The 230,686-nt window shown below is 58.6% G+C and carries 189 protein-coding genes, 1 tRNA gene and 7 pseudogenes (2 of these 197 only partly in view); 113 read left to right on the top strand and 84 right to left on the bottom strand.

From position 1 onward, the window contains the following. The 5 genes from speB to ACZ9BB_RS10905 all read left to right on the top strand — a co-directional run. Nucleotides 1–227: the 3' end of an agmatinase gene (gene speB, locus ACZ9BB_RS10925; RefSeq protein ID WP_476213785.1), read on the top strand. 733 nt of this gene lie to the left of the window's left edge; the window shows 227 of its 960 coding nt (coding positions 734–960); its start codon lies beyond the left edge, outside the window; it ends in the stop codon at nt 225–227. Nucleotides 228–514: 287 nt separating this feature from the next. Next, nucleotides 515–1,231 carry a helix-turn-helix transcriptional regulator gene (locus tag ACZ9BB_RS10920; RefSeq protein WP_476213784.1) on the top strand — a complete coding sequence of 239 codons (717 nt, stop codon included), beginning with the start codon at nt 515–517 and terminating at the stop codon, nt 1,229–1,231. Between the two features lie 53 nt (nt 1,232–1,284). Further along, nucleotides 1,285–1,626: a nuclear transport factor 2 family protein gene (locus tag ACZ9BB_RS10915; RefSeq protein ID WP_476213783.1), complete on the top strand. Its 342-nt coding sequence runs from the start codon at nt 1,285–1,287 to the stop codon at nt 1,624–1,626. 214 nt (nt 1,627–1,840) lie between these two features. Then, entirely contained in the window at nt 1,841–2,959 is a 1,119-nt protein-coding gene (gene zapE, locus ACZ9BB_RS10910) for a cell division protein ZapE (protein ID WP_476213782.1), read from the top strand. A gap of 114 nt (nt 2,960–3,073) precedes the next feature. Continuing rightward, the gene (locus ACZ9BB_RS10905) at nt 3,074–3,565 is read left to right on the top strand and encodes a GNAT family N-acetyltransferase (protein WP_476213781.1); all 492 of its coding nucleotides are present in this window, start codon (nt 3,074–3,076) and stop codon (nt 3,563–3,565) included. 211 nt (nt 3,566–3,776) lie between these two features. Here the strand turns inward: ACZ9BB_RS10905 and ACZ9BB_RS10900 are convergent, their stop codons facing one another. Together ACZ9BB_RS10900 and ACZ9BB_RS10895 are read right to left on the bottom strand one after the other, a co-directional pair. After that, nucleotides 3,777–5,522, bottom strand: a complete 1,746-nt coding sequence (locus ACZ9BB_RS10900; RefSeq protein WP_476213780.1) for a phosphoethanolamine transferase CptA — start codon at nt 5,520–5,522, stop codon at nt 3,777–3,779. Between the two features lie 193 nt (nt 5,523–5,715). Further along, entirely contained in the window at nt 5,716–5,898 is a 183-nt protein-coding gene (locus tag ACZ9BB_RS10895; RefSeq protein ID WP_476213779.1) for a DUF6026 family protein, read from the bottom strand. Between the two features lie 249 nt (nt 5,899–6,147). Between ACZ9BB_RS10895 and gnd the strand changes: the two genes are divergently transcribed. The 3 genes from gnd to ACZ9BB_RS10880 are packed head-to-tail and all read left to right on the top strand — an operon-like array spanning nt 6,148 to nt 9,490. After that, nucleotides 6,148–7,152 carry a phosphogluconate dehydrogenase (NAD(+)-dependent, decarboxylating) gene (gnd, locus tag ACZ9BB_RS10890; RefSeq protein ID WP_476218270.1) on the top strand — a complete coding sequence of 335 codons (1,005 nt, stop codon included), beginning with the start codon at nt 6,148–6,150 and terminating at the stop codon, nt 7,150–7,152. Further along, entirely contained in the window at nt 7,149–8,672 is a 1,524-nt protein-coding gene (zwf, locus tag ACZ9BB_RS10885) for a glucose-6-phosphate dehydrogenase (RefSeq protein ID WP_476213778.1), read from the top strand. The genes gnd and zwf overlap by 4 nt, the downstream gene beginning before the upstream one ends. Further along, nucleotides 8,669–9,490 carry an HAD family hydrolase gene (locus ACZ9BB_RS10880; protein WP_476213777.1) on the top strand — a complete coding sequence of 274 codons (822 nt, stop codon included), beginning with the start codon at nt 8,669–8,671 and terminating at the stop codon, nt 9,488–9,490. The genes zwf and ACZ9BB_RS10880 overlap by 4 nt, the downstream gene beginning before the upstream one ends. 23 nt (nt 9,491–9,513) lie before the next feature. Here ACZ9BB_RS10880 and nhaB read toward each other — a convergent pair whose 3' ends face one another. Together nhaB and ACZ9BB_RS10870 are read right to left on the bottom strand one after the other, a co-directional pair. After that, the gene (gene nhaB / locus ACZ9BB_RS10875; protein ID WP_476213776.1) at nt 9,514–11,016 is read right to left on the bottom strand and encodes a sodium/proton antiporter NhaB; all 1,503 of its coding nucleotides are present in this window, start codon (nt 11,014–11,016) and stop codon (nt 9,514–9,516) included. A gap of 218 nt (nt 11,017–11,234) precedes the next feature. Further along, complete coding sequence (locus ACZ9BB_RS10870; protein WP_476213775.1) at nt 11,235–11,498, bottom strand: hypothetical protein; 264 nt, start codon at nt 11,496–11,498, stop codon at nt 11,235–11,237. Nucleotides 11,499–11,841: 343 nt separating this feature from the next. Between ACZ9BB_RS10870 and ACZ9BB_RS10865 the strand changes: the two genes are divergently transcribed. Beyond that, a complete protein-coding gene (locus ACZ9BB_RS10865) occupies nt 11,842–13,167 on the top strand; it encodes a sigma-54 dependent transcriptional regulator (RefSeq protein WP_476213774.1) in 1,326 nt (441 codons plus the stop codon). Nucleotides 13,168–13,233: 66 nt separating this feature from the next. Here the strand turns inward: ACZ9BB_RS10865 and ACZ9BB_RS10860 are convergent, their stop codons facing one another. The 9 genes from ACZ9BB_RS10860 to ACZ9BB_RS10820 all read right to left on the bottom strand — a co-directional run bounded on the left by ACZ9BB_RS10860 (nt 13,234) and on the right by ACZ9BB_RS10820 (nt 21,798). Next, on the bottom strand, nt 13,234–14,514 hold the full coding sequence (locus tag ACZ9BB_RS10860; protein WP_476213773.1) for a coiled-coil domain-containing protein: 1,281 nt from the start codon (nt 14,512–14,514) through the stop codon (nt 13,234–13,236). 46 nt (nt 14,515–14,560) lie between these two features. Beyond that, a complete protein-coding gene (locus tag ACZ9BB_RS10855; RefSeq protein ID WP_476213772.1) occupies nt 14,561–15,298 on the bottom strand; it encodes a hypothetical protein in 738 nt (245 codons plus the stop codon). 32 nt (nt 15,299–15,330) lie between these two features. Next, nucleotides 15,331–16,011 (bottom strand): C39 family peptidase, encoded by a 681-nt coding sequence (locus tag ACZ9BB_RS10850; protein WP_476213771.1) that lies wholly within the window; start codon nt 16,009–16,011, stop codon nt 15,331–15,333. 62 nt (nt 16,012–16,073) lie between these two features. Next, the gene (locus ACZ9BB_RS10845) at nt 16,074–17,366 is read right to left on the bottom strand and encodes a heme utilization protein (RefSeq protein WP_476213770.1); all 1,293 of its coding nucleotides are present in this window, start codon (nt 17,364–17,366) and stop codon (nt 16,074–16,076) included. 52 nt (nt 17,367–17,418) lie between these two features. Continuing rightward, nucleotides 17,419–17,991, bottom strand: coding sequence for an adhesin (locus ACZ9BB_RS10840; RefSeq protein WP_476213769.1), 573 nt, complete (start codon nt 17,989–17,991; stop codon nt 17,419–17,421). Between the two features lies 1 nt (nt 17,992). Next, on the bottom strand, nt 17,993–18,430 hold the full coding sequence (locus tag ACZ9BB_RS10835; protein WP_476213768.1) for a hypothetical protein: 438 nt from the start codon (nt 18,428–18,430) through the stop codon (nt 17,993–17,995). A gap of 419 nt (nt 18,431–18,849) precedes the next feature. Further along, a complete protein-coding gene (locus ACZ9BB_RS10830) occupies nt 18,850–19,374 on the bottom strand; it encodes an AAA family ATPase (protein WP_476218269.1) in 525 nt (174 codons plus the stop codon). Next, on the bottom strand, nt 19,371–19,934 hold the full coding sequence (gene pnuC, locus ACZ9BB_RS10825) for a nicotinamide riboside transporter PnuC (protein WP_476213767.1): 564 nt from the start codon (nt 19,932–19,934) through the stop codon (nt 19,371–19,373). The genes ACZ9BB_RS10830 and pnuC overlap by 4 nt, the downstream gene beginning before the upstream one ends. 229 nt (nt 19,935–20,163) lie before the next feature. Beyond that, complete coding sequence (locus ACZ9BB_RS10820; RefSeq protein WP_476213766.1) at nt 20,164–21,798, bottom strand: methyl-accepting chemotaxis protein; 1,635 nt, start codon at nt 21,796–21,798, stop codon at nt 20,164–20,166. 293 nt (nt 21,799–22,091) lie between these two features. On the opposite strand from ACZ9BB_RS10820, the gene ACZ9BB_RS10815 reads away from it, so the two are divergent. Together ACZ9BB_RS10815 and ACZ9BB_RS10810 are read left to right on the top strand one after the other, a co-directional pair. Continuing rightward, nucleotides 22,092–22,922 carry an undecaprenyl-diphosphate phosphatase gene (locus ACZ9BB_RS10815; RefSeq protein ID WP_476213765.1) on the top strand — a complete coding sequence of 277 codons (831 nt, stop codon included), beginning with the start codon at nt 22,092–22,094 and terminating at the stop codon, nt 22,920–22,922. Beyond that, nucleotides 22,919–23,350, top strand: coding sequence for a DUF1294 domain-containing protein (locus ACZ9BB_RS10810; RefSeq protein ID WP_476213764.1), 432 nt, complete (start codon nt 22,919–22,921; stop codon nt 23,348–23,350). Before ACZ9BB_RS10815 ends, ACZ9BB_RS10810 begins: the two co-directional genes overlap by 4 nt. A gap of 6 nt (nt 23,351–23,356) precedes the next feature. Here ACZ9BB_RS10810 and ACZ9BB_RS10805 read toward each other — a convergent pair whose 3' ends face one another. Together ACZ9BB_RS10805 and ACZ9BB_RS10800 are read right to left on the bottom strand one after the other, a co-directional pair. Next, the gene (locus ACZ9BB_RS10805) at nt 23,357–23,716 is read right to left on the bottom strand and encodes an MmcQ/YjbR family DNA-binding protein (protein ID WP_476213763.1); all 360 of its coding nucleotides are present in this window, start codon (nt 23,714–23,716) and stop codon (nt 23,357–23,359) included. Further along, nucleotides 23,713–24,621, bottom strand: coding sequence for a LysR substrate-binding domain-containing protein (locus ACZ9BB_RS10800; RefSeq protein ID WP_476213762.1), 909 nt, complete (start codon nt 24,619–24,621; stop codon nt 23,713–23,715). Before ACZ9BB_RS10800 ends, ACZ9BB_RS10805 begins: the two co-directional genes overlap by 4 nt. A 130-nt stretch (nt 24,622–24,751) precedes the next feature. Between ACZ9BB_RS10800 and ACZ9BB_RS10795 the strand changes: the two genes are divergently transcribed. Together ACZ9BB_RS10795 and ACZ9BB_RS10790 are read left to right on the top strand one after the other, a co-directional pair. After that, nucleotides 24,752–25,363: an FMN-dependent NADH-azoreductase gene (locus ACZ9BB_RS10795; RefSeq protein ID WP_476213761.1), complete on the top strand. Its 612-nt coding sequence runs from the start codon at nt 24,752–24,754 to the stop codon at nt 25,361–25,363. Nucleotides 25,364–25,533: 170 nt separating this feature from the next. After that, on the top strand, nt 25,534–26,571 hold the full coding sequence (locus ACZ9BB_RS10790) for an alpha/beta hydrolase family protein (RefSeq protein WP_476213760.1): 1,038 nt from the start codon (nt 25,534–25,536) through the stop codon (nt 26,569–26,571). A 27-nt stretch (nt 26,572–26,598) separates the two neighbouring features. Here the strand turns inward: ACZ9BB_RS10790 and ACZ9BB_RS10785 are convergent, their stop codons facing one another. Beyond that, the gene (locus ACZ9BB_RS10785) at nt 26,599–27,786 is read right to left on the bottom strand and encodes an MFS transporter (protein ID WP_476213759.1); all 1,188 of its coding nucleotides are present in this window, start codon (nt 27,784–27,786) and stop codon (nt 26,599–26,601) included. Between the two features lie 243 nt (nt 27,787–28,029). Continuing rightward, entirely contained in the window at nt 28,030–29,619 is a 1,590-nt protein-coding gene (locus tag ACZ9BB_RS10780) for an ABC-F family ATPase (protein WP_476213758.1), read from the bottom strand. Nucleotides 29,620–30,053: 434 nt separating this feature from the next. Here ACZ9BB_RS10780 and lpxO point away from each other — a divergent pair, with 434 nt between their 5' ends. Beyond that, nucleotides 30,054–30,953: a lipid A hydroxylase LpxO gene (gene lpxO, locus ACZ9BB_RS10775; protein WP_476213757.1), complete on the top strand. Its 900-nt coding sequence runs from the start codon at nt 30,054–30,056 to the stop codon at nt 30,951–30,953. A 92-nt stretch (nt 30,954–31,045) separates the two neighbouring features. Here the strand turns inward: lpxO and ku are convergent, their stop codons facing one another. Then, nucleotides 31,046–31,906, bottom strand: a complete 861-nt coding sequence (ku, locus tag ACZ9BB_RS10770) for a non-homologous end joining protein Ku (RefSeq protein WP_476213756.1) — start codon at nt 31,904–31,906, stop codon at nt 31,046–31,048. 221 nt (nt 31,907–32,127) lie between these two features. On the opposite strand from ku, the gene ACZ9BB_RS10765 reads away from it, so the two are divergent. Further along, nucleotides 32,128–32,460, top strand: coding sequence for a hypothetical protein (locus tag ACZ9BB_RS10765; protein ID WP_476213755.1), 333 nt, complete (start codon nt 32,128–32,130; stop codon nt 32,458–32,460). A gap of 69 nt (nt 32,461–32,529) precedes the next feature. Continuing rightward, a complete protein-coding gene (locus ACZ9BB_RS10760) occupies nt 32,530–33,681 on the top strand; it encodes a PQQ-dependent sugar dehydrogenase (protein WP_476213754.1) in 1,152 nt (383 codons plus the stop codon). 106 nt (nt 33,682–33,787) lie between these two features. Here ACZ9BB_RS10760 and rimI read toward each other — a convergent pair whose 3' ends face one another. Continuing rightward, entirely contained in the window at nt 33,788–34,885 is a 1,098-nt protein-coding gene (gene rimI / locus ACZ9BB_RS10755; RefSeq protein ID WP_476213753.1) for a ribosomal protein S18-alanine N-acetyltransferase, read from the bottom strand. Nucleotides 34,886–35,085: 200 nt separating this feature from the next. Between rimI and ACZ9BB_RS10750 the strand changes: the two genes are divergently transcribed. Then, a complete protein-coding gene (locus ACZ9BB_RS10750) occupies nt 35,086–36,564 on the top strand; it encodes a RimK family protein (RefSeq protein ID WP_476218267.1) in 1,479 nt (492 codons plus the stop codon). A gap of 7 nt (nt 36,565–36,571) precedes the next feature. After that, nucleotides 36,572–36,751, top strand: a pseudogene (locus ACZ9BB_RS10745) (magnesium transporter CorA family protein); the annotation flags it as partial. 117 nt (nt 36,752–36,868) lie between these two features. Here ACZ9BB_RS10745 and ACZ9BB_RS10740 read toward each other — a convergent pair. Then, nucleotides 36,869–37,204 (bottom strand): DUF2834 domain-containing protein, encoded by a 336-nt coding sequence (locus ACZ9BB_RS10740; RefSeq protein WP_476213752.1) that lies wholly within the window; start codon nt 37,202–37,204, stop codon nt 36,869–36,871. A gap of 248 nt (nt 37,205–37,452) precedes the next feature. Here ACZ9BB_RS10740 and ilvA point away from each other — a divergent pair. Then, a pseudogene (gene ilvA, locus ACZ9BB_RS10735) lies at nt 37,453–38,448 on the top strand (threonine ammonia-lyase, biosynthetic); the annotation flags it as partial. A gap of 443 nt (nt 38,449–38,891) precedes the next feature. Next, complete coding sequence (locus ACZ9BB_RS10730; protein WP_476213751.1) at nt 38,892–39,161, top strand: DUF1652 domain-containing protein; 270 nt, start codon at nt 38,892–38,894, stop codon at nt 39,159–39,161. Here the strand turns inward: ACZ9BB_RS10730 and ACZ9BB_RS10725 are convergent. After that, nucleotides 39,158–39,556 carry a hypothetical protein gene (locus ACZ9BB_RS10725; protein WP_476213750.1) on the bottom strand — a complete coding sequence of 133 codons (399 nt, stop codon included), beginning with the start codon at nt 39,554–39,556 and terminating at the stop codon, nt 39,158–39,160. The genes ACZ9BB_RS10730 and ACZ9BB_RS10725 overlap by 4 nt on opposite strands. A gap of 65 nt (nt 39,557–39,621) precedes the next feature. Then, nucleotides 39,622–39,891, bottom strand: coding sequence for a DUF2790 domain-containing protein (locus tag ACZ9BB_RS10720; RefSeq protein ID WP_476213749.1), 270 nt, complete (start codon nt 39,889–39,891; stop codon nt 39,622–39,624). 507 nt (nt 39,892–40,398) lie between these two features. On the opposite strand from ACZ9BB_RS10720, the gene ACZ9BB_RS10715 reads away from it, so the two are divergent. Continuing rightward, a complete protein-coding gene (locus ACZ9BB_RS10715; RefSeq protein ID WP_476213748.1) occupies nt 40,399–40,695 on the top strand; it encodes a hypothetical protein in 297 nt (98 codons plus the stop codon). Between the two features lie 93 nt (nt 40,696–40,788). Here the strand turns inward: ACZ9BB_RS10715 and ACZ9BB_RS10710 are convergent, their stop codons facing one another. From ACZ9BB_RS10710 to ACZ9BB_RS10650, 13 genes are all read right to left on the bottom strand, one after another. Then, a complete protein-coding gene (locus ACZ9BB_RS10710) occupies nt 40,789–41,346 on the bottom strand; it encodes a hypothetical protein (RefSeq protein ID WP_476213747.1) in 558 nt (185 codons plus the stop codon). Between the two features lie 9 nt (nt 41,347–41,355). After that, the gene (locus ACZ9BB_RS10705) at nt 41,356–43,341 is read right to left on the bottom strand and encodes a type VI secretion system Vgr family protein (RefSeq protein ID WP_476213746.1); all 1,986 of its coding nucleotides are present in this window, start codon (nt 43,339–43,341) and stop codon (nt 41,356–41,358) included. Nucleotides 43,342–43,567: 226 nt separating this feature from the next. Continuing rightward, on the bottom strand, nt 43,568–44,299 hold the full coding sequence (locus ACZ9BB_RS10700) for a hypothetical protein (RefSeq protein ID WP_476213745.1): 732 nt from the start codon (nt 44,297–44,299) through the stop codon (nt 43,568–43,570). 490 nt (nt 44,300–44,789) lie between these two features. Then, a complete protein-coding gene (locus ACZ9BB_RS10695; RefSeq protein ID WP_476213744.1) occupies nt 44,790–45,728 on the bottom strand; it encodes a carbohydrate kinase family protein in 939 nt (312 codons plus the stop codon). 13 nt (nt 45,729–45,741) lie between these two features. After that, nucleotides 45,742–47,238 (bottom strand): xylulokinase, encoded by a 1,497-nt coding sequence (xylB, locus tag ACZ9BB_RS10690; RefSeq protein WP_476213743.1) that lies wholly within the window; start codon nt 47,236–47,238, stop codon nt 45,742–45,744. Nucleotides 47,239–47,352: 114 nt separating this feature from the next. Further along, nucleotides 47,353–48,825, bottom strand: a complete 1,473-nt coding sequence (locus ACZ9BB_RS10685) for a mannitol dehydrogenase family protein (RefSeq protein ID WP_476213742.1) — start codon at nt 48,823–48,825, stop codon at nt 47,353–47,355. Nucleotides 48,826–48,841: 16 nt separating this feature from the next. Then, a complete protein-coding gene (locus ACZ9BB_RS10680) occupies nt 48,842–49,945 on the bottom strand; it encodes an ABC transporter ATP-binding protein (RefSeq protein ID WP_476213741.1) in 1,104 nt (367 codons plus the stop codon). A gap of 32 nt (nt 49,946–49,977) precedes the next feature. Then, on the bottom strand, nt 49,978–50,808 hold the full coding sequence (locus ACZ9BB_RS10675) for a carbohydrate ABC transporter permease (RefSeq protein WP_476213740.1): 831 nt from the start codon (nt 50,806–50,808) through the stop codon (nt 49,978–49,980). A 10-nt stretch (nt 50,809–50,818) separates the two neighbouring features. Then, a complete protein-coding gene (locus ACZ9BB_RS10670) occupies nt 50,819–51,718 on the bottom strand; it encodes a carbohydrate ABC transporter permease (protein WP_476218266.1) in 900 nt (299 codons plus the stop codon). A gap of 196 nt (nt 51,719–51,914) precedes the next feature. Continuing rightward, entirely contained in the window at nt 51,915–53,237 is a 1,323-nt protein-coding gene (locus tag ACZ9BB_RS10665; protein WP_476213739.1) for an ABC transporter substrate-binding protein, read from the bottom strand. Between the two features lie 343 nt (nt 53,238–53,580). Beyond that, on the bottom strand, nt 53,581–54,486 hold the full coding sequence (locus ACZ9BB_RS10660) for a helix-turn-helix domain-containing protein (protein ID WP_476213738.1): 906 nt from the start codon (nt 54,484–54,486) through the stop codon (nt 53,581–53,583). Nucleotides 54,487–54,689: 203 nt separating this feature from the next. Beyond that, nucleotides 54,690–55,565 (bottom strand): phosphatidylinositol-specific phospholipase C domain-containing protein, encoded by an 876-nt coding sequence (locus ACZ9BB_RS10655; protein ID WP_476213737.1) that lies wholly within the window; start codon nt 55,563–55,565, stop codon nt 54,690–54,692. Between the two features lie 168 nt (nt 55,566–55,733). Continuing rightward, a complete protein-coding gene (locus tag ACZ9BB_RS10650) occupies nt 55,734–57,026 on the bottom strand; it encodes a glycosyltransferase (RefSeq protein ID WP_476213736.1) in 1,293 nt (430 codons plus the stop codon). A 385-nt stretch (nt 57,027–57,411) separates the two neighbouring features. Here ACZ9BB_RS10650 and ACZ9BB_RS10645 point away from each other — a divergent pair, with 385 nt between their 5' ends. Further along, nucleotides 57,412–59,754, top strand: a complete 2,343-nt coding sequence (locus tag ACZ9BB_RS10645; RefSeq protein WP_476213735.1) for a hypothetical protein — start codon at nt 57,412–57,414, stop codon at nt 59,752–59,754. Between the two features lie 6 nt (nt 59,755–59,760). Here ACZ9BB_RS10645 and ACZ9BB_RS10640 read toward each other — a convergent pair whose 3' ends face one another. Further along, nucleotides 59,761–60,129, bottom strand: a complete 369-nt coding sequence (locus ACZ9BB_RS10640) for a response regulator (protein WP_476213734.1) — start codon at nt 60,127–60,129, stop codon at nt 59,761–59,763. A gap of 257 nt (nt 60,130–60,386) precedes the next feature. Between ACZ9BB_RS10640 and ACZ9BB_RS10635 the strand changes: the two genes are divergently transcribed. The 4 genes from ACZ9BB_RS10635 to ACZ9BB_RS10620 all read left to right on the top strand — a co-directional run bounded on the left by ACZ9BB_RS10635 (nt 60,387) and on the right by ACZ9BB_RS10620 (nt 66,406). Then, the gene (locus tag ACZ9BB_RS10635; RefSeq protein WP_476213733.1) at nt 60,387–63,878 is read left to right on the top strand and encodes a response regulator; all 3,492 of its coding nucleotides are present in this window, start codon (nt 60,387–60,389) and stop codon (nt 63,876–63,878) included. Next, complete coding sequence (locus ACZ9BB_RS10630; RefSeq protein ID WP_476213732.1) at nt 63,879–64,691, top strand: CheR family methyltransferase; 813 nt, start codon at nt 63,879–63,881, stop codon at nt 64,689–64,691. Between the two features lie 78 nt (nt 64,692–64,769). Beyond that, complete coding sequence (locus ACZ9BB_RS10625) at nt 64,770–65,984, top strand: hybrid sensor histidine kinase/response regulator (protein WP_476213731.1); 1,215 nt, start codon at nt 64,770–64,772, stop codon at nt 65,982–65,984. A 44-nt stretch (nt 65,985–66,028) separates the two neighbouring features. After that, on the top strand, nt 66,029–66,406 hold the full coding sequence (locus tag ACZ9BB_RS10620) for a response regulator (RefSeq protein ID WP_476213730.1): 378 nt from the start codon (nt 66,029–66,031) through the stop codon (nt 66,404–66,406). Nucleotides 66,407–66,489: 83 nt separating this feature from the next. Here the strand turns inward: ACZ9BB_RS10620 and ACZ9BB_RS10615 are convergent, their stop codons facing one another. Further along, on the bottom strand, nt 66,490–67,545 hold the full coding sequence (locus ACZ9BB_RS10615; RefSeq protein WP_476213729.1) for a tetratricopeptide repeat protein: 1,056 nt from the start codon (nt 67,543–67,545) through the stop codon (nt 66,490–66,492). 76 nt (nt 67,546–67,621) lie between these two features. Further along, nucleotides 67,622–68,521: a bestrophin family protein gene (locus ACZ9BB_RS10610; protein WP_476213728.1), complete on the bottom strand. Its 900-nt coding sequence runs from the start codon at nt 68,519–68,521 to the stop codon at nt 67,622–67,624. Nucleotides 68,522–68,731: 210 nt separating this feature from the next. Between ACZ9BB_RS10610 and ACZ9BB_RS10605 the strand changes: the two genes are divergently transcribed. The 6 genes from ACZ9BB_RS10605 (at nt 68,732) to ACZ9BB_RS10580 (ending at nt 82,868) form a co-directional block, all read left to right on the top strand. Further along, a complete protein-coding gene (locus ACZ9BB_RS10605) occupies nt 68,732–70,879 on the top strand; it encodes an FUSC family protein (protein ID WP_476213727.1) in 2,148 nt (715 codons plus the stop codon). Further along, nucleotides 70,869–71,069: a DUF1656 domain-containing protein gene (locus ACZ9BB_RS10600; RefSeq protein WP_008026537.1), complete on the top strand. Its 201-nt coding sequence runs from the start codon at nt 70,869–70,871 to the stop codon at nt 71,067–71,069. The genes ACZ9BB_RS10605 and ACZ9BB_RS10600 overlap by 11 nt, the downstream gene beginning before the upstream one ends. Before the next feature lie 163 nt (nt 71,070–71,232). Then, nucleotides 71,233–79,749, top strand: coding sequence for a glycoside hydrolase family 94 protein (locus ACZ9BB_RS10595; protein ID WP_476213726.1), 8,517 nt, complete (start codon nt 71,233–71,235; stop codon nt 79,747–79,749). An 87-nt stretch (nt 79,750–79,836) separates the two neighbouring features. After that, complete coding sequence (locus ACZ9BB_RS10590; RefSeq protein WP_105341819.1) at nt 79,837–79,983, top strand: lmo0937 family membrane protein; 147 nt, start codon at nt 79,837–79,839, stop codon at nt 79,981–79,983. Between the two features lie 18 nt (nt 79,984–80,001). Further along, a complete protein-coding gene (locus tag ACZ9BB_RS10585) occupies nt 80,002–81,345 on the top strand; it encodes a glucoamylase family protein (protein ID WP_476213725.1) in 1,344 nt (447 codons plus the stop codon). Further along, nucleotides 81,345–82,868, top strand: coding sequence for a mercuric reductase (locus ACZ9BB_RS10580; protein WP_476213724.1), 1,524 nt, complete (start codon nt 81,345–81,347; stop codon nt 82,866–82,868). The genes ACZ9BB_RS10585 and ACZ9BB_RS10580 overlap by 1 nt, the downstream gene beginning before the upstream one ends. Here the strand turns inward: ACZ9BB_RS10580 and ACZ9BB_RS10575 are convergent. From ACZ9BB_RS10575 to ACZ9BB_RS10565, 3 genes are all read right to left on the bottom strand, one after another. Beyond that, complete coding sequence (locus ACZ9BB_RS10575; RefSeq protein WP_476213723.1) at nt 82,805–83,113, bottom strand: transketolase-like TK C-terminal-containing protein; 309 nt, start codon at nt 83,111–83,113, stop codon at nt 82,805–82,807. The genes ACZ9BB_RS10580 and ACZ9BB_RS10575 overlap by 64 nt on opposite strands. A gap of 41 nt (nt 83,114–83,154) precedes the next feature. Next, nucleotides 83,155–83,409: a DUF1652 domain-containing protein gene (locus ACZ9BB_RS10570; protein WP_476213722.1), complete on the bottom strand. Its 255-nt coding sequence runs from the start codon at nt 83,407–83,409 to the stop codon at nt 83,155–83,157. A gap of 114 nt (nt 83,410–83,523) precedes the next feature. Next, nucleotides 83,524–84,252: a Crp/Fnr family transcriptional regulator gene (locus ACZ9BB_RS10565; protein WP_476213721.1), complete on the bottom strand. Its 729-nt coding sequence runs from the start codon at nt 84,250–84,252 to the stop codon at nt 83,524–83,526. Nucleotides 84,253–84,300: 48 nt separating this feature from the next. Here ACZ9BB_RS10565 and ACZ9BB_RS10560 point away from each other — a divergent pair, with 48 nt between their 5' ends. Both ACZ9BB_RS10560 and ACZ9BB_RS10555 read left to right on the top strand, forming a co-directional pair. Next, nucleotides 84,301–84,582, top strand: a complete 282-nt coding sequence (locus tag ACZ9BB_RS10560) for a hypothetical protein (protein ID WP_476213720.1) — start codon at nt 84,301–84,303, stop codon at nt 84,580–84,582. Further along, a complete protein-coding gene (locus ACZ9BB_RS10555) occupies nt 84,579–85,550 on the top strand; it encodes an HlyD family secretion protein (RefSeq protein ID WP_476213719.1) in 972 nt (323 codons plus the stop codon). Before ACZ9BB_RS10560 ends, ACZ9BB_RS10555 begins: the two co-directional genes overlap by 4 nt. Nucleotides 85,551–85,652: 102 nt before the next feature. On the opposite strand, the gene ACZ9BB_RS10550 is transcribed toward ACZ9BB_RS10555, so the two are convergent. Genes ACZ9BB_RS10550 through mexE form a run of 3 tightly spaced genes read right to left on the bottom strand, consistent with a single transcriptional unit; the run spans nt 85,653 to nt 91,516 of the window. After that, entirely contained in the window at nt 85,653–87,074 is a 1,422-nt protein-coding gene (locus tag ACZ9BB_RS10550) for an efflux transporter outer membrane subunit (RefSeq protein ID WP_476213718.1), read from the bottom strand. Beyond that, complete coding sequence (locus tag ACZ9BB_RS10545; protein ID WP_253423539.1) at nt 87,071–90,250, bottom strand: efflux RND transporter permease subunit; 3,180 nt, start codon at nt 90,248–90,250, stop codon at nt 87,071–87,073. Before ACZ9BB_RS10545 ends, ACZ9BB_RS10550 begins: the two co-directional genes overlap by 4 nt. Nucleotides 90,251–90,262: 12 nt before the next feature. Continuing rightward, complete coding sequence (gene mexE, locus ACZ9BB_RS10540) at nt 90,263–91,516, bottom strand: multidrug efflux RND transporter periplasmic adaptor subunit MexE (protein WP_476213717.1); 1,254 nt, start codon at nt 91,514–91,516, stop codon at nt 90,263–90,265. Between the two features lie 456 nt (nt 91,517–91,972). On the opposite strand from mexE, the gene ACZ9BB_RS10535 reads away from it, so the two are divergent. After that, entirely contained in the window at nt 91,973–92,203 is a 231-nt protein-coding gene (locus tag ACZ9BB_RS10535) for a hypothetical protein (RefSeq protein WP_476213716.1), read from the top strand. Between the two features lie 69 nt (nt 92,204–92,272). Here the strand turns inward: ACZ9BB_RS10535 and antC are convergent, their stop codons facing one another. From antC to antA, 3 genes are read right to left on the bottom strand one after another with little or no spacing between them, the layout of a single operon-like run. Then, nucleotides 92,273–93,304, bottom strand: a complete 1,032-nt coding sequence (antC, locus tag ACZ9BB_RS10530) for an anthranilate 1,2-dioxygenase electron transfer component AntC (protein WP_476213715.1) — start codon at nt 93,302–93,304, stop codon at nt 92,273–92,275. A gap of 18 nt (nt 93,305–93,322) precedes the next feature. Next, a complete protein-coding gene (gene antB / locus ACZ9BB_RS10525; protein ID WP_095054953.1) occupies nt 93,323–93,811 on the bottom strand; it encodes an anthranilate 1,2-dioxygenase small subunit in 489 nt (162 codons plus the stop codon). A 1-nt stretch (nt 93,812) separates the two neighbouring features. Further along, entirely contained in the window at nt 93,813–95,198 is a 1,386-nt protein-coding gene (antA, locus tag ACZ9BB_RS10520) for an anthranilate 1,2-dioxygenase large subunit (RefSeq protein ID WP_476213714.1), read from the bottom strand. A gap of 202 nt (nt 95,199–95,400) precedes the next feature. Between antA and ACZ9BB_RS10515 the strand changes: the two genes are divergently transcribed. The 3 genes and pseudogenes from ACZ9BB_RS10515 (at nt 95,401) to ACZ9BB_RS10505 (ending at nt 97,887) form a co-directional block, all read left to right on the top strand. Beyond that, entirely contained in the window at nt 95,401–95,700 is a 300-nt protein-coding gene (locus ACZ9BB_RS10515; protein ID WP_476213713.1) for a helix-turn-helix transcriptional regulator, read from the top strand. A gap of 58 nt (nt 95,701–95,758) precedes the next feature. After that, nucleotides 95,759–95,980: pseudogene (locus ACZ9BB_RS10510) on the top strand (CBS domain-containing protein); the annotation flags it as partial. A gap of 587 nt (nt 95,981–96,567) precedes the next feature. Then, nucleotides 96,568–97,887, top strand: a complete 1,320-nt coding sequence (locus tag ACZ9BB_RS10505; protein WP_476213712.1) for an MFS transporter — start codon at nt 96,568–96,570, stop codon at nt 97,885–97,887. A 226-nt stretch (nt 97,888–98,113) separates the two neighbouring features. Here ACZ9BB_RS10505 and ACZ9BB_RS10500 read toward each other — a convergent pair whose 3' ends face one another. The 7 genes from ACZ9BB_RS10500 to ACZ9BB_RS10470 all read right to left on the bottom strand — a co-directional run bounded on the left by ACZ9BB_RS10500 (nt 98,114) and on the right by ACZ9BB_RS10470 (nt 106,183). After that, nucleotides 98,114–98,512 carry a helicase gene (locus tag ACZ9BB_RS10500; protein WP_476213711.1) on the bottom strand — a complete coding sequence of 133 codons (399 nt, stop codon included), beginning with the start codon at nt 98,510–98,512 and terminating at the stop codon, nt 98,114–98,116. Continuing rightward, nucleotides 98,499–99,380 (bottom strand): alpha/beta fold hydrolase, encoded by an 882-nt coding sequence (locus ACZ9BB_RS10495; protein WP_476213710.1) that lies wholly within the window; start codon nt 99,378–99,380, stop codon nt 98,499–98,501. Before ACZ9BB_RS10495 ends, ACZ9BB_RS10500 begins: the two co-directional genes overlap by 14 nt. A 53-nt stretch (nt 99,381–99,433) precedes the next feature. Further along, nucleotides 99,434–100,699, bottom strand: coding sequence for an NADH:flavin oxidoreductase/NADH oxidase family protein (locus tag ACZ9BB_RS10490; protein ID WP_476213709.1), 1,266 nt, complete (start codon nt 100,697–100,699; stop codon nt 99,434–99,436). 24 nt (nt 100,700–100,723) lie between these two features. Next, entirely contained in the window at nt 100,724–102,367 is a 1,644-nt protein-coding gene (locus ACZ9BB_RS10485) for a GMC oxidoreductase (RefSeq protein WP_476213708.1), read from the bottom strand. 329 nt (nt 102,368–102,696) lie between these two features. Further along, the gene (locus ACZ9BB_RS10480; protein ID WP_476213707.1) at nt 102,697–104,067 is read right to left on the bottom strand and encodes an outer membrane protein transport protein; all 1,371 of its coding nucleotides are present in this window, start codon (nt 104,065–104,067) and stop codon (nt 102,697–102,699) included. A gap of 384 nt (nt 104,068–104,451) precedes the next feature. After that, on the bottom strand, nt 104,452–105,111 hold the full coding sequence (locus ACZ9BB_RS10475) for a winged helix-turn-helix transcriptional regulator (protein WP_476213706.1): 660 nt from the start codon (nt 105,109–105,111) through the stop codon (nt 104,452–104,454). A gap of 223 nt (nt 105,112–105,334) precedes the next feature. After that, nucleotides 105,335–106,183 (bottom strand): SDR family oxidoreductase, encoded by an 849-nt coding sequence (locus tag ACZ9BB_RS10470; RefSeq protein WP_476213705.1) that lies wholly within the window; start codon nt 106,181–106,183, stop codon nt 105,335–105,337. Nucleotides 106,184–106,380: 197 nt separating this feature from the next. On the opposite strand from ACZ9BB_RS10470, the gene ACZ9BB_RS10465 reads away from it, so the two are divergent. Genes ACZ9BB_RS10465 through ACZ9BB_RS10450 form a run of 4 tightly spaced genes read left to right on the top strand, consistent with a single transcriptional unit; the run spans nt 106,381 to nt 111,545 of the window. Next, nucleotides 106,381–107,355, top strand: coding sequence for an enoyl-CoA hydratase/isomerase family protein (locus tag ACZ9BB_RS10465; RefSeq protein WP_476213704.1), 975 nt, complete (start codon nt 106,381–106,383; stop codon nt 107,353–107,355). After that, nucleotides 107,352–108,278: an alpha/beta hydrolase gene (locus tag ACZ9BB_RS10460; RefSeq protein ID WP_476213703.1), complete on the top strand. Its 927-nt coding sequence runs from the start codon at nt 107,352–107,354 to the stop codon at nt 108,276–108,278. Before ACZ9BB_RS10465 ends, ACZ9BB_RS10460 begins: the two co-directional genes overlap by 4 nt. Before the next feature lie 39 nt (nt 108,279–108,317). After that, nucleotides 108,318–109,778 carry a class I adenylate-forming enzyme family protein gene (locus tag ACZ9BB_RS10455; RefSeq protein WP_476213702.1) on the top strand — a complete coding sequence of 487 codons (1,461 nt, stop codon included), beginning with the start codon at nt 108,318–108,320 and terminating at the stop codon, nt 109,776–109,778. Nucleotides 109,779–109,838: 60 nt separating this feature from the next. After that, entirely contained in the window at nt 109,839–111,545 is a 1,707-nt protein-coding gene (locus ACZ9BB_RS10450) for a GMC oxidoreductase (protein ID WP_476213701.1), read from the top strand. A gap of 176 nt (nt 111,546–111,721) precedes the next feature. Here the strand turns inward: ACZ9BB_RS10450 and ACZ9BB_RS10445 are convergent, their stop codons facing one another. Continuing rightward, entirely contained in the window at nt 111,722–112,384 is a 663-nt protein-coding gene (locus tag ACZ9BB_RS10445) for a TetR/AcrR family transcriptional regulator (RefSeq protein ID WP_476213700.1), read from the bottom strand. Nucleotides 112,385–112,580: 196 nt separating this feature from the next. On the opposite strand from ACZ9BB_RS10445, the gene ACZ9BB_RS10440 reads away from it, so the two are divergent. The 3 genes from ACZ9BB_RS10440 to ACZ9BB_RS10430 are packed head-to-tail and all read left to right on the top strand — an operon-like array spanning nt 112,581 to nt 114,953. Further along, a complete protein-coding gene (locus tag ACZ9BB_RS10440) occupies nt 112,581–113,036 on the top strand; it encodes a DUF2147 domain-containing protein (protein WP_476213699.1) in 456 nt (151 codons plus the stop codon). A 9-nt stretch (nt 113,037–113,045) separates the two neighbouring features. Next, nucleotides 113,046–114,047, top strand: a complete 1,002-nt coding sequence (locus ACZ9BB_RS10435; protein WP_476213698.1) for an NADP-dependent oxidoreductase — start codon at nt 113,046–113,048, stop codon at nt 114,045–114,047. 12 nt (nt 114,048–114,059) lie between these two features. Beyond that, complete coding sequence (locus ACZ9BB_RS10430; protein WP_476213697.1) at nt 114,060–114,953, top strand: alpha/beta fold hydrolase; 894 nt, start codon at nt 114,060–114,062, stop codon at nt 114,951–114,953. 131 nt (nt 114,954–115,084) lie between these two features. Here the strand turns inward: ACZ9BB_RS10430 and ACZ9BB_RS10425 are convergent, their stop codons facing one another. Beyond that, on the bottom strand, nt 115,085–115,663 hold the full coding sequence (locus ACZ9BB_RS10425; RefSeq protein ID WP_476213696.1) for a TetR/AcrR family transcriptional regulator: 579 nt from the start codon (nt 115,661–115,663) through the stop codon (nt 115,085–115,087). Nucleotides 115,664–115,884: 221 nt separating this feature from the next. Between ACZ9BB_RS10425 and ACZ9BB_RS10420 the strand changes: the two genes are divergently transcribed. The 5 genes from ACZ9BB_RS10420 (at nt 115,885) to ACZ9BB_RS10400 (ending at nt 120,791) form a co-directional block, all read left to right on the top strand. Then, complete coding sequence (locus ACZ9BB_RS10420; protein ID WP_476213695.1) at nt 115,885–116,979, top strand: alkene reductase; 1,095 nt, start codon at nt 115,885–115,887, stop codon at nt 116,977–116,979. Between the two features lie 68 nt (nt 116,980–117,047). Then, complete coding sequence (locus tag ACZ9BB_RS10415) at nt 117,048–117,836, top strand: SDR family NAD(P)-dependent oxidoreductase (protein WP_476213694.1); 789 nt, start codon at nt 117,048–117,050, stop codon at nt 117,834–117,836. A gap of 112 nt (nt 117,837–117,948) precedes the next feature. Next, nucleotides 117,949–118,845, top strand: a complete 897-nt coding sequence (locus ACZ9BB_RS10410; protein WP_476213693.1) for an alpha/beta fold hydrolase — start codon at nt 117,949–117,951, stop codon at nt 118,843–118,845. 69 nt (nt 118,846–118,914) lie between these two features. Beyond that, nucleotides 118,915–119,901, top strand: coding sequence for an acrylyl-CoA reductase (NADPH) (gene acuI, locus ACZ9BB_RS10405; RefSeq protein ID WP_476213692.1), 987 nt, complete (start codon nt 118,915–118,917; stop codon nt 119,899–119,901). A gap of 26 nt (nt 119,902–119,927) precedes the next feature. Further along, a complete protein-coding gene (locus ACZ9BB_RS10400) occupies nt 119,928–120,791 on the top strand; it encodes an enoyl-CoA hydratase/isomerase family protein (protein ID WP_476213691.1) in 864 nt (287 codons plus the stop codon). A 193-nt stretch (nt 120,792–120,984) separates the two neighbouring features. On the opposite strand, the gene ACZ9BB_RS10395 is transcribed toward ACZ9BB_RS10400, so the two are convergent. The 8 genes from ACZ9BB_RS10395 to ACZ9BB_RS10360 all read right to left on the bottom strand — a co-directional run bounded on the left by ACZ9BB_RS10395 (nt 120,985) and on the right by ACZ9BB_RS10360 (nt 130,489). Next, entirely contained in the window at nt 120,985–122,247 is a 1,263-nt protein-coding gene (locus ACZ9BB_RS10395) for an OprD family porin (RefSeq protein ID WP_476213690.1), read from the bottom strand. A 118-nt stretch (nt 122,248–122,365) separates the two neighbouring features. Continuing rightward, nucleotides 122,366–124,018: an AMP-binding protein gene (locus tag ACZ9BB_RS10390; RefSeq protein ID WP_476213689.1), complete on the bottom strand. Its 1,653-nt coding sequence runs from the start codon at nt 124,016–124,018 to the stop codon at nt 122,366–122,368. Then, nucleotides 124,015–124,764, bottom strand: a complete 750-nt coding sequence (locus ACZ9BB_RS10385; RefSeq protein ID WP_476213688.1) for a nitroreductase — start codon at nt 124,762–124,764, stop codon at nt 124,015–124,017. Before ACZ9BB_RS10385 ends, ACZ9BB_RS10390 begins: the two co-directional genes overlap by 4 nt. A 31-nt stretch (nt 124,765–124,795) precedes the next feature. After that, entirely contained in the window at nt 124,796–126,142 is a 1,347-nt protein-coding gene (locus ACZ9BB_RS10380; protein ID WP_476213687.1) for an MFS transporter, read from the bottom strand. Nucleotides 126,143–126,317: 175 nt separating this feature from the next. Continuing rightward, entirely contained in the window at nt 126,318–127,334 is a 1,017-nt protein-coding gene (locus tag ACZ9BB_RS10375) for an AraC family transcriptional regulator (RefSeq protein ID WP_476213686.1), read from the bottom strand. A gap of 489 nt (nt 127,335–127,823) precedes the next feature. Continuing rightward, entirely contained in the window at nt 127,824–128,171 is a 348-nt protein-coding gene (locus tag ACZ9BB_RS10370) for an MFS transporter (protein ID WP_476218264.1), read from the bottom strand. Nucleotides 128,172–128,424: 253 nt separating this feature from the next. Beyond that, nucleotides 128,425–129,852, bottom strand: a complete 1,428-nt coding sequence (locus tag ACZ9BB_RS10365; protein ID WP_476213685.1) for an aldehyde dehydrogenase family protein — start codon at nt 129,850–129,852, stop codon at nt 128,425–128,427. A 253-nt stretch (nt 129,853–130,105) separates the two neighbouring features. Beyond that, complete coding sequence (locus ACZ9BB_RS10360; protein WP_476213684.1) at nt 130,106–130,489, bottom strand: winged helix-turn-helix transcriptional regulator; 384 nt, start codon at nt 130,487–130,489, stop codon at nt 130,106–130,108. Between the two features lie 102 nt (nt 130,490–130,591). Here ACZ9BB_RS10360 and ACZ9BB_RS10355 point away from each other — a divergent pair, with 102 nt between their 5' ends. The 7 genes from ACZ9BB_RS10355 (at nt 130,592) to ACZ9BB_RS10325 (ending at nt 138,240) form a co-directional block, all read left to right on the top strand. Then, nucleotides 130,592–131,710: an NADH:flavin oxidoreductase gene (locus ACZ9BB_RS10355; protein ID WP_476213683.1), complete on the top strand. Its 1,119-nt coding sequence runs from the start codon at nt 130,592–130,594 to the stop codon at nt 131,708–131,710. 894 nt (nt 131,711–132,604) lie between these two features. Beyond that, on the top strand, nt 132,605–133,549 hold the full coding sequence (locus tag ACZ9BB_RS10350; protein ID WP_476213682.1) for a fatty acid desaturase: 945 nt from the start codon (nt 132,605–132,607) through the stop codon (nt 133,547–133,549). Nucleotides 133,550–133,579: 30 nt separating this feature from the next. Next, nucleotides 133,580–134,611 (top strand): ABC transporter ATP-binding protein, encoded by a 1,032-nt coding sequence (locus tag ACZ9BB_RS10345; RefSeq protein ID WP_476213681.1) that lies wholly within the window; start codon nt 133,580–133,582, stop codon nt 134,609–134,611. Beyond that, nucleotides 134,608–135,237: an ABC transporter permease gene (locus tag ACZ9BB_RS10340; RefSeq protein WP_476213680.1), complete on the top strand. Its 630-nt coding sequence runs from the start codon at nt 134,608–134,610 to the stop codon at nt 135,235–135,237. The genes ACZ9BB_RS10345 and ACZ9BB_RS10340 overlap by 4 nt, the downstream gene beginning before the upstream one ends. After that, the gene (locus ACZ9BB_RS10335) at nt 135,237–135,920 is read left to right on the top strand and encodes an ABC transporter permease (protein WP_476213679.1); all 684 of its coding nucleotides are present in this window, start codon (nt 135,237–135,239) and stop codon (nt 135,918–135,920) included. Before ACZ9BB_RS10340 ends, ACZ9BB_RS10335 begins: the two co-directional genes overlap by 1 nt. Before the next feature lie 115 nt (nt 135,921–136,035). Further along, complete coding sequence (locus ACZ9BB_RS10330) at nt 136,036–136,875, top strand: ABC transporter substrate-binding protein (protein ID WP_476213678.1); 840 nt, start codon at nt 136,036–136,038, stop codon at nt 136,873–136,875. Between the two features lie 36 nt (nt 136,876–136,911). Further along, nucleotides 136,912–138,240, top strand: a complete 1,329-nt coding sequence (locus tag ACZ9BB_RS10325) for an LLM class flavin-dependent oxidoreductase (protein WP_476213677.1) — start codon at nt 136,912–136,914, stop codon at nt 138,238–138,240. Between the two features lie 73 nt (nt 138,241–138,313). Here ACZ9BB_RS10325 and ACZ9BB_RS10320 read toward each other — a convergent pair. Both ACZ9BB_RS10320 and ACZ9BB_RS10315 read right to left on the bottom strand, forming a co-directional pair. Continuing rightward, nucleotides 138,314–139,043 (bottom strand): annotated as a pseudogene (locus ACZ9BB_RS10320) (transposase); the annotation flags it as partial. Nucleotides 139,044–139,135: 92 nt separating this feature from the next. Beyond that, the gene (locus ACZ9BB_RS10315) at nt 139,136–140,056 is read right to left on the bottom strand and encodes a LysR family transcriptional regulator (protein WP_476213676.1); all 921 of its coding nucleotides are present in this window, start codon (nt 140,054–140,056) and stop codon (nt 139,136–139,138) included. 234 nt (nt 140,057–140,290) lie between these two features. Between ACZ9BB_RS10315 and ACZ9BB_RS10310 the strand changes: the two genes are divergently transcribed. Continuing rightward, nucleotides 140,291–140,686: a nuclear transport factor 2 family protein gene (locus tag ACZ9BB_RS10310; protein ID WP_218536110.1), complete on the top strand. Its 396-nt coding sequence runs from the start codon at nt 140,291–140,293 to the stop codon at nt 140,684–140,686. A gap of 75 nt (nt 140,687–140,761) precedes the next feature. Continuing rightward, on the top strand, nt 140,762–141,205 hold the full coding sequence (locus tag ACZ9BB_RS10305) for a nuclear transport factor 2 family protein (RefSeq protein WP_476213675.1): 444 nt from the start codon (nt 140,762–140,764) through the stop codon (nt 141,203–141,205). Nucleotides 141,206–141,418: 213 nt separating this feature from the next. Here ACZ9BB_RS10305 and ACZ9BB_RS10300 read toward each other — a convergent pair. Both ACZ9BB_RS10300 and ACZ9BB_RS10295 read right to left on the bottom strand, forming a co-directional pair. Further along, nucleotides 141,419–141,984, bottom strand: a pseudogene (locus ACZ9BB_RS10300) (tyrosine-type recombinase/integrase); the annotation flags it as partial. Between the two features lie 154 nt (nt 141,985–142,138). After that, a complete protein-coding gene (locus ACZ9BB_RS10295; protein ID WP_476213674.1) occupies nt 142,139–143,053 on the bottom strand; it encodes a LysR family transcriptional regulator in 915 nt (304 codons plus the stop codon). Nucleotides 143,054–143,322: 269 nt separating this feature from the next. On the opposite strand from ACZ9BB_RS10295, the gene ACZ9BB_RS10290 reads away from it, so the two are divergent. The 4 genes from ACZ9BB_RS10290 (at nt 143,323) to pgm (ending at nt 149,621) form a co-directional block, all read left to right on the top strand. After that, nucleotides 143,323–144,345: a zinc-dependent alcohol dehydrogenase family protein gene (locus tag ACZ9BB_RS10290; protein ID WP_476213673.1), complete on the top strand. Its 1,023-nt coding sequence runs from the start codon at nt 143,323–143,325 to the stop codon at nt 144,343–144,345. A 560-nt stretch (nt 144,346–144,905) separates the two neighbouring features. After that, nucleotides 144,906–146,396 carry a hypothetical protein gene (locus tag ACZ9BB_RS10285; protein ID WP_476213672.1) on the top strand — a complete coding sequence of 497 codons (1,491 nt, stop codon included), beginning with the start codon at nt 144,906–144,908 and terminating at the stop codon, nt 146,394–146,396. Between the two features lie 67 nt (nt 146,397–146,463). Next, nucleotides 146,464–147,864, top strand: a complete 1,401-nt coding sequence (locus ACZ9BB_RS10280) for an aminotransferase-like domain-containing protein (protein WP_476213671.1) — start codon at nt 146,464–146,466, stop codon at nt 147,862–147,864. A gap of 110 nt (nt 147,865–147,974) precedes the next feature. Further along, nucleotides 147,975–149,621 carry a phosphoglucomutase (alpha-D-glucose-1,6-bisphosphate-dependent) gene (gene pgm, locus ACZ9BB_RS10275; protein ID WP_476213670.1) on the top strand — a complete coding sequence of 549 codons (1,647 nt, stop codon included), beginning with the start codon at nt 147,975–147,977 and terminating at the stop codon, nt 149,619–149,621. A 190-nt stretch (nt 149,622–149,811) separates the two neighbouring features. Here the strand turns inward: pgm and ACZ9BB_RS10270 are convergent, their stop codons facing one another. Continuing rightward, a complete protein-coding gene (locus ACZ9BB_RS10270; RefSeq protein WP_476213669.1) occupies nt 149,812–150,507 on the bottom strand; it encodes a pirin family protein in 696 nt (231 codons plus the stop codon). Nucleotides 150,508–150,786: 279 nt separating this feature from the next. On the opposite strand from ACZ9BB_RS10270, the pseudogene ACZ9BB_RS10265 reads away from it, so the two are divergent. The 3 genes and pseudogenes from ACZ9BB_RS10265 (at nt 150,787) to ACZ9BB_RS10255 (ending at nt 156,119) form a co-directional block, all read left to right on the top strand. Beyond that, a pseudogene (locus tag ACZ9BB_RS10265) lies at nt 150,787–153,262 on the top strand (UvrD-helicase domain-containing protein). 302 nt (nt 153,263–153,564) lie between these two features. After that, nucleotides 153,565–154,941 (top strand): pyridoxal-phosphate dependent enzyme, encoded by a 1,377-nt coding sequence (locus ACZ9BB_RS10260; RefSeq protein ID WP_476213668.1) that lies wholly within the window; start codon nt 153,565–153,567, stop codon nt 154,939–154,941. Continuing rightward, nucleotides 154,938–156,119 carry a cystathionine gamma-synthase gene (locus tag ACZ9BB_RS10255; protein ID WP_476213667.1) on the top strand — a complete coding sequence of 394 codons (1,182 nt, stop codon included), beginning with the start codon at nt 154,938–154,940 and terminating at the stop codon, nt 156,117–156,119. The genes ACZ9BB_RS10260 and ACZ9BB_RS10255 overlap by 4 nt, the downstream gene beginning before the upstream one ends. Before the next feature lie 76 nt (nt 156,120–156,195). On the opposite strand, the gene ACZ9BB_RS10250 is transcribed toward ACZ9BB_RS10255, so the two are convergent. Continuing rightward, the gene (locus ACZ9BB_RS10250) at nt 156,196–156,471 is read right to left on the bottom strand and encodes a DUF1652 domain-containing protein (protein WP_476213666.1); all 276 of its coding nucleotides are present in this window, start codon (nt 156,469–156,471) and stop codon (nt 156,196–156,198) included. A 276-nt stretch (nt 156,472–156,747) separates the two neighbouring features. Between ACZ9BB_RS10250 and ACZ9BB_RS10245 the strand changes: the two genes are divergently transcribed. From ACZ9BB_RS10245 to ACZ9BB_RS10230, 4 genes are read left to right on the top strand one after another with little or no spacing between them, the layout of a single operon-like run. Beyond that, nucleotides 156,748–157,563: an AraC family transcriptional regulator gene (locus ACZ9BB_RS10245; protein ID WP_476213665.1), complete on the top strand. Its 816-nt coding sequence runs from the start codon at nt 156,748–156,750 to the stop codon at nt 157,561–157,563. Nucleotides 157,564–157,614: 51 nt separating this feature from the next. After that, a complete protein-coding gene (locus ACZ9BB_RS10240; protein ID WP_476213664.1) occupies nt 157,615–159,021 on the top strand; it encodes an NAD(P)/FAD-dependent oxidoreductase in 1,407 nt (468 codons plus the stop codon). 30 nt (nt 159,022–159,051) lie between these two features. Continuing rightward, nucleotides 159,052–159,393, top strand: coding sequence for a cupin domain-containing protein (locus ACZ9BB_RS10235; protein WP_476213663.1), 342 nt, complete (start codon nt 159,052–159,054; stop codon nt 159,391–159,393). Between the two features lie 44 nt (nt 159,394–159,437). Further along, nucleotides 159,438–160,523, top strand: a complete 1,086-nt coding sequence (locus ACZ9BB_RS10230; protein ID WP_476213662.1) for a polyamine ABC transporter substrate-binding protein — start codon at nt 159,438–159,440, stop codon at nt 160,521–160,523. 133 nt (nt 160,524–160,656) lie between these two features. Here ACZ9BB_RS10230 and ACZ9BB_RS10225 read toward each other — a convergent pair whose 3' ends face one another. Then, nucleotides 160,657–161,757: an alkene reductase gene (locus ACZ9BB_RS10225; protein ID WP_476213661.1), complete on the bottom strand. Its 1,101-nt coding sequence runs from the start codon at nt 161,755–161,757 to the stop codon at nt 160,657–160,659. 147 nt (nt 161,758–161,904) lie between these two features. Between ACZ9BB_RS10225 and ACZ9BB_RS10220 the strand changes: the two genes are divergently transcribed. Then, a complete protein-coding gene (locus ACZ9BB_RS10220) occupies nt 161,905–162,789 on the top strand; it encodes a LysR family transcriptional regulator (protein WP_476213660.1) in 885 nt (294 codons plus the stop codon). Between the two features lie 99 nt (nt 162,790–162,888). Here ACZ9BB_RS10220 and ahr read toward each other — a convergent pair whose 3' ends face one another. Next, nucleotides 162,889–163,920: an NADPH-dependent aldehyde reductase Ahr gene (ahr, locus tag ACZ9BB_RS10215; RefSeq protein WP_476213659.1), complete on the bottom strand. Its 1,032-nt coding sequence runs from the start codon at nt 163,918–163,920 to the stop codon at nt 162,889–162,891. Nucleotides 163,921–164,481: 561 nt separating this feature from the next. Between ahr and ACZ9BB_RS10210 the strand changes: the two genes are divergently transcribed. The 8 genes from ACZ9BB_RS10210 (at nt 164,482) to ACZ9BB_RS10175 (ending at nt 178,013) form a co-directional block, all read left to right on the top strand. Further along, entirely contained in the window at nt 164,482–165,939 is a 1,458-nt protein-coding gene (locus ACZ9BB_RS10210; protein WP_476213658.1) for a serralysin family metalloprotease, read from the top strand. 68 nt (nt 165,940–166,007) lie between these two features. Then, nucleotides 166,008–166,430, top strand: coding sequence for an AprI/Inh family metalloprotease inhibitor (locus ACZ9BB_RS10205; RefSeq protein ID WP_476213657.1), 423 nt, complete (start codon nt 166,008–166,010; stop codon nt 166,428–166,430). A gap of 212 nt (nt 166,431–166,642) precedes the next feature. Next, entirely contained in the window at nt 166,643–168,418 is a 1,776-nt protein-coding gene (locus ACZ9BB_RS10200) for a type I secretion system permease/ATPase (RefSeq protein ID WP_476213656.1), read from the top strand. Continuing rightward, nucleotides 168,415–169,764, top strand: coding sequence for an HlyD family type I secretion periplasmic adaptor subunit (locus ACZ9BB_RS10195; protein ID WP_476213655.1), 1,350 nt, complete (start codon nt 168,415–168,417; stop codon nt 169,762–169,764). Before ACZ9BB_RS10200 ends, ACZ9BB_RS10195 begins: the two co-directional genes overlap by 4 nt. Before the next feature lie 2 nt (nt 169,765–169,766). Next, nucleotides 169,767–171,131, top strand: coding sequence for a TolC family outer membrane protein (locus tag ACZ9BB_RS10190; RefSeq protein ID WP_476213654.1), 1,365 nt, complete (start codon nt 169,767–169,769; stop codon nt 171,129–171,131). A 228-nt stretch (nt 171,132–171,359) separates the two neighbouring features. Beyond that, entirely contained in the window at nt 171,360–174,341 is a 2,982-nt protein-coding gene (gene eprS, locus ACZ9BB_RS10185; RefSeq protein ID WP_476218262.1) for an autotransporter serine peptidase EprS, read from the top strand. A 23-nt stretch (nt 174,342–174,364) separates the two neighbouring features. Further along, on the top strand, nt 174,365–176,062 hold the full coding sequence (locus ACZ9BB_RS10180) for a polyurethane esterase (RefSeq protein ID WP_476213653.1): 1,698 nt from the start codon (nt 174,365–174,367) through the stop codon (nt 176,060–176,062). A 97-nt stretch (nt 176,063–176,159) separates the two neighbouring features. After that, nucleotides 176,160–178,013, top strand: a complete 1,854-nt coding sequence (locus tag ACZ9BB_RS10175; RefSeq protein WP_476213652.1) for a polyurethane esterase — start codon at nt 176,160–176,162, stop codon at nt 178,011–178,013. A 184-nt stretch (nt 178,014–178,197) separates the two neighbouring features. On the opposite strand, the gene ACZ9BB_RS10170 is transcribed toward ACZ9BB_RS10175, so the two are convergent. Next, nucleotides 178,198–179,124, bottom strand: coding sequence for a 2-hydroxyacid dehydrogenase (locus ACZ9BB_RS10170; protein ID WP_476213651.1), 927 nt, complete (start codon nt 179,122–179,124; stop codon nt 178,198–178,200). 272 nt (nt 179,125–179,396) lie between these two features. On the opposite strand from ACZ9BB_RS10170, the gene gabT reads away from it, so the two are divergent. The 5 genes from gabT (at nt 179,397) to ACZ9BB_RS10145 (ending at nt 184,334) form a co-directional block, all read left to right on the top strand. Then, on the top strand, nt 179,397–180,689 hold the full coding sequence (gene gabT / locus ACZ9BB_RS10165; protein ID WP_476213650.1) for a 4-aminobutyrate--2-oxoglutarate transaminase: 1,293 nt from the start codon (nt 179,397–179,399) through the stop codon (nt 180,687–180,689). Nucleotides 180,690–180,784: 95 nt separating this feature from the next. Further along, a complete protein-coding gene (locus tag ACZ9BB_RS10160) occupies nt 180,785–181,441 on the top strand; it encodes an HAD family hydrolase (protein WP_476213649.1) in 657 nt (218 codons plus the stop codon). Between the two features lie 45 nt (nt 181,442–181,486). Continuing rightward, nucleotides 181,487–181,975, top strand: a complete 489-nt coding sequence (locus tag ACZ9BB_RS10155; protein WP_008055821.1) for an Lrp/AsnC family transcriptional regulator — start codon at nt 181,487–181,489, stop codon at nt 181,973–181,975. A gap of 340 nt (nt 181,976–182,315) precedes the next feature. After that, a complete protein-coding gene (locus tag ACZ9BB_RS10150) occupies nt 182,316–183,089 on the top strand; it encodes a DUF4198 domain-containing protein (protein ID WP_476213648.1) in 774 nt (257 codons plus the stop codon). A gap of 39 nt (nt 183,090–183,128) precedes the next feature. Then, nucleotides 183,129–184,334 (top strand): acetyltransferase domain-containing protein, encoded by a 1,206-nt coding sequence (locus tag ACZ9BB_RS10145; protein ID WP_476213647.1) that lies wholly within the window; start codon nt 183,129–183,131, stop codon nt 184,332–184,334. Between the two features lie 154 nt (nt 184,335–184,488). Here the strand turns inward: ACZ9BB_RS10145 and ACZ9BB_RS10140 are convergent, their stop codons facing one another. Together ACZ9BB_RS10140 and ACZ9BB_RS10135 are read right to left on the bottom strand one after the other, a co-directional pair. After that, complete coding sequence (locus tag ACZ9BB_RS10140) at nt 184,489–185,202, bottom strand: cupin domain-containing protein (protein ID WP_476213646.1); 714 nt, start codon at nt 185,200–185,202, stop codon at nt 184,489–184,491. 69 nt (nt 185,203–185,271) lie between these two features. Further along, the gene (locus ACZ9BB_RS10135; RefSeq protein WP_476213645.1) at nt 185,272–186,129 is read right to left on the bottom strand and encodes a GNAT family N-acetyltransferase; all 858 of its coding nucleotides are present in this window, start codon (nt 186,127–186,129) and stop codon (nt 185,272–185,274) included. Between the two features lie 241 nt (nt 186,130–186,370). Between ACZ9BB_RS10135 and ACZ9BB_RS10130 the strand changes: the two genes are divergently transcribed. The 13 genes and pseudogenes from ACZ9BB_RS10130 (at nt 186,371) to ACZ9BB_RS10070 (ending at nt 202,520) form a co-directional block, all read left to right on the top strand. Beyond that, nucleotides 186,371–187,843 (top strand): aldehyde dehydrogenase family protein, encoded by a 1,473-nt coding sequence (locus ACZ9BB_RS10130; protein WP_476213644.1) that lies wholly within the window; start codon nt 186,371–186,373, stop codon nt 187,841–187,843. Between the two features lie 524 nt (nt 187,844–188,367). Further along, nucleotides 188,368–189,036: a haloacid dehalogenase type II gene (locus ACZ9BB_RS10125; protein ID WP_476213643.1), complete on the top strand. Its 669-nt coding sequence runs from the start codon at nt 188,368–188,370 to the stop codon at nt 189,034–189,036. A gap of 45 nt (nt 189,037–189,081) precedes the next feature. Next, the gene (locus tag ACZ9BB_RS10120; protein ID WP_476213642.1) at nt 189,082–190,356 is read left to right on the top strand and encodes an NAD(P)/FAD-dependent oxidoreductase; all 1,275 of its coding nucleotides are present in this window, start codon (nt 189,082–189,084) and stop codon (nt 190,354–190,356) included. 94 nt (nt 190,357–190,450) lie between these two features. Beyond that, a complete protein-coding gene (locus ACZ9BB_RS10115) occupies nt 190,451–192,088 on the top strand; it encodes an ABC transporter substrate-binding protein (RefSeq protein WP_476213641.1) in 1,638 nt (545 codons plus the stop codon). 48 nt (nt 192,089–192,136) lie between these two features. Beyond that, nucleotides 192,137–193,093 carry an ABC transporter permease gene (locus ACZ9BB_RS10110; protein WP_476213640.1) on the top strand — a complete coding sequence of 319 codons (957 nt, stop codon included), beginning with the start codon at nt 192,137–192,139 and terminating at the stop codon, nt 193,091–193,093. Next, nucleotides 193,090–193,965 (top strand): ABC transporter permease, encoded by an 876-nt coding sequence (locus tag ACZ9BB_RS10105; RefSeq protein WP_476213639.1) that lies wholly within the window; start codon nt 193,090–193,092, stop codon nt 193,963–193,965. Before ACZ9BB_RS10110 ends, ACZ9BB_RS10105 begins: the two co-directional genes overlap by 4 nt. A 1-nt stretch (nt 193,966) precedes the next feature. Next, nucleotides 193,967–195,808, top strand: a complete 1,842-nt coding sequence (locus ACZ9BB_RS10100) for an ABC transporter ATP-binding protein (protein ID WP_476213638.1) — start codon at nt 193,967–193,969, stop codon at nt 195,806–195,808. After that, nucleotides 195,805–196,113 carry a (2Fe-2S)-binding protein gene (locus ACZ9BB_RS10095; RefSeq protein WP_476213637.1) on the top strand — a complete coding sequence of 103 codons (309 nt, stop codon included), beginning with the start codon at nt 195,805–195,807 and terminating at the stop codon, nt 196,111–196,113. Before ACZ9BB_RS10100 ends, ACZ9BB_RS10095 begins: the two co-directional genes overlap by 4 nt. Further along, nucleotides 196,095–197,472, top strand: a pseudogene (locus tag ACZ9BB_RS10090) (FAD/NAD(P)-dependent oxidoreductase). The gene ACZ9BB_RS10095 and the pseudogene ACZ9BB_RS10090 overlap by 19 nt, the downstream one beginning before the upstream one ends. Further along, complete coding sequence (locus ACZ9BB_RS10085; protein WP_476213636.1) at nt 197,469–198,638, top strand: NAD(P)/FAD-dependent oxidoreductase; 1,170 nt, start codon at nt 197,469–197,471, stop codon at nt 198,636–198,638. Before ACZ9BB_RS10090 ends, ACZ9BB_RS10085 begins: the two are co-directional and overlap by 4 nt. Further along, nucleotides 198,635–199,792 (top strand): acetylornithine deacetylase, encoded by a 1,158-nt coding sequence (gene argE, locus ACZ9BB_RS10080; protein WP_476213635.1) that lies wholly within the window; start codon nt 198,635–198,637, stop codon nt 199,790–199,792. Before ACZ9BB_RS10085 ends, argE begins: the two co-directional genes overlap by 4 nt. A gap of 152 nt (nt 199,793–199,944) precedes the next feature. Continuing rightward, nucleotides 199,945–201,402, top strand: a complete 1,458-nt coding sequence (locus ACZ9BB_RS10075) for an NAD-dependent succinate-semialdehyde dehydrogenase (RefSeq protein WP_476213634.1) — start codon at nt 199,945–199,947, stop codon at nt 201,400–201,402. A 38-nt stretch (nt 201,403–201,440) separates the two neighbouring features. Beyond that, entirely contained in the window at nt 201,441–202,520 is a 1,080-nt protein-coding gene (locus ACZ9BB_RS10070) for a tartrate dehydrogenase (RefSeq protein ID WP_476213633.1), read from the top strand. A 189-nt stretch (nt 202,521–202,709) separates the two neighbouring features. Here ACZ9BB_RS10070 and ACZ9BB_RS10065 read toward each other — a convergent pair whose 3' ends face one another. Beyond that, nucleotides 202,710–202,934, bottom strand: a complete 225-nt coding sequence (locus ACZ9BB_RS10065) for a YgdI/YgdR family lipoprotein (protein ID WP_476213632.1) — start codon at nt 202,932–202,934, stop codon at nt 202,710–202,712. Nucleotides 202,935–203,143: 209 nt separating this feature from the next. Between ACZ9BB_RS10065 and ACZ9BB_RS10060 the strand changes: the two genes are divergently transcribed. The 3 genes from ACZ9BB_RS10060 (at nt 203,144) to ACZ9BB_RS10050 (ending at nt 209,142) form a co-directional block, all read left to right on the top strand. Continuing rightward, on the top strand, nt 203,144–204,811 hold the full coding sequence (locus ACZ9BB_RS10060) for a VRR-NUC domain-containing protein (RefSeq protein ID WP_476213631.1): 1,668 nt from the start codon (nt 203,144–203,146) through the stop codon (nt 204,809–204,811). Beyond that, nucleotides 204,808–207,081, top strand: a complete 2,274-nt coding sequence (locus ACZ9BB_RS10055) for an ATP-dependent DNA helicase (RefSeq protein ID WP_476213630.1) — start codon at nt 204,808–204,810, stop codon at nt 207,079–207,081. The genes ACZ9BB_RS10060 and ACZ9BB_RS10055 overlap by 4 nt, the downstream gene beginning before the upstream one ends. Before the next feature lie 138 nt (nt 207,082–207,219). Next, the gene (locus ACZ9BB_RS10050; protein ID WP_476213629.1) at nt 207,220–209,142 is read left to right on the top strand and encodes a hybrid sensor histidine kinase/response regulator; all 1,923 of its coding nucleotides are present in this window, start codon (nt 207,220–207,222) and stop codon (nt 209,140–209,142) included. Between the two features lie 117 nt (nt 209,143–209,259). On the opposite strand, the gene ACZ9BB_RS10045 is transcribed toward ACZ9BB_RS10050, so the two are convergent. The 3 genes from ACZ9BB_RS10045 to ACZ9BB_RS10035 form a co-directional block, all read right to left on the bottom strand. After that, on the bottom strand, nt 209,260–209,736 hold the full coding sequence (locus ACZ9BB_RS10045; protein WP_476213628.1) for a hemerythrin domain-containing protein: 477 nt from the start codon (nt 209,734–209,736) through the stop codon (nt 209,260–209,262). 223 nt (nt 209,737–209,959) lie between these two features. Beyond that, on the bottom strand, nt 209,960–211,306 hold the full coding sequence (locus tag ACZ9BB_RS10040) for a cation:proton antiporter (RefSeq protein WP_476213627.1): 1,347 nt from the start codon (nt 211,304–211,306) through the stop codon (nt 209,960–209,962). 55 nt (nt 211,307–211,361) lie between these two features. Continuing rightward, the gene (locus tag ACZ9BB_RS10035; RefSeq protein WP_476213626.1) at nt 211,362–211,973 is read right to left on the bottom strand and encodes a Yip1 family protein; all 612 of its coding nucleotides are present in this window, start codon (nt 211,971–211,973) and stop codon (nt 211,362–211,364) included. A 292-nt stretch (nt 211,974–212,265) separates the two neighbouring features. On the opposite strand from ACZ9BB_RS10035, the gene trbK reads away from it, so the two are divergent. Then, on the top strand, nt 212,266–212,439 hold the full coding sequence (gene trbK, locus ACZ9BB_RS10030) for an entry exclusion lipoprotein TrbK (RefSeq protein WP_476213625.1): 174 nt from the start codon (nt 212,266–212,268) through the stop codon (nt 212,437–212,439). Between the two features lie 78 nt (nt 212,440–212,517). Here the strand turns inward: trbK and ACZ9BB_RS10025 are convergent, their stop codons facing one another. Continuing rightward, nucleotides 212,518–213,672: a MalY/PatB family protein gene (locus ACZ9BB_RS10025; protein WP_476213624.1), complete on the bottom strand. Its 1,155-nt coding sequence runs from the start codon at nt 213,670–213,672 to the stop codon at nt 212,518–212,520. A 367-nt stretch (nt 213,673–214,039) separates the two neighbouring features. Here ACZ9BB_RS10025 and fdnG point away from each other — a divergent pair, with 367 nt between their 5' ends. From fdnG to fdhE, 4 genes are read left to right on the top strand one after another with little or no spacing between them, the layout of a single operon-like run. After that, the gene (fdnG, locus tag ACZ9BB_RS10020) at nt 214,040–217,105 is read left to right on the top strand and encodes a formate dehydrogenase-N subunit alpha (protein WP_476213623.1); all 3,066 of its coding nucleotides are present in this window, start codon (nt 214,040–214,042) and stop codon (nt 217,103–217,105) included. Then, entirely contained in the window at nt 217,106–218,050 is a 945-nt protein-coding gene (gene fdxH / locus ACZ9BB_RS10015; RefSeq protein WP_476213622.1) for a formate dehydrogenase subunit beta, read from the top strand. It abuts the gene before it with no gap. Continuing rightward, a complete protein-coding gene (locus tag ACZ9BB_RS10010; protein WP_476213621.1) occupies nt 218,047–218,700 on the top strand; it encodes a formate dehydrogenase subunit gamma in 654 nt (217 codons plus the stop codon). The genes fdxH and ACZ9BB_RS10010 overlap by 4 nt, the downstream gene beginning before the upstream one ends. Before the next feature lie 4 nt (nt 218,701–218,704). After that, nucleotides 218,705–219,631: a formate dehydrogenase accessory protein FdhE gene (fdhE, locus tag ACZ9BB_RS10005; RefSeq protein ID WP_476213620.1), complete on the top strand. Its 927-nt coding sequence runs from the start codon at nt 218,705–218,707 to the stop codon at nt 219,629–219,631. Nucleotides 219,632–219,839: 208 nt separating this feature from the next. Here the strand turns inward: fdhE and ACZ9BB_RS10000 are convergent, their stop codons facing one another. Beyond that, a complete protein-coding gene (locus tag ACZ9BB_RS10000) occupies nt 219,840–220,202 on the bottom strand; it encodes a DUF6124 family protein (protein WP_476213619.1) in 363 nt (120 codons plus the stop codon). Nucleotides 220,203–220,763: 561 nt separating this feature from the next. Between ACZ9BB_RS10000 and selA the strand changes: the two genes are divergently transcribed. The 3 genes from selA (at nt 220,764) to ACZ9BB_RS09985 (ending at nt 224,212) form a co-directional block, all read left to right on the top strand. Further along, nucleotides 220,764–222,194 (top strand): L-seryl-tRNA(Sec) selenium transferase, encoded by a 1,431-nt coding sequence (gene selA, locus ACZ9BB_RS09995; protein WP_476213618.1) that lies wholly within the window; start codon nt 220,764–220,766, stop codon nt 222,192–222,194. Then, complete coding sequence (gene selB, locus ACZ9BB_RS09990) at nt 222,191–224,110, top strand: selenocysteine-specific translation elongation factor (protein ID WP_476213617.1); 1,920 nt, start codon at nt 222,191–222,193, stop codon at nt 224,108–224,110. The genes selA and selB overlap by 4 nt, the downstream gene beginning before the upstream one ends. Before the next feature lie 6 nt (nt 224,111–224,116). Then, a tRNA-Sec gene (locus ACZ9BB_RS09985) sits at nt 224,117–224,212 on the top strand. A 113-nt stretch (nt 224,213–224,325) separates the two neighbouring features. Here ACZ9BB_RS09985 and ACZ9BB_RS09980 read toward each other — a convergent pair. From ACZ9BB_RS09980 to ACZ9BB_RS09970, 3 genes are all read right to left on the bottom strand, one after another. Then, nucleotides 224,326–224,904 (bottom strand): DUF4337 domain-containing protein, encoded by a 579-nt coding sequence (locus ACZ9BB_RS09980; RefSeq protein ID WP_476213616.1) that lies wholly within the window; start codon nt 224,902–224,904, stop codon nt 224,326–224,328. A gap of 420 nt (nt 224,905–225,324) precedes the next feature. Further along, entirely contained in the window at nt 225,325–226,011 is a 687-nt protein-coding gene (locus tag ACZ9BB_RS09975; RefSeq protein ID WP_476213615.1) for a glutathione S-transferase family protein, read from the bottom strand. A gap of 69 nt (nt 226,012–226,080) precedes the next feature. Next, a complete protein-coding gene (locus tag ACZ9BB_RS09970) occupies nt 226,081–226,827 on the bottom strand; it encodes an SDR family oxidoreductase (RefSeq protein WP_008072177.1) in 747 nt (248 codons plus the stop codon). Between the two features lie 134 nt (nt 226,828–226,961). On the opposite strand from ACZ9BB_RS09970, the gene ACZ9BB_RS09965 reads away from it, so the two are divergent. The 5 genes from ACZ9BB_RS09965 to hxsB all read left to right on the top strand — a co-directional run. Beyond that, nucleotides 226,962–227,849 carry a LysR family transcriptional regulator gene (locus ACZ9BB_RS09965; RefSeq protein ID WP_476213614.1) on the top strand — a complete coding sequence of 296 codons (888 nt, stop codon included), beginning with the start codon at nt 226,962–226,964 and terminating at the stop codon, nt 227,847–227,849. Nucleotides 227,850–228,393: 544 nt separating this feature from the next. Then, nucleotides 228,394–228,969, top strand: coding sequence for a hypothetical protein (locus ACZ9BB_RS09960; protein ID WP_476213613.1), 576 nt, complete (start codon nt 228,394–228,396; stop codon nt 228,967–228,969). Nucleotides 228,970–229,419: 450 nt separating this feature from the next. Beyond that, a complete protein-coding gene (gene hxsA2, locus ACZ9BB_RS09955; protein ID WP_476213612.1) occupies nt 229,420–229,704 on the top strand; it encodes a His-Xaa-Ser repeat protein HxsA2 in 285 nt (94 codons plus the stop codon). After that, nucleotides 229,704–230,006 (top strand): His-Xaa-Ser system protein HxsD, encoded by a 303-nt coding sequence (gene hxsD, locus ACZ9BB_RS09950; RefSeq protein ID WP_476213611.1) that lies wholly within the window; start codon nt 229,704–229,706, stop codon nt 230,004–230,006. The genes hxsA2 and hxsD overlap by 1 nt, the downstream gene beginning before the upstream one ends. After that, nucleotides 229,999–230,686, top strand: the start of a protein-coding gene (gene hxsB / locus ACZ9BB_RS09945; protein WP_476213610.1) for a His-Xaa-Ser system radical SAM maturase HxsB. Its footprint extends 770 nt past the window's final position; 688 of the gene's 1,458 nt are visible here — the first part of the coding sequence; it begins with the start codon at nt 229,999–230,001; its stop codon lies off the right edge, out of view. The genes hxsD and hxsB overlap by 8 nt, the downstream gene beginning before the upstream one ends.

Raw genomic sequence — 230,686 nt, 5'->3', positions numbered from 1 at the left:
TCGACCCGGCCTTCGCGCCGGGCACCGGGACGCCAGTGTGCGGCGGCTTGAGCACGGTGCAGGCACTGGAGATCCTCGGCGGCTTGCGCGGGATCAACCTGGTGGGCATGGACGTGGTGGAAGTGGCGCCGGCCTACGACAGCGCGGACATTACCTCACTGGCCGCGGCGACATTGGCCATGGAGATGCTGTGTTTGTATGCGGCCAGGCATAAGGTCGATCGATAACACACAAGCCAATGTGGGAGCGGGCTTATGTGGTGAGGTGGTTTGTTGTGGCGAGGGGCTTGCCCCCGTTGGGGGGCGAAGCGCCCCCGGCGTTTCAAAGTTAAACCGCATGTACAGGGTTTACGACTGCTTCGCAGCCGAACGGGGGCAAGCCCCCTCGCCACACAAGCCCGCTCCCACATTTGATCTGTGCCAGGCCATCGAGCGATGGTCTTATCACTACTGCCAGTTTCTGACAGCAGCCTCTGCTAATCTCCGACGACTTTTAAGGAAAGAGCCTGCCGACCGTGTCGCGAACCACACGTTTACTGACTTTGCTACAAGTGCTGCGGGGCAAGAGTCGCCCGGTGACGGCGGCGACCTTGGCCAGCGAACTGGAGATTTCCGAACGCACGCTGTACCGCGACATTGCAGAACTCACCGCGCTCGGCGCGCCGATCTTTGGCGAGGCGGGGATCGGCTACGTCTTGCGCAGCGGCCTGTTTCTGCCGCCCTTGATGCTCAATGCCGATGAGACCGAAGCCATCGTGCTTGGCTTGCGTTACGTGGATCAGCGTGGCGATGAGGTCTTGAGCAAAGCCGCAGCCGATGCTCTGGCGAAAATCGCCGCGGTACTCGACCCCAAGGCCCAGGACGCCTTGCGCAACCCGACAGTGCTGCCGGGGCCTCCGGGTTATGGCTATCCGCAAAATGCCGTGCCCTTGAATGTGTTTCGTCAAGCCATTCGCGACCAGGCCAAGCTGCACATTGATTACGCGGACGCCAATCAGGTGCCCAGTCAGCGGTTGATCTGGCCACTGGCCCTGGGCTTTCTCAACGAGGTGCGGATCATCGTCGCCTGGTGTGAGTTGCGCAGTGCCTATCGCACCTTTCGCACAGACCGGATCTCGGCCGCCAATGAACAGGGCGAACGCTATCCGGGGCGGCGCAGCGACCTGCTGCGCACCTGGCGCAAGCAGATGCAACTGGACGAAGCAGGGCGTTTCACTCCTGACAAGAACTGACACAGGCTTGTTTTAGCATGGCGCCAGAATCAACCCAAAAAGGAGCCGTAAACATGTCCAATCCAGCCTCTTCACTGGCACCCGCCATCGCCGCCTACATTGCTGCCGCCAATGCTCGCGACACTTCGAGGGTTGCCAGTTTTTTCGCTGAGGATGCCAACGTGTTCGATGAAGGGCAGCATCAAGTCGGCACGCAAGCCATCGCCCAATGGATGCAAGATACCGCCCAACGTTATCAGCCACGGGTCGAGGTACTCGGCGTTCAGCAGCGCACCGGCAAAGTGCTGGTGCACAACCTGATCTCCGGCACGTTTCCCGGCAGTCCGCTGGAGCTGCGCTACATGTTCCGCCTCAATGAACAAGGCAAGATTGCCCGGCTGGACATCTCTCTGTAACCCGGAGCGAAACCTGTGGGAGCAGGCTTATGTGGTGAGATGGCTTGTTGTGGCGAGGGGGCTTGCCCCCGTTGGGGTGCGAAGCGCCCCCGGCATTTCAAAGTTAAACCGCATGTAAAGGATTTACGGCTGCTTCGCAGCCGAACGGGGGCAAGCCCCCTCGCCACGAAAAGCCTGCTCCCACATGGATTGCGTTTTACCTATACTGCCGCGCATGAATGTCGACTCTCCCTTAAGCGCCTGGCAACACGCCATCGAACAGAAAGGCTTCGTCCAGGACGAAGCCCAGGAACACGCCGTGTGGGCGCTGCAAAAATGCCACGAAGCCTTGCATGAAGGCCGCGCGCCCGTCATCGGCGTGTACCTTTGGGGGCCGGTGGGGCGGGGCAAGACCTGGTTGATGGATCAGTTCTATCAAAACCTGCGTGTCCCGGCCCGGCGTCAGCACTTTCATCACTTCATGGGCTGGGTCCATCAGCGCTCCTTCCAATTGACCGGCACCGCCGACCCGTTGAAAGCGCTGGCCCGTGAGCTGAGCCAGCAAGTGCGGGTGCTGTGTTTCGATGAGCTGTTCGTCAACGACATCGGTGACGCCATCATTCTCGGGCGCTTGTTTCAGGTGATGTTCGAGCAGGGCGTGGTGGTGGTCTGCACCTCCAATCAACCGCCGGATCAGCTCTATGCCGATGGCTTCAACCGCGACCGCTTCGTCCCGGCCATTGCCGCGATCCAGCAACACATGCAAGTGATTGCGGTGGATGGCGGGGAAGATCATCGTCTGCACCCGGGCGCAGGCTTGCAGCGTTACTGGGTCAGCGCACCGGGTCAGCCCGGAGCCCTTGGCGAAGTGTTCAAGAGCTTGACCGTCGGCCAGTCGCTGTCCAGTGATCCGGTGAAGATCGGCTACCGTTCGGTCAATGCCCTGCAAGCCAGTCAAACCGTGCTCTGGTGCCGTTACGCCGATCTCTGCGAGCAGCCTTTTGCCGCCATGGACTTCATGGCCCTCTGCGATACCTTCAGCGATATCCTGTTGAGCGAGGTGCCCAACCTCAGCGCGCAAAAACGCGAAGGGCGCATCGCCCGAGGGACTGAAGACGGTGTTGAACGGGTGGTGGCAGGTGATCGCGAGTTGCCGCAGTTGTCGGTGCATGACGATGGCGTGCGGCGGTTCATCGCGCTGGTGGACGAATGCTACGACCGCAAGGTGCCACTGTACCTGGAGGCGCAGGTGTCGATGGAGGCGTTGTACACCGAGGGCTATCTGGAGTTTCCGTTTCGCCGAACCCTCAGCCGCTTGCGGGAAATGCAGCTCAAACGTTTCGCCGATGCTTGATGCTCCAAGAGCTGCAAGATCCAGTTGTCGGCACCCCAGCCCTCGCGATAAGGTCACTGGACCTTTCAGTGCGCAAGAGGCGAACTGGGGCAACTTGTGTGATTGAGGGTGGAAATGGAATCCGCAGAAATTCTTGTACTTCAGGCCAGCTACACCAACCCGGTGCATGCCGAGGCGATTGGTCTGGTGTTGAACCACTACGCCGAAGACCCGATGGGCGGCGGTCACCCGCTGCCCGCCGATGTGTTGCGACAATTGCCGGGAGAACTGGCCAAGCGTCCGCATGCTTTCAGCGTACTGGCGTTTGTCGGCGGCGAGCCGGCGGGGCTGGTCAATTGCTTCGAAGGTTTCTCGACCTTCGCCTGTCGGCCGCTGGTCAATGTGCACGATGTGGTGGTGGTGTCGAAATTTCGCGGGTTGGGACTGAGCCAGAAAATGCTGCACAAGGTCGAGGACATCGCACGCCAGCGCGGCTGCTGCAAAATCACCCTGGAAGTGCTGGAAGGCAATGCAGTGGCTCAGGGGGCTTATGGCAAGTTCGGTTTTTCGCCTGGCATGTTCGACCCGGCGCACGGCCGGATGCTGTTCTGGACCAAGGCGCTTTAATTCGCAGTCCATTTTGGGAGCGAGCTTGTTGTGGGGTGGGGCTTTTGTGGCGAGGGGGCTTGTCGGAATGCCGCATCACCCCGTTCGGCTGCGAAGCAGTCGTAAACCCTGTACATGCGGTTTAACTTTGAAATGCCGGGGGCGCTTCGCACCCCAACGGGGGCAAGCCCCCTCGCCACATAAGCCCGCCCCCACAGGATTCGCGCCAGAATTACTGCTGAACGACTGCCGGAGCGGCTGGCGCGTTCTTGGGTTTCATCAGGCTGAAATCGATCAACGGCCGCTGCTGACGTTCATAAGGGTTACCGATCATCAATGGCCGAGGCTTGAAGCTGTCGCTGACCAGGCTTTTGCTGCGGTCCAGTTCATCGAAACTCAGGCCTGCCAGATCCGCCCAGGTATGAATCAGCTGGGAGCTGCTGAACGGCCGTCCGAGATCGCCGGCAAAACTCCAGTCATGGGTTTCGCGCCATTTCGGCGATGCCCAGGCTATGAATGGGATGGTGTACATCGGCGCGGTCGGCTTGTTCTCGTTGCGCCCCAGGGTGTTATGGCCAGCGGAGTCGAAGACGTCTTCGCCGTGGTCGGAGAGGTACAGCAGGAAACCATTCGGATCAGTCTTGGCGTAATCCTTGATCAGGCCCGAAACCACGAAGTCGTTGTACAGCACCGCGTTGTCATAGCTGTTGTACGTCGGCACCTGATCGTCGCGTACGCCGTCAGGCACACCCTGGCGGTCGGTGAACTTGTTGAACGTCGGCGGGTAACGGTACTGGTAGCTCATGTGCGTGCCGAGCAAATGCACGACGATCAACTTGCGTGGCGCTGTATCGGCCAGTGCCTTGTTGAACGGTTCGATCACATCGCCATCGTACTGGGCGGCGTTCTGGTTGCGGTTGTTGTTCAGGTACACCTGCTCGTCGGCCTGCTCGGAGAAGGTCGTGAGCATGGTGTTGCGCTTGGTCATGGTCTGCTGGTTGGTGATCCAGAAGGTCTTGTAGCCCGCCTGTTTCATCATGCTGACCAATGACGGCGTCGTCAGGTACAGGTCCGGGTGTTCTTCATCGGCAAAGGTCAGCACCTGCTGCAGCGCTTCGATGGTGTAGGGGCGTGGGGTAATGACGTTATCGAAAACCGCCAGTTGGTCCTTGAGCTTGTCCAGCTCCGGCGTGGTTTGCCGAGGGTAGCCGTACAGGCTCATGCGCTGGCGGTTGGTGGACTCGCCAATCACCAGCACCAGGGTCGCCGGCTGATTGGCCATCGAATCGGTGAAGTTCTTCAGCGGCGGGATCTTGCTGGCGCTATTGAGCATGTCTTGCATGCCGGCCAGGGTCTCGAGGTAACGGTGATAGGCCACGGCCATCTGCCAAGGCACGGCGGGCTCGATGCGGGTTTCGAATTTATCGAAACCGTCCGCCAGGCTGCCGGTGTGCGCGGTCTGCTTGATCAGCGGGTAACCGACTACGGCCAACAGAATTGCCGTTGCGGCAATCAACGCCTGGGCGCGTGGCAGGTACACCGGGCGCAAGCGGGTCCAGAGGAAATACGCGAACGCGGTGTGGGCGAGGAACGCCAGCACCATCCACCAGGCAAAATACTGGGTCATGTACTCGCCGGCTTCAGACACGTTCGATTCGAACATGATGAAGATGACGCTCTGGGAAAATTCCTGCTGATAGATGAAGAAATAACCCAGGCTGGCCATCGAACAGGCCCACAGCACCACGCCGATCAGCGCGGACATCACACGGGTTTGTTTGGGAAACAACAGCATCGGCGCGAGCCAGATGGCGCTCATCACAAAGGCCTGGCGGAACCCGCTAAAACCGGAGGTGCCCGTCAGTTGGATCAGCAGTTGGGTGATGCCGGAAAAATACCAGAAGAACAGAAATAACCAGAGAAATCCTGCCCAGTCGAAACCATTCGCAGACGTTTTGCTGCGTTTAAGCAAAGCCATTCAACACTCCAGCCTGATGATCGGCCGTCGGCACTCTCCTTGTCACAGACGAACGGATGCCGCTCGCAAAGCAAGCAGCCACAAAGGGCCGGAGTATCGCCAAGCAAGTGTGAAAACTTTGTGAGTTGTCGCATCGGACAGGATTGCAGCGAGTCAGAAACAGCGGTGGGCTGCTTCCGACTCAAGCGAGGGGTCAGGCGTGGGGAGCGCGTTGGGTGACGGGCAAGGGCTGAGCCTGATTGCCTTGGGCCAGCAAGCGTAATTGGGCGACTTCCCGCTTCAACTGGTCGCGCTCGTCTTTGAGCTGGCGCAGTTCATCGCGACGGATCGTTACGTAAAGGGTTTGTGCTGGCAGTGCTGTGTGTACGGTGCCCATTGCTCACCTCGCAAATGGCGTGTCTCAACTGTAAATCCGCCCCGACATCGGGTGCTGACTTACTATCGGCGCCAATTTTGATTTCTTTTACCCCGGAAGGGAACTTTTTTATTTTTCATGGTCGTTGTGTCTTCGGTACGATTCCCGGCGTTATCAGTCTGGATCGGGCACAATGCCCGGAAACTTCATCCCACCGCTCTGGACTAACCCTCATGGTCGCGTTGGGCTATAACCTTTTTGACACACTTTATTTGTAGTAGGGAGCATCAGCACATGCAACTCGGGATTATTGGACTGGGCCGCATGGGCGGCAATATTGCGCGGCGCTTGATGCTCAACGGACATACCACCGTTGTTTACGACCGCAATACCGCCTTCGTCGAAACCCTGGCCGAAGAAGGCGCCACGGGTGTCGCCGACTTACCGGCCCTGGTCGCTGGCCTGGCCAAACCGCGCGCAGTGTGGGTCATGCTGCCCGCCGGTGCACCGACCGAAGACACCATCGACACCCTGAGCACCTTGCTTGAAGCTGGCGATACCATCATTGATGGCGGTAACACTTTCTATAAGGACGACATCCGCCGAGCCAAGACTCTGTCGGAAAAAGGCCTGCACTATATCGACGTCGGCACCTCCGGCGGCGTCTGGGGCCTGGAGCGTGGCTACTGCATGATGATCGGCGGTGACGCCGAGACGGTTAAGCGCCTCGATCCGCTGTTCGAGAGCCTGGCCCCAGGCCTGGGCGACATTCCTCGCACCAAGGACCGCAAATCCGAAGACGATCGCGCCGAGCGCGGTTACATCCACGCAGGCCCCGCCGGCGCCGGCCACTTCGTCAAGATGATCCATAACGGCATTGAGTACGGAATGATGCAGGCCTTCGCCGAAGGCTTCGACATCCTCAAGACCAAGGCCAGCACTAACCTGCCGGAAGATCAGCGCTTCGACCTGAATGTGGCCGACATCGCCGAAGTCTGGCGTCGTGGCAGCGTGGTCTCGTCCTGGCTGCTCGACCTGACGGCCGACGCCCTGGCCAGCGATCCGAAACTGGACGGTTATTCCGGCTCGGTGGCTGACAGCGGTGAAGGTCGCTGGACCATCGAAGCCGCCATGGAGCAATCGGTGCCCGTACCGGTGCTGTCGAACTCGCTGTTCTCCCGCTACCGTTCGCGCGGGCAAGGTACCTTTGGCGACAAGATTCTCTCGGCCCAGCGCTTCGGCTTCGGTGGCCATGTGGAGACTGCGAAAAAATGACCCATGTGATCCGCAGGAAATCCAAGGCAGAACCCGCGCCGCCCACCACTCTGTTTCTGTTTGGCGCCCATGGTGATCTGGTCAAGCGCCTGCTGATGCCGGCGCTGTACAACCTGAGTCGCGACGGTTTGCTGGGGAATGGACTGCGGATCGTCGGCGTTGATCACAACGCCATCAGTGACGAAGCCTTCGCCAAAAAACTCGAAGATTTCATTCGGGCAGAAGTGGCGGCCAAGGTCGGCAAGGGCGATCACGCCCTTGATCCGGCGTTGTGGGCCAAACTGGCCAAACACATCAGCTACGTCCAGGGCGACTTCCTGGACGAACGCACCTATCAAGCGCTGGCGGAGAAAATCACCGCCAGCGGCACCGGCAACGCAGTTTTCTACCTGGCCACCGCACCGCGCTTTTTCAGCGAAGTGGTGCGGCGTCTCGGCGCTGCCGGATTGTTGCAGGAAACCCCCGAAGCGTTCAGAAGGGTGGTGATCGAAAAGCCTTTCGGCTCGGATCTGTACACCGCCGAAGCCTTGAACGCGTGCTTGCTCAAAGTGATGACGGAAAAGCAGATATACCGGATCGATCACTATCTGGGCAAGGAAACCGTGCAGAACATTCTGGTCAGCCGGTTCTCCAACAGCCTGTTCGAAGCCTTCTGGAACAACCATTACATCGACCACGTACAAATCACCGCCGCCGAAACCGTCGGTGTGGAAACCCGTGGCAGTTTTTATGAGGTCACCGGCGCCCTGCGGGACATGGTGCCCAATCACCTGTTCCAATTACTGGCGATGGTGGCCATGGAACCACCGGCGGCGTTTGGCGCCGATGCGGTACGTGGCGAGAAGGCCAAAGTCATCGGTGCGATTCGCCCCTGGTCGACCGAGGAGGCGCGAGCCAACTCAGTGCGCGGCCAATACGCCGCCGGCGAGATCGATGGCAATCCGCTGCCCGGTTATCGCCAGGAAACCAACGTCGCGCCCGACAGCACCACCGAAACCTATGTCGCGCTCAAAGTGATGATCGACAACTGGCGCTGGGTCGGCGTGCCGTTCTACTTGCGTACCGGCAAGCGCATGAGCGTGCGCGACACCGAGATCGTCATTTGCTTCAAACCGGCGCCGTATGCGCAGTTCCGCGATACCGAGGTCGATGAGTTGCAGCCGACTTATCTGCGGATCCAGATCCAGCCCAACGAGGGCATGTGGTTCGACCTGCTGGCCAAACGGCCGGGACCTGCGTTGAACATGGCCAATATCGAGCTGGGCTTTGCCTACAAGGATTTCTTTGAAATGCAGCCGTCCACCGGCTACGAAACCTTGATCTACGATTGCTTGACCGGCGATCAGACGCTGTTCCAGCGTGCCGACAACATCGAGAACGGCTGGCGTGCCGTGCAGCCGTTCCTCGACGCCTGGCAGCAGGACGCAACCATAGAGAGCTATGCGGCCGGCGAAAACGGGCCCAAGACCGCTGACGAGCTGCTGACCCGCGACGCTCGCGTCTGGCACAGCCTCGGATGAGTGACGTCACGCAACAACCCATCCGTTTTCTGCTCAGTGACATGGACGGCACGTTATTGCTGCCCGATCACAGCCTCAGCCAGCGCACCATCGACGCCGTGCGCGCCTTGCGCGAGGCCGGTGTGCTGTTCAGCCTGGCCACCGGGCGTCCGCCCAAAGCCATGTTGCAGCAGATCGAAGCCCTGGGTGTCGATCTGCCGACGGCGGCCTTCAATGGCGGCACCATCGTCAACCCGGACGGCAGTTTGCTGGTTGCCCACTATCTGCCGGCAACGGCGGCGCTGACGGCTTTGGCGTTATTTGCCGATCAGCCGGACATAGAAGTCTGGGTGTTCAGCGGTGGCGACTGGCTGTTGAAGGACTCGGACGGCCCTATGGTCCCGCGAGAGCAGCACGGCCTGGGTTATCCGCCGGTGGTGGTCGAGTGCTTCGAGCCTTACCTTGCGCGTATCGACAAGATCGTCGCCGCCAGCAACAACACCGAACGGTTGATCGAACTGGAGGAGCGGCTGCTGCAAGAGGTTGAAGGGCAAGCGCAGGTTTCGCGTTCACAACCGGTCTATCTGGACGTGACCGCGATGCAGGCCAACAAGGGTGCAGCACTGGCGACACTGGCCGAGTTTCTTGGGGTGTCGCTGGAACAGACCGCCGCCATGGGCGACGGCGGCAATGACCCGGCGATGTTTCATCGTGCCGGGTTGTCGATCGCCATGGGGCAGGCCGAGGAGGCGGTGAAGCGTCAGGCCGACGTGGTGACCGGGGCCAATACCGAAGACGGTGCGGCCCAGGCGATCGAGCGCTACGTCCTCCCTCGATAACGACACAAACCATTGTGGGAGCGTTATAGCCAATAACTCACCGCATACCAGCCCAACACGCCCATCACCACGGTGTAAGGCAGCGCCATCCATACCATTCGCCCGTACGACAGGCGAATCAACGGTGCGATGGCCGAGGTCAGCAGGAACAGGAACGCGGCCTGACCATTGGGTGTCGCCACGCTCGGCAGGTTTGTGCCGGTGTTGATCGCAATCGCCAGGGTTTCAAAGTGTTCGCGGCTCATGTGGCCAGAGATGAATGCCTGCTTCACTTCGGTGATGTAAATCGTCGCCACGAACACGTTGTCGCTGATGGCCGACAGCAAGCCATTGGCAATAAACAGCATGCCCGGCTGTTGATCGGCTGGCAGCGCCAGTACCCATTGGATCAGCGGCGTGAACAATTGTTGATCGTGAATCACCGCCACCACGGCGAAAAACACCACCAGCAGCGCGGTGAACGGCATGGCGTCCTTGAAGGCGGTGCCGAGGCGGTGTTCGTCGGTGATGCCGGTGAACGCAGTGATCAGCACGATCACCATTAAACCGATCAGGCCGACTTCGGCGATGTGAAACGCCAGCCCGGCAATCAGAATCAACGCCGCCGCCCCTTGAACCAGCAACGCTGCGCGCTGGCGCGAAGTACGCTCGGCGTTGTCTTCGGCGGCGTAGTTGGCCAGCACGGCACGCACGTTGTCCGGCAGCAGCGTGCCATAGCCGAACCAGCGCAGCTTCTCCAGCAGCACGCAGGTCACCAGGCCCGCTGCCAGCACCGGCAATGACACCGGGGCGATCTTCAGGAAAAACTCGGCGAAGTGCCAGCCCATCTCATGGCCGATCAGCAGGTTCTGCGGCTCGCCGACCAGCGTGCATACACCGCCTAACGCCGTGCCGACCGCGCCGTGCATCAGCAGGCTGCGCAGAAAGGCGCGGAATTGTTCGAGGTCGGCATGGTGCAGTGTGGGCAAATGCCGGTCATCGCTGAACTCACTGTCCTGACGCGGATCGCTGCCCGAGGCAACGCGGTGATACACCGAATAAAACCCCACGGCCACACTGATGATCACCGCCGTCACGGTCAACGCATCGAGAAACGCCGACAGGAATGCCGACAAAAAACAGAACATCAACGCCAGCAGCGCCTTGGAGCGAACCCCCAGCAGCAGGCGCGAGAACAGAAACAGCAGCAGGTCTTTCATGAAATAGATGCCCGCCACCATGAACATCAGCAGCAGGATCACCGGGAAGTTGTGCACCAGCTCGTCATAGAGTGCCTGGGGGGTGGTCATTTTCAGCAGCAGTGCTTCGACCAACAGCAGCCCGCCGGGCATCAACGGGTAACATTTGAGCGCCATGGCCAGGGTGAAAATGAACTCCAGCACCAATAACCAGCCGGCCGCCACCGGACCGATCGTCCATAACACCAGGGCGTTGAGAATCAGGAAACCGACAATGCTTGCCTTGTACCAGCGGGGGGAGTGCCCGAGAAAGTTGTGTGCGAAGGCCTGGGCCATTGAGCCGGACATCGGCTACTCCTTGTATTAAGAAGCGCGCAACTTGCCGTAAGCGCAAGGGAAGATCAAGTGCAGGACCAGGGCGTTGGCCCGACCGGCTACGGACCCGGCCAGCGCCAGTGGCAAAACCGTAACCCAACCGTCCGTTGCATAAATGCCGGGCGAGCATGAAATCGTTAACTAAGGGGAAGAGGGGACGCGGATTACCGAGCGGTAATCCGCGAAAACAATTAGTGCGGCATGGACCACGATTGCAGCTTGTAACCTTCCTGGCTCAACTCGGCACGGGCTTCTTCCAGCACATGTTCAAGTTGCGCCGGATCGGAATAGGCGCTGCTTGGAATTTGTTTGCGGCTGATGCGGGTGTTGGTGCGATCAACGATGGCCAGGCTCAGTTCGCTACCGTCTTGCAGGGCCCAGGCCACGCACTGGAAAGGCTGGAAGGCGCGGTCGGCAATCAAAAGAGCTTCGTTGATACGGAGCGGGGCGTTCATGGGATCTTCTCTCTGTATGCCCAATCAAGTGATGTGCCGTCGGTTGGGCTTACCGTTCGGCTGGTTACTTGTACTGATGTCCGAAACCGGGGGTTGGGTCACACACAATCAAAAGAAATTTCAACTTTCTTTGTTTGATTCAGTATTCAGGCCGTTTCTGAAAGCTGAATGAAAGGTTTAACTCGTTAGGCAACTAACCAAGTGACTTCTTATAACTAATAGGCCAACAACCCTATAAGCAATCGATACAAGCGCGCGTCAAAATTTTGCTAGTGTTACAGCGAAGCCCGCCAAATGACTGTTTTTAATAATATTTCCTAAAATTTGGCGTCAAGGAACAGTCATGATCGAAGCGCCTGCCTTACGACGTCTGTTAGTAGTAGATCCTTGCGACGATTGCCACCGTCTGCTGCCGGGTTTACGCGAAGTAGGTTGGGATGTTGACAGCTGTACCCTGGAAAACGCCGTTGAGCGAACCTGCGACGTTGGCCTGTTGCGTTTGCTGCCATTGCATCTGGAACGTCCAGACGCGGTCAAGGAACTGATCACCCGCAGCGGTACCGAGTGGATCGCGGTACTCGATCATGAAGTCCTGCGACTGCAAAATGTCGGGGATTTCGTCTGCGAATGGTTTTTTGACTTCCACACCTTGCCATTCGATGTCTCTCGGGTTCAGGTCACGCTGGGCCGGGCGTTCGGCATGGCCCGCCTGCGCGGCCAGGGCACGGTGCATATCGATCAGCCGGAGCACGAGTTGCTCGGCGAAAGCAAACCGATTCGCGAACTGCGCAAATTGCTGAGCAAACTGGCACCCACCGAATCTCCAGTGCTGATCCGCGGCGAAAGCGGGACCGGCAAGGAATTGGTGGCCCGTACCCTGCATCGACAGTCCCAGCGTCACAGTAAACCGTTCGTGGCGATTAACTGTGGCGCGATTCCCGAACACTTGATCCAGTCCGAATTGTTCGGCCATGAGAAGGGCGCTTTTACCGGCGCCCATCAGCGCAAAGTCGGGCGGATCGAAGCGGCCAACGGCGGAACCCTGTTTCTCGATGAAATAGGCGATTTGCCCCTGGAACTGCAAGCCAATTTGCTGCGCTTCCTGCAGGAAAAACACATTGAGCGGGTCGGCGGTCATCAGCCTATTGCGGTGGACGTGCGAGTATTGGCGGCGACCCACGTCGACCTCGAGGCGGCCATCGAGAAGAAACGCTTTCGCGAAGATTTGTACTACCGCCTGAACGTCCTGCAAGTGGTCACCGCGCCACTGCGTGAGCGTCATGGCGATCTATCGATGCTGGCCAACCACTTTTCCCACTTCTACAGCCATGAAACCGGCCGTCGTCCTCGCAGCTTCAGCGAGGACGCGCTGGTCGCCATGGGCAAGCATGACTGGCCGGGCAACGTCCGCGAATTGGCCAACCGGGTACGCCGTGGGCTGGTACTGGCCGAAGGACGGCAGATCGAGGCGCGAGACCTGGGGCTGATCAGTCAACACGCCTATGCCAGTCCAATGGGAACTCTGGAAGACTATAAGACCCGCGCCGAACGCCAGGCGCTGTGCGATGTGTTGAACCGGCACAGCGACAACCTGAGCGTCGCCGCCCGCGTCCTGGGCGTGTCGCGGCCGACTTTTTACCGATTGCTGCACAAGCACCAGATCCGCTAGGGCGGGTGAAACGAAAAGGCCCGCTGCGACTTCCATCGCAGCGGGCCTTTTCCATTGCCGTGAGGCTCAGAAGTAGTACGGGAATTTCAGGCTGAAGGAAAAGTCTGGCGAGTCGTCGGTCAGGCCGATGGCCAGGTTGGGAACGATCGTCAGGTTATCGGTTGCTGCCAGGGTCATGCCGATGTTGAAGTTGGCCGAGTTGTAATCACTGTTGGAAATCGATTGCCAATCGCCACCGTCCGGCTTGATCTTGCTCTTGCGGGCGAACTGATCGGTGAACGAGAACGACATACTCATCTTCTCGTTCAAGGCGAAGGCAATGCCGGCGCCGACCTGCCAGGAGTCGCCCAGTTTCACGTCCCCGGACACCTTGGAGTTGACCTGAGGGCTGATGTCGCTGAAAGAGTCTTCCATGTTGTAGGTGTAGGCCAGGCTGCCGAACAGCACGGCCGGGTCGAAGCTCTTGACCAGCGAAATACCCGGAGTGATCGACCAGACACCATTGCCGGTAGGCAAGTCCTGGGGTACCGACAGGTTGTCGTTGTTCGGGTCATTGACCAGCTTGATGCCGTAAGGGTCCTTACCAGTCGGCGCCTTGACGCGCAGTGTAAAGACCGCGTCGGGCAGATTGGGCGACTCATCCAGAAACTTGTAGGCAACGCCAACGTTCACATCGCCGATGGTCGGGTCGCGGGTAACGGTTGCGTCCGACGTCACCGGGCCTGCGCCACCGGCGCCACCGGAGGAGTACGTTGATTCGCGATACACCACGGGGACGTTAATGTCGAACTGCCAACGTTGTGCCACGTTGTAGCGGGCGGTCAGGTCCAGGGTCCAGTTATCCGCCTTGATACGGTCGAGGTTGATGTTACCGAGGAAAATCGAGTCCAGTGCCAGGAAGCCGTTGAGTACCAATGCACGGGTATCGTAGTGCGTGTAGGTCAGGCCGGTTTCGACGCTGAACTTGCCGCCACCGAAGAAGCCGCTGGCTTCGTCATACAGGTTGGAAACGCTTTGCGCAGGCTCCGAATCATCCTTGAGCGACTGGCCGTATGAACTGCCTGTGGTTCCCGGCGCACCGGCAGCCACCGTTTGGCCACTCCTGGGCGTTTGCGCAGGGGATTTGGTCAGGCGCTTGGGAGCTGGTGTCGCAGGTGATTCTTCGACTTGGCGAACGCGTTGCTCGAGTACCATCAGCGCGTTCTGTTGTGCTTCGTACCGCTGTTTCAACTCCATGAGTTCTTGTTTTAGTGCTTCGACCTGGGGGTCCGTTGCTGCATACAGCAGTGTGGACGGGGCCAGGCTACTCAAACAAACGATAGCCCTGAACATCAACGATCGGTGCATGGGTTAGCCGTCCCTTGTGACTACATCGGGTGACACTGAGCGTAGATCAGAATCCTTGAGTGCGAAGACCTTTGAGTTGATCCAGGTTGCCGTTCAGCGACCCGGCTGTCGCGTTGTCACGCAGCACGACATTGAGGGAGGTGAGGTTGCTGACCTGGTTGCCACCGCCGAGCAACGTCGTGTTCTGCATCAGCCCACCCTGGGCCAGGCGTTGTACGGTATTGCCCTGGTTGTTGTTGGCCACGATGTTGAATTGCACACCGGTACCGGTCGAGGAAACGCTCAGCGAGCCCGCGCCATTGGCGCCGACTATCGTCGAGCCTGCGGCCAATGCCTGGCCCTGCTGGTGCGTTGCTGGCGCTTGGCTAGCTTTTGTGACGTTGATTTCAACGTTGTTGTAGGCAGCATTATTGTCGCCGGCAGCACGCACCACTTGAGTGACGCCTTCGGTGCTGTTGAGGCCGCTTCCACCCGTGACGGTACCGGTGCCTTGCGAATGCGCTGAGCCATTACCTTTTTCGTCGATCATCGACACGTAGAACTGTGGCTTGATAGTCGATTGTTGAATTTGCATCGAGGACGTTGCCCCGATCACTTCACCGTTGGCATTTTGCCAAGTGCTGGTCATGACAATGCCGAAACTGATGATCCGTCCCGGCATGACATAGCGGCCTCGCAGGGTCGCCAATTCCTGATCTTTCAGTTCAATGGGTTTGAACGTCTGTGCCTGGGTCGGCAGGCTGGCGGCCAGGCAAGCCACCATTAGCCAGATTGGAGTCTTCATTGGATGCTCCGGGAGCGTCGTGCTCCTTGTCATTAGAAGAAGTCGCTTTGGATGAATCCGAAATCCATCAACTCTGCGTCTCGCACCGGGGTGAAGGTGTTGATGCGGTTCTTGGCGGTCAGTGGCATGGGTGGGTCGAGCAACGCATTGGTTTTGTCGTAACCCTGACCGATGACGGCAAAGATGATGCCGTTCCAGCCTTTTACAAAGTCGTCGACTTTGTAGCGTTTATGACCGAGTACCGGATCTCCGATATATACCCAGCCCTTATGGACTCTTTGCATGACCACAAAATGTTTGTAGCCACGGATATCCAGGAGCACCACAACCGGAATTCTGATGTCGCTCAACGTTTGCGGGGCTACCCGGTAGCCACGGGCCCGCATGCCGATACTTTCCACGTAACGCTTCATGTCGAGCATGGAGAAGCCCTGGACGCGGACAAGATCCTGGTCGGAGTGTGCCAGCATGCCTTCGATGATCTGTTCTTCATTCACGTCCAGCCAATAGGCTTGGCGCAATATGGTCGCCAGCGCCGCTGCGCCGCAACTGAAGTCGGTTTTCTGTTGCACCAGGTCGGCAAATTTACGCTCGCGCATGCTCTGGATCGGCTTATACACCACCGCACCGCCCGGCAGGACGGAAAGCGGCATTTGTGCCGCCTCGCTGACACTGGCCACGCAAAGCAAAAATGCCAAGGCGATAATGCGCATGGTAGGACGCCCTCTGGTTGTGTTGAAAAAGGCCCCCGTAAGGGGGCCTCCAGAGACAGCCATTAGAACGAGTTGTTGGAAATGGCCAGCGAGTTGCTTTGTTGGTTACCCACACCGGCAGCCACGTTGACGCCCAGGTTGCCACTGCCACCATTAACCGAACCGTTCAGGGTTGCAGTGTTGGTCACAGGGTTTGCCCAGCCAGTTGGAGTCAGCACTTGATAGGAATAGGTGTTGCTCAAATCAAAGGAACTGCTCTCACTGAACGTTTTCGATTTGTCGTATGAAGATTCGGAGTCTTTACTGCCCGATTTTTCGAACGAGGAGTCGGACGAGTTCTCCCACGACTTATCGAACGATCTTTGGAACGAGGAATTGCTCGATCTATTGCGCGATGCGTCGAGGGATGCATCGATCGATGCGGTAAGTGATGCGTCGAAAGTATCGGTGCGGGTGCGTTCGCGACGGCCATCATCCCGAGTAACGGTCCTGGTGGCATTCGCAGCAGCGTCCACGGCAGCGTTCAAAGACGCACTGAGAGTAGAGCTGCTATCCGAGCTTCTGGAGCCGCTCACATCAACGCTCTTGGAACCACTCGCATTAGAACTCCTGGAACCACTCACATCGAAGCTCGAAGAAGCGCTTTTATTTACGCTCAAATCGGAAGACTTATCGCGAGAGAAACTACCGCTGGCCGTTGTGGTAACGGTTATCGTATCCAGGCGGGTCGTCCGATCGGCGTAGTTATTCACGACCAGGCCAGGGCCCTGTTGATCGGCAGAGGCGGTGGCTGTCGCATTACCGAGCGGGGCATTGGTGTTGGCAATTGCCATGGTGTTTTTCTGCTGGTTAAGATCGCCGCCAGCAATGTTGATCCCCATATTACCGCTGCCGCCATTACCCGACCCGCCCATCACGGCCGAGGCTGTGCTGCCGAAGTTGTTGACCTTGTTATTGTTGCTGTATTGCGTGACGTCGGCGGTGGCTGTGGCCGTGCCGAACACGAAGCTGTTATCGAGACTGGAGTTTGAGGCAGCGTTTGCGATGGCGGACGCGTTGTCTTGCTGGTTGCCGTTGCCTGCAGCCACGTTGACGCCGACGTTGCCGCTGGCGCCTGTGGCAGAGCTGTTCATCTCGGCTTCGTTGACAGTCCCTTCATTATGGATGCGGTTACCGGTACTGCTCTGGTTATCCCACGCATTGGCAGTCGCATAGATAGGGATCTTTGTTGGAGGAGGGGTGTGATGGTCATTGTGGTGGCCATCACGCCAATCGTTTTGCCCAGCTTGTACAGCAACAGCCATGACCGCAGCAATTGCGAAAACCAGAGGCTTGAGTGCCATCGAAGGTTTCATGGTGATTCTCCGTACTTATTTTAGGTTAAGTGTTGTTTCCTACCTGTTTGGGTCAGTCCGTGACCCGTACGCTCAGGGTGTTGGCCGTTCGGTTTCCCACCCCGGCGCTCTGATTCAACTGGATCACCCCACGGCTACCGGTGAAGGCCTGATCGCTGGTAGCGACCTGGCGATAGCCTGGTGCAGAGTCAGTTGGATCGGAGTTGGTGATCAGCGTCACGTTCTGCTGCATGAGGACGCTGTCGTCGATACTTTGTGGCTGTGTGCCGATGCTTATCCGCAGGGCATTGGCTTGCTGGTTGCTGGCGCCCGCGCTCTGGTTGACGCCCAGTACGCCGTTGTCGTGGCTGAAGGAGTCGCCTTGAATGCTGGATCGAGCATCGACCCTCGGGTCGACCTGCGTACGCAGCCGCTGGCGAATCTGTGTGGTAGCACTGGCGTTGTTGCCAATGGCGATGGCCCGGGCGTTGGCCTGTTGCTGTTGATCGCCCGCCGCCTGATTGACTGAGAGGTTGCCCTGGTGCTGCATGCCCGAAGCGTCGATTTCGGCGTTATCGATGACGGGAGATTGGGCAAAGGTCGATGCACTGCAAAACATGGTGATCAGCAGCAGCGTACGATTCATCTTAACGGTCTCCCGTTACGACTCTCAGAGCACCCAGGCCTTGCTGGATGTTTGAATTGACCATGTTGGCAATACCGTTTCCCGAATTTCCTGAACGTCCGGCGGGGAGGTTGGAAAGCTGGGTCTGGTTGCTGATATTGCCACCCAGGTTATTGGTGTTTTGATTGACCAGGCGGGAGATGCCTGCGCCACTGGCGACGCTGGCAAAGTCGCCGTCGCTCAGCTCGTTCGTTTGCCTGAGGACTTGTTTGGACGGGTTGGCATTGGCGGTCGTGGGGCTAGGATCGGGAATCACCGGCGCACGCGTTGCCATGCGCGGTTGGACATCACGTTTGATAATGATGATGCCGTTGTCCGCCTGAACCGGCAGGCTGATGCTTGAGCCCAGCGCGCATCCAAGCAGCAGGAGGCGCGTCAAACCTTTATAAAAAGTCCCCACGGCGGCAATTCCTTCTTTGTTGTGGGCTGGCCCTAGTCAGCGTTAAGAAGGAGAGAGCGAAAGCTGTGCCGGTTCTTGATTGTTGTTTTGATTCAGCAGCTTATCGCGCAAGGCTGGAGGGTCGATGATTGAGTTGTTTCAGGCCTGAGACAAACCACCAGGGGGTCAACCTGATAATGGATTGCAAAACCATGGATCCAAGGGGATTGCGCCGTGATGTATCAGCGCTTTAACACAAGCATGACAAGATAATGAACAGTGCTGAAACGGGCTGTTCGAGAGGAGAAACATGTATCAGAAACGGACGTACTTGCAGGGATATTCCTGGGCCAAACCGTTAAGCAATTTCAGCAGCGACGCACTCTTTGTAGCAGCTGCCGAGCCTGCGAGGCTGCTGCTACATGGGAATATCGGCCCGATCAGTGCCCGAGCAGAAGCGTAACGGCTTGCAATGCCTGAGCCCGGCGTTGCGCCCAGTCGCCCTGAAGCACTTGAACAGGCTGTCGATATTGCTCCAGCCACGCCAGGGTCGCGTTGAAAAAAGCCCGACGTTCATCCAGTTCCGGCTGGCAACGCTGGCCATCATCAGTCCAGTCGACTTGTTCGGGAGACAGCAACAAGTGCAAGTCATAACGCCGAGCCAGCAGCGCCTGCTCGAGCCACGCCGGGCAATCGCCGAACAAGGTTTGGCTCCAGAGCATGTTGCTCAGCAAGTGCGTGTCGAGAATCAGCAGCGGCGGCGCAAGGGCGCGGGCCTCATCTTCCCATTGCAGCTGACCGCGGGCGATTTCGGGGATATCGGCCAGGCACGTGTCCCGCGCCTTCTGCTCGATGAACCAGCGCACGTATTCGCCCACCAGCACACCGCCGAACTGCTGTTGCAGTTCGCCAGACAACCAGCTCTTGCCGCTGGATTCGGGGCCTGTGAGTACCAGCACTTTCATGCGCGTAATGCCGGGTCGGCGCGCCATGTCCGCCAGCCTTGCACGGCCAGCAACGCGAATACCCCATAGAGGCCGGCGGTCAGGTACAACTCTTTATAGAGGAACAGGCCGACGAAGATCACGTCCAGCGCGATCCACAGCGGCCAGCATTGCAGACGCTTTTGTGCCATCCACAACTGCGCCACCAGGCTGAAACCGGTCAACGCCGCATCGAGCCAGGGCTGGGCGGCATCGGTCCAGTGAGCCATTGCGCCCCCCAGCAGCAGGCTGCCGACCGCGCCCACGGCCAGGCCGAGCGCGACGGATTTGCCATCGAGCTGGCTGACCTGCCGCCCGTCATGCGTTGCCCCCGCGTGAGTCCACTGCCACCAGCCATAGAGTTGCAACGCGGCATAGATCACTTGCAGCAGCATGTCCGAATACAGCTTCACCTCGAAAAAGATCCAGCTATACAACAGCACCATGACCAGACCGATCGGCCAGCACCAAGGGTTCTGTTTGACCGTCAACCAGACGGCAATCACGCCGAGGGCGGCGGCAAACAGTTCGAGCCCGGACATGGAGGTTCCTTAGGGAAGACGAAGAGGGGGCGGATTGTAGCGGCAGGCGCTGCCAAGTAGAACCGGCTTGCGCGGTCCGGTGTAGCAGCTGCCGAGCATGCGAGGCTGCGTTCGGCGGCGAAGCCGTCGCAAGTTCTGCGCGCGCGGTATACCTGAAACACCGCGCCGCCTGATTTCACGACTGCTGCGCAGCCGAACGCAGGCTGCGCCAGTTGCTACAGGAGTGCTCTCAAACCCGAAACTGCTTCAGCAATCCATTCAACTGTTCGCTCAGTTCCTTGAGGTGAACACTGGCCACGCTCGATTGTTCGGCCGCCAGTGCCGTGCTGTGGGACAAGCCGGCGGCCTGGGTGACGTTCTGATTGATGTCTTCCACCACATGCGCCTGCTGCAAGGTCGCGCTGGCAATCGAGGCGTTCAACCCGTTGAGGTTGCGCAGGGCCTGGCCGATGGCATTCAGGCTGGCGCCGGCCAGGCCGGCCTGCTCGATGGTCAGTTGCGAAGCACGGCTGCTGTCGCCAATCACCTTGACCGCCGCTTCGGAATGGCTTTGCAGGCGCTCGATCATCGACTGGATTTCTGCCGTGGACTTCTGGGTGCGCTGGGCCAGCAGGCGCACTTCGTCGGCAACCACCGCAAACCCCCGACCTTGCTCGCCAGCCCGGGCGGCTTCGATCGCCGCGTTGAGGGCCAGCAGGTTGGTTTGCTCGGCGATGGAGCGGATCACCTCGAGGACACTACCGATTTGCGTGCTTTCGGTGGCGAGCGTGCGAATCACTTCGACCGCTTGATCGATGGTCGAAGACAGCTTGTCGATCTGCTGCAAGCTGCCATCGATATTGACCTGTCCCTGCTGCGCCTCAGACTCGGCATTGCGCATTTCGCTGGCGGCGTGCTCGGCGTTTTTCGCTACGTCCTGCACGCCGTAAGTCACTTCGTTGATCGCGGTCGCCACCAGTTCCATCTGTTGCGACTGCTGCTGGCTGCGTTGCTGGGCCTGCGCGGCATCGTTGCCCAGTTCGCTGGAAGACTGGCCCAATGCGCTGGCGGACACCTGCAACTGACCGATCACCAGGCGCAGTTTGGCGGTAAAGGCATTGAAGTGCCGCGCCAGTTGCGTGACTTCGTCCTGGCCATGGGTATCGAGGCTGCGGGTCAGGTCGCTTTCACCACTGGCGATGTTGGCCATGGCGTTCACGGTTTCCTGCAACGGGCGCACGATGCTGCGGGCAATCATGATCACCAGCAACGCCATGATCAGGGCAATCACCAGACCCACGAGAGAGGCTTTCCAGACCTGAGCATAAAACTCGGCCTGCATGTCATCGATGTACACACCCGAACCAATCACCCAACCCCAGGGCTCGAACAGTTTGACGTACGAGGTTTTTTCCACCGGTGCGCTGGCGCCCGGTTTCGGCCAGCGGTAGTCGACCATGCCGGCGCCCTTTGCCTTGGCGATGGCGACCATCTCGTTGAACAGCGCAAAACCGTCCGGGTCGCGGATGCTCGAGAGATTCTGGCCTTCGAGTTTCGGATTGGTCGGGTGCATGACCATCACGGGCGTCAGATCGTTGATCCAGAAATAGTCATTCTGGTCGTAGCGCAAACCACGCACGGCGGTCAGCGCCTGCTGTTGCGCGGCGGCGCGGGTGAGGGTGCCGGCGGTTTCCAGGCCGTGGTAGTAGGTCAGGATGCCACTGGCGGTCTGTACCACGTGCTGGGTCTTCTGGGCTTTGGCGTGATAGAGGTCGTCGTGGATCTGCTTGAGCATCAACGCGCCCAACGTCAACAGCATCACCACGGCCACGATCAAGATAAGCCACAAGCGTCGGCTGATCGACACACTGCGTAAGCTGTTCATAACGCTGTTACTCCGTTTTCTTGTTCTTGTCATAAACGATCGCCAGCATCCAACCACACTTTGCCGATCGGGCCTATGCGACTCAGGTCCTATTACGTGGCAGCGTAAATGAGGCGTGTCTGATAGGATTTCGGCCCCGCACGGAAAAACCTGAATCCAGGTTGATTTTTCACAGAGTTTTTACGGTTTTTGTGGATATTGTGCGCGCGGGGCTTTAGCCAAGGCTGATGGCGTTTAACGCTTTACAAATTATTAACGGAGCATGCCTGGGGGCATTGTTTCTTGGGGGATTGATGGATCTTTGGACGGCCTTTCAGGCATTGATTTTAGGCGTTGTAGAAGGGCTGACTGAGTTCTTGCCCATTTCCAGCACCGGGCACCAGATCATTGTGGCGGACTTGCTCAATTTTGGGGGCGAGCGGGCCATGGCCTTCAACATTATTATCCAGCTCGGGGCGATCCTGGCGGTGGTCTGGGAGTTTCGCCGCAAGATCTTCGACGTGGTCATTGGTTTGCCGACGCAGCCCAGCGCTCGACGCTTTACCGCGAACCTGTTGATCGCCTTCTTGCCGGCAGTGGTGTTGGGGGTGATTTTTGCCGATCTGATCCACAAGTACCTGTTCAACCCGATTACCGTGGCCACTGCGTTGGTCGTGGGCGGGGTCGTCATGTTGTGGGCCGAACGCCGTCAGCATGAAGTGCATGCCGAGAGCGTCGACGACATCACCTGGAAAGATGCCTTGAAAGTCGGTTTTGCCCAATGCCTGGCGATGATCCCCGGGACCTCGCGTTCCGGCTCGACGATCATCGGCGGTTTGCTGTTCGGGTTGTCGCGCAAGACGGCCACCGAGTTTTCGTTCTTCCTCGCCATGCCGACCATGGTCGGTGCCGCAGTGTATTCGGGCTACAAATACCGCAGTCTGTTTGTACCGGCTGATTTTCCGGTGTTCGCCATTGGCTTCGTGACGGCGTTCATCTTTGCGATGATCGCCGTGCGGGGCTTGCTCAAATTCATCGCCAGCCACAGCTATGCGGCGTTCGCCTGGTATCGCATCGCATTCGGTCTGGTGATCCTGGCCACTTGGCAATTCGGCTGGGTCGACTGGACAGCGGTCAATCCATGAGCGATTCCAGTGCGCGCAACAATAACCCCGGACGCAAGTCCGGGGGCGCCATGCAGAACCTGCGGCTGAAACTGCTGGTATTCGTTGTGTTGTGCGCAGTGCCGTTGTTTGGCTCGGTGTCGCTATGGCTGCACGGGGTGTCGGTGATTCCCCTGGCGGCCTACGGCATCGTCAGCGTGCTGGCGTTTTTCCTGTACTGGAGCGACAAACACAAGGCCCGCGCCGACAGTTGGCGCACGCCGGAGAACGTCTTGCACGCGGTGGAGCTGGCGGGCGGTTGGCCGGGTGCCTTGCTGGCCCAGCAAGTGTTTCGGCACAAGACCCGCAAAGTCTCGTTTCAGTTGGTGTTCTGGCTCATCGTGCTGATGCATCAGGTGTTCTGGATCGACCAGCTGTTTCTGGGCGCTAACCTGTTTGCGCTGCTTTAAAACACTTTAAAGCAGCAAACCGACCTGTGTGCGCTTGGGCAACTTGCTCACCACCAGTTGGTGGGAGCGTTGCAGCAAACCTTGCAGTTCTTCGCTGCCCAGCGGGTAGGGCGTTTCCATGATGATCCATTGCGCCCGGGCCAGATACGGCGCCGGGTGAATGCCCGGCCGGTCGCAATGGCCCAGGAACAGGTCCTTGTCGACCTTGAAGGCCAGGGACTGTCCCCGCAGGTTCTGCAAGGCGAACATCTTGTTCCCGGCAATCGAAAACACCCGCACGCCACCCCACTTGTAGTCCTCCCGCGCACCGGGCAGCGCCAGGCAGAATTGCGCGACATCCTCTTCGCTCATTGGTCTTGCCTTCATAACAATCGGTCCCCACAGGCATTGAATGATTCGATCAAATGGTCGATCCAGGCGCGTACCGCCGGCATCACCCCGCGTCGATGAGGGTAGACCGCTTGCAGCCAGCCGCCCGGCAATGACCAGTCGGGCAGCAATTGTACCAGCGAGCCGTTTTCCAGCTCCTGCTCGCAGTACATCATCGGCAGCACGGTGAAACCCAGCCCGGCCAGCGTACAAGCCTTGCGCACGATAAAGTCATCGATCCCCAATCGGGCTTCGAACGTCATGTCACAGGCCTTGCCATGCTGGTCAAGCATGCGCAGATGCACCAGCCGATCAGCTTCCAGGGCGCCCAGTATCGGTACGTTTTTCAAGTCGTCGGGGGTCTTGATCTGCCGTTCACGAAGAAACTCCGGACTGGCGACCATAACGGTCTGCGCCTGCCGTAAACGGCGGGTGACCAGCAACGGATCTTCATCCCCCAGATCCCGCACTCTCAAGGCAACGTCGACGCCCTCGGTCACCAGATCTACCCGACGGTTGAGCAGCATCATCTCCAGTTGAACCTGCGGGAATTTCTCCAGAAAGTTGCTGATCACCCCCGGCAGCATTTGGTGGGCCAACCCGACGGGGCAGGAAACCCGCAGCCGCCCCCGGGGTTCGCTGGACATGCTGGCCACCGCTTCGTCGGCCATCTCGGCTTCCAGCAGCATCGCCTGACAGTGCCGTAGATAGCGTTCGCCCACGGCGGTCAGGTTGAGTTGGCGGGTAGTGCGTTGCAGCAGGCGCGCGCCCAGGCGCTCTTCCAGTTCGGCGATGCGTCGCGACAACCGGGACTTGGGAATCCCCAGTAAACGCCCAGCCGCCGCGAAACCGCCGGCGTCGACCACCTTGGCGAAGTAATAGAGGTCGTTGAGGTCTTGCATGATTGAAATCCGATTGTTCTATCAGTGAGACGAACTATCGCATTATTGCCGGCTAATCAGCTATTGGTTTCGTCGGTAGGATTGTTTCCATCAGATCGCCGGGTGGCGATCCTCACCTTGGAGATCCCACATGAAATTACTGCATATCGATTCGAGCATTCTGGGTGACAACTCGGCTTCCCGTCAGTTGAGTGGCGAAGTCGTCAAAGCCTGGCAAGCTGCCGAGCCTGGCGTTGCCGTGACTTACCGCGACCTGGCCGCCGATGCCATCAGCCATTTCTCCGCCACCACCCTGGTTGCCGCCGGTACCGCCGCTGAGCTGCGCAACGCCGCGCAACAACACGAAGCAGAGTTGAGCGCGCAGACCCTGGCCGAATTCCTCGCCGCCGATGCCGTCGTGATTGCAGCGCCAATGTACAACTTCACCGTTCCGACCCAACTCAAGGCCTGGATCGACCGCATTGCCGTGGCTGGCCAGACTTTCCGCTACACCGAAGCCGGCCCTGAAGGGCTGTGCGGTGGCAAGAAAGTAGTCATCGTTTCGACGTCTGGCGGTTTGCACGTTGGCCAACCAACCGGCACTGCTCACGAAGACTACTTGAAGGTGCTGTTTGGCTTCCTCGGCATCACCGACATCGAGTTCGTCCGCGCCCATGGCCTGGCCTACGGTGATGAAGTGCGCACTAAAGCCATGAGCGACGCCCAGGCGCACATCAGCGAGCAATTGTTCGCTGCCGCGTAAGGCTTGCGTAAAGTCGTAAACAAGCTCGGGCAATACCCCTGAAACTCTGTATTCTGGTCATCGTGATGGCCAGGTACGGAGTTTTTTGTTTCTGGCGATTATCAGTTTCTGGCCCAGGTTATGCAGTCCAGGGTTAATATCTGCGGTCAGGTAACAAGGTGGGGCATCCCATGGCGCGTCTTTGTGCAACGCTACTGATTTGCCTGCTCGGCAGCCTGAATTCAGTGCACGCCGCGCCTGCGCCGCATCCTCACTGGAGCGTCGGCTTCCATGAAATGACGTTCCTCGATCCGCTGGACTTGCAGCCGATGCGCGCCATCGCCTTTTATCCGTCCAGCGAGAGGGAGCATTCCAGCAAGCTCGAGGGCTACACGGTCGAAGCCGGTGAAGACACCAAAATCGCCATCGGACGCTTCCCGATGCTGATGCTGTCCCACGGCAACACCGGAACCCCGCTGGCCCTGCACGACCTCGCTACTTCCCTGGCGCGCAAAGGCTTCGTGGTGGTGGCGGTGATCCATCCCGGTGACAACTCCAGGGACCACAGCCGCCTCGGCACCTTGAGCAACCTTTACGGCAGGCCGATCCAGATTTCCGAAGCCATCAGCGCGACTTTGGCCGACCGCATGCTCGCGCCCTTCGTCAATGCCGATCAGGTGGGGGTGATTGGCTATTCGGCGGGCGGCGAAACCGCGTTGATCCTGTCCGGTGCCACTCCGGACCTGGATCGTCTGCGCCGGTATTGCCAGGAACGCCCGGATGATCACGATGCCTGCAACACTCAGGGCGAACTGATCGTCGACCGTGATGATTTGCAGCCCGTAGCAGACCCGCGAGTGCATGCCTTGCTGTTGATGGCGCCGTTGAGTCTGAAGTTCGGCCGCCATACCCTGGCTGACGTGCATGTGCCGGTGCTGCTGTACAGCGGCGATGGCGACAAATTGGTGGCGTTCGACAAAAATGCCGCGGCGCTGGCGCGCAAACTGCCGACCGCACCGGATTTCAAATTGCTGGCCGGGGCAGGGCACTTTGTGTTCCTGGCGCCGTGCAACGAAGAACAGATCGCCGCCATGCCGGCGCTGTGCACCGATGCCGACGGCGTCGACCGCAAGGACATACACCGCAACCTGATCTCCGAAGCCGGACGGTTCTTTTCCCATGCCCTGGGCAAACCGAGCCGGGCCGGCATGCAAACTGCCGATCAATAAAACAACACAAACCTACAGTGGAGCGGGTTAATCCATCGCCCGGCGTTTCAGGAACAAGGTCAAACCAAGTCCGGTCACCGACAACAACGCCGCGCTAAAGAAAATCCACGAATACCCCAGGTTCAGCGCCACTGCGCCCATCAGCGGCCCGGCAATCGCCAGCGCCAGATCGAAAAACACTGCATAAGCACTCAATCCCGCCCCGCGACTGGTGTTGGGTACTTGCTTGATCGCTTCCACCCCCAGCGCCGGATACACCAGCGACAGGCCGAACCCGGTCAGGCCTGCGCCGATCAAGGCGTAAACGGTCGAGGGCGCCAGCCACAGCAACGCCAGCCCCACGGTTTCAATGCACATGCAGGCAATGGCCGAGGTGAAGCCGCCGAAACGGCTGATGCTGGAAATGAACAACAGCCGCGCCAGAATGAAACAGACCCCGAATACCGTCAGGCAGTAAGCCGCGCCGGTCCAGCCTCGGTTGACGTAATACAGAGTAATGAAAGTGGTGAGCGTGCCGTAGCCGATGGACGCCAGGCTCAGGCTCGCGCCGAAGGGCGCAATGCGCCCGAACACTGCCCAGAACGGCAGACGCTCGCCGCGAATCACCGGTACCGAGGTTTTTTTGCGGATCAACAGCAGTGTCAACAGGGCCAGTAACGACAGCGAGATCCCGAGGCTGGCGAACCCCAGTTCAGCGACCATCACCACGCCCAGCGGCGCGCCAATAGCAATGGCGCCGTAAGAGGCGATCCCGTTCCAGGAAATCGACTGCGCTGCGTGTTCGGCACCGACCTGGCCCAAGCACCAACTGACGGTGCCGACTGCGATCAAACCTTGGGCAATCCCCAGCAACAACCGACCGGCGATCAGGATGATCAGGCTCAGCAATGGGAGACTCTGCAGCAGGGCCGACAGCAGCGTCAGCACGCCGCTCAACACAATCCCCGACAACCCGTAAACAATCGCCCGCTTGGTGCCGACGCTATCCGACAGGCGCCCGGCCATGGGGCGGCTGAGCAGGGTAGCCAGGTATTGGGAACCAATAGTCAGCCCCGCCACAATGGCACTGAACCCCAATTGTTCATGGACATACCCCGGCAATACGGCAATCGGCAGACCGATGCAGAGGAAGGCAATAAAGGTATAGAAAACGATGGAAACGATCTGCAAGGTGATCGCCATGGAGCTTTGCGGGGGCAGTTGCTGCACAGACATGAGAGCTCGTTCGCGGGCGGCGGTAAGAGAACTGCATCATGGCGCGGGTGGAGCGTAAAAGGAAGCAGGCTAACTATGTTGGCCTTTGAGTTTTGCTGCGTTATCGAGGGCCTCTTCGCGGGCAAGCCTCGCTCCTGCATTAGGTTATGCGCGAGGGTGTCGGCACCAAAGCATCCCTTGGCCCTGAAATGCAAAAAGCCCCGTCACCAGGACGGGGCTTTCCATTTGCAGCCTGAAGCCGCCTTACATCAACACACCCTGACTACGTAGGTAGTCATCATAGGTGCCGCTGAAGTCGATCACGCCATCGGCGCTCAACTCGATGATGCGGGTGGCCAGGGACGATACGAACTCACGGTCGTGGCTGACGAAGATCAGCGTACCCGGGTAGTTCTCCAGCGCCAGGTTCAGCGCCTCGATGGATTCCATGTCCAAGTGGTTGGTCGGTTCATCCATGACCAGCACGTTCGGTTTTTGCAGGATCAGCTTGCCGAACAGCATGCGACCTTGCTCACCACCGGAGATGACCTTGACCGACTTGAGGATCTCGTCGTTGGAGAACAGCATGCGGCCGAGGGTGCCGCGAACCAATTGCTCGCCGCCCTGGGTCCATTGGCCCATCCAGTCGAACAGGTTGCAGTCGTCTTCGAAGTCGTGCGCGTGGTCCTGGGCGTAGTAGCCCAGTTCGGCGGCGTCGGTCCATTTCACGGTGCCGGCGTCCGGGGTCAGTTCGTTGACCAGGGTGCGCAGCAGGGTGGTTTTACCGATACCGTTCGGGCCGATGATCGCCACGCGCTCGCCGGCTTCAACGGTGAAACTGAAGTCCTTGAACAGGGTCTTGCCGTCGAAGCCTTTGGCCATGCGCTCGACGATGACCGCCTGGCGGTGCAGCTTTTTGGTCTGTTCGAAACGAATGAACGGGCTGACACGGCTCGAAGGCTTGACCTCGGCCAGCTGGATCTTGTCGATCTGCTTGGCGCGGGAAGTAGCCTGCTTGGCTTTCGAGGCGTTGGCCGAGAAGCGGCTGACGAACGATTGTAGTTCCGAGATCTGCGCTTTCTTCTTGGCGTTGTCCGACAGCAGTTGCTCGCGGGACTGGGTTGCCACGGTCATGTACTCGTCGTAGTTGCCCGGGAACAGACGCAGCTCACCGTAGTCCAGGTCAGCCATGTGGGTGCACACGCTGTTCAGGAAGTGACGGTCGTGAGAGATGATGATCATCAGGCTGGAACGCTGGGTCAGAATGTTTTCCAGCCAGCGAATGGTGTTGATGTCCAAGTGGTTGGTCGGTTCGTCGAGCAACAGCACTTCAGGGTCGGAGAACAGTGCCTGCGCCAGCAACACGCGCAGTTTCCAGCCCGGCGACACTTCGCTCATCGGGCCGAAGTGCTGCTCGATGCCGATACCCAGGCCCAGCAACAGCTCACCGGCACGGGATTCGGCGGTATAGCCGTCCATTTCGGCGAATTCGGTTTCCAGCTCGGCCACGGCCATGCCGTCTTCTTCGGTCATTTCCGGCAGCGAGTAGATGCGGTCGCGCTCGGCCTTGACCTTCCACAGCTCTTCGTGGCCCATGATCACAGTGTCGATCACGGTGAATTCTTCGTAGGCGAACTGGTCCTGGCGCAATTTACCCAGACGTACGTTCGGCTCGAGCATGACCTGGCCACCGGATGGCTCGAGGTCGCCACCGAGGATTTTCATGAAGGTCGACTTGCCGCAACCGTTGGCGCCGATCAGGCCGTAGCGGTTGCCCGCGCCGAATTTGACCGAAACGTTTTCGAATAGCGGCTTGGCGCCGAACTGCATCGTGATGTTAGCTGTAGAAATCAAAGGTTTATCCTGCGGAGCATTCAGAGTAGCTAGGGTTGCGGCAGTACCAATTAAGTACCCATTTGCGCCAATGCCGACCACGGGAAATACATCCCGGTCAGAAGCGGAAGGTCCATCTGGCAATAAGTGGACAGCAGCATGTGGAGCGCTTGGCCCGAGTCTAAGTGCGCTGAGGCGGGGTTTATCCCGTCATCAACCAAGGGGGCGCGTAATGTTTGGCGGCGATTGTACTGGTCTGGCTCTTTAAACGATAGGGCGTTAAGGCCGCACGGGCATTTTGGCGGTATCAGTGGACACATTTTCACAGTTGAAGGTTAACTATTGGTTACAAACTGTGGCTAAAATGCCATCTTTCGAACCATGCCAAGCATCGGCATGGCTCAAGAACGCGCCATCGGGACGCAGTTTGCTCATTCTGACGTGTGACGATTTCCGTGAAACTCATCATTGCCGCTGTTTACGTTTTATCCATCGCTTATGTCCATTTGCGTGGTCGGGTGCGTCATAAGCTGGGCCGTCAACTGAGTGACCATTCGACGTTTCTGGCACCGATCAATTGCTTCCTTTATCTATTCTCGAAAATCCCCAACAAGCCTTATCTCAACCCGGCGGACTTTCCCGACCTGAGCCCCTTGCAGGCTCATTGGGAAGAGATTCGCGCCGAAGGGCAGAATCTGCTCAAGGCCGGGGAGATCAAGCGCTCGGATCAGTACGACGACGTTGGTTTCAACTCGTTTTTCAAGAGCGGCTGGAAGCGCTTCTACCTCAAGTGGTATGGCGACAGTCATCCTTCGGCCGCAAAACTCTGCCCGCGCACGACTGAGCTGGTGCAAAGCATCGGCTCGATCAAGGCGGCGATGTTCGCCGAACTGCCACCGGGTTCGAAACTGGTCCGTCACCGCGATCCGTATGCCGGTTCGTACCGTTATCACCTGGGGCTGGAAACGCCGAACGATGCCGGTTGCTACATTAACGTCGACGGCGAGAACTACTATTGGCGCGACGGCGAAGCGGTGATGTTCGATGAGACCTTCATTCATTACGCCGAAAACACCACGGCGCAGAACCGCATCATCCTGTTCTGCGACGTCGAGCGGCCGATGAAGTATCGCTGGGCGGCGGCGTTCAACCGCTGGTTCAGCCGTACGGTGATGGCGGCGGCGGGTGCGCCGAACGATGCCGGCGACAAGACCGGCGCTATCAACCGCTTGTTTGCCAGAATCTACAAGGTTCGCCTGCGCGGCAAAGCGCTCAAGAAGCGTAACCGCACTCGCTATTACCTGGAAAAATGGGCTGTGTTCGGTGGGTTGCTGGTGATTTTTGTTTTGATTTGAGTTTTGCGTTGCGGCGAATGACGCCATCGCGGGCTTGCCCGCGAAAAGGTCGGTACTTTCACCAAATAACTGATAACTACTCCCGAGATCAGTCAGCCACGAGAATGCTTCGTGGCTTTTTTGTCTGTGCTCGTTTTGGCTTTTGCCGCGGATTTTACGGCGTTCCTACCACCCAGGCTGCGTTTGAGCAGTTCAGTCAAATCGATAACATCCGCAGTCTTGCGTTCCTCTTCGCCCGTAACGGTTTCGACGGTTTCGATCTTGCCTTCATTCGCCTTCTTCTCGACCAGCGCCATGATCTTTTCTTCAAAACCGTCGCGGTACTCCTCAGGTGTCCAGTCGGCACTCATGTCCTCCACCAGCCGTTTAGCCATTTCCAGCTCTCCTTTGGCCAGGTCCGGCTTGGTCACGTCACTGCCCAGCTCCAGTTGATCGAGGCTACGAACCTCGGCGGGCCAGCGCAGCATCACCAGCACCATGGCTGATTCCAGCGGCATGACGGCCGCCAAGTGCTGGCGGGTATGCAAGACAACGCGGGCCAGGGCGACCTTGTTGGTTTTACTGAGGGTTTCGCGCAGCAGTGCATACACCTTGCCACCGCGTTTATCCGGCGCCAGGTAGTAGGGCGTGTCGATGTTTTGCAGGGGGATCTGCTCGCTGTCGACAAAGGCAAAAATATCGATGGTTTGGGTCGACAGCGGATGGGCCGAGCGAATCTCCTCTTCGCTGAGCACCACGTAACGGCCCTTTTCGTACTCGACCCCTTTGACGATGTGCGCTTGGGTGACTTCCTTGCCGGTGACCTTGTTGACGCGTTTGTAACCCACCGGGTCCATGCTGCGGCTGTCGAGCCAGTTGAAATCGATTCCTTGGGAAGACGTCGCCGAGACCAGCGCCACCGGGATATGCACCAGACCGAAACTGATTGCGCCTTTCCAGATTGCCCGTGCCATCGCCGTGTTCTCGTCAGTTGATTGATGTTCAGGTGACCTGCGGCCAAGGGCAAAAGTTTCAGTCGGCTGCGGCCCCGTTCTGCGGGCGGATCGGCGGTGTAGTCAACTCGTGTTACATCTTCTGAAAGAGGTTTTAGTTAACAAATCCGAACCCCGGGCGTAGCGTGCTATCGAAGGCTCTGTTCACCCACTAAGCGTTGCACCCAACGTAGAGAGGCCCCATGAACCGATTTGTGCTCGGCGTCACCGCACTGGTATTGAGCGGCGTGATCAGCCATTTGCCTCAGGCCGACGCTGCGCCGTTGCTGCTCGCCCAGAACCTGCCGGGCAGCGCCAATAACAATCCTTACAACAGCCCGATCCGCCGGGCCAACCCCAACAGCATGCAAGGCACGCGCCCCGGCATCCCGGTGATCCGTGGGCCGAGCACGGCGCCTGTGCCACGAGCGCCGACCCTGGAAAATGGTGGCATTGGCAACCGCTATCCGCAGGACCGACCGGCCTCGAGCGCCAGCCCACCGAAATTTGTGCCCAACCCTCCGCCCCGCGACTAGGACAGCAGCAACCGTTGAACGGCAGGACAGAGGTCTTGCCAGCCATCTTGACGACAAAAGGAATCGTGCATGTTGCGTAAAACGCTTCTCGCCACACTCTGTGCCAGCGCGCTGATCACCGCAGCCGCGCCCGTTTTCGCGACGCCAGCCCAGGAATTTAAAAGTGAGCAGGGCACCCTGGAGGTCACGCCGATTATCACGGGGCTGGAACATCCCTGGGCCCTGGCATTTCTGCCCGACCGCCAAGGGATGCTGGTGACCGAACGGCCCGGCAACTTGCGGGTGATCAGCGCTGACGGCAAACGCTCGGATCCACTCAGTGGGGTGCCTCAGGTCTGGGCCAAGGGGCAGGGCGGATTGCTCGATGTGGCGTTATCGCCCGATTTCAAGCAAGACCGCATGATCTACCTGTCTTACGCCGAAGGCGGGGGTGAGGGCGGCAAGGCCGGTACGGCGGTCGGTCGCGGACGGTTGTCCGAAGACCTGAAGGCCATCAAGGATTTCAACGTGATCTTCCGTCAGGCGCCCAAACTCTCGGTCGGCAATCACTTCGGCTCGCGGCTGGTGTTCGATCGCGACGGTTATCTGTTTATTACCCTGGGCGAGAATAACGATCGGCCCACGGCGCAAGACCTCGACAAGCTGCAAGGCAAGATCGTGCGGATTTATCCGGACGGCAAGGTGCCGAAGGACAACCCCTTCGTCGGGCAAAAAGACGTTCGCCCGGAAATCTGGTCCTACGGCCATCGCAACCCCCAGGGCGCGGCGCTCAACCCCTGGAGCGGCACGCTGTGGGAAAACGAGCACGGCCCCCAAGGCGGTGACGAGATCAACATCATCGAACGAGGCAAGAACTACGGCTGGCCGCTGGCAACCCACGGCATCAACTATTCCGGCCTGCCGATTCCGGAAGCCAAGGGCAAGACCGCCGAAGGCACCGTGGGCCCGAACCATGTCTGGGAAAAATCCCCCGGTCTCAGCGGCATGGCCTTTTACGACGGCGACCGCTTCAAGGCCTGGCAGCACAACGTGTTTATCGGGGCGCTGGTGGGTCAGGAGCTTATCCGCCTGCAGTTCGATGGCGATAAAGTCGTTCACGAAGAGCGGTTGTTGGGTGAGCTCAACAAACGGATTCGCGATGTGCGGCAGGGGCCGGATGGGTATCTGTATGTACTGACCGATGAAGATGATGGGGTGCTGTACAAAGTTGGCCTGAAGTAACGCACAAGTCCTGTGGCGAGGGAGCTTGCTCCCGTTCGAGTGCGAAGCAGTCGATTGCATGGGGGCGCTTCGCTCCCCAGCGGGAGCAAGCTCCCTCGCCACAGGTTTACTCACGCCGATAGAGAATCACCACAGCCCGCAACTTGTCTCGTCCGAAACTGCACATTTTGTCAAATTCCCCATGGCTGACCGGCAAGTGCTGGCAGTCCATCGGCTGACGATGCTGGCTGTGATCCACATCCGGATCGTGCAGGTAGACGAACTCTTCGTCGCAATCGGTGACGATCACCCAATGCGGCGCCTTGGAACGGGTCAGGCGATAGCTGCTGATCAATACCAGCGGCTGCCCGCCATCGTGCAGTAATCGTGGCAGATCCAATGGTCCGCCGATCATTCGTTCCACGTCAGTGGCTTGCAACTGCGCCATGAACTGATCGTGTACCAGGCGCATTACGTCTTTTTTATGCGCATCGCGCACCCCGTCGAGAAACAGCGGCCCGGCCATGCTCAGTTGCAGCCGCACCCGAAAGCCACGCCGCCACGCTGCCAGCGCCAGACCTTGAGGGCTGCAGCCACCATGGCCGGACGTCATGAACACAGTGGTCGCCTCGCGCCAGATTTGCAGTTCTTCGCCGCGCTCCAGCGCTCGATCGTCTTGCAGCGCGCCCATGGCCATCAGCAGGCAGGCCGGGCCACAGGTGAACTCGGTGGTCTGCGGGTAGTAAGGCACCCTGATGTTGCGTGAATCGCGGTGCTGGAGGATACGTTTTTCCAATCGCAGCGCGTCGGCATGGTCCTGGTAATAGTCGTGAATCAGCGCGAACCGCCGGTAACCGTTGCGTTCATACAGGGCAATCGCCGTCGGATTGTCGATGCGCACTTCCAGCCGCAGGTAGGCGCAGTCATGCTCAATGGCGCAGGCCTCGACACGTTCGAGCAATTGCTTGCCCAGTCCATTGCCGCGAGCATCAAGGGCTATCGCAATCGAGTACAGGCGCGCCAATGAAGTGCCCCGGTGAAACAGCACCACCGCATAGCCCACTAATTGCTCACCACGTTGGGCCACCAGCAGTTGCCCGTGAGCCCGAATGATCATCCATTGAAAACTGCGACTGTTGAGCCGGTCCGTGGTGAAACATTGCTGTTCGAGTGCCAGCAGTGCCGGTATGTCTTCAACTACCGCCAAGCGAAAAACAGGTTTCATATGACCGCCGTAAAAGTTGCGTAACGAAACGGGACTTTCGAAAAAGTTCGTGCTTAATAGGAAGTGTCTTGTTCTTCAACGGATCAATCACTATGTCAGCGGTACAAGGTCATTGGCGCGAAGTATCTGAGCAAAAGTTTATAACGGCAATAACTTCTGAAAACTATTTGAATGGCTCGATCAGAACTTCCAGCCAGTTGATGATCATCGTCGAACGCAAGGAAGACTGGGCCTCTTATTTCCCCAGTGAAGACATCGTCACAGCCCAGGAATACCTCGAACAGACCCGCGACAACGAGCAGGGCAAGCGGGTTCAGGTGATTAACCTGTGCCGCAGCTACAAGTACCTCGGGCACGGTTATTACTGCTCGCTGCTGGCCGAAGCGCGGGGACACAGGGTTATACCGTCGGTGCGGACCATCAGCGAACTGACCCGGAAATCCCTGTATGGGCTGGCCCTGGATGATCTGGATAAAACCCTGGAAAAAGCCCTCAGCAATCATCTTTACAGCGATACCGAAGGATTTACCCTGACACTGTATTTCGGCAAAACCTCTATCGAGCCATTACAGGATCTGGCTCGACAGTTGTTCGAGGCTTTTCCTTGTCCGATATTGCTAGTTGAGTTTCGTCGAACTAACGGCTGGCACGTCGAAGGTGTAAAGTTTGGCGCCTTGCATAAGTTACGTGAAGATCAGGAAGATCAGTTCGCTAATGCGCTCGACAGTTTCAGTCGCAAGATCTGGCGCATGCCGCGTTCCAGGCGATTGGCTCGTTATGACCTGGCCATTCTGCACGATCCGCAAGAAGCATTGCCGCCCTCCAATCCCAAGGCTTTGGACAACTTCGTCAGGGTCGGCAAGACGCTAGGCATTGACGTCGAGCTGATTGAACGCAAGGACTACGCCCGAATTGCCGAATACGACGGGCTCCTGATCCGCGAGACAACGAGCGTCGACAACCACACCTACCGCTTCGCCAAAAAGGCCGAGAGCGAAGGTTTGGTGGTGATGGATGACCCGGCGTCGATCCTGCGCTGCACCAATAAGGTTTACCTGACTGATTTGCTCAAGAGCCATCAACTGGGCATGCCCGCCACTGAAATCCTCTACAAGGAACGACCGGAAGATTTCGAGCGGGTAGGCGAGCGTCTGGGGTTTCCACTGGTGCTGAAGATCCCTGACGGTTGTTTCTCAAAGGGCGTCATCAAGGTCGAAAGCCAGCAAGCCTTGCTTGAAGCCACCGCCGAACTGTTCGAACACTCGGTGTTGCTGCTGGCCCAGGAATTCTTCTACACCGAATACGACTGGCGCATTGGTGTGCTCAACCGCAAACCGATCTTTGCCTGCCAGTACTTCATGTCCAAGGGCCATTGGCAGATTTACAACCACAAAGCCAAAGGCCAGGACATCAACGGCGAATGCCGCACCCTGGCGGTTCACGAAGCGCCGCGAGCGGTGGTTGAACTGGCGGTGAAAACTGCGAATCTCATCGGCGACGGCCTCTACGGCGTTGACCTCAAACAGTCCGGCGACAAAGTGGTGGTGATCGAAGTCAACGACAACCCGAACATGGATGCCGGCATCGAAGACGCCTGGTTGCAGGACGATTTGTATTCCTTGGTGTTGGAAGAGTTTGTCCGTCGGCTGGAGCTCAAACGCCGCGGCCAAGCCTGGTGAGCGGTCGATGATCAAGAGCTTTGAACTGAGCCACGGCACCCTGCAAGCGGTCGAACGGCAAGACGCCGACGTGGTGCTATTCAGTAACCCCGATGCGGCCGAACGGGATTTGTTGCACAGCCATTTCAAGCTCGATGAACACGCTCTGGCCTCGGCCTTGGACCCCGATGAGGTGTCGCGCATCGAGCATGTCCAAGTTCAGCATGATGACCGCTGGCACGCCGTGGTGGATTTCCTATGGTGATCGGCCTCAAGCGCCTGGTGAAGTGACTTCGGCGATCTCAACACCACAACAACTCCTGGATCAGGCCTCTTGTGCTGCCTCGTCGGAGCTTTTCCGCCCCTGAAGCCCTCGCACCACCAGATACAACAATGGCCCGGCAGACACAAAAATCGCCGTAAGCAACAGATAGGGAACCACCGACAACCCCGATTGCCCACGCTGGCGCGCATCCTTGTACATCCAGATACCGGCAAGCGTCGCCAACAGGTACAAATCAATCACCACCTGCGCGGTATCGGGCCGCGACATCAGGCTGATGCCGAAATCGAGCAGCGACTGTTCGGCCTGCAGCATCACCGAAACGGTGTAGCCGGCGAAGGCGATCAGGGCAATGAGGGGCAGGGCGATAGACTTCATGGTTTCCTTCCTTGGGACAATGAGCAGAAGCACCAGCCTACAGAGGTCGTTGAACATTGGCCATTGACTTGCCATCAGCGCCCGGCTAATTTCCAGCCATGACTTCCACCGTATTGCGTTGCCAGCCAAGCATTATTACCGCCATTCCTTATTTGGCGGGCTAGCTCACGACTGCAGCACCCAACCCGCCCTAGAGGCGGGTTTTTACTTTCTGTCTCTGGGGCTCCGATCAAAGTCAGGAGACGATCATGAGCAGCACCCCCGCCCAGCAACGCTTGCTTGAGCACTACGTGAAAAAAATCCTTGCCGCGCCGGTTTACGAACTCGCCGTGCGTACGCCGCTGCAAGCGGCACCGGCCTTGTCCGAGGCGTTGGGCAATCAGATCCTGCTCAAGCGCGAAGATTTGCAACCGACGTTTTCCTTCAAGATCCGCGGTGCCTACAACAAACTGGTGCACCTGAGCGATGAACAGAAGGCTCGTGGCGTGATCACGGCCTCGGCGGGCAATCATGCCCAAGGCGTTGCATTGGCGGCCCGCGAGTTGGGGATTGGCGCAACCATCGTCATGCCCTGCACGACGCCGGAATTGAAAGTACTCGGGGTGCGTAGCCGGGGCGCCGAGGCGCTGCTGCACGGTGAGAGTTTTCCGTTTGCCCTGGAATACGCGCTGAGCCTGGCGCAGCAAACCGGCCGCACCTTTGTCTCGCCCTTCGACGACCCGGACGTGATCGCAGGGCAGGGCACCGTCGCCATGGAAATCCTGCGCCAGCACCAGGGGGCGCTGGACGCAATCTTCGTTCCGGTGGGCGGTGGAGGCTTGATCGCCGGTATCGCCGCGTACATCAAATACCTGCGCCCTGAAGTGCGCATCATCGGCGTCGAGTCGGAGCATTCCGCCTGCCTGCAGGCGGCATTACAGGCCGGTGAACGGGTGGTCCTGCCAAACGTCGGCACCTTCGCCGACGGCGTGGCCGTCGCTCAGATCGGCGCCCATGGTTTCGAGGTCTGCCGGTTTTGCGTCGATGAAGTGCTGACCGTCAGCAACGATGAGCTCTGCGCCGCGATCAAGAATATCTACGACGATACCCGCTCGATCACCGAACCTTCCGGCGCCCTGGCCGTGGCCGGGATCAAGCAGTACGTGGCACAAACCGGCGCCCGGGGTCAGACCCTGGTGGCCATTGATTCGGGCGCGAATATCAATTTCGACAGTTTGCGACATGTGGCCGAGCGCGCCGCGTTGAGTGGCGCGCCTCAACTATCAGCCCGACGGTCGTATTAAATGGCAAAGCACCCTGAAGTCTCCTTGCGTGTGTGTAAGGTCAGCGGATACTGAATGGATGGGCCGCATGCTCACTGCCGTCCTCAGCCAATGCAAACCCGCCACCGGGGTTTTTGCAAAATGCAGGTCTTGAAACCGTCGTTTCTTGCATTTTGCCCGAGTCGTTTTATTGCCACCCCCGCAAATCCCTTGATTTGCCGACGAGGCGCAGAGCGAAATCCTGGGCATGTTTTATGCTGTAGCTGTCTTGAGCTGACCGCGATTGCTGCCGAGTCAGTGCTAAAACAAGAAAACGGTCGGACGTTGGAACGATGAAGCCCGCACGGAAGAACAAGAACGGGCGATTTGAGCTTCTACCGACATTGATTTTCGATTGGCAATCTCACCATAACGAGAGGGTGGCCATGTTTCTTTCTGCCTTGGAACTACGCAATATCATTGAGAGCAGTTTTCTCCCGAAACGCTGTCAATGCACGCTGTCGCCGGACCTGTCGATGACCGTCAAGGTGTATTCGGACGTCGAGACTGACCATCTCGATCTGATCGTTACCGGCATAGACGCCCAGCGTCTCAACGGATGTAGGGAAATCAACGACCTGATAGCCGAGTTGCGCACCGGCCTGGCGCACAGCACGCATGGGCAACTGTTCATCGCGAAGTCAAAACTCCATTAACCGGCCGCTTCACCCATTTCGACCGACACGCGCCGGGTCTGGATAAACCCCAGACCCAGTGCAAATTCAACCACGATCGCCAGCAAAATACCCGGCCCGGCATGACCCTGAAGCCATTCGCCGAAGCCCAGTGCCGCCAAACCGAAACAGCCAACAATAAACCCGCTGCACAAGGCGCTTCTCGCCGCCGAGGGCGGAGCCTGGCGCACGAGATAAAACATCACCCCCAACGCCGCGAACAGCACCGCACTGCGCCGGGCCACAAACCCCGCCGCGGACGAATACTCGATACTCCAGATCGCCAGCAGCCCTTGCGGTATCAAACCCCAGACCAGCGCCAGCAGAAAACAAAGGGCGGCGGTGAACGTCGACAGCGTGCGAAACGAGAACTGCATGGCGGATCCTTTCGGCAGTGAGCTAAGCGCCAGAGCATAGCGTCAGAACCCTCACAGGCCTACTGTCAGTTCTGATCGCTGCACGCGTCAGACATTTTTCGATAGGTAATTTCAGCAGGCTTGCCCGAGGCGCTATCGATGTACTTCATGTCCGCCGTGACCACTTGGCACTCCAGCGTCGACGGCTTGTTCAGGGAAATGACCTTGCCCACATGCAGCGCCATGCCGTAGTGATAGGGCACGGCCTGGGAGGACGACGTATCGTTGGCCTGCGCAATGCCTGCGACCGCGGCGCAGGCGAGGGCGGTGGTGATCATTAGTGTCCGCATGTTCATGGTGAGTCTCCAGTGCAGAGGGGAAGTCAGTTCGACGCAAGAACGTCGAACCTGCCGCACTGGGCGTCAGAGGGGGCTGAGGGCGTGCGGTCCAGTAAAGTTTTGGACCGTGGGGTTAAGCGATGGTTAACCGGCTTGCATGCCGCCTGTCGTCAGGCGTTTCTGACGGAGGTTTCATGTCGGTAAAAAAACTGAGGGCGCTTCGGCCCGTTCCTACAAGCGAGGGCGCCTTGTCTTCTTTCGTCGGCAGGCTACCAACGTTTACTGTTTGGCGTCGCTGCAAAATCAGCGAACAGGTTTGGTCACCTGACTAACACTGCACATATATGTGCCATCATTCGCTCTACGGGCTTCTACGTCTCGTAGTGCGTTGCAATGGTGGCTGTGTGCAGGACGCTTTCGGGCGAGCCGTTTTGAGTGTTATCGGTTGACCAAGCCTGTACACAGCCGCCTCCCATCGTTTGGTCACGGTGCTGGCGATTACTAACTAATACTCGAGTAATTACTATGCCAACGATAAGTCCGTTTCCCGATCGCTACCGTTCAATCAAAAGCAGCGTCACCGACTCAACGCCGCTAGTTATCGACACAGAAGCCAATCCCCAAGACATCCTCGAATCCGCCCTTCAGCGCATCCGAGCCTCCAGCCAGTTACTTGAAACACTCCACTGCCTATGCTTTAAGCATGGTGACGTTCAAGACATCCCGCACATTACCCATGCGCTTTATTTGCTGACTCAGGATGGTTGCGATCTGTTGGCGGTTGCTCAGCAGCGGATGATGGGCTGGAAAGCGCCGGTCTGACGCCGTACCTTCAAAAACAAGCCTGCCTCCTGTGGAGTAGGCTTTGAAGCTAGATGTTCGAGGGTGATGATTAAGCTGAAATAAAATGGTGCCTCATTGTTTGGCATTGTTCAGATCAATCAGCTTTTCACCCGCTTCAGCAGAGGTCGCGGGAAGTTCGGATAGTTCAAGATAGACTCCGTGCTTTCCGTAGCTCAAATATTTGCTTGAGCTTTCATGGCCTGTGTTTTCAAAAATGACTTGAGCGCCCTTTGCAGATATTTTTACCCAGCGAGGACGATTCCTTTCAGCGAAATCGATTCGTTCTATTTTTCCGTCACCTGAGTCGAAATAGAACAAGGCTCCTTGTAGAAAGTTTGAAGTAAACTCGCCAGAAATCACGAGTGCATTTAGATCGTGCCCGCCGGAAGCGCACTGCCACTGCACTTCGCTCCCCCGAGAATCGTTCGAGTCGTCGTACATGAATCTCGTCTTTTTGTCATGACGAATTTTATAGACATAAGAGTCTTCAATGAGTGAGCTGCGCAACAGTGAAATAGTATGCTTTGGTCCTGCCAGTTCGCAGTTGATTGCTGTATTTAACTGCGGTTGAACTGCAAATGCCTGAATGCTGGACGCTGCAAGTCCGATGCTGATCAGAAGGCTTTTCATTTAACGTATTCAGTTGCCGTCGGAATTTTGTTTACGGGTTAGAAGGTTGCCAGATTTATCGTTGTTTGCAGGGATGGGAATAGTCGGGGTGAGAACCTGAATCCCAGTGCCAGCACCAGGCCCACCCCCGGAATTCACCTTCACCTCAGCCCCACTAATCGTCACCCCTCCCGCATCAATCTTCACAAAGCTCCCGCCAGCCTTGGCCGTCAGCTCCATGCCACCCTCAACCACCACCTTCTCCCCAGCGTGGTAATGAATCTCCGTCCCCGCCTCAACAAACTGCGCCGTCCCAACTTTCACGTGCCGGGTCACGCCGACAGTGAGGTGATCGTCCGCCCGCGCTTCGGTCTTGCGGTCGAGGTGGGTGAGGCGATGCTCTTCCACTTTGAACTCACTAAAAACATTCGCTTCAACGGTGTCATGCCGTTCATTACCGACGCGAACTTTCTGGTCGTGCTCGATGTTTTCATCCCAGTCGCGCTGGGCGTGCAGGTAGATCTGTTCCGCGCCTTTTTTGTCTTCAATACGAAATTCGTTGTAGCCCTTGCCGCCCGGTGAGCTGAGGGTCTTGAAGGTGCTGCGGGTTTTGTTCGCCGGCAGGTCGTAGGGGACGACGTTTTCCTTGTGGTACAGGCAGCCGGTGATTAGCGGTTGGTCGGGGTCGCCTTCGAGGAAGGTCACGAGCACTTCCATGCCGACTCGCGGGATGGCGATGCCGCCGTAGGCGTTGCCGGCCCAGCCGGTGGCGACGCGCAGCCAGCAGCTGCTGGCGTCGTTGCCCTGGCCGTCGCGGTCCCAGTGGAATTGCACTTTGACGCGGCCGTATTCGTCGCAGTGGATTTCTTCACCCGCCGGGCCGGTGACGATGGCGGTTTGGCTGCCCAGCACCTTGGGTTTCGGGTGTTCCAGGGCCGGGCGAAAATGTGCGTCCCACGGTGTGGCGAGGAAGCGGTTGCGGTAGCCCTGGTGGAAGTCGTCCTTGTTATGGGTGACGTCGCTGGTGATGTTCTCGCCGAGTACTTGCGGCTGTTTGCCTTCGTGGACGATTTCCAGCAACAGCCAGAGGTCGTTCCATTCGGCGCGCGGGTGTTCGCTCAGGGCCATGAAGTGGCCGCTGACCAGGGTCGGTTCGTCGCCTTTGCCTTCGGCCAGTTGGTAGTCGCTGCGATGGCGTTCGAGGGCACGGGTCGCCAGTTGCTTGCCGCGCGCACGGTCGGTGAAGCGGCCGGGGTAGTCGTAGTCTTCGAGGTCCGGGGCGAACGCGGTCTTGGCCGCACTTTCCGGCAGCAGGCGCGGTTTTTCGAAGTCGTAGTCGCGGCGGCTGACGCGGGTGGTGCGGGTTTCCAGGCGCAGGTTAAAGCGCTTGATCACCGGTTTCTCGGCGGCCATGCCGGAGTCTTGCTGGTAGCTCACCGGCGCGAGTTTGCGGAACACCGTCTGGTCATCGCCGAACACCAGTTTGTGGCCGCTGGCTGAGTGCTGGAAATGGAAGTGAATGCCTTCCTCTTCGCACAGCCGCTGAATGAAGTGCAGGTCGGATTCGTCGTACTGCACGCAGTACACGCGCTCGGGGTAGATCGCGCCGAGCTGGAAGCTGTAGGCGTCGGCCAGAATGCCCCGGGCTTCGAGAACCTGAGCGATGATCTTCGGCACGCTGAGCTGCTGGAAGATCTGCTGGTCATGGTTATGGCGCAGATACGCGAGTTGCGGCACCAGGCTGATGCTGTAGCGGGTCAGGCTCTTGCCGGAATCGCCTTGCTCGATGCGGTACACCAGGCCATGGATTTTGCCCTGGCCAGTGGCGCCGAAAGTCAGGCAACCGGGCTTGTGCAGCAGCTCTTCGAGTTTCAGGTCGGGGCGGGCGCTGACCAGTTCGATGTCGAAACAGAACGGCTGGTTGAGGGCTTCGCGGCCGACGAAGCTGAGCACCTGAAGGTCAACGGAAACACCTTCAAGGGTGAGGGAAATATGGGTTGCGTTCGCGTCCAGCATGCCTTGAATTCCGTCCTTTGAAAAAGCAGGCGCGGATGGTGCAGCATTAAAGTGCCATGTTCAAGGTTGAAATGCCGTAGGCCCGGGGCCTGACGGGTATCGGGCTTTCCCCTATAGCCGAGGTTTTGCGCAATGAATACGGGCATTTTTTGAGGAGATTGGTCGTCACACCAAATTAAAGAAGGCCCCACAGGGTGGGGCCTTGCGTATTACTCAGCCAAGAAACTCAAAGCGATTGCAAGGAAATGGTCGCGCTCTGAGAGTCTTGCGGGCTGTCAGCATCCATCCACACCCATTGTGTACCGTCGCCTTGCAGATTATTGGTAATGCTCTGAATCTGCGAGTAAACGATCCTGACGCTCCCAGCCGCACTGGCAGTAGGGCCAATGTTGGTCACCTGATTGGCAAGGAGACCGTTTGACGTCTCATTGACGACAAACACGGTCGCCTGCGCCTCACGGAACTGGCAAGAGAGGAACTGTGTAATGGTGCTGGTGATCGTCAGGTTCATCCATTTCGATGGGGGGACCGCATAGTAACGAGTGTACTTGTTGAACGGATGCTGCTCACCATCGGCCGGCAGTGGATAGTTGCTGAGCCCCGATGTATTGGTCGGCATGCCGACACTTCCCAACCAGATTTCGACTTTGGAGCTACCGGCGTTGCTGGGCAGTGAAACCGAAACGGTTTGAGTATCGGTGCCCGAGACAAAACCCAATGATGCCAGGCCTGCATTGGCCGTGGTGCCAGGCACCGTGATCGGTACGGGGGGCTGGCTATTGCTCCAGTTCACAGAGACAGTCGAGTTGTTGTCATTTTGAGCGGAGTTGTAGATAAAGATGCCATAAAGCTGGCCGGGGCTAAGTGCGGTACAGGTGGCTGTATCTCCTGCGGTGAGCGTAATGCGTTGTCCGCCGTTCCAGTTAATTTGGGCAGCTGAGATAGCGACACTTTCCATGTTGGAGTTCCTTTTCCTGTTGTGGGGTATAAGGATGGCCGCACAGCAATTTCCTTACCTGCGCTGTGCGTGGAAAGGATATTAGTTGAAGGTATGTAGCGGTCAAGTAGCGGGTTGGTTATTTTTAATTGAATGCACAACACCTCGGTAGCCGCTGGATTGTCTCGGCGGAAATTCGTAGTGTTCATCTATTTTATTAATATAATTCAATAAGATAAGAATCTGTGGTGCGTTCAGTGGCAGTGCTGCTTGAAGAAAGAAGAGTTTAAGGAGTTGGTTTTTTGGAATAGCTGAAATCAGGAAGCGTTATAACAGTGCTCGTAACTTTAAAGGCTATAAAGCTGTCAACATCCGTTGGTCTTTTATTTGGGTTGAAGATTGATTCAATATTTTTAATCGAAATAAAAATATATCGAAAAAGTATTTAATCTTTACCGGCAGGTCCTGAAATCAGCACCTGCGGTAATGGGAAGGCATGAGGTCGCGGATTTCAGCCCAACTGCCGCCGATACGGCAAATCCGGCCCGGTCTTGCTGCACGTCAGCGCCGCAGCGCTCACCGCAAACCTGATCATCGCGTCAATTTGCTCACGGCTCAGCTGTTGCAACCCGTCAACCGAATCCAGCTGCTGCTCGGTCAGCCAGGTAATCAGCGCCGCCTGGAAGGTATCGCCAGCCCCCACGGTGTCGGCAATCTTCACCGAACTGGCCGGTACCGACCACGAGCCGTGGGCACGGCTGAACACCGTTGCGCCTTCGCCGCCACGGGTCAGGAACACCAACTGGCAGCGATGCTCCAGCCAGCCTTCGATCACGTGCTGAGGATCCTGCTCGGGGTACAACAGGCTCAAGTCTTCGTCGCTGACCTTGATCAGGTCGGCCAGCTCCACCAGCGTGGCAATCCGCGAACGCCACAGCTCAATGTTTGGCTCAGGATTGAGGCGCACGTTCGGATCGAGGCTGATCAGGCGTTTGCCGCTTTCCCGTTGCACCAGCGCCAGCAAGGTATCGGCGATCGGTTGTACCACCAGCGAGTACGAGCCGACGTGCAAGCCGCGCACCTCGGGGCCCAGTTGCGGCAGATGCGCCAGGCTCAACTGTCGATCGGCGCAGCCTTCGCCACGGAAGCTGTAATGGGGCGAACCATTGGCACCGACTGCCACCATCGCCAAGGTGGTTGGTGCCGCAAAGTCCACCAGATAGTCCGGGCGCACGCCTTCATCCTGCAGCACTTGCTGCAAGCGTCGGCCGAGGTAATCGGTCGACAGCCCGGCAAACAGCGCGGCATCCACGCCCAGGCGGCGCAAACCCACCGCCACGTTGAACGGCGAGCCGCCGGCAATCGCCTTGAAATTCACTTTGGATGCCAGGCCGCTGGCATCATCTTCGCTGAAGAAATCGAACAGCGCTTCGCCACATACCAAATACATAGTTTCTCGCTCTTTAAAGGGTTGCGACATGCTGTTGATAGCGTTCGTAGGCCAGCTGAAAGGCCAGCACATTTTCTGCAATCGGCAAGGTTTCACTGGCCAGATCGAGCTTCACGCAGCGCTCGCACAAATCCGCGAGGCTGTCTTCGTGGCCGTTTGCCCAGGACTTGCACCACGCTGCCTGAATCGCCGCGCCGAGGGCCGCGGCTTCGCTTTGTTCGGTACAAATCACCGGTGTGTTCATGATGTCGGCGACGATCTGCCGCCATAACGGGCTCTTCGAGCCGCCGCCAATCAGGCAGATGCGCAGGCTTTGTAAGCCATTCTGGCGCAGCAGGTCCAGCCCATAACGCAAACCGAAGGTGGTGCCTTCCACCACGGAGCGGCACAGATTGGCCCGGGTCAGGTTGGTCATCGTCAACCCCAGCAGGCTGCCGCTGGCATGGGGCAGGGCGGGAACGCGCTCGCCATTGAGGAATGGCAGCATGCACACGCCTTCGGCACCGATCGGCGCTTGCGCGACCAAGGCGTTGAACGCTTCGATATCCAATTCGAACAACTCGCGAATCGCGCCGGTCGCGTTGGTCAGGTTCATCGTGCAGATCAACGGCAGCCAACCGCCGCTGGAGGAGCAGAACGTCGCGACAGAGGCGTCGGAGCTGACGTTCGCTTGCTCGGCGTAGGCGCAGACCGTCCCCGAGGAACCGAGGCTCATGGTGATCGCGCCAGGCTTTATATTGCCGGTGCCGATCGCGCCCATCATGTTGTCGCCGCCGCCGCTGGATACCAGCGCCTTGGGGTTGATGCCCAACTGCTCGGCGATGCCCGGCAGGATCGTGCCGACCGCCTGGTGGGCATCGATCAGCTCCGGGAGCGCGGCTTGCAGGCGTCCGGTGGGGTCGATGTCGCGCAGCAGTTGCAAGTCCCACTGGCGGGTACGCACGTTGAAATAACCGGTGCCTGACGCATCGCCGTATTCGCTGCAGCTGCGGCCGGTGAGCCAATGGTTGAGGTAATCATGGGGCAGCAGAATATGAGCGATCCGGGCGAATACTTGCGGATGTTGTTCTTTGGTCCAGAGCAATTTGGACACGGTGTAGCCCGGCGCAATGACCACGCCGAGGCGTTCCAGCGAGCCCTTTTCGCCGCCAAGATGGGCCAATAGGCGGTCGTTCTCCGACGTGGACTCGGTGTCGCACCAGAGCTTGGCCGGGCGCAGTACCTGGCCGCGATCATCAAGCAGCACCAGGCCATGTTGTTGGCCGGAAACGCCAATGCCGAGGATGGCCTGACCGTCCACATTCGCTGCGAGCAGCGCGCGGCGAGTCGCCAGGGCAAAGGCTTCCAGCCATTGGGCGGGGTCTTGTTCACGACGGCCATTGGCACCGCTGATCAGACTGTGGGCGGCGGCGCCCTGGCCGAGTACCTGGCCGCTGTGCGCGTCGAGGATCACGGCCTTGGTGCCTTGGGTGCCGCAGTCGATGCCCAGGAATAATTGTTGGTTTGCCATGGATGATCCTTTGGATCGTCGGGTCGATTTCAGTACGCATTCAACATTTATGGTGTCTGTCAGTCAGCCATCGCGGGCTTGCCCGCGATGGCGACAGCAGTTTCAGCGCAGGGCTTACGCCAGCACCCGCTCCAGGGTCCGCGTCACCCCAACCTCCCGCAAGCTGTTACAGCACCACTCGAACGCAGCGACAAATTCAGGCGAGTTCGGTATCGCCGTGCCGAAAATCTCCTCAACCTCCAGCACTCGCTGAGTGATCAACGCGTCATCGGCCACCAGCGCCTGACAGAATGCCGCCCGTGGATCGGGTATTGAATAGGTGTGGCCATTCTCATCCACGCCTTTGAGGTACAGCGCCCAGGCCGCCACTACCAGCGCCGCACGTTTGGTCTCGCGGCCGTCGGCGATCAAGCGGTTGATGGTCGGCACAGTGAATTTCGGAAACTTCGACGAGCCGTCCGAACACACCCGCTCCAGCTGATCGGCAATCGCCTGATTGGAGAAGCGCGCCACCAGGGTGTTTTTGTACTCGGTCAGGTCAATGCCCGGCACCGCTGCCAGTTGCGGCGTCACGTCCAGGTCCATGTAGGCGCGCATGTAACGCACGAACAGCGGGTCGTTCATGGTTTCGTGAACGAAGCGGTAGCCCTTCAAAAAACCCAGATAAGTCAGGGCCAGATGGCTGCCGTTGAGCAGCTTGATCTTCATTTCTTCGTAAGGCGTGACGTCGTCGGTGAACTGCACGCCAACCTTTTCCCAGGCCGGGCGACCGTTGACGAATTTGTCTTCCAGCACCCATTGCACAAACGGTTCGCAGACCACCGGCCAGGCATCATCGACGGCATGTTGGTCGGCCAGTTGCAGACGATGTTCGGTGCTGGTCATCGGCGTGATGCGGTCGACCATGGCGTTGGGAAAGCTGACATGGCGCTCGACCCAGTCCCGCAGATCGGCATCGCGCAGGGCGGCGAATGCGAGCAATGCTTTACGGGTCACCGCGCCGTTGTGCGGCAGGTTATCGCAAGACATCAACGTGAACGCAGGCGTGCCGGCCGCGCGCCGCTTAGCCAGTGCGGCGCAGAGGAAACCGAACACGGTTTTCGGCGTGTTCGGTTGAGCCAGGTCGTGCTGGATCTGCGGCAGGTGCGCCATGAACTCGCCGTTGCTGTCATCGATGCAATAACCGCCCTCGGTGATGGTCAGCGAGACGATGCGGATGTCTGGATCGGCGAGTTTGTCGATCAGCACCTCGGCACTGTCTTCGGCCAGCAGCATGTCGCGGATGGCACCGATCACCCGGACTTCGGTGTCGTCGGTGTCACCGAGTTCGAACAGGCTGAACAGGTAATCCTGCTCTTGGAGAGCGTCACGGGCGCGGCGGTCCTCGGCGCGCAGGCCGACCCCGCAAATCGCCCAGTCCAGACCAACGCCCAAGTTCATCAAGGCGTCGGTGTAATACGCCTGATGCGCGCGGTGGAAACCGCCGACGCCAATGTGCGCGATGCCTTGGCGCGTGTCGCTCAGCGTGTAGGCGGGCAGGGCCACCTCGGGGGCGAGGCGGTTGAGATTCTGTTTATTCAGTTTCATTGCAGGTTCTCGACAGTCAGGCTGCGGCGCGCAGTGGACGGGTCAGCGCCACGCCGTCGGCATCGAATAAATGGCAGTGTTCGGCGTCCAGGTGCAGGCTCAGGGTTTCGCCATAACGGCTGGCCAGATCGCCGCGAACGCGCATGGTCAGGGCTTCGCCGGAAGACGTCAGGACGTGGCAGAAGGTGTCGCTGCCCAGGCGCTCGCTGACATCGGCGGTCACTTGCAGCGTGCAGTCGCCGGGCTTCGCCAGCTCCAGGTGTTCCGGGCGAATGCCCAGGGTCACCGCGCCGCCGACGCTCAGGTTCACGCCGCTCAGAGGCAAGTTGATGCGGGTGCCGGCGTCCAGCAGCACTTCGCAGCTGCGGCTGTCGATGCGGGTGACTTTGCCTTTGAGGAAGCCCATTTTCGGTGTGCCGAGAAAACCGGCGACAAACAGGTTGGCTGGCTGGTGATACAGCTCCAGCGGCGAGCCGACCTGTTCGACTTTGCCGCCATTGAGCACGACGACCTTGTCGGCGAGGGTCATGGCTTCGACCTGGTCGTGGGTCACGTAAATCATCGTGGCTTGCAGTTCTTTGTGCAGCCGCGCCAGTTCCAGACGCATCTGTACCCGCAGGGCGGCGTCGAGGTTGGACAACGGCTCGTCGAACAGGAAGATTTTCGGGTTACGCACGATGGCGCGGCCGATCGCAACACGCTGACGCTGACCGCCAGACAGTTGTTTTGGCTTGCGCTCAAGCATCGGCCCGAGTTCAAGAATGCGCGCCGCCTCGCTGACTTTCTTCTCGACTTCGGCCTTCGCTACACCGGCCAGGTCCAGGGCAAACGACATGTTTTTGCGCACGCTCATGTGCGGGTAGAGGGCGTAGGTCTGGAACACCATCGCCAGGTCGCGCTTGGCCGGGCTGACTTCGGTGATGTCGCGGCCATCGAGCTCGATGGTGCCGCCACTGACTTCTTCAAGGCCGGCGATTAACCGCAGCAGGGTGGATTTGCCGCAACCCGACGGGCCGACGAATACCACGAATTCCTTGTCATTCACTTCCAGGTCGATGCCTTTGATGATGGAAAAACCTTCGAAGCCTTTTTGCAGATTCTTGATTTTCAGGTTGGCCATGATGGCGCTCCTTTATGCTTATTTTTTGAGGGCTATTTCACGGCGCCGAACGACAGGCCGCGGACCAATTGTTTCTGGCTGATCCAGCCGAAGATCAGGATCGGCGCACAGGCCAGGGTCGATACCGCCGACAACTTGGCCCAGAACAGACCTTCGGGGCTCGAGTACGAGGCGATCAATGCGGTTAGTGGCGCGGCCTGGGACGAGGTCAGGTTCAGCGACCAGAACGCTTCGTTCCAGCACAGGATCAGCGACAGCAAAACCGTGGAAGCCAGGCCGCCCTTGGCGATCGGCAGCAGCACCCGGACCATTTCCTGCCACAGGGTTGCACCGTCTAGGCGTGCGGCTTCGAGGATGTCCTTGGGGATGTCTTTGAAGTAGGTGTAAATCATCCAGACCACGATCGGCAGGTTGATCAGGGTATAAATCACGATCAGCGCGATCCGCGTATCCAGCAGGCCAAAGCTTTTGGCCAGCAGGTAGATGGGCATAAGCACGCCCACTGGCGGCAGCATCTTGGTCGAGAGCATCCACAGCAGCGTGCGTTTGGTGTGCTGGGTTTCATAGAACGCCATCGAATAGGCCGCCGGCACCGCGATCAGCAGGCACAGCGCCGTGGCGCTGAAGGAAATCACCACCGAGTTCCAGGCAAAGCTGAAGTAATCGCTGCGCTCATTAATGTGCAGATAGTTCTCCAGCGTCGGCGTGAAGATGAACTGCGGCGGCGTGGCGAACGCGTCGATTTCGGTTTTGAAACTGGTCAGCACCATCCAGAAAATCGGGAAGAAGATCAGGATTGCAATGGCCCAGGCCAAGGTGCCGAGCAGCAGGCTTTGCAGGCGACGGGATTGTTGAAGAGTCATGGCGCGGGCCTCAGGCTTTGTCTGTCAGGTTTTTGCCGATCATGCGCACCAGCACGATGGCCGCGATGTTGGCAATCACCACCGCGATCAAACCACCGGCAGACGCCATGCCGACGTCGAACTGCACCAGCGCCTGGTTGTAGATCAGGTAGGCGAGGTTGGTCGAGGCATAGCCGGGGCCACCGTTGGTGGTGGTAAAGATTTCGGCGAATACCGAGAGCAGAAAGATGGTTTCGATCATCACCACCACGGCAATCGGCCGGGCCAGGTGCGGCAGGGTCAGGTGCCAGAAAATTGCGACCGGACCGGCACCGTCCAGGCGCGCGGCTTCTTTCTGTTCCTGGTCGAGGGACTGCATGGCGGTCATCAGGATCAGGATCGCGAAGGGCAGCCATTGCCAGGACACAATGATGATGATCGACAGCAGCGGGTAGTGGGCCAGCCAGTCCACCGGTTGCGCGCCGAACAGTTTCCAGATGTAGGCGAGAATCCCCGACACCGGGTGAAAGATCAGGTTTTTCCAGATCAGTGCGCCGACGGTGGGCATGATGAAGAACGGCGAGATCAACATCACCCGCACGATGCCGCGACCGAGAAACTCACTGGCCTCCAGCAATGCACTGATCAACACGCCGAACACCACGCTGATCAGCAACACGCTGCCCACCAGCAACAGGGTGTTGGTGGCGCCGGGCAGGAAACCCGAGTCGCTCAGAAAGTAGCTGAAGTTCTCCAGTCCGACGAACTCGTTTTCACCGGGATAAAGCAGGTTGTAGCGGATCAGCGAGAAATAAACGGTCATGCCCAGCGGCACGATCATCCACAGCAGCAACAACGCTACCGAAGGGCTGACCAGAAACCAGCCGGGGTTGGTCAACCGGCTTTTACGCAGCGGTTGGGGAATGTCCATGTGAGCTTTGACAGTTGAAATATTCATGGCGTTAAAACCGATTAAGAACAGACAAATGAAGATCCAATGCGGGAACAGACTTTGTGGCGAGGGGGCTTGCCCCCGTTGGGTCGCGAAGCGCCCCCAAAGCTTTGCGACTGCTGCGCAGCCGAACGGGGGCAAGCCCCCTCGCCACACCAGCCCGCACCCGCAGTTGTTATTGCGCGGTTATTTTTGGGTAACCGGCGCGCTTCATCTCACGTTCGGTGGTTGACTGGGCGGCGGTAAGGGCTTGGTCGACCGTGGTCTGGCCGATCAGCGCCGCCGAGAACAGTTTGCCGACCTGGGTGCCCACGGCCTGGAACTCAGGAATGGTCACCAACTGGATACCGATGTACGGCACCGGTTTGGCGCTCGGTTTGCTCGGGTCGGCTGCCTTGAGCGATTCAAGCGTCACCTTGGCGAACGGCGCGGCGTTCATATAAGCCTCGGTGTAGGTCGAGGCCCGGGTGCCTGGCGGCACGTTGGCGATGCCATCTTTTTCCGCGACCAGCGCGCCGTATTCCTTGGAGGTGGCCCAGGCGCTGAAGATTTTCGCTGCATCTTTGGCCTTGGAACTGGTCGGAATCGCCAGTGCCCAGGAATACATCCACGCTGAACCTTTGTCGGTGGCTTCATGCGGTGCGTAAGTGAAGCCGACGTGATCGCTGACCTTGCTTTGGGTCTTGTCGGTGACGAACGAGCCGGCGACGCTGGCATCGACCCAGATCGCACATTTGCCGCTGTTAAACAGCGCCAGGTTTTCGTTGAAGCCGTTACTCGAAGCGCCCGGCGGGCCAGACTTCTTCATGGTATCGACGTAGAAATTCAACGCGTTTTTCCACTCGGGGCCGCTGAATTCCGGTTTCCACTGCTCATCGAACCAACGTGCGCCGTAAGCATTGGCGACGGTGGTGATCAGCGCCATGTTCTCGCCCCAGCCGGCCTTGCCGCGCAGGCAGATGCCGTACTGTTCTTTGTCTTTATTGGTGAGTTTGCCGGCAAATTCGCTGATCTGAGTCCAGGTCGGGCGTTCGGGCATGGTCAGCCCGGCGTCCTTGAACAGGTCGGTGCGATAATAGGTAATGGAGCTTTCAGCGTAGAACGGCAGGGCATAGAGCGTACCCTTGACCGAAAGGCCTTCACGCACCGATGGGAACACGTCGTCGAGGGCGTAGCTGGCCGGCAAGTCTTTCATCGGTTCCAGCCAACCCTTGGCGCCCCAGAGTGCAGCTTCGTACATGCCGATGGTCAGCACATCGAACTGTCCGCCCTGGGTGGCGATGTCGGTGGTCAGGCGTTGGCGCAGCACGTTCTCTTCGAGCACCACCCAATTGAGCTTGATGTCTGGATGCTCGGCCTCGAAGGTTTTCGAGAGTTTTTGCATGCGGATCATGTCGCTATTGTTGACGGTGGCGATGGTCAGGGTCTGGGCGCCGAGGCTGACGCTGCTGAGGGTCATGCAGGTGAGGGCAAGCAGAGCTTTTGCAGAAGGTTGCATCGTGCACTCCTTTTCTGCACCCGGTGGGTTACAGAAGGATGGTTATTGTTTTTGTGTCTTCCTGCTCAGGAAGAATGTGCACTGATTACAACGTTCAATTGATGGAGTGACAAATCATCCATCGCACTGTGATCGATACTTTTTTGCACTTGGAAAGTCATGGGTCGGCTTCGCTGCATGGCTGCTCCGTAGCAGCTGCCGAAGGCTGCGTTCGAGGGCGAAGCCCTCGCCGGGCCGGAAACATGCGGTGGTTCAGACGGGTTGGGGTGATCCGGTTTGCGACTGCTACGCAGCCGAACGCAGCCTTCGGCAGCTGCTACAAGGATTCATGGTTCAGGATAAGTTAGTGCTGATTTTGCTCAGTCAAACGCTGCACCGCCAACCGTCGATAATGCGACGGCGTCATGCCCTTTAGCTGCTGAAAACGCCGGTTGAAGTTGGAGATATTATTGAAGCCGGACTCGAAACACACATCGGTCACGGTTTTATCGCCATCGGCCAGCAACTCGCAGGATTTACTGATGCGCAGGCGATTGACGAATTCGATGAAGCAGCGCCCGGTGGCTTGTTTGAATACCCGGCTGAAGTAGGTCGGCGTCAGCCCCAGGTGCTCGGCGACTTCTTCGAGCGGCAGTTCCCGGGCGTAATGGGCAAAGATGTAATCCACCGCCCGGTTGGTACGGTCGATGTTGTGTTCATCGGCCAATTGCGGCGTCGTGGCACCGGACAGCAACTGATAGTCATCGGATGCCGCCAGCAACTCCAGCAGAATGAAAAAATGCCCGAGCCGGGTCATGCCCTTGGTATCAGCGATGCGCTGCATCAAGGTCATGGCCTGGCGGATCGTGCGCTTGCAGCGAAACTCGATGCCGTACTGCGCGCGCTCCAGCAAGGGTGCAAGCGTCTTGAGCTCGGCGAACACCTGATGGCCGCTTTCGAACAGTTCGTCAGTGAAATTGACCAGCATGTCGCGTTTGGGCACCACTTCGTCTTCGGCCACCTGGCTGATCCAGTTGTGGGGCAGGTTGGGGCCGGTCAGGAACAGCGTTTCCGGGTAGAAGTTACCGATGTAGTCACCGATGAACACTTTGCCGGAGCTGGCGACGATCAGGTGCAGTTCGTATTCCTTGTGGAAATGCCAGCGCACCAGAGGGCAGGGGAATCCGTGCTGGCGATAGATGATGGACAACCCGTTATGGTCGTCCATCAATTCGTAGGAAGGATCGGTAACTCTGGCTGGTCGGCTCATGTCAGGGCACTTTTATTGTTATCGACCGTTGATCATGCCTCTTTCCAGGCTCACTGCGCCAGCGAGGCGGCGAAGGGCCGCGTCCGGATTGTCAGGTTGTCATAAAGGCAAGTTCAGAAACCAGCATAGGAGTGCTCGGCAGTATTGCCAGCGATAGAAATATCTTTACAAATATAGCTAACTGATGGCGCGTTGGGGTGGGACTATTTGATTTTATTGTTCGCTTTTATCAAGCTCGCGGCTCGGCAATAAGAAACTATTTTTGACTCTTCAATGAAATCGACATTGATTATGTTGCATTGGGTAGCCCAATCGCGTTTGGCGAGATCGAACCACCAATTGAGATGTCCTTTGATGTCGACAGGACCACCGAGAGCACTGTAACTCGTTGCGGAAAGCGACCATGGCGCCCATGTGCCTGGCGGGTTTTTCAGAACTTCAATGATGTGTTTTTCCAGTTCAGCGACACTCGTTGTATTGATACCAGTCCATTTGTGCTCGATTTTTTTGCAAAACCAGGTTCGATCAAGCGCCCAGTACCCTTCGGCAGCGACCAGGACTCTTTGGACGTTGCTGATTTTCCTGAGTTGACCGAGGCTAAGGTGCAAGTTGTTGGAAGGAATCATTCTTTCGCCGAGAAATCTGAGCATCATCGCGTTGAAAAAATGATAGTCAAAGGGTTGTTGGCTGCTGCCCTTAAGTTCGTGGAAGTCCAGGATAATAAACTCGTCTGGGTTTTCCCGAAGAAAAAGATCCACGTCTGTAACAAGGTTTCCCAAGGTACGGGAAGAGCGGTAACCGTTGTGCTGAACACGAAATTTGCCAAGCCCCGGTTCGCCGAAGATAAAATCCAATCGAATATCCAGAGCCCGTGCGCCGTTGTTCAGTTGGGCATAAAACGAGTCGTGCTGGCACGCCAGCCAGTGGGCACCAGGAATAAGTGCATAAGAGGCTTTCCAGTCGCAGCCCGCGTTGTGGGCGCCTGGAAGAGTCAATTCGCAGAGCGATAATGTATCGAGAGCCTTGGTGGCGGTCATCCAGTTATTGAGTGCGTAACTATCCAGAGTATCGTTGTTCATTAGTGCATCCTTGCATCGATTAATAGAAAAACCACCTCTTGGTTATTGATGTTTTTTAGGGGTGGCTTGCCCGTATTTATATCGATGAAAGTGTCAGTGGCCAATCGTTGGATTGATGCAAGGTATGTGGTTTAGATGTTCGTTAGTTGAAGGCGGTTGAAAGCCTGGTTATTGATTTCGGTTCTTTGCCTCGATCCACTGCGCCATATACTGAGTGCTTTTATGTTGATGATGGCGCAACATGCTGCCGGTGAAGTTATCCCTTCTAAGTTGTGCCAGGTGTTGCTGGCAATACAACAACTTCTCGATCAGCGCCGGGCCATGTACTGCCGGCTGATAGCGATCCGCTAATAACGTCTGCCCATGGGATTGGGCGCTCATCCAGAGGTCTTTGTCTTTATAAAGACGAACCGCACAATCGGCGAGCTCGCGCGCGGTCCGGGTCACGGCGCCCGGCCACGGCTGTTCGCGGTGCATCGCTTCTGCGCCAATCGGGGTGGTGACATTGGGCGTGCCACACAGCATGGCGTCGACAATCTTGCCTTTGATACCCGCACCAAAGCGTAACGGCGCCAGGCATACCCGCGCCGCGGACATGACTTGCAATGCATCTTCTGCCCAGTTCATCACATGAAACCCTTGGGCCGCATTATGTAAGGCGGTGGCTTTGGGCGGCGTATAGGCACCATAGATATGCAGTTGCGCCTCTGGGAGCTGCGCACGGATCAGCGGCCAGATCGTGGTTTTCATCCAGAGCACGGCGTCCCAGTTGGGCGCGTGACGGAAGTTACCGATACTGAGGAAATGCGCACGGTCTTCAAAGGCTGGCGATGCTGTGGTCAGCGGTTCGACCATCAACGGGCACCAGTGCAGCAGTTGTTGTGGTAACCCGAACTGCTCGACCAGCAATTCAATCTCCACTTCGGAGATCATCAGGTTCAAGTCGCAGCGATACAGCGCGGCGATCTCCCGTTTTGCCAGATCGGTATCGGCCATGAGCTCGAACTCTTCGCGCAATGCAGGGGCGAACAACTCACTGAAATCATTGGCGTCATCACTGGCCTTCAAGCGCTCCTTGAGTCGCTGATGCCGGGCATGTCGCAGGCTTTGCAGGTCGGAGGTCTCCAGCACGCGCAAGGCGTCGGGGCAGTGTTTCTCTACTCGCCAGCCGAACTGTTCTTCCATCATGAACTGATCGAACAACACGATATCCGGTGCCAGTTCACTGACAAAGGTGTCGAAACTGCTGTTATTTAACTCGATCGGCACTTCGCGGATGTCCAACGCGGTCAGGTCCGCACGGTGCTCACCGGTGCCGGCCGGGCTGCTGAAGGTGATGTCCCAGCCTTGCTGCAGGAACATATCGAGAATTTGCATCACATGCCCACTGGCCGCAGAAGAGCGGGGCTCGGGCCAGACGTAACCGATGACTAGGACTTTGGTGATGGGCGGGGGGGGCATGAAAGTGGATCCTTTGCGGCAAGCGATAGGGCGAAAAGGGCGCAATTAAACCACAGCGCTGGGTAATTTTATTCCTGCGTGGAATCACACGACGGTGTGAATTTTTCAAGCGACCAATGACAAGGGGCTGTTCATTATTCTTGGATAGCCCAGAGTTCACCTCTCGCCTGGCCATGCCGAGCCGCTGTCGCCGGTTGCGAACAGTAACGTTCTTTACTGTCATTGCATGCAGGTCGGAAAATATAACTAAGGTTTTTGGTTGCGTTGTAAATATTAATAACATATCTACGGTTTGTTGTTTGGTTGGGGATGATTACGCTTGTGCCTGGCTTGCAGTAATGGAAAAGTGCAGTTCGTGCTTTGTTGCTGCTCGCAGGAATACGTTATGAAAATGGAGTTGCCTGGTATTTACGATAATGCCGAAGATCAATACTCGCTTCTATGGCTGCTGGACCCCCTAAGTGATGTGGAGGAGGAAGAGCCTGTGCCAATGGCGAAAACCAGAACATTCGAAATCAGTTCGATCGATGACAGCGATGTCGATGGTGTTAATGTGAAAGAACTGAGTGATGAAATATTGCATGGCTGTTCGGTCGTCGCTGACCCCGCCAGCTTTGATCCTGCCTATTTTATTCGTGATCGCATTGATGAGGCTGTGCAAGCGCTAGTGCCTGACGAAAAAAACAGGTCGCGGATAAGGCATGATTCAAAAGTGACGATTAAATATATAGAGGTTAAACAACCTAATCGCAGTGACATGCTTAAAGCCGAAAAGGATCCCGCCAACTGGAAGGAGCGAATATTTACATTGGCAGAACTATGCACCGGCTATCATTATCGTGTGCTGAAAGACAGAGGGTACTCTGAAATACAATGGCCTTCCTATTATCCTGCCAAGCTTGTAAAGACGTTGGAGGGGGCCGACTATCAGGCTGACTTCAAAAAGTATGTTGCCGAAAGCTTACAGCATCCTGCGGCGCACGCTTTTGGGCGACTGCTAAAAAAAGCCGAACTCAACAAACTGGTCGTAGAGTTCATCAAGAGTGACGCTCGCTCAATGGAAGACAGGATGATTGCCTTTGAGTATCTCAAAGGCTTGATCCCTGCGCGCCTTCTTAACTTGCACAGCGACCCGGATCTTGAGGTCGATAACGCCGTGTTTATCGGGCGCAGCAATCTGGATCGCGGCGTGTTGTTTTTTCTGGGCGAAGACAGTGCGGCCATCGAATTTCCCGCCGGGCATGACGAGCGCGGAAGGTTTCTGGAAAACCATCCGGAACTGCAAAAGCGTCTGCTGAAGCGTGTTCCATTGAGCGCGCAACAAAAACCTTACGTCCGTGATTTCAAATATCGGGGAATGGAGTTTCCCCCGTTCGCGACGCGCCCAAACTATCGAGAGATTGTATTTCGATCCAGCACTGACATTGGCAAAGACCTTTTCGACCGGCAGATCGAGCGAGCGTTGGCGGACATCGATACATTGGTATCAACCCACGCCGAGCGTATGACCGATATTGCGTTGGAAGTCGCCGGGTATCTGCTGCAATGCATTGCGTTCGCGGTTTCGATCCCTACCGGAGGAACGGCGGCCTTGGTGTCTGCACCGATTCGTATGCTGATTCCCTTTCTGTTGGGAATTGGGGCATCGGCAACTGATCTGATCCGTGCCGAAATCTCCGATGACCCTTCCGAGGCGGAACGTTTGAGGATCAACGCAGCGATCGGAGTTTTGTCTGAACTCGCCGGCCCCATTGCGGAAAAGCTTTTGGGTAAAGCGCTTTCCATCGTGGCCAGGAAAAACATCAGCCGCCGAGTGCTCGAAACGCTCAAGCGCAGCAATAGACCCTCGTTGGTGCGCAGACCCGCAGGCAGCATCAGCCATCAACTGGCGAGTACTGCTGGCAAAGAAATACCGGATGCAGGCAAGGGGGTGCTTGTCGCAGGCTACCTGTCAGAGTTGGCGGGCGGGCCTAATGTGGCGCAGTCCCTTGCGACGAACTCACAGGTGGTGAGACTTTCAGGGCCGGAAAAAGGTTTTGTCTATCAAGGTTTCGTGTTCCGCGGGGACATGCGCGACACGAAGGTAATCTTTGAAAAAGGGTTTACCCAACGCACGCCAATCAGGGATCTCAATCAGGTCAACGGCTTCAAAGGTGGCTATGGAGGTGCTCACGATGCGCTCGCTCTTGATGGCGCCGGGATTTCTACGTCGGCTTTTTACAAGAAAGACGGCGCAGGTGCCTTTGTCTATGGTGGCCAAAAAGGCGGCTACACCTATTTCGTCGATGCTCGTCAGTTGGAGGGATTCCATTTGTATGCCAATACCGAACTAGCGTTTCGCCCAAACTCCGGGTTGAAACAACTGCCGCCTTTGGAAATCAACTATGCCGTCGATCTACCGCCTGCCTTGATTCTCGGCGCCTATGACAAGACCGGAAAGTTCATTCCCAACCCCAAAGCGATCAATCGAGCGCTGATGGCGAGTGAGGTCAATCCATTGAAAGGCAGTGGTCGAGACGTGGGAAATAAATTCCGCCAGCCGCTGACTGATATCAACGGACTTGCTGGCGTCGATTTTGGTAACGAGGCGGTGGCCGAGCAGGAAGCAGTGCCGCCTGTGCCAGACACTACTCCGACGCCAGCACGACTACCGGTTAAAGTGGATGCCAATGACATCATCGCTTTCCGAGAGCGGCAGGAGGCTAAACGCAAACGCCCGAGTGCTTGAGTCGCGTTATTGGCCAGGCGACAAAATACCCTTGACCTTGTCCCGCAACTGATCGATGGAGAATGGCTTGCCGATGACTTGCATGTTGGCAGGTACCTCGATGCTTTCGGCATAGCCGCTGGCGAACAGAATCGGTAACTCGGGACGCAGCATGCGCGCCTGTCTGGCCAATTCGCGACCGTCCATGACTGGCAGCCCCACATCAGTCATCATCAAGTCGATGTCCTGGTCTTCATCGTTGATGAACTCCAGGGCCATTTCACAGCCATCGGCCGCCAGCACCCGGAATTCCAGTTCTTCCAACACATCGACGATCAGCGTGCGTACGATGGCATCGTCTTCGACGACTAGAATGGTGGATGCGTTGGTGGGCATAGTGGGCTCTCAAAAGATGAATTGGCGGTTGCCGGTCGATCGAAACCGCCGGGGCTTGCCTGAAAAGGGGCGGCCCACGACAAGCTCCCAAGGCGTTACCAAAAACAATAGCCGCACAAGAGCCGCACAGAATAACCGCTCCTTTGCGCCAGAGCAGCTAAATGCACAATTTTGCTCCGCAAGGTGTCAGAAAATTGGATCCGACCGACAGTTTTGGGGCAGACTCGATGGATTTCGACAGTTCGACAAGGCTTCCCATGACCTCTGCGTCTTCGGTGGATGAGCAACGATTCCGCAAACTCCTGAGCCGCAACGTCAGCCTGCCGCTGGGGGTTGGCGTCATCAGTGCGGTTTTTTTCGTGTCGCTGATCACCTATTTGCTGTCGGTGATCCAGTGGGTCCAGCACACCGACCGGGTGATCAATAATGCCAATGAAGCAATAAAACTGACCGTCGATCTGGAAACCGGAATGCGCGGCTTTCTGCTCAGCGGCGACGAGCATTTTCTTGAACCCTATGAGACGGCCAAGCCAAAAGTAGCAGTCGCCCTCGACACCTTGCTCGAACTGACCACCGACAACCCGATCCAGACCGAGCGTCTGCACCGGCTCCAGGCGTTGCAGACGGAATGGGCCAATTTCGCGCAATCGATGATCGATTTGCAGCGCGCAAGCGGCGATTACCGCAGCGCCATCAAGGCCGGGCGCGGCAAGCGATTGACCGATGAGATCCGCAAGCAGTTCGAAGACGTGATCGACATGGAGCAGCAGCTGCGTGCCTCGCGCAACGAAGAAGTGCGCCTTACCACGATCTGGAGCATCGCCCTTTATCTGTTGTTCGTGGCCGGTATCAGCGGATTGCTGGCCTACGTTGGCCGCCGGGATCTGCTCAACCTTTCCCGAAGCTACAGCGCCAACCTCGCCGCGCAACAGGCCAGTGCCCGGCGTCTGGAACAGCAGGCCTGGTTGCGCAACGGCCAGACCGAACTGGCCGAGCAAGTCCTGGGGCAGTTATCCCTCAATCTGTTGGGCCGCAATATTCTGCAGTTCTGCGCGCAATACCTGGGGACTGCCGTCGCGGCAATCTATGTCCGTGAGGAACATGGTGGCCTGAAGCGCATCGCGTCTTATGGTTTATCCCGGGAACAGGAAGCGCTTGAACAGCAGATTTACAATGGTGAAGGGATTGTTGGCCAAGCGGCGCAACAGGCGCGCTTGATCCGTCTTGACGACGTGCCGGGCGACTACTTCAAGGTCAGCTCCGGCCTGGGTGAAGGTTTGCCACACAGTGTGCTGGTGGTTCCGACCAGCGACGACGATCGAGTCAACGGTGTGATCGAGCTGGGTTTTCTGCGAGCACTGACCGATCGTGACATCGAACTGCTTGAACTGATTGCCGGCAACATTGGCACCTCGATCGAAGCCGCTCGCTATCGCCAGCGCTTGCAGGAAGTGCTGGCCGAAACCCAGCAGCTCAACGAAGAGTTGCAGGTTCAGCAAGAAGAACTCAAGACCACCAACGAAGAGCTGGAAGAGCAGTCGCAGATTCTCAAGGAGTCCCAGGCTATCCTGGAGACCCAGCAGGTCGAACTGGAGCAAACCAACGAACAACTGGCCGAGCAGGCGCAAATCCTGGCTGAGCAACGTGACGCCATGGACCTGAAGAATACTGAACTGAATCAGGCCCGGATCGAACTCGAAGCGCGTGCCGAAGAGTTGCAGCGTTCAAGCAAGTACAAATCCGAATTCCTCGCCAACATGTCCCATGAGCTGCGCACGCCGTTGAACAGTTCGCTGATTCTGGCCAAGCTGTTGGCGGAAAATCCACAGCAGAACCTCAGCGCCGAACAGGTCATGTTCGCTGAGTCGATCTACTGCGCCGGCAACGACTTGCTCAACCTGATCAACGATATTCTCGACATTTCCAAGGTCGAGGCCGGCAAGCTTGAAGTGCGTCCGGAGAACACCAGCGTCGCGCGGCTGGTGGAAGGCTTGCGGGGAATGTTCCAGCCATTGGCGGCGGACAAGAACCTGGATTTCCAGATCCAGTTGCAGGCCGATGCGCCGCTGATGCTGTTCACCGACCGCCAGCGCCTGGAGCAAGTCATCAAGAACCTGCTGTCCAACGCGGTTAAATTCACCGAAAAGGGCTCCGTCAGCCTGATTGTCGCGGCTCAGCCGGGCGAGGGCATTGCCTTTATCATCCGTGATTCCGGCATCGGCATTGCGCCGGATCAGCAGCAAAGCATTTTCGAAGCCTTCCGTCAGGCTGATGGCGCCATTAATCGTCGATACGGCGGTACCGGCCTGGGCTTGTCGATTTCTCGTGATCTGGCCACGTTGCTGGGTGGCTCGATCAGCTTGACCAGCACGCCTGGGCAGGGCAGCGAGTTCACCCTGATCTTGCCGCTGCAGTACGTCGAGCCGGGCGACGCGGCTGTCGAGACGATGAAAACCAAGCCGGTTGCAACACCGAAAACCGCCGTGGTTGCCGCGCCAGTGCCGCCAATTGTCGAGGTCGACATCCCGCGTTTCGACGATGATCGCCACAAGGTTCCGTTCGCCACTCGCTGTATTCTGGTGGTGGAGGATGAGCCGGATTTTGCGCGCATTCTCTACGACCTGGCGCATGAACTGGGTTATCAGTGCCTGGTGGCCCACGGTGCCGACGAAGGCTACGACCTGGCCAGGCAGTTCATCCCCGATGCAATCCTGCTGGACATGCGCCTGCCGGATCATTCCGGGCTGACGGTGCTGCAGCGTTTGAAAGAACATGCCGAAACCCGGCACATCCCGGTGCATGTGATTTCGGTCGAAGACCGTGTCGAGGCCGCGATGCACATGGGGGCCATCGGTTACGCGGTCAAGCCGACCACGCGTGAGGAACTCAAGGGTGTGTTTGCTCGCCTCGAAGCCAAGCTGACGCAGAAGGTCAAACGCATATTGCTGGTCGAAGACGATGATGTGCAGCGCGATAGCATCGCCCGACTGATTGGCGACGAGGACATCGAAATCACCGCTGTCGGCCTGGCTCAGGACGCACTCGAGCTGCTGCGCAGCACGATTTTCGATTGCATGATCATCGACTTGAAGCTGCCGGACATGCTCGGCAACGACTTGCTCAAGCGCATGTCCACCGAGGATATCTGCTCGTTCCCGCCGGTGATCGTCTATACCGGGCGTAACCTGACCCGGGACGAAGAGGCCGAGCTGCGCAAGTATTCGCGTTCGATCATCATCAAGGGCGCGCGGTCGCCCGAGCGGTTGCTGGATGAAGTGACACTCTTTCTGCACCAGGTCGAATCCCGTTTGTCCCATGAGCGCCAGACGATGCTCAAGACTGCCCGCAGCCGGGACAAGGTGTTCGAGGGGCGCAAAGTGCTGCTGGTGGATGACGATGTACGCAACATCTTTGCCCTCACCAGTGCACTGGAGCAAAAAGGCGCTATCGTGGTCATTGGTCGTAATGGCCGTGAAGCGATTGAGCGATTGCATGAAGTCGAAGACATCGACCTGGTGCTGATGGACGTGATGATGCCGGAGATGGACGGTTTCGAAGCCACCCTCGAGATCCGCAAGGATCCGCGCTGGCACAAGCTGCCGATCATTGCGGTGACGGCCAAGGCCATGAAGGACGATCAGGAGCGCTGCTTGCAGGCCGGTTCCAACGACTACCTGGCCAAGCCCATCGACCTGGATCGCCTGTTCTCGCTGATTCGTGTGTGGTTACCGCAGATGGAGCGAATGTGAGTGGGCAATATCGAAATCGAATTGCGCTTGTTGATAGAGGCGATCTACCTCAAGTACAGCTACGATTTTCGCGATTACTCCGGCGCATCGATCAAGCGCCGGGTCAATCACGCCTTGAGCCAGTTTGAGTGCAACACCATTTCGGCGTTGCAAGAGAAGGTCCTGCACGATCCGACTGCGTTCATGCAGTTGCTGCAATTGCTGACGATCCCGGTCAGCGAAATGTTTCGCGACCCTTCGCATTTCATGGCGCTGCGCCAGGAAGTGGTGCCACTGCTCAAGACCTATCCGTCGATCAAGGTCTGGATTGCCGGTTGCAGCACCGGCGAAGAGGTCTATTCGATGGCGATTCTGCTGCGCGAAGAGGGCCTGCTGGATCGCACCATCCTCTATGCCACCGACATCAACCCACGTTCGCTGGATAAAGCCAGGCAGGGAATTTTCTCCATGGAGAATGTCCGGGCCTACACTCACAACTACCAGCAGGCCGGTGGTCAGCGTTCGTTCGCCGACTACTATACGGCGGCGTACGGCTACGCGATTTTCGACAAGACCCTGTGCGACAACGTGACCTTTGCCGATCACAGCCTGGCCACCGACAGCGTATTCTCGGAAACCCAATTGATTTCGTGCCGTAATGTACTGATTTATTTCAATAAAAAACTTCAGGATCGCGCTTTCGGTTTGTTTCATGAATCCCTTTGCCATCGGGGTTTCCTGGCACTGGGCAGTAAGGAAACCCTGGATTTCTCGGCCTACGGCAACCAGTTTGAACCGTTGGTCAAACAAGAACGGATCTACCGCAAATCATGAACAGTGCAGCTTTGCCTTCTGTGGTAACGAGTGTGATGGGTGCCTCGCTCGTCTTCTCGTCGAGCTGGAACGAATCGTATGCCAAGTGATATCCAGGCCAAATTGCTGATCGTCGACGACCGGCCGGAAAACCTCCTCGCGCTCGAGGCATTGATCCAGGGGGAGGACCGTATCGTCTACAAGGCCTTGTCCGCCGATGAAGCCTTGTCGCTGTTGCTGCAGCACGAATTCGCGATGGCCATTCTCGACGTGCAGATGCCCGACATGAACGGCTTCGAACTGGCCGAGTTGATGCGCGGCACGGAAAAAACCAAAAACATCCCGATCGTGTTCGTCAGTGCGGCCGGCCGCGAACTTGATTACGCATTCAAGGGCTACGAAAGCGGCGCGGTGGATTTCCTGTACAAGCCATTGGATGTTCACGCGGTCAAGAGCAAGGTCAGTGTCTTCATCGAGTTGTATCGCCAGAGCAAGGCGATGAAGCGGCAGGTCGAAGCCCTGGAGCAAAGTCGCCGGGAACAGGAGGTGCTGCTCCAACAGTTGCAGAACACCCAGAATGAACTGGAGCAGGCGATAAGTATGCGCGATGACTTCATGTCCATCGTCGCCCACGAAGTCCGTACGCCGCTCAATGGCCTGATTCTCGAAACCCAGTTGCGCAAAATGCATTTGGCCCGGGGTAACGCCGCAGCCTTCACCCTGGACAAGATGCACGCCATGGTCGACCGTGACGAGCGGCAGATCAAAAGCCTGATCCGCCTGATCGAGGAGATGCTCGATGTATCGCGAATCCGCACGGGCAAACTGTCGATCCGCCCCAACCGGTTTGATCTGGTGCAACTGGTGAGCAATCTCCTGCAAAACTTTGCACCGCAGGTCGAGGCCGCGCAGTCGTCTATCACCTTGACGGCCGACCAGCCCGTGATGGGCCGTTGGGATGAGTTCCGTATCGAACAAGTGATTTCCAACTTGCTGACCAATGCGTTGCGTTATGGCGCCAAGAGCCCGATTGACGTACGCGTGTACAATCACGACGGGCAAGCGCGGCTCGAGATTCAGGATCGCGGTATCGGGATCGGTGAAGAGGATCAGCAGCGCATTTTTCAGCAGTTCGAACGGGTTTCCGCCAAGGCCGTTGTGGCGGGGTTGGGCCTGGGACTGTTTATTTCGGAGCAGATTGTCGCCGCCCATGGTGGCTCCATCACCGTCGAGAGCCGGATTGGCGAAGGCGCCTTGTTTCGCGTTTGTCTGCCGTTGCAGGAAAACAGCCGGATAAACGCAACCTCTGAGTGACCAAATGGTCGTATCAGCAGCTATTGATCGAACAAAGGTTTTCCATGAGTGAAGATGCGCAAGATGTAGTACTCGTCGTCGAGGATGACCCTTCGATTTTGATGGTGCTGTCCGCTTATTTGTCGGGTGAGGGTTACCGGGTGCTGCAAGCCGAAAACGGTGAGCAGGCCTTTGAAATTCTGGCGAGCAAGCCGCACCTGGACATGATGATCACCGACTTCCGCCTGCCTGGCGGGATTTCTGGCGTGCAGATCGCCGAACCTGCCGTGAAACTGCGACCGGAGCTCAAGGTGATCTTCATCAGCGGTTACCCGCAGGAAATTCGCGAGACCGACAGCCCGATCGCCCGCAAAGCGCCGATCCTGGGCAAGCCGTTCGATCTGGATGTGTTGCAACAGATCATGCAGGACATGTTGTCCTGACTCCGTGCGCCGGTGGTGTGCCAGCGCACGGGGAATGAAGTTGACGCTACTGTGACAGCGGTTCAGCGAATTTTGGCTATATTCTAAAGCCCTTGCTGCAACGCCGGATCATCCGGATTGAGCTGTTCCAGCTGCGCCAGCAGGATCTGTACATTCTGCAGCTGTCCGCTTTCCTTCCAATAGTTGATCAACAGCACGCGCGCCTTGCGATCGGCCGGGTGGCGCTGGACGATTTCCTGCAGCTGGTTCTGCGCCGCTTCCAGCTCTTGCTCACCATGCAGCGTGGTAGCCAGGTCATAGCGGTAATCCTTGTTGTCCGGTTCAAGCTCCACGGCTTTGGACAGCCCGAGCAGGGCGAACTCACTTTGCCCGTGATGCAGCAACCACAGCCCCAACGCATGTTGCAGGTAGGCCGAATCGGGCTGAGCCTTCAATTGCTTTGCCAACAATTGCCTGGCCGCATCGCTTTGGCCCTGTTTATCCAGCACTTCGATTTGCATCACCAGTGCTGGCAGGTTGCCGGGCTCCAGTTGTAACGTGCGCTCCAATGCCTGCTGCGCGTCCTTCAGCTCGGCATTGTGCAAATGCAGACGCGCCAGTTGATATTGGATCTCAGCAGTTTCCGGTTGACGCTTGAGGACCTGTTCCCAGGCGTCGATGGCTTGCTCCAAAGGTCCGAAATACAACCCCAGCTCATCCGGCGTCAGACCCAACAAGGCATTGACCGCCGCAAACCGGACGCTGGGGTCGCTGTCATCGAGCGAGGGCCCCAGCAACAGGCTGCGCTGCCCACCGGGCACCAGACCACTGATGCTCTTTATCGCGGCGATGCGCACATCCGCCGAGGGATGTTGCAGGTCTGCGTCGGCCAGTTTCAGGGCTTGTGGGCTTGGGTAATTGGGCAGTTCGGCATGCAGCCAGACGCGGCGCTTGGCTGACAGGTCAGGGCGCCCCAATTGCTGGTAAAGCACCCGTGCCGCGCCCGGCTGACCCGCGCGCGCCTGGGCCAGCGCTTCGCTGTAGCCGTGCTTGATCGCCTCCGGCACCACGGGGGTCGTACTACGCAGGAAAAACCAGGCGAGGGCGAGGGCAAACAGTACGCAGAGACTGATGAGCAGGTAGCGGCGGGATTGAGGCATGCAGGAATCCGGGAGCTGGCAAGCTTTTGCAAAGTCACCAGCTTCGGTCAGGCCGGGCTGTGAGTCAAACCCTGACTCAGTTCAGCACGTAGTCGTCGGGCTCAAGGGCAGGTGGCAAATCGGTTTGCCCCAATGCTGCCAGCACTTCGCGCTCCAGTGTGCGCAAAATCGCATTACACGGCAGATCGTTCTCGTCGAAGCCGAAAGGGTCTTCCAGGTCATCGCCGATTTCGTCGAGGCCGAAAAAGGTGTAGCTGACAATCGCGGTGATCACCGGTGTCAACCAGCCAAGGGGTTCGGCCATGGCAAACGGCAACAGGATGCAGAACAGGTAAATGGTACGGTGGAGTAATAAGGTGTAAGGGAAGGGCAGTGGTGTGCTTTTGATTCGCTCGCAACTGGCCTGGACCTGGCTGAGGCTGACCAATCGTGTTTCCAGGTGGGTATAGCGCCATTCGCTGATCTGGCCGTGTTCGGCGAGCGTCGAAAACCGAGCGCCGATTCGCTGCAAGAGCGCGTCAGTGATGTTCGGATGCCCCGCGTCCACGGCTTCCTGCGTCCATGGTTTGATCGCGGTCATCTCGTTTTCAAAGCGCAGGCGGGCGATCAAGCCATGGGCGAAACCGCAGAGTTCACGTAGCACAAGTTCACGTTCGGCTGCAGCCATCAGCCCTTGGGTTTCGCGAATCAACGAGCGTACTTCGATGATCAGTTGCCCCAGATGCTTGCGGCCCTCCCACCAGCGGTCGTAGCAGGCGTTGTTACGAAAGCTCATGAAGATCGACAACGACAGCCCCAGCAGGGTGAACGGCGTGACGTTGACCCCGGAGAAATAGGCCGGGTGCCTGGTCTCCACCAACACGATCACTGACGCCAGCAGGGTCACCAACAAACTGCGCAAGGCAATGCGCTTGGCAATCGAGCCTTTAAGGGAAAACAGCATGCCGATCAGATTCGGCTTGGGACGCACAATCATGGACAGGGGCTTTATAGAGAGAGTGATGCTTTCGCAGCGATTTCAGCCTAGGGGCATGGGGGGATCCTGTCCAATCGCTTTGGCTGACGAAGTGATCGACAGGCTCTATCAGCGCAGGCGTGTCCATCGGCGAAATAGCCTACAGGTCTTGTCGACACTGAAACTCGTCTAGGCATAGAAGCAATGACTACGCTTGCAGGAGATGACTCGATGAGCGCTCCCATGCAACCGTTGCTTCAATACTTCAAGGCGATTCTCAACCCCGGACGCGAGGTGCTGCTGTTTGCCCTGAGAACCATCGTGGCCGGGCTGCTGACGCTGTACCTGGCCTTTGTGTTCGACCTCGACCAGCCCAAGTGGTCGATCATGGCGGTGATCATTGTCAGTCAGCCATTGGGCGGCATGGCCCTGGCCCGAAGTTTTGGCCAGATCATCGGCACCACGTTGGGCGCGGCAGTCGCGGTGTTGATCATGGCCATTTTCCCCCAGGCGCCGCTGCCCTTCATCATCACCCTGGCCTTGTGGTTGGCGCTGTGTACCGCCGGCGGCACCTTGTTGCGCTATACCAGTTCGCAGGCGTTTGTTCTGAGCGGTTACACAGCGGTGGTGGTGGCACTGCTGGCGCAACCCGATCAGGAGGGTACGTTCCTGCTGGCAGTCACTCGCGTGACAGAAACATTGTTGGCGGTGGCTTGCGTGTGCGTTGTCAGCCTTCTGACGGCGCGACCGGAGGCGGTGGCCAAGGGTTACTTCGCCAAGATCGATCAAGTGATCAAACTGCTCGCGACTCACGCGGCAGCGGTGATTCGAACCGAGGAAAGCGAAGCCGATTTCCACAAGCGGCAAATGCAACTGTTGGGCGAGATCAGCGCCCTTGAAGGGCTGCGTCGGCATTTGTATTTCGATGCGCCACGGTTGCGCAGTGCCGATAGTCTGGTGCAGTTGCTCGGCAATCAACTGGTGCTGCTGACTTCGCGGCTGACGGCGTTGCGTCACCAGCGGCAACTGCTCACCGAGCGCTGGAAAGGCGCGTTGCCGGAGGAAATACAACATTTGCGAGCCGAGGAACTGGCGTTTCTCGATGAATTGGCTGTGCAAGGGCGCTCATTGTCGAGCGAGGCGCGGCACCATTTCGCGGCGCTGCAACAGCGCTTCGATGACCAGGCCTACAAGGCCGAACAACTCACCGAGACGATGCCTGCGACCCTGCGCTCACTGGCCTGGGCACTGCGCTGGGAGCAGGCTCGGATGTTGGAGCAACTGGGGCAGATTCTGGAGCTGAGCGACGCGATCCAGGACGGACGTGAAGCCAGTTGCGTGTTCCGCGGTCGGGAAAACCCGTTGCATCTGGATTTCACATTAGCGGCAATGAATGCAATCCGGGCATTTACCGCGTTGCTGGTGGCCGGTCTGATCTGGATCGAGACCGCTTGGGATGGGGCCCGTGGCGGGATGATTGTGGTGGGGATTCTCTGTTCGCTGATGGCGACTTTTCCGCGACCGTTGCTGGCCAGTCAAAGCTTTGCCAGGGGACTGGGGCTGGCCTTAGTGGTGTCGGCGCTCTATCTGTTCATGCTGATGCCGATGATCAGCGACTTCGAGTTACTCGCCTTGTTGTTCGCGCCATTGCTGTACGCCGTCGCGGTGGGGCTGGCCAGTCCGCCAACCACCGGCACGGGCATTGGTCTTGGACTGACGACCATGCTGTTGCTGGGGCCGCAAAACGCAGGAATCGGCCAAAACAATGCCGTTCAGTGGTTCGAGTTTGCCGGTGCGTATATCTGCGCGGCCGCGATGGCGCTCAGCGTGTATGCCTTGATTTTCCCGTTCAGGCCCGATTTACGAATGCGCCGGCTGTTCAATGAAAGCTGCGAGCAGGTCTACGCTTTGTTGAAGACGCCGGCCACCGATGAACAGCAATTTGCGTTTGAAAGCCGCATGGTCGATCGCCTGACCATGATGTTGGGACTGTTGCCGGCGACCAGCGACAAGCATTCCCGCGAGCTGTTCGAAGTCAGCCTCGGGTGCATGGCGCTGGGGGTGGCTTTGAACCAGCTCAGGCAGCAGGGGCAAGGCAATACGTTGCTGAGTACCGAACAACAAAACCGTTTGCTGGCGGCTGTCCGTGAGACAGGACAATTGATTGCCGGGCGGCCCGGGATTGCCCCTGAGCAGTTGCTCGGAAATTTGCGTGTCCTGGGCGATGAAATGGACGACCTGCATTTGGACGTTCACGAACATCTATGGTCGGTGTTCCGGATGCGTGTGGCGTTGTTGATCGTGGTGTCGTTTCTGGAGCGCCATCGCAAATACTTTCAACCCGCAGACAAGGAAGGAGTGCCAGCCCTTGCCCATTGATCTGGAAGTGGGGGGCGTCTATTTGCCGCCAATCGCCCAGGCCCTGTTGCTGGCCTTGCCGATTTTTCTGCTGTTGGACTGGACCTTGCGCCGTTTGGGGGTATTGCGATTTGTCTGGCATGAAGCCCTGTTCGAAGGCGCGTTGTATGCTTGTGTATGCGCAACGTTGATTCTGGTGATGGGAGCCTGAGCTGTAATTTCCACTGGAGTCATTAACGTTGAACCGCGCATCAGCTTCTGAGCGGACTCTGTGCGTTGGCGTACAGACTCGTGCCTGTGAATACACTCAATCTGGGCAGAGGTGCGCTACATAGCTTGCTAATGAGACCGATGCGCGTCTCGGAACGTTATTTATGCATTCAATCTTCCGCCGGGCACTTGGGCAGCGCGTTCTATTACCCCCCTGGAGTGACCATGCGCCGGTACGGGAGACGCTTTTTGGCGTCGAGCGACTTGAGCAACATGCCGAGAGTCTGGCCATCGCCCAGCAGGTGACACCCAGGCCGCCCACCGTGCTTTCGTTGCATGTACGCCTCGACGACAACGCCTCGGTCCTGCTCGCCGCCTACCGGGCGAGCGCCGTGGAGCTTGAGAGCGGCCACAGCGTGGTGCCCGCCGCCGAATGGCTGCTGGACAACTACCATATCGTCGAGGAACAGATCCGGGAAATTCGTGATGATCTGCCACCTGGCTACTACCGCCAGTTGCCGAAGCTCGCCGAGGGACCGTTCGCTGGCTACCCGCGGGTCTTCGGCCTGGCTTGGGCCTTCGTTGCGCATACCGACAGTCATCTCGACCTCGACATGCTGCGGTGTTTCATCGACGCGTACCAGCGGGTCCAGCCACTGACCATCGGTGAGTTGTGGGCTGTGGCGATCACCCTGCGTATCGTCCTGATCGAGAACCTGCGCCGACTCGCCGAGCAGATCGACGACGGTCGTATGGCCCGCGCGGACGCCGACGAACTGGCCGATCGTTTGCTCGTACCTGCGAGCGCCGTTTCGGCGCTGGCAGATATCGCCGCGCGTCCGCTCGGGCGGTTGCCCGAGCTGTTCGCCGCTCAACTCGCCAAACGCCTGCGCGACCAGGATCCGCGTACGACCCCGGCGCTGGGCTGGCTGGACGAACGTCTGCAAGCACAGGGTGTTTGCGTCGAGGAGGTGGTGCAGCATGCCCAGCAACGCCAGGGTGCCTCGAATGTCACGGTGCGCAACATCATCACCAGCATGCGGCTGATTTCCGATATTGACTGGGCCAAGCTATTTGAAAGCGTCAGCCTGGTCGATGCGCGCTTGCGCACGGGCAGTGCGTTTGCCCTCATGGACTTCCCGACGCGCAACCTGTACCGCAGCGCCATCGAGCAACTGGCGCGTGGCTCGGCGCTCTCGGAACTGGAGGTCGCCGACCGGGCCTTGGAGGCCGCCCGCCTGGCTGAGAGCGCCGAGCAGGGCGAGGAGTGGGGCGAGGAGTGGGGCGGGCGGGCGAGCGATCCTGGCTACCACCTGATCGCCGAGGGACGCCCGGCGCTGGAGCGGGCCATGGGCTTTCGCGCACCTCTGCGCTTGCGCATCAGCCGCTTCAACATTCGCCTGGGCATCGGCGGCTATGTTGGCAGCATTTTCTTGCTGACCACGCTGCTGCTGGCGCTAATGGCTTGGGCCCTGGCGGTACCGTCCGTGGCTGTTGGCTGGATCCTGTTGTTCCTGCTATCGATGTTCGTGCCGGTCACCGAGGTGGCCACGGCGCTGGTCAATCGCATGATCACCTGGAGTTTCGGCGCCATTACTCTGCCGGGGTTGGAGTTGTCCGCCGGCGTGCCGCAGGCGCTGCGTACGCTGATCGCAGTGCCGACGCTGTTGACCAGCGAAGCCGATCTGTTGGAGCAGATCGAGCGACTGGAGGTCCACCATTTGGCGGGCATCGGCGGCGATCTGGCCTTTGCCTTGCTGGCCGATGGCGTCGATGCGCAGCAAGAGGAGCTCGACAGCGATGCGCACTTGCTGACGGTGGCAGCCGAGGCGATCGAACAGCTGAATCGCCGCTATGGGCCTGGACCCGGCGGCCAGCGCTTCTTCTTGCTCTGTCGGCGGCGCTTGTTCAATGCCCGCGAGCAGTGCTGGATGGGCTGGGAACGCAAGCGCGGCAAACTGCACGAGCTAAACCGCCTGTTGCGCGGGGTTGGCGAGACGAGTTTCATGTCCATCGCCGGCGAGACACCGAAAGTGCCGGCCGGGGTGCGCTACGTGATCACCCTTGACGCCGATACCCGCCTGCCGCGGGAGGCGGCGCTGCGGCTGATTGGCAAGATGGCTCACCCGTTGAACCACCCATGTTTCGACGCCGCGCTGAAGCGCATTGTCAGCGGCTACGCGATCCTCCAGCCACGGGTCACGCCCTCTCTGCCGCTGGGCGGCGAGGGCTCTTTTTACCAGCAGGTGTTCTCCGGTCCCGGTGGCATAGATCCCTACGCGGCGGCGGTTTCGGATGTTTACCAGGACCTCTTCGGCGAAGGTTCCTACACCGGTAAAGGTATCTATGATGTGGATGCCTTCGAAGCCGCGCTCGGTGGCCGGGTCGGCGACAACCGGCTGCTCAGTCATGATCTGTTCGAGGGCATCTTCGCCCGCGCCGGCCTGGCCTCGGATGTCGAAGTGATCGAAGAGTCCCCGGCGCGCTTCGATGTCACCGCCAAACGTCTGCACCGCTGGACGCGCGGCGACTGGCAATTGCTTCCTTGGGTATTCGGGCACTGGACGGGGGCTCAGGCGGTACCGCCGATCGGCCGCTGCAAGATGCTCGACAACCTGCGTCGCTCGTTGTTCGCGCCCTTCGCCCTGGCCAGTCTGGTGTTCTGCTGGTGGCTGCCGTTGCCGCTGGCGCTGCTCGCTACATTGTTCGTGCTGGCGACCCTGATGATTCCGGCCCTGCTGCCGACCATCTGCTCCCTGCTGCCGCAGCGGCGCGGCATCCGTCTGCGCAATCACTTCGGCATGTTAGGTGCCGACCTGCGTCGCGCGGCTCTGCAGATTGTGCTCTCGCTGGCCTTTTTGGCGGACCTTGCATGGCGCATGGGTGACGCTATCGGGCGCACCTTGGTGCGGATGTTCTCCAGCCGCGATCACCTGCTCGAATGGACCACCGCCGCGCAGGCCTCCGGCTGCCCTTTACCAGACCTGCGCGGCAGTTACCGGCAGATGGCTGGTGGCACCGCGCTTGCGCTGCTGATGAGCGCCGCCGGGCTGGCCTTAGTGCCCAGCTCCTGGCCACTAGTCGGGCCACTAGCGTTGCTCTGGTTGGCGGCGCCGGCGCTGGCTCTGCTGAGCAGCCGGCCATCGAAGGTCGCCCGCCAGCGCACGGCTTCGCCGCTGGACGCGCATGCCCTGCGCTTGACCGCGCGACACACTTGGCGCTTCTTCGAAACCTTCGTTACAGCGGAGGATAACCTGCTACCGCCGGACAATTTCCAGGAACAGCCCAATCCGGTACTTGCACATCGCACCTCGCCGACCAACATTGGGCTCTACCTGCTCTCGGCAGTCGCAGCCCGCGACTTTGGCTGGGCCGGCAGCATTGAGACGCTCGAGCGCCTGGAAGCGACCATGGCAACCCTGGAGAAGCTGCCGCGCTACCGCGGGCATTTTTTCAACTGGTATGCGACCCACGACCTGCGAGCCTTGCATCCGGCCTACGTGTCGTCGGTCGATAGTGGTAACTTCGCCGGGCATCTGATCGTGCTCGCCAACGCTTGCGAGGAGTGGCGGGAAAGCCCGTTGGCGCAGGAGGCCTGTCGTGGCCTGATGGACGACCTGTGGCTGGTCCAGGAGGCCATCGCCGGGCTGTCGGGCGCGGGTGGCGAGCCGTTGCGGCAACTGCGCGACGATCTGGAGGAAGTCCGCGTCCACTTGGCGGGGCTGCAAGCATTCGACGGACTGCTGCCGAGTCTGAAGCGGCTGACCGAGAAGGCCGCCAAGGTGGCCGCCAGGGTCGTTCCGGTCGGCGAGGGTGATGACTTGCTGTTCTGGGTCGAAGCACTGCGCAAGGCAGTGGCCGAACACCTGCGCGACCGCACGTTGTCGGACGAGGCGCGGTCTACATTGGCGCCGCGCTTGCAAGCGCTCGCCGATATGGCCCGGGCGATGGCTGGGGCAATGGACTTCAGCTTCCTGCTCGACCCCGAACGAAAGCTACTGTCGATCGGCTACTCCCAGACCGACAATCACCTCGATCCGAGCTGCTATGACCTGCTCGCCTCGGAAGCACGACTGGCCAGCCTGTTCGCCATTGCCAAGGGGGATGTCCCGACTCGTCACTGGTTCCACCTCGGACGCATCGCAACGCCGGTCCCCGGCGGCTCGGCGCTGATTTCCTGGTCCGGCTCGATGTTTGAATATCTGATGCCGTCGCTGGTGATGCGCGCCCCGGCGGGCAGCCTGCTGGAACAGAGCACTCGTCTGGTGGTGGCGTTACAGGAAGCCTACGGCCGTTCGTTGGGCATCCCCTGGGGGATCTCGGAGTCCGCCTACAACGCCCGCGACCTGGAGTTCACCTACCAGTACTCTAACTTCGGTGTGCCCGGGCTTGGCCTCAAGCGCGGGCTGTCCGAGAACGTGGTGATCGCGCCTTATGCGACCGGTCTGGCGGCAATGATCGATCCGCAGGCGGCGCGCCGCAATTACGAGCGGCTGGCCGGGATGGGCGCGCAGGGCCGCTATGGTTTCTACGAGGCGCTGGACTTCACCCGCTCACGGCTGCCGGATGACGAGAATGTGGCGATCGTTCGCTGCTTTATGGCCCACCATCAGGGCATGACCATCGTTGCCATCGCCAATGCCTTGCACGATGGCAGGATGCGCTGCCGTTTCCACCGCGAGCCGATGATTCAGGCCTGCGATCTGCTGCTGCAGGAGCGCGTGCCACGGGACGTACTGTTGGCGCATCCACGAGCCGAAGAGGTGACGGTTTCCGCGACCGAGGGCCGCAGCGAAACCCTGCGGCGCATCGATGCGGGAAGCGGCGGTGCGCCGATCACCCATCTGCTTTCCAATGGCCGCTACGCGCTGATGCTCACCTCGGCAGGCGGCGGTTACAGTCGCTGGGGGGATATCGACGTCACGCGCTGGCGTGAGGATGCCACCCGCGATGACTGGGGCAGCTTCATCTTCCTGCGTGACACCCAGAGCGGGGAAGCCTGGTCGGCGACGCTGCAGCCCAGTGGCCGTGACGTGGAAAACGGCGAGGTGCTGTTCCATGAGGATCAGGCCGAGTTCATTCATCGCCAAGGCTCGCTGGTCACCAGCCTGGAAGTGCTGGTGTCCGGCGAGGACAACGGCGAAGTGCGGCGAGTTTCGCTGGTCAACAACGGGCGCAGGCCACGCGACATCGAACTGACCTCCTATGCCGAGGTCGTCTTGGCGACTCGGGCCGCTGACAGCGCGCATCCAGTGTTCTCGCGAATGTTCGTGCAGACTGAATACCTTGCCGAGTTCACGGCACTGATCGCCACTCGCCGCCCGCGTGGACCGGAGGAAACGCCGGTATGGGCGGCGCACTTCGTGGTGGTGGAAGGTGAGCTGATCGCTGATCCGCAGTACGAGTCCGACCGCGCGCTTTTCCTTGGCCGCAACCGTAGCGTGCGCGAGGCACTGGCGATCACCGGGCATCGGGCGCTGTCGAACAGTCAGGGGACGGTCCTCGATCCGATCTTTTCCTTGCGCCAACGTCTGCGGGTTGGGCCCGGCAAAGTTGCGCGGGTAGCCTTCTGGACGGTGGTCGCAAGCTCGCGAGAGGCATTACTGGATCTGATCGACAAGCACCATGAACGCAATGCCTTCGAGCGCGCCAAGACCCTGGCCTGGACCCAGGCCCAGGTGCAGTTGCGCGACCTTGGCATCGACTCCGAGGAGGCGGCGGACTTCCAGCGCCTGGCCGCGCCGATTCTCTATGTTGACCCACGTTTTCGCGCTTCGGCGCCGGCCATCATACGAGGGGCGGGGTGCCAGTCGGGGCTATGGCCGCTGGGGATTTCTGGTGATCTGCCGCTGGTTCTCTTGCGCATCGACGAGGTCGAGGACCTCGCCCAGGTCCGTCAGTTGCTGCGTGCCCGTGAATACTGGGGGATAAAGGGCCTGCACGTCGACCTGGTCATCCTCAACGAACGGGCGTCGTCCTATGTGCAGGACCTGCAGGAGGCGATAGAAACCGCAGTACGCAGCACTCAGTCTCGCCTGCGCTTTGGCGAGGAGCGCAGGCGCGGTGCGGTCTACACATTGCGAACCGACCTCATGACCGTTGAAGCACGGGCGTTGCTGCAGGCCGTGGCGCGAGTCGAGTTGATCGCCCATCGTGGTTCCCTTGCAGACCAGCTCGCGCGCCTGCCAATGCCAGCGCCGCGCAACTGGCTTGCCGCCCGCCAGCCTCCGTCAATGCCAGTGTGGCCGTTGCCGGAAGCACCGGGCGGGGATGACGGCCTGGAGTTTTTCAATGGCCTGGGCGGCTTTGATTGCAACGGACGGGAATATCTGATCACGCTTGAGCGCGACCAGACGACGCCCGCGCCGTGGATCAATGTGATCGCTAACCCGGCGTTCGGCTTCCAGGTCTCGGAGCACGGCAGTGGCTACACTTGGGCCGAGAACAGCCGTGAGAACCAACTCACCCCCTGGTCCAATGACCCGGTCGCTGACCCGGGGGGCGAGGCGCTGTATATCCGCGACGAGGAGAGTCACCAGCTTTGGAGCCCTACCGCGCAGCCGATCCGCGACGACGGCGTCTACCGCGCTGCGCACGGCTTCGGCTACAGCCGCTTCAACCATTCGGCACACGGCATTCACACGCAATTGCTGCAGTATGTGCCGCTGGACGACCCATTGAAAATTTCCCGACTGACCCTGCGCAATCTGTCCGGGCGGCCACGTCAACTGTCGGTGACGGCTTATGTGGAATGGGTACTCGGCACCTCGCGCGGGACCAACGGGCCGTTCATCCAAACGGAGATCGACGCCGCCAGTGGCATGCTGCTGGCGCACAACCCATGGAGTATCGCCTTCCCGGGGCGGGTGGCATTCGCTGATCTTGGCGGCCGGCAAAGCACCTGGACCGCCGACCGCCGCGAATTCCTCGGTCGCCATGGCGGGCCGGCGGCACCCCAGGCGCTGCTCGGTAGAGCACCGTTGTCCGCGGCCTGCGGTGCCGGTCTGGACCCCTGCGCGGCGCTGCAGTGCGTCGTCGAGCTGGCCCCCGGCGAGTCTGTCGAGGTGCTGGCCTTGCTGGGTCAGGCCGTATCGACCGATGCTGCCCGGGAGATGGTTCTGCGTTACCGCGAGCGTGACCTGGACGAGGTACTTGCAGCGGTCAAACGGCACTGGGACGAGGTGCTCGGTGCAGTCCAGGTACGCACGCCCGATCGCGCCCTGGATATCCTGCTTAACGGTTGGCTGCTCTACCAGACTCTGGCCTGCCGCATCTGGGCTCGTTCGGCGTTCTATCAGGCCAGCGGTGCCTATGGCTTCCGCGACCAGTTGCAAGACTGCATGGCACTGGCATTCGCACACCCAGCGCAAACCCGGTCTCACCTGCTGCGTGCTGCCGCCCGGCAGTTCGTCGAGGGCGATGTGCAGCACTGGTGGTTACCGCATTCGGGGCAGGGGGTCCGTACGCGGATTTCCGATGATCGTGTCTGGCTGGCCTTCGCCTGCGCCACCTATGTCACGTCTTCCGGGGATGCCGGGGTGCTGGACGAGAGCGTGCCGTTCATCGAAGGGCGGCAGTTGCACCCCAGCGAAAGCGACGCGTTCTTCCAGCCGATGCCCGCGGACGAGTCGGCTTCGCTGTTCGAACATTGCGCCCGCGGTCTCGACCAGTGTCTGACGCTGACCGGTGCCCACGGCTTGCCGCTGATCGGCAGCGGCGACTGGAACGACGGTATGAACCGGGTTGGCGCGGGCGGGCAGGGCGAGAGTGTCTGGCTCGGCTGGTTGCTGTTGAGCACCTTGAACAGTTTTGCGCCTTTGGCCGACGGCCGCGATGATCAGCGTGCCAGGCGATGGCGGGCGCATGCGGGGTTGCTGCGCGAAGCGTTGGAGAGCGAGGCCTGGGATGGCGACTGGTATCGCCGGGCGACGTTCGACGATGGTACGTGGCTAGGCTCGGCGGCGTGCGAGGAATGTCGGATCGACTCCATCGCGCAGTCCTGGGCGGTACTCTCAGGTGGCGCCGATCCCGCCCGCGCGAGGCTGGCGATGGCCTCGCTGGAGCGTCTGCTGATCCGCCGCGACGACCACCTGGCGCTACTGTTCGCGCCCCCGTTCGCGCACACCTCGCTCGACCCCGGCTATATCAAAGGCTACCCGCCAGGCCTGCGCGAGAATGGCGGGCAGTACAGCCATGCGGCGATGTGGACGATCCTGGCGTTGACCCGACTCGGGGAGGGCGACAAGGCCGTCGAGCTGTTCGCGCTGCTCAATCCGATCAACCACGCGCGCACGCCAGAGCAGGTCGAGCGCTACAAGGTCGAACCTTATGTGATCGCCGCGGATGTCTATTCCGTTGCGCCGCATATCGGCCGAGGTGGCTGGACCTGGTACACCGGCTCGGCCGGCTGGATGTACCGCGCCGGCGTGGAGGGGATTCTGGGGTTGCGCCGCGAGGGGGCGTTTCTCGTTGTCGATCCCTGCATCCCGCGTCACTGGCCAGGTTTTGAAGCCCGTCTGAGGCTGGACGGCAGCGACTACACGATCAGCCTGAAGTCGGCGGGACGACGTTGCCGGGACCTCGAGCAGGCGCTGCTCGATGGTGTACCGCAGACCTGCGAGCAAGGGGCCGTTCGCGTGCCGCTGGACGGATGTGCGCATCGTCTTGAGCTTGTTCTCTAATGGGTACGCTGGCGCACAGAACTACGTTGCCGATGCGTTCAATCTGGAGGTGTTCAGAAAGTCCTGGATCACAATCGGAGAATCGTCATGCTACAAACAATCGTGGTCGTCCTGATCGTCCTGTGGTTACTTGGGCTGGTAACGTCGTACAGCCTGGGTGGCTTCATTCATGTCCTGTTGATCGTGGCGCTGATTTTGCTGGCGGTCAGTTTCTTTCAGAGCAGGCGCTCATAAGCCTCTTCGGTCCTGCCGATGAGCAGGGTTGAGCGCCGCTCGCGGACACTACAGTCCACACTCGCCGATGAAGCGCTTTTCGATCGCCTGCAGCGTGCCGCCTTGGGTTATTTCCTGCAGACATTGAATCCGCTTAACGGACTGGTGGCCGATACCTCGCGTCCCGGTTCGCCCGTCAGTATCGCGGTGGTCGGATTCGCCCTGTCAGTGTATCCGCTGGCCGTAGATCGGGGCTGGCTGACACGGGCCGACGCGCTGCGGTTCAGTCTCGCCGCGCTGCGTTTCTTCCAGGCCAGCGATCAAAGCGGTAGCCCCGCGGCGACAGGATATAAAGGGTTTTATTATCACTTCCTTGATATCCATACGGGCGTGCGGGTTTGGCGCTCGGAACTGTCGATGATCGACACCGCTTTGCTGATCGCCGGCGTGTTGACGGCAAGCCTGTATTTTTGCGCGGATACGGTCGACGAGAACGAGCTGCGGGGCCTGGCCGACTTTCTTTATCGGCGCATCGACTGGCGCTGGGCACAGGACAGCGGTGAGACGATAAGGCAGGGTTGGAAACCCGAATGCGGGTTCCTGCATTACGGTTGGGAGGGCTACAGCGAGGCCATCCTGCTGTATGTGTTGGCGCTCGGCTCGCCAAGCTGTGCAATCGTGGGCGACTGCTACCGGGCATGGACCTCCACCTATCAGTGGGAAAACCTCTACGACCATGACTATCTCTATGCCGGGCCGCTGTTTATCCACCATTTCTCCCATGCATGGATAGATTTTCGCGGCATCCACGATGGTTTCATGCGTGAGAAGTGCTCGGACTACTTCCAGAACAGCCGGCGCGCCGCTTACATCCAGCGTGAGTACGCGCGGCGTAACCCGCAAGAGTTCGCCGGCTACGCTGAAAACTGCTGGGGCCTGTCCGCTTGCGATGGACCGAGCGACGAGCAGCCGCAGCTGTCCAATGAGCAGCGGCGATTGTTCGGTTATGCCGCTCGTGGCGTACCGTACGGGCCGGATGACGGCACACTGTGCGCCCCCTCGGTGCTGGCGTCGTTGCCGTTTGCGCCGGAAATTGTCCTCGACGCGGTGCGGCATATGATGGAACGCTACCCGGAAATGTGCGTCGAAGGGCGCTTTTCCAGCAGTTTCAATCCGAGCCTCGCCGATGCCAACGGGCGCGCCTGGGTGTCCGCAGGGCACTATGGGCTCGATCAGGGCATCGTACTGATGATGATCGAGAACCATCGTAGCCAACGGATTTGGGAGCTGATGCGCGCCTGCCCCTACATCCGCGACGGTTTGCAGCGCGCCGGGTTCCACGGCGGCTGGTTGCAGCAACCGCCATTTGCGGGAGCAGGCTGATGGCGCAAGACTACGATGGGTCGATCACCACGCCGCAGGATGCTTATGAGCGTCAACGCCTGGCCAGTGTGCATCCGCCGCGCTGGGTCAATCCGCCCGCTGCCGAGCGCTACCACTTGGTGATAGTCGGTGCGGGGCCTGCGGGTCTGGGCGCCGCGAAAACCGCTGTAGCGCTCGGCGCCAGGGTGGCGCTGATTGAATGCAGGTTGATCGGCGGCGATTGTCTGAACAATGGTTGTGTACCGTCGAAGGTGATTATCCGGACGGCGCAGTTGTATGCCGAAATGCGCGATGCCCGGCACTATGGCGCGCAAGTGCCGAGCGACATTCAGGTCGACTTCGCTGCCGCGATGGCGCGCGTACGGCGTATCCGCAGTCACCTCAGCGGCGGCGATTCGGCGGCACGGTTGAGCGCAATTGGCGTGGATATGTTCTTCGGCGAAGTGCGCTTCACGGGGGCTGACTCGCTGACGGTCGATGGGCAGACCCTGCGCTTTCGCAAGGCCTTGATCGCGACTGGCGCGGCCCCGAACATCCCACTGATTCCCGGTCTCGCGCAAGCCGGTTACCTGACCAATGAAAACGTTTTCGATCTGACCGAGTTGCCGCGCCGCCTGCTGGTGATTGGTGGTGGCCCCCTTGGTTGTGAATTGGCCCAGGCCTTCTCTCGGCTTGGCGCACAAACCACCATCGTGCAAGACATGCCGCTGTTCCTCGGCAACGAGGAACGGGACGCCGCGCAACTGCTCTCGGATGCCTTCGCTCGCGACGGCATCGAGGTCCGTCTGAACACCCAGGTCGTTGCTGTGCGCGTAGAGGGTGGGCAGAAACTGGTCGACCTGGTCAGCGACGATTACCGCAGTACGGTTGCCGTCGATGCGATCCTCGCCGGTATCGGCCTCTCGCCGAATGTCCAGGGCCTGAACCTGGAAGCCGCCGGTGTCGACTACGACGCCAGCGAGGGAGTCCGTGTCGATGACTTCCTGCGCACCAGCAATCCGCTTATCTACGCTGCCGGGGATGTCTGCCTTGAGCACAAGTATACCCATACCGCCCTGGCTTCAGCCCGCATTGTCGTGCAGAACGCCCTGCTGCGCGGTCGCGAGCGGATGAGCCGGCTGGTAATCCCCTGGTGTACCTACACCGATCCGGAAATTGCTCACGTCGGTTTGTATGTGCGTGAGGCCAACCGTCGGGATATTCCGGTAAAAACCTTCACCATTCCCATGCATCAGGTCGATCGTGCGGTCACTGACAGCGAGGAGGAGGGTTTCGTGAAAATCCACGTCAGGGAGCGCACGGACCAGATTCTCGGTGCCACCATCGTCGCTCGCCATGCCGGCGACATGATCAACGAGATCACCCTGGCCATGGTGGCGGGCGTCGGCTTGCGCACATTGGCCCTGGTGATCCACGCCTATCCCACGCAGGCGGAGGCGATCCGCAAGGCCGCCGATGCCTACAATCGTACCCGCTTGCCTCCTCGCGTCAGGTCACGTTTGGCGCGTTGGATGGAGCGCTGAGTCAGTAGCAGCCGCGCGCCGGCTGACGGCGGCAGTACCGCGTCGCGCTCGGCCTGCGGCAGGGCCTCGAACAGCTCCCAACTGGGCATCGAGACACAGCGCACGGCAATGCCTTCGCGTTCCAGGCGCTCGCCCGCCGCCAGGATCAAGGCGACTTCCGAGCCACTGGCGAGCAGGATCAGTTCGGGCTCGCTGTTCGCCGCGTCTCTCAGCACATAGGCGCCGCGACGCAATCCATCTGCCATAATAAAAGCCCGCCAATGCTCCGGGATTTCTCATTCAGCCTCTACCCAATCCTGAGTGCTGGCCTCTGCCCATGAGTCGTTTCGAGGTCCTCCTGAATTTCAGCTATGAGCTTGCCTATCGCTCGATTGCAATTGAGGCTGGCAGTAAGAATTCCCGTAACCAACAGCTCTACTCGACCAGAGACAGGCTCGAATATCAGAGCCTGCAGTGATCCGCTTTGATCGACTCGGCACTCGCAGGACAGGGGACGGAGTGCTGACTCGATAATGTGACGCAACTCAAGCGTGGATAGCATGATGACTCCAGTGAGGACGGTGGACTCGGGAAGGGCGAGTGTTGAACCGTCTCATAGCTGGAGTGTGAGGGACGCCGTCGGGGTGGTCTGTTCGCTAGAGCACGCAGGTGCGGGTCAGCAAGCAGGTTTTAATGGAACATAGGGCAGCAGGCGCTCGGTTTCTTTTCTGACGACGGCGTAGCACTCGCAACTCAGTTGCTCAAGTGCGGCCCTGTCCAGCACCTTGATATGGCCACGGCTGTATTCGATGACGCCCAGGCGTTGCAGCTTGCCAGCGGCATCGGTCACGCCTTCACGGCGTACGCCGAGCATGTTGGCGATCAACTCCTGGGTCATGATCAGTTGATTGTCTTGCAGGCGATCGAGAGACAGCAGCAACCAGCGGCACAATTGTTGATCGATCGAGTGGTGGCGATTGCACACGGCGGTCTGCGCCATCTGGGTGATCAACGCCTGGGTGTAGCGCAACATCAGCAGGAGCATCTCCCCGTGGCGATTGAACTCATCCTTGAGTCGCTGGCTGGGCAACCGAAAGGCATGCCCGGCGCTCTGTACGATCGCCCGGCTTGGCGTGCTTTCGCCACCCATGAATACGGCGATGCCGATCAAGCCTTCATTGCCTACCACTGAAATTTCCGCCGATGCGCCGTTTTCCATCACATACAGTAAGGACACGATGGCGTCGGTGGGGAAGTAGACGTGCTGCAGCACATCCCCGGATTCGTAGAGCACCTTGCCGAGCGGCAGGGTGATCAGTTCGAAGTAGGGCAACAAGCGCTCCCGCGATTGTGCGGGAAGGGCCGCCAGAAGATGGTTCTGTTGTGACTTGGGTGTATCAAACATATCAGCCAGCATCCGAGGTTGAGACTTCCAATACCTAAAGATTAATCCATGGCGCACGCCGTACGCTGCCATATGGGGCCGTCCGTCGGTTTTGCTGGCACATTCAATTCGGGCCAGGCCCTTGGACGGCCGTCGAGGATTGGCGGCTCCATAGGCTCCTTGTCATCTTTCATGCCTTTGAAGAGCGGCGTAACGGAGGAAGACGATGCGACCGCTTCGATCAGGCGCGTTGCCCATTACAACCTATCTGAAAATATTCAAATCTCAGTGAAAATGACCGTCTACGCTTGCGTGTGTGCGGTGGTGATTTTGGTGATGGGTATCTCATGAGTCTGAAGAAAACCGTTGCACAACTGGTGACTTTGGCCGTAGTCGGGTTGGCGGTACTGCTCGGTTGGTTTGCTTGGGATCATTACACTCGATCACCCTGGACCCGTGATGCGCGAGTGCGTGCCGATGTGGTGACGCTATCAGCCGAGGTCTCGGGACGCATCATTAGCTTGCAGGTGCAGGACAACCAGCATGTGCAGAAGGGCCAGTTGCTGCTGGAAATCGACCCGGCGCGCTACGCACTGGCGGTCGAACACGCGAAGCGCTCAGTCGAAGTGGCGAAAGCCACTGAGGGCCAGTCGAAGGCATCAATCATTTCCAGTGAGGCCTTACTCAAACAACGCCAGAGCGAAGAGCAGAGGCGAAGGACGCTCAAGCAGCGTTTCGCGATCTCCGGCGAAGAGTGGGAAAAGTCCAGTACCGAAGTGGCGGTAGCTCAGGCGGACCTCTTGAGAAACCAGGCCAACCTTGGCTTGGCGCAAGCCAATGTGCAGCTGGCTATTGCCGCCTTGACTCAGGCCGAGCTGGATTTACAACGAACCCGGGTGGTGGCGCCGGTCAGTGGCTATGTGACGAATCTGCTGACCCGCGAGGGTGATTTCGCTAGTGGTGGCGGTGCGCTGTTGGCGTTGGTTGACAGTCAATCGTTTTATGTTAGTGGCTACTTCGAAGAAACCAAGTTGCCGCGAATCGAGGAGGGCGACCGGGTCAAGATCGAGTTGATGAGCGGCGAGACATTCGGCGGCACTGTGCAAAGCATCGCTTTTGCTATCGCCGACCGTGAGAACTCCCCCGGCAGTCGCCTGCTGGCCAACATCAACCCCAGCTATACCTGGGTCAAACTGGCGCAACGAGTGCCGGTGCGGATTCAGATCGACGCCGACTATATCGCCAAAAACCGCCTGCGTGCCGGGACCACGGCCACCGTCACTGTCATGGAAAGCCGGGATTCACAGGCCACTCACTAAGCCTCGCTCCTACAGACTGACAAAAAAAAGCCCCGCGACCGAATGAGGCGCGGGGCAAAAAATTTGGTTGGGTTGCGGCCAACCAAAGGGGCTCTTAAACCATTACTTGCTGGCGACCGTCTCTGGCTGCCAGCCGCCGCCGAGGGCTTTGTAGATCGCGACGATGCCGCGATACAAATCGACTTCGGCCTGAGCCTGGGTATCTTCCGCCGCGAGGCGCTCACGCTGGGCATCGAGCAAGACGAGGAAATCCACGGTGCCTTCGCGGTAGCGAATCTCAGCCAGGTCCGCAGCGGCGCGGCTTGATTCGCTTTGACGAATCAGCGAAATCAGGCGCTGCTGGCGTTTGCCGTAATCGCTGAAGGCGTTTTCCGATTCTTCCAACGCCAGCAGTACTTGCTGCTCGTAGGTCGCCAGGGCGCCTTCGGCTTCAGCATCGGCACCGCGCAAACGGGCCCGCACACTGCCCAGGTCGAACGCCGCCCAGGTAATGCTTGGGCCTAGTGCCCAGGCGTTGGCTGCCGAGGAGCCGATCTGCGAACCGCGCCCGGCAGTGAAGCCGAGGAAACCGCTGAGGCTAACCCGTGGGAACAGATCCGCTTTGGCCACGCCAATCCGCGCGGTGGCTGAAGCCAGTTTGCGTTCGGCACTGAGAATGTCCGGACGACGCTGCAGCAATTCACCCGGATCACCGATCTGCAGGGCCTTGGCGATCGCCGGCAAGTCTTTTGGACTCAAGTCTACGGTCAGCTTGTCCGGACGTTCACCCAGCAGGGTGGCGATACGGTTTTTCTGCCGAACCTGTTCGGCCTGCAGCTGCGGGACGCTGGCTTCGACAGACGCCAGGCGCGCATCGGCGCGAACCACGTCCAACTGATCGCCGACACCGGCATCGCGCAGGCTTTCGGTGATCTTGCGCGACTCCTGCTGGTTGTTCAGGTTGGCCAGGGCGATCTTTTCCCGCAGTTGTGCGCCGCGCAGTTGGCCATAGGCGTCCACCAGTTCGGCAATCATGGTGACTTGCAGTTGGTAAAGATCGGCTTCGGCGGCCTGCTGTTCAGCGTCGCTGGATTCCAGATTGCGCTGGATGCGACCGAACAAGTCCAGTTCCCAGGCCATGTCCAGGCCCAGGTCATAGCGTTCGCTGTTGACCCGTTTAGTGGTCTGACCGGGAATCTGCCCCTTGGCCAGGTCACTGCTCGCGCGGCTGGTGATGGTCGGCATGGCGTCATTGCTGGCGTCATCACGAATCGCCCGGGCCGCTTTCCAGCGGGCGAAGGCCACGCGCAAATCACGGTTGCCCTGCAAGGATTGCTTCACCAACTGGTTGAGGGTCGGATCGTCGAATTGCTGCCACCAGATGCCTTCGAAACGGGCGCGGTCAAAGTTCTTCTGACCGGCGCTGCCATCGGTGGCGGCCGTGATGTTGGCCGCCTCGGTGGCTGGGGTTTTGTAGTCCGGGCCGACGGCACAGGCGCTCAGGGCCAGTACCAGCAGGCTCGGCAGGAAGGCTTTCAGGCTCATTGTTGCGCCTCCAATTTCAGCGCCTTGGCCGCTTTGCGTTGCTCGCCGCGCTCCACAAAGTTGCGAATCAGTACGTAGAACACCGGCGTCAGCAACAGACCGAAGAAGGTCACCCCGAGCATCCCGGAGAACACCGCCACACCCATGGCATGACGCATTTCGGCACCGGCACCGCTGGAGAAGACCAGTGGCACAACACCCATGATGAACGCGAAGGAGGTCATCAGAATCGGCCGCAGACGCAGACGGCAGGCTTCCAGAACCGCTGCCAGCGGGCCGAGACCTTCTTGCTGTTTATCCTTGGCAAACTCGACGATCAGAATCGCGTTCTTACAGGCCAGTCCCACCAGTACGATCAAGCCGATCTGGGTAAAGATGTTGTTGTCACCGCCCGAAGCAATCACCCCGGTAATGGCCGACAGCAGGGTCATCGGTACGATCAGGATCACCGCCAGTGGCAGGCTCCAGCTTTCGTATTGAGCCGCCAGTACCAGGAACGCCAGCAGTACGCAGAGCGGGAACACGAACAGCGCGGTGTTGCCGGACAGAATCTGCTGGTAGGTCAGGTCGGTCCACTCGTAGGTCATGCCGTTCGGAAGTTCATCCTTGAGCAGTTTCTCGATGGCTTTCTGGGCCTGGCCGGAGCTGTAGCCGGGGGCTGCCGCACCGTTGATTTCAGCGGTGATGAAGCCGTTGTAGTGCATCACCCGGTCTGGCCCCGAGGTGTCGCTGACCTTGATGAAAGTCGCCAACGGGATCATCTCGCCACGGTTGTTGCGCACTTTCAGCTGACCGATCTGATCCGATTCGAGGCGGAACTGTTGCTCGGCCTGAACGTTGACCTGATAGGTACGACCGAAACGGTTGAAGTCGTTGGCATACAGCGAACCCAGGTAGATCTGCAGGGTGTCGAAGATGTCGCTGACGGCCACGCCGTGGGTCTTGGCCTTTTCCCGGTCAATGGCAGCATCGACCTGCGGCACGTTCACTGTGTAGCTGGTGAACAGACCGGCCAGTTCCGGCACGCTGCGGCTTTTGGCGATGACGTTCATGGTTTCTTTGTACAGCTCGTCATAGCCCAGGTTGCCCCGGTCTTCGATCTGCAGGCGGAAACCGCCAATGGTCCCCAGGCCTTGTACCGGCGGTGGCGGGAAGATCGCCATGTAGGCTTCCTGAATCCCGGCGTACTGGCCGTTCAACGCACCGGCAATCGCACCGGCGGACATGCTCGGATCCTTACGTTCGTCGAAAGGCTTCAGGGTGACGAACACGATGCCGGCGTTCGGGCTGTTGGTGAAACCGTTGATCGACAGGCCGGGGAAGGCCACGGCGCTTTCCACGCCAGGCTGTTTCAGGGCCAGGTCGGACATGCGCTTGATCACGTCTTCGGTACGGTCCAGGCTCGCGGCATCCGGCAGTTGCGCGAAGGCCACCAGGTATTGCTTGTCCTGACCGGGTACGAAACCGGTCGGGGTGTTGGAGAACCCGAAGAAGGTCAGCACCATCAGGCCGGCGTACAGCAGCAGGGCGATACCGCTGCTGCGGATAACCCGGCCTACGGTGCCGACATACCCATGACTGGCTTTGTCAAAGAAGCGGTTGAACGGACGGAACAACCAGCCACCGAAGATCTTGTCCAGCACCTTGGAGAAACGGTCTTTCGGCGCGTCATGGCTCTTGAGCAACACGGCGGCCAGCGCCGGCGACAGGGTCAGCGAGTTGAAGGCCGAGATCACGGTAGAAATCGCGATGGTCAGGGCGAACTGTTTGTAGAACTGACCGGTCAAGCCGGAGATGAACGCGGCCGGGATAAACACCGCACACAGCACCAGCGCCGTCGCGATGATCGGGCCGGTCACTTCACGCATCGCACGCTTGGTGGCTTCTACCGGGGTGAGTCCGAGCCCGATGTTTCGCTCGACGTTCTCCACCACCACAATCGCATCGTCGACCACGATACCGATGGCCAATACCAGTCCGAACAGCGACAGGGCGTTCAGCGAGAAGCCGAACAGGTGCATCACGGCAAACGTACCGATCAGCGAAACCGGTACCGCCACCAACGGGATGATCGAGGCGCGCCAGGTTTGCAGGAACAGGATCACCACCAGCACAACCAGGATCAACGCTTCGAAGAGGGTATGAACCACTGCCTCGATGGAGCCGCGCACGAAGATCGTCGGGTCATAGACGATGCTGAAGTCCATGCCTTCCGGGAAGTTTTTCTTCAGCTCGGCCATTTTCGCCCGAACGTCGTTGGAGATCTGGATCGCGTTGGAACCTGGGCGCTGGAAGATCGGGATCGCCACCGCCGGCTGGTTGTTCAGCAAGGAACGCAGGGCGTACTGGCTGGAGCCAAGCTCGACGCGAGCGATGTCTTTGAGGCGAGTGATCTCACCATTTTCGCCGGAGCGAATGATGATGTTCTCGAACTCTTCCTCGGACACCAGACGACCCTGGGTGTTGACCGACAATTGGAACGCCGTGGCATTCGGAGCGGGTGGAGCGCCCAGGGCACCGGCCGCTACCTGACGGTTCTGTTCACGAATCGCGGTGACCACATCGGTGGCGGTCAGGTTGCGCGAAGCGGTCTTGTTCGGATCGAGCCACACCCGCAGGGAGTAATCGCCCATACCGAACAGCTGCACATCACCGACACCGCCCAGACGCGCCAGCTCATCCTTGATGTTGAGCAAGGCGTAGTTGGACAGATAGAGCATGTCGTAGCGTTTGTCCGGCGAGGTCAAGTGCACAACCATGGTCAGGTCAGGCGAAGCCTTGTCGACGGTGATACCGATGCGTGTCACTTCTTCGGGAAGCTTGGGCTCGCTCCGGGTCACGCGGTTCTGCACCTGTACCTGCGCGTTGTCCAGGTCAGTGCCCAGGGCGAAGGTGATGGTCAGGGTGATCTTGCCGTCGGCGGTGGACTGCGAGGACATGTACAGCATGTTCTCGACGCCGGTGATGGCTTGCTCCAGAGGAGCGGCCACGGTTTCACCGATGACTTTAGGGTTGGCGCCCGGGAAGTTGGCACGGACCACCACGGTCGGTGGCACCACTTCCGGGTATTCGCTGATCGGCAACTGGAACAGCGAGATGGCGCCGGCGATCAGGATCAGCAGCGACAGTACCGCTGCGAAGATCGGCCGTGAAATGAAGAATTGGGAAAAATTCATCGTAGAGATCCCTTAACCGCGTGGAGTCGCAGCAGCCACTTTCACAACCGTACCCGGCGCGACCTTGGCAGGTGCGACTTGGGGCAGGTTGCTGGCTTCCAGCGCTTGTCGTTGTTGAGCCAGCGCCGCGAGGGTTTCCTGGCTGGCCATCGGAATCACCTCAGGGGTGACCGGTGAGCCAGGACGTACCCGTTGCAGGCCCTTGACGATGATGGTGTCGTCCTTGTTCAAACCGCTGCGCACGATGCGCAAACCTTCGATCTTCGGACCCAGTTCGACGGGGCGGTAAGCCGTTTTGTTGTCGGCATCCATCACCAGCACGAACTTTTTACCCAGGTCGGTACCGACCGCTTCGTCGTTGATCAACACAGCGGAGTAAGTGCCGCTACCCACCAGTTTCAGGCGTGCATACAAGCCCGGGGTGTAGCTGCCATCGCTGTTGTCGAACACAGCACGACCGCGGATGGTGCCGGTCTTCGGGTTGACCTGGTTGTCGACGAAGTTCATCTGGCCCTGATGCGGGTTGCCGTCTTCATTGGACAGGCCCATGTAAACCGGGGTGGTGGCGCCGCGTTGACCCTGGCGGGCGAGCTGGTTGTACTTGAGGAACACACGCTCGTCGGCGTCGAAGTAGGCGTAAACCTTGTCGGTGGAGACCACGCTGGTCAGCGCGGTGGTGTCGGCGGTCACCAGGTTGCCGGCGGTGATTTCCGCACGGCTGACACGGCCGCTGATAGGGGCTGTGACGCGGGTGAAGCTCAGGTTCAGTTTGGCCAGGTCCAGTTGGGCCTGGAGGGCGCCGACGGCGGCGCGTGCTTCTTGAGCCGCGCTGGTGCGCGAATCGGCGAGTTCGGCGGAAATCGCGTTGCTGGTGCGCAGACGTTCGCCGCGCAGGGCTTCGTTTTCGCTGCGGGTGGCTGTGGCGCGGGCCTGGGCAACCAGGGCTTCGAGGCGGCGGACCTCAGACTGGAAGGGGCGCGGGTCGATCTGGAACAGCAGGTCACCTTTCTTGACCAACGCGCCTTCGGTGAAGGCAACGTCATCGATCTGGCCGGAGACCCGTGGACGAATCTCTACCGTTTCCGGCGCTTCAAGGCGCCCGGTGAATTCGTCCCACTCGTTGACCGGTTGCTCCAGCACCTTGGCCACGCTGACTTTGGCTGCGGGCATGGTGGCGGCAGCGTCCGGAGTCTTGCCGCAGGCGCTCATCACCAGCACGGCCAACAAGGCCAAGGGGAAGCGCAAATGTTTGAGTGACTGTTCCATGGATGCATCCGCCAATGTATTGAGATGGACGGATGATGCTTGGCGGGCTTGTATGGCACGAATCGAATGAAGCGAAGGTAACTATCATTCGGAATGATATAAGTTCATAGCGAGCCCTCTAGCATGCACCTTCCGTTAGTGGGCTATCAAATGAAATGATGACAATTCAGTGTTGCAGGGAGTGTAAGGGACTGGCATCAACCGCGTTATGGCCATCGCGAGCAGGCTCGCTCCCACATTAGACCGGCGGCGTACACAAATCCCCGGAGCGTAATGCTGTCACTTAATAACGTTTTGAGTCAGTGAGCAACCTGTGGCGAGGGAGCTTGCTCCCGCTTGAGTGCGTAGCACTCACAAAAATCGGTGATTGTTATCAGATTTTGGGGCCGCTACGTAGCCCAGCGCGAGCAAGCTCGCTCGCCACAAAGGTAAGCATGACTGAAGCATCTCACTTAAGTGAACAACATTACCGCAGAAACGGATATGTACACCGATCAAAATCGGAAATGCTTGGCTGCCATGGAGCAGCAGTCCCAAGTGGTGGAAAGTTTGTCGCAGCAGGTATTGCAGGTGGCTGAACTGTCGACTGATAGTGTCGGCAAGGCGCTGGACGGAAAGCACATCAGCGAGGACTTGCAACGTCAGGCCGAAGCATTGTGTCATCTGGCTGAACGCTTTGATCGTTGATTTGCCAGGTTCAATTGAAGACAAGATAAAAGGGGAAATAGCCGCGAGGCTATTTCCCCTTTTTTGTCGTCACTGCTTGGCGTTGCTCTCGATGAATTTTTCGTAGTACATCTGAAAATGTTCAATCTGCTGAGCGTTGATCCAGGTTTTGATGGACTCCACCATCGGTGGCGGACCGCACAAATAGATATCGAACGGATTAGCCTCCAATTGCTGGCGGTCGAAGTGTTCTGGAATCCACCCGGTTTTGCCTGCCCATGCCGCGGACGGTTTCGAGACGACGAGGTGGTAGTCGAAGTCAGCGATGCGTTCACGGTAACCGGCCAACCGCGGGAGCTCACACAAATCGTTGTCCTGCGTAACGCCATAAAACAGCTGGATTGGCTGGCCGCAACCTCCTTTTTCTGCAATGTTATCCAGCATTCCGAGGAAAGCCGACAGGCCGGTTCCGCCTGCCACCAGTACCAGTGGCTTGGTCACTTGGCGTAGATAAAAGCTACCCAAAGGTGCCTCGAACTCAATGAGTTGACCAGGCTGGCAATGCTCTCTGATGAAGTTACTCATTACTCCATCAGGCAGCAGCCGGATGAGAAACTGAAGCTGGTTAGTGGGGTTCGGGCGGTTAGCGAATGAATAAGAGCGCCACTCACTGGTTCCAGGAACATGCACACGTGCGTACTGTCCCGGAAGAAAATCCAGTTGCTGCTTGTTGGAGCACGCGTCGATATGAAGGATTGCAGTGGTGGCTGACATTTGCTCTACACCGGTAACAACCGCCTGTAACAGCTGGGTTCCGCCGCCGTTACACAGCGTCGAGTCGAAGTCGAAATAAAACGAGGCGTCCGATTGCACGCGGGTCTGGCAAGAGAGCATTTTGCGTTGGGCCAGATCGTGTTCGGATAATGCCTCTTCATCGACGTAGTCTTGAGTGAATTGACCTGATTCGCAGCGGCCCTGGCAGGTGCCACAGACGCCTTCGCGACAATCCAGTGGAATGTTCACACCATTACGCAGCGCAGCGTCGAGCAGCAGTTCGTTTGGTTTGACCTCGAAGAACGAGGTCTTGCCGTCTGCGAAGCTGAAAGCGACTTTATGGTTCATGACAAGGTGCCCCGCAGCTCACAGGTGATAGAAATCAAGCACAGAATTGATCGTGTCATTGAGCAACACGATGTGCTTGCGAGTGATCTTCCAGCTGTCTGCGACCGCTTTAAGGTGGTAGGTCACATGGCCGTAAAACTGCTCGGACAATCCTTGGCGAGTGTAAAGCGTGACCCAGGCTGCCTTGACTTCAAGCAAGCCATGATCGAGCTCCTTGATTCGCACGTTGCTGATTTGATGCAGGGTGCGCGGCATCGGGTTCGAAGCCGCTGACTTACCGGTGCGCAGGCGAAACACCCGGTCTTCAAGGCCAGACCGGTTCGAGTAGTAAATCAGCGACATGCTGCGCTTGGGGTCGGTGGTGTACACATGCTCCGACTCCCATTGCGGCAGATGGAATTCACTCTGCTCATCAAAGAGGGCGATGTAGGCGTCCCAGTCCTGCTGATCACACAGCTCGGATTTACGGTAAAGGAACTGCTCGACGGAATGTTGTAGTGCGCTCATTTCACACCTCCTTCAACTTCAGGGCTTTTTGTTCCAGGCCTTGCAGAAGGAAGCGCTGCCAGGAACCGTGCTGATTAATGTAGAGCCCCTCATGGGTGAACTCGGTGCCGGTCAATACCGGGTTGATGCCCAGAACCTCGCTGTTGGGTGTGGGGCCTTCAACCCATTTTTCACTGCCGCGTGATACTTCGTTCCAGCGTTCAAGGCGCGCCTGGAATCCACGTTGGGCTTCGCGAAACTCCACCAGGTCGTCTGGGGTTCCCATTCCTGAAACGTTGAAGAAGTCCTCGAACTGGCGAATCCGGTTTTCCCGGTCCGCGTCGGACTCACCTTTCACGCCGATGCATTGGCTGGTGATCTCTGTCTTGTTCCAGGACACCGGGCGCACAATGCGCAGTTGTGAGCTGATTTGATCCATGAAGAACAGGCTTGGGTAGATGTTGAGGTTGCGCAGACGGTGCATCATCCACTCGGCTTGCTGCTGGCCATACTCTTCCACCAGACGCGGCATGACGGTGGCATAACCGGCGCGTACAGTCGGGTTGGGCATGTCGCTGAACAAGAGGCTGTGACCATTCTTGAACGAGAACCAGCCGTCGTCGGTTTCGGCATCGCCGGCGCCCAGTTTGCTGTAGTCCAGTGTGTCGGAGCCGCCGCCATTAGCGGCATTGACTTGCTGGCGATGCTGTACCGTGGAGACGTAGTTGTAGTGCACGGTGCTGACGTGATAACCGTCCAGACCGTTTTCGTGCTGCAGTTTCCAGTTGCCGTCGTAGCTATAGGTCGACTTGCCCGGCAGTATCTCCAACTCGCCAGTGGGGGACTGCGCGACCATCATGTCGAAGAACACTTTGGCATCACCGAGGTAGTCTTCCAGCGAGTCGCTGCCGTTGACGTCCAGACTAATGAAGACGAAGCCCTTGTAGCTTTCGATCCGGGCTTTCTTCAGGCCGCGGGTGGCCTTGTCGAAGCCTTCCGGGTACTCCCCAGGTGCCTTTACCTTGACCAGGCGGCCGTCACTTTTATAACACCATGCGTGGAACGGACAGGTGAAGGTTGACTGGTTACCTTTGCTGACGCGAGTTAGCGTTGCGCCCCGGTGCTGGCAAGCGTTGATAAGCGCGTGGAGCTGATTGTTTCCGTCCCGGGTGATGATCATCGGCTGACGACCTGCGCGCATCGTCAGGAAGTCATTGGGATTCGCGATTTCACTTTCGTGGCAAGCGTAGATCCAGTTCTTTTCGAAGATCAGCTCCATCTCCAGGTCGAACAGTTCCGGCTCTGTGAACATGTCACGGGCGATACGGTATATGCCTTCAGCCGGCCGGAAATCCAGACAACCCTGAATGTAGTCTTGCCACTGCGCAATGCTTCTAGTGCTGTTCATCAGGTACACCCTTTTTGTAGTTTTAGGCTCAGCCCGATTGAAAGCCTTTCTGTGCAGTGCGGCTATCCGGATTCGAGGCGATATCTGTCCGTTTCTTGGGGGCCGGGGGCTTGATCCTGGCGCAGCCAAATAATTACTCAAGTGATTGGAGGGGATCTCGCAAACACGCTGCCCTGCGTATTTGCTGAAGGCCAAGCAGTTCATGCATGAAAATGCTGGCGGCGAACTGAATCTGGACGATATCGGTCGGGCGGCTGGCGTATCCCGCTTCAAACTGTCTGAGGACTTCAAGAAGTACTTCGGTATATCTCCCGCTTTGTACTTGAAGCGGTTTCGCCTTGAAGCGGTCAGGCAGGCGCTTTTAGAGGGTGGTTGTAATGAAAACATCACCGCGGTAGCGATGCGGTGGGGATTTAACCATCTGGGGCGCTTTTCATCAGATTACAAAAAATTGTTTTTGGAAGTGCCATCGAAAACGGTTGAACGAAGTCGCAGCCACTGACTAGGCAGGGCGCCCATTAGCAGGCACTTGCATCAAAATAAAATAAGAGAAGATTGTCATGAAAACAGTTACCCAATTACTGTGTTTAAAGCCCGTGCATAATCAAAAAGTTCACACCATTGCGCCGGACCAAATGGTGTTGGAAGCGATCAGGGTTATGGCTGAGCGGAACATCGGTGCTCTACCTGTCGTAGAAAACGGGAATGTAATCGGTATTGTCAGTGAGCGGGACTATGCACGGAAAATGGTACTGCAGAGACGTTCCTCGGCGGGCACGCCGACCTGGTAATCAGGGCGGAAATTCTGCCCCTGAAGTCTTCTCCTTCTTTCCGACGTGCTGGTTGCTGTAGGTTGAGTTTTCACCAGGGCTCAACGGCATCAGGTTTCCAATCTGCGTTGATAAAAGTCGGAAAAAGCCCGTTGACACTCATAAATTCTTACGTAGGATCAGGGCTCTTCAGGGAGCAACAACCGGGTCAGGGAATGACTGGTCTGCCGTAATGGCATGCGTGCCACAGGCACGTCCTTCGACAAGACTTCCTGCATTTCCTGTAGGAAAGCATCCTGTTATCTGATTGTGATGTGTCCTTGATCAGGGGGCTGGTTTTTCATTTGACTCACGAAAGACAGCGTTATCCCGAAAGTGGGCACCTCAAGCGAACTGCCGAACATTTTGCCGTGCGCAAGTCTGCCTCTGCGTTACCTGTTTAACGTTTACCGACGCGGCCGCTGTGTTCGCCTCGCACTTATGACGTACTGAGTTCCGAAATGGACTGCCTGTTCGACGGGGCAGTGGTTTCCAACCAACGAGTAACGAGACGACAGGCTTTTTTCAGACCTGTTGAGTGACTGTGCGGAGTTGATGATATGAAATTGTTCAGGCCGTTGCTTCAGCGGCCCGTAGCCTTGCTGTGGGGAGGGTTGGCGCTCTCTTCGATCGGTGATGAACTCTTCGCGATTGCCATCGCCTGGATGGCGGTGCAGATCGCCGGAACCGATGCAAGCTGGCTCAGTGCTTTACGCGGTGCTGCCGCGTTGGCAGGTGCTTTGCTGGGGGGGATATGGGCAGAGCGCTGGGACCACCGTCGCACGATGATCGGCGCCGACCTGGCGCGGGCCGGGCTTGCCTTGATTCCGGTGCTTGCTTGGGGGCTCGGCATCATGAGTCTGTGGATGCTGGCGGTGCCGCTCATGCTCATGATGATCGTCAACTCGTTGTTCGAGCCGGCGCTGCGTGCCAGTCTTCCGCGGATTGCCGCGGCGCCGGACCAGCTGCAATCGGTCAACGCGCTGTTCGATGCCATCATCCGGGTCGCCCGGGTGATCGGGCCAATGCTGGCAGCGGCGATTACGCTGCTGATTCCGATCGAGCATCTGTTTACCCTGAACAGCATCACCTTCCTGATCTGCGCGTGGGCGGTCATGAAGTTGGGCAAAGCGTTGCCGCGCCAACCTGTCAAGGCAACAAGCCGGCGTGCCGGATTTACCGCCGGTTGGAGAAGCCTTGCGGGACGCAGCCAGATGCAGGCGGTGTATGTGTGCGCGGGACTGGGCAATGTTGCCTGGAGCGTGGGTATATCGATCGGCATGGCGCTGGCAGTCGTCAAATACGATATCCAGGGATTCGGCGTACAGGGCTTTGCTGCCTACGGCCTGATCATGGGGGCTTACGGGGCAGGGAACCTGATCTCCATTCTTGTTGTGGGCAATCTGCAGATCCGCCGCTTGTATCACGGGTTTACCTTCGGCTCCGTGGTAAACGGCCTGGGCATCGCAGTCATCGGTGCGGCCGTGCTGTACCTGCCACCGGAACACGTCCTGACGGGGATGATGATCGGCGCAAGTCTCGCGGCACTCGGCGGGCCACTGATCGACATCTCATTCATTCTGCTCATTCAAACCCGGTTCCGGCAAAGCGAAATCGCCGGACTGGCAAGGCTGCGCTTTGCCACGCTGGGTGCGTCGATTCTGATTGCCGGTGCCTGTGGTGCTGCGCTGTATGCCCGTTTTGAAACCGGCCTGGTGATTGTCGGTGCCGGGATTTTCGAAGTGATCGTGGGGGCAATTGTGCTGCTCGTCCCCAAGGATAACGAAGCCGTCCAGGCGAACAGGGGAGACGGCTCTTCGTCGTCAACCTTGGCGGATGGCAGCGAGGTGGCCAGATGGAACAGTTCCATGACTATATAAAAGACCACGCCGAGCGAATGCCGGACAAGATTGCGATTACATTCATGTGAATGGGCGTGACCAGGTTCCTGCAGGACCAAGGCCTGCAAGGCCGTTCGGCGCGCCTTAGGCCAGGCTATCCGGATCCCCGAAGAAGCTAAGATCACGGCGAGAAAGTCAGATCTGACAGGCACCCATAAAAAAGCGGATGACTGTCAGATCAAGTAGGGCTCACTGCATCAAATTCCTAGCGCGTCGAAGGGTAAAATGCTGATGTTTTTTTACCGGGCTGCAAGTATTCAGTTAATCCCTGGAACCACATCACTTCAACAAAGTCACCGCGAATAACCAAGTCCTCTTTACGCAATCCTGTGAGAAATGCATCTTTACTGTCTTTGGCAGACAGAATGGCGAAACCCTTTGCTGCATCTCTAAACGACAGGGTAAATTTTGGCTTTTCAGTCAAACCGGCAGAGGATTTTATCTTGCCGCTTTTAAGGGTGAAGTAGCGACCCACTCCGTCATGCGTTTGGATTTGAAAGACCAGCTCCTTGCCTTTAACGTATTTTGCACAGTCAGGACTTTTTTTGATTGTTCTCTGTAATAGCTTGGTCAACGCCCATAACAAAAATTTAAACTTCAGCATGGTGAGCTTGCTCCGCAAGGGGTGACTCGTTGAGGAATTGAATGGCGTGTTTGAGAAAACGCTCAGGGCATTGGAATTGAGCACCATGACCGGCATCCGGGTACAGGAACAGTTGGGCGTTCGGGATGTTCTGAGCCATGTACCAGGAATTGACCGTTGGAACCATAACGTCATTCATACCGTTCAGAATGAACGTCGGCTGTTTGATCTCGCGCAGATGATTGAAAGGATCGTTCGGGTCCAGCTTTGGCAAATAGTACATATTCGCTTCGATCTGGGCCTGTATCACTTCAGGAGAGCTGGGTGGGTCCTGGTCGACACGCTGATGACGGCGCTCCCAGAAATCACGTCCGGCCTGCTGCGCCGCCGCGGATCGACCGAAGAACAGAAACAGAAAGTCTTCGAGGGTCGGAACGGGGCGCGGTGCTGCTTCCAGCACTCCAGGGTCTGAGTCCGGATTACCGCCACGAGGTCCGGTGCCGAGCAGCATGAGCTTGCGCACGAGGTCAGGATGTCGTCGTGTCAGGTCCTGGGCCTGAAAACCACCCAGTGAGAAGCCTAGAATATCTACCTTGGACAGGCCTAACGTGCGGATCACCGCAGCCGCGTCATCGGCCATATGTTCGATCCGGTTTCGCGGTTTGCCGGAAGAAGAGGCAATCCCTCGACCGTTATAGAGGATGACCTCGCGCCCCGCAGCCAGGCCATCCGTCATAAGTGGGTCCCAATGATCCATACCGCCGCGAAAATGTTGAAGGAAAAACAGAGGGGGCTGGCCTGTCGTATTGTTGCCCCAGCGGCGATAGGCAAATTGATCACCATCAACTTCCACGAAGCGGGTAGGGGTGGTGAAATGGGTGTCGGTCATGTTGAAGTCTTCCAGGTGGTTATTGTGGCGATCGATGCGAGCGAGCGTCGGGCTCAGGCCCGTGCGCGCATGCGCCGCGTACGGAACGTGCCCCAGCCGCTTTTCATCACTGATTTGGAAAGTGCCCACAGCCCACTTTCGTTGGGACGCGGATCGCCGCCATTGGCGATTCGTTTGAGCTGCAGCGTGTACCAGAAGATTTCCATGACGCCCATCTGATCGATTTGCTTGATGCCTGTGGTGATCGGCCGTACACGTTGCGAACTGTCCTGACCTTGCAGCAGGGCCGCCGGTGCCTCGGGATCAATGGCCAATAACCGCGCGAGGCCAATGACATCGAGCGCTCCGGAACGCAGCGCAGCGTTCATGGCGGCGGCACTGCGAAAACCGCCAGTGACCATCAAAGGCACCTTGATCGAGGCGCGCACCTTTTCAGCAAACTCAAGAAAGTAAGCCTCGCGCGCTACGGTGGATGCTTTTTTCGTCTCCTGGAGCCCGCCGCTCATGGCTGGAGCCTCATAGGTGCCCCCCGAAATCTCAATCAGATCGATGCCTGCTTCGGCAAGTGCATGAATCGTCGCCATTGATTCCTCTTCGGTGAAGCCTCCGCGCTGGAAATCTGCTGAGTTGAGCTTGATGCCGACGGGAAATTCGGCGCCGACCTGGCGGCGAATCTCGGCGTAAACAGCCAACACGAAACGTCGACGTTTTTCCGGGCTGCCACCCCATTCATCCGTACGCCGATTGTGGTGTGGCGAGAGGAACTGGTTGATCAGATAACCGTGCGCGCCATGGATTTGCACGCCGCTGAAACCGGCCTCCTTGCAGATGGCTGCGCTGCGTCCAAAGCGCCGGATGATGTCTTCGATCTCGGCAATGGTGGCTTCGCGTGGAGTCTCGAACAGTGCGGCCATGTCCTCGCGGAACGGGACCGCTGATGGCGCGAGGTTGCTGTCATTCAGGCCTTTGGTCGACTGCTTGCCAGGGTGATTAAGCTGCACCCAGATCGCGGCTCCCTGCTCGGTTGCAGCACCGGCCCACTGGCGTAGCATAGGCATGTCAGTTACATCCTCGATCACCACATTGCCTGGTTCGCCGAGCGCACGCCGGTCGATCATCACATTTCCGGTGATGAGCAAACCAATGCCCGAGGCGGACCAGCGCCGGTACAACTCGACCAGTTTCAACGTCGGGTGATTGTTGTAGGTGCCCAACGTTTCGCTCATGGACGCCTTGGCGAGGCGGTTGCGAAAAACGCTGCCGTTCGGGAGTTGCAAAGGCTGGTTCAGCAGATTTTCTTCAGGCGAGGAGGCGGTCATGGTGAGTTCTCTATAAGGTCTGATTCAAGATTGAAGGGTGTGCAGCGGGATGGCGTTCGATACCCGCTTGTTTTTCACTGGGATGTACGACATGGCATGCTCGGTCAGCGCGGTAATCGTCAGGCTTGGATTGACCCCGAGATTGGCGCTGAGCATCGAGCCGTCGCAAACCAGCAGGTTCTGATAGCCGAAGACCCGGTTCTGTACGTCCATCACGCCGCGCTCCGGCGAGTCCGCCATCGCACAGCCGCCCATGCAATGCGCCGTGGTCGGGATGTTGAATAAAATCTCGGAGAGAAAAGTGGTAGGTATGCCACCGAGCGCCTTTGCGCCCTTTTCAGCAAAGGCATTCGCCTCCGGAATGAAGGTGGGGATGGGGCCGCCTTCGCTGGCGAGCTGTTTCGCGAACGGCCAAAACCAGCGACGCTTGAGTCGCATATCGAGAGACGCGTCCGCTGTCTGCATCACCAGCAGTAACATGGTCTGACGGGCGAAACCTGCGGGGTTGTGCACGAGCAATGCTTGCAGTGGATGTTTGAGCAGTGTCCATAGCCAGGTCAATATTCGCATCCACCCCGGGCGCCCGCCGCATAGCAAGGTCATCATCAGGCCTATCGCATCCGAGCCTTCCGGGTAGCGCACGACTCCGATATGGGTGTGCTCATCGAGATAGATGCTGCCGCCCCCCGCCAGTCCTGGCGACATGCTCTTGTCCGCTGCCGGAAAGCGTATACCGATAAGGGATTCGGCATTGGTGCGCACACGCTTTCCGAGGTCGTCGCTGATGCGCGGCAACGACCCGTTTTGCTTGAGCCGGAACAACAATTCCATGGTGCCCAACGAGGAGGCGGCGAAGATCACACCGCGGCAGCGAAAACTGCGGCGCAGTTTGGCGAACCAGGCGGTCGAGCATTCAGTGAAGACTTCATAGCCGTCACTGCCGTCTTCTTTGCCGTTGAGCGGTCGCACGTCCACCACCTTGGTCTCGGCAAAAACCTGGGCGCCGCGCTTTTCTGCGAGATAAAGGTAGTTCTTGTCGAGTGTGTTCTTGGCGTTGTGCTTGCAACCCATCATGCAGCCACCGCACCCGGTACAGGTTCCGCGCGCCGGGCCTTCACCATTGAAGTAGGGATCCGGGTAGGTCTGGCCGCCTTCTTCACCATCGGGAGCAAAGAAGGTACCAACGCGTGGGAGGTGAAACGTGTGGCCCACGCCTTGCAAATCCGCCATTTTCTTGAGGCGTAAATCAGCCTCGCCCATGATCTTGCTCTCTGTCACGCCCAGCATCTTCTCCGCCGTGGCGTAGTACTGCGGCATGATTCGTTTCCAGTCCGCCAGGCCGGCCCAGGAACCCTCATTCCATACGCTATCGCGCGGTGTCAGCAAGGCGTTGGCATAGGTAATGGATCCGCCACCGACTGCGTTGCCGCTGACGATCATCACGTGACGGAACAGGCGCATGTTGTAGAAACCGAACATCTTCAACCCGGGTCGCCACATCCAGCGCCGCGCGTCCCAGTTGGATTTTGGAAAGTCCTCGGCCGTCCAGCGTCTGCCCATCTCCATTACGCCAACGCGGTAGCCCTTTTCTGTCAGCCGGAAGGCGGACACGCTGCCACCGAATCCGGAGCCGATCACGATGTAGTCGAAATCGAAAGATGGATTCATTGCGTGCTACTCAGACAAGCACTGCGATCAGGCGTGAAAGAACGGGTCATGCGGCGTCTCCTTGTTTTTGTAATGGTGCTGCGGACTCTTGTAGATTTAACTATACCATTCGTATATTTCAAAGACTATATGAATAGTATAGTTTGGCTGGTTGGGTGGTAGACGTAGGCGGATCGACGATGAGGCGAGGGCATCCAACAGCGGAGCCATAGATCTGCGAGACGACCGGCGCCCATGATCGGCCGGCTTCCAGTGTCGATCATCCGCTGGGCTCTCGCCCAAGTGAGCATGGGCTATGGCTCCGATCAGGGAGCCAGGCTGATGACAAATCAGAAACGGTAGGTTATCTGTGTACCTATAACGTGCGCGCTGTTGTCGTATTTCGCGCTGTAGCCGGGCTGTACGCCGGTTGTATTTGCTTGGCTGACGGAGGTGGTTGATTCCCATAGATAGCCATAAGCCAAATCGATGGTCAGGTCGGCGTTGGGAGAGAAGCCTATTCCCAGCGTCACGGCTTTTCGGTCGCCCACGGGGAGTCGGACGTTTCGATCGGCGTTGCGGGCAGGTGATGGATCGTAAGCGAAGCCGCTGCGCAACAGCCATTGCGGGGAAAGCTGGTACGAGGCCCCAATAGCCATCGACCAGGTGTCATGTAATTTAAAGTCATCTCCAAAGCTGTTGAAACCCAGTTGCTGGCCCAGTGGCGGTACACCACTATTGACCGCTTCGATCCTCTGAACGCGGCTCCATCGGGTCCAGGTTGCGCCCAGGTAGCCAGTCCAGCGCTCGTCAAAGTGATGGGTAAACGATGTGTCCAGCGACTCTGGCAAAGTGATGTCTATTTTATTGCTGTATTTGCCATCGAGACCGAAAGCACTTGGCGAGTTGCTCACCTGCGTATGGCCGTTGACGTGAAAATCAAGTTTTGAATGATAGGTGACGCCCCACGTGGTGGAGTCGTTCAGGTCGACCATCAGGCCGAAATTATAGCCAACGGCGTTATCGTTACCCTTGATAGTGATCTGCGTGTCGTTGCCCCCATTGAGCAGCCCTGTGGCCAAATAGGTTTGCATATTGTTTTCGATACGGTTCAATGTTAGCCCGCCTCCGACAGAGACATGATCATTGATGCGATAAGCAACGGCGGAGTTCAGGGTTTTAACTTGAACCTTGCTATAGGAACCATGATAGCGTCCCTGGAACGAACTTTCGTAATCGTTCACAAGGCCATAGAGAGCGTACAAGCCCAAGCCGAAAGTGAAGCGTTCGTCAATCGGTATGGATAAATAGCCAAAAGGGATTTTCGTCAGGGGTACGGAATCTCCTTTGTTGGTGCCTGGCGCATCGCTATGAGCGTTTTTAATATCACTATTAACCTTGATCAAGGCGAACCCTCCGCTCACTTCCCTGCGCTTTATCTTGCTCAGGCCGGCCGGATTTCCATAGACAGTACTCGCATCCAGAGCAGCAGACGAGCGCCCGGCATAAGCAGTTCCGGCGCTGCTAACGCTTTGCTCGTTAATAGATAAACCATTGGCTAAAGATAAAGTTGCCTGCCCACAGATAGCCAATGACAGAGTGGTTTTGAACAACGCACTGCTTGACTTGAGTATCAGGGTGGACCCTGTCTCAAGATGACGTTTCAAACGCAGTACTGATTTCCGGGAAGGGCGAAGCGCAGAAAAATATTCATGGTTCATCTGACGGTACCTGTTGTTGTTGTTGTTGTTGTTGTTGTTGTTGTTGTTGTTGTTGTTGTCGGGATGAATAGAAATCGTGGGCGGCCGTATACATCAATAGTGCCGGCCGGGCTGGAGTAGGAAGTGTTAATTGGATCTTGCAGACACGTAGTTGTTTTTTAGTTACAAAGCCCTCTCTGGCAGGCGATTGCCCTATTTATATATTTTGGGGTTGCAAGTTGCGTTGATGGCAAGAAGAGCCTTGCCTGGCAGGCAAGTACCCTCGGGCCAGACGCGGGTACAAGGCTGCAAGCAACTCGCTGATAAAGAGGCAATGACGGATGCCGGGCGGGCAAGTCTCCCTCGATCCGCATGGCGCGAGGGAAGGGGGAAAGGCCGGCAGTCCTATGGCTTGTATTCGAGTACTTTGCACACTCGTGTGAAGGCTGGCCGATCCCCTTGCAACAGCTTTGCATGACCTTCGCGAAGTGCGCGAGTTGGAGTGATCTGGCGCAGGACCAACGCAATGAAGGTTTCCATGTCGCATTGTATTTTGACGTCGATGGGCTCTTCGCTCGGCCCGGAGCGTGCCAACAGGTTCCCGTCGCTGACTCGAATATGGAAGACTTCCGCCCCCACCTGGAACTCGTACAACTCCTGCAAACCGGTGCTCGCAGCCGAATCGTTCGAGCCTGTCAGGCACAGAGCTATGAGTTCCGCACGAGCACTGGAAGGATCGATGCGTTCGTCGATCGGCAGGCTCAGCCCCCAGAATCCCAGCGCGATCACCGGCTTGCGTAGTTGCTCGCCCAAGTCCGTCAGCTCGTAAGCTGGCGTTGCGGAAGGTGTGTGCAGGGTGACTTGTTGAATGACGCCGTTCTGCACCAGCATGGCCAGGCGTTCGGACAGCCGGTTTGTACCCATTGCAGGCAGGATCGCGAGCAGATCCTTGAAACGCTTCGGACCTAACAGGAGTTCGCGAATCAAGAGCAGCGTCCAGCGATCTCCGAGTACGTCGAGCGACCGGGCTAAGGGGCAGAGTTGACCGTAGGTTTTGTTTGTCATGGCGCATTGTACAAAATTCCGCTCAGTTGAAATACAGTGAAAAGCCACTGCTGCCTCAAGTCGAAGGCATTGGGCGTTGTTCCAGTCCCTTGGACGGCTGATCTCACGGTCGCTTTCATGTATCGCTCACTGAACAGATTGAGTCATTTTTATTGATTTCACTATACCGTTCGTTTAGTCGTTACGCTATATAAAACGTATAGCCATGCTATAAACCTATCCGTTATCGCGCAATGCGTTGGACGACCCAGCGGGTCAGAGCCGCAGGCGCGAGACGTGTAGCGAACGACAAGAATCCAGCTTGCATGCCGACTGTCCAGTGGGTCTTGTGGATTCGTCGTTTCGACGTCGCGCAAGCCCACACGGTCGATGCGACGTCGTGCGACGTGAGCCGAATACCCAGCGATCTGGCGCTGGGGATACGACCGTAATCATCAGCCATTGCGGTCTTTACGAAGCTCGGCCAGATATCACTCACGCGGATGCCGAACTTGCTCCATTCGAGGTCGAGCCCTTCGGTGAATCCGCGCACGGCGAACTTGGTCGCCGAGTAGGTTGCCAGTTCAGGCTGGCCATAGATTGCGGTGGCCGAGGCCATATTGATGACATGAGAGCAGGGCGTGCCTCGCAGGTACCGGAAGGCGCTGTGGCAGCCGGTGATCATTCCCAGAACGTTCACGTCAAGCATTGCTTGGTGTTTGGTCAACGGTACTGCTTCAAATTGACCGGCAGCGAGAATCCCAGCGTTATTGAGCAACACGTCAAGCCGCTGGCCGCTATGTGCCCAGAAATCCATAAGCGCTTGCTTCCATGCTTCGGGATCGCTCACGTCGAGCGCACCGGAGATGGCGTTGCCCTCTCCCAGGATCGCGGCGACCGCAGCGACACCCTCTGAATCGATATCGTATAGCCCCACGAACCAACCGCGCCGCGCAAACAACTCAGCGCAGGCGCGACCGATTCCCGAAGCCGCGCCTGTGACGAAGATGGCTGGTCTCCATTCAGGAAGAAGGGATTCAGTCGGGTTTCTGGCTGTTTGATTGCTCTGTACCACAGTGATGTGCGGTTTCATTTCAGAGGTTCCCTTCAGGAGCTGAGCATTCAGGTTTTGTGTACAGGTCAGGACATATTGCGAGAGTAATATAACGGTGTTATGTTTTGCAATAACAGTGTTATCTATCTCTTCGGCTGATCTGATGACTGGTCAGGGGGTAGCAAATACTGATGGGAGCGCTTGCTCCTTACGTTTGTCACCGGAGGATCCAAGAGATGACAAAGATGCATACACCGCCCGAATACCTTGATATGGAGTCCCGTGGCTCTGTGTTGATTGCGCGGCTGGATGGAGGTCCGCACGGGCTGATGGGGTTGGACATGGCCAATGAGCTTTCGGAGTTATTGGACAAGCTAGAGTCCGATACCGCGGTAAAAGCGGTGGTTCTCACCGGAACTCATCCTGAGCGTTTCATCGGTCATGCAGACGTTCGTTGGCTGCAGGAAGGTGGAAAGAGTATCCCGTCGGTCGGGCGCACTGCTGCCTCGGCTATCGCTCGAACTGCAAAGAGCGTTCGCGGAGTTCCGCCTTTGGCGGCAGCTGCGTCTCTGACACCGCTGGAGGGCGGGATGCAGCTTGACAAGCTGCACGACACTTTTCTGCGGATGAACCGCAGCGGCGTCATTTTCATCGCCGCTCTGAACGGTTCTGCGCTGGGGCTGGGCAGCGAACTCGCGCTAGCCTGCGACGCCCGCCTCATGGCGGATGGCGATTTCTTCATCGGGCAGCCCGAGGTGCTTCTTGGAATCCTTCCTGGTGGCGGAGGCACTCAGCGATTACCACGACTGGTCGGCGCCCATCGCGCGCTGATGCTGATGCTTGAAGGTCGGCCGGTGTCGCCACGGAAGGCGCTCGAAATAGGATACATCGACGAAGTGGTTGCTCCAGATGCGCTGCTTGATCGAGCCATCGAGCTGGCCGGGTATCTGGGCTCCCGACCCAAAGGGGCGATTGAGGCAGTCAAGCGAGCCGTGTACTTCGGCGGGTCAGCCACCCTCGACGAGGGGCTGCATATGGAGCGTACCGAATTCATCAAGATCTCGCCGACCGAGACTGCGCAATCGCTCATGGTTGAATACCTTGAGCGCACCGATCGGGACGGCAACGTGCCGTTCTACAACCCGACCATTTTCGAGCAAACCCTTGAGCAAGGCTCTTTGCCCCTGCAAAACGGGGGAGGGAGGAAATGAATCAAATGTCACCGCTTACCTACCAATTCACTCGCCAGGATGTTCGCTTTGACTCGGGCGAAACCTACTGTTCGGCCTGGCTCTACCTGCCGGTCGGCGTAGAGAAACCGCCGATTGTAGTGCTCGGACACGGACTTGGTGCGGTTCGCGAGATGCGTCTCGACGCCTTTTCTGAGCGATTCGCCGCTGCGGGAATCGCTACATTGGCCTTTACCTACCGTTATTTCGGAGACAGCGGTGGTTGGCCCAGACAGTTGATGTCTGTGAAGCGGCAACTGGCTGATTGGGATGCAGCGCTGGACTTCGTCAAAGGCTGCGCGGATGTCGATGGGCGCCGGGTTGGAGTATGGGGAAGCTCGTTTGGCGGAGGGCATGCGATTACCGTGGCCAGCCGGCATCCCGAGTTACTGGCCGCCATCAGTCAGTGCCCTTTTACCGATGGTCTGGCTTCAACTGCCGCACTGGGTGTGAAGGGATCGCTGCAGGTAATGCCGGTGCTCCTGCGTGATTTTGCAGCCAGGCTACTGGGGCGCCCGCCCGTGATGGTGCCAATCGCTGCCGCTCCCGGTCAGCCGGCCTTGATGAATGCCCATGATGCCCTGCCGGGTTATCTGGCCTTGGTGCCGAAAGGGATGGTGTTCGTCAATCACGTCGCAGCACGGGTGCTCCCGGAGATCATGGCTTATCGACCCGGACGCTCCGCCTCCAAGGTGAAGTTTCCCATCCTGTTTTGCGTCAGCACCACTGACACCGTCACGCCACCGGAACAGACGATCGCCTTGGTGCGCAAGGCGCCGCATGGAGAAACCAAACTCTACGCGGCAGGGCATTTCGAGTTCTACATGGGCGACGCGTTCGAAGAACTGGTGAAGGATCAGACTCAATTTCTGACGAAACATCTACTCGGCTCTTCAGCCGATTGATTCAAGCGTTTCCGTTACTTTTCAGAGAGAACAACAATAATGTGCTTTTCCAAACTTCCAGATTTGCGCGCGGTGACAGAGCCAGACGGCCTGTGCATTGCTGACGACAGCAGCAACCTGACTAACCGGCAGTTCCATTCCAGAGTACTCACGGCAGCGGGAGTGTTCGCGGATAGGGGGGTGGGCGTTGGAGACGTTGTTGCGATCATGCTGCCCAACCAGGTGGAGTTTGTGGTGGCGATGTTCGCCGCCTGGCGTCTGGGGGCGGCGGTCACGCCTATTAATCCTGGGCTCACCAGCAAGGAAGCAACCCATCAACTGGTTGACTCGGGGGCGAAGCTGCTCATCAACGCCAGCGGCGAAGTCATAGTCCAAAATCTGCAGTCCCTGCCTGTCGCCACTCTGGAAGCGGGGCCGTCCTACACCGGTGTACCTGTTGAAGAGCCTGGCGCACTGGCGCTGTTGATCTACACCAGTGGCACTACCGGCCTGCCGAAGGGCGTGATGCTCGATCACGCCAATATTGAAGCCATGTCGGAAATGGGACGGAACTCACTCAAGGTCACGGCAACAGACCACTGTTTATTGATACTTCCACTCTTTCACGTAAACGGCATTGTGGTGAGTACCCTTGTCCCGCTATCAAGCGGTGGTCGGGTTTCGATTCGCAAACGTTTCAACGTCGACACGTTTTTTGAGGATGTCGAGTGGCTTCGACCCACGTACTTCTCTGCAGTGCCAACCATCTACGCAATGCTTAACGCGTTACCTCGTGAGGTAAAACCTTATACCTCCAGTCTTCGGTATGGCATCTGCGGCGCGGCGCCTGCATCGGCGGAACTACTGAAAAAATTTGAAGCTCGCTTCGGTTTTCCGCTGCTTGAGGGATATGGCCTGTCCGAAGGCACGTGCGCTTCAACCATCAACCCCTTCGACGGCCTACGCAAGGTCGGTACGGTCGGGCTGCCTTTCATCGGGCAACGCATTGCAATCGCCGACCCGAGCGGTGTGCATTTGCCGCAGGGCGCCAGTGGCGAGGTGTTGGTTCAAGGTCCTAACGTCATGCGCGGTTACCTTGGGAAACCCCAGGAAACAGCGAAGACCATCGTCGATGGCTGGCTGCACACCGGCGACATTGGCCGGATCGACGAAGACGGTTATCTGGCCATCGTCGGGCGCCTTAAAGAGATGATCATTCGCGGCGGCGAGAATATCTATCCGAAGGAGATCGAGGATGTGTTGTTCGAATTTCCGGGGGTTCTTGAAGCAGCAGTTATTGGTGTCCCTCACGAGACCTTCGGCGAAATTGTTGTTGCCTATGTCGCGTTTCGTAAGGGATTCGCCGGTACCCAGGAGGGCTTGAATGAGCACTGCACTGACCGGCTGACGCGTTACAAAAGACCTTCCACGATCAACATCATCGACAGCCTGCCAAAGAATGCCGTGGGCAAAGTCGACAAGCTGAGGCTGCGCAAGATGTGCACCGAATATGTCGATTGACAGGCAATTACCTGATGGATTTTAAGCGCAAAGCAATCGGCACGTAGAAGGGGACACATCATGAAAAACGCAGACTTCGACTGGCTGGTGATCGGATCGGGATTTGGCGGCAGCGTCTCGGCGCTGCGCCTCGTGGAGAAAGGCTATCGCGTCGGGGTACTCGAACGCGGCCGTCGCTATCGCGACGAAGACCTTCCCAAGTCGGCCTGGCAGTTCAACAAATATCTGTGGGCACCCGCATTGGGTTTGAAGGGCATCATGCGCATGTCGCTGTTTCGCCATGTCTTTTTTCCCAGCCAGTCGGGTGTCGGTGGCGGCAGTACCGTGTATGGCGGTGTGTTGTACCGCGCCAAGCCAGAGTTCTTCGAAAACGTGCAGTGGCGGGAGCTCGGCCACTGGGACAAGCTATTGCAGCCTCACTACGATACGGCCGAACGCATGCTTGGGGTAAAGACGGTGCCATTCGACTCGACGAACCAGCAACTGGCCCGGGAGATGGCGCAACACTTCGGAACCGAAGACACATTCACTCGAGCACCCACCGGAGTGTTCTTTGGCGAACCGGGCAAAACCGTCAAGGACCCCTATTTCGGTGGGGAAGGGCCTGACCGTACCGGGTGTATACGTTGCGGCGCCTGTATGGTGGGATGCCGCGTCGGTGCCGTGAACTCGCTGGTGAAAAACTACCTGTGGTTCGCAGAGAAACGCGGCGTGCAGATATTGGCAGAGCGTGAGGTCGTTGATGTGAGCCCACTCGGGGCAGCCGATGGTAGTGACGGCTACCGTGTGACCGTCCAGCGGCCCGGCGCCTGGTTCACCCGTGATCGCCATACTTACACCGCCCGCGGAGTGATCTTCGCTGGCGGGGCTCTCGGTACCAACGAATTATTGGCCAACTGCAAGCACGGCGGCTCGTTGCCCCGGGTCAGCGATCGCCTTGGTGAACTGGTGCGCACCAACAGCGAATCGGTTCTGAACGTGCGCCTGCCCGAGGACCGCAAGACCTGGAACGACGTTACCGCCAGCAGCAGTGTGCACGTCGATCAGGATACCCACATCGAGTTTCTCACCTACGGTCGCAACGCCGACTTCCTTAGTTTGCTTTGCACGTTGCTGGTCGGTAAGGGTAACCGCGTGACGCGGCCGCTGAAGTGGCTGGGGAATATCGTGTTGCACCCAGCGCGATGGCTCAAGTCGCTATGGCCATGGGGCTGGAGCCGACACATGGTGATGCTGCTAGTGATGCAGACATTGGACAATGCGATCGCACTACGCCCCAGCAAGCGCTGGCTGGGTCGCGGCTACCGCCTCGTCACCGAGCAGAATCGCGACAAGCCAAATCCGACTTACATCGAGATGGGTAACCAGGCGGTTCAATGGTTGGCCAGGCACACCGGCGGTATTGCCCAGAGCAACGTACTGGAAGCGCTGGGCAACATTCCGACAACAGCCCATGTGCTGGGCGGTGCCGTTATCGGTGCCGACCCCAAAAGCGGAGTGATTGATCAGAATCTGCACGTTTTTGGTTACCAGAACATGTTGGTTTGTGACGGCGCTGCGATGCCTGCAAATCCTGGGGTTAATCCTGCGCTGACCATCACGGCACTCGCCGAATACGCAATGGCGCGGATTCCACAGGCCCGTAATAACGAAGGTGTTCATGAGCGAGGTGAGGCGGTATCTACGAAACCGTCCAGTGGCGTGCTCAGGCATTCTGATAATCAGCGCGTGGCCTCGATACAGATCCCTATCATGCTGCACATATGAGCATTGAGCCGCAAAGCATACGAGCATCTGTCATGACCGGTTCCTTCTCTGCATGAGCGAACCGGTTGACCCCAACCTCTGAACATGCCGAGTGGCTGCGTACTTGAACTGAAATACTGTTCGCTCCGCGTTACTGCAGGGTTGCGCGGTTTTTTACAAGATTCTGGCGGAGTTGCCTATCCGGCAATTACGCCAGCAGTGGAAGATTCCACTTTTTCGCGCTTCGCTCCCAAGCCGACAACAATGTTGTTACACGTCGCTACCAGGATCTGCGAAGCAGGATTTTCCATGCCTGAGAAGTGGCCAGCGAGTTCGAGCATGATGAATCCATGCGCGGCACTCCACAGCTGTGGCGCGATGAGAGCAGGATCGATTTTGCGAACGCATTTGGCATCAACCAAGCGAGCGCACGCGTTGATCAGAATCGCGTATGTCGCCTTGAAGGCTTCCGATTGCCCATCTGCAATCGATTTCATGGTACCTCGTGAGGGGCTATATCTGCCGTCAATCGAAAGACCAAACATTAAGTCGTACAGATGGGGATTGCTTCGTGCAAGGTCTCGGCAAGCCAGGAGCATCGCACATAAGTCGGTTATCGGATCATCCGTGATTGGCACACGCTTGAAGACTGCAGCCAACCGCTTGAATCCCTCGTCAGCGACTGCTTGTAGAAGTTCCGGCACTCCGCCGAAGTGTGTGTAAACCCCCATCGTCGACAGGCCGGCTTCGCTCGCTACCGAACGGGCCTTGACTTCGGACGGGCCGTTAGTCGCAAGCACACGGATGGTTGCCTCGACGAGGCGGGTGGGGGCATTAGGGAGTGAGTTATCAGTGGTCATGTTGCAATACTGCCATAACGGCGTTATGTTTATCAAATAACAACGTTATATGGCTGGCGCGACTGGAAGCTTGCTCAGAAAGCGATCTGAACACAGCAAGCGCAATCCGATAGCCGTGAGCCACAGGGCCAATTTCATACTCTGAAAATGGCATCAAGCCGACAAGAAAATTCGCTCAATCATGAGGATTCAGACAATGCGTACGCTCAAAGCAGGTATCTTCGGACTCACCCTGGCAGCAGCAGTCATGTCATCGGCACTGTGGGCAGACGACAATTCGCCGGTTGGTCTGTGGCAAAACATCGACGATGTCAGTGGCAAGCCAAGGGCGTTGATTCGAATCACCGAATCCAATGGCACTCTGAAGGGCATTATCGAAAAAGCGTTTCCCACCCCCAAAGAAGATCAGAATCCGAAGTGCGAGAAATGTGAAGGCGTGAACAAGAATGTGCCGATTGTAGGCCTGACCATTCTGACCGGTTTGCGAAAGGACGGCGAAGAATACACCGATGGCGAAATCCTCGATCCGGATAACGGCAAGGTCTATAGCAGTAAAGTCCACCTGACCGACAACGGCAAAAAGCTCAGCGTGCGCGGCTACATTGGCGTGCCGGTATTAGGGCGCTCACAGACCTGGGTACGCCAGGAATAAGGAAGTACGATGAAAGCATTCATTATCGATCGCTATGGAAAAAAGGCTGCGTTGCGGGCGAGCGACATGCCAGAACCTGAGTTGGGCAAGGATGATGTTTTAGTCCAGATCCATGCTGCCGGTGTAAATCCTCTGGATTTAAAAATCAGAGACGGTGAGTTCAAAATGATTTTGCCTTATCGCATGCCGCTTATTCTGGGTAATGATTTGGCTGGGGTCGTCGTACGGGTCGGCTCAGGAGTGCAGCAATTCAAGGCAGGTGATGAGGTCTATGCACGGCCCGATGACAATCGAATTGGTGCATTCGCCGAATTCATTGCGATCCATCAAGGCTCACTGGCGATCAAGCCGAAAGATCTCACAATGGAAGAAGCAGCTTCGATCCCTCTGGTTGGCTTGACGGCCTGGCAGGCGCTGGTCGAAAAAGCGAATCTGAAGAAAGGCCAAAAGGTGCTTATCCATGCGGGCTCCGGTGGTGTGGGAACACTGGCCATTCAGCTGGCCAAACACCTGGGGGCGACCGTAGCGACGACCACAAGCACGGCGAATGTTGAGTGGGTGAAGCACCTCGGTGCAGATATCGTGATCGATTACCGCAAAGACGATTTCGAAAAGGTCCTGCACGACTACGATGTGGTCTTGAACAGTCTGGGCACAGATACACTCGAGAAATCGCTGCGTGTACTAAAGCCTGGCGGAATGCTTATCTCGATTTCTGGCCCCCCGGATGCTGAGTTTGCGAAAAGCGCCGGATTGTCCGGGTTCCTGAAACTGGTCATGCGTCTGTTGAGTTATGGAATCAGGAAAAAGGCCAAACGTCGTGGCGTCAGTTATTCATTTCTTTATATGAGAGCCAGCGGTGAGCAATTGCGGAAGATTACCGCTCTCATCGATTCCCGGGTCATACGCCCGGTGGTGGACCGGGTTTTTCCATTCGAATCGACTCCGGATGCCTTGGCTTATGTTGAAACCGGTCGTGCAAAAGGCAAGGTCATCGTCAAAGTAAAATAACGAGACGACTCCATGTTCGAAAACTTCGAAACGCACCGAATTACTGTCGGCGATATGGAAATTGCCTGTGTTGCGGCGGGTGAAGGCGAACCGTTATTGATGCTACACGGGTTTCCGCAGACCATGGCGCTCTGGGCGCATATTGCGCCAGGGCTGGTCGCGCGTGGCTATCGGGTTGTCTGTGCAGATTTGCGTGGGTATGGCGCATCGTCTAAGCCTGCGGCTCAACCGGATCTGTCGAACTACGGATTTCGCGCCATGGCCGCGGATCAGGTCGAACTGATGCGTGTGCTCGGGTATGAACGGTTCCATCTTGTTGGACACGACCGTGGTGCGCGCACTGCATACCGGATGACGCTGGATTATCCAGACAAGTTGGCGAGTGTCACGCTGATGGACATCGTTCCTACGGCTGTGATGCTGACAGATTTACGCAAGGACGTAGCCCACAGTTACTGGCACTGGTTTTTCCTTTCTCAGCCCGCACCCTTTCCGGAGCGGATGATTGCGGCGGATCCCGATTTCTTTTTCGAGAACTGCCTTTTCGGCTGGGGCGCCGCAGGGCCGGAAGATTTCGATGCTGACCAACTGGCGGCGTATCGGAAAGCCTGGCGTGATCCGGCGACGATCGCTGGGTTTTGCAACGACTATCGTGCCACCCTTACTGTGGATCTGGAGGACGATTTGTCAGACTCCGAACGACGTATCACCGCGCCCGCGCTGATCCTCTATGGCGCCTCCGGTGCGATGGCCAAGCACTATGATTTACCCGCCACTTGGGTGGATCGCTGCACGATGATGGAGGCTTCTGCGATAGTGGGCGGACATTTTTTTGCTGATTCGCGGCCAGACGAGGTCATTGAGCGAGTCGCCGCATTTTTGGCAAGCCATCCCTTGCTGTCTTGACCTCTCCGTACATTAGATGTCCGCGCCTACATGCCTATTGATAGTGGATAACACCTCGGCGATCCCGGCTGCGAATGGACCCGTTCCATGGGACACGCAGCCACTTCTCGGGATTACCGCTGAGACAACGACTACGTGGCCTGCGACGGTGACAGTGTCGCGAGAATGTTTTCACGGCAGACCTCCAGAATCTCATCCGCCAGCGGGGAATCATCCGGACAAGCCCGCGACAACACGATTGCGCCGATCGCATGGGCAAGCATGTTGATCATCTGTGCTCGCACTGTGTGCGGATCCACGTCGCCTAGCGAGCCCTCAGGCTCAAGAGCTGCCAGCATGCTTTCGATCCCGTCAGCAAACGTTGCCTTGACTTCCTCTGATTGACGCGCAGCGTCCCCGCAAAGGGCCGCCATTGTGCAGCCAACGCTGCGGCCATCGCGGTGATCTCGTGACATGTAAATATTGACGAACTCGGTGACGTCGAGGCCTGCGCTATTGACCAGGCTCTGCGAAAGCCCGCTCGCCGCTGCTTCAGCCATCAAATCGGCTTTGGAGCGAAAGTGCTTGTAGAACCCGCCATGGGTGAACCCGGCAGCGGCCATCAGTTCCGCCACCCCCACACCGTCATAACCGCGTTCACGAAACAGGGCGGACGCCGTCTCGACGATGTGCGCCCGATTCGCCTGTGCCTGCGCTTTGGTGACCCTCATATCCACATGCCTCTTTGAATCTGCTGACTGTCAGGCGGCCAATATACATTGATGTCAATCATCATCAAAGTTATTGACGATTAAGATTATGATCATCATCATAACGGCTCGCTAACTTTTGGAAGGGCTCAGGCCATGAGCGACGCCCGCCTGAAAGCGCCGATCGTATGGTGATGCGCACTCGCAACAACGACCATCAGTCAACGTGGGAGAAACAAGATATGACCGAAAAAACTTTATTTGAGCCCTACACCCTCGGCTCCCTGACGCTCTCAAATCGGGTGGTCCTGGCGCCGCTGACGCGCAACCGCGCCGGCGCGGGCTTCGTTCCAAGCGAGTTCGCTGCAACGTATTACAGCCAGCGGGCGTCGGCCGGTCTGCAGATTTCCGAGGCCACACAGATTTCGCAGCAGGGGCAGGGCTACCAGGATACGCCCGGCATCTACTCGCAAGCGCAGATCGACGGTTGGCGTGAGGTCACCGATGCCGTCCATGCGAAGAGCGGGAAAATTTTCCTGCAGTTGTGGCACGTCGGGCGAGTTTCGCATGTTGATCTACAGGAGAACGGCGCCGCTCCGGTGGCGCCCTCGGCCATTCGGGCCGCAACCAAGACGTTCGTCAACAACAGCTTTGTCGACGTTTCCGAGCCTCGGGCGCTGGAGCTCGAGGAACTGAGCGGGATCGTCAACGATTTCCGCCAGGCCGCGGCAAACGCCATCGCCGCAGGCTTCGATGGCGTCGAGATCCACGGCGCCAATGGCTATCTGCTGGACCAGTTCGTGAAGGACGGTGCCAACGTACGCACCGATGCCTACGGCGGGTCTATCGAAAATCGCGCGCGGCTGCTGCTGGAGGTGACGGCAGCAGTGGTCGGCGAGATCGGCGCCGAGCGCACCGGTATTCGTATCTCGCCGGTTTCGCCCACCAATGGTGTCTCGAGCAGCAATCCACAGGGACAATTCGACTACATCGTCGACCAGCTCGATGCCTTGGGCATCGTCTATCTCCATGTCGTCGAGGGCGCGACCGGCGGGCCGCGCGAGGTCGCACCGTTCGACTTTGATTCCCTGCGTCGGCGATTCAGGAACACCTACATCGCCAACAATGGCTATGACCTGGATCTCGCTACTTCCCGACTCACCGAAGGCAAGGCAGACCTCTTCGCGTTCGGGCGCCCGTTCATTGCTAACCCGGATCTGGTGGAACGTCTGAAGACCGCAGCGCCGTTGGCGGCGTTCGATCCGACCACGCTTTTCGGCGGTGGTGCTGCGGGATACATCGACTATCCAACCCTCGCTGACGCCAGCGCCCTGTAACACTGGCGCGGTGTCGATTTGTACGTTGCATGCCCGACATGGGTTCACCTGATCAAGAGAGCAAATACATGACTACCCATCCCGCAGTCCTCATTACCGGCGCTTCCTCCGGCATCGGCGCCACCTACGCCGAGCGCTTCGCACGTCGCGGCCACGATCTCGTGCTGGTTGCCCGCGACAAAGTAAGGCTGGAGACACTTGCGGCTCGCCTGCGCGAGGAAAACAGTGTCGCTGTCGATATCCTCCAGGCCGATCTCACCAAGCCCAGCGACTTGGCCGTCGTCGAGACGCGCCTGCGCGATGATTCGCGAATCGGCATCCTCATTAACAACGCCGGGGCAGCCCAGTCTGGCAGCTTCATCGAGCAGACGACCGACGATGTCGCTCGACTCGTCGCGCTCAACACAACCTCATTGGTGCGACTCGCCAGCGCAATCGCCCCTCGGCTTGCGCAGGCCGGTGAAGGCGCGATCGTCAATATCGGCTCAGTGGTTGGCTTGGCGCCGGAATTCGGCATGTCGGTCTATGGCGCCACCAAGGCCTTTGTGTTGTTCCTCTCTCAGGGACTGAGTCTGGAACTCGCGCCCAAGGGTGTCTATATCCAGGCCGTGCTTCCTGCCGGAACCCGCACCGAGATTTGGGGGCGTGCGGGCATCGACATCAACGCGCTGCCGGAACTGATGGAGGTGGGTGAGCTGGTGGATGCCGCGCTCGTGGGCTTTGATCGGCGTGAGCTTGTGACCATCCCGCCACTGCACGACGCAAGTCGCTGGACCGCCCTGGATGCCGCGCGACAAGCGCTCATTTCGGACATTAGACAAGCGCATGTAGCAGAGCGGTATCGCACGCCCTCGTAAGTATTCCGGCGACGCAGAGGTAGGGGGCGTCATCACTTTCAATTGACATAAAGCAGACCGGGACCTCCCCATCTCAGGGCTCCCGGTCCGTACCAGACGCATGGAGTAAACAATGACCCATTCCGACAATTACCTTGGATCGGGTACGTCCTACGTAACTGCCGTAAACCGCTCGATCAATGTCGCAGGGACTGTGTTTGCCTACCGTGATCTGGGGCCTCGCAGCGGGGTGCCGCTGATTCTTCTCAACCATTGGGGCGCGGTGTTGGACAACTTCGACCCGCGGATCATCGATGGTCTTGCCAGTAAGCATCGCGTCATCGCCACTGACTACCGAGGCATCGGCGCATCGGGAGGAACAGCGCCCGTGACCATTGATGAAATGGCGCGGGATGCGATAGCCCTGATCCATGGGCTGGGCTTGGAAAAGGTTGATCTAATCGGTTTTTCCCTTGGCGGATTCGTGGCACAGGACATCGTGCTGAAAGCACCCGACTTGGTGCGCAAGCTCATTTTGGCCGGTACCGGGCCGGCGGGCGGCAAAGACATCGACAAGGTAGGGCCGGTGTCGTGGCCATTGATGATCAAGGGGTTACTGACGCTACGGGATCCGAAGTTCTATCTGTTCTTCACAGCCTCGGCCAATGGTCGCCAAGCCGCGAAGGCCTTCTTGAGGCGACTGAAGGAGCGCAAAACGGATCGGGACAAGGGACCCACGCCAAGTGCCTTCTCGCGACAGTTGAAGGCGATCAATGCGTGGGGGCGGCAGGCACCCCAGGATCTCGGCAGTATCCAGATCCCGGTACTGATCGCCAATGGTGATAACGACATCATGGTGCCGACAGTGAACTCTACTGATATGGCGCGCCGCATCCCGAACTCGCAACTGATCATTTACGAAGATGCCGGACATGGTGCGATCTTCCAGAATCACGCCAATTTCGTGGAGAAGGCGCTGGCTTTTCTCGATCCCAAACATCCTGACAAAAAGTTACCTGACCCGCACTAGTTTTTCGGATATGCGAGGCGTAGGTGCCTTGAGTTGATTTCGACCAGCATGGTCATTGAGGAGACGATGATGACGTTCAAAGCACTGCTCGCAACAAAGACTGGCGACAGGATTTCGGCGAGCGTAGTTGACATGCATGAGCAAGATCTTATGCCCGGAGACGTTACCGTAAAAATCGACTATTCGACTGTGAACTACAAGGACGCTCTAGCCCTTAGTGGGTATGCCGACGTCATCAAGCAGTTTCCATTGGTTACCGGCATCGATTTTGCCGGCACCGTCGAAACCTCTGCCTATCCCGGCATCGCTGTGGGGGACCGCGTAGTCGCCAATGGTTGGGGGCTGAGCCAGACCCATCACGGCGGATTTTCTCAGAAGGCACGCGTAAAAGGCGAGTGGCTGGTCAAGCTTCCGGACGTATTCTCGACCAAGGACGCAATGGCTATCGGCACAGCAGGGTACACGGCGATGCTGTCGGTACTGGCGCTGGAACATGGCGGTCTCACACCGGCTCGCGGTGACGTCCTCGTCACTGGCGCCAATGGCGGAGTCGGCTCGATCGCGATTGCGATTCTCTCCGATCTCGGCTATCGCGTGGTCGCGTCGACCGGGCGTGTTGAGGAGAAAGACTATCTGACCAGTTTAGGTGCGGCGCAGATCATCGATCGCCAAACGCTCTCTGCCCAAGGAGCACCGATAGCGACGGAAAGATGGGCTGGCGCTGTGGACTCGGTCGGCAGTCATACGCTAGCGAACGTGTTGGCGCAAACCCAGTATCGCGGTGTGGTGACGGCCTGCGGTCTGGCTCAGGGTATGGATCTTCCAGGGTCGGTGTTGCCCTTTATTCTGCGCAATATAACCCTTGCTGGCATCGACTCCGTCAATGCTCCGTACGAGTCCCGACTCCAGGCCTGGACGCGCCTGGCAAGCGATCTCGATCTGAGCAAACTCGCGCGCACGACACAGGTGGTTGGTCTTGCGGAGGTGCCTGCGGTGATCGGCCGAATGTTCGAAGGCAAAGTCCAGGGCCGCGTCGTGATCGACATCAACGCGTGACCGTGAGCTTCATCAAGGAATGTGAAATGACACAACCAAGTACGATCAGCATTGCGCGACTTACACCGAAAGTCTGCAAGATCAAGTTCTCGAATCCACCGACTAATTTGATCGTGCCCGAAACCGTCAATCGCTTGCATGAAGTCGTAAAGGAACTGAGCGAGGACGAGAGTGTTCAAGTGGTCATTTTCAGCAGCACCGTCTCTGGCTACTTCTTCAACCATTTTGATCTTGATGAATCCGGAAAATTTCCGATGCTGGCAGGTGTGGAAGGGATGCCGAAGTGGATCGATCTCGTCGTGAGGCTTTCCAAAGCACCGTTCATCAGTATCGCTTCAATCCGTGGGCGGACGAGAGGCGGCGGGAACGAATTGGCGTTGGCGTGCGATCTACGTTACGCCAGCCGGGAGCATGCAGTGTTCGGCCAACCTGAGGTCGGTATCGGCATTCTGCCGAGCGGCGGGTGCAGTGAGCGCCTTGCACGTCTCATCGGACGTGATCGTGGGCTCGAAGCGATATTAAGCAGCGATGACTATGACGCTGATCTGGCAGAACGCTATGGTTGGGTGACGCGATCTATTCCCGACGAGGAATTGGACCGATTTGTGGAGGGCATGGTGTCCCGACTTGCATTATTCGACAAATCAGCACTGGCGGCTGCCAAAGCCCAAGTCAACAGAGTAACACTGCCGCCGGATGCGGATCTCTTGATGGCTCATGGTGAGTACGTTGAGTCGTTGACGTGGGCGGTGGATCAGGCGCGATTACCTCGGCTTCGGATGCATATTGCTGAAAAAGGGATCGAGGAGGTGGAGTCGCGCCTGGGATATTACATAGGTCTCACAAATCAACCACCTCTTATCTGGCGAAGCTTGTTATTGCGACCTTAGCGACTTTATTAAACGATTTAGGTCGAAGGTGGCGAACGAGAGCATTGCCCGGAGGGGCACGGTTAGCCTTTTTCAAAGGCTCTCAGGGTCGCCGAAAAACATTTTGACTGGGTTCTAGGACAATGGTTTCTGGCAAAAAAAATTGAAATTTGCCCCCATATTTGCCTCCGCTCGCATCGATTGACTCCATTCGTCAAAATTTAAATGTATACCGGAAAATCAGGCGGTTTTCGTTGGCGCTATCGGCGTACGTCGACCGATTGGTCGAGTTTCGCCATTGCGCTGACACATTTTTGAACGGCCCACTCTGGATGGTGTAAGTGATATCGGTGACACGCTCCCATTCCTTGCCGTCCTCTCCTGCCACTCGTAATCTGGCGGCTTGGGCCGAGCTCAGCAGGGTCGGGTCTACCTCTTGTCCCTTTGCGTACTTCAAGCCCAGGGTGAGACCAGGCAATCCTGTGGCGGCAAAGTCGAAATCGTAGCGTGCAATCCACACCCGTTCCTGAGGCGCCGTAAAGGTGCTAACCAGCGACTCGCCGAACAGATAGGTGTCAGCGCCATTGATCATGGCGAATGGCGTGTCCCCCCAGGCTTTCTGGAAGCCAGCGCCCAGGGTGTGACCGCTCTGGCGAAAGGAAAGCATAGTGCTGAGTGTCCGGTTGTTCACATCGCCGATACCTTGATCACCTGCATCGCGGGCAGAAAAGTAGCGAACGTCAGACAGCACGGTACCGCTGCCCAGCGCGTGTTCATACTTGAGGCCAAAGAAATTCGAGCGGTAAAGGTCTTCCAACTCAGCCAGGTGGTAGCTGAGTACAAGGTGGGGGGCCGGCTTGTAGTCAACCGCCAGATAGGTGAAATGATCGGCTTTTACAGGCTTGTACCCAAACGCCGTGAGGCTTTCGAAGTCGGTTGAGTTGCGTTGTTTTACCGCGTTGATACGGATCGCACTGAAGGTCAGCGGTTCTAGCTCTTTGGATACCAGCATTCCACCCCGGAACACTTGCGGCAGCAGCCGGCTGTTATTGCTCGACAGCAGCGGGAGCACCGGATTGAGGCCGCCGATGCGCAGCTCACTGCGGCTCAGGCGCGCTTTTGCGGTGGGTATGAATTTTCCGTATTCATCTTCTACATTGCGCCGCGAGTCGTACGCCAGCAGGCCTGAACCCGTACGGTCAGGGCTGGAGTCGAGTTTCACTCCGAGCAAACCGAGTGCGTCGACTCCAAAACCCAACGGGCCCTCAGTGAACCCGGACTGTAGATTCAAGATAAAGCCCTGAGCCCACTCGTCGCGTTTGGATTGGCTGGCCCCTTCGTTACGAAAGTCCCGGTTGTAGTAGAAGTTACGCAATTCCAGGCTTGTCTGTGTGTCACCGACAAAGTCTGCAAAGGCGTTTGGCGCCGCAGAGGAAAACAGGAGGATCGTCACTGACGTCGTACGTTTTATTGCCATCTTGAATGCACCTTTTGTTGTTGTTTTTGGTGTTTGCGGCGCGCACGACTCCTCAGAGGGGCGACGCGTACGCGCTCCGCATGCAGACAGTCTTGAGGTTGAGTGAAGAGGGTGGGTGTCAGCCAGTTGAAGCCAGACGTACGATCGCCTCTCGGCTCCCGGCTTGTTGCCGCAGGATGAACTTCTGGATTTTCCCTGTGGCGGTTTTCGGCAGCTCCATGAATATCACGCGGCTCGGGCACTTGTAGCGGGCCAGGCGCGCCTGGCAATACGCGATCAATTCAGCTTCGGTGGGTGGCTGGACCTGGCTTCTGAGCTCGATGAAGGCGCAGGGAGTTTCACCCCATTTGTTGTCTGGCTGTGCCACCACAGCGGCATGCAATACCGATGCGTGGCCATGAAGAATGTCTTCGATCTCTACGGATGAAATGTTTTCACCGCCAGAGATGATCACGTCTTTTGTGCGGTCGGTAATCTGCACGTAGCCATTGGGATGAACCACTGCGACGTCTCCGGTATGGAACCAGCCGCCTTCAAAGGCCTTTTGCGTCGCCGACTGGTTTTTCAGATACCCCATCATGACGGTATTGCCGCGCAACAGCAGTTCACCGGTAGTCTGGCCATCATGAGGAACGGGTTCGAGTGTTTGCGCATCGGCAACCAGCAAACCTTCAAAGGCTGCCGCCCGCGCGCCCTGCCTTACGCGCATCCTGGCTTTTTCGGGGGGGCTGAGTTCATCCCAGCCGTCCTGCCAGACGCAACTGACCGGGGTACCCGCGACTTCGGTGATGCCGTACACGTGATCCACCTGAAAACCCATGGAAACCACCGCGTCCAAGACGGAGGCCGGGGGAGGGGAGCCGGCCGTCAATACACGCACCGGGTGCGGGAGTTCGAGGGGTGTTGGGGTGTTCGCAAGCATGGCCATCACCGTCGGTGCCGCACAGAAGTGATCGGCTTTATGTTCGGCAATGGCGCCGAAGACCGCGTCCGCCGTCACTTTGCGCAGGCAGATATGGGTGCCTGCCGCAGCAGTGATCGCCCACGTGAAGCACCAACCGTTGGCATGGAACATGGGCAGTGTCCATAAATACCGTGGTGCCTGGGAAAGCGGCCAATTGGTCATCTGCAGCAAACTCATCAGGTAGGTGCCCCGATGGCTGACCACGACGCCTTTGGGATCGCCGGTGGTGCCGGAGGTGTAGTTAAGGGCTATCGGCTGCCATTCCGTGTTGGGCCATACTCCCTGGAAATTCGGGTCTCCTTCGGCAAACAGGGTTTCATAGTCGGTAACATCAATCTCGCCAAGTGCCGGGGCCAGGTGATCTCGGATTATCACGATTGCCGGGGGACGTTCGAGCTTCTCCAGAGCGGCACAGGCCAAGGCCATGAACTCGCAATCCACCAGCAGCAAGCTGCACTCACTGTGCCGCAGGATAAATGCAATGCCTTCGGCATCCAGGCGATGGTTAATGGTATTGAGGATGGCGCCGGATAAGGGAATGCCGAAGTGGGCTTCGATCATTGCCGGGGCGTTCGGAGAGAGAATCGAAACCGTCTCCCCTGGTTGCACGCCCCGGCCCACCAGTGCTGAGGCGAGGCGATAACAGCGCTCACGTGTTTGTGCCCAGGTACGCTGCAGTTCCCCGTGAATAATCGCGACACGCTCAGGATGAACCAACGCGGCGCGGTCCAGAAATCCCAAGGGCGTTAACGGAACATGGTTGGCTGGGGTTTGATCAAGTCCACTTGCGTACGCTGCACTGATCATGGGCAGGTCTCCTTATTATTATGATGAAAAATGGCGAAAGCGCTGACCGGTTCCCGATCGGTCACCAGAGTGTTTTCAATGGCCTTGGGGTCGGCATAGCCAAGGCTCATGCCACACACCAGCATCTGGTCGGCGGGAATGCTCAACATCTCTGAAATGACGTTGTGGTACTTGAGAAATGCGGCCTGCGGGCAGGTGTGCAAACCCCGCCCGCGTGCCGCCAACATGACGTTTTGCAAAAACATGCCGTAGTCCAGAAGGCTGCCTTGCTCCAACACTTTGTCCACGGTAAATAGCAAGCCGACCGGTGCGTCGAAGAACCGGTAATTGCGCCCGTGCTGTTGGTGCATGCGTTGTTTTTCACCTTTAGCGATCCCAAGCAGCCCGTAGAGGTCCCAACCCACCTTGCGCCGGCGATCGATGTAAGGCGTGACCCATTCGTTCGGGTAGTAGGTGTAGGGATCCTGCATGTCGCTGCTGAGCAGTGGGTCGTTGTCGATGGCGCTGATGGCCATTGACAGGCGCTCTTTCGCTTCACCGGTTACAACGTGCACCTGCCAGGGCTGCATGTTCACACCCGAGGCACTGAAGCGTGCGACATCCAGAATCGCTTCGACTTCCTCACGGGGCACGGCTGTCGGCAAAAAGGCCCTGACGCTGCGCCGTGAAATGATTGCCCAGTCGACAGTGCGCTGGGTTTCTTGCGCAGACAGCGGCGGTGGTGACAAGCGATTCAAGATACGCATCCTTTTAGCGGGTTCCGTTCAGGGTGAGCAGTCAGCGGGGCAGGGCCGGTAATTTGCCGACCTGATGGGAGTCTGCCCGAGACTGATTGACAAACGTGACCGCCAGCGCCCCGATCAGGCCCGCCAACGCGATCACCATGAAGTTTTGTTCGAGAGGCAAAGCCAATGAAACGAGCCAGCCGATCAACACCGGCGCGATGATTGCTCCGATCCGACCAACGCCTGATGCAAACCCCACACCGGTGGAGCGGATGGGCGTGGGGTAGAAATTCCCGGCGTAGGCATAGGCGATCAACTGAGTACCCAGCGTCGAGGCGCCGACGATGAACACCACAACAAACAACAGCTCGGTTGAGCGTGTGAAGGCCATCGCTGTGAGCGCCAAGGCACCCACGACGTAGAACGCAATCAGCACATGCTTGATATTGAGCTTGTCGCTCAACCAACCCCCACCGATCGCGCCCACAATCGCGCCCACGTTGAACACAATGACAAAGTTCAGTGCCGATCCGAGGCTATGACCAGACATCGCCATCAATTTGGTCAGCCAGGAATTAAGCGCATAAACCATGAAAAGCCCGGTCATAAAGGCCACCCAAATCATCACCGTGCTGAACCCCCGGCCTTCGCTGAAGAGACCCTTGATCGGGCTGTCGAGTGCAGCCTTGGCCTCGGTCGGGTTGCCCGCAAATATCGCGTCATCGCCCAGTCGGAGATTGGGGCTGATCCTTTGAACGATGGCACGTAGTTCAGCCTGACGGTCTTGTTTGAGCAAATACGCCATGGACTCCGGCATGGTTTTCAAGATCAGCGGGATCAGCACCACCGGCAGCCCTGCAACAAAGAACACCGACTGCCAGCCATGGCTTTCGATCAGGTGTTTACCCGTCAGCGCAACGAGAATGCCGCCCACGGAGTAGCCCGCGAATACCAGGGTGACCAACCGCGTACGCAGCTTGGCCGGTGAGAATTCACCCATCTGCGCGGTGACTATCGGCAGTACGCCGCCGATGCCGAGGCCTGCGATAAAGCGCGAAATGCTGAAGGTGATGGGATCACTGGTAAGTCCGGCGGCGGCGGTAAACAGGCTGAACAACGCAACACAGATCGCGATCATTTTCGGACGGCCGATACGGTCAGCCAGTGTGCCGAGGAAAATGGCTCCGAGCATTGTTCCCAGCAGGGCCGACCCAGCCATCACGCCAGCACTTGTTGCGTCGATGCCCATGTCTTGCATGATGGCGGGCAGGGCCGCTCCGACCACGGCGAGGTCGTAACCATCAATGATCAAAATAAGCACGCACCAGAACAGAATCAGGCGGTGAAAACGGTTGAATGTGGATTCGCCCGCGAGCGTATAGACGTTCACTGATTGCATGACGTGTCTCCTTCAGTCTTATTGTTGTTGGTGAAGTGCACTTCGCGACATTCTAGGAAGGCGATGAGGTGCCGCCCATGTCGGGTGGCACCAATTTGTGTGAGCTGTTTGGGCATGTGTGCAACGCAGTGCACCGAACTGAACGGGGTGGGGCGGGGGCGTAGTAGTAGGAGGCTTATTCCTCCAGGTGGCCGCGTCGATAGGCGCCGGGGCTGACGCTAGTCCATTTCTTGAAGGCTCGATGAAATGCACTGGTTTCCTGGAAGCCGGTGGCGGCCGCCACTTGCGTCACCGTCATATCGCCACGCGACAGCAGGTCAATCGCCATGTCGCGGCGAAGGTCGTCCCTGAGGTTTTGATAATGCGTGCCCTCTGCTTGCAAGCGGCGTTGTAACGTCGAGTTGGACATGTGAAGTATCACAGCCAAGTCATCACGTTCGGGCCATTTTTCCGGGCTTGATCCACGCAAGTAACGTCTTATCTGTGCGCTAAGGCTGTCGTCGTTGCGGTATTTCACCAGCAGGCTGCCGGGGGATTCCTTGAGGAAGGTACCCACCGTGGCCGGCGACTGCGCGATTTTCATGTCGAGGAATTTTTTGTCGAAACTGACCTGGGTCGTGGGCGCGTCGTACTCGATGTCCTCACAGAAGCGCATGCGGTAGTCGCTCTGATCCTCAGGCCTGGACGCCCGAAAACTGAGCTTGTGCAGGGGGATACGCTGATTGACCAGCCAGCATGACAGCCCGTGTACGAGGATAAACCAGGTGCCATAGGCAAACAGGCGGCGCAAGACGCCTCGGTCCTGTACCACGATAAATGCAAGATCGTCCTTGACCTGCAACTCGCCATGAATGTCATCCAGTACTAGCCGCAGGAATGACAACATTCTCCGCAACGCCTGGCCCAAAGTACTGCAGTCCAGGAGCGCATGACACATCAGTTTGAAGCTGCCGCGACGCATAGGATGGCTGTCGATGCCAAAAAATTCATCGTCTAGCAGGTCGGCTATCTCCACCCACAGTCGGGCAAAGGAGGTCGCTGAGACCCTGGCTTTTGGGGCGTCGAGCAGTTGAGGGTCGATGTCGGCATTGGCTAACGCAATCGTCAGATCCAGGCTCCGCTGTCTGGCGCTATACAATGCCTCATGCACCAAGGCAATTGACGTGGTGCCTTTGTCCTGGAGGGGCGTCATGGATATTCCGCGCAGGTGTGGTTGGCCCTAATGTAGGGCTAACGTAGATTCACCGCCAGCGCGACGAGCAGCTTCTCGGCCCAATAGAAAGTTGTCGAGCGCATTCGAAAGCGGCTGACACGCAGCCGCCCGGTAGACAGAGAGCACCAAAGCGATGACGTGAGTCGTTAGCTGCTCAGGTGTCGGATTCAGCTTGGCGGCTCAAATCATTCAGACGTCTGCGTAAGCGTCAAAAGCCGAGCTGAAGCGTAGGCCGCGTCCATGACGTCGAAAGTCGTTATGAGCGCAGTTGGCTAGCCAGATCCTTCGGTGCGTCTGTCTGAGCTGTGCCCTGCATCGCTTCGGCCCGCATACGATCGTATTCTTCTTTGGCAATAGGCACTGCGTTGCGCTTGCCGAGATCTTCAAGGCGAATCCGGTATGTTTCGCGTGTAGTGAACGCCGCGATCGCAGCGATAACACAGATACCTAATGTAAGAGAACCGATTTTCAGAGGGATATTCTCGGAGCCGGGGGCGCAACAGTGACGAAGATTGCCGGGAGAAATGCAGTCATCGCGGTCCCTATGTTCTGCCCGATGGCCATACTGGTCACACGCACCCGCGTACGGAACAATTCGGGAAAGAGGCTCGGGAATACGCCGTTGAAACCCTGATAGGCGACGCCCCACATGAGTACGGAGAGAACCAGCGAAAGCCACAGGTTGTGGACGCTGATAGCGTACAGGTACGCGTACGAGAGCAGTCCTGCGCAGAGAACGCCAATAATGACTGGGGGCCTGCGGCCGATCTTGTCTGAGAGGTTACCAACGAAGGGGATTAGGATCACCGCGCACATGTAACCCAGCAGAGGAATCCACAAATAGAGCCCGTCCTTTTTTCAGCGATTTGATTTTCCCGCAGGCGCGCCTGAGCATCTGATAAATCTGCTCCGTGCTCAAAAGCGATAAGTAACGGTACGTGATCATACCGTTACCATCATCTAAGCGTAGATTCCGATTTATGTAACGTCACCGGATGTCCTAGCACTAGTTGCCTAGTGCTTGACGGTTACTCAGACGCTCATGGCAACCTGTCCGGCAGCAGGCTCGTCACATGGCCCGGCGAAAGCCAACAATCGCTTTGGTTTCGAGAAAATCGCCGAACGCAACTTCTCCCCATTCACGACCGTTACCCGACTGCTTGTATCCCCCGAACGGTGCCGCCAAATCCATGTCGGCATAATTGAGCGTGATTTGTCCGGCCCGAAGTTTGCGCGCCACTGCCTCGGCGGCTGTATGTTCGCCCTGAACATAAGCGGCAAGACCGAATACCGTGTCATTGGCGATCGCCACTGCGTCGGCTTCATCGATGTAACCGATGATGACAAGCACCGGCCCGAAGATTTCCTCGCGGGCGATAGTCATGTCATTCGTCACGTCGGAGAAGACGGTCGGCCGGACGTAGAATCCGGCATCAAGCCCTTCAGGTCGGCCGAGCCCCCCTGTGATCAGTGTTGCACCTTCATCGATGCCGATCTGTATCAGGTTCTGGATCTTGCTCCACTGCGCCTCGGAGGCGACCGGCCCCATTTTGGCATTGTTCGCCGGGTGTCCGACAACCCACTCTGCTGCCGCAGTACGTGCAAGATCGGCGGCCTCATCCATTCGTGTAATGGGTACAAGCATTCGTGACGGCGCATTACATGATTGACCGCTGTTGAGCATAATTTGAGCCACGCCCGCCGCCACGGCGGAAGGGAAATCGGCACTCGGCAACAGGATGTTCGGCGACTTTCCGCCAAGTTCCTGATGCACGCGTTTCACCGTCAGTGCAGCATTGCGCGCTACCTGGATGCCTGCGGGGGTAGATCCAGTAAACGAGACGAGATCGACTTCAGGATGACCAGTCAGTGCGTCGCCAACACCTTTGCCGTCTCCATGTACCAGATTAAAAACACCGGCCGGTACACCGGCATCATGCATGATCTCGGTAAAGATCGTCGCCGAGAAGGGCGACACTTCAGAAGGCTTCACCACCATCGTGCAGCCTGTCGCCAACGCTGCGGCCACCTTGCAGGTCAACTGGTTGAGCGGCCAGTTCCATGGGGTGATTAACGCACAGACGCCAATCGGCTCGCGTACGATCTCAGTGGTGCCCATCTCGTGTTCGAAACTGTATTTGGCTAACGCGGCGCGAGCGATTTGAATGTGGGCCAGGCCGGCCGTGACTTGCAATTGCTCGGCAAGCCATAGCGGTGCGCCCATTTCGTCGGACACTGCTATCGCAAGGTCATGTGTGCGCAACTGGTAGGCTGCGATGATTCGATCGAAGAGTGCAAGACGCTCATCAACCGATATCTGCGAGAAGGTCTGGAAGGCGGCTCTCGCCGCTGCGACCGCCTTATCGACGTCGATGGTGCCGCCGAGCGCGACTTGGCCGGCAACCGTTTCGTCAGCCGGATTAATTACATCTATTACGATATTGCCAGCGGGCTCCACCCACGAACCATCGATGTAAAACTGAAGATTTTCGCGCATTTTAGTCCTCGTCATATTGGGCTTTCCAAAAAAGGTCAGGCCGCTGGGATCAGCGCTGCCGCGTCGATATCGAAGGCGCTTGGCCAGTCGTCGAGAGTCGCAGAGAGGCGTTGATCAAAGGTCGCAATAAGGCATCAAGTGAGGCCATCTTTGTCGACCATTACAAGGTATACGCGATAAACCTAGAGTCAATTAGGCACTTAATGTAGCGTTGGTAGGTTTAGGGATACCGCGAGTAAACCTGCGAAGTCATTCACTCCGCCAGGCTTACCTGCGCGGCCTCGTCAAACTTCAACCGGGCCGTTTCAACCTCAGGCAATTTGTCGAGCGTCCATTTATGCAATTCGCGAAATGGCTGCTGCAGTGTTCGACCCAGTTGGGTGATCTCATACTGGACTGCCACGGGCGAGAACGAGATGACCTGGCGCGAGACGAGACCATTTCGTTCCAGTCGCCGCAGGCACTGTGTCAGTGCCTTCTGAGTGACGCCCTCCAGGCGGCGTCTGATGGCATTAAAGCGATGCGGTCCGTCATCAAGCACCGCCAGAACCATCATTGACCACTTGTCTGCGATTTGGTCGAACAGCGCCCGGCTTGGGCACTCCGACGAAAAACATTGCGGCTTTAATTCCAGCATCGAAGTTTCCTCATGTATACCTAGGCGACTCTAAGTGCCTAATTGACATTTGGTTTACAAAATATACTTATATGGCTTCCGAAAGCAAATGGAGTCCATCCGATGTCAAACCCTGAAACCAGCATTTTATTTCGTCCTTTTTCCATCCGGTCGCTTGAACTGAAAAACCGGATTGTTATGGCGCCAATGACGCGTCTGTTCTCACCCGAAGGCATCCCGGGTGAAGCGAGCACTGCCTACTACCGGCGGCGGGCAGAGGGACGTGTCGGGCTGATTTTGTCGGAAGGCACCGTGATTGATCGCCCAGCATCACGCAATGATTCCGGTATTCCTTTTTTTCACGGCGAAGCGGCGCTGGCTGGGTGGAAAAACGTGATCGATGCGGTCCACAACGCTGGCGGGCGCATGGCACCGCAGATCTGGCACACCGGTGCCACGCGTTACATCAACGACTGGGAGCCAGATGCGCCAGTGGAAAGCCCGTCGGGCCTTGATTCGCCAGGTGACCTGCGTGGTGTGGCGATGAGTGAAGAGGACATTGCCGACACGGTAGCAGCGTTCGCCAAGGCCGCAGCGGATGCCAAACGACTGGGCTTCGATACCGTTGAGATCCACGGAGCCCATGGTTATTTGATCGATCAGTTTTTCTGGTCTGGTACCAATCTGCGCACCGACCGCTACGGCGGCCCGACGATCAAGGAACGCTCGCGTTTTGCCAGTGAGATCGTATCTGCTGTTCGTCATGCTGTTGGCCCTGAATTCCCGATCATCATGCGCGTCAGCCAGTGGAAGCAACAGGACTACGGAGTACGCGTCGCTGAAACGCCAGCTGTGATGGAAGACTGGCTGTTGCCATTGGTCGAGGCTGGTGTCGACGTCCTACACTGCTCACAACGCCGCTTCTGGGAACCTGAGTTCCCCGAGATCGACGGTGAGAACGGCCTGAACTGCGCGGGCTGGGCGAAGAAAGTAACCGGGGCCGCGACCATCAGTGTTGGTTCGGTTGGGCTAGAAAATGATGTTACTAATGCCTTCGCCGGCAAGGGATCAACCCCTGCGAGTTTGGATCGGCTCGTCGAGCGCATGGAGCGCGAAGAGTTTGATCTGATCGCAGTAGGGCGTGTTCTGCTGAGTGACAAGGATTGGGTCGCCAAAGTGGAAAAGGGCGATTACGCGGATCTGAAGGGCTTCAATCCGGCATCTTTAGCCGAATTGGTTTGAGCCTTACGGCGGAGTGGAGAGTGTGATGCCACACAGGTTTTAGTCTGAAGGAATCAGAGGTCTAGCCTCGGATGTTGCGAGGCCGAGATCGTAATTTGTTGTTGAGTGCGCCATAACTGTTTTAATGGCCGAACATGTTAAGGCCGCTCAACACCCGCGTAAATTAATATTGCGTTGCGTTGCGGCCTAGGCATTTACGCGCAGGCTGCATAGCGTCGCCGATTAATGTAGCGCTAGATTCTTCGTGGCTATCTAGGCCTTTCGGGAGCAGCCTTGATTAAGGTGTAATGCGATGCTTGGGCTACGGCGCGACGTTGTGTCCGGTCATTTAGTTAGTCGGCAATGCGTAAAGTTGCTCAGAGTCGGTACGCTGAAACCAGGCTAGCGGAGCAGGAAAGTTGAGAGGAGGGGAGACGCACCGCTTAATGCTTATTCATTTTTTGAATAAGCATAATAAAATATATTCCTTGAGTGCATTAGCCATTCTGCTACATTGTGGTTACCGGACCGCCGGATATGTTTAACCCTATTTTATGGTACGACTATGTCCGGCGCCCGAATCTTCCAAATCAGCCTTGAGGCTCTGTCTTATGACAGAGCTCATGTCGCGATTTCTCACTCCGGCAATATCCGCATCAGTCCTTGTGCCTCCATTGCCGTTCCATTCGTTACCGGCAGACCTCTTCCTTGTCAGGCCAACAGCGAAGCCTGCAGTGCAATCAGCGAAGGCTTGGCGTTTCTGCTCTACGCCATGTGAATCATCGCTGTTGGTCATTTCAATACCGTAAGTCTAGCCAGTCATCTTCAAGTAATGCCCTGGTTCCATAGGGTTATGGCTTGGAACGTGAGTGATTGGGCGTCTGTACAGAACAATACCTATCGCGACTTACAATAATGCCAAACTATTTGGATGAAGCTCATCGAGCTGAAATTGTTAAGCTGAGCACTACATTTACCAGTCAAACCGAATGGCCCACCTGGCTTTTGCTTGTTGGCTTCTATCTGGCCTGGGCTGTCGTTGTTTTTTATGGGCAGGCATTTGGCGAAGTATTCACCATTGTTCTGTTTATTCCATTGGTTGTGCTCTGGCTATCGATTCAGCATGAGCTGATCCACGGTCACCCAACGCGTTGGCCCGCCATAAACAAAGCCTTGGGATTTCTGCCGTTCGCCGTGTGGTACCCCTACGATATTTATAGAGACACACATTTGGCGCATCACAACGACGCGCTGCTGACTGTGCCCGGGCAAGATCCAGAAAGTCGCTATGTCACAAGTGCCTTTTGGTTGCAGTCACCTCGCTATATGAGAGCGTTGCTGTGGATAAATAAGACCTTGGGTGGTCGCTTGCTTATGGGAGCGCCATTGGCAGTGATATCCCTTCTGGGTAGCGAGATCAGAGGGTTATTTCTCGCGGGGCGAAGCGCTAGGCGGGTGTGGGCAGTTCATATGCTAAGTGTTGCCGTGGTGCTGACCTTGGTTGAACAATACAGCGCCATCAGTGCCATGCAGTACATATTTTTAGTTTCATTGCCGGCCTTGTCCATTTCGATGATCCGGTCGTTTTACGAACATCGGCCGTCAATGCTGCCGGAACACCGCACGGTTATCAATGAGTCGTCAGGACTTTTGAGTTGGCTCTTTTTGAACCTCAATCTTCACTTGGTTCATCACGATCTTCCCGGTTTGCCCTGGTTTTATTTGCCCCAGGTGTATAGAGCCAGGCGTGAACAATGGATCGCTCGAAACAACGGCTATGTCATTCACGGCTACTTCCAATTATTGCATCGGCATATGGTCAATCCCGTGGATTGTCCCCGCCATCCTGCCAGGCAATAAAAACACTAAAGCCAATCTGGGCGTCGGAAAATGATACGTTTTGAAACTATCAAGAAAACTCATAAGGGCAGCACGCGAATGGCCGTGAGCGATTTAACGCTTCATGTCCGGGAGGGGGAGATCTGCGTATTTGTCGGGCCAAGCGGGTGTGGCAAAACGACTATTTTGCGAATGATCAATAGGCTGGATACCCAGGACAGTGGTCGCATCTGTGTCAATGGAGTAGCGACTGATGAGCTTGACGTCGTTACGCTACGCCGGGGCATTGGCTTCATGATGCAGAGCTCGGCCCTATTTCCTCACCAGACGGTTGCAGAGAATATTGGCGCCGTGCCGCGGCTCTTGGGCTGGAGCAAGCACAAAATCCGCCAGCGCGTGAGCGAGCTTATTTCCCTGGTTGGACTTCAGCCGGAATTTCTCGATCGATACCCTAATCAGCTGTCGGGCGGCCAAAAGAGTCGTGTCGCTCTGGCGAGGGCACTGGCCTCGGACCCACCGGTTGTATTGATGGACGAACCCTTTGCGGCCCTTGATCCGGTGATACGCGAGCGACTGCAGGATGAACTGGTTGCACTTCAGAGACGTTTGCATAAAACCATTATCTTGGTGACCCATGATATGGAGGAGGCCATCAAGATTGGTGATCGGATTGCCATCTTCGAGGGCGAAGGAAAACTTGTTCAGTTCGATACACCTCACAACATCCTTGCCCATCCTGCCAGCGAGTTTGTGAAGAACTTTATCGGCAAAGATCCGCTGTTAAAAAGACTTTCACTGATGAAGGTTTCTGATCTTCCAGCGGATGAGGTCAGTTGTGAATTCAAACTTCTGCTGGATGACAAGTCCAACCCGTTGAAGTGGGTCAGTGATTCGGACGTGCCTGTTCCCGAGCTGACAACGGTGTCGAGTAACGACTCGTTGCATCACGCACTGGTTAAAATTCTAACGGCGCCGATCGGTGTGGTTGTTCGTGTGGACGAGACGGGCGGTTACGAAGGTTGCCTCTCGATTGCCAGCCTTCACAGCGCACTCAATGAGCGCCGCTTCGGAAGTACGCAATGATTGACTGGTCGTGGATCGTTGAAAACTGGCAGCAGATCGGCCAGCTGTTAGTTGATCATATTCAACTGGTGACCTTGGGCCTGTGTATAGGGACGCTGCTAGCGGGTGCAATGGTGCTCTTGACGTTGTGGCAGCCAGGATTGGCGCGGCCGATGATTTATGTCTGCGGCATACTCTTTACCATTCCGTCCCTGGCACTGTTTATTTTGATAATGCCTTTTACCGGGTTATCCAAGACCACGGCGGTCATTGGTTTGAGCCTGTATTCCTTGCTTATCGTGTTACAGAACACCTTGGCGGGGCTTGCGAGTAACCCTGCGGACATATTGGAGGAAGCCCGTGCGCTCGGGTATACGCGCATGCAGAGATTCCTCGGGGTTGAACTTCCACTGGCGCTGCCTGCGTTATTGGCGGGCTTACGAACAACCTCGGTTACTTTGGTGGGGCTGGTGACTGTTACTGCCTTGATTGGCCAAGGCGGATTAGGCCAGCTGTTCATTACCGGGCTGGCTCAAAGTTTCACTACGCCTGTGGCGGTCAGCTTGGTCCTGACGGTGATGTTGGCGTTATGTTTTGATTTTCTGTTTTATTCAATTAATAAATGGCTGGTCCCTTGGGTGCGCTGATGAACATGATCGCGGGTGTCTACCTTTGGTTTTCTCTTCCTGATAATTGGTTGGGTGAAAACGGGATACTGACTCGGCTGGCAGAGCATATTTATTATGTGTCTTTGAGCCTGGTTATTGCTTGTGCAATAGCGTTGCCGTTCGGCGTACTCCTGGCTAACTACCGCAAAGGCGCGCAGGTGGCGATAGGGCTGTTCAATATTGGGCGAGCATTACCTTCTCTGGGTATTGTGATACTTGCAATCATGCTCATTGGCTATGAAGCCAGCACGGTGATTATCGCATTGGTGACCATGAGCATCCCGCCGATATTAACCAATACCTATGTTGGAATCGATCAGGTGGATTCGTCTCTGAAGCAGGCTGCCAGATCGATGGGTATGTGCAGATGGCAGATGTTTATTCAGCTCGAGTTGCCGCTGGCTTTTCCGCTGATCTTTTCTGGATTCCGATCAGCCCTGGTGCAACTTATCGCAACAGCCACCATCGCTGCGTATGCAGGGTTCGGCGGGCTAGGCAGGTTTCTTATTGATGGACTGGGCCGAAATGATACGCCGCAAATTATTGGCGGCGCACTGATGGTGTCGGCACTTGCGATTGTCAGCGAGTGGGTTTGTTCAATGATAGAAACACTCATGGTTAGAAAATGGCGGGCGAGGAATGTTGAACTAAGCGCTACATGACCAGGGGCATTTGAAAGTGCGTATTAACTTTGCAGAGGTGCAGACCCAAATGAAAAACAAACAACGTTCGAAGGCTCGCTCAGTGCACTCGGTTTCATTGTTGCTGGGGCTAGGCTTGCTGGTTGGCAGCACGTTTGCCAATGCTCGGTCCATCACCATTGGAGGGGCCAATTTTTCCGAGCAGACGATTCTCGCCAACATCTATGCGTCAGCCTTGAAAAATGAAGGGATAGACGTCAAGACCCGACTCAATCTGGGGAACCGCCAGATCATCGCCCAGGCGCTGGAAAACGGGGATATAGACGTCGTACCCGAATACATAGGATCACTGTTGAGTTTCTATGACGACAAGACCGCCCTGACCACCCAAAAGGAGATCCTCAGCGCTTTGCAACAGAAGTTGCCGGCGGACCTCCAGCTGCTTGAGCCTTCGTCCGCAGGCTCCATTACCGCTTGGGCCGTCACCAAAAAGACCGCAGAAAAGTACAACCTGCACACCTTGTCCGACCTAGCGCCCGTCTCGGGAGATTTCACCCTGGGCGGACCTCCCGAAGTCGCCACAGCTGCGTTAGGCCTGCCCGGGTTGAAGGCGGTCTACGGCATCAACTTCAAGAGCATCAAGTCGCTGGACATGGGCGGGCCCTTGTCGCGGCTGGCGTTGAACTCCGGCGCTATCGACGTGGCCACGGTGGTCTCCACGCAGGGCATCCTGGCGAAAGAGCCTTGGGTTGTCCTCGAGGACGACAAGCACCAACAGCCCCTGCAAAACATCACACCACTGGGGCGCAAGGCGTTGCTAACCCCGGAAGTCACCCAGGTGCTCAACGAGGTCTCTGCAAAACTGACCGATGACGACCTCAAGCAACTCAATCGCCTTGTTGATATCGATCACAAGGATCCCGCAAAAGTCGCGGCGCAGTGGGTCGCCGAACATACCGTCAAGACGGCCCAGTGAAAATGAATGCGACGTTGGTAAGGTCGCGGAGGCGTTATGTCCAATAAAAGTATGATTTTGAATTTGTTCTTTTTTAACCCCCAAGGAGATCATCGTTTTTCCTGGCGCCACCCGCTGTCACCGACCCAGGAAATATTCACGCTCAAGTACTACGTAAAACTGGTGCAGGCGGCCGAGGCGGCGAAGTTTGATGCGGTTTTTGTCGCGGATCACGTCGCGGTCTGGGATTCCGTGGCCAGCGGGTTGAGGCACTATGCCAACGCCCGTCTTGAACCGATTACGCTGTTGTCCGCACTGGCTGCGGTTACCGAACACATCGGGCTGATGGGCACCGCTTCGACTTCCTATAACGAACCCTTCAACCTCGCGCGATATTTTGCTTCGCTGGATTATCTCAGCGCAGGGCGAGCCAGCTGGAATATCGTGACTTCCTGGCTGGAAGAGGAGGCTTCGAATTTCGGATTGTCAGGCGTGACGAAACACGGGGATCGTTATCTGCGGGCCGAGGAATTCATCCATGTCGTCAAGCAGCTTTGGGACTCCTGGGAGGAGGGTGCGCTTGAATTTGACAAGAGCACCGGCGACTTTGCCGATCCATCGAAAATTCACCCGATCAATCACAAAGGCGCACATTTCAACGTGCGTGGGCCGCTTAACGTGCCGCGTCCACCTCAGGGCCATCCGGTCCTTGCCCAGGCGGGGTCTTCTGACGCCGGCAAAAACCTGGCCGCTGCGCATGCGGACGTGCACTTCTGTTTTATCAATACGGTCGAAGAGGGGTTGGCGTACAGGTCCGATTTGAATCGCCGACTCGAGTTGAAGGGCAGGCATTCCAGTGATCTGAAAATCATCACCGGCGTGCTTCCGGTGGTACTCGGGGATGAGACTGAAGAGGAGCGACGTCGGCAACTGGAGGACAGCCTCATTATCGATGCGGTGGCGATTGACCTCGTCTCCAGCTACACCCGCCTGGACTTGACAGGTCTATCGCCGGACAGCCCATTGCCGGCGTTGCCGGATGAGTCTGAGTTTGATGGCATTCGAACCGAACTGGCGTTGCTCAAGAAGTACGACACCTCCTTGTCCATCCGCGAAATAGGGCGCCGGTTGGTCAAGAGTTCCAGCACCTGGCTACTGATCGGAACAGCGGAGCATATTGCCGACAAGCTTTCAGCGTTATACGAGTCGAATGCCGTCGATGGCTACAACCTCATGTTTCCGTTTTTGCCCACTGACTTCGAAACATTCACCCGTGGCGTGGTGCCTCTGCTGCAAGCCAGAGGGGTGTTCCGCCAGGAATATGAACCCGGGACACTAAGGGAACGCTTGGGCTTGAAGACGCCGGCCAACCGCTTCCTGCTGTGATCAGCGTCAATCACAACCCTCTGAATGGATTTCATATGACCAGCGATCTATCCATGTACCTCGCTCCCGCCAGGGTTTTACAGGCACAGCACGCTTGGCCATCCATGATCACGCCGTGCTCGATATCGATCAGATAATTCGTGGAGTAAGCGTAGAACGCTGGGCCGCCTGGGGCAGCGGTCCAGCGGGCCTGAGGATCCGTCAACGACAGGCGCTTCGGTAGCGTTTCGGCCAAAGCCTCTTCATCAAGGGCTTCAAGGTACTCACGCACGGCGCGGGTGCTCAGGGCCGGATCGCTCCAGTTGACCTGTTCATCACCCGGTACGCCGCGCTGCCGACTCGCATTCGCTTTTGATGATGCTGGCGTCCACGGCAAAGCCTTCGCCTTTGACCAGGTCTGCGTCCATGCAGCGACGCAGCACTTCATTGAACAACCAGCGAAACAGATCACTGTCCCGAAAACGACCGTGTCGATTTTTGGAAAAGGTCGAGTCGTTGGGGACTTCATCTTCAAGGCTCAACCGGCAGAACCAGCGATACGCCAGGTTCAAATGGGCCTCTTCGTGCAACCGCCGTTCGGAGCGGATGCCGTAGCAATAGCCCACGATCAGCATGCGGATCATCAGTTCAGGATCTATCGACGGGCGCCCAATCGGGCTATAGAAATCGGCGAGGTAATGGCGCAGGTCGCTCAGATCGAGACACTGATCAATGCTGCGCAGCAGGTGATTGGTTGGGATGTGGTTTTCGAGATTGAACGAGTAAAACAGCCGCTCCTGCCCACTCGATAACTGTCCCATCATGTTGCGTGCTTCCTTGCTGGCCGGTACGAAGATTTTGCCGCAGGCCACACAGGGGAGCTACTTCTTCTACAGAATCGCCCCTTAGCTGCCACTCACTTAAGGCTGCCATCATCGTTTCGGTGGGCCAAGCGCTGGTAGATAAACTCCACTGCTAGTCGGATTTTCGGGATCAGATAGCGGGATTGCAGGTAAAGCATGTAGATCCCGACCTCGGTCCGCGAGATCCCAATCGGCTGACTAAGGTCTACAGTGACCAATTCCCCCCGCTGCAGGTATTCGCGCAAGCTCCACTCAGGCAGCAGCACCATCCCACGGTGCTTGCATGCCATGGCAGTCAAAGAGGCTACGTCATTGCTAATGAATGTTGGAACAATCCGAGGGGTTATCCAGTTCTTGCCATCAAAACCAAGCCATTTGAGGACACTCTTTGAGCCACGATACATGAGTGCCGAGTGGCCTTTTAAGTCTTCTACCGTCCTTGGCGTGCCACGAGTTGCCAAGTAGGTTGTAGAGGCAGCGAGGATGAAGATATTCGGGTCGAGTCGACGCGCTACCACCCGATTCTCTGGTTCAGAACCGGCTCGGAGAGCAATGTCGTATTTATCGCCACCGAGATCCTGTAGTTCGTCACTTAAATCCACGTCAAGGAGGACGTCTGGATAAATGTCGCTGAAATCCTGAAGCACAGGCAGCAGCTTCATCCGCCCGTAGCTTGGCGTACAACTGATGCGTAGCGTACCGCTGGGCCGGCTTGCTTGATCTTTCAAAAGCTCTTCGGCGGCAGCCAGCTGTGCCATCCCTGAACGAACCTGTGCCAGATACGTTTCTCCCACTTCGGTGAGGCTGACGCTTCGAGTCGTGCGATGGAGGAGCACCGCCCCGACAGAATTTTCAAGCTCCGCGATTCGCCGGGATATTGAGGAGGCTGGCACATCGAAAGCTCTGCCCGCCTCGGTGAAGCTTAAGGTATCAGCAACCTTGATGAAGTATTTGAGTGCGCGCAATTTGTCCATCAGTACGACCCTTTCCATCATTGTCTTTTCGACAAAATAGTTTTCTGATTATATCTATTTAAGGACTGCGCATGTTGCCTTAGCCTAGAAATCTCAAACGAGGTCAACCAGCAATGTGGGAAGTTACAAACCCGCTACATCAGTCGGGCCGCACTGAGCGCTCGGCTCAAGAATGCAAAAACTATTTGATTGTTTATATTTTACATCCATTGAAATCATAGAGAAGGGCAGGCAATGAACCACGAAGAGCAGAATAAGCATTTCGTATTGGAAGCGTTTGAGACGCTGTTCAACAAGCGCGACTATACCGCAGCAGAACGCTTCTGGTCGCCCGACTACATCCAGCACAGTGCCTACATCGCACCAGGTCGTGAGGGCCTTTTTGAACTGGTTAAGGCAGCGCCCGCTGAGTTTCGCTACGAAAATGCACTGGCTGTGGCGTCGGGCGATTATGTAGTGCTTCATGGCCGTTTTTCAGGATTCGGCGCGCCAGTAAACTGGATTGTGGTCGACATAGTGCGGATCGAAAACGGCCAGCTCGCTGAGCATTGGGACGTAATCCAGGACGAAGCCACGCGCGACGGATCCAAGAGCGGACTACCCATGTTCGGTGATAGTTTTCCGAACTGATTCAATAGCGCCGTCCTACGCGCGCTCACTAATTTATCGAGTAAGTTTGCTATGACAGATGCAAAGACCCTACTGTTGGATTTACTTGCCGCAGCTCCTGATGGTAAGAAATGTGCCAAGCTGTTCGCTGAAGACGGAGTGCTGGAACTTCCATTCCTGCATTCGCTTGGTATCCCAAGCCGTCATCAGGGGCGGGAAGCCATCGCAAAATTTTACGATTTTGTCGGCGGCACCCTTTACCCTGGCTTCGGCTTCAAACCCGAAAACATCACTGTACTGATCGATACGGGAAATCAGGTGTACGCCGAGTATTTGACAGATGCGCGCGCGGCGGCCACTGGGCGTCTGATCCATCATCTGTTCGCGGGACGACTTGTCGCCGAGAACGGCAAAATCAAGCTGCTTCGCGAGTCGCTAAATACGGTGGCTGCCGCGCAGGCACTCAACACAAATGGTGTCGCCGACCTAGCTTCGCCTGAAGCTGAGATTTTCTCGGTTCCGCCGGGATATAAAAGCTAGGTTGCCGAGGCGGTCGGGGCTGTGATTTTCTTATTATCGAGAAATGCAGCGGTCAACATTTAACCGGACAGCTCCTTGACGAAGCAGGTCAGATCGCCTGGCGGTCATACTGCGACTCCGTACGCTGGTAACGGCCGCAGGCGCATATATCGCGAACGACTTAGTTTGAGCGAGCTGAGCAGGAGTGACTTCGGCGAGGATGTGTTTCAGCAAACCCAGGATGGAACGTATGATGGTGCGTACGCGCCGAGCCATAGCCATGATGCGCTGGCGGCGCAGTTCCGTGATGATTGTGGTGATGTGTTCCAGTTTGATCTCGCTGACCGGTTTATTGCCGATGGCAGGCAAGATGTGGTTACTCAGCGCACCACTAAACCCTGAGATGGACTTGGTGACCAGTTCGGCAGACTTAAATGTTAGCCACTGCTTGGCCACATACTCGAAGGTGCGCTCTTCGTTGAGCAGCTGTGCCTCGATCTTCGCGGTCTTGGCTTTGAGCGGAGCAATGTGGTTGGCCACGTCGCGGCGTGCGCCGCGGGCAATGTCGCGTGCCTCCTTCAGACCGATGTCGGGGTAGGCACCGATCGAGAAGCGGTTCTCCTTGCCATGCAGCCGATACTTCAAGCGCCAGAACTTGGAAGGGGGCTTTCCTGCCTTGCTCGACGCCCTTACCTCCAAGCTGGGACATCGCCGTCGGCGTGCTTGCCGGGTTCGGTCAGCGAGCGGATGAAGGCATCACTGAGTTTTCGTCTGAAAACAGGGGCATTATCTGGGGGCATCGGTGGGGGCATCGTTTTTTTAAAAATCGAAATTTGCCCCCAGTTATGCCCCCATGAGCTCTGGAATCCAGTGGAATTGGACGGGCGGACTTGGACTGAATTTCACTATAACCACATGTTAATAAAAGGTTTTTTGGGATTTAGTGGAATTCTGTTACAGACTATCGGGGTCCCCGAAAAACATCTGAATCCGCGACCGCAACCAGCGCTCACCCGGATCATTATCCTGCGACCCGCGCCAGGCCATGTGTAATTCAAAGCTGCGCACCGGCAACGGCGGATCTTCCGCCCGAACACCACCGGCGGCGGTCAACGCTTCGGCGGTGTAGTCGGGGACGGTGGCGACGATATCGGTTCCGCTGATCAGCGTACTGAGCCCATTGAACTGCGGCACCGCCAGCACCACATGCCGTTTGCGCCCGAGTTTTTCCAGCTCTTCATCTATAAAACCACTCAGGTCGCCTGCGAACGAAACCAGGGCGTGGGGGCGGGCGCAGAAATCATCCAGGCTCAACGGCCCCGGCACGGTGTCGGCCCGCAACAGCTTCGGCATGCTGCGGCGCAGCACTTTGCGCTTGGCGTTGGCCGGCAGGTCGGCGGTGTAGCTGACGCCGATGGAAATCTCGCCCGAAGCCAGCAGGCTCGGCATCAGGATGTAGTTGGCTCGCCGCACCACCAGCACGATGCCCGGTGCCTCGGCGCGCAGCCGTTTGAGCAGCATCGGCAGCAACGAGAATTCGACATCGTCCGACAGGCCGATGCGGAATACCGCATTGCTGGTCGCCGGATCGAATTCCGCCGCGCGGCTGACCGCGGTGGAAATCGAATCCAGGGCAGGCGAGAGCAGGGCGAAAATCTCCACGGCACGGGCGGAAGGCTCCATGCTGCGGCCGGTGCGCACGAACAGCGGGTCATCGAATAGCCCGCGCAGACGCGAGAGCGCCGCGCTAATGGCAGGCTGGCCGAGGAACAGTTTCTCCGCAGCGCGGGTCACACTGCGTTCGTGCATCAATGTTTCGAAAACGATCAACAGGTTCAGGTCGACACGACGCAGGTCATTACGATTCATCTGGAGTCCTGGCAGAGTCAGCAAGCTTGACGTGAGCGGCCATATGGGAACAATGGCCGGCATGAATCTTACGGGGAAAGACTGGTACTCTGCACAGGGTAATTCAGTTTTTTCTGAAAGGCTGCTTCGGTTTTCTACGGCATTAGATGATGCCGCCGTCGCTGCGGAATCAATGACAGGCATGTCGACTATTAATAGCCACTGATGGTCTTGGGTAAAAAGCCCAGATAGAGTTCAGGGCATTAGAGGTTACTTTGACGAGGTTTGCGATGTCCCGCACGATCCGTTTTCACAAGTTTGGGCCAGCCGAGGTGCTCAAATGCGAAGAGCATGCGGCCGCTCTGCCTGCGCCGGGCGAAGTGCAGGTGCGCGTCGAAGCGATAGGCATCAGCTGGTACGACATTCTCTGGCGCCAGAACCTGGCCTCGTCCCATGCTCGCCTGCCTTCAGGCCTTGGCCATGAAATGGCCGGCGTGGTCACGGCGCTCGGTGAGGGTGTCGATGACCTGGCCGTCGGTGACAAGGTCGCCAGCTTCCCGGCTGAAAGCCCCAACGACTACCCGGTTTATGGCGAACAGATCGTGCTGCCACGCACAGCACTGACCCGCTACCCGGACGTACTCAGTCCGATCGAGGCCAGTGTTCATTACACGCCGCTGCTGGTTGCCTATTTTGCCTACGCCGAACTGGCGCGCGTCAAACCCGGCCAATTCGCCCTGGTGACCGACGCCAGCCACTGCGCCGGGCCGTCGTTCGTGCAACTGGGCAAAGCCCTCGGTGTGCGAGTGATCGCTGCGACCAAAACCGCGGATGAGCGTGAATACCTGCTGTCCCTGGGCGCCGAGAAAGTCATCGTTACCGAAGAAGAAGATCTGCTGATGCGGATCAACAAAATTACCGATAACCGCGGCGTCGATGTGGTGTTCGATGGCCTCGGCGGTCCGCAGATGTCATTGCTCGGCGATGTGCTCGCACCTCGTGGCAGCCTGGTGCTTTATGGTCTGCAAGGCGGTAACCAGACACCATTTCCGGCTTGTGCGGCGTTCCAGAAGAACATTCAATTCTTCGTGCACTGCATCGGCAACTTCACCGGCAAGCCGGAGCTGGGCATCCTCCAGGACCAGGCCGCATTGCAGCGTGCCCTGCGCGACATCAACCAGTTGACCGCGGACCGCGTGCTGCTGCCGCTCAAGACCAAGGTCTTCCCGTTTTCCGAGTTTGTCGAAGCTCACCGCTACATGGACGAATGCCCATGCCGCGAACGGGTCGCCCTTCAGGTCGAGCCTGCGTAAATCTTGCGCAAGAGTCCGTGGCCACACGGACTTTTGTGCTGGCAATACCTCCCCAATGAGACGTCCCGTTGCCTCATCGATGGGCCGGTTCAGTAACTGAACTGGTTTTTGCTCTCAATCTGTATCTTCTAATCATCATATAAGCCCTGATAATTGAATGATTATTTCATCTCAAGGAAAGAGTCATGGCTGGGTATTCGCTTGAAACTTCTGAGTGCGCATCGGCAATACATGCTCAACAAATAATTTGGTATCGCTCGGCTGTCATACATTTGTGGGCGACTTATTTCTTTATTTCTTGTGTTAAATGTCTGTGGGACGCTGTCGGAAATTTCCTAGGAAATCTCACGCAAGCCCAAGACGCCCGTCCTGCCTGGCCTTGCGGAAATTTTACCCTGCCGGGGATATCCACGATGTGCAACCGTTTCAAATAATTACACAAAGCTTAAGTGCTAGCATTCGATAACAAGCCCGGCACTCCATTCATGACAGGCAACCCGTCGCGCAATACATCCAATTGTTTGCGTGGCATCGGACTTTTAAGTAACAGGTAAACAATGATGACCCATACCCATGAACAGGCAATGAATTATGTTTATCAACAAGTACTGCAGCGCTTGCTGAGTTTTTTCTCTCGCGCCGAGCGCACGGCATTGCAATTGATGATTCAGCGCCTGGTGGTGTCCGCTGGAGGTATGGAGCGTATCGGCGACTACAAGGTATTGGCGATCCAGTCCGGATCCCGCGACAGCTGTTACACCCTGGCGCTGCTGCGGGCCGCGCAACTGAGTATCGCCGGCCGGGCGCCGGCGACATTTCAGCTGCGAGTAGCCACTTTACGCTTGAACGGCGAGTCGTCGACAGCCCTGGAAAACATCCATCGCAGTTGCAGTGCGTTGTTTCTCTATGACGATCCCAGGGTCGAAGTGGTGATGGTCGATAATCGTGAAGTCCTGGCGTTCAACCATCTGGCGCCGATCTCCGACGCCGGTCGCGAAGCGAATCGGCTCAACCTGCTGATGGTAGGGCACCGGCGTGCCTGGGACGGGCCACTTGATCTGTGGGATGACGGGTACCTGGCCACCGGCGAGTTCTATGGGCAAATCGCTCGCTGGGACAGGGGGGTCGATGCGTTGATCAGCAGCGATACGCCCCGTCGGCAGAAGCAGTTTCTTGACGGCTTGAACCGTGCAGCGGCCAAGGCCGGGCTTAAGGCTCCAGATCATCTTGCAACGGGCTACGAGGGCTTGTTCGCGCGGCTCGATGAACTGGGTAGCGACTGCTACCGCGAGTTTTATCCTGAGTCTGCCCAGGCTGCCTGGCGTCCTGCGGATAGTTTCGAGGCCTGTCGTCGCACCACCTTCATCGATATTCACGACATGCTGGTCGGCAACCTGGAAGAGCGCTGGCCACTGCTGACCGATTTCCTCGGGTTCCAGCCTGACGAGCTGTCGGCTCAGCTCAGTGAGAACGACTATGTCAGTCTGTCGATATCCGCGCACCTTCGCGGCCTGCAAGCCTGCTTTGTACAAGCTCGCACCTACGAGGCGGGCGTAGGGGAATACCTGCAGCGGGCATTGGTGATGATGCGCCGTAAACAGCTTCCCGAGCGTTTTTGCGAGCAGGCGGTACAGACTTTCGGCAACCCTATGACGATGGCCGAACAGCGCACACTGGCGGCGGCCGAGGCGCAAAAAAATCTCGGCTTGAGCGAGGCTCAACTGGTGTGCCTGCTCTTCGCGCCCTTTGTCGAGAATGGCGCAACGCTCGAGCCATTTCTGCGTCAGTGCCACCCGGGCATGCTTGTGGCGTTGCCGGACTTGCACCGGGCGATGCAGGGCAACTCGGTACCCGAGCAGGTTCTGCAGTGGATGGAAGATGTCAGTGGGTTGCCCGTGAGCCTGATCGGTACGCTTTACCGCATGGGGCCGGTGACTCGGGTTGAGGGCAGGGGGCCTGGCATGGAGGGCGCGCACTTGGCTGTGCAAGCTGAAGTCATGGACCCTGAAAATGAAGCGGCCGTGACTGGCGAATGGTCGACAGGCCGGTGAAAGTGCCTGGTTTGACGGATTCATCAAGGATGCGTCGCGGCGCTCGTAGCGTGTTCGGCCGTTCCCCATGAAAGGTCCGCGAGATTCAGATTTTGCGTACCAGGCGGTGTACCGTTACCTGAATAACCTGATCAATGAACCGGGCAGTGACGTGCGAGTGCGCCTGCCTTCATTGCGACAGTTGGCGGAGCGTCTGAATGTGTCGATCTCGACCATTCAGTACGCTTATTCGCTGTTGGAAAAAGAAGGGCGTGTCTATTCCGTCGCCAAGTCCGGCTATTACGCACTCCCGGTGTCCTCCATCGGCATGCCCGGCAGCGGCAAGGACCTGCTCGAAACGGTCTATCTCAACGCCAGGCGTCCCGGCATGCTGGTGCTGAGCACCGATGAGCCGGCGTTGTTGCAACCCCTGGACAGCCCGTTGCTGTTGCTGGAAAGAGAACTGCTGCGCCAGTATCCGCGTCAGCCACAACCGTCTTCGCAACCCTGCGGCGAGCTGGAGCTGCGCACAGCACTCGCAGCGCGCTACACCACGTCGCCGACACGCTGCTGGCATGCCGATGATGTCTATATCGGCGCAGACTTGCGTGGCGTACTGGAAATACTGATTGGCGTCCTTGGCCTCAAGGACTCGGTGGTGGTAGTCGAATCGCCGTGCGACTGGGTGATTCTGCGCTTGCTCCAGGACGCGGACGTGCAGGTGATCGAGCTGCCGTTGCAAGCCAGTGGCGGTCTGGATCTTAAGCGGCTGAGGGAACTGCTTGAAACCGAGCAAGTGCGACTGGTGATGCTTTCATCGGGACTGAATATGCCCCGGGGCAGTGTGGCCCCTGACAGCAACAGGCAATCCACCGCGCAACTGTTGGAGGGACATGACTGCTGGGTGTTGGAAAACGATTGTTACGGCGAGCTTGAATTCGAACCGAGCGGCCTGCGGTTTCGCGATCTGCTGGACCCGGATCGACTGATCGTGTTTTCCACTTTCGAGAAAATCATCGGCTCGGAGGCACCCTATGGCTATCTGCTTTCGCGACAGCTGCGCGTCGAACTGCAACGGCATTTTCTACTACGCGCTTTCCGTTTGTCGTTGATTCGTCAGAAAGCCATTGCGCGGCTGTACAGCAACGGGCGCATCGACCAGCACCTGCTGGTGTTGCGTCGACTGCTCAAGGAACGCATGGTGCAGATGACCCAGTTGCTTGAGGAGCGCCTGCCTGATGCGCTGCATTTCGTTGAACCCCAGGGCGGGGCGACGATCTGGATCCGCTCGTTGCGCCAGGTCGATGTGCATCGAGTGTTCGAGCGGTTACTCAAGCAGCATGTGGTGATTGCGCCGGGGGAGCTGTTCAGCCTGCAAGGCCTGCACGGGCAGCATTTGCGTCTGAGTCACACCTTCGGTGGTCACCACGACCTCGCCGATGCATTGGGTCTGTTGGGGGATGCCTTGCGCCTGGAATCCATCGATTGAGCCGAGGCGCAAGCCTCCCCGGAACCTGACAATCGATAACATCGCGCTATGGTCAAACTGTCAGTAAACTGCGTTCCTATTCCCGAACCACTCTTTCTCAGAGGTTTTGCATGACACTCAGTCCTTTTGCGGGCAAACCGGCACCGGCAGAACTGTTGGTCGACATCCCGCGACTGGTAACGGCCTATTACACCGGCCAGCCCGATGCAGCCATTTCTACCCAGCGCGTGGCTTTCGGCACGTCCGGCCACCGAGGTAGCTCGTTCGATCTGAGTTTCAATGAATGGCACGTCCTGGCCATCAGCCAGGCGATCTGCCTGTACCGCGAAGCCCAGGGCATCGACGGCCCGCTGTTCGTCGGGATTGACACCCACGCGCTGTCCACACCGGCCGGTGCCAGCGCCCTGGAAGTGCTGGCGGCGAATGGCGTGACGGTGATGATCGCCGAAGGCGACGAATACACCCCGACGCCGGCCGTTTCCCATGCGATTCTTTGCTACAACCGTGGGCGCACCTCAGGCCTGGCGGACGGTATTGTCATCACCCCGTCCCACAACCCGCCGCAAAGCGGTGGCTACAAATACAACCCTACCAACGGCGGCCCGGCCGACACCCACATCACCAAGTGGATCGAAGCCAAGGCCAACGAGTTGCTGGCAGCCAAGCTGGCCGGCGTCAAACGCATCAGCTACGAGCAGGCCTTGAAGGCCAGCACCACCCATCGCCACGATTATCTCAACACCTACGTCGCCGACCTGATCAACGTGATCGACTTCGACGCCATCCGCGCTGCGAAGCTGCGTCTGGGTGTCGATCCGCTGGGCGGAGCAGGGGTGCGCTACTGGTCGGCGATTGCCGAGCATTACCGCCTGGATCTGGAAGTGGTGAATAAACAGGTCGATGCGACGTTCCGTTTCATGACCGTCGACTGGGACGGGCAGATCCGCATGGACCCATCGTCCAGCCACGCCATGCAAGGCCTGATCGGTCTGAAAGAACGTTTCGACGTGGCTTTTGCCTGCGACCCGGACCACGACCGCCACGGCATCGTGACGCCGTCCGGTGGGTTGCTGGCACCGAACAACTACCTTGCGGTGTCGATCGACTACCTGTTCCAGAACCGTCCGCTGTGGCGCGCCGATGCGGCTGTGGGTAAAACCGTGGTCAGCAGTGGCTTGATCGATCGCGTCGCCAAACGCCTGGGCCGCCGTCTGTACGAAGTGCCGGTTGGCTTCAAATGGTTTGCCGACGGCCTGTTCGACGGCTCCCTCGGTTTTGGCGGCGAAGAAAGCGCCGGTGCGTCGTTCCTGCGCAAGGACGGTGGTGTCTGGTGTACCGACAAGGACGGGTTGATCCCGGCCCTGCTGGCCGCTGAAATGACTGCGCGCACGGGCCGCGATCCAAGCCAGGCTTATCGCGCACTGACCGATGAGTTGGGCGAACCGTTCTCGGTACGGGTCGATGCGAAGGCCAACCCAGAGCAGAAAGCACTGCTGAGCAAATTGTCGCCGGACCAGGTCACCTCGACCCAACTGGCGGGCGAAGCGATCCAGAGCATCCTCAGCCACGCACCAGGCAACGACCAGGCCATCGGCGGTCTGAAAGTCATGACCGAGAACGGCTGGTTCGCGGCACGGCCGTCGGGCACTGAAGACATCTACAAGATCTACGCGGAAAGCTTCGTCAGTGATGAGCACCTCAAGCAGTTGGTGGCCGAGGCGCAGACCTTGGTAGATGGCGCAATTTCTGCGAAGTGAGTGAGGGCCCAGTGGCGAGGGGGCTTGCCCCCGTTGGGTTGCGAAGCGGCCCCAGAATTTCGAAATTACCGTAGATTTTGCGAGTGCTACGCACTCGAACGGGGGCAAGCCCCCTCGCCACAATGGACATACACATTAAAAAAGGGGCGACCACAACGGTCGCCCCTTTTTTTGCCCCGCATTTACCGCTTCAAGCCACATCCACCAAAACAATTTCACTGTCTTCAATCGCAGTCACGCGCAACACCTGCTCATCGACAATCGCAACACCGTCTCGAGCTTGTGCACGCAAGCCATTGACTTCAATGACACCGGTAGCTGGAACCAGATATGCCCGGCGGCCACTGTCCAGGTGATATTCCGCGGATTCACCGGCCTTCAGGTTCGCCGCCACCAGACGCGCATCGGCGCGAATCCGCAGGCTTTGGTCGTCACCGGTCTTGCCGCTGGCCAAGGTCACGAAACCTTCACGCTGGCCTTTGGGGAACGGTTTGGCGCCCCATGACGGCGCCGAACCGGCTTCGTTGGGGATGATCCAGATCTGAAAGATTCGGGTCTCGGTCGCTTCCAGGTTGTATTCGCTGTGGGCGATCCCGGTGCCGGCGCTCATGACTTGCACATCACCGGCTTCGGTGCGGCCCTTGTTACCGAGGTTGTCCTGATGGGTAATCGCGCCTTCGCGAACGTAGGTGATGATTTCCATGTCCCGGTGCGGGTGTTGCGGGAACCCGGTGCCGGGGGCAATCACATCATCGTTCCACACCCGCAGGTTGCCCCAGTTCATGCGTTTGGGGTCGTGGTACTCGGCGAACGAAAAGTGGTGATGGGCATCCAACCAGCCATGGTGCGCGCCGCCCAGCGAGTTGAAAGGTCTGAGTTCAAGCATGATCATCTCCTGAAAAGGTTCGTCATGGGGCAAAACGCCTGAGCCACAAACGAGAACCGGTGGTTGATGGTGAGCATCATCCATCAAGAATTGATCGATAAAAAGCGTAAAAAATGCCTCAATACAATCGAATTGGTCGATATAAAATAACCTCGAAACGCTCTCATCCAGCCTTCACTTCATCGCATAAGCCAATGACCTGTAAGCATTTCACTAGAACTCAACGGCAAATGCAGACACCATAGCCCTCAACAGCCTCACAGCCTGGAGTCCGTCAGCGTGCCGCAACACACCCCCGATCTTCCTCCCGAACTTCGTCCCCTGGCCGAGATGCCACTGCTCAAGCGCCTGGCCGCCCGATTCTTTGGTCACGGCCTTACTCGCCTGCGCGCGCAACACCGCGCGTCCTGGCTGCACGGGCAAGCCGACGGTTTTCGCAGCGGCCACAGCGCTGGTGTGGAATACGGCTATAAGGAAGGCAAGCTCGAGGGGCTGGAGGAAGGTCGGCAGGTACTGTTGATTCGCGACTCGCGCTCAACCGAACACCGACCGCCCAATGTCGATGACAATCTGTTCGACGATTGGCGCCTGCCCCTGAGTGCCGAGCTGAAGAAACGCATGAAGGCCGATGTGGCGCGTCTGCTGCCCGCGGCATGCGCAGCCGAGTGTCGCCCAATGGAAGATGATTTTCAGCGACACCCCTTCGACTTCGGTGATCGCCGGGGCGGGTGCGGGTAAGTCAACCACCCTGGTGTTGCGAATCCTGCTGCTCAGTCATTACCTGGGATTCGAACTCAGCTCCATGACTGTGGTGACCTTCACCCGCGAATCGCGCAAGGACTTCATTAACAAGCTGATCGAGCTGTTTGCAGTGTGGGGCCGGGCGCTCAGTTTCAAAGAGGCGCGCGATCTGGTGCGCACCTTCCATTCACGAATTCTGCCGATGGTGCGTAGCCTGCCGGGCTTCGAGCGGCTGCAAGCCTTCGAAAACCTCAGTCATCGTGTGCAAAACGGTGATGACGAAGTCGACAGCAATCCCTTCGACCTGCGCATCAACGACGCCCAGCGTCAGCAACTCAATGCCTGCTATCACAGCCTGCACACCCGCGATGAGCGTTTTCGCGAATTGATCAAGCCGCTTTCTCGCCATACCTTGCAGCTCAAGGAGCTGGAGCGTGATCATCCGGATGTGCAAAAACGCATGGCAGTGACCGAGCTGGCCGCCAAGCGCGATGAAGAGCTCTGCGACGCAATCGAGGACTTGTGGTTTCGCGCGGGTGCCTGGCCGATCAAGGGCATTGAGCCGAATCGCCAGACGTTCGACATCAATGGCTCGACCTTTCATTGTCACGGCTACATTCCGACGCTGGACGCCTGGGTGGTGCTGGGTTTCGATCCTCGGGAAAACCCTCAGGTCAGCCGGCCGAATGCCAAACTTTCGGTACGTGCAGAATGGGCTGTAAAGCGCACCCTGTTTCAAGCTTTCTGTCGTAAACCTTTGATATGGCTGGATAGTTACGAATCTTCAAAGCGTGTTTTGGCGTCTCTTGCCGGCGACGCCAGCGCCGGGCCGGGCTTCGATTACAAGGTCAAGGGCGAACTCGCATCCGCGCCGTTGCTGGACTGTTTTGTCGCCGCTGCCGGGTTTATTGAAAACCTCGGCCTGGATGTGCCCGATGCCGTGGGCCAGATGAGTTTCGCCAAGGATGACCCGGACCGGTTCTTCTTCGAGGCCTTGAGCCTGTTCTGGCGAGCGCTGGAAGATCACTTGCTGGATCAATCGCCACCCGTGATGACCTACAACCGGATGTTTGCTTTGTTTAGCGAGCATTCACCGGAAAATCTCAAGCTGCTCGGCGATGAACTGCTGCGGCCGATGTCGCACTTGATGATTGATGAGTTTCAGGACGTGTCACCGCAGATCGTTTCCTGGGTTCGCGCCAGCCTGGCCGAAATCCGCAGTCGTGGCCCGGCCATGCATGTGGGGCGCGGCGCGCAACGTTCGTCATTGCTTTGTGTCGGGGATGACTGGCAGTCCATCTACGGCTGGCGCGGCAGTTCGCCGACCTACTTCATGGAGTTCAACAAGGAGTTCCCGTCCCCGAGTACGACCAAGGTGATGCTCAGCGACAACTACCGCAGCCACCAGCACATCATTGATGCGGCAGAGCATATCGTCCGCGCCGCGCCGGCGATCGCTGGCAAGAAGGCCAAGGCCAGCGGTGAACCCAAAGCACTGTGGCCGGTGAATGTTCTCGACCGGGATGATCAGGCGATGGCCCAGCGCTTGATCGAGCACTACAGAAAAGGCGATTCGATCTTGATGCTTTATCGAAAAAGTAGCGATAAGTCATTGATAGAAGAGCATATTCAGCCTGTAGTTAATGTTGATTCTAGATTGCCGTATGAGGCTCGACGGCTCAAACAACTGACCTATCACAGCGCCAAGGGCTTGCAGGCCGATGCGGTGTTTCTGCTGGGCGATTGCCAGCATCTGACCAGCTCACCTTACAAGAACCAGGTCTATCGCCTGGCAGGGCTCGGCAAGGCTGGTGACAGCGAACCTTACGACAACGCACAGAAAGACGAGATTCTGCGGCTGGCCTATGTGGGCATTACCCGGGCGGTGAGTCATTGCTACTGGTATGTCGATGGCCAGGATACCCAGGCGGCGAATATGCCCAAGGCCTCCGATCGGATTGGCAAGGGCAAGGCGTTCTTTGCTGATCATCGTCAGGGAAAAGTACCTGCCTGACTTTTAAGAGAGTCTTGAGCAGAAAACCTGTGGCGAGGGAGCTTGCTCCCGCTTGAGTGCGCGGCACTCACAAAATCTACAAGTACTCGCAGAATCTTGGGGCCGCTTCGCAGCCCAACGCGAGCAAGCTCGCTCGCCACAAAGGCGGGCATGGCTGAAGAGGTACCGACTGGTCGCGAAAAGTTGCGGGGGACGCAATCCCGGCCTATGGTCCAAGGCGAGGCTTTGCTTGCGACTGGCGCGCAATGATTCGCCGCAGGTCGCTGTCCATCCAGTGAGGATACATGCAGCGAGGTGACGACATGCCGAACGACTCCCGTCCCGCCGTGCTCGAACTGATCGGCAATACGCCGCTGGTGCGCGTCAGCCGCTTCGATACCGGCCCCTGTACGCTGTTCCTCAAGCTCGAATCACAAAACCCCGGCGGTTCGATCAAGGATCGCATCGGCCTGGCGATGATTGACGCCGCCGAGCGCGATGGCCGCCTGCGACCTGGAGGCACCATCGTCGAGGCCACTGCCGGCAACACGGGCCTGGGGTTGGCACTGGTCGGCCGTGCCAAGGGTTACCGGGTGGTACTGGTGGTACCGGACAAGATGTCCACCGAGAAGGTCCTGCACCTGAAGGCGATGGGCGCCGAAGTGCACATCACCCGCTCCGACGTCGGCAAGGGCCATCCCGATTATTACCAAGACGTCGCTGCGCGGCTGACCAAAGACATTCCCGACGCTTTCTTCGCCGATCAATTCAACAACCCGGCCAACCCGCTGGCCCACGAGTGCAGCACCGCTCCGGAGATCTGGGCGCAGACCCAGCATGATCTGGATGCCATCGTCGTCGGTGTCGGTTCGGCCGGCACGCTGACCGGGCTGACCCGTTTCTTCCGCCGCGTGCAGCCGAACCTGGAAATGGTGCTGGCCGACCCGGTCGGCTCGGTGATGGCCGAATACAGCCGCAGCGGCACCCTCGGCACGCCCGGTTCCTGGGCCGTGGAGGGCATCGGCGAAGATTTCATTCCATCGATTGCCGATCTTTCCAGCGTGCGCAAGGCTTACTCGATCAGCGACGAAGAAAGCTTCGATCATGCCCGCCAGCTGCTGCGCGCCGAAGGCATTCTCGGCGGCTCTTCGACTGGCACCTTGCTGGCGGCGGCATTGCGTTACTGTCGCGAGCAAACCGAACCGAAGCGGGTGGTCAGTTTCGTCTGCGACACCGGCACCCGCTACCTGTCGAAGATCTACAACGACCAATGGATGAACGATCAGGGCTTGCTTGCGCGTAAACGCTACGGCGATTTGCGTGACCTGATCGCGCGGCGTTTCGAGGATGGCCGGGTGGTCAGCGTGGGCCCGGACGACACGTTGCTCACAGCCTTCCAGCGCATGCGCCTGGCCGATGTGTCGCAGTTGCCGGTGCTGGTGGACGGGCAGCGGCTGGTCGGGGTGATCGACGAGTCCGACATTCTGCTTGGCGTGCACGAAGACGCTACGCACTTCCGTATGACCGTGACCAGCGCGATGACTGACAAGCTCGAAACCCTGCCTCCCGACGCCAGTCTGGCGGAGCTGGAGGCGGTACTCGACCGTGGGCTGGTGGCGATCATCGCCGACACCTCGGGCTTTCACGGCTTGATTACTCGCGTGGACATGCTCAATCACTTGCGGAGATCCCTCGCATGAGTCAGCACGATGAAACCACTGCGCCACGCGGCTTCGCCACCCGTGTGATCCATGCCGGACAAACGCCGGACCCAACCACCGGGGCGCTGATGCCGCCGATTTACGCCAACTCCACCTATGCGCAGCAGAGCCCCGGGGTGCACAAGGGCTTCGACTACGGGCGTTCGCACAACCCGACGCGCTTTGCGCTGGAGCGTTGCGTGGCGGACCTTGAAGGCGGCACTCAGGCTTTCGCCTTTGCCTCCGGGTTGGCGGCGATTGCCACGGTGCTCGAACTGCTCGACGCTGGCGCGCACATCGCCTCTGGCAATGATTTGTACGGCGGGACTTTCCGACTGTTTGAACGGGTGCGCCGACGCAGCGCCGGGCATCGCTTCAGCTTCGTCGATATGGCTGATCTGGCGACCTTCGAAGCCGCGCTGCAGGACGATACACGGATGGTTTGGGTCGAGACGCCGAGCAATCCTTTGTTAAGCCTGACTGACCTCGCCGCCGTCGCGCGGATCTGTCGCGAGCGAGGGATCATCTGCGTGGCCGACAACACCTTCGCCAGCCCGTGGATACAGCGCCCGCTGGAGTTGGGCTTCGATATCGTGCTGCACTCGACCACCAAGTACCTGAACGGTCACTCCGACGTGATCGGCGGCATCGCGGTGGTCGGGCAGAACGCGGAACTGGCCGAGCGCCTGGGCTTTTTGCAGAACGCAGTGGGGGCGATCGCCGGGCCGTTCGACGCGTTCCTCACTCTGCGAGGGGTGAAGACCCTGGCGCTGCGCATGGAACGCCACTGCAGTAATGCGCTGGAGCTGGCGCAATGGCTGGAACGTCAGCCGCAGGTAGCGCGCGTTTACTATCCAGGCCTGCCATCGCACCCGCAGCATGAACTGGCGCGGCGGCAAATGCGCGGCTTCGGCGGGATGATTTCCGTCGAGCTGAAAAGCGACCTGGCAGGCGCCAGGCGTTTCCTCGAGAGTGTGCGGATCTTCGCTTTGGCTGAGAGCCTGGGCGGGGTGGAAAGCCTGATCGAACACCCGGCGATCATGACCCACGCCACCATTCCCGCAGAAACCCGCGCGCAGCTCGGCATCAGCGATGCGCTGGTGCGTTTGTCTGTTGGGGTTGAGGATGTCGAAGACCTGCGCGCCGATCTGGCCCAAGCCTTGTTGCTGATCAGTTAGGCTGCGGCGACGCATTCCTTGTAGCTACAAAAAGCCCGCTAATTCTATGAGCGGGCTTTTTGTCGGGTGCCGACCGTCAGGCATAAGTCCTGAGAGTCTGTGGAGGAATGAACGTTTCCAGTTCGTCCTCCACGGCTTCGATAATGCGTTCTACATCGGCGGCGTTCATGACCGTTGCGCAAGGAATGCCGGCAATGGCGATCATGGTCTCGCCACTGGCGCGGTCGAACAGCCGGGCAACCATGCTGCCCGGTGCATCCATGGTCGCTTCGAAACCCATGGGATGAAAATGCCAGCGCATCAGCTGGCAGGCATTGGGAAAAGTGACTTTGCTGAAGGACCCTTGATTCATGTGTTGCCCGCCTTCTTCATCGAGCGCTTCCTTTAGCTCATGTTAGGAGGGAAGAACCTTCAATGGTTCAACCGGTGAGTGTCTTTAAAAGTAGCACTCGGATGTGAAAATCATGTGGAATTTTTCAGTCCGTTTAGCGATTGGTTCAGTTTTTTTTGATGCAGATCACGAGAGGCTGATTTTTCAGCGAAAGGCCGGCATCGCCAAGGCATTCCATTGGTCATTGAAGCTCGGACAGAACTTGGGCAAGCTCGTTTTTTTCACGTCGAGTCCCTTATGCACGCCGATGATGATGGTCCATTGCAAACCCAGGTCACGGGCGAGGCGGTCATGCGTTATCACCTGTGCTGGAAACACCGGGATCTGGACGGGGTCATGGCGCTTTATCATCCGGACATCCAGTACAGCGATTTTTTCCAGAACCGCGTGATGGGGCTGGATGAGTTGCGCGAGTACGTGCGCGACAGCATGCCCCGCGATCCGGATGAGGCCCTGGAGCACTCGGACCGTATCCGACTGGATGGCAACACGGCGTTCATTCAATACCGCATCACCCTTCGCGGCGGTGAAGGGCTGGCGTCGTTTCGGGCCAGCGAGGCGATTACCGTGCGTGACGGGCTGATCTGGCGGGTCAATGAATATGCCACGCTCGTACACGAACCGGCGCACGGCAAAGCCGCCCGCAACCTGCGCCCGGCGGTCAGCCGGCTCGGGCTGTCACCGCGACAGTTGAGTTTCATGGCCGAGGATTTGCAGCAGTATTTTCAGCGCCAACAACCCTATCTGGATCCCGAGCTCGACCTGCAACGGGTGGCGAAGGAGTGCGGGTATAGCCGCAATCAGATTTCCTACCTGCTGAACCAGGTACTCGGCCAAAGCTTCTACCGTTACGTCAACCAGGCGCGGCTGCAGCACTTGCTTGCGGCACTCGACACCGCCACACCGCCACTGCGCATCGACGAATTGGCCTTCGCTGCCGGCTTCAATTCGCTGTCGGCGTTCTACAGTTGTTTTCGCCGGCACACTGGCCTGTCGCCCAAGGCCTACAGCAAACAGATTTCTTTGCGTGCACGCGCGCAAGACAGTCTCTGAGACTACGCACTAGGATCGACGCCATCGAAGTGTTCAGTGGTGGAGTCTTACATGCCGGCGTGGCGCGAAATCAGTTTATGGATGGATCAACTCGGCGAGCCGTTGCTGGCGCGCCCTGCGCTGGAACAGGATCTGGACGTCGACGTCGCCATCATTGGCGCCGGTTACACCGGGCTCTGGACCGCGTACTACCTCAAGCGCCTGGCTCCCGAACTCGACATTGCCATTGTCGAAGCCCAAACCGCCGGTTTTGGTGCTTCGGGCCGCAACGGCGGTTGGCTGATGGGCAACCTGCTAGGCGAAGATCGCTGGCTCGCCGATTCACCGGCCGAACAACGTCGCGCCTCTTTCGATCTGCTGCACGGCATCCCTGATGATGTCAGGATCGTCATCGAACGCGAGGATATCGACTGCGATTATCGTAAAGGCGGGGTGCTTTACTGCGCGGCACGTTATCCGGAGCAGGAAGCCAGCCTGCGGCATTACCTGGACGCGCTTTACCGCCAAGGGCTGACCGAAAGCGACTACTGCTGGCTCAGCCCCGAGCAATTGGCGCAACAAATCAGAATCGCCAAGCCCTATGGCGGTATCTATGCACCGCACGTCGCGACCCTTCATCCGGCAAAGTTGGTGCGAGGTCTGGCACGGACAGTCGAGCGCATGGGGGTCAACATCTATGAGAACAGCCCGGTTACCCAGTGGCAGTCAGGCGGTTTGCGTACGGCCAGAGCTCAGGTTCTCAGCCGCTGGATCGTGCCGGCGGTAGAAGGTTACGCGGCCACGTTGCCACCGCTGGGTCGTTACCAATTGCCCGTGCAGAGTTTACTGGTGGCGACCGAGCCGTTGTCCGTCGCGGTCTGGGACGACATCGGCCTGAGCCGCGGTCAAGCCTTCAGTGAAAGCAGCCGCCAGGTCACCTACGGCCAGCGCACGGCCGACAACCGTTTGGTGTTCGGCGCCCGTGGTGGCTATCAATTTGGTGGCAAGTTGCGCCATGACTTCGACCTGACCGCAAGCGAGGTGGCGTTGCGGCGCTACCTGTTCGGCGAACTCTTCCCGCAGCTCAAAAATGTGCGAATTACCCACGCGTGGGGCGGCAACCTGGGTATGTCGCGGCGCTTCAAGGCGCACATGCTCTGCGATCAGGGCAGCGGCATCGCCTTGGCTGGTGGTTACGGCGGGGAGGGCGTCGGTGCCAGCAACCTCGCCGGGCGCACGCTGGCCGACCTGATTCTTCAGCGTGATACCGAATTGGTCCGCCAGCCGTGGGTCATTCCTCAGGGCGGACTCGATGCGCTCAAGGCCTGGGAACCGGAGCCCTGTCGCTGGTTGGGTTACAACGCGATCATCCGCAGCTTCGTCCACGAAGACCAGACCCTGGCCAACCCGGCCACCGCGCCCTGGCGTCGCAAACTGGCCAGCGGCGTTGCGGGGTTCATGGAAGGGTTCATGCACTGAACGGCGTTTTCTCAATCGACAGGTACTCCCATGCCAATCACTCACTTCAAGAACACCGCAACCCTGAAGCTGGAAGAGTCGACTCCCGTCGCCGTGCCATTGGGCGCGCCCGTGGCGGTGGCCTCGACCACCAGCGTCGAACGCGACGACGGCGTCGAAACCGGCGTCTGGGAATGCACCCCCGGCCGCTGGCGCCGGCAGATCGTTGCCCAGGAATTCTGTCACTTCATTCAGGGCCGCTGCACCTTCACCCCGGACAACGGTGAAACCCTCTACATAGAAGCCGGCGATGCACTGATGTTGCCAGCCAACAGCCTCGGCATCTGGGACATCCAGGAAACCGTGCGCAAGACCTACGTTTTGATTTTTTGATCCTCTGATTGCCTGCCAACAACAACTCATACAGGAATCGACCCATGATCCGAAAGACACTGACGCTTGCTCCACTTGCGCTCGTCGCGACCCTCAGCCAGGCCGCCGAGACCGTCAAAATCTACAACTGGTCGGACTACATCGCCCCGGACACCACCAAGAACTTCCAGAAAGAAACCGGCATCGCCTTCAGTTACGACGTCTTCGACAGCAACGAAACCCTTGATGGCAAGTTGATGACCGGCACATCCGGGTATGACGTGGTGTTCCCGTCCAACCACTTCATGGCCCGACAGATTGAGGGCGGAGCCCTGAAAAAACTCGACAAGAGTCAGCTGCCGAACTGGAAAAACCTCAATCCGGTGCTGCTCAAGACGTTGCAGGCCAACGACCCGGGCAACGAGCATGGCTTCCCGTATTTGTGGGGCAGCACCGGCATCGGCTACAACGTTGCCAAGGTCAAGGCCGTGTTGGGTGACAACGCGCCGGTGGATTCCTGGGACCTGATTTTCAAACCCGAGAACATGGCAAAGCTGCAAAAGTGCGGCGTGGCGATCCTCGACAACGGTCCCGAACTGTTGCCGGCGGCGTTGAATTACCTCGGGCTGCCACATCACAGCAAGAACCCCGAGAACTATAAAAAGGCAGAAGCGCTGCTGATGAAAGTCCGGCCCTATGTCAGCTATTTCCACTCATCCAAATACACCAGCGACCTGGCCAACGGCGACATCTGCGTGGCCGTCGGTTTCTCTGGCGACATTATCCAGGCAGAAAACCGCGCCAAGGAAGCCAAGAATGGTGTCGACATCGGCTATTCCATCCCCAAGGAAGGCGCCGCCATCTGGTTCGACATGGTCGCCATGCCCGCCGACGCCCCGGACGAGAAAGCCGGTTATGCGTTCATGAACTACCTGCTGCGTCCCGACGTCATGGCTGGCATCAGCAACTACGTGCACTATGCCAACGGCAACGAACAAGCCGACAACCTGATCGACCCGGCTATCAAGAGCGACACCAAGGTGTACCCGAGCCCGGAAATGATGGGGAAATTGTTTGCGCTGGAGGCGATGCCGTTGAACATCGACCGGGTGCGGACGCGGGTGTGGAACAAGATCAGGACCGGTAGCTGAGCGGTCATTTTTTGTAGCCAGTGGCGCCGGTCGGGTTGACTGCAATGAGGCTTGGCACCTCTTTGCAAACGAAACAGGTGTCCACGGGCAACTGGGGGCACCTATGGCTCCCAGTTGCCAGCAGTGCAGATTTTCAGGCAGCTTCGGTATGGAAAGGATAGTCCGTGTAACCCACCTCGGTGCCACCGAAGAATGACTCGCGGTCGTACGGGTTCAGCGGCCAGCCATTGCGCAGGCGCTCTGGCAAGTCAGGGTTGGCGATGAAGTGGCGGCCAAAAGCGACCAGGTCGGCATCGCCAGCCTCAAGGATCGCCTTGGCCGATTCACCAGAGAAGCCGCCCGCCGCGATAAGGGTGCCCTTGTAGTGCTGGCGGATGAGTTGGGACGCCACCGGATTCTGGTCCCGGCGCTCGTCCTCGCCGACACCCAGGATGCGCGGCTCGATCAGATGCAGATAGGCGAGGTCCAGCTTGTCCAGCTCGCGCGCGACATGGGTGAACAGGCCAACGGGGTCGCTGTCGGACATATCGCCGAAATTGCCGCTCGGCCCCAGACGCACCGCCACCCGATTGCTGCCCCAGACGGAGATCACCGCTTCTACTGCTTCCAGCAGGAACCGGCTGCGGTTCTCGAACGAGCCACCGTAGATATCCGTACGTTTGTTGCTACCGTCCTGGAGGAATTGATCGAACAGGTAGCCGTTGGCCGAGTGCAGCTCCACGCCGTCGAATCCGGCTGTGATGCCGCGTGCGGCCGCGGCGCGGAAGCTGTCTACCAGCCCGTGGATTTCAGCGATGGTCAGTTCGCGCGCCGGGGAGCCGGGGGTCCAGCCGGACTCGGTGTAGGCCAGGCCGCCGTGGTCCACGACGGAAGGGGCCACCGGCTGGGCGCCGTCCGGCTGTAGCAGGCTATTGGACTGGCGCCCTGCATGGTAGAGCTGCAGGAAGATTTTGCCGCCCTTGACATGAACGGCGTCGGTCACGAGCTTCCAGCCGGCGATCTGGCTGTCGTCATACAGGCCGGGAGCACCGAGGTATCCGTTGCCATTGGGTGCGGCGATAGTGGCTTCGCCGATCAGCAGGCCACCGGCGGTGGTACGCTGGGCGTAGTATTCGGCCATCAGTTGGCCAGGAATAGCGCCTGGTTCGGCACGCATGCGGGTAAGCGGCGCCAGAACGACGCGATGGGCAATCTGGTATGGGCCTATTTGGACGCTCGTATGCAGTTTGGACATGACATCGATACCTATCAGTGGCGGGATGGGCGCAATGTAGGCGTAAAATGCATGAAGAAAAATGTCCCGCGATGCCGAACATTTCGGATGGTTTTTCCGTAATCCCGCCTTGTTGATGAGGTTCTACCGGGGAAAGCAGGAAAAGTGATGGAAAGTCTGAGTGGCATCTCAATGTTTGTGCAAGTTGCCGAAACGCGCAGCTTCACCGAGTCCGCCCGGCAATTGGGGGTGTCGTCTTCGACCGTGGGCAAAGCCATCGCCCGGATGGAGGAGCGCTTGCATGTACGGCTGTTTCATCGCAGTACACGCAGTATCACGTTGACGGCCGAGGGGACTCTGTTCCTTGAGCGATGCCGCCGCATCCTCAGCGAGGTCACCGCTGCCGAGTCCGAGCTGTCAGGCCTGGCTGGCAGTCCACGTGGGCGGCTTCGTGTGGGCACACCTCTACTGGGCGACCTGATGATGCCGGCCTTTGACGGGTTCATGGAGCGGTATCCGGAAGTCGAACTGGATATCGATTTTTGCGACCGCATGGTCGATGTGATCGAGGAAGGGTTCGACGCGGTGATTCGGACCGGCGAGCAAACCGATTCGCGCTTGGCCGCGCGCCGCTTGGGCTCCTGCGCACATGTGCTGGTGGCGTCGCCAACCTATCTCAAGCGGCATGGTGTACCCACTTCTGCGCGTGAACTGGAGAGCCATTCATGCCTGCAACACAAATTCCCCGCAACGGGAAAGCTGGAGCGTTGGCCGCTGCGGCTCGGAACATCCGAGGCTGAATTGGTGCTGCCCGCCACGATGACGTCGAACACGATCGAGCCTCTTGCCTATGCCGCAATCCAGGGCAGGGGTATTGCCTTTCTGCCTACCTTCCTGGTGCGTGAAGCGCTGGAACGCGGCCAACTGGTCACAGTGCTGGATGATTACGTGGACCGCCAGGTCGTCTTCTGGATGCTGTGGCCAGCCAGCCGCTATGCCTCGCCCAAGCTACGCGTTTTCATTGACTACATGAGTGCGCACTTGCGTATTTGATGCCTCACGCCTCCGGCCTAAGGCGCATGCCTTCACGGTGGGAGACCTCGAGTAGCGGCGGCAGAAGGCGCGTGCGGTGTTACCCGACGCGCAAGTCTGTCATTTGCTGGCGTCCAGCACGACGCGGTAGCGCGCCTTGCCACTGCGTAGGTGATCGATGGCTTCGTTGACCCGGCTCATGGGAAAGTGCTCGACCTGCGGCAGGATCTGATGACGTGCGCAGAATTCCAGCATGGTCGCTGTGGTACTGGGCGAGCCGACCGGCGAGGCGGACATGCTCTTTTGTTGGGGAAGCAGGTCGAACACGTGCACTGGAATAGCGCCAGGCACGACGCCAACAAAGTGCAGGCGGCCCTTGCCGCGTAGCGTTCCGAGCATGGCCGGCCAATCGAGGTCGGCGTTGGCGGTGACCAAGAGAAAGTCCAAGGTGCCGGCAATGGATTTCAGCGCGTTACTGTCGGTCGAGGCGAGGACGTTGTGTGCGCCCAGGCGCCTGGCTTCGTCCTGCTTGCTCAACGACGAGGTAAAGGCCGTGACTTCGCAACCCCAAGCGTTGAGGAAGCGTAGTGCCAGATGACCGAGTCCGCCGATACCCACCACACCGACCCGGTCAGTAGGCTTGACGTCGAATTCCACGAGCGGGTTGAACACCGTCGAGCCGGCGCAGAACAGTGGTCCGGCCATGGCCGGGTCGAGTCCGTCCGGTATCGCAAGTGCCCAGGCCCAATGAGAACGCAGACGGTCGGCAAAGCCCCCGTTGCTGCCGATGATGGTGGGTTGGGCAGTGCTGCATAGCTGGTGGGATCCTTCGATACACGAGGAACAATGCATGCAACTGCCCTTGTACCAACCAATGCCCACCCGTTGTCCCACTTCGAGACCGCGTACCTGTGCGCCCACTCGCACGATACTGCCGACCACCTCGTGGCCGGGGATAAAGGGATAGTGGCTCAGGCCCCATTCGTTATCGATCATCGACTGGTCGGAGTGGCAGACGCCGCAATACTCCACTGCGACCTCCACCTCATCTTTCCCCAATGGACCTGGGTCGTAGCGATAGCGTTCCAGTGGCGCGCCGGGCGCCGTTGCGGCCCAACCGGTGAAAGTAGTGAGTTCGGTGCTGTCGCTCATGGGATACCTCCAGATCAGGAGACAGGCTTTGGCAGCTCGCAGGCTGACGGAGCCGGGGAAGGGAGCGTGTCGATTGCAGGTGTCTGTGTTGTTGCCGGGCACGGCGGCCAAGGCGTAGTCAGTCTAGCAGGTCGAAATTGCGAGGATGATCTGAGGGCGGTGTCAGGATTAACTGGCAGTCGGAACTCTGTCCTCGGCCAATACCGCAACTCACTGAATGTTTAATTTGTTTGATGGCAATACAATGGCGTTCACACTAAGAAGTCCAAAAAAACGAGAACTCATCAGCAAAAAACAACTTACCCATATTTAATATTTAAATAACAAATTGTCGGACAATCCGGCTGAAGCCTTGAACTTCAAACAATATTTCGACACCGCACACACTGTTTATGGGAGTTCGCCGAAGCAACTCAATTTGTCATCAAAAAAAATGTAGACGTTTGATTTCGAATTGTGTCAGTTTTCTTTCGCCTTCATTGGGCGAGTGATTGGACGATCTCGCCAGAGATTGTCCTGTCGGACAAAAACTGTTCCATTGCTAAACAAGGAAGTGTGTTTATGTCGAAAGTAAAAGACAACGCTATTGATCTTGCCGAACAGGCCTTTGCGCCATTGCAAGCGCTGGCTGCACCCAGTTCTGCTTACAACCAGATCGATAGCTTCAGCCATCAGTATGACCGGGGCGGCAATCTCACGGTCAATGGCAAACCCTCCTACTCCGTCGACCAGGCAGCGACCCAACTGCTGCGTGACGGCGCTGCCTACCAGGACAAGGACGGCAGCGGCAAAATCGAACTCACCTACACGTTCCTGACCTCGGCCTCGTCGAGCACCATGAACAAGCACGGCATTACAGGGTTCAGCCAGTTCAATACGCAACAGAAAGCCCAGGCCGTGCTCGCCATGCAATCCTGGGCCGATGTGGCCAATGTCACCTTCACCGAGAAATCCTCTGGCGGTGACGGTCACATGACGTTCGGCAACTACAGCGGCGGTCAGGACGGCGCGGCGGCATTCGCCTATCTGCCTGGCACGGGTGCGGGTTATGACGGTACTTCGTGGTACCTGACCAACAGCAGCTACACGCCGAACAAGACGCCGGACCTGAACAACTATGGTCGCCAGACCCTGACCCACGAAATCGGTCACACTCTGGGCCTGGCTCACCCTGGCGATTACAACGCCGGTGAAGGCGCACCGACCTACAATGACGCGACTTACGGGCAAGACACCCGCGGTTACAGCGTCATGAGCTACTGGAGTGAAAGCAACACCGATCAGAACTTCAGCAAGGGCGGCGTGGAAGCCTATTCGTCCGGCCCGCTGATGGATGATATCGCGGCCATCCAGAAACTCTACGGGGCCAACACCACCACCCGTACCGGTGACACCACCTACGGCTTCAACTCCAACGCCGGTCGCGACTTCCTGAGCGCGTCTTCGTCGTCGGACAAAGTCGTGTTCTCGGTGTGGGATGCGGGCGGCAAGGACACTCTGGACTTCTCCGGCTTTACCCAGAACCAGAAGATCAACCTCAATGAAGCCTCGTTCTCCGACGTTGGCGGCCTGGTGGGCAACGTATCCATTGCCAAGGGCGTCACTGTCGAGAACGCGATTGGCGGTTCGGGTAGCGACCTGCTGATCGGTAACAGCGTGTCCAACGAGCTGAAGGGCGGTGCCGGCAACGACATCCTCTTCGGCGCGGGCGGTGCGGACAAACTGTGGGGCGGCTCGGGTTCGGACACCTTCGTGTTCGCGGCCAGCAGCGACTCCAAGCCGGGGGCGGTCGACCAGATCCTCGATTTTGTCAGTGGCCTGGACAAGATCGACCTGACCGGCATCACCAAGGGTGCGGGCCTGCATTTCGTCAACGCGTTCACCGGTGCGGCAGGCGATGCAGTGTTGACCACTTCGGGCGGTAACAGCCTGTTGTCGGTGGACTTCTCCGGGCACGGCGTGGCTGACTTCCTGGTCAGCACCGTTGGCCAGGCGGCGTTCTCGGACATCGCGGCCTGATTCACGGCATAAAGGAGGGCGGCGCTTGACGCGCCGTTTTCTGCCACGATCCAGAGTAAAAATGCCCTATGACCCAGAACGCTTTTACCTGCAAAACAACCGCGTGGCTGTTGGCGACGCTGATGATGTTTTTTGGAGAGGTAGCCATGGCAAGCAGTCTGAAATTAGCCGACCCGTCGGAGCTCGCCGGTAAATGGCAAGCCATTTTGAATACCGCGCAAGACTCGCCCGAGTCCCAGGCGCTGCAGGACAAACCGTCGAATGTCTGCACGATCGAGCTTAAATCGGACCAGACCCTGGGCGAGGGGGCTGATTGCCTCAGTGCCTGGCTGAACAAATCGGCGATGGGCTGGTTCCCGGAACCGGACGGCATTGCAGTGACCGGTAAAGAAGGCTCAAGAATTGTGTTTTTCAGCCGACAGCGTGAGGGGCTTTATAAAAGCACCTTGAAGTCGGGTCTGATCATTACGCTCAAGCGCGAAGCGCATTAGGCGAAAGTTCCGGGCCGACGCCCGGGTGCTGGATATAAAGCCCGTTATTGCGGTTATAAACAGCCGATTAATAACTGGAGTTCTTTAAGGCTCGAAAAGAGTTGTTATTAAAGTGTAAGCAGTAACCGGCAAAAGAATGTCTCGGTCCGTGCGCAGACAGTTAATTGGAACCTCGTCAAACAAGGCGAGGAATAACACCTCAGGAAAAATCAATGAAGATGGCGAAGAGCCCGGCCACCGCACCGTTATTCAAGGCACTGGGCGACTATAAAAGCATTCTGATCAGCGTCGGATGTTTTACCGCGCTGATCAATGTGCTGATGTTGGTTCCGTCGATATACATGCTTCAGGTCTATGACCGGGTGCTGTCTTCGCAAAACGAAACCACACTGGCAATGCTGTCATTGATGGTGGTCGGGTTCTTCGCCTTCATCGGGCTGCTGGAGATCGTGCGCAGTTTCATCGTCATCCGCATCGGCAGCCAACTGGAGCGCCGTTTCAACCTGCGGGTGTATCAGGCCGCTTTCGAGCGCAACCTGTTCAAAGGCGAAGGCAACGCCGGGCAATCCCTGGGCGACCTGACCCATATTCGCCAATTCGTCACCGGCCCGGCGCTGTTCGCCTTCTTCGATGCGCCGTGGTTTCCGGTCTACCTGTTCGTGATCTTTCTGTTCAACGTCTGGCTCGGCGTATTGGCCACCGCGGGCGCAGTGCTGCTGATCGGGCTGGCCTGTCTCAACGAGGCGATGACCAAAAAGCCTTTGGGTGAAGCCGCAGGGTTTTCCCAGAGGTCCAGCCAACTGGCCACCAGTCACCTGCATAACGCCGAAACCATTCAGGCCATGGGCATGCTCGCTGCCTTGCGCAAACGCTGGTTTGAGGTGCACTCGCGTTTTCTCGGCTTGCAGAATCAGGCCAGCGACACCGGCGCGGTCATCAGCTCCCTGAGCAAAACCCTGCGCCTGTGCCTGCAATCCCTGGTTTTGGGCTTGGGCGCCTTGCTGGTGATCAAGGGGGACATGACCGCCGGGATGATGATCGCCGGCTCCATCCTGATGGGCCGGGTGCTAAGCCCCATCGATCAGTTGATCGCCGTGTGGAAACAGTGGAGCGGCGCCAAACTCGCTTACCGCCGTCTCGACGCCTTGCTGCAAGCCTTCCCTGCGAGTGACGAGGCCATGGCGCTGCCGGCGCCGAAAGGTCAGATCACGTTCGAGCAAGTCAGCGCCGGCCCGCCGGGGCAACGGGCAGCGACCTTGCACATGGTCAATTTCAACCTGGGCGCCGGGGAAGTGCTGGGCGTGCTCGGGGCTTCCGGCTCGGGTAAATCGACCCTGGCCCGGGTGCTGGTCGGTGTCTGGCCGACGCTGGGCGGCACAGTGCGCCTCGATGGCGCGGACATTCATCGCTGGAACCGCGACGACCTCGGCCCTTACATCGGTTATCTGCCCCAGGACATCGAACTGTTCAGCGGCAGCATCGCCGAGAACATCGCCCGATTCCGTGCGGCGGATCCGCAAAAAATCGTCGAAGCCGCGCAACAGGCCGGCGTTCATGAACTGATCCTGCGAATGCCGCAAGGCTACGACACCGTGCTTGGCGAAGATGGCAGCGGTTTGTCCGGCGGGCAGAAGCAACGCGTGGCCCTGGCTCGCGCGCTGTATGGCAACCCAAGCCTGGTGGTGCTGGATGAGCCGAACTCCAACCTCGACACCGTCGGCGAAGCGGCACTGGCCGGCGCCATCGCGCACATGAAGGCCCAGGGCACCAGTGTGATTCTGGTCACCCATCGCTCTTCGGCCCTGGCCCAGGCTGACAAATTGCTGGTGCTCAACGAAGGTCGCTTGCAGGCCTTCGGCCCAAGCCAGGAGGTGCTCAAGGCGCTGTCCGGCGCTCAGGAACAACAACGCGAAAAAACCGCGCACGCACCCGGCGGGCTCAGCATGAGCCGGCAGTATCAGCCCACGACAAGGAATTCGGGTGTATGAGCAGCTCACGCATGAACAACGACAGCGAAGCGACGATGGAGCACGATTACATCGCCGAACGCCCTGAACGCGACGCGCGTTTCTTCGCCCGCATGGGCTGGATTTTGGCGGTCGTCGGCGCCGGCAGTTTCTTCACCTGGGCGAGCCTCGCGCCGCTCGATCAAGGCATTCCGGTGCAAGGGACCGTGGTGGTCTCGGGCAAGCGCAAGGCCGTGCAATCGATGAGCAGCGGCGTGATCAGCCAGATCCTGGTGCGCGAAGGCCAAGTGGTGAAGCAGGGCCAGCCATTGTTCCGACTCGACCAGACCCAGGTCGCGGCCGACGTACAATCGCTGCAAGCGCAATACCGCATGGCGTGGGCCAGCCTGGCGCGTTGGCAGAGCGAACGGGACAACCTCAAGCAGGTGAATTTCCCCGCCGAGCTGAGCAACGACCCGGACCCACGCCTGGCCTTGGTGCTTGAAGGCCAACGGCAGTTGTTCAGCAGCCGTCGCGAAGCGTTTTCCCGCGAGCAAGCGGCCCTGCGCGCGAACATCGAAGGCGCCAGCGCGCAATTGGCCGGCATGCGCCGCGCGCGCACCGACCTGACGGCCCAGGCCAGTTCCCTGCAACAACAATTGAGTAACCTTCAACCCTTGGCGGACAACGGCTACATCCCGCGTAACCGCTTGATGGATTACCAGCGTCAGCTGTCGCAAGTGCAGCAACAACTGGCAGAGAACACCGGCGAAAGCGGCCGGGTGGAGCAGGGCATCCTCGAATCCCGGCTGAAGTTGCAACAGCACAGCGAGGAATACCAAAAGGAAGTCCGCAGCCAGTTGGCCGACGCGCAGCTCAAAAGCGTAACCCTGGAAGAGCAACTGACTTCCGCCGGCTTCGACCTGCAACACAGCGAAATCATCGCCACCGCCGACGGCATCGCCGTCAACCTTGGGGTTCACACCGAAGGCGCGGTGGTACGCCAGGGCGAGAGCCTGCTGGAGATCGTCCCGCAATGCACCAGCCTGGAAGTGGAAGGGCACTTGCCGATCAACCTGATCGACAAGGTCGGTACGCACTTGCCGGTGGACATTCTGTTCACCGCGTTCAACCAGAGCCGTACACCGCGCGTGCCGGGTGAAGTCAGCCTGATTTCCGCCGACCAGATGGTCGATGAGAAAACCGGTGTGCCGTATTACGTGCTGCGCAGCAGCGTCAGCGATCAGGCCATGGAAAAACTCAACGGTCTGGTGATCAAGCCCGGCATGCCGGCGGAAATGTTTGTGCGCACCGGTGAACGTTCACTCCTCAACTATCTGTTCAAACCGCTGCTCGACCGGGCAGGCTCCGCGTTGACCGAGGAATAAGGATGTTCGGTTGTATGAATAAGCTTTCCCTGCTCGCCGCGACCCTGGCGTTGCTGACGTGCAACAGTGTGATGGCCATGGGGCCGTTCGACATTTATGAGCAAGCATTGCGCAATGATCCGGTATTCCTCGGCGCCATCAAGGAACGCGATGCGGGCCTTGAAAACCGCGCCATCGGCCGCGCCGGGCTGTTGCCGAGGCTGGGCTACAACTACAACAAGGGGCGTAACACCTCCAAGGTCACTCAAATTAATGAGGGGAGACCAGACTTCACCGAGGACCGCAACTACAGCAGTTACGGCTCGACCTTGACCCTGCAACAGCCACTGCTCGATTACGAGGCTTATGCGGCGTATCGCAAAGGCGTGGCGCAATCGCTGTTCGCCGATGAAAATTTCCGTGGCAAGAGCCAGGAGCTGCTGGTTCGCGTGCTGGAGAATTACACCAAGGCGCTGTTCGCCCAGGATCAGATCGACATCGCGCGCGCGAAGAAAAAAGCCTTCGAAGAGCAGTTTCAGCAGAACGAACAGATGTTCCGCCAAGGCGAAGGCACGCGCACCGATATCCTCGAAGCCGAGTCACGTTACGAGCTGGCGACCGCCGAGGAAATCGAGGCGCGTGACGAACAGGATGCAGCCCTGCGCGAATTGGGCGCACTGATTGGTGTAGCAGCCATCGACATTGGCGACCTGACGCCGCTGGATCAGAACTTCCAGACCTTCACCCTGCAACCGGCCAACTACGACACCTGGCACGAAATGGCAGTGGCCAACAACCCGAATCTGGCCTCCCAGCGTCAGGCGGTGGAAGTGGCGCGCTACGAGGTCGAGCGTAACCGCGCCGGCCACCTGCCAAAAGTCAGCGCCTACGCCTCGGTGCGCCAGAACGAATCGGAAAGTGGCAACACCTACAACCAGCGCTACGACACCAACACCATTGGCATCGAAGTCAACGTGCCGTTGTATGCCGGTGGCGGCGTCTCGGCCTCGACCCGGCAGGCCAGCCGCACCATGGAGCAGGCCGAATACGAACTGGACGGCAAGACCCGGGAAACCTTGATCCAGCTGCGCCGCCAGTTCAGCGCCTGCCTGTCGGGGGTCAATAAGTTGCGTGCTTATCAGAAAGCGCTGACGTCGGCTGAAGCGTTGGTGGTCTCGACCAAACAAAGCATTTTGGGCGGCGAACGGGTCAACCTCGATGCGCTGAATGCCGAACAACAACTGTTTACCACCCGGCGGGATCTGGCGCAGGCACGCTACGACTATCTGATGGCCTGGACCAAGTTGCACTACTACGCCGGCACCTTGAACGAACAGGATCTGGCGAAGGTGGATGAGGCCTTCGGCCAGGGCCCGAAAGCTCAGTAGCGAAAACAGTGTGGCGAGGGAGCTTGCTCCCGCTGGACTGCGAAGCAGGCCCAATGGCGGTTGCTGCGCAACCGAACGGGAGCAAGCTCCCTCGCCACAGAAACACAGAAACACAGAAACACAGAAACACAGAAACACAGAAACACAGAAACACAGAAACACAGAAACGCCGCCCCAGGACTGGGGACTACAACTCTAAAAACGCCAAGAAAGCGAGATGTCATGCACATGGACGTACAGATCAAGCCGATGTCGGTCGGCACGCTATTGCTCGTGATTTCATCAGCGCCCGGCCTGGCCCAGGCGCTGTACCTGGAAACCGGCACCCTTGGTGACCCCGCCAGTTGGCGTTCGGCGGAGTTCCAGCGCGATTGGGGCCTGGCGCGCATGCAGGCCGACCAAGCCTATGCCGCCGGCATCACCGGCAAAGGCGTGAAAATCGGCGCACTGGATTCCGGTTTCGACTCCAGCCATCCCGAATTTGCCGCCGACCGTTATCACGCGGTGACGGCCAGCGGTAGCTATGTCGACGGCTCGGTGTTCAACGTCGACGGCACGCTCAACACCAACAACGACTCCCACGGCACCCACGTCACCGGCACCATGGGCGCTTCCCGGGATGGCACCGGCATGCACGGCGTGGCGTACAACGCGCAAATCTACGTCGGCAACACCAACAAGAACGACAGTTTCCTGTTCGGCCCCAACCCCGACCCGCGCTATTTCAAAGCGGTCTATGACGCCCTGGCGGATGCGGGTGTACGCGCGATCAACAACAGTTGGGGCAGCCAGCCGAAGGACGTCAGCTACCGGACCCTCGACGACCTGCACGCCGCCTACGCCCAGCACTGGAACCAAGGCACCTGGCTCGATGCCGCCGCCGACGTTTCGCGCCGTGGCGTGATCAACGTGTTCAGCGCCGGCAACAGCGGTTACCCGAATGCCAGCGTGCGTTCGGCCTTGCCGTATTTTCAACCCGACCTGGAAGGTCACTGGCTGGCGGTGTCGGGGCTGGATCAGAGCAACCAGCAGAAATACAACCAGTGCGGGATCGCCAAGTATTGGTGCATTACCACGCCGGGCGCGAAGGTCGACAGCACCATTCCCGGCGGCGGTTACGCGATCAAATCCGGCACTTCCATGGCCGCGCCGCATGCCACCGGGGCACTGGCGCTGGTGATGGAACGCTATCCGTACATGAACAATCAGCAGGCGCTGGAAGTTTTGCTGACCACCGCGACCCAGCTCGACGGTTCGATCACCGAGGCACCGGGCACGCGCATCGGTTGGGGCGTGGCCAACCTTGAACGGGCGATGCGCGGGCCAGGGCAATTGCTCGGAGCGTTCGACGCCAATCTGGCGGCCGGGCAAAGCGATGTCTGGAGCAATGACATCTCGGACAAGGCGCTGATTCAGCGTCAATCCGAAGACGCCGCCGAACGCAGCGCCTGGCAACAGACGTTGCAGGACAAGGGCTGGGAAAACGGTATCGCGGCCGGTGCCAGTCAGCAGGATCAAACCGATTACGCGGTAGGCATGGCTCGCGACTTTGCCGCCGCCAACCGGGTGTACGAAGGCAGCCTGATCAAGTCCGGTGCCGGTCGGTTGATGCTCACGGGCGACAACACTTATCGCGGCCGGACCATAGTCAACGGCGGTTTACTGGCGGTGAACGGTTCACTGACATCGGCGGTGACGGTCAATGCCAGCGGCACCCTCGGCGGTAACGGACGAATCGCCGCCGTGACCGCCAATGCCGGCGGCACCGTGGCGCCCGGTAATTCCATTGGTACGTTGCACGTCAGTGGCGATGTGACGTTTGCGCCGGGGTCGACCTACGCCGTAGAGCTGTCACCCACCAGCAGCGACCAGATCATCGCCGGTGGCAAGGCGATCATTGACGGCGCAACGGTCAGCCTGTCGCTGGAAAACAGCCCGACGCTGCTGACCACCGGCGAAGCGAAAACCCTGCTCGGCACTCAGTACAACATCCTGCAAGCGGCCGGCGGAATCGAAGGGCGCTTCGGTGCGGTGATGCCGGATTACCTGTTCCTCGGCGGCACCCTCGACTATTCGGCGGGCGGCATTCAACTGGCCGTCGTGCGTAACGCGACATCGTTCACCAGCGCCGGTCAGACTCCGAACCAGCGCGCCGTAGCGGCTGCCGCCGAGCAATTGGGCGCGGGCAATCCACTCTATGAAGCGCTGCTGCTGTCGCCGACCGCCGCTGTCGCGCAACAAGCGTTCCAGCAACTCTCCGGTGAGATTCATCCGGCGATCGGCACGCTGCTGATCAACGACAGTCGCTACCTGCGCGATGCAGTCGGCGAGCGTTTGCGCGAGCGTGATCTGTTCGACGCCGGCGCACCGACCGATGACCGCAGCAACGTCTGGCTCAAAGTGCTTGGCGCCTGGGGCAAGAGCGATGGCGGGCATGACAACGCCAGTTCCAACAGCTCCATTGGCGGGCTGCTGGCCGGTGTCGATGGCTTGATCACTGAAGATACGCGACTGGGTTTCGTCACCGGTTATAGCGACAGCTCGTTGAGCATGGGCGATGGCACACATTCGTCGGCCTCGGTCGACAGCTACCACTTGGGTGCGTACCTGGGCCATGAAATCGACGCGCTGCGCCTGAGCGTCGGTGGCGCTTACAGCTGGCATCGCATCGACGTCAAACGCGACCTGCAATTCGGTGACGTCAGCGGCAAGCAGAAATCCAAACGCGATGCGACCTCCGTGCAACTGTTCACCGAAGCGGCGTATCGCCTGGACCTGCAACCGATCGCTCTGGAGCCGTTCGTCAATCTGGCTTACGTGCACTTGAACACTGAAAGCTTCAGCGAAAAAGGTGACGTCGCCGCGCTCAAGGGCGGTGAAAACAACCGCGACATGGTGCTTTCGACCCTTGGCTTGCGGGCGAGCAAAGCCATTGCGTTGTCCGACCAGCAACAGCTGGAACTGTCCGGCACGCTCGGCTGGCAGCACAACCTGAGCAACACCCGTTCCGAAGACCACTTGGCCTTCGTCAACGGCAACACCGCGTTCAGCGTGCAAAGCGTGTCCATGGACCGCGATGCCGCGGTGGTCGGTGCACGTGCCGGATTGGCGCTGGGCCGCGATACCCGTTTGAACCTGGATTACAACGGCTTGCTCGGCTCCCGGGAAAAAGACCACGGCGTGGGCCTGACCCTGGACTGGCAGTTCTGATTTGACGCAAAGGAAGCAACAACATGGGACTGTTTGATTACAAAAATGTCGGCAGTGAGGCCGGCAAGGCGTTGTACTGCGACGCGATCGCGCTGACGCTCTACGCGTACACGCCCACCGGCCAGCCACTGCCGGCGACCGCTTGGGCGCCGATTGGCGCGGCAGCGCTGGGCTATCAGGGCACAGTCGGGGCGCAAGGCACTTTCTATGGCGAGAAGGACGGCTTCACCAGCGCCGAAGCCGAAGTGCTCGGTAAATACGATGGGGCAGGGAAGCTGATCGGCATCGGTATCGCCTTCCGTGGCACCGGTGGCCTGGGCTACAGCGACACCTTCGGCGACATGAAAAACAATCTGCTGGCCGCAGTCGGCCCGGTGGATTACGCGACGAACTACGCGAAAAACGCCTTCGACACTTTGCTCAAAGACGTCGCCGCGTTTGCCATCGCCCACGGCCTGAGTGCCAAGGATGTCTTGGTCAGCGGGCATAGCCTTGGCGGGTTAGGGGTCAACAGCCTGGCGGAGTTGAGCGGAAACAACTGGGGCGGTTTCTTCAAAGACGCCAACTACATCGCCTTCGCCTCGCCGACCCAAAGTGCCACCGGCAACAACGTGCTGAATATCGGCTACGAAAACGACCCGGTGTTCCGAGTACTCGACGGCACCACCTTCAGCAGTGGCTCGCTGGGCAAGCACGACGGTCATCAGGAGTCGGCGACCAACAACATCGTCAACTTCAATGACCAATACGCCTCCACCGCGCAGAACCTGGTGCCCTTCAGCATCCTCAACCCGCTGAACTGGTCGGCCCACAGTTCGTTGGGTTACGCCGACGGCTTGAACCGGGTGATCGATTCGCGCTTCTACGACCTCACCGACAAGGACTCGACGCTGATCGTGTCCAACCTGTCGGAATCGTCCCGAGGCAGCACCTGGGTCGAAGACCTGGGCCGCAGCGGCGAGCCGCACACCGGCAGCACCTTCATCATTGGCACCGACAGCAATGACTGGCTCAAGGGCGGCGCGGGCAACGACTTCATCGAAGGTCGTGACGGTAACGACCGGTTCCGCGATGACGGTGGCTACAACCTGCTGCTGGGTGGCGAGGGCAGCAACACCTTCGAGCTGCAAAAACCGTTGCAGAACTTCAGCTTTGCCAATGACGGCGACGGCACACTGTATGTGCGCGATGCCTACGGTGGTATCAGCATGACCCGCGACATCGGCGCGCTGGTGAGCAAGGAATCGGGCTCGTGGTGGGGCAGTAAGGACGTCACCTACAGCGTCACCGCCAACGGTTTGCTCAACGGCACGGAACTGACCCACTACAACCACTCGCTCAATGGCGACGCTTACGGCAACACGCTGGCGGCGACGCTGGAGGGCGATTGGCTGTTCGGCCACGCTGGCGACGATCTGCTGCGCAGCGACAAAAGCCACGTGACCTTCGTCGGTGGCGCGGGCAATGACGTGATGCAGGCCTCGGGCGGCAACAACACCTTCCTGTTCAGCGGCGCCTTCGGCTTCGACGCGATCAATGGCTACCAGGGCAGCGACAAACTGGTGTTCATGGGCGTCCAGGGCGCGGGGCAGGGCTACGACTACAAGCAGCACGCCTCACAGGCCGGCAACGACACTGTGCTCAAGATTGGCGATTACGCCGTAACGCTGGTTGGCGTGGGTCTGGATAATCTCTCGGCTTCGGGAATTACCTTCGCGTAAAGGCTGCATGCACTAAATGCTCCGGGGCGCCTCGTCAGTGAGGCGTCCTGGTTGTGAGCTATCTCTGACAATTCCAACAAAGAGAGAGGCAATATCAATGGGTGTGTACGACTACAAAAACTTCGGCACGGCAGACTCCAAGGCGTTGTTCAGCGACGCCATGGCGATCACGCTGTATTCCTATCACAACCTCGACAACGGTTTCGCCACCGGTTACCAGCAAAACGGCTTCGGCCTGGGCTTGCCGGCAACCCTGGTCACCGCGCTGATCGGCGGCACCGACTCCCAGGGCGTCATTCCCGGCATTCCCTGGAACCCCGATTCGGAAAAGGCCGCGCTCGAGGCCGTGCAAAAAGCTGGCTGGACGCCGATCACCGCCGCGCAACTGGGCTATGACGGCAAGACCGACGCTCGCGGAACCTTCTTCGGCGAGAAGGACGGTTACACCAGCGCGCAAGTCGAAATCCTCGGCAAGTACGACGCCCAGGGTCATCTCACGGAAATCGGCATCGCCTTTCGCGGCACCAGTGGCCCGCGGGAAATCCAGATCGGCGACTCCATCGGTGATGTGATAAACGATCTGCTGGCGGCGTTGGGGCCCAAGGATTATGCGAAAAACTACGTGGGCGAAGCCTTTGGCAATTTGCTCGGCGACGTCGCGGCGTTTGCCCAGGCCAATGGCCTGTCGGGCAAGGACGTGCTGGTCAGCGGCCACAGCCTCGGCGGGTTGGCGGTCAATAGCCTGGCGGACTTGAGCGGCAACAAATGGTCCGGGTTCTACCAGGACTCCAACTACATCGCCTACGCCTCGCCGACCCAAAGCAGCAACGACAAGGTGCTGAACATCGGTTATGAAAACGACCCGGTGTTCCGCGCCCTCGATGGCTCCTCGTTCAACCTGTCCTCGGTGGGCGTGCACGATGCCGCCAAGGATTCGACGACCGATAACATCGTCAGCTTCAACGACCACTACGCCTCGACAGCGTGGAACGTGCTGCCGTATTCGATCCTCAACATTCCCACCTGGATCTCGCATTTGCCCACCGGTTATGGCGACGGCATGACCCGGGTGCTGGAGTCGAAGTTCTACGACCTGACCAGCAAGGATTCGACCATCATCGTCGCCAACCTCTCGGACCCGGCGCGAGCCAACACCTGGGTCCAGGACTTGAACCGCAACGCCGAAACTCACAAAGGCAGCACCTTCATCATCGGCAGCGATGGCAATGACCTGATCCAGGGCGGCAAGGGCAACGACTATCTGGAAGGCCGCGACGGTAACGACACCTTCAGGGATGGCGGTGGCTACAACATCCTGTTGGGCGGCAAGGGCAGCAACGTGCTGGACCTGCAGCAGTCGGTGAAGAACTTCGTCTTTGCCAATGACGGCGCCGGCAACCTGTACGTGCGCGACGCCAATGGCGGCATCAGCATCACCCGCGACATCGGCAGCATCGTCACCAAGGAGCCAGGGTTTCTCTGGGGCGTGTTCAAGGATGACGTGACCCACAGCGTCACCGCCAATGGCCTTGTGGACGGCAGCAACCTGACCCAGTACGCCTCAAGCGTGAAGGGCACGACCGGCGCCGATACCCTCAAGGCCCACGCAACGGGCGACTGGTTGTTTGGCCTGGACGGCAACGACCACTTGATCGGCAGCACCGGCAACGACGTGTTTGTCGGCGGGGTCGGTAATGACCTGATGGAGTCGGGGGGCGGAGTCGATACATTCCTGTTCAGCGGTGCGTTTGGCCAGGACCGGGTGATGGGTTATCAAGCCAACGACAAACTGGTGTTCCTCGGGGTCCAGGGCGTTGCGCCAAACGACGACTTCCGCGCTCATGCCACGGCGGTGGGGCAGGATACGCTGCTGACGTTTGGCAGTGATTCGGTGACCCTGGTGGGTGTCGGGCTGGACAGTTTGTCCGGTAGCTCGATTGTGATCGCCTGAGGGTGATGGGGCGCCGGTAAGGGCCTCTTCGCGGGCAAGCCTCGCTCCTACACTGGAACGCGTTCCCCTGTGGGGCAAGGCTTGCCCGCGAAGAACGATAACGCGGTAAACCTGCCTGCCCCCGCAGATTTTTGGGGCTGCTACGCAACCCAGCGCGAGCAAGCTCGCTCGCCACAAAAAGTAATCAATAGCCCTGCGTGCGATCGATCTCGCCCGACATCGGCTCACCCCGTTGATGTCGGCGAATATTCTCCAGCAACACCTCAAAGGCGCTTTCTGGCTGGGTCATTGCCGCGATGTGCGGTGTCAGCAGAATCTGCGGGTGGTGCCAGAACGGATGGTCCGCCGGTGCAGGTTCCTGCTGCAGTACATCCAGCACCGCGCCGCTCAAATGTCCGTTGTCCAACGCCTCTAGCAGATCCTCTTCAATCAAATGCCCGCCACGGCCCATGTTGATCAGCGCCGCGCCCTTGGGCAGTTGCTGAAACAGGCTGCGATCAAGAATGCCCTGGGTCTGTTCGGTCAACGGCAAAACACACAACAGAATGTCGCACTGGCTGAGGAACGCCGGCAGTTGCGCGTTGCCGGCATAGCAATCGACCCCCGGAATGTGATGGGCACTGCGCGCCCAGCCTGACAAGGCAAAGCCCAGCGGTTGCAAGGTCGCCAGAATCTGCCGGGCCTGAGCGCCGAGCCCCATGACCCCGACCCGACGCCTGGCGGCCGGTTGCAGCAGGTGCGCTTGCCAGCAGCGGGCCATTTGCTGCTGGCGATAACGCAGCATGTCCCGGTGCAGGCTGAGTACCGCAAAACAGGCGTATTCACACATGCCGCGGGTGATGCCGGGGTCCAGCAGGCGCACCACCGGCAAGCTTTCCGGCAGGCGACTGAGGTCCAGTTGATCGACGCCGGCAGACAAGGCAAACAGCACTTGCAGATTGGGCAGCAGCGCCTGGAGATCGTCGGGTGCCTGCCACGCGGCCAGGTACTGAATGTCGGTGGGGTCGCCGATGTCCGGCCAGGCGCGCCATTCGATATCCGGGGCGTGTTCGGCGAACAGCGCTTGCCACTGTTCGCCGCGCACAGGGTCAGCTTTGTATAGCAGGGCCATGGGCATTTCCTGAAAAGTGAAGGTGCTGCCCATCATCGCGCAACGCCAGCGCAGGATCTGTCGAAAGCAGCGGGTTTAACGCGTTGAGTGACGTTGTATCGGCCACGCACCGGCAGATTCGGCGGGCTGAAGGAATCTGCCGTTTGGCGGGGTGAAAACAGTCGATCCGAATTTCTCAGGGGCCAAGTTCGGCGTAGTTCGTTTCGCGCAAGCCTTAACCTGAACACCATCGCAACCACTTCCCGGTTGCCGGACTCACGATGGGAAATGCCATGAATAGCAAAGTCGACCAAACCCCTCATTTGCTCCGTCAGCGCGATCAATTCGTGCCACGTGGCCTGGTTACCGCGCATCCGCTGGTGATCGATCGGGCCCAAGGCTCTGAATTGTGGGACGTGGACGGCAAGCGCTACCTGGATTTTGTCGGCGGTATCGGTGTGTTGAACATCGGCCATAACCACCCGAAGGTGGTCGCGGCGGTGCAGGCGCAGTTGCAAAAGGTTTCCCACGCCTGCTTCCAGGTGGTGGCCTACAAGCCGTATCTCGACCTGGCCCAGCGCCTGTGTGAAATGATCGGCGGCCAGGAATCTTATAAAGCAGCGTTCTTTACGTCAGGCGCCGAAGCGGTGGAAAACGCGGTGAAAATTGCCCGCGCCCACACCAACCGTTCGGCGGTGATTGCCTTTCGCGGCGGGTTCCACGGCCGGACCTTGCTCGGCACCACGTTGACCGGCATGAGCCAGCCCTATAAACAGAACTTCGGGCCGTTCGCCCCAGAGGTCTTCCACACGCCGTATCCGAATGCCTATCGCGGTGTCACCAGCGACATGGCGCTCAAGGCGCTGGACGAATTGCTGGCCACTCAAGTGGCGCCTGAGCGGGTCGCGGCGATCATCATCGAACCGGTGCAGGGCGATGGTGGTTTCCTCTCGGCACCGACAGAGTTTCTCCAGGCCCTGCGTGCCCTGACTGAAAAACACGGCATTGTGCTGATCCTCGATGAAATCCAGACCGGTTTCGGTCGCACCGGCAAATGGTTCGGTTTCCAGCACGCCGGCATCCAGCCGGATCTGGTCACCGTAGCCAAGAGCCTGGCCGGTGGTTTGCCGCTGTCCGGTGTAGTGGGCAAAGCCGAGATCATGGACGCACCGTTGCCCGGTGGCCTCGGCGGTACTTATGGTGGTAACGCGCTGTCGTGCGCGGCGGCGCTGGCGGTGATCGAGGCTTACGAACAAGAACAATTGCTGGCCCGTGGCGAAGCCTTGGGCGAGCGCCTGCGTGAAGGGTTGTTGCGCTTGCAGGCCCGTTACCCGCGTATCGGCGACGTGCGCGGCAGCGGCTTCATGCTGGCGATCGAGCTGATCAAGGATGATGACGCGCGCACCCCGGATGCCGACCTGAACCAACGGCTGATCGACGAAGCCCGGGCCGGAGGCCTGCTGGTGATCAAGTGCGGCGTGTACCGCAACGTGATGCGTTTCCTCGCACCGCTGGTGACCAGCGAAGCGCAGGTCGACGAGGCGCTGCAGATTCTCGACGCAGCACTGGCACGAGTCTTGAACTGAGCTCACGCCTGCTCGGGGCGCTGCCACACGGCATCGCCCGTGAGCATTTATGGAGCATGGATTGATGGAATGCATCATCGGAGGCTTTACACACCATGGGGCTGACTGATTATCGAGCGTTGTTGATCGATTGCGATGAAGTCCTGGTGGATCGCGATTCCGGGGTCTGGACGGCGTTGCAGCCGTTGCTCGACAGCCGTGGCGGCTACCCAGACAAAACGCAGGTGCTGGCCGAGTTCAGTGAGGTGGTGCACGCGCTGTACCCGCGCTTCGGCGAGCTGGGTTTCAGTGGCTTGCTGTGTTTCGCCCACCGTCAGTTGGCCGAGCGCTGGGGGCTGAAAGCCACTTGGGAGGAGGGCATGAGCTTTGCCCGGTCGGTGGCCGGCTGGTCGTTGTTCGAGGACGCACCCGGTGCCATGTTGTACTTGCGCAAGTTCTATCGTCTGCTGGTGCACGGCGATCGCGATGCCGAGGATCGGGGCCTGCTGTGTGAGCGCCTGGGGATCATGCCCGACGATTTTATTTCTCTGGCCAGCGATCCGCTGCGGGATCAGGATTGGCTGGCGGCCAATGAACTGGATGCCAACACCATCCTCCAGGTGACCCGGCCTTGCGCCCGGCCACAAGGGGCGGGCGCTGTCTGCCTGATTTGTCGCGGCCAGGGAAAACATCCGACGCCGTGCGCGGCGGACTACTGCATCAACAGCATGGCGGATCTGGTGGCTCAGCATCAGCTGTCTTTACGGCGCTGATTTTGCTAGAAGATTGTCTTACAAACGGCAGTCAAGAGGTACGCAATGGAAGGTTTAGTAAAACTGGACCGGATCGACATCAGCATTCTGGTTGAGCTGCAAAAGGACGGGCGCATGACCAACGTCAGCCTGGCCGATGCCGTGGGCCTGTCGGCCAGCCCCTGCCTGCAGCGGGTCAAGCGGCTTGAGTCGGCCGGGTATATTTCCAGTTACAAGGCCCACCTGAACCTGGCCAAGATCACCGACTCGGTCACGGTATTCACCGAAATCACCTTGAGCGACCACAAGCGCGAAGACTTCGCCAAGTTCGAATCCAATATCCGCCTGGTCGATGAAGTGCTCGAATGCCACCTGATCAGCGGCGGCTACGATTACCTGGTGCGCTTCATGACCCGCAGCATCCAGCATTATCAGGAAGTGATCGAAAGCTTGTTGGACAAGAACATCGGCATCTCCAAATACTTCAGCTACATCGTCATCAAATCACCCGTGCTCAAGGACGGCGTGCCGCTGCGCAAATTACTGCGTCACTGAAACTGACTCCGCGAACACATCCGTCGTCCACTCCATGCCCTTACAGCCTGCCGCGCCTTTTTTAAAGGCGCGCGACGGGCTGATGCCGCTCCCACAGGTTCCTCATGCACCTCGATTGGACATGGGGGGCGCAGAGTCTCTCTGCGCGCTTCACGCTGGCGCAGGCCGCATAAAGAGCTGTTTAGGCGGCAAAAAAAGTCTTCATTTGCGTAATGAGCAATGAATTCGGGACGAAGCGCAAAATTGCCTGCGTTGTAATGCGTTCAGAGAGAGGGGCAGATCGTTGCAGGGCTGCGACGATCCACGGAACAACACCAATCGGAGCGCAAAAAAAATGCGAATGAGCAACGCAAAAAAAGCACTGTTGGGTTACGGCGTCTTCATGCTGGCAAGCAGCAGCGAGGCGCATCAAATCTGGTATGAGCAGCCACCGGGACAACCCCTGGCGTTGTACTACGGCGAATATGACAAGAACATGCTGGAAGTCACCCCGGGCGGGATGGACCGGTTCCGGCAACTCAAGGGTTGGTCGATCAGCAACAAGTCCCAACCGTTGAGCCTGACCTTGCAGCGCCAGGCGTTTGCGGTGGCGCATCAAACCAGCGCGGATGACTCGCTGCTGGCCCAGGACGCGCATTACCCGATCTTCGACCTTCACGAAGGCGATAAAACCCTGAAGGCCTACTGGACGCCCGCCACCCGTTGGGTCGGTGACTTGCGCGCCCGCACCCCGGAACTGACCCTGGATATCGTGCCCACGGGGGGCGCTGATGCAGGCAAGGCGCAGTTCCAGGTGTTCTATGCGAAAAAGCCCCTGGCCGATCAGGACGTGGTGCTGGAAACCGGTTCCGGTGAAGTGTTTACCCGACGCACCGATGAGGGGGGCAGGGTCAGTTTCGAGCTGCCCTGGCAGGGCACCTATGTGGTGGCAGTCGAATACAAGGACCACGTCTCTGGTGAGCGCGTTAACCCGCAGGGCCAGGCCGAGCCCTTTGACGTGAAGAGCTTCAGTTCGACGCTGTCGTTCTATCGAAAGGAAGGTCAGGTACCCTTGCCGCGGGCGCCGTCGCAGCTGCCGGCATCGGAAATTGCCAGGCTGAAAAAACAGGGCTGAGCCAGCGGTAGTCCACTGACCACGACATGAGTGACTGATATGACCCTATCTACAGGTGTGGCAGGGCAGGCGGGAAGTGTTTCCCCTGCGCTTGCCACCAGTGCTGTAAAAACCAACACCCGGATGCTGGCCATCGATGCCCTGCGCGGCTTCGTCATGCTTTTGATGCTTATCGACCACGTGCGGGAAACCTTTTTGCTGCACCGCCAGGTCACCGACCCGATCGATGCGCTGAGTGTCACGCCGGACTTGTACTTCACCCGCATGCTCAGCGAGATCTGCGCCCCGGTGTTCATCTTCCTCACCGGTTTGTCGGCCTGGCTCTACAGCCAGAAACACACGGCCAGCGAGACGTCGGTGTTTCTGCTCAAGCGCGGTCTGTTCCTGGTGTTTCTGGAACTCACGTTCGTGTGCTTTGCCTGGAACGCCGAGTTCCCGCCCAAGACGTTGTGGCTGCAGGTGATCTGGTGCATCGGCATCTGCATGATCGTGCTCGCCGGGTTGCTGCACTTCAAGCGTGGTTGGCTGATCGTGCTCGGGGTGGCGATTGTCGCCGGGCACAACCTGCTCGATGGTGTGACCGTGGGGCCTGAGTCGCCGTTCTTCGTACCGTGGTCGATCCTGCATCAGCGGGTGTTCATCGACATCACCGAATTCACCCGGGCTCGCACCACCTATCCGGTGTTGCCGTGGATCGGGGTGATCCTGTTGGGTTGGGCCATCGGGCCATGGTTCGGCAAGGACATGGAACCGGCCGAGCGGATTTCCCGGTTGCTGAAAGTCGGCGTCGGCCTGCTGGTGGCGTTCGTGTTCATCCGTTACCTGAACGTTTACGGCGAGAAACCGTGGGTGCAAACCGGTGACTCGCTGCGCACCTTCATGAGCTTCATGAGCGCGAAGAAGTACCCGCCGTCGCTGATGTTCCTGATGCCGACCCTCGGCCTGGGGCTGATCCTTCTGGCGTTGTTCGAGAAGGCTCAGGATCGCTGGTCCACCGCGACCCTGGCGATCTACGGCGGGGCGCCGATGTTCTTCTATTTGCTGCACCTGTACGTACTCAAGGCCATGTACCTGGTGGCGGTCGCGATCTGGGGCGCCAATCAGGGCACCTATTACGGCTTCGATGACCTGCCCATGGTCTGGCTGTGGAGCGTGATTCTCGGGGTGTTGCTGTTCTTCCCGACGCGTTGGTTCGCCAACCTCAAACAGCGCCGTCGCGACATCGCGATTCTTAAATATCTCTGATTTTCAGAGCTGCCCTTCGGTGTCCCCATTCGGCGGAACACCGAAGGACATCGCGGGTTTTGTGCTGAATGGGCCGGCCTCATCGCGAGCAGGCCATAACATTCAGCACCGCCTTCGCGAGCAAACCCGCTTGTGTCTTGCATAGGAATTAGCGCTATTTAACGGCGTATACCTTGCGCACATACCGCGCACTGTTCCAGGCGCAAGGTGCCCCTTGCGGCACGAACACGGTGTCTCCGGGATTGACCGTTACGCTGCTCCCGTCGGGCGCTTGCAAGCTCACACTGCCTTCAAGCAGATGCATCAGCTCGTTGAGTTTGTGTGGCCGACCATGGCGGGCGTACGGCGTCGAATCCCAGACACCCACGCGCAGATTAGTCGTGTCGTCTTCGAAGGCATTGCGCGAGCGGCATTGCGGCGTGGGTCCGATCAGTATTTGCGGTTCCGGTGCCGCCGAAGGGGACAGCATCGCCAAAGGATCGAGCGCTGTCAGCCCCGGTGTCGGTACGGCGCTGGGGCTGGTGACGGCGCAGAAGGCCCAGCACGTATCGGGTTGTGCCTGAAACTTGAGTGCCGTACCACGACCGATCACGGCACTCGCACCGATCCCCAGTTCCAGCGTCTGCTCCGGAGATTGCAGCACAACGTGCCCGGCATGAACCACGATCACTTCGGTGTGCGGAAAGTCATCGATATCGAAGGCTTCGCTCGTATGAACAATGCCCGCCGATACGCCGTCGGGTCCGATGTAGGCGATCTGACGACAGTCCATGAACGGATCGATGGAACTCAAGGGCGCTGCCTTGAAAGACGTAGAAACACGGCTGCCATCGGCGCGAGCCAACAGCAGAACGGTAGGTTGAGACATACGGGTGACGCTCCCTGCAAATGGGGGATAGAAGGTGTTGGATGGCGCTTGTTTCATCGCGCGCCGGGGTCAACCAATGGCTTGGGTGACGAGGGCAAATTGGCGGACGCCGTTGACCGCTTGCGGCGGTGTGCCGCGTGCCATTTGTGCCACGGTGTCGACCTGCTTGAGGCCGGCCAGCTCCAGCCATTCGCCCAAGCCACTGTCCGCCGGAATGTCGATCCGCACGAAGGCGTCCGGCACCTGGGCCAACAACACGGCGATCAGGTGTTTGGCCTGCTCAGGAGTTTCGGCGATGACCGGGCCGAGGCAACGACCCCGACCGAAGGGGCGCAGCAGGGCGAAGGCACGCAATTGACCGTCGCGCTCGATGCCCACCGAATGCTCGACCACCTTGAACAAATCCGAGAGCACCGCTTGCCGGTCCAGCCCGCTGCCGGCGTTGGCCAGTTCCAGTTGACGCGCCTGATCGGCTGCGCGCAGCGGGCGACATTCTTCACCGTCCGCCAGCGGTTCAAGCACGGGTGCCTGCGCCGGGCCTTGATGCTGCTGAATCCGGCCGAACTCGACAAACTCCTGGCTGGCGTAAAGCGGTGCGCCGGCGAGGGTCGCATTGAGCATCGGCGTGCATGACTGGCAAGCCTCCAGCGCGTACTCCATCAATCGACGACCAATCCCCTTGCCCTGATAGTCGTCACTGACAATCACCAGGCCGATGGTGGCGAAATCGCCTTGCCGACAGGCGAACGCGGTGCCGATCAGTCGCTCGCCATCGAGCACTACAAAGCCTTCGCTGACCCGCTGCAACATCGCCCAGTCTTCCAGGCGATGAGGCCACTTCAACTCAACAGACAAGGCATGGGCCGAAGGCAGGTCGGCGGCGGTCATCGGCCGATAGACATAAGTGGAAGGGTGCGAGGCGGACATGGCAAGTCTCCGTTTTACAGTGTGCGCGATCAACCGGTTTTCCGGCGCGAGGATGCCTGTATCCCATCTGCGTGAAGGCCTGACAAGGGGGCCGTATAGATTCGGCAGATTCCTCACATCAAAGGCCTGCAGACCACACTTACTACTTAATTGCCCCATAAGGTCGGCAGCAAATGCTTGGGCTTTTTTTCTACGATGGAGGCCTGAGCTCACGACTCGCCGTCCCTTTCTGGAGTGCTCCATGGATAGCTTCGATCCCCGCCTTATCGCTGTGCGCAGCGCTCACTTTATTGCCGGTCAATACCGCGACGCTCAACCGGGGCTGGAGGTGGTCCGCCCTTCGGACGGCCAGGCCTATGCCCAGTTGCCGATTGCCGATGCGGACCTGGTGGATGAAGCGGTCAACGATGCCTGGCAGGCATTCAACCGCAGCGACTGGGCCAGCCGTCCACCCCGGGAACGGGCGCGGGTCATGCGTCGCTGGGCCGATCTGATCGAGGCCGATGCTGCTGTCCTGGCGCCGCTGGAAGCCGTGGGCTCGACCCGTCCGCATAAAGATGTGATCGCCTGGGATATTCCCTACGTGGCGGAAGGTATTCGCTTCTTTGCCGAACTGGCGGACAAGCACGGCGGGCATGTCGCGGCGACTCAGACTGATCGGCTGGGCATGCAGATCGCCGAACCGTATGGCGTGATTGCGGCCATCGCGCCGTGGAATTTTCCCTTGAGCATGGCGTCGTGGAAGGTTGCCCCGGCGCTGGCCGCCGGCAATGCCGTAGTGCTCAAGCCATCGGAGCTGACACCGTTTTCCAGCCTGCGTTTTGCCGAGCTGGCGGTGCAGGCGGGTATTCCTGCGGGGATTTTCAACGTGGTCCAGGGCGATGGTCGCATCACTGGCGATGCCTTGTGCCGTCATCCGCGCGTGGGCAAGGTGACCTTTACCGGCTCCACGGCGACCGGCTCAAGCATCATGTCCACCTGTGCACTGGTGGGGCCCAAACCGGTGACGCTGGAGCTGGGCGGCAAGAGCCCGCAACTGGTGTTCGCCGACGTCCCGGACATCGCGAAGACTGCGCGCACCGTGGCGCTGGCCATCACCGGCAATGCCGGGCAGGTGTGCGTGTCCGGTTCGCGGTTGTTGATTGAACGCTCGATCATGGAACCGTTCATTGCGCACTTGCAGGCGTATTTCGAAGAGCTGCGCCCGGGGCCGACCTGGTCGTCCGAGAGCACGCTGTCGCCGATCATTTCCCGGCTGCAGGCCAGCCGCATCGATGGCATCGTCCAGCGTTCGCGCCAGGCCGGGGCCGAAGTGTTGACCGGCGGTGGTTTGTTCGATGGGCTGGGCGGTGCTTATTACCAGCCGACTTTGTTGGCCGGTCTGGACAACCAGAACCCGGCGGTCTGTGAAGAGATTTTCGGCCCGGTGCTGACGGTGCAGGCCTTCGATGACGAAGAACAGGCATTGAGCCTGGCCGCGCACGCCACCTACGGCCTGGCGGCGGGCGTGCACACCGCCGACATCAACCGTGCCTTGCGACTGGTCCGGCGGCTGGAGGCGGGCACGGTGTGGGTCAACCGTTACGGCCGCAGCAACGACTACATCCTGCCGACCGGCGGCTACAAACGCTCCGGCATCGGCAAGGACCTGGGGCGCGAAGCGTTCGAAGCGAATTTGCGCTTCAAGAGTGTGCTGATCGATATCGCTGGCTAATGTCCGCCCCCTAACACCTGTGGTGAGGGAGCTTGCTCCCGCTGGGGGGCGAAGCCCCCCCAAAACCAACGACCACAATCCTTCTGGTAGAACGCGTCAGCCGGTTTTGCGACTGCTTCGCAGCCGAACGGGGGCAAGCCCCCTCGCCACAGGGATCCGCTGACCGCAGATCGTCGACAGGTTTCAAACCGCACCCAAACGGGCGCTTCCTTAGAGAAGCGCCCGTTTTCGTTCAGCCCGGCGCAGGTTCTGCCGTGAATGGGGGCGTTCTTGAGCCTCAAGTAGCCATGAAGGTCCATAAGAGCGCATAAATACGGGGTTTGCCCAAGGCTGGAGCGAGCCGCAAAGTCTGCTGAGGGGGGTGGCTAAAACGGTGGTTTGTATCAAGCAGAGGTCGCTTTTAACGCCATCTGCTGATTTCACGGTGTTGTAATAACGGTGTGCTGCAGCGTTGCATCGTCGCTTGCGAAACGCAGCGAATACCTGTCGCGCCATGACCTCAACGAACTTCAGGACCGCACACAATGAGCTTTCTTCGCCCCAAATTCATTACGTTCGACTGCTACGGTACGCTGACCAATTTCCACATGGGCACGATGACTCGCGAACTGTTCGCCGATCGCGTGGTACCCGAGCAGATGGATCAGTTCGTCAAGGATTTCTCCGCCTACCGCCTGGATCAGGTGATGGGTGACTGGAGGCCATATGATGAAATTCTCAAGACCGCACTGGCGCGGACCTGCAAGCGTTGGGGCATCGAATACCGTGGCGAAGGTCAGCTGTATTACGACGCCGTACCGACCTGGGGTCCACACCCGGACGTGCCAGCCGGCCTGTCGAAAATCGCCGACAAGATCCCTCTGGTGATTTTCTCCAACGCCAGCAACAGCCAGATCATGTCCAACGTCGACAAGCTCGGCGCACCGTTTCACAAGGTCTTCACCGCCGAACAGGCCCGGGCCTACAAGCCGCGTCTGGCGGCGTTCGAGTACATGCTCGACAACCTCAATTGCGGCCCGGAAGACATCTTGCATGTGTCCTCCAGTTTCCGTTACGACCTGATGCCGGCCCACGACATGAAGATCAAGAACAAGGCCTTTGTCGCCCGTGGTCACGAAGTTCCGGCCAATGCCTTCTACGGCTACCAGCAGATCACCGACATCGGTGGGCTGGCGGCGCTGGTCGGTCTCTGAGTCGAACGGTAACGGCATTCTTCATTTGGCATAGGCGGGTTAGACATGGGCAGTGAATCCTACTGGCTCGACACCGCACCGGCGTTTACCGGTGCCCAGCCCGGTGCGTTGCCCGGGCAGGTCGACGTGGCCATCGTCGGTGGTGGTTTCACCGGCCTGGCGGCGGCTCGGGCATTGGCGCTAAAGGGCGCCAGTGTGGTGGTGCTGGAAGCTGGAAGGGTGATCGGCGAAGCCTCCGGGCGCAACGGCGGCCAGTGCAATACCGGCGTTGCGCAGGACTACGCCGGGCTGAGCGCCAGCCTCGGTGCCGACAAGGCCCGCGCTTATTACCAGGCCTATGAAAGCGCGGTGCACAGCGTGGTGTCGCTGGTGGAGCAGGAGCAGATCACCTGCGACCTCAAGCGCAACGGCAAGCTCAAACTGGCGGCCAAGCCGATGCATTACGAAGGCCTGGCGCGTACCTGCGAACTGATTCGCCGGGAAGTCGATGCCGAGGTCGAGTTGCTGTCCGCCGAACAGACCCGCGCTGAAGTGAATTCGGCCCAGTTCCATGGCGGCTTGCTGCAGCGCAATGGCGTGCAGATGCACGTCGGGCGTTTCGGTGTCGGGTTGGCCGAGGCGGCGGCACGTCACGGCGCGTTGATCCATCAAGGCACGCCAGTGACGGACTGGAAAGCCCAGGCCGGCGGCTATCGGGTCAACACCGCCAAGGGTTCGCTGCACGCCGGGCAAGTGTTGCTGGCGACCGGCGCCTGTCAGCACGGCGGTTTGGGTTGGTATCGGCGGCGCATCGTGCCGGTCGGCAGTTTCGTGATCGCCACTGAGGTGCTGCCGCAGTGGCTGATCGATCAACTGCTGCCCGGTCGGCGTGCCTATGTCACCAGCCGCATGATCGGTAACTACTTTCGCCTGACCCCGGACAACCGCTTGCTGTTCGGCGGCCGCGCGCGGTTTGCGATGTCTGACAGTGTGTCCGACGCCAAGAGCGGCAAGGTGCTGCAAGCGGCGATGGTGCAGATGTTCCCGCAGTTGGCCAACGTGAAGATCGACTACTGCTGGGGCGGACTGGTGGACATGACGTCCGACCGTTTGCCTCGAGCCGGTCAGCACGGCGGGGTTTATCACTCCATGGGCTATAGCGGCCATGGGGTGCAGATGTCGGTGCACATGGGCCAGGTCATGGCCGAGGTGATGGCCGGCAAGGTCGAGGCCAACCCCTGGCGCGAACTCGACTGGCCGGCGATTCCCGGGCATTTCGGCAAACCGTGGTTCTTGCCGTTCGTAGGTGCTTACTACCGCCTCCAGGACTATTTGCATTGAGTTGATGTTGTGGCGTCACCGTCGTTTGCGTTTCCAGGACGCCGCGGATAACCGCGAGCACTCGAGCCTCATTTTTTCGACAGGTACAACTGATATGACTGACAACAAGATCGACTCCAAACTGATCTCCGGCCAGGAAAGCCTGCGGGTATTCGAAGGCCTCAATCGCGGCATGTCGCGCCGCCACGCGTTGCAGATGCTCGGGGTGGCGGGTGTCGCCGCAGCGGGTGCCGGTAGCCTGTTCGGTGCCGCCGGCAAGCTCTTCGCCGAAGAAGCCGCGACCCCGGGCAAAGGCAAGCCGGGCGGGCGGATCCGCGTCGCCGGCATGTCCAGCTCCACCGCCGATACCCTGGATCCGGCCAAGGGCGCGCTGTCCACCGACTACGTGCGCCACTTCATGTTCTACAACGGCCTGACCCGTTTCGACAGCCATCTGGTGCCGCAACTGGAACTGGCCGAGCGCATCGACAACACCGACGCAACGCAGTGGATCATCACCCTGCGCAAGGACGTGACCTTCCACAATGGCAAGACCCTGAGCGCCGCCGACGTGGTGTACTCGCTGTCGCGCCACAAGGACCCGCTGACCGGTTCCAAGGTCATGCCGCTGATGGCGCAGTTCGAAGAGATCAAGGCCACCGGCACCCACGAAGTGCAGATCCGCCTGAGCGCGCCGAACGCCGAGCTGCCGTCGATCCTCGCCGTGTCGCACTTGTTGATCGTTCCCGAAGGCACCACCGACTTCAATCAGGGCATCGGCACCGGGCCGTTCAAGGTCAAGGAATTCAAGCCAGGCGTGCGCTCGATTGCCGCGCGCAACACCGGCTACTGGAAACCGGGCCTGCCGTACCTGGACGAAATCGAGTTCATCGCGATTGCCGACGAACCGTCACGGGTCAACGCGCTGCTGTCGGGCGATGTGCATATCATCAACGAGGTCAACCCGCGCTCTACCACGCGGATCAAGGCCAGCACCAGCCACCGCGTCGTCGATGCGCCGTCGGGCAACTACACCGATTTGATCATCCGTCAGGATCAGATGCCCGGCAAAAGCGCCGAATTCACCCAGGCCATGAAGCACTTGCTCGATCGCGAGCAGATCAAATCCGCGGTGTTCCGAGGCTTTGCGGTGGTCGGTAATGACCATCCGATTTCCCCCGGTTCGCGCTACTACAACGCCGACCTCCCGCAGACTGTCTACGACCCGGAAAAAGCCAAATTTCTGCTGAAGAAGGCAGGCATGGACAGCATCAACATGCCGCTGATGTGCTCACCGGCCGCGACCGGTTCAGTGGACATCGCCGTGCTGCTGCAGCAATCGGCGAAACAGGCCGGGCTCAAGCTCGACGTCAACCGTTTGCCCAGCGATGGCTACTGGTCCAACCACTGGATGAAGCACCCGTTGAGCTTCGGCAACATCAACCCACGGCCGAACGCCGACGTGATGTTCTCGCAGTTCTTCCAGTCCAGCGCGCCCTGGAACGAATCAGGCTGGAAGAACGATCAGTTCGACCAGTTGCTGATGCTCGCCCGTGGTGAAACCGACGATGCCAAGCGCAGCAAGATGTACGCCGACATGCAGACCCTGGTGCATGACCACAGCGGCATCGGTGTGCCGGTGTTCATCAGCAACATCGACGGCGTCGATCAGCGCATCAAAGGCTACGGCAGCAACCCGTTGGGCGGTTTCATGGGTTACATGTTCGCCGAGCAGATCTGGCTGGATGCCTGATCGGCTGCACAAGCATGTAACGCGGGGATATTGCATGAGGGTAGGGCAATGAATAGCAACACACTGTGGTTGATCGGCCGCCGCCTCGGCGCGGCGGTCGTGACCTTGTTGATCGTGTCCATGGTGGTTTTCGCCATCACGGCGGTACTGCCGGGGGACGCGGCGCAACAGGCTCTGGGGCAGTTCGCCACGCCGGAACAGGTGGCGGCCTTGCGCCTGAAACTGGGGCTGGATCAACCCGGTGTGGTGCGTTACCTGCATTGGTTGATGAACCTGCTCAGCGGCGACATGGGACAGTCGGTGTCCAACGCGATGCCGGTCAGCGACTTGATGGCCGGGCGCGTTCCCAACACGCTGATGCTGGCGACCGTCACGGCGCTGGTGTCGGTGCCGGTGGCACTGATCCTCGGCATCGGCTCGGCCATGGGCCGGGGTGGGCGCATCGACAGTTTCCTCAGCTTTATCACCCTGGCTTTGGTCGCGGTGCCGGAGTTTCTGGTGGCGACCCTGGCGGTGCTGATTTTTGCGGTGAACCTGGGCTGGCTGTCGGCGTTGTCCTATGCCAGTGACATCACCTCACCCCTGCAATTTCTGCGCACCTACGCCTTGCCGGTGATGACGCTGTGCTGCGTGATTGTCGCGCAAATGGCGCGCATGACCCGGGCGGCGGTGATCGATCAACTCGACAGCGCCTATGTGGAAATGGCCCGGCTCAAAGGCGTGAGTCCGATGCGGATCGTCCTGCGCCATGCCTTGCCCAATGCCATCGGGCCGATTGCCAATGCCATCGCCCTGAGCCTGTCCTACCTGCTGGGCGGGGTGGTGATCGTCGAGACCATCTTCAACTACCCCGGCATCGCCAGCCTGATGGTCGATGCGGTGACCAATCGCGACATGGCGCTGGTTCAGGCCTGCACCATGCTGTTTTGTACGGCGTACCTGGGGTTGGTGCTGATTGCCGACCTGTGCGCGATTCTTTCCAATCCGAGGCTGAGAAACCAATGAACGATCTCATTGCGAAATCGGCGCCTGCCGGGCCCGAACTGGCGCTGGGCAAAGTCTCCCATGGGCCGTCGTGGCTCGGTCTGGTCGGCGCTGCGATGTGTGTGATCTGGTTGCTGGTGGCCATCTTCGGCCCTTGGCTGGCGCCGCACCCGGTGGGGGCCGTGGTCTCTGACAATGTCTTCGACAGCCTTAGCGCGGCTTACCCGTTGGGCACCGATTACCTGGGCCGCGACATGCTCAGCCGGATTCTTGTCGGCGCGCGGTTCACCGTGGGCCTGGCGCTGATTTCGGCGGTGCTGGCCAGCACGCTGGGCACCGGTTGCGCACTGCTGTCGGTGGTTTCGCCGAAATGGCTGGACGAAGTCATCAGCCGTTTGATGGATGCCTTTATTTCCATCCCGAGCAAGATGCTGGCGTTGATCATGGTTTCGGCGTTCGGTTCTTCGGTTCTGTTGCTGATCTGCACTGCGGTGCTGAGTTTCACCCCCGGTGCATTCCGCATCGCCCGTAGCATGGCGGTAAACATCGAGGCGCTGGAGTATGTGCAAGTGGCTCGTACCCGTGGCGAGCGCCGTTTGTACATCGCTTGCGTGGAAATCCTGCCGAACATGCTCAACCCGGTGCTGACGGATTTGGGGCTGCGCTTCGGTTTCATTGTGCTGCTGCTCAGTGGCATGAGTTTCCTTGGCCTGGGCGTGCAACCACCGGATGCTGACCTCGGATCCCTGGTGCGTGAGAACATCGGCGGCCTCAATCAGGGCGCGCCGGCCATCGTGATTCCGGCGCTGGCCATTGGCACCCTGACCATTGGCGTGAATCTGTTCATCGACCGACTGTCGTCACGGCGTAGTCGACGTGCGGGAGGTCATTGAGATGAGTGAATTGATTCGAGTCGAAGACCTGCGCGTGGTCGCCTGTGGCGAGCGCGGCGAAGTGGAAATCGTGAAGGGCGTGAGCTTCTCGCTGGCCAAAGGTGAGGTGCTGGCGCTGATTGGTGAGTCCGGCTCCGGCAAGACCACCATCGCCCTGGCGCTGCTGGGCTATGCCCGGCGCGGCTGTCGGTTGGCGGGTGGCGTGGTGCAGGTCGGCGAACACGACATGCTGGCCTTGAGTGAAAGCGAACTGCAAGGCCTGCGCGGGAACCGGGTGTCCTATATCGCCCAGAGCGCGGCGGCCGCGTTCAACCCGGCGAAAAAGCTTATCGACCAAGTGGTGGAAGGCGCCTTGATTCATGGTTTGGGCAGCCGGGCGGTGCTTGAAGCCAAGGCCGTCGAACTGTTCCGCGATCTGGCCCTGCCGGACCCCGATCACATCGGCCAGCGCTATCCGCATCAGGTGTCTGGCGGACAACTGCAACGGGTGATGGCGGCCATGGCGCTGATCAGCGATCCGCTGCTGGTGGTACTCGATGAGCCAACCACCGCCCTCGACGTGACCACCCAGATCGACGTGCTGCGCGCCTTCAAACGCGTGGTGCGTGAGCGTGGCGCGACAGCGGTCTACGTGTCCCATGACTTGGCCGTGGTCGCGCAGATGGCCGATCAGATTGTGGTGCTCAACGGCGGTCAGATTTTCGAACAGAGCGCCACCGCGCCGCTGCTCAAAGCCCCGACCCACGAATACACCCGCAGCCTGCTGCTGGCGGCCCGCCCGGACACGACAATTCGCCCGCCCTGCGGCATCGCCGAAGAAACGCCGCTGCTGACCATCCACGGGCTGACCGCCGGTTACGGCAACAAGAACCTGCAAGGCATGCCGTCAATCCGCGTGCTGGAAGACATCGACCTGACCGTGCGCCGGGGCCAGGCCATTGGCGTGATCGGTGAGTCGGGGTCCGGCAAGTCGACCCTGGCGCGGGTGGTGGCCGGGCTGCTGACGCCAGCCTTGGGCGGCCTGACCTTCGATGGCCAGCCATTGGGCGGCAGCTTGTCCGAACGCACTGACGAACAGTTCCGACGGATTCAAATGGTGTTTCAGAACGCGGACACCGCGCTCAACCCGATGCACAGCGTTGGCACCATTCTGAGTCGTCCGCTGAAGATGTACTTCGGCCTCAAGGGCGCCGCACTGCGCGAGCGCATCGGCGAACTACTGGACCTGGTGCGCCTGCCGCGCGCCATGGCCGAACGCCGCCCGAATGAACTCTCCGGCGGGCAAAAGCAGCGGGTCAACCTGGCGCGGGCCCTGGCGGCCAAACCGGACCTGATCCTCTGCGATGAAGTGACCTCGGCGCTGGACACCGTGGTCGGCGCGGCGATTCTCGAACTGCTGCGCGACCTGCGTCAGCAATTGGGCGTGTCGTATCTGTTCATCAGCCATGACATCTCCACCGTGCGGGCGCTGTGCGACGACATTGTGGTGATGTACAGCGGCCACAAGGTCCAGGCGGGCAGTCGGCAGTCGTTTGCCCAGGCACCGTTTCATCCCTACACCGATCTGTTGATCCATTCGGTGCCGGAACTGCGTCAGGGCTGGCTGGAAAACTGCGGCACCACCTGCGGCACGCTGCCGCCAATCAGCGCCAAGGCCAACGTGCCGGAACTGTGTACCTTCCTCAGCCGCTGCCCGGTGCGGGTCGACGGCCTGTGCAATCGCACCGCGCCGAACCTGCGGATCATCGACGGCGGCAGCGAAATCCTTTGCCATCACGACAGTGCCGAGTTGCTGAAAACTCAGCAGGACTTAACCACCATCAGCCTGGGAGCCTACGCATGAAGGGGCGTTTTGTGAGGCTGGCCGAGCAGGGCCGGCCGACCGTCAAACTGACGGTGGATGGCGCGCCTATCGAGGCATTGCAGGGCGACACGCTGATGGTCGCGTTGTTGACCCAGGGCTCGGCGTTGCGCCAGTCGGAATTCGATTCGGGCCGCCGCGCGGGCTTCTGCCTGATGGGCGCTTGCCAGGATTGCTGGGTCTGGACCCGCAGCGGCGAACGCCTGCGTGCCTGTTCCAACGAAGTCCGTGAAGGCCTGGACATCGTCACCACACAACCGGAGGCGATATGGCCACTGCGCGGATAGTCATCATTGGTGCGGGTCCGGCCGGCATCCGTTGTGCCGAAACCCTGGGTCGCCGCTGGCTTCAAACCGATCCTGATCGATGAAAATCGCCGGGATGGCGGGCAGATCTACCGCCGTCAGCCCGAAGGGTTTACCCGGGATTACGCCACGCTGTATGGCTCCGAAGCCGCCAAGGCCAAAGACCTGCACCAGAGCTTCGACCGTTTGCGCGGGCAGATCGACTATCGCCCGGACACGTTGGTGTGGAACCTGACGCCAGGGCAATTGTGCTGCGTTAGCCAGGGCAAGCACTCGACGGTGAATTACGACGCACTGATCCTCTGCACCGGCGCCACCGATCGCTTGATGCCGATCGAAGGCTGGCAGTTGGCGGGCACTTACAGCCTCGGCGGCGCGCAGATCGCGCTCAAATCCCAGGCGGTTTCCATCGGCCACCGCGTGGTGTTCATGGGCAGCGGGCCGTTGCTGTATCTGGTTGCCAGTCAATACGTCAAAGCAGGCGCGAATGTGGCGGCGGTGCTCGACACTTCGCCAATCAGCAAGCGTATCGCGGCACTGCCGAAACTGTTGTCGCGCCCGGGGTTGCTGTTCACCGGGATGAAACTGCTCGCCCAGCTGTACCGGTCGAAGATCCCGGTGCACTTGGGGATCAACCCCCTGCAAGTACTGGGCGATGCCGCCAGCGGGGTCAGCGGTGTGCAGATCAGCACGGCGAAAGGCGAAACCCTGACGATCGATTGTGATGCCGTGGCGCTGGGTTATCACTTGCGCCCGGAAACCCAACTGGCCGACCTGGCCGGTTGCCGCATGCGTTTTGACGAGGCGTCCAGCCAGTGGTGGCTGGCCGTTGATGAAGCGGGCCGCACCTCGGTCAACGGTGTGTATGCCGCCGGCGATGGCTCGAAGATTCGTGGCGCCAATGCCGCTGAACACGCCGGGCGATTGGTGGCGATGGCGTTGCTGGAAGATCTGCAGCAACCGGTGAATGCCGCGTTGCGCGATGAGCAACGGCACGCGCTGGCGGTGATGGATGAGTTTCGCCTCGGCCTGGCCCAAGCGTTTCCCTGGCCGGCGGAGCAAGCCCAGGCCTTGCCGGATTCAGCCATCGTCTGTCGCTGCGAAATGATCAGCGCCGGTGAGTTGCGCCGCACCGTCAGCGAGAAGGGCGCCTGTGAAGTCAATCGGGCCAAGGCCTTCAGCCGGGTCGGCATGGGCCGCTGTCAGGGGCGTTATTGCTCCCAGGCCGGGGCCGAAGTGATTGCGGCGGCGGCGGGCGTCAGTGTGCAACAGGTCGGCCGGCAGCGCGGTCAGGCGCCGGTCAAACCCCTTTCGATGCTCACCGAGGAGGTGTCGCCATGACGCTACAAAAAGCCGATGTGGTGATTGTCGGCGGCGGGCTGATGGGCTCGGCGGCGGCGTTTTTTCTGCGCCAGCGCGGGCAGTCGGTGATTCTGCTGGAACGCGACCAGATCGGTCAGTACGCCAGCGGCGTGAACTTCGGCAACGTCCGGCGTCAGGGGCGCTTCCTCGGTCAGCTGGAGTTGGCCAACCGTTCCTGGGCGCTGTGGAAACGCCTACCGGAATTGATCGACGATGATTTGGAATTCATTGCCAGCGGGCATATGCGCGTGTGTTATCGCGAGGATGAAATCCCTGAACTGGAAGCCTATGCGGCAGCGCCCGAGGCGGCGCAGCTGGATTTGAAAATCTATCGTGGCGCCGAGCTGCACCAGCGCTTTCCGTTCCTCGGGCCGGACGTGAAGGGCGGTTCCTATGCGCCTCACGATGGCCACGCCAACCCGCGTCTGGCCGCGCCGGCATTTGCCCGTGCGGCACGCCGCCTCGGGGCGCGGATTGAAGAACAGACCGAAGTCGCCGACGTGCAAAAGGTCGGCGGCGAGTTCACGGTGACCACTACCGATGGCCGTCAATTCAGCGCCGAGCGTTTGCTGATCACGGCCGGCGCCTGGGGCCAGAAACTCTCGGCGCAGTTCGGCGAGCCGGTGCCGCTGGACACCCACGGCCCGCAAATGGCTGTGACCGAACCCGTGCCTTACGCCTTGCCGACGGTGATTGGCGTGTACACCAAGATTCCCGAGGAAGTGATCTACTTCCGGCAGATCCCCCGCGGCAACATCATCATCGGCGGCGGCTATCGCAGCAAACCGGACATGCTCAACCGCCGGGCCTATGTCGAGCCGCGCAGCATTCTCAATCAGATGGAGCAGATGCGTCGCCTGCTGCCGGGTGTCGGCAACCTGAACATCATCCGCGTGTGGAGCGGCATCGAAGGCTACCTGCCCGATTCCTTGCCGGTGATGGGGCCCAGCGGCACCGTTGACGGTTTGTACTACGCGTTCGGCTTCTGCGGTCATGGCTTTCAGCTCGGGCCGGGCGTCGGCGATGTGATGGCCGAACTGATCAGCACCGGCAGCACAAGTACCTCGATTGAGCCGTTCTCCATCCGTCGGTTCGCCCCTTCAGCCGAGCAACGGACAACTGAGCAAAGGAGCAGGGCCTCATGAAACCCCGTGTACTGGATATTCTCAAACGCCTGATGGCCTTCGACACTGTGTCTTCGGAGTCGAACATGGCCCTGATTGAATACGTGCGTGACCTGTTGCTGAGCAAAGGCATCGAGTCGCTGATCGTCAAGGACGAAACCGGCAAGAAGGCCAACCTGTTTGCCAGTACCGGCCCCAAGGCGTTACCGGGGATTTTGCTCTCCGGGCACACCGACGTGGTGCCGGCAGCGGGGCAGGCCTGGACCTTTGCGGCGTTTCAGGCAACGGTGCAGGACGGTCGGATTTACGGGCGTGGCAGTTGCGACATGAAAGGTTTCATTGCCTTGGCCATCGACGCCATGCTCGATGCCGCCGACCATTCATTAAGCCGACCGCTGCAACTGGCGCTATCCCACGACGAAGAAACCGGCTGCGTCGGTGTGCGACGTCTGCTCGACGTGCTGCACCTGGCGCCGGTGCGGCCGTTCCTGTGCCTGATCGGTGAACCGACCAACATGCAGTTTGTATTGGGGCACAAGGGCAAAGGCTCTTACCGCACTTATTGTCGTGGGCTGGAAGCGCATTCTTCCCTGGCACCGCGTTCGGTCAATGCGATTCATGTGGCCTGCGATTTCATCGCGGCATTGCGTCAGAGCCAGCAGCAACTGCAAGAGCAGGGCGCGCAGGATCCGGATTACGACGTGCCCTACAGCACCGTGCATGTCGGGCAGATTGTCGGCGGCAAGGCGCTGAACATCGTGCCCAACCTGTGCACCCTGGATTTTGAAGTGCGTAACCTGCCAGCAGACGATCTGGAGCAGTTCCTGGAACAGATGCGTGAGCGGGCCGAAGTGATCGTGCGCGAAGCCAAAAAACTGTCCAGCGTGGCGGACATCGAGATCGAAACCCTGAATGTCTATCCCGGTCTCGATACCCACCCAAGTGTCGAAGCGGTGCGCTTTCTGAAAAACTTCGCCGCCCCGGACACCGGCACCGCCAAAGTCTCGTTCGGCACCGAGGGCGGTTTGTTCAAGCAGCGTCTCGATGTGCCAGTGGTGGTCTGCGGCCCAGGCTCGATCGAACAGGCGCACAAGCCGGACGAGTTTATCGAGATCAGTCAGATGGAGGCTGGAGAGCGGTTTCTGGAAGGCCTGCTCGGCTCTCTGAAATTGTGATTTTTCTTGTGGGAGCGGGCTTGCCCTGAGACTCGGTAGAGCCTGCCGTCCCACCGCAAATTTCAGCATCCAACACTGCCCTCGGGGCGCTTTCAGCATCCTCATCCGAGGCATCTCCCTAGACTGGAAATGTCTCGGATCAGGACTCGACCATGCTCAAGAATCGTTTGAAAGACCCCAGCCTTTTAGCAGAACTCGCCTATGTCGATGGGCAGTGGATCGGCGCCGATGACGCCGCGACCCTGGACGTCATCGACCCGGCCACTGGTCACTTGCTCGCCCGCGTACCGGCGATGCAAGGCGCGCAAACCCGACGCGCCATCGAAGCCGCCGAACGGGCCTGGCCTGCGTGGCGTGCACGCCCGGCGGCGGAGCGCGCGGCACTGCTGGAGCGCTGGTATCAGGCGATGATCGACAACCTCGACGATCTCGCCTTGATCATGACCTGCGAGCAGGGCAAACCGCTGAGTGAAGCCAGGGGCGAAATCCGCTACGGCGCCGGTTTCGTCAAGTGGTTCGCCGAAGAGGCCCGCCGGGTCTACGGCGAAACCATGCCAGCCCCCAGCGGCGATCGTCGGCTGCTGACCCTCAAGCAACCGGTGGGCGTCTGTGCCGCCATCACCCCGTGGAATTTCCCCAATGCGATGATCACCCGCAAGTGTGCGCCGGCCCTGGCCGCCGGTTGCCCGATCATCGTCAAACCCTCGGACCTGACTCCGCTGTCGGCCCTGGCCCTGGCGGTACTCGCCGAGCGCGTCGGCATTCCGGCCGGGGTGTTCAACGTGTTGACCGGGCTGCCCGCCGGCATTGGCGAAGAGCTGACCGGCAACCCGACGGTGCGCAAAATCTCTTTCACCGGTTCCACCGCGGTCGGTCGCCTGCTGATGCGCCAGAGCGCCGAACACATCAAGCGCTTGAGCCTGGAACTGGGTGGCAACGCGCCATTCATCGTGTTCGACGACGCCGACCTGGAACAGGCCGTGGCCGGCATCATGCTCAGCAAGTTCCGCAACGCCGGGCAGACCTGCGTCTGCGCCAACCGCATCCTGGTGCAGGACGGCATCTACGAACGGTTCGCCCAGCGCCTGGTGGAGGAGGTGGGCAAGCTCAAAGTCGGCAATGGTTTGGACGCCGACGTCACCATCGGTCCGCTGATCAACCCGGCAGCGGTGAGCAAGGTCACCCGGCACATTGACGATGCCCTGAGCCAGGGCGCGCGTTTGCTCTGCGGCGGCATTCCCGAGGGCGACAGTCAGTTTGTCCAACCGACCGTCCTCGGCGACACCCATGCCGGCATGTTGCTGGCCAACGAAGAAACCTTCGGGCCGGTGGCGCCGTTGATGCGTTTCACCGATGAAGCCGAAGCCCTCGCGTTGGCCAATGCCACGCCTTATGGCCTGGGCGCCTACTATTTCACCCAGGACTTGCGCCGTTCCTGGCGGTTCGGCGAGGCGCTGGAGTTCGGCATGGTCGGCCTCAACACCGGGATCATTTCCATGGAAGTCGCGCCGTTCGGCGGCATCAAACAGTCGGGCCTGGGCCGCGAAGGCAGCAAGTACGGGCTGGATGAATATCTTGAAGTCAAAGCCTTCCACATCGGTGGGCTGTAACCCGGCAACGATTGCAGCCATTTTGCGTGGCATGATTAATGAGTAAACCATTCAGAATCGCTGCGATTGCTGGCGATGGCATCGGCAAGGAAGTCTTGCCGGAAGGATTGCGAGTACTGGAGCAGGCCGCGAAGAAGTGGCAGCTGGATTTGAGCATCGAAGTGCTCGACTGGGCCCACTGCGATTACTACCTGGAACACGGGCAGATGATGCCGGACGACTGGTTCGAGCAGCTCAAGGGCTTCGACGCCATCTACTTCGGCGCCGTGGGCTGGCCGGACAAAGTGCCGGATCACATCTCCCTGTGGGGTTCGCTGCTGAAGTTTCGCCGCGACTTCGACCAGTACGTGAACATCCGCCCTGTGCGGCTGTTTCCCGGTGTGCCGTGCCCACTGGCCGGGCGCAAACCGGGGGACATCGATTTCGTGGTGATCCGCGAGAACACCGAAGGCGAGTATTCGTCGGTCGGCGGCAAGATGTTCGAAGGCACCGAGCATGAATTCGTGCTGCAAGAGTCGGTGTTCACCCGGCGTGGCGTGGACCGGATTCTCAAGTTCGCCTTCGACCTGGCCCAGACCCGGCCGCGCAAACGCCTGACGGCGGCGACCAAGTCCAACGGGATTTCCATCAGCATGCCGTACTGGGACGAGCGCACCGCGTTGATGGCCGCGCAATACCCGGACATCACCTGGGACAAACAGCATATCGATATCCTGTGTGCGCGTTTTGTGCTGCAACCGGACCGGTTCGATGTGGTGGTGGCGTCAAACCTGTTCGGCGACATCCTGTCTGATCTGGGACCTGCCTGCGCCGGCACCATCGGTATCGCACCGTCGGCCAACCTCGATCCCGAGCGGCGTTTCCCGTCATTGTTCGAACCGGTGCATGGTTCGGCCCCGGACATCTACGGGCGCAATATCGCCAACCCGATCGCAATGATCTGGTCCGGTGCGTTGATGCTGGATTTTCTGGGGAACGGCGATGAGCGCTATCGCGCCGCGCATGACGGGATTCTGCAGGCGATTGAACGGGTGATTGCCGAGGGGCCGATTACCCCGGACCTGGGCGGGCAGGGCTCGACCCAGGAGGTGGGCAAGGCGATCGCACAGGCGCTTTAAAGCCCGCGACGCACTCCTTGTGTAGCAGCTGTCGAGCCTGCGAGGCTGCGTTCGGCTGCGCAGCAGTCGTGAAATCAGGCACTGCGGTGTTTCAGCTAAACCGGGGGGCAGGATTTACGACGACTTCGTCGCCGAACGCAGCCTCGCAGCCTCGCAAGCTCGACAGCTGCTACAGCCGAACGCAGGGGATCAGTCTTCCTTGCGAATCGTGGCCACGTCATCGGCGCGGACTTTTACCGTCGCACCGGAAATATCCTCGAACTCGAAGAAACCGTCCTTGGTCTTGGTGTTCGGCATGTCCTTGGTCAAATACTGGGTGCCGTTCTGCAGGGTCACGACCGTTGGCGTCGAGCAGCCGGCCAGGGCCAGAAATGCCGCTATCGCCAGGGGCAGGCCCAGAGTCTTGATATTCATACACACCTCTCATCACTCAATAAAAAACAGCACGAGCGCCTCGCTCGAGATCAATCGTTGCTGTACCTCTAACGCGGTTGGTGCGATGGAATGGCAGAAAGTTCGATGGTCACCCGAAAATTGCCGAATAGCGTCGCCACTGATCCTTTTCTGTTTGCACCGGATGGGGCATAGCTGGTATCTGTACGCATAACCAGTACTCGCATGCCATGGCCCTTTTTCCCGTGATCGTAAATCCTCTCGATGACCCGTTCTATTACTTGAACAACTTCATGCAAGTGCTTGATTGGCTTGAGCATCGCTATGCCGATGTACTGAGCGTCGAGGAGCAGGATTTCATCCGCGACTTCAATCGGCTGCCCCGCGAGTCCCAAGCCCTGCTGGTCAGATTGGTGATGCGCAAGGGCGTGCATTTCAGGGCCGGCAAACTGAGTTACGTCGAGATCGGTGACATCGCCAGCGCTGCGGCGCCGCTGCTGACATCGGGCTGGATCGATGAGCAGTCGCCGTTGCACATCGAGGACTTGTTCGAGGTGTTGCTCAAGGCCGAGATTCTCCAGTGCTTTGGCAGTGCCATCGATCAGCCCAAAGGCAAAAAGACCGATTGGCTGCCGGCCCTGAGCGAGCAGTTTCCCGAGGCGCAAAGTTTTGCCCAGTGGTGTCCGGCACTGAATGAGCGGTTGTTCAGCCTGACCGTCATGGGCCTGTGCGATCGCCTGCGCCTGATGTTCTTCGGCAATCTTTACCAGGACTGGTCGGAATTCGTGCTGGCCGACCTCGGCATCTTCACCTACGAGAAAGTCGAGTTCTGTGCCGAATCCCGAGGCTTGCGCAGCCGCGAGGATGTCGACGCCTGCCTGTTCCTGCACAGCTGTCAGCAGCAGTTCGAGGCGGGTGAAGACGTGGCGGCGATTGTCGAGCAGATCAACGGGCTGCAGCTCGACAATCCCTGGCTGCAAAGACGTCGGGGCAAACTGCTGTTCCAGATCGGTCAGCACTGCGAGCGCGTCGCGGATTTTTCCACCGCTTTGAGCCTCTACCGCGAATGCGCCTACCCCGGCGCGCGTCTGCGGCTGATTCGCGTGCTGGAGCGCTGTGCCGAATATCAACTGGCCCTGGACCTGGCCGCCCACGCCGAGCAAGCCCCTGAAAGCGCCGCCGAGCATCAGCATCTATCGCGTGTGCTGCCCAGGCTGCGGCGCAAACTGGGCGGGCCACCGATCAAGCGACCAGCTCCTCTGGCCATGCAGCGTCTGGACCTGCAACTACCCAGGCACGATCCGGCGTTGTCGGTGGAGTATTACGTTCAGGCACACCTGGCGGACGAATCAGCGCCGGTGCATTACGTCGAGAACAGCCTGATCAACTCGCTGTTCGGGCTGCTGTGCTGGCCGGCAATTTTCGCGCCGTTGCCGGGAGCGTTTTTTCACCCGTTCCAGCGCGGGCCGGTAGACCTGCTCAATGAGGACTTTCCTGCGCGGCGCGCGGATCTGTTCCAGGCCTGCCTCGCCGAACTCGATGACGGGCGTTATGTGCACACTGTCCGCGAGCGTTACAGCGCCAAGTGGGGCGTGCAGTCGCCCTTCGTATTCTGGGGCGCGCTGAGCGAGGAACTGCTGGAGCAGGCGCTCGACTGTCTGCCCGCCGAACACCTCAAGCACTGGTTCAATCGACTGCTGCTCGACATCAAGGCCAATCGCGCCGGCATGCCGGACCTGATCCAGTTTTGGCCGCAACACAAAACCTACCGGATGATCGAAGTCAAAGGCCCCGGCGATCGGTTGCAAGACAATCAATTGCGCTGGCTGGAGTTCTGTCACGAGCACCAGATGCCGATCGCCGTCTGCTACGTGCAATGGGCGGAGCAGGGCACTTGAGCTACAGCATCGCGGTGCGGGCGCTGTGTGAGTTCACTGCCAAGGTCGGTGACCTCGACCTGCGTTTCACTCCATCGCCGACCGCGCTGGAAGGCATCGTCGGGCATCGCACGGTGGCGTCACGGCGCAGCGAGGATTATCAGAATGAAGTCGCGCTTGAGGGCCAGTATCGAACCTTGACCGTGAAAGGTCGGGCAGACGGCTACGATCCGGCGAAAAACTGTCTTGAAGAAATCAAGACCTACCGTGGCGACCTGAGCAAACAACCGGCCAACCACCGGCAGCTGCACTGGGCGCAGGCGAAGATCTACGGTGGGTTGATGTGCCAGAAACTGCAGCTGGAACGCATCAATCTGGCGCTGGTGTACTTCGACATCGTCAGCGAAAAGGAAACCTGTCTGGTCGAAACTTTCAGTGCTGTCGAGTTGCAGCAGTTCTTCGAACAGCACTGCGGGTTGTTCCTGCATTGGGCCGAACAGGAAATGGCCCATCGCGAAGGGCGCAACCTGGCGGCGCAACAGTTGGCTTTTCCCCATGCCGATTTTCGCCCGGGGCAACGGCATCTGGCCGAATCAGTGTTCAAGGCAGTCAGCACCGGCCGTTGCCTGATGGCCCAGGCGCCAACCGGTATCGGCAAGACCGTTGGCACGCTGTTCCCGATGCTCAAGGCCCTGGCGCCGCAGCAACTGGACAAGGTGTTCTTTCTCACGGCGAAAACTCCGGGGCGCAAATTGGCGCTGGACGCCGCTCAGGTCATCCTCGACAGCGCCGATGCTCCGCCGTTGCGAGTCCTCGAGATGATCGCCCGGGACAAGGCGTGCGAGCACCCGGACAAGGCCTGTCATGGCGAGTCCTGCCCGTTGGCCCAGGGTTTTTATGATCGTCTGCCGGCCGCGCGTCAGGCCGCCAGCGAACTGAACCTGCTGAACCAGAGTGCCTTGCGCGAGGTTGCCCTGCAGCATGGGGTTTGCCCCTACTACCTGAGCCAGGAAATGGCCCGCTGGGCAGACGTGGTGGTCGCCGACTACAACTACTATTTCGACTTCAGCGCGTTGCTGTTCGGGCTGGCTCAGGCCAATAACTGGAACGTCGCGGTACTGGTGGACGAGGCCCACAATCTGGTGGAGCGCGGCCGCCAGATGTACAGCGCGAGCCTCGACCAGGCGACGTTGAATAGCGTACGAAAAACCGCACCTGAGCCACTGAAAAGATCCTTGCAGCGGGTTAATCGCGAATGGAATGCCCTGCATGATCAGCAACTGGGCCCCTATCAGGCCTACGACAAAGCTCCGGAAAAACTGCTTCAGGCGCTGTCGTTGTGCTGTGCGAGCATCGGCGACTACCTCAATGATTACCCTCAGGGCCTGGACAGCGGGTTACAGAACTTTTACTTCGACATGCTGCAATTCGGCCGTGTGGCTGAATGCTTCGATGAGCATTTCCTGTTCGATATCAGCAAGCGTGACCTGGATCGCAAGCGCAACCTGTCGCAGCTATGCCTGCGCAATGTGGTGCCCGCCGCGTTCATTCGCCCGCGCCTGAGCGCTGCACGCAGTACGGTGCTGTTTTCCGCCACCCTGAGCCCTCGGCACTATTACGCTGACTTATTGGGAACACCGGCGAACACGGTCTGGATCGATGTGGAATCGCCATTTCACGCTGATCAGTTGCAGGTGCACATCGTCAGCCAGATCTCGACCCGCTATGTCCACCGTCAGGCGTCCCTCGAACCCATCGTCGAGCTGATCGCCAAACAGTTCACCCAGCGCCCCGGCAACTACCTGGCGTTTTTCAGCAGCTTCGATTATTTGCAGCAAGTGGCACAGTTGCTGGCCGAACGGCATCCGCACATCACCTTGTGGTCACAGTCCCGGGGCATGGGGGAAGGGCAGCGTCAGGCGTTTCTCGACCAGTTCAGTGCCGACAGTCAGGGCATCGGGTTTGCGGTATTGGGTGGCGCGTTCGGCGAAGGCATCGACTTGCCCGGCGCACGGTTGATTGGCGCATTCATTGCCACCCTGGGGCTGGCGCAACTCAATCCGGTCAACGAACAGTTGAAACAGCGCATGGCGGCGATTTTCGGCGCCGGTTATGACTACACCTACCTGTTTCCCGGCGTGCAAAAAGTGGTGCAGGCAGCGGGGCGGGTGATCCGCACCCGGCAGGATAAAGGTGTGGTGATGCTGATCGATGACCGGTTTGGCGAGAGCAAGGTCAAGCAATTGCTGCCGCGCTGGTGGTCGGTCGAAGCAGCTCGGGGGAGCATGTAGTGACCCTGCGCAAAAGCGCTCGTCGGGCATTTGACCGTGTCGTCTCCACAGTGTCAGGCACAGCGTATTTTTGTTCTGAATTTCCAAGCGTGGAGTTTGTCGCATACTCCAGAAGCACAACGGGAAGGACAGGGATCCATGAGCGATGACCGGACCAGGACCAATGCCATCGAGGAGATGCGCTTTCGTCTGCTGATCGATGCCGTGGTCGATTATGCGATCTATATGATTGATCCCGACGGCATCATCACCAGTTGGAACGCTGGCGCCAAGCGTTTCAAAGGGTATGAGGAGGCGGAGATTCTCGGTCAGCACTTCTCGCGTTTCTATACCGAGGAGGACCGCAAGGCCGGTTTGCCTCAGCGCGCCCTTGATACAGCCATTCGTGAAGGACGTTTCGAGGGCGAAGGCTGGCGGGTACGCAAGGACGGCACGCATTTCTGGTCCCACGTCATCATCGATCCCATTCGCGATCCGTCGGGTAAATTGCTGGGTTTTGCCAAGATCACCCGGGATTTGACTGACCGCAAAATGGCTGAAGAAACCCTCAAGCAAAGCGAGCAGCAGTTCCGGCTGCTGGTGCAAAGCGTCACCGACTACGCCATCTACATGCTCGCCCCGGATGGACGCCTGACCAACTGGAATCTGGGGGCTCAGCGAATCAAGGGATATCGGCCCGAAGAAGTTATCGGCCAGCATTTCTCGATGTTTTACACCCCTGAAGACCGCGAAGCCGGTGAACCCCAGCGTGCGCTGGAGATCGCTACACGCGAGGGGCGATTCGAAAACAAGGCCTGGCGCGTGCGCAAGGACGGTACGCGGTTTTTCGCGCATGTCGTAGTCGATCCGATTTGGGGCGACACCGGCACGTTGCTGGGGTTTGCCAAGATCACTCGGGACATCACCGAGGTCACCCAAGCCCAGCAAGCGCTTGAAAAAACCCGCGAAGCGTTGTTTCAGGCGCAGAAAATGCAGGCCATCGGTCAACTCAGCGGAGGGATTGCCCACGACTTCAATAATCTGCTGACCGTTATCCTTGGCAATCTGGAGGTCGTTCGCAAACGTGCGGCGGACGACCCGAGAATTACCCGTTTGCTCGACAATGCCACTCAAGGCGCGTTGCGCGGCGTTTCCCTGACCCAGCGCATGTTGGCGTTTGCCAGGCGTCAGGAGCTCAAGACTGAATCCATCGAAATCCCGACGTTGATACAGGGGATTACCGGGCTATTGCGCAGCTCTCTGGGGCCGGCGGTGAGCATAGAAACGCGCTTTGCGCCTGGACTTGAACCGGTCATGGCCGACGTCAATCAGCTCGAACTGGCGGTACTGAACCTGGCGACCAACGCCCGCGATGCCATGCCCGACGGTGGGAAACTTGTCATCAGTGCGCAGACAGAAGAGATCTGCGATCAGGCGAAATTAGCCCTGACGCCAGGCCGCTATGTCTGCCTGAGTGTCACGGATATAGGGGAGGGCATGGATGACGCTACCCTGGCGTCGGCAATGGACCCTTTCTTCACCACGAAAGGCGTCGGCAAAGGCACAGGCCTGGGGTTGTCGATGGTTCACGGGTTCACTGAACAACTGGGTGGACGCTTCATCCTCAAAAGCCAGAAGGACGTCGGCACCACTGCCGAACTCTGGTTACCCGTTGCGTTATCCGACTCGACCACCGAACCGGCTATTGAAGAGGCTGCCATGTCGCGGGTGCCTCGTCTGTGTGTGTTGGTGGTGGACGACGACAGTCTGGTGTTGACCAGTACCAGCCTGTTGCTTGAGGACCTGGGCCATCGGGTGATCAGTGCAGCGTCCGGCGCACAGGCACTGGAGCTGTTCGACAGCGAGCACGATGTTGACCTAGTCATTACGGACATGGTCATGCCCAAGATGAGTGGCGCGCAATTGGCACAGGCTATTCGGGTGATAAAGCCACACCTGCCGATCATCCTCGCCACCGGATATGCGGAGCGCCTGGAAGGCTTCGCAGCCAGACTTCCACGCCTGTCCAAGCCCTTTACCCAACTCAATCTGGTGGAAGTCATTGCCTTGGCGATGAAGTGATAGTCGCCATGCCCAGGTCTGCCGGCGAATGCAGCCAACAGACTTTCGCTGGCACACTTATGACTCAAATTAATCAAAGGCCCGTCATTCGCCGGGCCTTTGCTATTCGCCAACCTCTCAAGCAGCGAGAATCGGCGCGCCCAGTTCTTTTTTGTAGCGGGCTTTCAGGCTTTCCATTTCTGCACCCAATTCGTCGAGTGTCGTTTTGCCCAGCAGTTTTTTGGCCTGAGGAAACATTTCCTTTTCCTCTTCTTCAATGTGATGTTCCAGCAGCTCCTTGACCACTTTCACGCGACCGGCAAATTCGAGAGTGGAGGGGTCAGTGGTTTTCAGGTCCGGAAGCACCAGCGTATCGACGGTGCGATGTTCTTCCTTGGCTTCGTAATACATTACGTCCTGTTCCTTGCCCCCGGCTTTTTTATACGCCGGGTACAAGACGTCCTCTTCCAAACGGGTATGGATCTTGATTTCCATTTCCAGTTTGGCCAGCAACTCGGTGCGCTTTTTAACCCCACGCTCGGTGGACTCGCTCAACTGAGCCAGGATGCCTTTCACGCGTTCATGGTCGGCTTTCAACAGGTCAATGGCGTTCATGGTCAAACCTCTCGTTTAGTCACAGGTCAGGCGCAAACGGTCTTCCTGCCGTTGTCGCTCACACTGTTGGAGCATTTCCTGTGCCTGTTTCAATATCCAATAAAAAACCAGTAAAAACAGTGGGTTGAAATCGACTTGAAACGACGTTTGTCGTGCAACCTGCATGAATATCCGTTGCTGTTCAATGCAGGTTGACCGAACGATTGCCTCGCCTGAGAAGGTGTCAGGCGTCCGGTTTATTGCGCCGCTCATAACGGGCCAGCATCGGTTGCGTACTGATGCCATGCGCCAGAATGCTGAACGCCACTACCGACAACGTCAGGTCAGTGCACTGCGTCGCTGCCGCCGGACCGAGGTCGTGATTCAAGGCGTAGAACAGGTAATAAAAGCTCCCGATCCCGCGAATCCCAAACCAGCCGATCAACAGCCGCTGGCGACCGTCCAGCAATCGCCCCCACGGCATGAGCCATACACACAAGGGGCGAATGGCACAGAACAACACCAGTGCAACCACCAACGCTCGCCAATCCCAATGGCCCACCAGCACCACGCCCAGCAGGGTGACCAGAAACACTTCCATGGCCCGTTCCACCAGGCTACCGAATGCCAGCATGTCGCCCATCATGATCCCCGCCGCGACTTGGGTTTCTGGCAGATTCGCCACGTCTCCGTGGACGGCAGCCTCAGGTTCGACGTTCTGGTGGCCGACCACCGGTTGCACCAGATGCTCAGCGGGGATCCGTGCGTCGCCGGTGGATTTGACTTCGGCTTGTCGCAACCCCAGGCCGGCGGCGAATACCGACAGAAAGCCATAGCCATGGATCGCTTCGGCCGCGACATAAGCGAGGGCGATCAGGGCCAGGGTCAGGTAATCGTTGGGAGAAATGGTGCTGTCGGCATTGCGGATGCGCATCGACAAGGTCAAGCGACCGATGCCGTGGCCCATCCAGTAACCGGTCAATAAACCGACCGGCACGGCCCACAGCACACTTTTCAATGCCCACTCACTGAGCCAGGCATCGCTATTGCCGCCCTGCTGCACAAACAGTAAGCCGAGGATCACGAAAGGGAAGGCGATGCCGTCGTTGAGGCCCGCTTCACCGGAGAGCCCGAAACGCACCGAGTCGTAATCCCTGGCGTCGTTGACCTGCACCAGCGAGGCCAGTACCGGATCGGTGGGGGCCAGAATCGCCCCGATCAGCAACGACGGCCCCCACGCCAGGGCAAAACCGTAATGCAGTAGCAGGCAGACGCCAATGATGGTCAGGATCATCACCGGTCCCGCCAGGCCGAACGCCACCCGCCATCGAAGATCCTTCAGCGGCAGGCGCAATTTGAGTCCGCAGACAAACAGCGAAAAGAGCACCGCGACTTCCGTCAGGTGCTCCATCCAGATCGCCGCGTCCTTGATGTCCAGCTTCAACAAGCCCAGGCCACCCGGACCGATCACCACGCCCAGCGCCAGGCACACCGCCGACGTGGTCACCGGCATCCAGCGCAGATAGGACGAGGTCAGTGCCAGGGTCAGCAGCACCGCACCCAACACCGCCACCCATACAATAAAGCTCATGCCCGGTTCTCGGAGGTGTACCGCCGATCGCCGGCGGATGGCGGACTCAGGAAAATCAAACGCCAGTCACGCGCACGTACTCAGGTCCCAGGTAGTTGAACCAGAGCAAAATCATCTCCACCAAAATAGTCACCAGCACCAATAGCCCGACGCCCCATACGCTCGCCGCATTTAACAGACCTTGCTCCTTGCGCTCGTGCATGAAGATCGGCAAGCCGACGAACAGCAGAAACGTTGAATAGAGGGAGGCGGCCCCCAGCACGGTGATCGCCAGCCAGCGACTCGGATAGAGCCCGGCAATACCTGCAAGGAAGAACGGAGTAACGGTGTAGGCGGCAAAACCGATGCACTGATTGACGGTGGGGCGTGAGTCGAAGGTGCGCGACATCCAGCGGATGAACAGCCCCATCAGCACCACGCCGACGATGATGCTCAGGTACAGCAGCCCACTGAGTTGCAGGGCGCTGGCGGCACTGAGTTTGACCGTTTCGTTTTCGGCCAGGCTCCAGCCGACGTAGGTGGTCCCGATAAACAGGCATACGGCGGGAATCAAGGCGAGCAGCAGTAAATGAGCGAGGTAATGGCGCGGATTCGCTTCCTCTTCTTTACGAATATCTGTCCAGACGAAATTGGGCTGAGTGAACAGCCTGACGAAGGGTGCGTACATGACGACCTCCAGATAGCGAGCGGCCCGGCATAGGGGCCCCTAGAAGTATTGAGGTGCATCCATCGCCGGGGGTTCATTTTTTATCGGGTGACGCCAAGGGCGGTCGGCTGGAGGGAATGTTTACAAGCGCTGAAGGTTGTTCCAGACAAAAAATTCAAGCGCTGCAAGCGCTCGTTGAGTTCGGTTGGACTTCCGACGGGTTTAGCGCAGAGGAAAGTTCGCTGTTCCTGCATACACTCAACTCATGAGTTAGGCTCAATGCGATGCAAGAAAACTCGATGAGGAGTTGTTCATGAACACTCAATCGCTAATTGCACTGGCACTATCGTTGGCATGTCTCGCAGGCTGTGAAAGCAAATACGAAGTGAATGAGAAAAATTGTGAGCCGAAAAACTTCATGAAACTGCCAGACGATCAGAAGCGGGAAGCCTTCATCAAGGCTTGCATGGAGCGCATAACGCCTTGAACGGGATTCGATGCTGCGGATATCGCCCATAAAAAACCCGATGCACAGGCATCGGGTTTTCGGTGTCAACCTAGGGCGTCAGGCCTGGCGGTTACGCAAACTACGCTCCATCCGCGCGATCCCTTCTTCCAGCAGCGCCCGTGGGCAGCCGAAGTTCAGGCGTACGAATTGCTGGGCGTGATCGCCGAAATCCAGCCCGGCGCTGAGCCCGACTTTCGCTTGCTCAAGGAAGAACTGCTGCGGGTTGTCCAGGCCCAGCGCCGTGCAGTCGAGCCAGGCCAGGTAAGTGCCCTGAGGTATGTTCATGGTCACACCCGGCAACCGCGTACGAACCGCCTCCACCAGGTAATCCCGATTGCTTTGCAGGTAAGCCATGAGCCCGGTCAACCATGGGCCGCCTTCGCTGTAGGCGACGCGGGTGGCTTCCAGGCCCAGCGGGTTGACGCTGTCGACCATGCCGCAGCGGGCATGGTTGACGCGATGGAGCAGCGCTGCGTCCTGAATGATCATGAACGCAGTCTTCAAACCGGCGATGTTGTAGGCCTTGCTCGCCGACATCAGGGTGATGGTGCGCTGGGCGATCTGCGGGCTGAGCGAGGCGGTCGGGATGTGCTTGCGCCCATCGAAACACAGCTCGGCGTGGATCTCATCGGAGATGATCCAGGCGTCCTGCTCCAGGCAAATGTCGGCGACCGCTTGCAGCTCTTCGCGTGGAAAAACCTTGCCCAGCGGGTTATGCGGATTACTCAGCAGCAGCGCGCCGCCTCCGTGCAATGCCTGGCGCAAGGCGTCGAGTGGCGTGGCATATGTACCATCGGCCAAGGCATTGAAATCCAGTTCGACCTTGTTCAGTTGCCAGTGGCCCGGCGCGTGGCGCAGCGGCGGGTAGTTTGGTGTTTGCACGACCACGTTCTGCTGCGGCTGAACCAGCGCATGCAGGGCCATGTTGAACCCCGACTCGATACCCGGCAGGAAGACCAGTTCCTGGGGCTGCACGCGCCAGGCGTACTTGTTCCAGAGGTCGGCGACGATCGCCTCACGCAAGTCATCCTGAGCCACGCTGTAACCGAGCATCGGGTGTTCCAGACGTTTTTGCAGGGCCTGGATGATCACTGGCGGCGCGGCAAAGTCCATGTCAGCCACCCACATGGGCAACACGTCGGCCGGGTAGCGGCTCCATTTGGTACTGCCGGTGCCATGGCGGTCGAACACCTGATCAAAATCGAAAGTCATGCTCAGTCTCATAAAAGGCAGGGGTTAATCCGGGGGCCATGATAGCGCCAAACTCCGTGGGAGCGACCTGTGGCGAGGGGGCTTGCCCCCGTTCGGCTGCGAAGCAGTCGTAAACCTTGTACATGCAGTTTAACTTTGGAATGCCGGGGGCGCTTCGCACCCCAACGGGGGCAAGCCCCCTCGCCACTGGTCGCTCCCATTTATTGTGTTTCCGACTGGCTTGCGGAATTACCCGACTGTCGGTTTTCACACAGCACAAAACAGCATTGTCTACAGTTTAAAGTGGCGGTAGTTCCGTTGCCGTCACCGTGATCGTCCAGAAAAACCCGGCCAATGCACCGGGTTTCCACCTGATCAGGAGTGCACGATGGACCTCAACCGTCGTCAGTTCTTCAAGGTCGCTGGTCTCGGCCTTGCGGGCTCAAGCCTGGGCGCGCTGGGCATGGCCCCGACGCCAGCCTTCGCCGAACAAGTGCGTCATTTCAAGCTCGCCCATACCCATGAAACCCGCAACACCTGCCCGTATTGCTCGGTCGGTTGCGGCTTGATCATGTACAGCCAGGGTGACAACGCGAAGAATGTCGCCCAGAGCATCATCCACATCGAAGGCGATGCCGACCACCCGGTCAATCGCGGCACCCTGTGCCCCAAAGGCGCAGGCCTGCTGGATTTCATTCACAGCCCCAGCCGTCTTCAGTACCCGCAGGTGCGCAAGCCTGGCACCACAGAGTGGACGCGGATTTCCTGGGATGAAGCACTGGATCGCATCGCCGACCTGATGAAGGCCGACCGCGACGCCCACTTCATCGAGAAAAACGCCCAGGGGCAAACGGTGAACCGCTGGTTGAGCACCGGTTTCCTCGCGGCGTCGGCATCGTCCAACGAAGCGGGTTACATCACCCACAAGGTGATTCGCAGTCTCGGCATGCTGGGGTTCGATAACCAGGCACGTGTCTGACATGGCCCGACGGTGGCAAGTCTTGCCCCGACGTATGGCCGTGGTGCCATGACCAACCACTGGACCGATATCGCCAACGCGAATCTGGTTCTGGTGATGGGCGGCAACGCAGCAGAAGCGCACCCTTGCGGTTTCAAATGGGTGACCGAAGCCAAAGCCCACAACAAGGCGCGGCTGATTGTGGTCGACCCGCGTTTCACCCGTACCGCCTCGGTGGCCGACTATTATGCGCCGATCCGCACCGGCACCGACATCGCCTTCATGGGCGGGTTGATCAATTACCTGCTGACCGAAGACAAAATCCAGCACGAATACGTGCGGGCCTATACGGACGTGTCGTTCATCGTCAAGGCTGGCTTCGGTTTCGAGGATGGGTTGTTCAGCGGTTACGACGCGAGCAAGCGCAGCTACACCGACAAGTCTGGCTGGGGCTATGAAATCGGCGAGGACGGTTTCGCCAAAGTCGACCCGACCTTGCAAGACCCCCGCTGCGTCTACCAGCTGATGAAGCAGCATTACAGCCGCTACACCCTGGAGCTGGCCAGCCAGGTCTGCGGCATGCCCACGGACGCCATGCAGAAAATCTGGGAAGAGATCGCCACCTGCTCGCAACCGGGCAAAACCATGACGATTCTCTATGCCCTGGGCTGGACCCAACACTCGATTGGCTCGCAGATGATCCGCAGCGCGGCCATGGTGCAACTGTTGCTGGGCAACATCGGCATGCCGGGCGGGGGCGTCAATGCCTTGCGCGGGCACTCCAATATCCAGGGCCTGACCGACCTGGGCTTGCTGTCCAACCTGCTGCCCGGTTACCTGACCCTGCCGGCCGAGGCCGAACAGGATTACAACGCCTACATCGCCAAGCGCGCACTCAAGCCGTTACGCCCCGGGCAGATGTCCTACTGGCAGAACTACGGCAAGTTCCACGTCAGCCTGATGAAAGCCTGGTACGGCGCCAATGCCACCGCCGAGAACAACTGGGGCTACGACTGGCTGCCGAAACTGGACATTCCCGGCTACGACATCCTGAAAATGTTCGACATGATGGGCAAGGGCGAGGTCAATGGCTACATGTGTCAGGGCTTCAACCCGATCGCCGCGTTGCCGGACAAGAACCGTGTAATGAAGGCGCTGGCCAAGCTCAAGTGGCTGGTGGTGATGGACCCACTGGCCACCGAAACCTCGGAATTCTGGCGCAACGTCGGGCCTTACAACGATGTGCAAACGGCCGACATCCAGACCGAAGTCATCCGCCTGCCCACTACCTGTTTCGCCGAAGAAAACGGCTCACTGGTCAACAGCGGTCGCTGGCTGCAATGGCACTGGAAGGGCGCCGACGGCCCGGGCCAGGCGCGTACCGACGTGAAGATCATGGCCGAGCTGTTCTTGCGCCTGCGCAAGCGTTACCAGGCCAACGGCGGTGCCTGGGCCGAGCCGATCCTCAAGCTCGATTGGCCCTACAAGGTACCGGATGACCCGACGCCGGAAGAGCTGGCCCGGGAATTCAATGGCTATGCCATCGCCGATGTCACCGATGCCTCGGGCGCGGTGGTCAAGGCCGGTCAGCAGCTGTCCGGTTTCGGCCAGCTCAAGGACGATGGCAGTACGGCGTCCGGTTGCTGGATCTTCTGCGGCAGCTGGACCGAGCAGGGCAACAACATGGCCCGGCGTGACAACAGCGATCCTTTCGGCATGAAGCAGAACCTGGGCTGGGCCTGGGCTTGGCCGGCGAATCGGCGGATTCTCTACAACCGTGCTTCTTGCGACCCCCAAGGCAAACCGTGGGATGCGAACAAACGGCTGGTGTGGTGGAACGGCAAGGTCTGGACCGGCACCGATGTGCCCGACTACAAGGTCGATGTGCCGCCGGAAGCCGGGATGAACCCGTTCATCATGAACCCCGAAGGCGTGGCGCGTTTCTTCGCCCTCGACAAGATGAACGAAGGGCCGTTCCCGGAACACTATGAACCGTTCGAGACGCCTATCGGCATCAACCCGATGCACCCGAAAAACAAACAGGCGACCAGCAACCCGGCCGGGCGGATCTTCGATTCGGTCTGGGACACCCTGGGCCAGGCCAAGGACTTCCCTTACGCGGCGACCAGCTACCGGCTGACTGAACACTTCCACTTCTGGACCAAGCATTGTCCGATCAATGCCGTGACCCAGCCTGAGCAGTTTGTCGAAATCGGCGAGGTGCTGGCCAAGGAGAAAGGCATTGCTGCCGGTGACCGGGTCCGGGTCAGTTCCAAGCGCGGGCATATCGAAGCGGTGGCGGTGGTGACCAAGCGGATTCGTCCGCTGCAGGTCAACAATCAGGTGGTGCACCAGATCGGAATCCCGTTGCACTGGGGTTTCACCGGCGCCACCCGTCACGGTTACCTGACCAACACCCTGGTGCCGTTCCTCGGCGATGGCAACACCCAGACCCCGGAATCCAAGTCATTCCTGGTCAACGTGGAGAAAGTCTAAATGGCCAGCCAAGACATCATCGCCCGTTCGGCCACCACCACCGTGCCGCCTTCGGTACGTACCCAAGAGGAAGTGGCCAAGCTGATCGACACCACCAAGTGCATCGGCTGCAAGGCCTGCCAGGTCGCTTGCTCGGAATGGAACGAGCTGCGCGACGACGTCGGTCACAACCTCGGCACCTACGACAACCCCCATGACCTCAGCGCAGACACCTGGACCCTGATGCGCTTCACCGAGCATGAAACCGACGCCGGCAACCTCGAATGGCTGATCCGCAAGGACGGCTGCATGCACTGCGCCGAGCCCGGTTGCCTGGCGGCGTGCCCCAGCCCCGGCGCGATCATCAAGCATGCCAACGGCATCGTCGATTTCGATCAGGACCACTGCATCGGCTGCGGCTATTGCATCACCGGTTGCCCGTTCAACATTCCGCGCATCTCGCAAAAGGATCACAAGGCTTATAAATGTACGTTGTGCTCGGATCGGGTGGCGGTAGGGCTGGAGCCGGCCTGCGTGAAAACCTGCCCGACCGGCGCGATCGTTTTCGGCAGCAAGGAAGACATGAAGGAACACGCCGCCGAACGCATCGTCGACCTCAAGAGCCGCGGTTTCGAAAACGCCGGTTTGTATGACCCCGCGGGTGTTGGCGGCACCCACGTCATGTATGTGCTGCACCATGCCGACACCCCCAGGTTGTATGCCGGGTTGCCGGATCACCCGGCGATCAGCCCGCTGGTGGATCTGTGGAAAGGCCTGAGCAAACCCTTGGCGCTGCTGGCCATGGGCGCGGCGGTGCTGGCCGGGTTCTTCCATTACGTGCGCGTCGGGCCACAACTGGTCGAGGAAGACGAACATCCAGTCACCATCGACCCAGCGGTGCATGAGTTCGATCCATCGGTGCACACCTTTGATCCGACGAAGCCCGGCGGGGAGGACAGGCCATGAACGACAAACCGATCCTGCGCTACACCAACAACCAGCGCACCAACCACTGGCTGGTGGCGATTGTGTTTTTCATGGCTGCGCTGTCGGGGCTGGCGTTGTTCCATCCGGCGCTGTTCTGGCTCAGTAACCTGTTTGGCGGCGGTTCGTGGACGCGCATTCTGCATCCGTACATGGGCATCGCGATGTTTGTGCTGTTCCTGGGCCTGGTGTTCAGTTTCTGGCGGGCGAATTACTTCATCGCCAACGACCGGTTGTGGCTCAGGCGTGTCGGTCGCGTGATGCGAAACGAGGAGGAGGGCGTGCCGCCGATCGGCAAATACAACGCGGGGCAGAAACTGCTGTTTTGGGTGTTGCTGATCTGCATGCTGGTGTTGCTGTTCAGCGGGCTGGTGATCTGGCGTGCTTACTTCAGCGCGTACTTCGGCATCACCAGCATTCGCTGGGCGATGCTGCTGCATGCGCTGGCGGGTTTCATCCTGGTGCTGAGCATCATCGTCCACATCTATGCCGGGATCTGGATTCGCGGTTCGGTACACGCCATGGTGCGTGGCAGGGTCAGTCGCGCCTGGGCGAGAAAACACCATGAGCTCTGGTACCGGGAAGTGACCCAAGACGAAACGCCTGAGCGACCGATCACAAAAAAAGGATGACCCCTTGGCCACGATCCTCGAGCCTGGGCAGATAGAAGCGGCGGCGAGTTCACCGCCGTTTCTGTACCTGCCACCGAACAACCTGTTCACCTTGCGCGCGCTGCGTCTGGAACGCCTGGCCGACGGGCATCCCATGGCGGACTATCTGCGCTTGATCGCGGGCCTGTGTCACGCCCAGCAGAACCTGATGGACGATCCGCCCGTGACGACCATGCCCGATCCCGAACGCCTGCGGGTGTGCATGGAACATGGCTTGCCACCGTTCGCTGCCGACAGTCTGGTGCGCGAAACCGTTTGGCTGCCGTATCTCGAAGCCTTGCTGCAACGCTATCAGCCACCGCCACAATCGGCGGTAGAAAACGCCGTGGCGACGTTGCGCAGTGCCAACCCGGGGCTGCTCAAAGCGTGGGCGATTGCCTTGGTCAGCGGCCAGTATTCAATGCTGCCGGCAGAGTTGGTGCCGTTTCTCGGTGCAGCGCTGCAAGCGGCCTGGAGCCATTGGTTGCTGAGCACACCCAACCTTGAACTCAAACGCGGCGACAGCCTCAGCCAATGCCCGGCCTGCGGTTCGCCGGCGATGGCCGGGGTGATTCGTCATCGCGGCAAATACAACGGTTTGCGTTATCTGGTGTGCTCCTTGTGTGCCTGCGAATGGCACGTGGTGCGGGTCAAGTGCGTGTATTGCGAGCAGAGCAAGGGCCTTGAATACGTCAGCTTCGAAGATGACCGGCATGCTGCCAATCAGGCACCGTTGCGGGCGGAAGTCTGCCCCGGCTGCAACAGCTACCTGAAACTGATCTACCTGGAAAACGACGCCGAAGCCGAAGCGCTCTCGGCAGACCTGTCCAGCCTGATGCTGGATATGCGCCTGGAGCAGGAAGGCTACCAGCGCCTGTCGCCCAATCTGATGCTGGCACCGGGAGGCGACTGAGCCTGTCCCTACATGATGCCGAGTGCGAAAAACTCAGGCTCTGAAGCGAGATAAGCCGCGTTGGGTTTTGAAGGGAAGAGCGCGTAGTTGGGGCGTAAAGCGGTCGCAAAACCGGTGCCTGCGGGTATATCAGCCTTAGCGCGATTACCGGTTTTACGACGGCTGCGCAGCCGAATGGGGGCAAGCCCCTGGCTACAGGACGCTGTGATTACTTAGGTGGCTCGTGTTTGTCCAGCGCTCGGTTCACCGCCAACTCGCCCTGCATGATGATTTGCGCGATGCCTAGAATGGTATTGCGGTGCGGCCCCTGTATCAGCGCAGCAACATCGTTGAGCATGACGCTGGCCGAAGCCAGTGACTCGCAGGCGTGGGCCAGCAGAGATTCGGTATCGATCTCTGGGTTGATGATGAACATTTTGCTGGGTTTGTACGGCGTGGCCATGATATGGGCACTCGGATTGAGGTAGTAATCGAGGGCGCGCTCGGCCGCTTCGTGGAGTTTTTTTGAATCGAGTGATTCATACGGGGATGCCGAATCTGTGGTCGGCGGATTGGGTGTGATTTTGAACATAAATGAAACTCCCACTTAGAATATTAAGGAGCCATCACCCTCGCTACCAAACGAAGAGTGGCGGCCATACGCGGGTTGGTAGACCGGTCTAAGTAGGAAACCCGGCGCTCACAATGGAGCCCCACGCATGACCACCATATAAAGCCGAGCCCCAAAAAAGAGACTGCATAAGGTGTCGCCATACGACTACTTAGAGGCGGGCTACCAAACCCGATCACTGTTTTTCAGTGACAGGGAAACGATATAGCCCACCCCACAGCCGCACAAGCCAGCGGATTCTGGCGCACGCGTAGGCAACGACGCAAGGTGTTGTAGCCTTTAGGACGTAACACCGAGTGTCATTAAACACGCCCTCTGCAATGGGTGGATGCGCCTCAAAAAATAGAGGAAACCTCTGACAGTTTTTTGGTAGCAGTCGCTGGAATCGTGGCGTTTGGCAGGGTGTTGCAGTGGGGGCACTCGCCATCAGCGAGATCATTGCACGGCGAATACCTACAGCATGCCCTTGAAGCTCAGCGGCTACACTCAGACGCGACGGTCAATCGCTTCCGGGAGCCTCTGATGTCTGCCACATCCGCCAGCCAACCCTTGCGGCTGCCCTCCATCGACAGCTTGCTGCGCCATCCTGCCTGCCAACCGCTGGCCGAGCGTTACGGGCGTGATGCGCTGTTGGCCGGTTTGCGGCAACTGCTCGATGACTTGCGCGAACCGCTGCACAAGGGCGAACTTGATGCCGTTGAAATCACCGCCGACGTATTGGCGGGCAGGGCAGGCGAGCGTCTGGCGATCCAGCATCGCAGCCAGGTGCGGCGGGTATTCAACCTCACCGGCACGGTGCTGCACACCAACCTTGGGCGTGCGTTGTTACCGGAGGCGGCCATTGAAGCGGTGCAACTGGCCGCCCGCTACCCGCTCAATCTGGAATTCGACCTGCGCAGCGGCAAGCGTGGTGATCGGGACGACCTGATCGAAGGCCTGATCCGCGAGCTGACCGGCGCCGAAGCGGTGACCGTGGTCAACAACAATGCCGCTGCCGTGTTGCTGACACTCAACAGCCTGGGTGCGCGCAAGGAAGGCATCATTTCCCGTGGTGAACTGATCGAAATCGGCGGTGCCTTTCGTATTCCCGACATCATGGCCCGGGCCGGGGTGCGGCTTCACGAAGTGGGCACCACCAACCGCACCCATGCCCGCGATTACGAGGCCGCCATCGGTCCGCGCAGTGGTCTGCTGATGCGCGTGCACGCGAGCAATTACACCATTGAAGGTTTCACCGCCCGGGTGCCGACGGCTGAGTTGGCGGAGCTGGCTCACCGCCACGGCCTGCCATTGCTGGAAGACCTGGGCAGCGGCAGCCTGCTGGACCTGACTCGCTGGGGGCTGCCCGCCGAACCGACGGTGCGTCAAGCACTGATCGATGGCGCAGACATCGTCACCTTCAGCGGCGACAAATTGCTCGGCGGTCCCCAGGCCGGGTTGATTGTCGGCCGTAAAGACCTGATCGCCAAGATCAAGAAAAACCCGCTCAAGCGTGCACTGCGGGTGGACAAGCTGACCCTGGCCGCGCTCGAAGCGGTGTTGGGTTTGTACCGCGATCCTGATCGACTGGCCGAACGCTTGCCGAGTCTGCGCCTGCTGACTCGCCCCCAGGCCGATATCCTCGCCCAGGCCGAACGCTTGCAACCGTCGCTGACGCAGGTATTGGGCGATGACTGGCGCGTCAGCGCGGTGTCGGCGCTGGGCATGATCGGCAGCGGCAGCCAACCGGTGGCTCGACTGCCCAGCGCCGCGTTATGCCTGCGGCCCAACGTTTCCAAACGTCTGCGTGGACGGCGATTGCTGGGGCTGGAAGCAGCGTTTCGTCAATTGCCGATTCCTGTGCTTGGGCGCATCGACGATGACGCGCTGTGGCTGGATTTACGCCAACTCGACGACGAAGCCGCGTGGCTGGCTCAACTCGATCAATTGCAGGAGGAGGGCCGGGAAGGGTGATTGTCGGCACGGCGGGGCACATTGATCACGGCAAGACTTCCTTGCTCCAGGCCTTGACCGGCCAGGCCGGCGACCGTCGCCGGGAAGAACGTGAACGCGGCATGACCATTGACCTGGGCTACATTTATGCAGCGCTGGAGCCGGGCGCCGCCCTGAGCGGTTTTATCGATGTGCCCGGCCATGAACGCTTCACCCACAATATGCTGGCCGGGGCGCAGGGCATTGATCTGGTGTTGTTGGTGGTGGCGGCCGATGACGGTGTCATGCCGCAGACCCGCGAACATCTGGCAATTGTCGAAATGCTGGGCATCCCTCGGGCACTGGTCGCCATCAGCAAATGCGACCGCGTCGATCCGGCGCGTGTGCAGGCAGTCCGTGAGCAGATCGAAGCATTACTGGCGCCCGGACCTTATGCCGACGCGCCGAAAATTGCCCTGTCGAGTGTGACCGGCGAAGGTATCGAGACACTGCGTCAGGCATTGCTGGAGGCGCAACACGAGGTGCTTCAACGCAGCACCCGCGGTGGTTTTCGCTTGGCGATTGATCGAGCGTTCAGCGTGGCCGGCGCCGGTATCGTGGTGACCGGCACGGCGTTATCCGGCCAGGTGGCCGTGGGCGATACGTTGATGTTGAGTCCGCTGGGCAAACCCGTGCGGGTGCGAGGCCTGCATGCGCAGAATCAGGCGGCAGACATTGCCATGGCCGGGCAGCGAGTCGCGCTGAACCTGAGTGCCGAGCGTCTGGCCCTGGAGCAGATTCACCGTGGCCACTGGCTGTTGGCCGAATGGTTGCACGCGCCGACCCAGCGCCTGGATATCGAGATGACCTTGCTGGCCAGCGAAGCGCGAAGCTTCGAACACTTTCAACCGGTGCATGTGCATCTCGGTACTCAGGACGTAACGGCGCGGGTGGCCTTGCTGGAGGGTGTCAGCCTGGCACCGGGGCAGCGAATGTTCGCGCAACTGCTGGTGAATGCGCCGGTGCTGGCGGTGCAGGGCGACCGCTTGATCCTGCGCGATCAAAGTGCGCAACGCACCCTCGGCGGTGGCCGGGTACTCGACCCGTTCGCCCCGGCCCGACACCGCCGCAGCCCCGAACGATTGGCGCAGCTGCAAACGCTTGCCACCACCCACAGCCTGGAAGACGCACTGCCGGCGCTGCTGGCCAACAGCGACACCGGGCTCGATCCCCGGCGCCTGGAGCGCCAGTTCAATCGTCCGCGCGACAGCTGGCTGTTGCCCGATAACGTGCGCTTGGTCGATACGCGGCAGGGGCCGTTGCTGTTCAGCGCGCTGCGCTGGGAAGCCCTGAAAGTGCCGCTGCTGGAACACCTGGCACGTTTTCATCAACTCGAACCGGACCAAATGGGGCCGGACAGGGATCGCCTGCGTCGCTTCGCCGGTACCGCGCTGGAGCGGCCGACCTTTATCAGTCTGCTCGACGAATTACTGGCCAGCGGTGCAATCGTCGCCAGCGGCCCATGGCTGCATTTGCCCGATCATCAAGTGCGCTTGAGCGAGGACGACCAAACCCTGTGGCAACAGCTGCAGCCGCTGTTCGAACAGGCAGTTTTCGATCCGCCGTGGGTGCGTGATCTGGCCAAAATCGTTGGCCGTGACGAAGCCAGCGTGCGCCTGCTGCTGCGCAAGATGGCGCGGCTGGGGCTGGTGCATCAAGTGGTGCGTGACCTGTTTTACACCGACGCACAGGTGCGCCGATTGGCGGCTATGCTGGTGCAACTGGCCAGCGATAATCCGGTGATTCAGGTCACCACGTTTCGTGATGCCGTGGGCCTGGGGCGCAAGCGCAGCATCCAGATTCTGGAGTACTTCGACCGGCTCGGCCTGACCCGACGCTTTGGCGACCGGCGTCACCTGCGGCTCGACAACGCCCTGGCCCAGCCAACGGCAGACTGACTTCAAGGAAGGCAATCGCGCCCGGTGGCGCGGCCGGGCTTCAAACCCGGTTGGGGACGGCATCCGTTCCCGGGCAGGTTCGACTCCGGCTGCCTTCCGCCATTTCCAGCCCCTTCGATGACTTATAGCCTAACGGTACATAGTTTCGTGAGTGGGTACAGGAGGTCTGGCAGGTGTAAGCCTTCGAGCATCAATGCCTCTTCTGAGCGCCGCGCTTAGATATGCAGCCAAGCCAGCGAACCCAACATGACGCCAACACCCGCAGCCCCAAACGAGAGCCGCTTGAGCCATTCCTTACGCGTCAGCAAGGTAATGGCCGCCAGTGAAATTGCTATTTGAATCGCTGTCATGGCCTGGGCCCAGCGGTGATGCTGATGCAGCACCTGCTCTGACTTCTCGTCCCACTCTTTTGCCTCTTGTTCGAATGCTTCAGCCTTCTTGCGCGCCTCCTCCTTCTGTTCCCCGTACCGCCGCGCCTCAGCAACATAATGGGCCGAATCCAGCCCTGGGAGATGGCTTGCCAGATCCGACAGGTTCTGCCGGCTGGACTTGGCCTGGTAGTAATTCCACTCGTTGGCGGCTTCGGTTTTCTGGATGGCGGCGTTGTTTTTGTCCATGGCCGCCTCATTCTCCGTTGAGCCGGCCTGATAGCTCATCAGGGCGCCGACGGTCGCCATGATGGCTGTCATCACCGCAATCTTGCTGGCAAAGCTGTCGCCTTGTGCATGCGCATGATGGGTGGTGTGCTCAATATGTTGCTCGTGTGGGCTGGGGACTTCGAACTCTTCAGGCATGGATGTCGATCTTGGAGACGTTAGTGGAGGTGGACAGCATTATGAATTGTCCCTGATGCTTTAGACACAAATAACTGGCAGCTAGTGGTCGAGGCTGTGTGAAAACGTTTTTTAGCGCGACAGGTACTCAAAACCGGACTGGAAATCGCACTTTACGCGAAATCCACATCTGCTGACGTGCCGATAAATTTCAGATTTAACGCAGACGCGCACACTTCAATTTTGGCGAAGCGTTTTTACACACTCTGGGCCAGAAGCGAACATGGAGCGCCAACGAAAGCTCAGTATCGCTATCCGTTGTATAGGCACTTTCCTGAAGAATAGGAAAGCGGGCCTCCTGCAAATTCGCAAAGGAGACCCAGCTCCACGGTCGCACCAGGTAAGTCCCGCCATACGAGACACTGGACTGATATTTATGACTCATCTGACTAAAATGGCCTTCACCTCCAGCAGATGTTTGCGTAACCGGTCTGCATAATCCTCGGCGACAGCAGCCTGAACGCTAGCGCGATTGGCCAGTGCATGACGCCACTCGGCAATGCGACCAAGTCCATCAAACAATGAATGACTTGGTTCGAATCCCAGTATGTCGAAGTAGCGAAAAACTGGGGCTACAGCAATATCCACCATACTGAACGTTTCGCCAGCGAAGTACGGCCCCTCCATCTTTTCACCGCCAAGTCTCTCCAGCTTTCCCCTCAGCGCTGAAGACTTACCAAGCGCTGTCTGCTGATCCGTTGCATTCAAATATCCCCATGCATCAGCAAGCATACCAGTGGCGAATTCGATCCAAGCACGGTGTTGAGCACGGGAAATTGCATCTTTCGGGTGCAAAGCGGGCTCCGGATACACCTGTTCGATGTATTCACAGATAGCCACGCTCTCGAAAAGTACGGTCGCTTCCTCATCGCCTTTTTGCACCATCAGAAGCGGGACTTTGCCCGTTGGCGACATGACCAGAAACCAGTTGGGCCTGTCCTTCAAATCCACATCAACCCGTTGAAATGGAGCCTCTTTTTCGAGGAGTAAAATTGCTACTCGCTGAACAAACGGACAAAGCCCGTGGCTAACAAGCGTGAGCCGTGATTGCGACATTTGAATACCCACTGTTATTTCGACAACACCCGCTTCCGAGCGGGAAGCGGGCTGTATAGAAGCGAAGTTGTGACTAGCCCATTAAAGCGAGCGCCCACCATCAACAATAATTTCCGTTCCGACCGTCCAACGAGACTCGTCCGACGCGAGGTACAGCACCGCCTTAGCTACTTCTTCAGGCGTGCCAAAACGGCCAAAGGGTATAGTCGCAGCAATATCTTTGTTGACCTGCTCGCGGTAGGCATCGGGGATACCCGCCTTGTCGTACAGCGGCGTGTCGATCGGACCAGGGCTGACCGCATTTACTCGAACACCACGCGGGAGAAGCTCGCTAGAGAGCGTTTTCGACATGTTCAGAAACGCCGCCTTTGTTGCGGCGTAAATGGATGAACGCGCGGCGCCCAGGTGCGCACTGACCGAGGTGTTAAGAACCACCGATGCAGGGTTGGAGAAGACCGGCAGCAGTGCTTGCAGGAGGAAGTAAGGGCCTTTGACATTGATGTCAAAGGAGCGGTCAAACATCTCCTCGTTCCAGTCTTCGATTGGCATCCAGACGGATACGCCAGCATTGAGGAAGGCAACGTCGAGCTGCCCGTAATGAGACTGAACAGCCTGCGCCAGCTCCTTCTGGGCTGCGACACTAGCTGAGTCGGCTCGCAGCACCAGGACTTCGCTACCTAAAATAGCTTGAGCATTTGCCATGGACTCAGGATTAACACCTGTGACGATCACGCGTGCGCCTTCGGCGAGAAATTGCTTGGCGGTCTCCAGACCGATGCCGCTTGTACCGCCAGTGATGAGGGTACGCTTGCCTTGTAAACGGGACATGTAAATTTCCTCTCTTTTGGGGCGGCCAGCCGGACGACTGACCTTCTGAGAGCAACTATGTATTCATGCTAGCGCGCTGATAAGATGGGCAAATAGAATAGATCTCATGCAAAATCTGCATGAAAAGGGGCGTGATGGACCGGTTGTTACTGATGAGCTGTTTTGTACGCGCTGTCGAGACAGGTAGTTTTACTGCTGCGGGACGTGATCTAGGACTAGGGCAACCGAACGTCAGTCGTTACGTCGCTGCTCTTGAAGACCATTTGCAAACCAGGCTGCTTCACCGATCTACACGAAAGCTGATGCTCACGCCCGAGGGTGAACGGTACTACGCAGATGCGCGGCGTATTCTGGACTCAGTGGAACAGTCAGAGTCCTCACTGAGAGGGAACGTAGCGCCGTCTGGGTTACTGCGCGTCGCTTGCCCGACCGCATTGGCTCACACCTTCATCGTACCGCACGTCGCGAGCTTTCTAGGGCGCTATCCCGAACTGTCGCTCGATCTTCAAATCAATGATCGCTACGTCAATTTAGTCGACGAGGGGGCAGAACTCGCGATTCGTATTGGGCACCTGGAGGACAGTGCAATGCGAGCCCGGCCACTAGCGTGGTTCGAGCGTGTGTGCGTTGCCAGCCGTGCGTACCTAGAGAAACGTGGCTCTCCCTCTTCGCCTGATGACCTGAAGGAACACGACTGCCTCATTTATACCCTCCTATCCACTGGAACCAACTGGCGGTTTAAGGATACTGATGTCCCGATCTCCGGACGACTGCGTGTCAACTCGCCTGAGGCGATACGTGAGTACGTCAATGCAGGATTGGGAATCGCGCAGGGGCCTCAATGGCTTTATGAGGAAGGGCTGAGAAGTGGCAATCTTCAATTGCTGCTTAACGAATACGTGGCGCCACCCGTCCCGATCCAAGTCGTATACTTAGCGAATCGGCTGCTGCCCCAGCGAGCCATCGTTTTCATGGATTTTATGGCGGATGTTTTTGCTGCATTCCATGAGCGCCCTAAATAGCCTCCTAGCCCACGGCCAAGGTGCGAGCGGACAACCATCAGCATGGCGGCCCCTTGGGCGAAAATCGCTGCACACTCACCATTCTTGCTCGTCAACGGGGCTTCAAGTAGTCACACCGGACTGCAGGGCTTGCCTCTCAAAAGTGTCCTGATTTATTGCCAACGCCGATTCGATACATCTCTAAATCAAAGGTGCAACGCTCATCTCATGCGGTTAAGAAAACGGGGGCAGATTTATTTATTTGGATCACCGACCGCTTCTGGCCGATTGCTCCCAGTCACGAAGGGCGGCAGACGACCCGAAGCTGTCATTCGTAGAGTCTCTCTTGCAAGTTTGCTCGTTTATTTGCGATGCGAACGCTCGATACACCCAATGGTGCAACCCATGAGCCCTACAATTTTGCCAGCGACAGTTCTTCGTCCCGACACGCGTGATAGCATTTTGATCTAAGCGTTTTTAACTTGCCGGAATTTTCTTGTCTACGCTCGCATTAGCACCTGATATCTCGATCACAATACACAGGTATCAACACTGAGGTTAGGTTATGTCTGATGACAGTGGTGGACACGGTAGAGTAAGTATTTTTTTTCCTGTTTTCAGTATAAGGCAGGCAAAACTGGTGGTTGTATTGCTTATCCTTTTACTGGTTACGGTCAGCGCCATTGTGCCAGATACGGCTAAGGATGGATGGTGGTTGCTGGTCCAGCAGATGATCTTGGTTGGATACAAGGATATTGGGAGTTTTAGTGAAGGGTCAAGTTATAGATTGGTAGTAATGGTTGGTTTTTCTATGGCGGTTGTTTTGTCTTGGGTTGCTGCTATTGTGATGTCGTTGACTCGTCTTCATATGCATGCTTTTCAGGCCATTGAGAGAAAAAGCTATTTATCAAGAATTTCGACTGTTGTGTTTATACTAGTGCTCTTGTTACTTCCTATTTTTCAAGCGCTGCCAAACAGTGATTTGAACTTCTCATATCATGTGTTTAAGGCGATGTGGGAAAGTAGATTTTTGATAATTGGGGCGAGCGTTGTGTATTTTTTGCTCTCTATGGTGCTTTGGGTGGTGGTTTTATTTGAAATTTCTAACTTTACGGGTCGGAGGTCGTCAACGCGTAGTTGAACTCTGCCATGGTCAAACAGCGAGTTGCTGACCGTTTGCAGCCAATCGCAACTGGCAGCTTCTGGCCGTCTTCCGCCTTTCGCGAGCGGCCGTAATCGACCGTAGCAGACGTTCAGAAGAAGATAAGGAGTGGACAACCGTACCTTTCCGAATAATGGTGTCCCACTTTCGTTACCGGTACCCGTAGCGTTGTTCACTCAGGCCATTACTGGGCATTCTTCATGCACGACCGCCTACGGCATCTATGGCTCTGCATTACTTGTCGGGAATCTCGCTGAAGAACTCAAGGAGGTGCTCAAGGCATAGATCCAGCGAGAGAAGCTATACGCTGCTAGTCTTTGTGGATGCCGGATATCGGAAAAGGGCCGCAATAACCGATCGCACATTGACATCATGGAAATGTGCGCCGAAACTCAAAAATAACCCCAACAGTGATAGGGATATCTCATCATGAAAAAGCGTTCTTTTCTGGTACCTCTGGCTACTCTGGCCGCAGCCATAGTCACGGAACAAGCTTCAGCGATAGCTACCCAAGAGGGTGTCGAGCCCAGTACCGACGCGACGAACACGCTCCAGGCCGATGCCCAAGGTGAAAACCTTTCGGTACGCAGTGGCAATGATCAATTCGCCTTTGTTCTCAAACGCGGGGACCAAGGTCAGATGATGGCTTACCATAGTTCTCACAGCTCTCACGCCTCTCACGTTTCTCATGCCTCCCATACCTCGGGCTCCTAATGGCACTCTCGGATACGCTGGTCTTTGACGAGCGGCTTTATGACGCGCAGGTTCTGCAAAAAGCCGCTTATCGCTCAATCAATTCACTGACGGTTGATATCACATCAACAGGGGGGCAATTTTTCTGTGCCTTATCCTCGAACATTGGTGTTGACGAGACTTCCTTTCTGACTGCCGTTCAAGAGTTCAAGAAGGACGTACTTGACTACCAGTTGCGCCACCGGCTGAACGCTGAGACGCAGCCTATCAAGAACCTGATCCTTGGGCTGGCTTTTTCAAAAACCGGGCTGACTAGTGAGTAAATTCCAGAAGCTGGAGTTCTACGCGCAGCAAAACACCTACGAGTTGCTGCCCTTCAAGTTTGACCGCCTGAATGACGACGAGTACGTCATCACCAACATGGCAGGCGAATTTCACGTCATACCGGCGTCGATGCTTGAGCCAATCATAAGCAAGACGCTTGCGCTCTCCTCAGAACTGATCGCTACGCTACGGTCCAAACAGTTCATTCGCTTTACCAACGAGCAGGCGCCACTTCAGCTTCTGGCACTCAAGATTCGCACGCGGTTGTCCAGGCTGGCCCAGTTCACCAGTCTGCATATCTTTGTGGTGACCTTGCGCTGCGATCATAGCTGCCCATATTGCCAGGTATCGAGGCAGTCAGAGAGTAAAGGCGAATTCGATATGACCACGGAGATGGCAGACAAGTCGTTAGATTTCGTTTTCAGATCTCCGAATCCGGCCATCAAAATTGAATTTCAGGGGGGCGAGCCGCTGCTGAACTTCGAGATGGTGAAGTACGTCGTTCTTGAGGCAAAAGAACGTAACATCAAGGAAGGACGTGACCTGCGGTTCGTCATTGCGACTACGCTATCGTTACTGACTGATGACATCCTCGATTTCTGTAAGCAGCACAACATCGTGCTTTCATCTTCTCTCGATGGGCCAATGGATCTGCATAATGCAAATCGCCCACGGCCAG

The organism is Pseudomonas sp. TE3552, assembly GCF_056278945.1.
This window is presented reverse-complemented; position numbering and strand designations above follow the sequence as displayed.

What these genes read in the sequence shown, in the direction of transcription:
- ACZ9BB_RS10915 (WP_476213783.1), top strand. Translation starts at nt 1,285, where the DNA reads ATGTCCAATCCAGCCTCTTCACTGGCACCCGCCATCGCCGCCTACATT.
- zapE (WP_476213782.1), top strand. Translation starts at nt 1,841, where the DNA reads ATGAATGTCGACTCTCCCTTAAGCGCCTGGCAACACGCCATCGAACAG.
- ACZ9BB_RS10905 (WP_476213781.1), top strand. Translation starts at nt 3,074, where the DNA reads ATGGAATCCGCAGAAATTCTTGTACTTCAGGCCAGCTACACCAACCCG.
- ACZ9BB_RS10900 (WP_476213780.1), bottom strand. Translation starts at nt 5,522, where the DNA reads ATGGCTTTGCTTAAACGCAGCAAAACGTCTGCGAATGGTTTCGACTGG.
- ACZ9BB_RS10895 (WP_476213779.1), bottom strand. Translation starts at nt 5,898, where the DNA reads ATGGGCACCGTACACACAGCACTGCCAGCACAAACCCTTTACGTAACG.
- zwf (WP_476213778.1), top strand. Translation starts at nt 7,149, where the DNA reads ATGACCCATGTGATCCGCAGGAAATCCAAGGCAGAACCCGCGCCGCCC.
- ACZ9BB_RS10880 (WP_476213777.1), top strand. Translation starts at nt 8,669, where the DNA reads ATGAGTGACGTCACGCAACAACCCATCCGTTTTCTGCTCAGTGACATG.
- nhaB (WP_476213776.1), bottom strand. Translation starts at nt 11,016, where the DNA reads ATGTCCGGCTCAATGGCCCAGGCCTTCGCACACAACTTTCTCGGGCAC.
- ACZ9BB_RS10870 (WP_476213775.1), bottom strand. Translation starts at nt 11,498, where the DNA reads ATGAACGCCCCGCTCCGTATCAACGAAGCTCTTTTGATTGCCGACCGC.
- ACZ9BB_RS10865 (WP_476213774.1), top strand. Translation starts at nt 11,842, where the DNA reads ATGATCGAAGCGCCTGCCTTACGACGTCTGTTAGTAGTAGATCCTTGC.
- ACZ9BB_RS10860 (WP_476213773.1), bottom strand. Translation starts at nt 14,514, where the DNA reads ATGCACCGATCGTTGATGTTCAGGGCTATCGTTTGTTTGAGTAGCCTG.
- ACZ9BB_RS10855 (WP_476213772.1), bottom strand. Translation starts at nt 15,298, where the DNA reads ATGAAGACTCCAATCTGGCTAATGGTGGCTTGCCTGGCCGCCAGCCTG.
- ACZ9BB_RS10850 (WP_476213771.1), bottom strand. Translation starts at nt 16,011, where the DNA reads ATGCGCATTATCGCCTTGGCATTTTTGCTTTGCGTGGCCAGTGTCAGC.
- ACZ9BB_RS10845 (WP_476213770.1), bottom strand. Translation starts at nt 17,366, where the DNA reads ATGAAACCTTCGATGGCACTCAAGCCTCTGGTTTTCGCAATTGCTGCG.
- ACZ9BB_RS10840 (WP_476213769.1), bottom strand. Translation starts at nt 17,991, where the DNA reads ATGAATCGTACGCTGCTGCTGATCACCATGTTTTGCAGTGCATCGACC.
- ACZ9BB_RS10830 (WP_476218269.1), bottom strand. Translation starts at nt 19,374, where the DNA reads ATGAAAGTGCTGGTACTCACAGGCCCCGAATCCAGCGGCAAGAGCTGG.
- pnuC (WP_476213767.1), bottom strand. Translation starts at nt 19,934, where the DNA reads ATGTCCGGGCTCGAACTGTTTGCCGCCGCCCTCGGCGTGATTGCCGTC.
- ACZ9BB_RS10820 (WP_476213766.1), bottom strand. Translation starts at nt 21,798, where the DNA reads ATGAACAGCTTACGCAGTGTGTCGATCAGCCGACGCTTGTGGCTTATC.
- ACZ9BB_RS10815 (WP_476213765.1), top strand. Translation starts at nt 22,092, where the DNA reads ATGGATCTTTGGACGGCCTTTCAGGCATTGATTTTAGGCGTTGTAGAA.
- ACZ9BB_RS10810 (WP_476213764.1), top strand. Translation starts at nt 22,919, where the DNA reads ATGAGCGATTCCAGTGCGCGCAACAATAACCCCGGACGCAAGTCCGGG.
- ACZ9BB_RS10805 (WP_476213763.1), bottom strand. Translation starts at nt 23,716, where the DNA reads ATGAAGGCAAGACCAATGAGCGAAGAGGATGTCGCGCAATTCTGCCTG.
- ACZ9BB_RS10800 (WP_476213762.1), bottom strand. Translation starts at nt 24,621, where the DNA reads ATGCAAGACCTCAACGACCTCTATTACTTCGCCAAGGTGGTCGACGCC.
- ACZ9BB_RS10795 (WP_476213761.1), top strand. Translation starts at nt 24,752, where the DNA reads ATGAAATTACTGCATATCGATTCGAGCATTCTGGGTGACAACTCGGCT.
- ACZ9BB_RS10790 (WP_476213760.1), top strand. Translation starts at nt 25,534, where the DNA reads ATGGCGCGTCTTTGTGCAACGCTACTGATTTGCCTGCTCGGCAGCCTG.
- ACZ9BB_RS10785 (WP_476213759.1), bottom strand. Translation starts at nt 27,786, where the DNA reads ATGTCTGTGCAGCAACTGCCCCCGCAAAGCTCCATGGCGATCACCTTG.
- ku (WP_476213756.1), bottom strand. Translation starts at nt 31,906, where the DNA reads ATGGCACGGGCAATCTGGAAAGGCGCAATCAGTTTCGGTCTGGTGCAT.
- ACZ9BB_RS10765 (WP_476213755.1), top strand. Translation starts at nt 32,128, where the DNA reads ATGAACCGATTTGTGCTCGGCGTCACCGCACTGGTATTGAGCGGCGTG.
- ACZ9BB_RS10760 (WP_476213754.1), top strand. Translation starts at nt 32,530, where the DNA reads ATGTTGCGTAAAACGCTTCTCGCCACACTCTGTGCCAGCGCGCTGATC.
- rimI (WP_476213753.1), bottom strand. Translation starts at nt 34,885, where the DNA reads ATGAAACCTGTTTTTCGCTTGGCGGTAGTTGAAGACATACCGGCACTG.
- ACZ9BB_RS10750 (WP_476218267.1), top strand. Translation starts at nt 35,086, where the DNA reads ATGATCATCGTCGAACGCAAGGAAGACTGGGCCTCTTATTTCCCCAGT.
- ACZ9BB_RS10740 (WP_476213752.1), bottom strand. Translation starts at nt 37,204, where the DNA reads ATGAAGTCTATCGCCCTGCCCCTCATTGCCCTGATCGCCTTCGCCGGC.
- ACZ9BB_RS10730 (WP_476213751.1), top strand. Translation starts at nt 38,892, where the DNA reads ATGTTTCTTTCTGCCTTGGAACTACGCAATATCATTGAGAGCAGTTTT.
- ACZ9BB_RS10725 (WP_476213750.1), bottom strand. Translation starts at nt 39,556, where the DNA reads ATGCAGTTCTCGTTTCGCACGCTGTCGACGTTCACCGCCGCCCTTTGT.
- ACZ9BB_RS10720 (WP_476213749.1), bottom strand. Translation starts at nt 39,891, where the DNA reads ATGAACATGCGGACACTAATGATCACCACCGCCCTCGCCTGCGCCGCG.
- ACZ9BB_RS10715 (WP_476213748.1), top strand. Translation starts at nt 40,399, where the DNA reads ATGCCAACGATAAGTCCGTTTCCCGATCGCTACCGTTCAATCAAAAGC.
- ACZ9BB_RS10710 (WP_476213747.1), bottom strand. Translation starts at nt 41,346, where the DNA reads ATGAAAAGCCTTCTGATCAGCATCGGACTTGCAGCGTCCAGCATTCAG.
- ACZ9BB_RS10705 (WP_476213746.1), bottom strand. Translation starts at nt 43,341, where the DNA reads ATGCTGGACGCGAACGCAACCCATATTTCCCTCACCCTTGAAGGTGTT.
- ACZ9BB_RS10700 (WP_476213745.1), bottom strand. Translation starts at nt 44,299, where the DNA reads ATGGAAAGTGTCGCTATCTCAGCTGCCCAAATTAACTGGAACGGCGGA.
- ACZ9BB_RS10695 (WP_476213744.1), bottom strand. Translation starts at nt 45,728, where the DNA reads ATGTATTTGGTATGTGGCGAAGCGCTGTTCGATTTCTTCAGCGAAGAT.
- xylB (WP_476213743.1), bottom strand. Translation starts at nt 47,238, where the DNA reads ATGGCAAACCAACAATTATTCCTGGGCATCGACTGCGGCACCCAAGGC.
- ACZ9BB_RS10685 (WP_476213742.1), bottom strand. Translation starts at nt 48,825, where the DNA reads ATGAAACTGAATAAACAGAATCTCAACCGCCTCGCCCCCGAGGTGGCC.
- ACZ9BB_RS10680 (WP_476213741.1), bottom strand. Translation starts at nt 49,945, where the DNA reads ATGGCCAACCTGAAAATCAAGAATCTGCAAAAAGGCTTCGAAGGTTTT.
- ACZ9BB_RS10675 (WP_476213740.1), bottom strand. Translation starts at nt 50,808, where the DNA reads ATGACTCTTCAACAATCCCGTCGCCTGCAAAGCCTGCTGCTCGGCACC.
- ACZ9BB_RS10670 (WP_476218266.1), bottom strand. Translation starts at nt 51,718, where the DNA reads ATGGACATTCCCCAACCGCTGCGTAAAAGCCGGTTGACCAACCCCGGC.
- ACZ9BB_RS10665 (WP_476213739.1), bottom strand. Translation starts at nt 53,237, where the DNA reads ATGCAACCTTCTGCAAAAGCTCTGCTTGCCCTCACCTGCATGACCCTC.
- ACZ9BB_RS10660 (WP_476213738.1), bottom strand. Translation starts at nt 54,486, where the DNA reads ATGAGCCGACCAGCCAGAGTTACCGATCCTTCCTACGAATTGATGGAC.
- ACZ9BB_RS10655 (WP_476213737.1), bottom strand. Translation starts at nt 55,565, where the DNA reads ATGAACAACGATACTCTGGATAGTTACGCACTCAATAACTGGATGACC.
- ACZ9BB_RS10650 (WP_476213736.1), bottom strand. Translation starts at nt 57,026, where the DNA reads ATGCCCCCCCCGCCCATCACCAAAGTCCTAGTCATCGGTTACGTCTGG.
- ACZ9BB_RS10645 (WP_476213735.1), top strand. Translation starts at nt 57,412, where the DNA reads ATGAAAATGGAGTTGCCTGGTATTTACGATAATGCCGAAGATCAATAC.
- ACZ9BB_RS10640 (WP_476213734.1), bottom strand. Translation starts at nt 60,129, where the DNA reads ATGCCCACCAACGCATCCACCATTCTAGTCGTCGAAGACGATGCCATC.
- ACZ9BB_RS10635 (WP_476213733.1), top strand. Translation starts at nt 60,387, where the DNA reads ATGACCTCTGCGTCTTCGGTGGATGAGCAACGATTCCGCAAACTCCTG.
- ACZ9BB_RS10625 (WP_476213731.1), top strand. Translation starts at nt 64,770, where the DNA reads ATGCCAAGTGATATCCAGGCCAAATTGCTGATCGTCGACGACCGGCCG.
- ACZ9BB_RS10620 (WP_476213730.1), top strand. Translation starts at nt 66,029, where the DNA reads ATGAGTGAAGATGCGCAAGATGTAGTACTCGTCGTCGAGGATGACCCT.
- ACZ9BB_RS10615 (WP_476213729.1), bottom strand. Translation starts at nt 67,545, where the DNA reads ATGCCTCAATCCCGCCGCTACCTGCTCATCAGTCTCTGCGTACTGTTT.
- ACZ9BB_RS10610 (WP_476213728.1), bottom strand. Translation starts at nt 68,521, where the DNA reads ATGATTGTGCGTCCCAAGCCGAATCTGATCGGCATGCTGTTTTCCCTT.
- ACZ9BB_RS10605 (WP_476213727.1), top strand. Translation starts at nt 68,732, where the DNA reads ATGAGCGCTCCCATGCAACCGTTGCTTCAATACTTCAAGGCGATTCTC.
- ACZ9BB_RS10595 (WP_476213726.1), top strand. Translation starts at nt 71,233, where the DNA reads ATGCATTCAATCTTCCGCCGGGCACTTGGGCAGCGCGTTCTATTACCC.
- ACZ9BB_RS10590 (WP_105341819.1), top strand. Translation starts at nt 79,837, where the DNA reads ATGCTACAAACAATCGTGGTCGTCCTGATCGTCCTGTGGTTACTTGGG.
- ACZ9BB_RS10585 (WP_476213725.1), top strand. Translation starts at nt 80,002, where the DNA reads ATGAGCAGGGTTGAGCGCCGCTCGCGGACACTACAGTCCACACTCGCC.
- ACZ9BB_RS10580 (WP_476213724.1), top strand. Translation starts at nt 81,345, where the DNA reads ATGGCGCAAGACTACGATGGGTCGATCACCACGCCGCAGGATGCTTAT.
- ACZ9BB_RS10575 (WP_476213723.1), bottom strand. Translation starts at nt 83,113, where the DNA reads ATGGCAGATGGATTGCGTCGCGGCGCCTATGTGCTGAGAGACGCGGCG.
- ACZ9BB_RS10570 (WP_476213722.1), bottom strand. Translation starts at nt 83,409, where the DNA reads ATGCTATCCACGCTTGAGTTGCGTCACATTATCGAGTCAGCACTCCGT.
- ACZ9BB_RS10565 (WP_476213721.1), bottom strand. Translation starts at nt 84,252, where the DNA reads ATGTTTGATACACCCAAGTCACAACAGAACCATCTTCTGGCGGCCCTT.
- ACZ9BB_RS10560 (WP_476213720.1), top strand. Translation starts at nt 84,301, where the DNA reads ATGGCGCACGCCGTACGCTGCCATATGGGGCCGTCCGTCGGTTTTGCT.
- ACZ9BB_RS10555 (WP_476213719.1), top strand. Translation starts at nt 84,579, where the DNA reads ATGAGTCTGAAGAAAACCGTTGCACAACTGGTGACTTTGGCCGTAGTC.
- ACZ9BB_RS10550 (WP_476213718.1), bottom strand. Translation starts at nt 87,074, where the DNA reads ATGAGCCTGAAAGCCTTCCTGCCGAGCCTGCTGGTACTGGCCCTGAGC.
- ACZ9BB_RS10545 (WP_253423539.1), bottom strand. Translation starts at nt 90,250, where the DNA reads ATGAATTTTTCCCAATTCTTCATTTCACGGCCGATCTTCGCAGCGGTA.
- mexE (WP_476213717.1), bottom strand. Translation starts at nt 91,516, where the DNA reads ATGGAACAGTCACTCAAACATTTGCGCTTCCCCTTGGCCTTGTTGGCC.
- antC (WP_476213715.1), bottom strand. Translation starts at nt 93,304, where the DNA reads ATGAACCATAAAGTCGCTTTCAGCTTCGCAGACGGCAAGACCTCGTTC.
- antB (WP_095054953.1), bottom strand. Translation starts at nt 93,811, where the DNA reads ATGAGCGCACTACAACATTCCGTCGAGCAGTTCCTTTACCGTAAATCC.
- antA (WP_476213714.1), bottom strand. Translation starts at nt 95,198, where the DNA reads ATGAACAGCACTAGAAGCATTGCGCAGTGGCAAGACTACATTCAGGGT.
- ACZ9BB_RS10515 (WP_476213713.1), top strand. Translation starts at nt 95,401, where the DNA reads ATGCATGAAAATGCTGGCGGCGAACTGAATCTGGACGATATCGGTCGG.
- ACZ9BB_RS10505 (WP_476213712.1), top strand. Translation starts at nt 96,568, where the DNA reads ATGAAATTGTTCAGGCCGTTGCTTCAGCGGCCCGTAGCCTTGCTGTGG.
- ACZ9BB_RS10500 (WP_476213711.1), bottom strand. Translation starts at nt 98,512, where the DNA reads ATGCTGAAGTTTAAATTTTTGTTATGGGCGTTGACCAAGCTATTACAG.
- ACZ9BB_RS10495 (WP_476213710.1), bottom strand. Translation starts at nt 99,380, where the DNA reads ATGACCGACACCCATTTCACCACCCCTACCCGCTTCGTGGAAGTTGAT.
- ACZ9BB_RS10490 (WP_476213709.1), bottom strand. Translation starts at nt 100,699, where the DNA reads ATGACCGCCTCCTCGCCTGAAGAAAATCTGCTGAACCAGCCTTTGCAA.
- ACZ9BB_RS10485 (WP_476213708.1), bottom strand. Translation starts at nt 102,367, where the DNA reads ATGAATCCATCTTTCGATTTCGACTACATCGTGATCGGCTCCGGATTC.
- ACZ9BB_RS10480 (WP_476213707.1), bottom strand. Translation starts at nt 104,067, where the DNA reads ATGAACCATGAATATTTTTCTGCGCTTCGCCCTTCCCGGAAATCAGTA.
- ACZ9BB_RS10475 (WP_476213706.1), bottom strand. Translation starts at nt 105,111, where the DNA reads ATGACAAACAAAACCTACGGTCAACTCTGCCCCTTAGCCCGGTCGCTC.
- ACZ9BB_RS10470 (WP_476213705.1), bottom strand. Translation starts at nt 106,183, where the DNA reads ATGAAACCGCACATCACTGTGGTACAGAGCAATCAAACAGCCAGAAAC.
- ACZ9BB_RS10465 (WP_476213704.1), top strand. Translation starts at nt 106,381, where the DNA reads ATGACAAAGATGCATACACCGCCCGAATACCTTGATATGGAGTCCCGT.
- ACZ9BB_RS10460 (WP_476213703.1), top strand. Translation starts at nt 107,352, where the DNA reads ATGAATCAAATGTCACCGCTTACCTACCAATTCACTCGCCAGGATGTT.
- ACZ9BB_RS10455 (WP_476213702.1), top strand. Translation starts at nt 108,318, where the DNA reads ATGTGCTTTTCCAAACTTCCAGATTTGCGCGCGGTGACAGAGCCAGAC.
- ACZ9BB_RS10450 (WP_476213701.1), top strand. Translation starts at nt 109,839, where the DNA reads ATGAAAAACGCAGACTTCGACTGGCTGGTGATCGGATCGGGATTTGGC.
- ACZ9BB_RS10445 (WP_476213700.1), bottom strand. Translation starts at nt 112,384, where the DNA reads ATGACCACTGATAACTCACTCCCTAATGCCCCCACCCGCCTCGTCGAG.
- ACZ9BB_RS10440 (WP_476213699.1), top strand. Translation starts at nt 112,581, where the DNA reads ATGCGTACGCTCAAAGCAGGTATCTTCGGACTCACCCTGGCAGCAGCA.
- ACZ9BB_RS10435 (WP_476213698.1), top strand. Translation starts at nt 113,046, where the DNA reads ATGAAAGCATTCATTATCGATCGCTATGGAAAAAAGGCTGCGTTGCGG.
- ACZ9BB_RS10430 (WP_476213697.1), top strand. Translation starts at nt 114,060, where the DNA reads ATGTTCGAAAACTTCGAAACGCACCGAATTACTGTCGGCGATATGGAA.
- ACZ9BB_RS10425 (WP_476213696.1), bottom strand. Translation starts at nt 115,663, where the DNA reads ATGAGGGTCACCAAAGCGCAGGCACAGGCGAATCGGGCGCACATCGTC.
- ACZ9BB_RS10420 (WP_476213695.1), top strand. Translation starts at nt 115,885, where the DNA reads ATGACCGAAAAAACTTTATTTGAGCCCTACACCCTCGGCTCCCTGACG.
- ACZ9BB_RS10415 (WP_476213694.1), top strand. Translation starts at nt 117,048, where the DNA reads ATGACTACCCATCCCGCAGTCCTCATTACCGGCGCTTCCTCCGGCATC.
- ACZ9BB_RS10410 (WP_476213693.1), top strand. Translation starts at nt 117,949, where the DNA reads ATGACCCATTCCGACAATTACCTTGGATCGGGTACGTCCTACGTAACT.
- acuI (WP_476213692.1), top strand. Translation starts at nt 118,915, where the DNA reads ATGACGTTCAAAGCACTGCTCGCAACAAAGACTGGCGACAGGATTTCG.
- ACZ9BB_RS10400 (WP_476213691.1), top strand. Translation starts at nt 119,928, where the DNA reads ATGACACAACCAAGTACGATCAGCATTGCGCGACTTACACCGAAAGTC.
- ACZ9BB_RS10395 (WP_476213690.1), bottom strand. Translation starts at nt 122,247, where the DNA reads ATGGCAATAAAACGTACGACGTCAGTGACGATCCTCCTGTTTTCCTCT.
- ACZ9BB_RS10390 (WP_476213689.1), bottom strand. Translation starts at nt 124,018, where the DNA reads ATGATCAGTGCAGCGTACGCAAGTGGACTTGATCAAACCCCAGCCAAC.
- ACZ9BB_RS10385 (WP_476213688.1), bottom strand. Translation starts at nt 124,764, where the DNA reads ATGCGTATCTTGAATCGCTTGTCACCACCGCCGCTGTCTGCGCAAGAA.
- ACZ9BB_RS10380 (WP_476213687.1), bottom strand. Translation starts at nt 126,142, where the DNA reads ATGCAATCAGTGAACGTCTATACGCTCGCGGGCGAATCCACATTCAAC.
- ACZ9BB_RS10375 (WP_476213686.1), bottom strand. Translation starts at nt 127,334, where the DNA reads ATGACGCCCCTCCAGGACAAAGGCACCACGTCAATTGCCTTGGTGCAT.
- ACZ9BB_RS10370 (WP_476218264.1), bottom strand. Translation starts at nt 128,171, where the DNA reads ATGTGCGCGGTGATCCTAATCCCCTTCGTTGGTAACCTCTCAGACAAG.
- ACZ9BB_RS10365 (WP_476213685.1), bottom strand. Translation starts at nt 129,852, where the DNA reads ATGCGCGAAAATCTTCAGTTTTACATCGATGGTTCGTGGGTGGAGCCC.
- ACZ9BB_RS10360 (WP_476213684.1), bottom strand. Translation starts at nt 130,489, where the DNA reads ATGCTGGAATTAAAGCCGCAATGTTTTTCGTCGGAGTGCCCAAGCCGG.
- ACZ9BB_RS10355 (WP_476213683.1), top strand. Translation starts at nt 130,592, where the DNA reads ATGTCAAACCCTGAAACCAGCATTTTATTTCGTCCTTTTTCCATCCGG.
- ACZ9BB_RS10350 (WP_476213682.1), top strand. Translation starts at nt 132,605, where the DNA reads ATGCCAAACTATTTGGATGAAGCTCATCGAGCTGAAATTGTTAAGCTG.
- ACZ9BB_RS10345 (WP_476213681.1), top strand. Translation starts at nt 133,580, where the DNA reads ATGATACGTTTTGAAACTATCAAGAAAACTCATAAGGGCAGCACGCGA.
- ACZ9BB_RS10340 (WP_476213680.1), top strand. Translation starts at nt 134,608, where the DNA reads ATGATTGACTGGTCGTGGATCGTTGAAAACTGGCAGCAGATCGGCCAG.
- ACZ9BB_RS10335 (WP_476213679.1), top strand. Translation starts at nt 135,237, where the DNA reads ATGAACATGATCGCGGGTGTCTACCTTTGGTTTTCTCTTCCTGATAAT.
- ACZ9BB_RS10325 (WP_476213677.1), top strand. Translation starts at nt 136,912, where the DNA reads ATGTCCAATAAAAGTATGATTTTGAATTTGTTCTTTTTTAACCCCCAA.
- ACZ9BB_RS10315 (WP_476213676.1), bottom strand. Translation starts at nt 140,056, where the DNA reads ATGGACAAATTGCGCGCACTCAAATACTTCATCAAGGTTGCTGATACC.
- ACZ9BB_RS10310 (WP_218536110.1), top strand. Translation starts at nt 140,291, where the DNA reads ATGAACCACGAAGAGCAGAATAAGCATTTCGTATTGGAAGCGTTTGAG.
- ACZ9BB_RS10295 (WP_476213674.1), bottom strand. Translation starts at nt 143,053, where the DNA reads ATGAATCGTAATGACCTGCGTCGTGTCGACCTGAACCTGTTGATCGTT.
- ACZ9BB_RS10290 (WP_476213673.1), top strand. Translation starts at nt 143,323, where the DNA reads ATGTCCCGCACGATCCGTTTTCACAAGTTTGGGCCAGCCGAGGTGCTC.
- ACZ9BB_RS10285 (WP_476213672.1), top strand. Translation starts at nt 144,906, where the DNA reads ATGACCCATACCCATGAACAGGCAATGAATTATGTTTATCAACAAGTA.
- ACZ9BB_RS10280 (WP_476213671.1), top strand. Translation starts at nt 146,464, where the DNA reads ATGAAAGGTCCGCGAGATTCAGATTTTGCGTACCAGGCGGTGTACCGT.
- pgm (WP_476213670.1), top strand. Translation starts at nt 147,975, where the DNA reads ATGACACTCAGTCCTTTTGCGGGCAAACCGGCACCGGCAGAACTGTTG.
- ACZ9BB_RS10270 (WP_476213669.1), bottom strand. Translation starts at nt 150,507, where the DNA reads ATGCTTGAACTCAGACCTTTCAACTCGCTGGGCGGCGCGCACCATGGC.
- ACZ9BB_RS10260 (WP_476213668.1), top strand. Translation starts at nt 153,565, where the DNA reads ATGCCGAACGACTCCCGTCCCGCCGTGCTCGAACTGATCGGCAATACG.
- ACZ9BB_RS10255 (WP_476213667.1), top strand. Translation starts at nt 154,938, where the DNA reads ATGAGTCAGCACGATGAAACCACTGCGCCACGCGGCTTCGCCACCCGT.
- ACZ9BB_RS10250 (WP_476213666.1), bottom strand. Translation starts at nt 156,471, where the DNA reads ATGAATCAAGGGTCCTTCAGCAAAGTCACTTTTCCCAATGCCTGCCAG.
- ACZ9BB_RS10245 (WP_476213665.1), top strand. Translation starts at nt 156,748, where the DNA reads ATGCACGCCGATGATGATGGTCCATTGCAAACCCAGGTCACGGGCGAG.
- ACZ9BB_RS10240 (WP_476213664.1), top strand. Translation starts at nt 157,615, where the DNA reads ATGCCGGCGTGGCGCGAAATCAGTTTATGGATGGATCAACTCGGCGAG.
- ACZ9BB_RS10235 (WP_476213663.1), top strand. Translation starts at nt 159,052, where the DNA reads ATGCCAATCACTCACTTCAAGAACACCGCAACCCTGAAGCTGGAAGAG.
- ACZ9BB_RS10230 (WP_476213662.1), top strand. Translation starts at nt 159,438, where the DNA reads ATGATCCGAAAGACACTGACGCTTGCTCCACTTGCGCTCGTCGCGACC.
- ACZ9BB_RS10225 (WP_476213661.1), bottom strand. Translation starts at nt 161,757, where the DNA reads ATGTCCAAACTGCATACGAGCGTCCAAATAGGCCCATACCAGATTGCC.
- ACZ9BB_RS10220 (WP_476213660.1), top strand. Translation starts at nt 161,905, where the DNA reads ATGGAAAGTCTGAGTGGCATCTCAATGTTTGTGCAAGTTGCCGAAACG.
- ahr (WP_476213659.1), bottom strand. Translation starts at nt 163,920, where the DNA reads ATGAGCGACAGCACCGAACTCACTACTTTCACCGGTTGGGCCGCAACG.
- ACZ9BB_RS10210 (WP_476213658.1), top strand. Translation starts at nt 164,482, where the DNA reads ATGTCGAAAGTAAAAGACAACGCTATTGATCTTGCCGAACAGGCCTTT.
- ACZ9BB_RS10205 (WP_476213657.1), top strand. Translation starts at nt 166,008, where the DNA reads ATGACCCAGAACGCTTTTACCTGCAAAACAACCGCGTGGCTGTTGGCG.
- ACZ9BB_RS10200 (WP_476213656.1), top strand. Translation starts at nt 166,643, where the DNA reads ATGAAGATGGCGAAGAGCCCGGCCACCGCACCGTTATTCAAGGCACTG.
- ACZ9BB_RS10195 (WP_476213655.1), top strand. Translation starts at nt 168,415, where the DNA reads ATGAGCAGCTCACGCATGAACAACGACAGCGAAGCGACGATGGAGCAC.
- ACZ9BB_RS10190 (WP_476213654.1), top strand. Translation starts at nt 169,767, where the DNA reads ATGTTCGGTTGTATGAATAAGCTTTCCCTGCTCGCCGCGACCCTGGCG.
- eprS (WP_476218262.1), top strand. Translation starts at nt 171,360, where the DNA reads ATGGACGTACAGATCAAGCCGATGTCGGTCGGCACGCTATTGCTCGTG.
- ACZ9BB_RS10180 (WP_476213653.1), top strand. Translation starts at nt 174,365, where the DNA reads ATGGGACTGTTTGATTACAAAAATGTCGGCAGTGAGGCCGGCAAGGCG.
- ACZ9BB_RS10175 (WP_476213652.1), top strand. Translation starts at nt 176,160, where the DNA reads ATGGGTGTGTACGACTACAAAAACTTCGGCACGGCAGACTCCAAGGCG.
- ACZ9BB_RS10170 (WP_476213651.1), bottom strand. Translation starts at nt 179,124, where the DNA reads ATGGCCCTGCTATACAAAGCTGACCCTGTGCGCGGCGAACAGTGGCAA.
- gabT (WP_476213650.1), top strand. Translation starts at nt 179,397, where the DNA reads ATGAATAGCAAAGTCGACCAAACCCCTCATTTGCTCCGTCAGCGCGAT.
- ACZ9BB_RS10160 (WP_476213649.1), top strand. Translation starts at nt 180,785, where the DNA reads ATGGGGCTGACTGATTATCGAGCGTTGTTGATCGATTGCGATGAAGTC.
- ACZ9BB_RS10155 (WP_008055821.1), top strand. Translation starts at nt 181,487, where the DNA reads ATGGAAGGTTTAGTAAAACTGGACCGGATCGACATCAGCATTCTGGTT.
- ACZ9BB_RS10150 (WP_476213648.1), top strand. Translation starts at nt 182,316, where the DNA reads ATGAGCAACGCAAAAAAAGCACTGTTGGGTTACGGCGTCTTCATGCTG.
- ACZ9BB_RS10145 (WP_476213647.1), top strand. Translation starts at nt 183,129, where the DNA reads ATGACCCTATCTACAGGTGTGGCAGGGCAGGCGGGAAGTGTTTCCCCT.
- ACZ9BB_RS10140 (WP_476213646.1), bottom strand. Translation starts at nt 185,202, where the DNA reads ATGTCTCAACCTACCGTTCTGCTGTTGGCTCGCGCCGATGGCAGCCGT.
- ACZ9BB_RS10135 (WP_476213645.1), bottom strand. Translation starts at nt 186,129, where the DNA reads ATGTCCGCCTCGCACCCTTCCACTTATGTCTATCGGCCGATGACCGCC.
- ACZ9BB_RS10130 (WP_476213644.1), top strand. Translation starts at nt 186,371, where the DNA reads ATGGATAGCTTCGATCCCCGCCTTATCGCTGTGCGCAGCGCTCACTTT.
- ACZ9BB_RS10125 (WP_476213643.1), top strand. Translation starts at nt 188,368, where the DNA reads ATGAGCTTTCTTCGCCCCAAATTCATTACGTTCGACTGCTACGGTACG.
- ACZ9BB_RS10120 (WP_476213642.1), top strand. Translation starts at nt 189,082, where the DNA reads ATGGGCAGTGAATCCTACTGGCTCGACACCGCACCGGCGTTTACCGGT.
- ACZ9BB_RS10115 (WP_476213641.1), top strand. Translation starts at nt 190,451, where the DNA reads ATGACTGACAACAAGATCGACTCCAAACTGATCTCCGGCCAGGAAAGC.
- ACZ9BB_RS10110 (WP_476213640.1), top strand. Translation starts at nt 192,137, where the DNA reads ATGAATAGCAACACACTGTGGTTGATCGGCCGCCGCCTCGGCGCGGCG.
- ACZ9BB_RS10105 (WP_476213639.1), top strand. Translation starts at nt 193,090, where the DNA reads ATGAACGATCTCATTGCGAAATCGGCGCCTGCCGGGCCCGAACTGGCG.
- ACZ9BB_RS10100 (WP_476213638.1), top strand. Translation starts at nt 193,967, where the DNA reads ATGAGTGAATTGATTCGAGTCGAAGACCTGCGCGTGGTCGCCTGTGGC.
- ACZ9BB_RS10095 (WP_476213637.1), top strand. Translation starts at nt 195,805, where the DNA reads ATGAAGGGGCGTTTTGTGAGGCTGGCCGAGCAGGGCCGGCCGACCGTC.
- ACZ9BB_RS10085 (WP_476213636.1), top strand. Translation starts at nt 197,469, where the DNA reads ATGACGCTACAAAAAGCCGATGTGGTGATTGTCGGCGGCGGGCTGATG.
- argE (WP_476213635.1), top strand. Translation starts at nt 198,635, where the DNA reads ATGAAACCCCGTGTACTGGATATTCTCAAACGCCTGATGGCCTTCGAC.
- ACZ9BB_RS10075 (WP_476213634.1), top strand. Translation starts at nt 199,945, where the DNA reads ATGCTCAAGAATCGTTTGAAAGACCCCAGCCTTTTAGCAGAACTCGCC.
- ACZ9BB_RS10070 (WP_476213633.1), top strand. Translation starts at nt 201,441, where the DNA reads ATGAGTAAACCATTCAGAATCGCTGCGATTGCTGGCGATGGCATCGGC.
- ACZ9BB_RS10065 (WP_476213632.1), bottom strand. Translation starts at nt 202,934, where the DNA reads ATGAATATCAAGACTCTGGGCCTGCCCCTGGCGATAGCGGCATTTCTG.
- ACZ9BB_RS10060 (WP_476213631.1), top strand. Translation starts at nt 203,144, where the DNA reads ATGGCCCTTTTTCCCGTGATCGTAAATCCTCTCGATGACCCGTTCTAT.
- ACZ9BB_RS10050 (WP_476213629.1), top strand. Translation starts at nt 207,220, where the DNA reads ATGAGCGATGACCGGACCAGGACCAATGCCATCGAGGAGATGCGCTTT.
- ACZ9BB_RS10045 (WP_476213628.1), bottom strand. Translation starts at nt 209,736, where the DNA reads ATGAACGCCATTGACCTGTTGAAAGCCGACCATGAACGCGTGAAAGGC.
- ACZ9BB_RS10040 (WP_476213627.1), bottom strand. Translation starts at nt 211,306, where the DNA reads ATGAGCTTTATTGTATGGGTGGCGGTGTTGGGTGCGGTGCTGCTGACC.
- ACZ9BB_RS10035 (WP_476213626.1), bottom strand. Translation starts at nt 211,973, where the DNA reads ATGTACGCACCCTTCGTCAGGCTGTTCACTCAGCCCAATTTCGTCTGG.
- trbK (WP_476213625.1), top strand. Translation starts at nt 212,266, where the DNA reads ATGAACACTCAATCGCTAATTGCACTGGCACTATCGTTGGCATGTCTC.
- ACZ9BB_RS10025 (WP_476213624.1), bottom strand. Translation starts at nt 213,672, where the DNA reads ATGACTTTCGATTTTGATCAGGTGTTCGACCGCCATGGCACCGGCAGT.
- fdxH (WP_476213622.1), top strand. Translation starts at nt 217,106, where the DNA reads ATGGCCAGCCAAGACATCATCGCCCGTTCGGCCACCACCACCGTGCCG.
- ACZ9BB_RS10010 (WP_476213621.1), top strand. Translation starts at nt 218,047, where the DNA reads ATGAACGACAAACCGATCCTGCGCTACACCAACAACCAGCGCACCAAC.
- ACZ9BB_RS10000 (WP_476213619.1), bottom strand. Translation starts at nt 220,202, where the DNA reads ATGTTCAAAATCACACCCAATCCGCCGACCACAGATTCGGCATCCCCG.
- selA (WP_476213618.1), top strand. Translation starts at nt 220,764, where the DNA reads ATGTCTGCCACATCCGCCAGCCAACCCTTGCGGCTGCCCTCCATCGAC.
- ACZ9BB_RS09980 (WP_476213616.1), bottom strand. Translation starts at nt 224,904, where the DNA reads ATGCCTGAAGAGTTCGAAGTCCCCAGCCCACACGAGCAACATATTGAG.
- ACZ9BB_RS09970 (WP_008072177.1), bottom strand. Translation starts at nt 226,827, where the DNA reads ATGTCCCGTTTACAAGGCAAGCGTACCCTCATCACTGGCGGTACAAGC.
- ACZ9BB_RS09965 (WP_476213614.1), top strand. Translation starts at nt 226,962, where the DNA reads ATGGACCGGTTGTTACTGATGAGCTGTTTTGTACGCGCTGTCGAGACA.
- ACZ9BB_RS09960 (WP_476213613.1), top strand. Translation starts at nt 228,394, where the DNA reads ATGTCTGATGACAGTGGTGGACACGGTAGAGTAAGTATTTTTTTTCCT.
- hxsA2 (WP_476213612.1), top strand. Translation starts at nt 229,420, where the DNA reads ATGAAAAAGCGTTCTTTTCTGGTACCTCTGGCTACTCTGGCCGCAGCC.
- hxsD (WP_476213611.1), top strand. Translation starts at nt 229,704, where the DNA reads ATGGCACTCTCGGATACGCTGGTCTTTGACGAGCGGCTTTATGACGCG.